This window comes from Stenotrophomonas maltophilia group sp. vghtpe118 (genome assembly GCF_052605195.1).
In genome coordinates this window covers 1,636,667-1,867,352 of record NZ_CP199672.1, presented here as the reverse complement: position 1 = coordinate 1,867,352, position 230,686 = coordinate 1,636,667, and the positions used below count along the sequence as shown (strand labels likewise).

At 66.9% G+C, this 230,686-nt stretch carries 193 protein-coding genes, 2 tRNA genes and 1 riboswitch (2 of these 196 cut by a window edge); of the genes, 117 read left to right on the top strand and 78 right to left on the bottom strand.

Features of this window, described 5'->3' with window-relative positions:
• A protein-coding gene (locus tag ACUDTM_RS08630) for a S1/P1 nuclease (protein WP_072168477.1) crosses the window boundary here: on the bottom strand, positions 1-462 show its 5' portion. It extends 357 nt beyond the left edge of the window; 462 of the gene's 819 nt are visible here — the first part of the coding sequence; its start codon is at positions 460-462; its stop codon lies off the left edge, out of view.
• Between the two features lie 473 nt (positions 463-935).
• Positions 936-1,565, bottom strand: a complete 630-nt coding sequence (locus tag ACUDTM_RS08625; protein ID WP_049410595.1) for an OmpW/AlkL family protein — start codon at positions 1,563-1,565, stop codon at positions 936-938.
• A 192-nt stretch (positions 1,566-1,757) separates the two neighbouring features.
• Here ACUDTM_RS08625 and gap point away from each other — a divergent pair, with 192 nt between their 5' ends.
• The 8 genes from gap (at position 1,758) to ACUDTM_RS08585 (ending at position 13,515) form a co-directional block, all read left to right on the top strand.
• Positions 1,758-2,762 carry a type I glyceraldehyde-3-phosphate dehydrogenase gene (gene gap / locus ACUDTM_RS08620; RefSeq protein WP_005418885.1) on the top strand — a complete coding sequence of 335 codons (1,005 nt, stop codon included), beginning with the start codon at positions 1,758-1,760 and terminating at the stop codon, positions 2,760-2,762.
• A gap of 125 nt (positions 2,763-2,887) precedes the next feature.
• Entirely contained in the window at positions 2,888-5,557 is a 2,670-nt protein-coding gene (locus ACUDTM_RS08615; protein WP_353080595.1) for a DUF2339 domain-containing protein, read from the top strand.
• A complete protein-coding gene (locus tag ACUDTM_RS08610) occupies positions 5,554-6,930 on the top strand; it encodes a DUF3999 domain-containing protein (protein ID WP_353080594.1) in 1,377 nt (458 codons plus the stop codon). The genes ACUDTM_RS08615 and ACUDTM_RS08610 overlap by 4 nt, the downstream gene beginning before the upstream one ends.
• Before the next feature lie 637 nt (positions 6,931-7,567).
• Complete coding sequence (locus ACUDTM_RS08605) at positions 7,568-8,743, top strand: phosphoglycerate kinase (RefSeq protein ID WP_072168480.1); 1,176 nt, start codon at positions 7,568-7,570, stop codon at positions 8,741-8,743.
• Positions 8,740-9,393, top strand: coding sequence for an HAD hydrolase-like protein (locus ACUDTM_RS08600; protein WP_088496279.1), 654 nt, complete (start codon positions 8,740-8,742; stop codon positions 9,391-9,393). Before ACUDTM_RS08605 ends, ACUDTM_RS08600 begins: the two co-directional genes overlap by 4 nt.
• Before the next feature lie 178 nt (positions 9,394-9,571).
• Positions 9,572-11,038: a pyruvate kinase gene (gene pyk, locus ACUDTM_RS08595; protein ID WP_005418863.1), complete on the top strand. Its 1,467-nt coding sequence runs from the start codon at positions 9,572-9,574 to the stop codon at positions 11,036-11,038.
• Between the two features lie 197 nt (positions 11,039-11,235).
• Complete coding sequence (locus ACUDTM_RS08590) at positions 11,236-12,240, top strand: class I fructose-bisphosphate aldolase (protein ID WP_019660018.1); 1,005 nt, start codon at positions 11,236-11,238, stop codon at positions 12,238-12,240.
• Between the two features lie 129 nt (positions 12,241-12,369).
• Positions 12,370-13,515 carry an ABC transporter substrate-binding protein gene (locus ACUDTM_RS08585; RefSeq protein WP_072168482.1) on the top strand — a complete coding sequence of 382 codons (1,146 nt, stop codon included), beginning with the start codon at positions 12,370-12,372 and terminating at the stop codon, positions 13,513-13,515.
• Positions 13,516-13,606: 91 nt separating this feature from the next.
• Here the strand turns inward: ACUDTM_RS08585 and ACUDTM_RS08580 are convergent, their stop codons facing one another.
• On the bottom strand, positions 13,607-14,206 hold the full coding sequence (locus ACUDTM_RS08580; protein WP_065185299.1) for an O-acetyl-ADP-ribose deacetylase: 600 nt from the start codon (positions 14,204-14,206) through the stop codon (positions 13,607-13,609).
• A 210-nt stretch (positions 14,207-14,416) separates the two neighbouring features.
• Complete coding sequence (cysK, locus tag ACUDTM_RS08575; RefSeq protein ID WP_061479314.1) at positions 14,417-15,376, bottom strand: cysteine synthase A; 960 nt, start codon at positions 15,374-15,376, stop codon at positions 14,417-14,419.
• Positions 15,377-15,585: 209 nt separating this feature from the next.
• On the opposite strand from cysK, the gene ACUDTM_RS08570 reads away from it, so the two are divergent.
• The 10 genes from ACUDTM_RS08570 to ACUDTM_RS08525 all read left to right on the top strand — a co-directional run bounded on the left by ACUDTM_RS08570 (position 15,586) and on the right by ACUDTM_RS08525 (position 30,106).
• Positions 15,586-16,569, top strand: a complete 984-nt coding sequence (locus tag ACUDTM_RS08570; protein ID WP_061479313.1) for a LysR family transcriptional regulator — start codon at positions 15,586-15,588, stop codon at positions 16,567-16,569.
• A 764-nt stretch (positions 16,570-17,333) separates the two neighbouring features.
• Positions 17,334-17,753: a DUF2946 family protein gene (locus ACUDTM_RS08565; RefSeq protein WP_088496983.1), complete on the top strand. Its 420-nt coding sequence runs from the start codon at positions 17,334-17,336 to the stop codon at positions 17,751-17,753.
• Between the two features lie 72 nt (positions 17,754-17,825).
• Positions 17,826-19,889: a TonB-dependent copper receptor gene (locus ACUDTM_RS08560; protein ID WP_188240656.1), complete on the top strand. Its 2,064-nt coding sequence runs from the start codon at positions 17,826-17,828 to the stop codon at positions 19,887-19,889.
• A gap of 273 nt (positions 19,890-20,162) precedes the next feature.
• Entirely contained in the window at positions 20,163-21,269 is a 1,107-nt protein-coding gene (locus tag ACUDTM_RS08555; RefSeq protein ID WP_049412714.1) for an efflux RND transporter periplasmic adaptor subunit, read from the top strand.
• Complete coding sequence (locus ACUDTM_RS08550; protein WP_445391264.1) at positions 21,266-24,391, top strand: efflux RND transporter permease subunit; 3,126 nt, start codon at positions 21,266-21,268, stop codon at positions 24,389-24,391. Before ACUDTM_RS08555 ends, ACUDTM_RS08550 begins: the two co-directional genes overlap by 4 nt.
• Positions 24,384-24,968: a GNAT family N-acetyltransferase gene (locus ACUDTM_RS08545; protein WP_353080592.1), complete on the top strand. Its 585-nt coding sequence runs from the start codon at positions 24,384-24,386 to the stop codon at positions 24,966-24,968. The genes ACUDTM_RS08550 and ACUDTM_RS08545 overlap by 8 nt, the downstream gene beginning before the upstream one ends.
• Positions 24,969-25,148: 180 nt before the next feature.
• Positions 25,149-26,657, top strand: a complete 1,509-nt coding sequence (locus ACUDTM_RS08540) for an alanine/glycine:cation symporter family protein (RefSeq protein ID WP_088496986.1) — start codon at positions 25,149-25,151, stop codon at positions 26,655-26,657.
• Positions 26,658-27,491, top strand: a complete 834-nt coding sequence (locus tag ACUDTM_RS08535; protein ID WP_188240658.1) for a TrmH family RNA methyltransferase — start codon at positions 26,658-26,660, stop codon at positions 27,489-27,491. It abuts the gene before it with no gap.
• 166 nt (positions 27,492-27,657) lie between these two features.
• Positions 27,658-28,644 carry a hypothetical protein gene (locus ACUDTM_RS08530; RefSeq protein ID WP_445391263.1) on the top strand — a complete coding sequence of 329 codons (987 nt, stop codon included), beginning with the start codon at positions 27,658-27,660 and terminating at the stop codon, positions 28,642-28,644.
• 10 nt (positions 28,645-28,654) lie between these two features.
• Positions 28,655-30,106, top strand: coding sequence for an alanine/glycine:cation symporter family protein (locus tag ACUDTM_RS08525; protein WP_072167630.1), 1,452 nt, complete (start codon positions 28,655-28,657; stop codon positions 30,104-30,106).
• A 126-nt stretch (positions 30,107-30,232) separates the two neighbouring features.
• Here the strand turns inward: ACUDTM_RS08525 and ACUDTM_RS08520 are convergent, their stop codons facing one another.
• From ACUDTM_RS08520 to ACUDTM_RS08505, 4 genes are all read right to left on the bottom strand, one after another.
• On the bottom strand, positions 30,233-31,654 hold the full coding sequence (locus tag ACUDTM_RS08520; protein WP_334271963.1) for a M28 family peptidase: 1,422 nt from the start codon (positions 31,652-31,654) through the stop codon (positions 30,233-30,235).
• 244 nt (positions 31,655-31,898) lie between these two features.
• Positions 31,899-32,303 (bottom strand): large-conductance mechanosensitive channel protein MscL, encoded by a 405-nt coding sequence (gene mscL, locus ACUDTM_RS08515; RefSeq protein ID WP_072167632.1) that lies wholly within the window; start codon positions 32,301-32,303, stop codon positions 31,899-31,901.
• Positions 32,304-32,357: 54 nt separating this feature from the next.
• Positions 32,358-33,074 carry a fumarylacetoacetate hydrolase family protein gene (locus ACUDTM_RS08510; protein WP_019660190.1) on the bottom strand — a complete coding sequence of 239 codons (717 nt, stop codon included), beginning with the start codon at positions 33,072-33,074 and terminating at the stop codon, positions 32,358-32,360.
• A gap of 75 nt (positions 33,075-33,149) precedes the next feature.
• On the bottom strand, positions 33,150-33,431 hold the full coding sequence (locus ACUDTM_RS08505) for a hypothetical protein (protein ID WP_005410817.1): 282 nt from the start codon (positions 33,429-33,431) through the stop codon (positions 33,150-33,152).
• Positions 33,432-33,609: 178 nt separating this feature from the next.
• Here ACUDTM_RS08505 and ACUDTM_RS08500 point away from each other — a divergent pair, with 178 nt between their 5' ends.
• A complete protein-coding gene (locus ACUDTM_RS08500) occupies positions 33,610-33,945 on the top strand; it encodes a Rieske (2Fe-2S) protein (protein WP_072167633.1) in 336 nt (111 codons plus the stop codon).
• 361 nt (positions 33,946-34,306) lie between these two features.
• Here ACUDTM_RS08500 and ACUDTM_RS08495 read toward each other — a convergent pair whose 3' ends face one another.
• The 4 genes from ACUDTM_RS08495 to thiS all read right to left on the bottom strand — a co-directional run bounded on the left by ACUDTM_RS08495 (position 34,307) and on the right by thiS (position 38,064).
• Positions 34,307-36,154 (bottom strand): SLC13 family permease, encoded by a 1,848-nt coding sequence (locus tag ACUDTM_RS08495; protein WP_005418803.1) that lies wholly within the window; start codon positions 36,152-36,154, stop codon positions 34,307-34,309.
• A 27-nt stretch (positions 36,155-36,181) separates the two neighbouring features.
• Complete coding sequence (trmB, locus tag ACUDTM_RS08490) at positions 36,182-36,916, bottom strand: tRNA (guanosine(46)-N7)-methyltransferase TrmB (protein WP_053501092.1); 735 nt, start codon at positions 36,914-36,916, stop codon at positions 36,182-36,184.
• Positions 36,916-37,710, bottom strand: coding sequence for a thiazole synthase (locus tag ACUDTM_RS08485; protein ID WP_005418798.1), 795 nt, complete (start codon positions 37,708-37,710; stop codon positions 36,916-36,918). Before ACUDTM_RS08485 ends, trmB begins: the two co-directional genes overlap by 1 nt.
• Positions 37,711-37,863: 153 nt before the next feature.
• Positions 37,864-38,064, bottom strand: a complete 201-nt coding sequence (thiS, locus tag ACUDTM_RS08480) for a sulfur carrier protein ThiS (protein WP_005418796.1) — start codon at positions 38,062-38,064, stop codon at positions 37,864-37,866.
• 207 nt (positions 38,065-38,271) lie between these two features.
• Here thiS and ACUDTM_RS08475 point away from each other — a divergent pair, with 207 nt between their 5' ends.
• Complete coding sequence (locus tag ACUDTM_RS08475) at positions 38,272-40,125, top strand: autotransporter domain-containing esterase (RefSeq protein ID WP_053501089.1); 1,854 nt, start codon at positions 38,272-38,274, stop codon at positions 40,123-40,125.
• A 117-nt stretch (positions 40,126-40,242) separates the two neighbouring features.
• A tRNA-Gly gene (locus tag ACUDTM_RS08470) sits at positions 40,243-40,316 on the top strand.
• Between the two features lie 50 nt (positions 40,317-40,366).
• On the opposite strand, the gene ACUDTM_RS08465 is transcribed toward ACUDTM_RS08470, so the two are convergent.
• Positions 40,367-40,870 (bottom strand): hypothetical protein, encoded by a 504-nt coding sequence (locus ACUDTM_RS08465; RefSeq protein ID WP_146260250.1) that lies wholly within the window; start codon positions 40,868-40,870, stop codon positions 40,367-40,369.
• A gap of 145 nt (positions 40,871-41,015) precedes the next feature.
• On the opposite strand from ACUDTM_RS08465, the gene ACUDTM_RS08460 reads away from it, so the two are divergent.
• The 8 genes from ACUDTM_RS08460 (at position 41,016) to ACUDTM_RS08425 (ending at position 47,215) form a co-directional block, all read left to right on the top strand.
• Positions 41,016-41,258 (top strand): hypothetical protein, encoded by a 243-nt coding sequence (locus ACUDTM_RS08460; protein WP_111008110.1) that lies wholly within the window; start codon positions 41,016-41,018, stop codon positions 41,256-41,258.
• A gap of 97 nt (positions 41,259-41,355) precedes the next feature.
• Positions 41,356-42,234 carry a 30S ribosomal protein S6--L-glutamate ligase gene (rimK, locus tag ACUDTM_RS08455; RefSeq protein ID WP_005418651.1) on the top strand — a complete coding sequence of 293 codons (879 nt, stop codon included), beginning with the start codon at positions 41,356-41,358 and terminating at the stop codon, positions 42,232-42,234.
• Between the two features lie 258 nt (positions 42,235-42,492).
• On the top strand, positions 42,493-42,972 hold the full coding sequence (locus ACUDTM_RS08450) for a hypothetical protein (protein ID WP_151354682.1): 480 nt from the start codon (positions 42,493-42,495) through the stop codon (positions 42,970-42,972).
• A gap of 94 nt (positions 42,973-43,066) precedes the next feature.
• Positions 43,067-43,537 carry a hypothetical protein gene (locus tag ACUDTM_RS08445; RefSeq protein WP_072167638.1) on the top strand — a complete coding sequence of 157 codons (471 nt, stop codon included), beginning with the start codon at positions 43,067-43,069 and terminating at the stop codon, positions 43,535-43,537.
• Positions 43,538-43,652: 115 nt separating this feature from the next.
• Positions 43,653-44,114 (top strand): hypothetical protein, encoded by a 462-nt coding sequence (locus ACUDTM_RS08440; RefSeq protein ID WP_262232906.1) that lies wholly within the window; start codon positions 43,653-43,655, stop codon positions 44,112-44,114.
• 162 nt (positions 44,115-44,276) lie between these two features.
• Entirely contained in the window at positions 44,277-44,954 is a 678-nt protein-coding gene (locus ACUDTM_RS08435) for a response regulator transcription factor (RefSeq protein ID WP_005410804.1), read from the top strand.
• Positions 44,917-46,287 carry a sensor histidine kinase gene (locus tag ACUDTM_RS08430; RefSeq protein ID WP_069139309.1) on the top strand — a complete coding sequence of 457 codons (1,371 nt, stop codon included), beginning with the start codon at positions 44,917-44,919 and terminating at the stop codon, positions 46,285-46,287. Before ACUDTM_RS08435 ends, ACUDTM_RS08430 begins: the two co-directional genes overlap by 38 nt.
• Positions 46,288-46,828: 541 nt before the next feature.
• A complete protein-coding gene (locus tag ACUDTM_RS08425; protein WP_111177536.1) occupies positions 46,829-47,215 on the top strand; it encodes a hypothetical protein in 387 nt (128 codons plus the stop codon).
• Between the two features lie 173 nt (positions 47,216-47,388).
• On the opposite strand, the gene coaE is transcribed toward ACUDTM_RS08425, so the two are convergent.
• The 3 genes from coaE to ACUDTM_RS08410 are packed head-to-tail and all read right to left on the bottom strand — an operon-like array spanning position 47,389 to position 50,139.
• Positions 47,389-48,000: a dephospho-CoA kinase gene (gene coaE, locus ACUDTM_RS08420; protein ID WP_445391262.1), complete on the bottom strand. Its 612-nt coding sequence runs from the start codon at positions 47,998-48,000 to the stop codon at positions 47,389-47,391.
• 11 nt (positions 48,001-48,011) lie between these two features.
• A complete protein-coding gene (locus tag ACUDTM_RS08415) occupies positions 48,012-48,875 on the bottom strand; it encodes a prepilin peptidase (protein WP_049416956.1) in 864 nt (287 codons plus the stop codon).
• A 7-nt stretch (positions 48,876-48,882) separates the two neighbouring features.
• Positions 48,883-50,139 carry a type II secretion system F family protein gene (locus ACUDTM_RS08410; RefSeq protein WP_032957218.1) on the bottom strand — a complete coding sequence of 419 codons (1,257 nt, stop codon included), beginning with the start codon at positions 50,137-50,139 and terminating at the stop codon, positions 48,883-48,885.
• A gap of 354 nt (positions 50,140-50,493) precedes the next feature.
• On the opposite strand from ACUDTM_RS08410, the gene ACUDTM_RS08405 reads away from it, so the two are divergent.
• The 3 genes from ACUDTM_RS08405 (at position 50,494) to ACUDTM_RS08395 (ending at position 53,356) form a co-directional block, all read left to right on the top strand.
• Positions 50,494-50,931 carry a pilin gene (locus ACUDTM_RS08405; protein ID WP_032957219.1) on the top strand — a complete coding sequence of 146 codons (438 nt, stop codon included), beginning with the start codon at positions 50,494-50,496 and terminating at the stop codon, positions 50,929-50,931.
• A gap of 79 nt (positions 50,932-51,010) precedes the next feature.
• Positions 51,011-52,936, top strand: a complete 1,926-nt coding sequence (locus tag ACUDTM_RS08400) for a hypothetical protein (protein WP_151354678.1) — start codon at positions 51,011-51,013, stop codon at positions 52,934-52,936.
• A 3-nt stretch (positions 52,937-52,939) separates the two neighbouring features.
• Complete coding sequence (locus tag ACUDTM_RS08395) at positions 52,940-53,356, top strand: pilin (protein ID WP_151354677.1); 417 nt, start codon at positions 52,940-52,942, stop codon at positions 53,354-53,356.
• A gap of 26 nt (positions 53,357-53,382) precedes the next feature.
• Here ACUDTM_RS08395 and ACUDTM_RS08390 read toward each other — a convergent pair whose 3' ends face one another.
• The gene (locus ACUDTM_RS08390; protein ID WP_423172984.1) at positions 53,383-54,480 is read right to left on the bottom strand and encodes a glycosyltransferase family 4 protein; all 1,098 of its coding nucleotides are present in this window, start codon (positions 54,478-54,480) and stop codon (positions 53,383-53,385) included.
• Between the two features lie 169 nt (positions 54,481-54,649).
• Between ACUDTM_RS08390 and ACUDTM_RS08385 the strand changes: the two genes are divergently transcribed.
• A complete protein-coding gene (locus ACUDTM_RS08385) occupies positions 54,650-55,462 on the top strand; it encodes an FkbM family methyltransferase (RefSeq protein WP_445391261.1) in 813 nt (270 codons plus the stop codon).
• Positions 55,459-56,574, top strand: a complete 1,116-nt coding sequence (locus ACUDTM_RS08380) for a glycosyltransferase (protein ID WP_445391260.1) — start codon at positions 55,459-55,461, stop codon at positions 56,572-56,574. Before ACUDTM_RS08385 ends, ACUDTM_RS08380 begins: the two co-directional genes overlap by 4 nt.
• On the opposite strand, the gene ACUDTM_RS08375 is transcribed toward ACUDTM_RS08380, so the two are convergent.
• The 3 genes from ACUDTM_RS08375 to ACUDTM_RS08365 are packed head-to-tail and all read right to left on the bottom strand — an operon-like array spanning position 56,537 to position 59,875.
• Entirely contained in the window at positions 56,537-57,733 is a 1,197-nt protein-coding gene (locus ACUDTM_RS08375; RefSeq protein WP_423172987.1) for a lipopolysaccharide biosynthesis protein, read from the bottom strand. The two genes, ACUDTM_RS08380 and ACUDTM_RS08375, sit on opposite strands and share 38 nt — an antisense overlap.
• Positions 57,734-57,776: 43 nt before the next feature.
• Positions 57,777-58,991, bottom strand: coding sequence for a glycosyltransferase (locus ACUDTM_RS08370; RefSeq protein ID WP_423172988.1), 1,215 nt, complete (start codon positions 58,989-58,991; stop codon positions 57,777-57,779).
• An 11-nt stretch (positions 58,992-59,002) separates the two neighbouring features.
• Entirely contained in the window at positions 59,003-59,875 is an 873-nt protein-coding gene (locus ACUDTM_RS08365) for a glycosyltransferase family 2 protein (protein WP_151354670.1), read from the bottom strand.
• A 351-nt stretch (positions 59,876-60,226) separates the two neighbouring features.
• Between ACUDTM_RS08365 and pilB the strand changes: the two genes are divergently transcribed.
• Entirely contained in the window at positions 60,227-61,957 is a 1,731-nt protein-coding gene (gene pilB, locus ACUDTM_RS08360; RefSeq protein ID WP_445391259.1) for a type IV-A pilus assembly ATPase PilB, read from the top strand.
• A 94-nt stretch (positions 61,958-62,051) separates the two neighbouring features.
• Here pilB and ACUDTM_RS08355 read toward each other — a convergent pair whose 3' ends face one another.
• Entirely contained in the window at positions 62,052-63,425 is a 1,374-nt protein-coding gene (locus ACUDTM_RS08355; RefSeq protein WP_072167645.1) for a sigma-54-dependent transcriptional regulator, read from the bottom strand.
• A gap of 60 nt (positions 63,426-63,485) precedes the next feature.
• Positions 63,486-65,099, bottom strand: a complete 1,614-nt coding sequence (locus ACUDTM_RS08350; protein ID WP_445391258.1) for a sensor histidine kinase — start codon at positions 65,097-65,099, stop codon at positions 63,486-63,488.
• 407 nt (positions 65,100-65,506) lie between these two features.
• On the opposite strand from ACUDTM_RS08350, the gene sucC reads away from it, so the two are divergent.
• The 3 genes from sucC to ACUDTM_RS08335 all read left to right on the top strand — a co-directional run bounded on the left by sucC (position 65,507) and on the right by ACUDTM_RS08335 (position 69,437).
• Positions 65,507-66,676 carry an ADP-forming succinate--CoA ligase subunit beta gene (gene sucC, locus ACUDTM_RS08345; protein ID WP_005418614.1) on the top strand — a complete coding sequence of 390 codons (1,170 nt, stop codon included), beginning with the start codon at positions 65,507-65,509 and terminating at the stop codon, positions 66,674-66,676.
• 24 nt (positions 66,677-66,700) lie between these two features.
• Positions 66,701-67,576 carry a succinate--CoA ligase subunit alpha gene (sucD, locus tag ACUDTM_RS08340; protein WP_005418610.1) on the top strand — a complete coding sequence of 292 codons (876 nt, stop codon included), beginning with the start codon at positions 66,701-66,703 and terminating at the stop codon, positions 67,574-67,576.
• Positions 67,577-67,802: 226 nt separating this feature from the next.
• Positions 67,803-69,437: an NAD+ synthase gene (locus tag ACUDTM_RS08335; protein ID WP_188240666.1), complete on the top strand. Its 1,635-nt coding sequence runs from the start codon at positions 67,803-67,805 to the stop codon at positions 69,435-69,437.
• A 114-nt stretch (positions 69,438-69,551) separates the two neighbouring features.
• Here the strand turns inward: ACUDTM_RS08335 and ACUDTM_RS08330 are convergent, their stop codons facing one another.
• Together ACUDTM_RS08330 and ACUDTM_RS08325 are read right to left on the bottom strand one after the other, a co-directional pair.
• Positions 69,552-70,754, bottom strand: a complete 1,203-nt coding sequence (locus ACUDTM_RS08330) for a lipase family protein (RefSeq protein WP_445391257.1) — start codon at positions 70,752-70,754, stop codon at positions 69,552-69,554.
• 190 nt (positions 70,755-70,944) lie between these two features.
• Complete coding sequence (locus ACUDTM_RS08325; RefSeq protein ID WP_032960726.1) at positions 70,945-71,832, bottom strand: outer membrane protein assembly factor BamD; 888 nt, start codon at positions 71,830-71,832, stop codon at positions 70,945-70,947.
• A gap of 113 nt (positions 71,833-71,945) precedes the next feature.
• Here ACUDTM_RS08325 and rluD point away from each other — a divergent pair, with 113 nt between their 5' ends.
• From rluD to ACUDTM_RS08305, 4 genes are read left to right on the top strand one after another with little or no spacing between them, the layout of a single operon-like run.
• Complete coding sequence (rluD, locus tag ACUDTM_RS08320) at positions 71,946-72,935, top strand: 23S rRNA pseudouridine(1911/1915/1917) synthase RluD (protein ID WP_080376926.1); 990 nt, start codon at positions 71,946-71,948, stop codon at positions 72,933-72,935.
• Complete coding sequence (gene pgeF / locus ACUDTM_RS08315; protein WP_445391256.1) at positions 72,935-73,705, top strand: peptidoglycan editing factor PgeF; 771 nt, start codon at positions 72,935-72,937, stop codon at positions 73,703-73,705. Before rluD ends, pgeF begins: the two co-directional genes overlap by 1 nt.
• 20 nt (positions 73,706-73,725) lie before the next feature.
• Entirely contained in the window at positions 73,726-74,232 is a 507-nt protein-coding gene (locus tag ACUDTM_RS08310) for a DUF4166 domain-containing protein (protein WP_188240669.1), read from the top strand.
• Complete coding sequence (locus ACUDTM_RS08305) at positions 74,207-74,644, top strand: thiol-disulfide oxidoreductase DCC family protein (RefSeq protein ID WP_072167650.1); 438 nt, start codon at positions 74,207-74,209, stop codon at positions 74,642-74,644. Before ACUDTM_RS08310 ends, ACUDTM_RS08305 begins: the two co-directional genes overlap by 26 nt.
• Positions 74,645-74,714: 70 nt before the next feature.
• Here ACUDTM_RS08305 and otsA read toward each other — a convergent pair whose 3' ends face one another.
• The 4 genes from otsA to ACUDTM_RS08285 form a co-directional block, all read right to left on the bottom strand.
• Positions 74,715-76,079 (bottom strand): alpha,alpha-trehalose-phosphate synthase (UDP-forming), encoded by a 1,365-nt coding sequence (gene otsA / locus ACUDTM_RS08300; protein WP_061480565.1) that lies wholly within the window; start codon positions 76,077-76,079, stop codon positions 74,715-74,717.
• Positions 76,076-77,857: a glycoside hydrolase family 15 protein gene (locus ACUDTM_RS08295; RefSeq protein ID WP_072167689.1), complete on the bottom strand. Its 1,782-nt coding sequence runs from the start codon at positions 77,855-77,857 to the stop codon at positions 76,076-76,078. Before ACUDTM_RS08295 ends, otsA begins: the two co-directional genes overlap by 4 nt.
• A 41-nt stretch (positions 77,858-77,898) precedes the next feature.
• Positions 77,899-78,657, bottom strand: coding sequence for a trehalose-phosphatase (gene otsB, locus ACUDTM_RS08290; protein ID WP_061480563.1), 759 nt, complete (start codon positions 78,655-78,657; stop codon positions 77,899-77,901).
• 207 nt (positions 78,658-78,864) lie between these two features.
• Entirely contained in the window at positions 78,865-81,300 is a 2,436-nt protein-coding gene (locus tag ACUDTM_RS08285; protein ID WP_445391255.1) for a TonB-dependent receptor plug domain-containing protein, read from the bottom strand.
• Between the two features lie 214 nt (positions 81,301-81,514).
• On the opposite strand from ACUDTM_RS08285, the gene ACUDTM_RS08280 reads away from it, so the two are divergent.
• The 4 genes from ACUDTM_RS08280 to ACUDTM_RS08265 all read left to right on the top strand — a co-directional run bounded on the left by ACUDTM_RS08280 (position 81,515) and on the right by ACUDTM_RS08265 (position 86,639).
• Complete coding sequence (locus tag ACUDTM_RS08280) at positions 81,515-81,997, top strand: DUF3574 domain-containing protein (RefSeq protein WP_439426344.1); 483 nt, start codon at positions 81,515-81,517, stop codon at positions 81,995-81,997.
• Positions 81,998-82,033: 36 nt separating this feature from the next.
• Complete coding sequence (locus ACUDTM_RS08275; RefSeq protein WP_445391254.1) at positions 82,034-82,888, top strand: XAC2610-related protein; 855 nt, start codon at positions 82,034-82,036, stop codon at positions 82,886-82,888.
• 126 nt (positions 82,889-83,014) lie between these two features.
• The gene (locus tag ACUDTM_RS08270; RefSeq protein ID WP_072167654.1) at positions 83,015-84,733 is read left to right on the top strand and encodes a thiamine pyrophosphate-dependent enzyme; all 1,719 of its coding nucleotides are present in this window, start codon (positions 83,015-83,017) and stop codon (positions 84,731-84,733) included.
• A gap of 301 nt (positions 84,734-85,034) precedes the next feature.
• Positions 85,035-86,639: a hypothetical protein gene (locus tag ACUDTM_RS08265; RefSeq protein WP_072167655.1), complete on the top strand. Its 1,605-nt coding sequence runs from the start codon at positions 85,035-85,037 to the stop codon at positions 86,637-86,639.
• 197 nt (positions 86,640-86,836) lie between these two features.
• Here the strand turns inward: ACUDTM_RS08265 and ACUDTM_RS08260 are convergent, their stop codons facing one another.
• On the bottom strand, positions 86,837-87,547 hold the full coding sequence (locus ACUDTM_RS08260; RefSeq protein ID WP_072167656.1) for a glutathione S-transferase: 711 nt from the start codon (positions 87,545-87,547) through the stop codon (positions 86,837-86,839).
• A 169-nt stretch (positions 87,548-87,716) separates the two neighbouring features.
• Between ACUDTM_RS08260 and ACUDTM_RS08255 the strand changes: the two genes are divergently transcribed.
• From ACUDTM_RS08255 to ACUDTM_RS08245, 3 genes are all read left to right on the top strand, one after another.
• Positions 87,717-88,538, top strand: a complete 822-nt coding sequence (locus ACUDTM_RS08255; RefSeq protein ID WP_445391253.1) for a DUF3014 domain-containing protein — start codon at positions 87,717-87,719, stop codon at positions 88,536-88,538.
• Positions 88,539-88,719: 181 nt separating this feature from the next.
• A complete protein-coding gene (gene clpB, locus ACUDTM_RS08250) occupies positions 88,720-91,305 on the top strand; it encodes an ATP-dependent chaperone ClpB (protein ID WP_445391252.1) in 2,586 nt (861 codons plus the stop codon).
• 54 nt (positions 91,306-91,359) lie between these two features.
• On the top strand, positions 91,360-91,944 hold the full coding sequence (locus ACUDTM_RS08245; protein ID WP_242015783.1) for a hypothetical protein: 585 nt from the start codon (positions 91,360-91,362) through the stop codon (positions 91,942-91,944).
• A 39-nt stretch (positions 91,945-91,983) separates the two neighbouring features.
• On the opposite strand, the gene ACUDTM_RS08240 is transcribed toward ACUDTM_RS08245, so the two are convergent.
• The 3 genes from ACUDTM_RS08240 to ACUDTM_RS08230 form a co-directional block, all read right to left on the bottom strand.
• Positions 91,984-92,784 (bottom strand): MipA/OmpV family protein, encoded by an 801-nt coding sequence (locus ACUDTM_RS08240; RefSeq protein WP_072167660.1) that lies wholly within the window; start codon positions 92,782-92,784, stop codon positions 91,984-91,986.
• Positions 92,785-92,925: 141 nt separating this feature from the next.
• A complete protein-coding gene (locus ACUDTM_RS08235; RefSeq protein WP_072167661.1) occupies positions 92,926-94,215 on the bottom strand; it encodes an ATP-binding protein in 1,290 nt (429 codons plus the stop codon).
• Positions 94,212-94,949, bottom strand: coding sequence for a response regulator transcription factor (locus ACUDTM_RS08230; RefSeq protein ID WP_005418539.1), 738 nt, complete (start codon positions 94,947-94,949; stop codon positions 94,212-94,214). Before ACUDTM_RS08230 ends, ACUDTM_RS08235 begins: the two co-directional genes overlap by 4 nt.
• A gap of 180 nt (positions 94,950-95,129) precedes the next feature.
• Between ACUDTM_RS08230 and ACUDTM_RS08225 the strand changes: the two genes are divergently transcribed.
• On the top strand, positions 95,130-96,416 hold the full coding sequence (locus ACUDTM_RS08225; protein WP_439426340.1) for an O-acetylhomoserine aminocarboxypropyltransferase/cysteine synthase family protein: 1,287 nt from the start codon (positions 95,130-95,132) through the stop codon (positions 96,414-96,416).
• Between the two features lie 592 nt (positions 96,417-97,008).
• Here ACUDTM_RS08225 and ybaL read toward each other — a convergent pair.
• Both ybaL and ACUDTM_RS08215 read right to left on the bottom strand, forming a co-directional pair.
• Positions 97,009-98,706: a YbaL family putative K(+) efflux transporter gene (gene ybaL, locus ACUDTM_RS08220; protein ID WP_069139333.1), complete on the bottom strand. Its 1,698-nt coding sequence runs from the start codon at positions 98,704-98,706 to the stop codon at positions 97,009-97,011.
• A 198-nt stretch (positions 98,707-98,904) separates the two neighbouring features.
• Positions 98,905-101,292, bottom strand: coding sequence for a TonB-dependent receptor plug domain-containing protein (locus ACUDTM_RS08215; RefSeq protein ID WP_445391251.1), 2,388 nt, complete (start codon positions 101,290-101,292; stop codon positions 98,905-98,907).
• A gap of 333 nt (positions 101,293-101,625) precedes the next feature.
• Here ACUDTM_RS08215 and ACUDTM_RS08210 point away from each other — a divergent pair, with 333 nt between their 5' ends.
• On the top strand, positions 101,626-103,491 hold the full coding sequence (locus ACUDTM_RS08210; RefSeq protein ID WP_061480402.1) for an ABC-F family ATP-binding cassette domain-containing protein: 1,866 nt from the start codon (positions 101,626-101,628) through the stop codon (positions 103,489-103,491).
• A 114-nt stretch (positions 103,492-103,605) separates the two neighbouring features.
• On the opposite strand, the gene ampR is transcribed toward ACUDTM_RS08210, so the two are convergent.
• Positions 103,606-104,469, bottom strand: a complete 864-nt coding sequence (ampR, locus tag ACUDTM_RS08205) for a LysR family transcriptional regulator AmpR (RefSeq protein WP_111007690.1) — start codon at positions 104,467-104,469, stop codon at positions 103,606-103,608.
• A gap of 174 nt (positions 104,470-104,643) precedes the next feature.
• Between ampR and blaL2 the strand changes: the two genes are divergently transcribed.
• From blaL2 to ACUDTM_RS08190, 3 genes are all read left to right on the top strand, one after another.
• Positions 104,644-105,555 (top strand): L2 family extended-spectrum class A beta-lactamase, encoded by a 912-nt coding sequence (gene blaL2, locus ACUDTM_RS08200; RefSeq protein ID WP_111007689.1) that lies wholly within the window; start codon positions 104,644-104,646, stop codon positions 105,553-105,555.
• An 85-nt stretch (positions 105,556-105,640) separates the two neighbouring features.
• Complete coding sequence (locus tag ACUDTM_RS08195) at positions 105,641-106,858, top strand: cation:proton antiporter (RefSeq protein WP_072167665.1); 1,218 nt, start codon at positions 105,641-105,643, stop codon at positions 106,856-106,858.
• Between the two features lie 53 nt (positions 106,859-106,911).
• Positions 106,912-107,553, top strand: coding sequence for a hypothetical protein (locus ACUDTM_RS08190; RefSeq protein ID WP_005410764.1), 642 nt, complete (start codon positions 106,912-106,914; stop codon positions 107,551-107,553).
• Between the two features lie 50 nt (positions 107,554-107,603).
• Here the strand turns inward: ACUDTM_RS08190 and ACUDTM_RS08185 are convergent, their stop codons facing one another.
• Positions 107,604-108,347, bottom strand: coding sequence for a DUF3011 domain-containing protein (locus ACUDTM_RS08185; RefSeq protein ID WP_072167666.1), 744 nt, complete (start codon positions 108,345-108,347; stop codon positions 107,604-107,606).
• 158 nt (positions 108,348-108,505) lie between these two features.
• Here ACUDTM_RS08185 and aspS point away from each other — a divergent pair, with 158 nt between their 5' ends.
• From aspS to queC, 18 genes are all read left to right on the top strand, one after another.
• Positions 108,506-110,257 carry an aspartate--tRNA ligase gene (gene aspS, locus ACUDTM_RS08180; protein WP_188240677.1) on the top strand — a complete coding sequence of 584 codons (1,752 nt, stop codon included), beginning with the start codon at positions 108,506-108,508 and terminating at the stop codon, positions 110,255-110,257.
• Positions 110,258-110,273: 16 nt separating this feature from the next.
• Positions 110,274-110,597: a DNA primase gene (locus ACUDTM_RS08175; protein WP_445391250.1), complete on the top strand. Its 324-nt coding sequence runs from the start codon at positions 110,274-110,276 to the stop codon at positions 110,595-110,597.
• Positions 110,598-110,628: 31 nt separating this feature from the next.
• Positions 110,629-111,150, top strand: a complete 522-nt coding sequence (locus ACUDTM_RS08170) for a GNAT family N-acetyltransferase (RefSeq protein ID WP_049415346.1) — start codon at positions 110,629-110,631, stop codon at positions 111,148-111,150.
• Positions 111,151-111,225: 75 nt separating this feature from the next.
• Complete coding sequence (locus ACUDTM_RS08165) at positions 111,226-111,858, top strand: esterase/lipase family protein (RefSeq protein ID WP_032954421.1); 633 nt, start codon at positions 111,226-111,228, stop codon at positions 111,856-111,858.
• Between the two features lie 175 nt (positions 111,859-112,033).
• Positions 112,034-112,765 (top strand): YebC/PmpR family DNA-binding transcriptional regulator, encoded by a 732-nt coding sequence (locus ACUDTM_RS08160; RefSeq protein ID WP_005418519.1) that lies wholly within the window; start codon positions 112,034-112,036, stop codon positions 112,763-112,765.
• Positions 112,766-112,871: 106 nt separating this feature from the next.
• Positions 112,872-113,393 carry a crossover junction endodeoxyribonuclease RuvC gene (gene ruvC / locus ACUDTM_RS08155; protein ID WP_005418518.1) on the top strand — a complete coding sequence of 174 codons (522 nt, stop codon included), beginning with the start codon at positions 112,872-112,874 and terminating at the stop codon, positions 113,391-113,393.
• 13 nt (positions 113,394-113,406) lie between these two features.
• Positions 113,407-114,000, top strand: coding sequence for a Holliday junction branch migration protein RuvA (gene ruvA / locus ACUDTM_RS08150; RefSeq protein WP_005418517.1), 594 nt, complete (start codon positions 113,407-113,409; stop codon positions 113,998-114,000).
• Between the two features lie 49 nt (positions 114,001-114,049).
• On the top strand, positions 114,050-115,969 hold the full coding sequence (locus ACUDTM_RS08145; RefSeq protein WP_072167670.1) for a potassium transporter Kup: 1,920 nt from the start codon (positions 114,050-114,052) through the stop codon (positions 115,967-115,969).
• A 126-nt stretch (positions 115,970-116,095) separates the two neighbouring features.
• Complete coding sequence (ruvB, locus tag ACUDTM_RS08140; protein WP_005418515.1) at positions 116,096-117,136, top strand: Holliday junction branch migration DNA helicase RuvB; 1,041 nt, start codon at positions 116,096-116,098, stop codon at positions 117,134-117,136.
• Entirely contained in the window at positions 117,126-117,557 is a 432-nt protein-coding gene (gene ybgC / locus ACUDTM_RS08135; RefSeq protein WP_049413323.1) for a tol-pal system-associated acyl-CoA thioesterase, read from the top strand. The genes ruvB and ybgC overlap by 11 nt, the downstream gene beginning before the upstream one ends.
• A gap of 10 nt (positions 117,558-117,567) precedes the next feature.
• On the top strand, positions 117,568-118,347 hold the full coding sequence (tolQ, locus tag ACUDTM_RS08130) for a protein TolQ (RefSeq protein WP_005410752.1): 780 nt from the start codon (positions 117,568-117,570) through the stop codon (positions 118,345-118,347).
• Between the two features lie 24 nt (positions 118,348-118,371).
• Entirely contained in the window at positions 118,372-118,800 is a 429-nt protein-coding gene (gene tolR / locus ACUDTM_RS08125; RefSeq protein WP_005410751.1) for a protein TolR, read from the top strand.
• Positions 118,790-119,845: a cell envelope integrity protein TolA gene (tolA, locus tag ACUDTM_RS08120; protein ID WP_227838082.1), complete on the top strand. Its 1,056-nt coding sequence runs from the start codon at positions 118,790-118,792 to the stop codon at positions 119,843-119,845. The genes tolR and tolA overlap by 11 nt, the downstream gene beginning before the upstream one ends.
• A 285-nt stretch (positions 119,846-120,130) precedes the next feature.
• On the top strand, positions 120,131-121,450 hold the full coding sequence (gene tolB, locus ACUDTM_RS08115) for a Tol-Pal system beta propeller repeat protein TolB (RefSeq protein WP_005418511.1): 1,320 nt from the start codon (positions 120,131-120,133) through the stop codon (positions 121,448-121,450).
• 64 nt (positions 121,451-121,514) lie between these two features.
• Positions 121,515-122,033 (top strand): peptidoglycan-associated lipoprotein Pal, encoded by a 519-nt coding sequence (pal, locus tag ACUDTM_RS08110; RefSeq protein WP_005418510.1) that lies wholly within the window; start codon positions 121,515-121,517, stop codon positions 122,031-122,033.
• A 3-nt stretch (positions 122,034-122,036) separates the two neighbouring features.
• On the top strand, positions 122,037-122,855 hold the full coding sequence (gene ybgF / locus ACUDTM_RS08105; RefSeq protein ID WP_053499377.1) for a tol-pal system protein YbgF: 819 nt from the start codon (positions 122,037-122,039) through the stop codon (positions 122,853-122,855).
• A gap of 176 nt (positions 122,856-123,031) precedes the next feature.
• On the top strand, positions 123,032-123,733 hold the full coding sequence (queE, locus tag ACUDTM_RS08100) for a 7-carboxy-7-deazaguanine synthase QueE (RefSeq protein ID WP_151355323.1): 702 nt from the start codon (positions 123,032-123,034) through the stop codon (positions 123,731-123,733).
• Between the two features lie 77 nt (positions 123,734-123,810).
• Entirely contained in the window at positions 123,811-124,476 is a 666-nt protein-coding gene (gene queC, locus ACUDTM_RS08095) for a 7-cyano-7-deazaguanine synthase QueC (RefSeq protein WP_061480332.1), read from the top strand.
• Between the two features lie 90 nt (positions 124,477-124,566).
• Here queC and ACUDTM_RS08090 read toward each other — a convergent pair whose 3' ends face one another.
• Positions 124,567-125,520 carry a DUF2268 domain-containing putative Zn-dependent protease gene (locus ACUDTM_RS08090; protein WP_088497144.1) on the bottom strand — a complete coding sequence of 318 codons (954 nt, stop codon included), beginning with the start codon at positions 125,518-125,520 and terminating at the stop codon, positions 124,567-124,569.
• 167 nt (positions 125,521-125,687) lie between these two features.
• Here ACUDTM_RS08090 and ACUDTM_RS08085 point away from each other — a divergent pair.
• Positions 125,688-125,763, top strand: a tRNA-Lys gene (locus ACUDTM_RS08085).
• A gap of 73 nt (positions 125,764-125,836) precedes the next feature.
• On the opposite strand, the gene ACUDTM_RS08080 is transcribed toward ACUDTM_RS08085, so the two are convergent.
• Both ACUDTM_RS08080 and ACUDTM_RS08075 read right to left on the bottom strand, forming a co-directional pair.
• On the bottom strand, positions 125,837-126,166 hold the full coding sequence (locus tag ACUDTM_RS08080) for a hypothetical protein (protein WP_088497083.1): 330 nt from the start codon (positions 126,164-126,166) through the stop codon (positions 125,837-125,839).
• 83 nt (positions 126,167-126,249) lie between these two features.
• A complete protein-coding gene (locus ACUDTM_RS08075; RefSeq protein ID WP_227838078.1) occupies positions 126,250-126,402 on the bottom strand; it encodes a hypothetical protein in 153 nt (50 codons plus the stop codon).
• A gap of 1,033 nt (positions 126,403-127,435) precedes the next feature.
• Here ACUDTM_RS08075 and ACUDTM_RS08070 point away from each other — a divergent pair.
• Positions 127,436-128,287 carry an alpha/beta hydrolase gene (locus ACUDTM_RS08070; RefSeq protein ID WP_072167674.1) on the top strand — a complete coding sequence of 284 codons (852 nt, stop codon included), beginning with the start codon at positions 127,436-127,438 and terminating at the stop codon, positions 128,285-128,287.
• Positions 128,288-128,369: 82 nt separating this feature from the next.
• Entirely contained in the window at positions 128,370-129,308 is a 939-nt protein-coding gene (locus ACUDTM_RS08065) for an alpha/beta hydrolase (RefSeq protein ID WP_445391249.1), read from the top strand.
• Positions 129,309-129,345: 37 nt separating this feature from the next.
• On the opposite strand, the gene ACUDTM_RS08060 is transcribed toward ACUDTM_RS08065, so the two are convergent.
• Positions 129,346-129,771 (bottom strand): response regulator, encoded by a 426-nt coding sequence (locus ACUDTM_RS08060; RefSeq protein WP_061480336.1) that lies wholly within the window; start codon positions 129,769-129,771, stop codon positions 129,346-129,348.
• 93 nt (positions 129,772-129,864) lie between these two features.
• The gene (locus ACUDTM_RS08055) at positions 129,865-130,632 is read right to left on the bottom strand and encodes a CPBP family glutamic-type intramembrane protease (RefSeq protein WP_072167676.1); all 768 of its coding nucleotides are present in this window, start codon (positions 130,630-130,632) and stop codon (positions 129,865-129,867) included.
• 150 nt (positions 130,633-130,782) lie between these two features.
• On the opposite strand from ACUDTM_RS08055, the gene ACUDTM_RS08050 reads away from it, so the two are divergent.
• On the top strand, positions 130,783-131,103 hold the full coding sequence (locus ACUDTM_RS08050) for a TFIIB-type zinc ribbon-containing protein (RefSeq protein WP_061480338.1): 321 nt from the start codon (positions 130,783-130,785) through the stop codon (positions 131,101-131,103).
• A gap of 87 nt (positions 131,104-131,190) precedes the next feature.
• Here ACUDTM_RS08050 and ACUDTM_RS08045 read toward each other — a convergent pair whose 3' ends face one another.
• From ACUDTM_RS08045 to ACUDTM_RS08020, 6 genes are all read right to left on the bottom strand, one after another.
• Positions 131,191-131,703 carry a GNAT family N-acetyltransferase gene (locus ACUDTM_RS08045; protein ID WP_353761555.1) on the bottom strand — a complete coding sequence of 171 codons (513 nt, stop codon included), beginning with the start codon at positions 131,701-131,703 and terminating at the stop codon, positions 131,191-131,193.
• Positions 131,704-131,784: 81 nt separating this feature from the next.
• Positions 131,785-132,750 carry a copper resistance protein B gene (locus tag ACUDTM_RS08040; RefSeq protein WP_445391248.1) on the bottom strand — a complete coding sequence of 322 codons (966 nt, stop codon included), beginning with the start codon at positions 132,748-132,750 and terminating at the stop codon, positions 131,785-131,787.
• A complete protein-coding gene (locus ACUDTM_RS08035) occupies positions 132,747-134,558 on the bottom strand; it encodes a copper resistance system multicopper oxidase (RefSeq protein WP_353080219.1) in 1,812 nt (603 codons plus the stop codon). Before ACUDTM_RS08035 ends, ACUDTM_RS08040 begins: the two co-directional genes overlap by 4 nt.
• A gap of 75 nt (positions 134,559-134,633) precedes the next feature.
• Positions 134,634-135,017 (bottom strand): CopL family metal-binding regulatory protein, encoded by a 384-nt coding sequence (locus ACUDTM_RS08030; RefSeq protein WP_088497078.1) that lies wholly within the window; start codon positions 135,015-135,017, stop codon positions 134,634-134,636.
• 93 nt (positions 135,018-135,110) lie between these two features.
• Positions 135,111-136,916: a DNA helicase RecQ gene (gene recQ / locus ACUDTM_RS08025; protein WP_072167681.1), complete on the bottom strand. Its 1,806-nt coding sequence runs from the start codon at positions 136,914-136,916 to the stop codon at positions 135,111-135,113.
• 510 nt (positions 136,917-137,426) lie between these two features.
• Positions 137,427-137,975 carry a Dps family protein gene (locus ACUDTM_RS08020; RefSeq protein WP_005418469.1) on the bottom strand — a complete coding sequence of 183 codons (549 nt, stop codon included), beginning with the start codon at positions 137,973-137,975 and terminating at the stop codon, positions 137,427-137,429.
• A gap of 86 nt (positions 137,976-138,061) precedes the next feature.
• On the opposite strand from ACUDTM_RS08020, the gene hrpA reads away from it, so the two are divergent.
• The gene (hrpA, locus tag ACUDTM_RS08015) at positions 138,062-142,144 is read left to right on the top strand and encodes an ATP-dependent RNA helicase HrpA (protein WP_188240730.1); all 4,083 of its coding nucleotides are present in this window, start codon (positions 138,062-138,064) and stop codon (positions 142,142-142,144) included.
• A 75-nt stretch (positions 142,145-142,219) separates the two neighbouring features.
• Here the strand turns inward: hrpA and ACUDTM_RS08010 are convergent, their stop codons facing one another.
• Complete coding sequence (locus ACUDTM_RS08010; protein WP_111008317.1) at positions 142,220-142,744, bottom strand: hypothetical protein; 525 nt, start codon at positions 142,742-142,744, stop codon at positions 142,220-142,222.
• A gap of 130 nt (positions 142,745-142,874) precedes the next feature.
• Between ACUDTM_RS08010 and ACUDTM_RS08005 the strand changes: the two genes are divergently transcribed.
• Entirely contained in the window at positions 142,875-145,031 is a 2,157-nt protein-coding gene (locus tag ACUDTM_RS08005) for a RelA/SpoT family protein (RefSeq protein WP_061480346.1), read from the top strand.
• A 30-nt stretch (positions 145,032-145,061) separates the two neighbouring features.
• Positions 145,062-146,627 carry a hypothetical protein gene (locus ACUDTM_RS08000; protein ID WP_005418464.1) on the top strand — a complete coding sequence of 522 codons (1,566 nt, stop codon included), beginning with the start codon at positions 145,062-145,064 and terminating at the stop codon, positions 146,625-146,627.
• On the opposite strand, the gene ACUDTM_RS07995 is transcribed toward ACUDTM_RS08000, so the two are convergent.
• Positions 146,624-148,723 carry a glycosyltransferase gene (locus ACUDTM_RS07995; RefSeq protein WP_445391247.1) on the bottom strand — a complete coding sequence of 700 codons (2,100 nt, stop codon included), beginning with the start codon at positions 148,721-148,723 and terminating at the stop codon, positions 146,624-146,626. The two genes, ACUDTM_RS08000 and ACUDTM_RS07995, sit on opposite strands and share 4 nt — an antisense overlap.
• A 96-nt stretch (positions 148,724-148,819) precedes the next feature.
• Here ACUDTM_RS07995 and mrcB point away from each other — a divergent pair, with 96 nt between their 5' ends.
• From mrcB to tsaB, 4 genes are all read left to right on the top strand, one after another.
• Positions 148,820-151,246 (top strand): penicillin-binding protein 1B, encoded by a 2,427-nt coding sequence (mrcB, locus tag ACUDTM_RS07990; RefSeq protein WP_072167685.1) that lies wholly within the window; start codon positions 148,820-148,822, stop codon positions 151,244-151,246.
• Positions 151,243-151,779, top strand: coding sequence for a hypothetical protein (locus ACUDTM_RS07985; RefSeq protein WP_050562713.1), 537 nt, complete (start codon positions 151,243-151,245; stop codon positions 151,777-151,779). The genes mrcB and ACUDTM_RS07985 overlap by 4 nt, the downstream gene beginning before the upstream one ends.
• 591 nt (positions 151,780-152,370) lie before the next feature.
• Complete coding sequence (locus ACUDTM_RS07980; protein ID WP_252745519.1) at positions 152,371-154,419, top strand: ATP-dependent DNA helicase; 2,049 nt, start codon at positions 152,371-152,373, stop codon at positions 154,417-154,419.
• A 9-nt stretch (positions 154,420-154,428) separates the two neighbouring features.
• Positions 154,429-155,142, top strand: a complete 714-nt coding sequence (tsaB, locus tag ACUDTM_RS07975; RefSeq protein ID WP_072168547.1) for a tRNA (adenosine(37)-N6)-threonylcarbamoyltransferase complex dimerization subunit type 1 TsaB — start codon at positions 154,429-154,431, stop codon at positions 155,140-155,142.
• Between the two features lie 480 nt (positions 155,143-155,622).
• Here tsaB and ACUDTM_RS07970 read toward each other — a convergent pair whose 3' ends face one another.
• Positions 155,623-156,507 carry an energy transducer TonB family protein gene (locus ACUDTM_RS07970; RefSeq protein ID WP_445391246.1) on the bottom strand — a complete coding sequence of 295 codons (885 nt, stop codon included), beginning with the start codon at positions 156,505-156,507 and terminating at the stop codon, positions 155,623-155,625.
• Positions 156,507-157,454, bottom strand: a complete 948-nt coding sequence (gshB, locus tag ACUDTM_RS07965) for a glutathione synthase (protein WP_061478899.1) — start codon at positions 157,452-157,454, stop codon at positions 156,507-156,509. Before gshB ends, ACUDTM_RS07970 begins: the two co-directional genes overlap by 1 nt.
• Before the next feature lie 240 nt (positions 157,455-157,694).
• Here gshB and pilG point away from each other — a divergent pair, with 240 nt between their 5' ends.
• The 7 genes from pilG (at position 157,695) to ACUDTM_RS07930 (ending at position 169,702) form a co-directional block, all read left to right on the top strand.
• Positions 157,695-158,096 (top strand): twitching motility response regulator PilG, encoded by a 402-nt coding sequence (pilG, locus tag ACUDTM_RS07960; protein WP_005418455.1) that lies wholly within the window; start codon positions 157,695-157,697, stop codon positions 158,094-158,096.
• Between the two features lie 18 nt (positions 158,097-158,114).
• The gene (locus tag ACUDTM_RS07955; protein WP_005410717.1) at positions 158,115-158,477 is read left to right on the top strand and encodes a response regulator; all 363 of its coding nucleotides are present in this window, start codon (positions 158,115-158,117) and stop codon (positions 158,475-158,477) included.
• The gene (locus ACUDTM_RS07950; protein WP_005418454.1) at positions 158,477-159,007 is read left to right on the top strand and encodes a chemotaxis protein CheW; all 531 of its coding nucleotides are present in this window, start codon (positions 158,477-158,479) and stop codon (positions 159,005-159,007) included. The genes ACUDTM_RS07955 and ACUDTM_RS07950 overlap by 1 nt, the downstream gene beginning before the upstream one ends.
• A gap of 41 nt (positions 159,008-159,048) precedes the next feature.
• Positions 159,049-161,085 carry a methyl-accepting chemotaxis protein gene (locus ACUDTM_RS07945; RefSeq protein ID WP_049415562.1) on the top strand — a complete coding sequence of 679 codons (2,037 nt, stop codon included), beginning with the start codon at positions 159,049-159,051 and terminating at the stop codon, positions 161,083-161,085.
• A gap of 100 nt (positions 161,086-161,185) precedes the next feature.
• Positions 161,186-167,917, top strand: coding sequence for an Hpt domain-containing protein (locus tag ACUDTM_RS07940; protein WP_188240733.1), 6,732 nt, complete (start codon positions 161,186-161,188; stop codon positions 167,915-167,917).
• Positions 167,904-169,241, top strand: a complete 1,338-nt coding sequence (locus tag ACUDTM_RS07935; RefSeq protein WP_088496837.1) for a chemotaxis protein CheB — start codon at positions 167,904-167,906, stop codon at positions 169,239-169,241. The genes ACUDTM_RS07940 and ACUDTM_RS07935 overlap by 14 nt, the downstream gene beginning before the upstream one ends.
• Positions 169,238-169,702, top strand: coding sequence for a chemotaxis protein CheW (locus ACUDTM_RS07930; protein WP_005418442.1), 465 nt, complete (start codon positions 169,238-169,240; stop codon positions 169,700-169,702). Before ACUDTM_RS07935 ends, ACUDTM_RS07930 begins: the two co-directional genes overlap by 4 nt.
• An 88-nt stretch (positions 169,703-169,790) precedes the next feature.
• Here the strand turns inward: ACUDTM_RS07930 and ACUDTM_RS07925 are convergent, their stop codons facing one another.
• Both ACUDTM_RS07925 and bioA read right to left on the bottom strand, forming a co-directional pair.
• Entirely contained in the window at positions 169,791-170,528 is a 738-nt protein-coding gene (locus ACUDTM_RS07925; protein ID WP_061478896.1) for a 16S rRNA (uracil(1498)-N(3))-methyltransferase, read from the bottom strand.
• Positions 170,519-171,910, bottom strand: coding sequence for an adenosylmethionine--8-amino-7-oxononanoate transaminase (gene bioA / locus ACUDTM_RS07920; RefSeq protein ID WP_445391245.1), 1,392 nt, complete (start codon positions 171,908-171,910; stop codon positions 170,519-170,521). Before bioA ends, ACUDTM_RS07925 begins: the two co-directional genes overlap by 10 nt.
• A 77-nt stretch (positions 171,911-171,987) precedes the next feature.
• Here bioA and nudE point away from each other — a divergent pair, with 77 nt between their 5' ends.
• The 7 genes from nudE (at position 171,988) to gcvH (ending at position 176,718) form a co-directional block, all read left to right on the top strand.
• Positions 171,988-172,551 (top strand): ADP compounds hydrolase NudE, encoded by a 564-nt coding sequence (nudE, locus tag ACUDTM_RS07915; protein WP_005418435.1) that lies wholly within the window; start codon positions 171,988-171,990, stop codon positions 172,549-172,551.
• Complete coding sequence (gene cysQ / locus ACUDTM_RS07910) at positions 172,548-173,351, top strand: 3'(2'),5'-bisphosphate nucleotidase CysQ (RefSeq protein WP_072168554.1); 804 nt, start codon at positions 172,548-172,550, stop codon at positions 173,349-173,351. The genes nudE and cysQ overlap by 4 nt, the downstream gene beginning before the upstream one ends.
• A 13-nt stretch (positions 173,352-173,364) precedes the next feature.
• Positions 173,365-174,204 carry a nucleoside triphosphate pyrophosphohydrolase gene (mazG, locus tag ACUDTM_RS07905; RefSeq protein WP_445391244.1) on the top strand — a complete coding sequence of 280 codons (840 nt, stop codon included), beginning with the start codon at positions 173,365-173,367 and terminating at the stop codon, positions 174,202-174,204.
• Positions 174,201-174,530, top strand: a complete 330-nt coding sequence (locus tag ACUDTM_RS07900; RefSeq protein WP_072168556.1) for a YnfA family protein — start codon at positions 174,201-174,203, stop codon at positions 174,528-174,530. Before mazG ends, ACUDTM_RS07900 begins: the two co-directional genes overlap by 4 nt.
• Positions 174,531-174,654: 124 nt before the next feature.
• Positions 174,655-174,957: a DUF962 domain-containing protein gene (locus tag ACUDTM_RS07895; protein WP_049415586.1), complete on the top strand. Its 303-nt coding sequence runs from the start codon at positions 174,655-174,657 to the stop codon at positions 174,955-174,957.
• A 159-nt stretch (positions 174,958-175,116) separates the two neighbouring features.
• Positions 175,117-176,229 carry a glycine cleavage system aminomethyltransferase GcvT gene (gene gcvT, locus ACUDTM_RS07890; protein ID WP_049438098.1) on the top strand — a complete coding sequence of 371 codons (1,113 nt, stop codon included), beginning with the start codon at positions 175,117-175,119 and terminating at the stop codon, positions 176,227-176,229.
• A gap of 93 nt (positions 176,230-176,322) precedes the next feature.
• Positions 176,323-176,718, top strand: coding sequence for a glycine cleavage system protein GcvH (gene gcvH, locus ACUDTM_RS07885; RefSeq protein ID WP_005418426.1), 396 nt, complete (start codon positions 176,323-176,325; stop codon positions 176,716-176,718).
• A gap of 292 nt (positions 176,719-177,010) precedes the next feature.
• On the opposite strand, the gene ACUDTM_RS07880 is transcribed toward gcvH, so the two are convergent.
• Positions 177,011-177,382, bottom strand: coding sequence for a hypothetical protein (locus ACUDTM_RS07880; protein WP_134968390.1), 372 nt, complete (start codon positions 177,380-177,382; stop codon positions 177,011-177,013).
• Positions 177,383-177,493: 111 nt separating this feature from the next.
• Here ACUDTM_RS07880 and ACUDTM_RS07875 point away from each other — a divergent pair, with 111 nt between their 5' ends.
• A complete protein-coding gene (locus ACUDTM_RS07875) occupies positions 177,494-178,000 on the top strand; it encodes a hypothetical protein (RefSeq protein ID WP_032954412.1) in 507 nt (168 codons plus the stop codon).
• Positions 178,001-178,064: 64 nt separating this feature from the next.
• Here ACUDTM_RS07875 and ACUDTM_RS07870 read toward each other — a convergent pair whose 3' ends face one another.
• Entirely contained in the window at positions 178,065-178,979 is a 915-nt protein-coding gene (locus ACUDTM_RS07870) for a LysR family transcriptional regulator (protein ID WP_445391243.1), read from the bottom strand.
• Positions 178,980-179,093: 114 nt separating this feature from the next.
• On the opposite strand from ACUDTM_RS07870, the gene ACUDTM_RS07865 reads away from it, so the two are divergent.
• Positions 179,094-179,852, top strand: a complete 759-nt coding sequence (locus ACUDTM_RS07865) for an SDR family NAD(P)-dependent oxidoreductase (protein ID WP_072168558.1) — start codon at positions 179,094-179,096, stop codon at positions 179,850-179,852.
• Positions 179,853-179,945: 93 nt separating this feature from the next.
• On the opposite strand, the gene ACUDTM_RS07860 is transcribed toward ACUDTM_RS07865, so the two are convergent.
• Positions 179,946-181,346, bottom strand: a complete 1,401-nt coding sequence (locus ACUDTM_RS07860; protein WP_005418422.1) for a serine hydrolase domain-containing protein — start codon at positions 181,344-181,346, stop codon at positions 179,946-179,948.
• Between the two features lie 285 nt (positions 181,347-181,631).
• On the opposite strand from ACUDTM_RS07860, the gene ACUDTM_RS07855 reads away from it, so the two are divergent.
• A complete protein-coding gene (locus tag ACUDTM_RS07855; RefSeq protein WP_072168559.1) occupies positions 181,632-182,960 on the top strand; it encodes an NTP/NDP exchange transporter in 1,329 nt (442 codons plus the stop codon).
• A 42-nt stretch (positions 182,961-183,002) separates the two neighbouring features.
• On the top strand, positions 183,003-183,353 hold the full coding sequence (locus tag ACUDTM_RS07850) for a DUF1304 domain-containing protein (RefSeq protein WP_072168560.1): 351 nt from the start codon (positions 183,003-183,005) through the stop codon (positions 183,351-183,353).
• A gap of 501 nt (positions 183,354-183,854) precedes the next feature.
• Here ACUDTM_RS07850 and ACUDTM_RS07845 read toward each other — a convergent pair.
• The 3 genes from ACUDTM_RS07845 to ACUDTM_RS07835 form a co-directional block, all read right to left on the bottom strand.
• Positions 183,855-184,322 (bottom strand): hotdog fold domain-containing protein, encoded by a 468-nt coding sequence (locus ACUDTM_RS07845; protein ID WP_072168561.1) that lies wholly within the window; start codon positions 184,320-184,322, stop codon positions 183,855-183,857.
• Between the two features lie 76 nt (positions 184,323-184,398).
• Positions 184,399-186,876, bottom strand: a complete 2,478-nt coding sequence (locus ACUDTM_RS07840; RefSeq protein ID WP_445391242.1) for an acyl-CoA dehydrogenase — start codon at positions 186,874-186,876, stop codon at positions 184,399-184,401.
• Complete coding sequence (locus tag ACUDTM_RS07835) at positions 186,873-187,790, bottom strand: alpha/beta fold hydrolase (RefSeq protein ID WP_032954411.1); 918 nt, start codon at positions 187,788-187,790, stop codon at positions 186,873-186,875. The genes ACUDTM_RS07840 and ACUDTM_RS07835 overlap by 4 nt, the downstream gene beginning before the upstream one ends.
• A gap of 153 nt (positions 187,791-187,943) precedes the next feature.
• Between ACUDTM_RS07835 and ACUDTM_RS07830 the strand changes: the two genes are divergently transcribed.
• Positions 187,944-188,546 carry a TetR/AcrR family transcriptional regulator gene (locus ACUDTM_RS07830; protein ID WP_005418411.1) on the top strand — a complete coding sequence of 201 codons (603 nt, stop codon included), beginning with the start codon at positions 187,944-187,946 and terminating at the stop codon, positions 188,544-188,546.
• A 141-nt stretch (positions 188,547-188,687) separates the two neighbouring features.
• On the opposite strand, the gene ACUDTM_RS07825 is transcribed toward ACUDTM_RS07830, so the two are convergent.
• The 3 genes from ACUDTM_RS07825 to hslO form a co-directional block, all read right to left on the bottom strand.
• Entirely contained in the window at positions 188,688-191,570 is a 2,883-nt protein-coding gene (locus ACUDTM_RS07825; protein WP_111129172.1) for a TonB-dependent receptor domain-containing protein, read from the bottom strand.
• Positions 191,571-191,942: 372 nt separating this feature from the next.
• Complete coding sequence (locus ACUDTM_RS07820; RefSeq protein WP_061478882.1) at positions 191,943-192,791, bottom strand: XOO1806 family protein; 849 nt, start codon at positions 192,789-192,791, stop codon at positions 191,943-191,945.
• Between the two features lie 116 nt (positions 192,792-192,907).
• Complete coding sequence (hslO, locus tag ACUDTM_RS07815; protein WP_072168563.1) at positions 192,908-193,801, bottom strand: Hsp33 family molecular chaperone HslO; 894 nt, start codon at positions 193,799-193,801, stop codon at positions 192,908-192,910.
• A 77-nt stretch (positions 193,802-193,878) separates the two neighbouring features.
• Between hslO and mtgA the strand changes: the two genes are divergently transcribed.
• From mtgA to ACUDTM_RS07800, 3 genes are all read left to right on the top strand, one after another.
• Positions 193,879-194,628, top strand: coding sequence for a monofunctional biosynthetic peptidoglycan transglycosylase (gene mtgA, locus ACUDTM_RS07810; protein ID WP_072168564.1), 750 nt, complete (start codon positions 193,879-193,881; stop codon positions 194,626-194,628).
• Positions 194,629-194,689: 61 nt separating this feature from the next.
• Positions 194,690-195,709: a glycosyltransferase family 2 protein gene (locus tag ACUDTM_RS07805; protein WP_072168565.1), complete on the top strand. Its 1,020-nt coding sequence runs from the start codon at positions 194,690-194,692 to the stop codon at positions 195,707-195,709.
• Entirely contained in the window at positions 195,669-196,100 is a 432-nt protein-coding gene (locus ACUDTM_RS07800) for a CBS domain-containing protein (protein WP_005418405.1), read from the top strand. The genes ACUDTM_RS07805 and ACUDTM_RS07800 overlap by 41 nt, the downstream gene beginning before the upstream one ends.
• Positions 196,101-196,591: 491 nt before the next feature.
• Here ACUDTM_RS07800 and ACUDTM_RS07795 read toward each other — a convergent pair whose 3' ends face one another.
• The 4 genes from ACUDTM_RS07795 to ACUDTM_RS07780 form a co-directional block, all read right to left on the bottom strand.
• Entirely contained in the window at positions 196,592-198,565 is a 1,974-nt protein-coding gene (locus ACUDTM_RS07795) for an AsmA family protein (RefSeq protein WP_445391241.1), read from the bottom strand.
• Positions 198,566-198,647: 82 nt separating this feature from the next.
• On the bottom strand, positions 198,648-199,286 hold the full coding sequence (gene trhA, locus ACUDTM_RS07790) for a PAQR family membrane homeostasis protein TrhA (protein ID WP_005418403.1): 639 nt from the start codon (positions 199,284-199,286) through the stop codon (positions 198,648-198,650).
• A 159-nt stretch (positions 199,287-199,445) separates the two neighbouring features.
• Entirely contained in the window at positions 199,446-201,050 is a 1,605-nt protein-coding gene (locus ACUDTM_RS07785) for a peptide chain release factor 3 (RefSeq protein WP_049415910.1), read from the bottom strand.
• 66 nt (positions 201,051-201,116) lie between these two features.
• A complete protein-coding gene (locus ACUDTM_RS07780; RefSeq protein ID WP_252744515.1) occupies positions 201,117-202,001 on the bottom strand; it encodes a M23 family metallopeptidase in 885 nt (294 codons plus the stop codon).
• Positions 202,002-202,148: 147 nt separating this feature from the next.
• Positions 202,149-202,267: riboswitch (SAM riboswitch) on the top strand.
• Between the two features lie 76 nt (positions 202,268-202,343).
• Between ACUDTM_RS07780 and metX the strand changes: the two genes are divergently transcribed.
• From metX to ACUDTM_RS07765, 3 genes are read left to right on the top strand one after another with little or no spacing between them, the layout of a single operon-like run.
• Entirely contained in the window at positions 202,344-203,375 is a 1,032-nt protein-coding gene (gene metX, locus ACUDTM_RS07775; RefSeq protein ID WP_353080228.1) for a homoserine O-succinyltransferase MetX, read from the top strand.
• Complete coding sequence (locus tag ACUDTM_RS07770; protein ID WP_088496803.1) at positions 203,372-204,607, top strand: O-succinylhomoserine (thiol)-lyase; 1,236 nt, start codon at positions 203,372-203,374, stop codon at positions 204,605-204,607. The genes metX and ACUDTM_RS07770 overlap by 4 nt, the downstream gene beginning before the upstream one ends.
• Positions 204,604-205,671 (top strand): homoserine dehydrogenase, encoded by a 1,068-nt coding sequence (locus ACUDTM_RS07765; protein ID WP_088496804.1) that lies wholly within the window; start codon positions 204,604-204,606, stop codon positions 205,669-205,671. The genes ACUDTM_RS07770 and ACUDTM_RS07765 overlap by 4 nt, the downstream gene beginning before the upstream one ends.
• A gap of 107 nt (positions 205,672-205,778) precedes the next feature.
• Here the strand turns inward: ACUDTM_RS07765 and ACUDTM_RS07760 are convergent, their stop codons facing one another.
• Complete coding sequence (locus tag ACUDTM_RS07760) at positions 205,779-206,774, bottom strand: alpha/beta fold hydrolase (protein WP_072168570.1); 996 nt, start codon at positions 206,772-206,774, stop codon at positions 205,779-205,781.
• Positions 206,775-206,901: 127 nt separating this feature from the next.
• A complete protein-coding gene (locus ACUDTM_RS07755; protein WP_049415888.1) occupies positions 206,902-208,284 on the bottom strand; it encodes an L-serine ammonia-lyase in 1,383 nt (460 codons plus the stop codon).
• Between the two features lie 100 nt (positions 208,285-208,384).
• Here ACUDTM_RS07755 and ACUDTM_RS07750 point away from each other — a divergent pair, with 100 nt between their 5' ends.
• A complete protein-coding gene (locus ACUDTM_RS07750) occupies positions 208,385-208,615 on the top strand; it encodes a glutaredoxin family protein (RefSeq protein WP_111200768.1) in 231 nt (76 codons plus the stop codon).
• Positions 208,616-208,686: 71 nt separating this feature from the next.
• Here the strand turns inward: ACUDTM_RS07750 and ACUDTM_RS07745 are convergent, their stop codons facing one another.
• From ACUDTM_RS07745 to ACUDTM_RS07735, 3 genes are read right to left on the bottom strand one after another with little or no spacing between them, the layout of a single operon-like run.
• A complete protein-coding gene (locus ACUDTM_RS07745; protein WP_445391240.1) occupies positions 208,687-209,259 on the bottom strand; it encodes a YceI family protein in 573 nt (190 codons plus the stop codon).
• A 3-nt stretch (positions 209,260-209,262) separates the two neighbouring features.
• Positions 209,263-209,835 (bottom strand): cytochrome b, encoded by a 573-nt coding sequence (locus tag ACUDTM_RS07740; RefSeq protein ID WP_005410672.1) that lies wholly within the window; start codon positions 209,833-209,835, stop codon positions 209,263-209,265.
• A gap of 10 nt (positions 209,836-209,845) precedes the next feature.
• The gene (locus ACUDTM_RS07735; protein WP_445391239.1) at positions 209,846-210,478 is read right to left on the bottom strand and encodes a YceI family protein; all 633 of its coding nucleotides are present in this window, start codon (positions 210,476-210,478) and stop codon (positions 209,846-209,848) included.
• Positions 210,479-210,642: 164 nt separating this feature from the next.
• Between ACUDTM_RS07735 and ACUDTM_RS07730 the strand changes: the two genes are divergently transcribed.
• Both ACUDTM_RS07730 and ACUDTM_RS07725 read left to right on the top strand, forming a co-directional pair.
• Positions 210,643-214,185, top strand: coding sequence for a hybrid sensor histidine kinase/response regulator (locus ACUDTM_RS07730; protein ID WP_353761586.1), 3,543 nt, complete (start codon positions 210,643-210,645; stop codon positions 214,183-214,185).
• Positions 214,186-214,281: 96 nt separating this feature from the next.
• The gene (locus tag ACUDTM_RS07725) at positions 214,282-217,809 is read left to right on the top strand and encodes a hybrid sensor histidine kinase/response regulator (protein ID WP_227837287.1); all 3,528 of its coding nucleotides are present in this window, start codon (positions 214,282-214,284) and stop codon (positions 217,807-217,809) included.
• A 336-nt stretch (positions 217,810-218,145) separates the two neighbouring features.
• Here the strand turns inward: ACUDTM_RS07725 and mdtD are convergent, their stop codons facing one another.
• From mdtD to ACUDTM_RS07700, 5 genes are all read right to left on the bottom strand, one after another.
• Positions 218,146-219,555, bottom strand: a complete 1,410-nt coding sequence (mdtD, locus tag ACUDTM_RS07720) for a multidrug transporter subunit MdtD (RefSeq protein WP_134970372.1) — start codon at positions 219,553-219,555, stop codon at positions 218,146-218,148.
• Positions 219,556-219,647: 92 nt separating this feature from the next.
• Positions 219,648-220,730 (bottom strand): uroporphyrinogen decarboxylase, encoded by a 1,083-nt coding sequence (gene hemE / locus ACUDTM_RS07715; protein WP_061478866.1) that lies wholly within the window; start codon positions 220,728-220,730, stop codon positions 219,648-219,650.
• 25 nt (positions 220,731-220,755) lie between these two features.
• Positions 220,756-220,995: a WGR domain-containing protein gene (locus ACUDTM_RS07710; protein ID WP_053498927.1), complete on the bottom strand. Its 240-nt coding sequence runs from the start codon at positions 220,993-220,995 to the stop codon at positions 220,756-220,758.
• A gap of 102 nt (positions 220,996-221,097) precedes the next feature.
• Positions 221,098-222,210 (bottom strand): 3-dehydroquinate synthase, encoded by a 1,113-nt coding sequence (aroB, locus tag ACUDTM_RS07705; protein WP_072168576.1) that lies wholly within the window; start codon positions 222,208-222,210, stop codon positions 221,098-221,100.
• Positions 222,207-222,749 carry a shikimate kinase gene (locus ACUDTM_RS07700; RefSeq protein ID WP_061478864.1) on the bottom strand — a complete coding sequence of 181 codons (543 nt, stop codon included), beginning with the start codon at positions 222,747-222,749 and terminating at the stop codon, positions 222,207-222,209. Before ACUDTM_RS07700 ends, aroB begins: the two co-directional genes overlap by 4 nt.
• Positions 222,750-222,847: 98 nt before the next feature.
• Here ACUDTM_RS07700 and ACUDTM_RS07695 point away from each other — a divergent pair, with 98 nt between their 5' ends.
• Positions 222,848-223,051, top strand: coding sequence for a dodecin family protein (locus ACUDTM_RS07695; protein ID WP_005410663.1), 204 nt, complete (start codon positions 222,848-222,850; stop codon positions 223,049-223,051).
• Positions 223,052-223,057: 6 nt separating this feature from the next.
• Here ACUDTM_RS07695 and ACUDTM_RS07690 read toward each other — a convergent pair whose 3' ends face one another.
• On the bottom strand, positions 223,058-223,885 hold the full coding sequence (locus tag ACUDTM_RS07690; protein ID WP_088496810.1) for a kinase: 828 nt from the start codon (positions 223,883-223,885) through the stop codon (positions 223,058-223,060).
• Between the two features lie 40 nt (positions 223,886-223,925).
• Here ACUDTM_RS07690 and pdxH point away from each other — a divergent pair, with 40 nt between their 5' ends.
• Together pdxH and ACUDTM_RS07680 are read left to right on the top strand one after the other, a co-directional pair.
• A complete protein-coding gene (gene pdxH, locus ACUDTM_RS07685; protein ID WP_088496811.1) occupies positions 223,926-224,525 on the top strand; it encodes a pyridoxamine 5'-phosphate oxidase in 600 nt (199 codons plus the stop codon).
• Positions 224,526-224,534: 9 nt separating this feature from the next.
• A complete protein-coding gene (locus ACUDTM_RS07680) occupies positions 224,535-224,894 on the top strand; it encodes a hypothetical protein (RefSeq protein WP_088496812.1) in 360 nt (119 codons plus the stop codon).
• Between the two features lie 57 nt (positions 224,895-224,951).
• Here the strand turns inward: ACUDTM_RS07680 and prpR are convergent, their stop codons facing one another.
• A complete protein-coding gene (prpR, locus tag ACUDTM_RS07675; protein ID WP_088496813.1) occupies positions 224,952-226,535 on the bottom strand; it encodes a propionate catabolism operon regulatory protein PrpR in 1,584 nt (527 codons plus the stop codon).
• A gap of 154 nt (positions 226,536-226,689) precedes the next feature.
• Between prpR and prpB the strand changes: the two genes are divergently transcribed.
• The 3 genes from prpB to acnD all read left to right on the top strand — a co-directional run.
• The gene (gene prpB, locus ACUDTM_RS07670) at positions 226,690-227,583 is read left to right on the top strand and encodes a methylisocitrate lyase (protein WP_088496824.1); all 894 of its coding nucleotides are present in this window, start codon (positions 226,690-226,692) and stop codon (positions 227,581-227,583) included.
• 35 nt (positions 227,584-227,618) lie between these two features.
• A complete protein-coding gene (prpC, locus tag ACUDTM_RS07665; RefSeq protein WP_445391238.1) occupies positions 227,619-228,776 on the top strand; it encodes a bifunctional 2-methylcitrate synthase/citrate synthase in 1,158 nt (385 codons plus the stop codon).
• A 97-nt stretch (positions 228,777-228,873) separates the two neighbouring features.
• A protein-coding gene (acnD, locus tag ACUDTM_RS07660) for a Fe/S-dependent 2-methylisocitrate dehydratase AcnD (protein WP_088496814.1) crosses the window boundary here: on the top strand, positions 228,874-230,686 show its 5' portion. It continues 806 nt past the right edge of the window; only the first 1,813 of its 2,619 coding nucleotides appear in the window; the start codon lies at positions 228,874-228,876; the stop codon falls past the right edge of the window.

Below are 230,686 nucleotides of genomic sequence, written 5' to 3'. Positions count from 1 at the left end.
GTAACCGGCATGCATCGGCTGGTGGATGTCGCCGACCAGGTGCACGACGAACTTCAGTGCCTGCAGGCGCTCGCCATCGGTCAGGCTGCGGTCGCCCAGGATGGCGCTCTGTGCTTTCAGGGCCTCGACGATGCAGTTGCCGTTTTTGCAGTGCTTCGGTGCTTCGTAGTGGCAGTCGTCTTCGGCGATGTTGACGTAGTGCCAGCCGGCCGAACGACGGCCCAGGCTGGGGTCCTTGGCGCGCAGCTGGTCGGCCCACGGCGCGATGCTGGCCAGGGTGGCGTCCGCTTCGGTGGCCAGCAGGCGGTCCACTTCGGCGCGGGCGGTGGGGTTGAGGCGGGCGTCGGCGACTTCGGCAACCAGGCGGTGGCCTTGCGCGCCCCAGGCATGGGCGGGGGCGGAGACGGACAGCAGGGCCGGCGCCAGGGCGGCGGCGAGGAACAGGGAGTGCAGGGCTTTCATGCACACATTCTAGCGGGGTAGGTGGATTGAAGAGCGGCGCGTTCCTTTCTGCTGGGGGCTGGCTGCAGGGGCAGCCCCCATCCAACATGGCCGCGGAGGCGGATGCAAACGTCAAAGGCAACATCAAAAACAAATGCAGGATCAAAATCCGCCTTCTGCAATTGCAGGCAACCATTACGCCTCGGATGTGCAGGCTCTGCCCTTGCCTTTGCTTGAGCTGGCACGCACGCGGTGATGGGAAGGGGCGAGGCGGGGAACGGGGCCGGGACCGTTGGCGCCATGGATGGCGCCATCGAGCCCCCAAGGATGGGTTTACGGCGTGTCCCGGCCCCGCTCCCCGCCTCGCCCCAGCTCCGGAACTGCTTCAGTCCCAGGAACAAAAAAAGCCCCGGCAATCACCGGGGCAACATGCTGCGAGGGTTTCTGCGTGCAGCGGGGGAGCGGGGGCGAAGCCCCCGCAATCAACACACCGCTTAGAACTTGAAGACGTACGAAGCGCCGTAGACCAGCGGATCGATATTGACCGTGCCGATCTTCTCGCCGTTCAACTTCACCTTGCTGTCGATGTCGATCCAGCGCATGTCCACGCGCAGGGCGCCCTTCTCGCCGATCGCGAAGTCGATGCCCGCATGCGCGGCCAGGCCCCACGAATCCTGCAGCTTCAGCTTGCTGCCGGCCAATGCACCGGTGGTGTCTTCGCTGAAGAAGGTGGTGTAGTTCACGCCCGCGCCAACGAACGGCGACACCTTGCCCTTGCTGTTGAAGTGGTACTGCAGGGTCACCACCGGCGGCAGCTGCTTGGTGCTGCCGACACGGCCCAGGCCGTTGATGTTGATGTCGTGCTTGAACGGCAGCGCGGCCAGCACTTCGATGCCCAGGTTGTCGGCGATGAAGTACTCGCCGGTGATGGTCGGCTTGACGTCGTTGTCGACGTCGACCTTCAGGGTGCCGCCGGCCAGCCAGCCGTTGTTCGACTTCGGCGCCACCTGGTGCACGCCGGCCGAAACGGTCCAGTCGCCCTTGGACTGGGCCATGGCCGGGGCGGCGGCGAGGGACAGGGCGGCGGCCAGACTGGCCACGATCAGGGGGGAGGTCTTGCGCATGGGGGTGTTCTCGTTGCTGGGTGGATGGCGACAGTCTCGGCCTCACGCCGCGCTAACGCTTTGATCCGGATCAAATCCTGTCCGCCGACCTGCTGGCGGCCCGGCCTGGCCCACGGTGGCCAGCCACGGCCTGCTAGACTTGTGGGCCCTATCCATCCCGCCGCACCCGTCGCGGCTGCAGGAGCTTGAGAAATGGCAATCAAGGTTGGTATCAACGGTTTCGGTCGCATCGGGCGTAACGTCCTGCGCTCGGCGGTGCTGAACTTCGGCGACGACATCGAAATCGTGGCCATCAACGATCTGCTGGAGCCGGATTACCTGGCCTACATGCTCAAGTACGACTCCGTGCACGGCCGCTTCAAGGCCGATGTGGCGGTGCAGGGCAACGACCTGCTGGTCAACGGCAAGAAGATCCGCCTGACCCAGGAACGCGACCCGGCCAACCTGAAGTGGGACGAAGTCGGCGCCGACGTGGTGCTGGAAGCCACCGGCCTGTTCCTGACCAAGGAAACCGCGCAGAAGCACATCGATGCCGGCGCCAGGAAGGTCATCATGTCGGCCCCGTCGAAGGACGACACGCCGATGTTCGTGTTCGGCGTGAACGACAAGACCTATGCTGGCCAGGCAATCATCTCCAACGCGTCGTGCACCACCAACTGCCTGGCTCCGCTGGCCAAGGTCATCAATGACAAGTGGGGCATCAAGCGCGGCCTGATGACCACCGTGCATGCGGCCACCGCCACCCAGAAGACCGTCGATGGCCCGTCCAACAAGGACTGGCGCGGCGGCCGTGGCATCCTGGAAAACATCATTCCCTCGTCCACCGGTGCGGCCAAGGCCGTCGGCGTGGTCATCCCGGAACTGAACAAGAAGCTGACCGGCATGAGCTTCCGCGTCCCGACCTCGGACGTATCGGTGGTCGACCTGACCGTCGAGCTGGAGAAGGAAGCCACCTACGCCGAGATCTGCGCTGAAGTGAAGGCACAGAGCGAAGGCGCGCTGAAGGGCATCCTCGGCTACACCGAAGACAAGGTTGTGGCCACCGATTTCCGCGGCGAGACCTGCACCTCGGTGTTCGACGCCGACGCCGGCATCGCCCTGGACGGCACCTTCGTCAAGCTGGTGACCTGGTACGACAACGAGTGGGGCTACTCCAACAAGTGCCTGGAAATGGCCAAGGTCATCGCCGCCAAGTAAGGCCGGTGTAGATCGCAGACGGACCCCGGCCTGGCCGGGGTTCGTCGTTTATGGGACCCACCCTGTCGTAGCATGGGGCGGTCGACCGCCGCCGCTGGGGCGCGGGATCGCATTGGAAGCACGCAATGGAAGCACTGATAGCCCTGGTCGTACTGGTTCTTCTGGCCATCCCGCTGTTGCTGGTGGTCGCGCTGGTGATGATTGCCGGCCTGCGCCGCCGCGTCGCTGCGCTGGAAAGCGCGATGGCCGCCGCGCCGACCGCCGTCAGGCCGGCCGCTACCGCCCCCGCGCCTGAACGGCCTGTGGCCGCACCTGCTGCCAGCGACGATCCACCGTTCCTGCGGCCGGCCGCCGCTGCTGTGCCTCCGTCCCCGCAGCCACCGGTGCGCGAAGCAACGCCCACCGGGGTGCCTGTCCCTCGTCCTGCTGCGCCACCGCCCGTGCCGCCGGTGCCGGTGCAGCCGCCGTTGCCTTCCGAACCGGCACTGCCCAATGTCATCGAGCGTGGCATCGGTGCGGTCAAGCGCTGGTTCACCGAAGGCAACGTGCCGGTCAAGATCGGCATGCTGGTGCTGCTGGCCGGTGTCGCTGCGCTGCTGAAGTACGTCAGCGACCAAGGCTGGCTGGTGCTGCCGATCGAACTGCGCCTGGCCGGCATCACCGTGGCTGCGCTGGGCCTGCTGGCCTTCGGTTGGCACCAGCGTGAACGCCGGCGGCTGTTTGCCCTGGCGCTGCAGGGCGGTGCCATCGGCGTACTGCTGCTGACCATCTTCGCGGCGTTCAAGCGCTTCGACCTGATTCCGCCGGCCTTTGCCTTTGCCAGTTCGATCGCACTGGTGGCCGGGCTGTGCGTGCTGGCGGTGGTGCAGAACTCGCGCACGCTGGCCGTGCTGGGCATCCTGGCCGGCTTCATGGCACCGCTGTGGCTGTCCACCGGCAGCGGCAACCACGTGGGGCTGTTCAGCTATTACGCCGTGCTCAACGCGGGCATCTTCGCCATTGCCTGGTTCCGCCCATGGCGCGCGCTGAACCTGCTGGGCTTCGCCTTCACCTTCGGCATCGGCACCTTCTGGGGCGTGCTGCAGTACGCACCGGACAAGTTCAGCAGCACTGAGCCGTTCCTGGTGCTGTTCTTCGTGTTCTACCTGCTGATTCCGCTGCTGTACGCGCGCCGGCAGCCGGCCGGCCGCCGTGACTTGATCGATGGCAGCCTGGTGTTCGGCACGCCGCTGGTCGCGTTCTCGCTGCAGGCAGGCATGCTGCACGCGCAACCGATGACGCTGGCACTGTGCGCGCTGGGCCTGGCGGCGATCTACGCGGTGTTGGCCCGGGCGCTGATCGCACGTGCGTCGTACACCGTGCTGGCGCAGTCGCATGCCGTGCTCGCGGTGGGTTTCGCCACGCTGGCGGTGCCGCTGGCATTGTCGGCGCGCGCCACGGGCGCCGTGTTTGCACTGGAAGGTGCTGGCCTGGCGTGGTTGGGGCTGCGCCAGAAGCGGTGGCTGCCGCAGGTCTCCGGCGCGTTGCTGCAGATCGGCGCCGCATTCGCCTTCGTTGCCGGTGGCGACCACTGGCACGAAGACCTGCGCTTCCTGATCAACCCGACCGCCGTTGGCGCGCTGTTGCTGGCCCTGGCCGGCTTCGCGTCGGCGTGGAGCTACCAGCGCAGGCCGCGTCATGAGGTCGCACTGGTGTATTACCTGTGGGGCCTGCTGTGGTGGCTGGGCGGCCTGGTCCATGAGATCACCCGCTTCTTCCCGTACCGCACCGAAGTGGACGCGTTGCTGGTGCTGGCCGCGGTCACTGCCTGGCTGGCGGCCGAAGCGCAGCGTCGCCAGCCGGCGCGTGCGCTGGGCGTGACCGCGCTGGCCATGCTCGCGCTGGGCTTCCCGCTGGCCCTGATGCAGAGCGATGCACACCACCAGCCGTTCGCCGGCCACGGCGCGCTGGCCTGGGCGGTGTTCGCGGTACTGGGCGTGCGTACCCTGCTGTGCCTGCGCCAAGGCGGCGATACCGTGGCTCGCATCGCGCAGTTCCTGTGGTGGCTGCTGTGGCCGTCGCTGCTTTCGTTGCTGGCCTTGTGGGGTAGTGGCGAGGCCGGCCTGGCGCAGGGTTGGACGACCCTGCTGGTGACCTTGCCGTGGCTGCTGATGGCGGCGCTGTCGCTGTGGCGCTGGAACGCATTGCGCTGGCCGCTGGGCGCGGCCTTCGACAGCGCGCGCGTCCCGCTGCAGTGCGTGCTGTTCGGCCTGCTGGCGATCGGTTGGCTGCTGGGCCAGCTGCTGCCGGGCGACGCCGCACCGCTGCTGTGGCTGCCGGTGCTGAATCCGGCCGAGATCGGCCAGTGGCTGAGCCTGCTGCTGCTGGCGCGCTGGCTGTACGGCAGTGAGGCACCGCAGGCATTGCTGAACATCCGCATGCCGCTGCTGGCACTGGCGGCCTTCCTCGCGTTGACCAGCCTGGTGCTGCATGGCGTACACCAATGGGGTGGACTGGCGTGGAATGCCTCGATGATGCGCTTCAGCCTGGCGCAGACCAGCCTGACCGTGTTGTGGAGCGTGCTGGGTGTGATTGCCTGGGTGTGGGGTTCGCGTCGCAGCCAGCGTGTGTTGTGGATGGTCGGTGCCGTGCTGATGGGCGTGGTGCTGGCCAAGCTGGTTATTGTCGATCGCCAGCACCTGGGCAACCTGCTGGGCATCGCATCGTTCATCGCCTACGGCCTGCTGTGCACGGTCGTGGGTTATCTGGCACCGGCACCGCCAAGCGCGGCGCCGACCGTGGAGGAATCGCAATGAGGAAGTGGAGCAGGGCGCTGCTGCCGGCGATGTTCGGCATGCTGGCCGCCGTCGTGGTACAGGCGGCTGATTACCGCACGCAGTATGCCGAGCAATGGCCGCTCACATTGTCCAGTGCGCAGTCCGGTGCCTACCGTATCGTGCTGGAGCCGGCGATCTACCGCCGTGCCGTGACCGCCGATCTCAGCGATCTGCAGGTGTTCAACGCGGCCAGCCAGTTGTTGCCGTCGGCACTGCTGGCGCCGGACCAGCCGCTGGCGCAGTCGCCGGTGCAGCGTGAACTGCCGTGGTTCGTGCTGCCGCCGTTGGCCGATGCACAGCGCAACGACCTGCAGCTGCTGACCGAGCGCGATACCGATGGGCGCGTGCGCCGGGTCGAAGCGCGGGTGGGTGGCGGGGCAGCGGCGAGCGGGCAGGGCGGCTGGCTGATCGACGCCAGCATGCTCGACCAGCAGCCGCTGGCGGCACTTGTGCTGGACTGGACCGACAGCGGCCAGCCGCTGCAGGCGCAGGTGCAGCTGGATGCCAGTGACGACCTGCGGCACTGGCGATCGATTGGCCGCGACGTGCCGCTGGTGGATCTGCAGCGCGCCGGCAAGCGCCTGCTGCAGCGCCGCCTGCAGGTGGACGGCGCTGCACGCTACCTGCGCATCCTGGCGCAGGGCGACTCGCGCCTGCCGACCCTGCGCGGCGTACTGGCGGAACTGCCGCCAGCACCGGCCACGCTGCCCTGGGAATGGCTGTCGCTGGAGCCGACGTCGTCGGGCAAGGGCGAGTACACCTTCGAGATGGATGGCCGGTTCCCGGTGGCGCGTGCCGATGTCGCCAGCACCGATAACAGCCTCGTGCAATGGACGCTGTTCAGCCGCGATGACGAGAGTGCGGAATGGCAACGTCGCAGCGCGCCGTGGATCGCCTATCAGGTGCAGCAGGGCACGCAGGGCCAGCGCCAGCAGTCGGCGGCACAGCCGCTGGGCGGGGCGCACCGCGACCGCTACTGGAAACTGGTGGCGAATCCGGCGGAAACCGCCACCGCGCCGACGCTGCGCCTGGGCTACCAGCCGGAAGTGCTGGTGTTCCTGAGCCAGGGTGCGGCGCCCTACGCACTGGCGGTGGGCAGCGCGACCGCGCGCCGCACGGACGCGCCGATCGGGGTGCTGATCGAGGAACTTCGGCAGCGCAACGATCCTTCGTGGCAGCCAACACTGGCGCGCCTGGAAGGCAGTCCGGAGCCGCTGGCCGGCGATGCGGCGCTGAAGCCGCAGCGCGATTGGAAATCGTGGTTGCTGTGGGCGTTGCTGGGCCTGGGCGTACTGGTGGTGGGTGGCCTGGCGCTCAGCCTGCTTCGGCAGAAGCCTGCGCCTTCGGAATAGGTTCCAGCGAACGGCGCAGCCCCTCGTGGGTGGCCGCGTAAAGCGAAAGCCGCGCTTGGCCGGGCGGGGCGGGTTCGCGGGGGACGCCGCAAGTACGTCCTTGTAGGCTTGGCAGCCGCATCCATGCGGCTGACACCTCCGCGAACCCACCCCGCCCGGCCTCTGACAATTTCCGTGTGCGTCCACCCACGGAAAGAAAAAAAGAAGAGCAAAAGCGGCTTGGCAGGGCGCTCTTTGTAGAGCCGAGCCCATGCTCGGCTGCTGTTCGCGATAGACCCAGCCGAGCACGGGCTCGGCTCTACATTTTTCTCCGACACCAGAAACCGCTTTTGCCTTTGCCATCTGCATCACCTCAGGTGCCTGTCGAGGCCGGGGCGGTGCGGGCTGGCAGGGGTGTCAGCCGCATGGATGCGGCTGCCAAGCCTCCAGGGATGGATTCACGGCGTCCCCTGCCAGCCCACACCACCCCGGCCCACTCACAGCACCACGAAGCGCCAGCGCTTTGGCCGTTGCTGTTGCTGTTGCATCTGCCCTTCGCCTCTGCCTGCCGCAGGCATCGGCCCTCCCTCCAGCCGCACCCGATACAATGGCCGTCTGCCGCAGACCGGCATCCCGTCCCCGAGCCAAAGAGTTGCCCATGTCCATTGTCCGCATGACCGACCTCGACCTCTCCGGCAAGCGCGTGCTGATCCGCCAGGATCTGAACGTGCCGATCGAGAATGGCCGCATCACCTCCGAACAGCGCATCACCGCTTCGCTGCCGACGCTCAAGCGCGCGCTGGAGCAGGGCGCGGCGGTGATGGTCACCTCGCACCTGGGGCGCCCGAAGGAAGGCGTGTGGAGCGAGGCCGATTCGCTGGCACCGGTCGCCCAGCGCCTGTCCGAGCTGCTGGGCCGCGAAGTTCCGCTGGTGCGCGACTGGGTCGACGGCGTCGACGTGCAGCCGGGCCAGCTGGTGCTGCTGGAAAACTGCCGCATGAACGTCGGCGAGGGCAAGGACGACGAGGCCCTGTCGAAGAAGTACGCCGCCCTGTGCGACGTGTTCGTGATGGATGCCTTCGGTACCGCGCACCGTGCGCAGGCCTCCACCCATGGTGTCATCCGCTTTGCACCGGTCGCGGCCGGTGGCCCGCTGCTGATGGCCGAGCTGGACGCGCTGGCGCAGGCACTGGATGCACCGGCCAAGCCGCTGCTGGCCATCGTCGCCGGCAGCAAGGTCAGCACCAAGCTGGAGTTGCTGGCCAATCTGGTTGGCAAGGTCGACCAGCTGATCGTCGGTGGCGGCATCGCCAACACCTTCATCGCCGCAGCTGGCTACAACGTCGGCAAGTCCCTGTACGAGCCGGACCTGCTGGACACCGCGAAGAAGATCGTGGCCGATGCCAAGGCGCGCGGCGCCGACATTCCGCTGCCGGTGGACGTGGTCACCGCCAAGCAGTTCCTGCCCGACGCTGCCGCGGAAGTGAAGGCGGTCGATGCCGTTGCCGAAGATGACCTGATCCTGGACATCGGCCCGCAGACCGCCGCGCAGTACGCGCAGCTGATCGAGAAGGCCGGCACCGTGGTCTGGAACGGCCCGGTCGGCGTGTTCGAGTTCGAAGCCTTCAGCAAGGGCACCGAAGCGCTGGCCCGCGCGATCGCCAGCTCGAAGGCGTTCTCCATCGCCGGCGGTGGCGACACCCTGGCGGCGGTCGACAAGTTCGATATCGCCAAGGACGTCAGCTACATCTCCACCGGTGGCGGCGCGTTCCTGGAATTCCTGGAAGGCAAGACCCTGCCGGCAGTGGCGGCACTCGACGCGCGCGGCGCATGAGTGCCGAGCGCGGCAAGGATGTGCTGTTCTTCGATCTCGACGGCACGCTGATCGATTCGCAGGTGGGCATCACCGCCTGCATCGCCTATGCGCTGCAGAAGATGGACCATCCGGTGCCGCCGCGGGAAACCCTGCTGGGCTGGATCGGTCCGTCGCTGCGCACCACCTTCGCGCCGTTGTTCGTCGAACCGGCGCGGGTGGAACAGGCCGTGGGCTACTACCGGGAGCGCTTCGACGTCGAAGGCTGGCGCGAGCACACGGTGTACCCGCAGGTGGAAGGCACGCTGCGCACGCTGCATGGCCGTGGACACCGGCTGGCGGTGGTCACCGCCAAGAACGAGCCGCACGCGCGCCGCATCCTCGCCCACCTGCCGTTCGGTGGGCTGTTCGAGGAGATCGTCGGTTCAACCCTGGATGGCTCGCGCAGCCACAAGCCGGAACTGGTCGGCGAGGCACTGCGCCGGCTGCAGGTGCAGCCGGCACAGTGCTGGATGATCGGCGACCGGCGCATGGACATCGAAGGCGCGCGCCACCATGGCCTGCGCAGTGTCGGCGTGCTCTGGGGCTTTGGCGGAGAGGCGGAATTGACGGAAGCCGGTGCCAGTCAGCTGGCACGTGAGCCGGCGCAGCTGGAAACGCTGCTGGCCTAGCTTCCTGTAGAGCCGAGCCCATGCTCGGCCCCACAGAACCGCCCCCCTGCGCCAGCGTATGTCCGGACGATGTCCGCTCCATGACCCGCGAAGTCAGGCGGCACAAGGCTGTAACCGTATACATGCGGCGTGAAGGATGTGCTAATTTCCGTTCTTTACCGGGAGAGGCCCATCCACCATGTTCGAGCGTCAGCGTCGCACCAAGATCCTTGCCACCCTCGGTCCGGCCACTGACCCGCCGGGCGTGCTGGAGGATCTGTTCCGCGCCGGCGTCAACGTGGTGCGCCTGAACTTCAGCCATGGCGATCCGTCCGGCCAGGCCAAGCGCGCCGCCGAAGTGCGTGCCGCTGCGGCCCGCGTGGGCGTGGAAGTGGGCATCCTGGCCGACCTGCCGGGCCCGAAGATCCGCATCGAGCGCTTCGCCGAAGGCAAGGTGCAGCTGAAGGCGGGCGACCGCTTCGACCTGATCGCCAGCGAGAACGCCGGCCCGGGCACTGCCAGCGAGGTGGGCGTGAGCTACCTTGGCCTGCCGCAGGACGTCGGCCCGGGTGATGTGCTGCTGCTCGACGACGGCCTGATGCAGTTGCAGGTGGTGGAAGTGCAGGGCGACCGTATCGTCAACACCGTGCTCAACGATGGTGTGTTGTCCGACCGCAAGGGCCTGAACAAGCAGGGCGGCGGCCTCTCGCTGGGTGCGCTGACCGAGCGCGACAAGGAGCTGATCGGCATCGTTGCCAAGATCGGCGTGGACTTCATCGCCGTGTCGTTCTGCCGCAATGCGCAGGACATGAACGATGCGCGCGACATCGCCCGTTCGCACGGCTGTGATGCCGCGCTGGTGTCGAAGATCGAGCGCACCGAGGCAATCGAGAACCTGGAAGAAATCGTCGAGGCCAGCGACGTGGTGATGGTCGCCCGTGGCGACCTGGGCGTGGAAATCGGCGATGCCGAGCTGCCGGGCCTGCAGAAGAAGATCATCAAGGCCTCGCTGGCGCAGAACAAGGTGGTGATCACCGCCACGCAGATGCTGCAGTCGATGGTGGAAAGCCCGATCCCGACCCGCGCCGAAGTACTGGACGTGGCCAACTCGGTCATCGACGGCACCGACGCAGTGATGCTGTCGGCGGAAACTGCCGCTGGCGCCTACCCGGTCAAGGCCGTGGAGGCGATGGCACGCATCTGCCTGGGGGCCGAGCGCCAGTTCCAGACCGAGACCGACTTCAACGCGTCGCCGCGCAACCTGGAACGTGCCGACCAGGCGATTGCCATGGCCACCATGTTCCTGTCGCAGCACGTGGGCGTGCGCGCGATCGTGGCGATGACCGAATCCGGTGGCACCGCACGTTACCTGTCGCGTTTCCGCGCCAAGGCGCCGGTGTTCGCGGTGACCCGCCATGACGGCGCGCGCCGCCAGATGGCGCTGATGCGCGATGTGTTCCCGATCAACTTCGACAGCCGCGGCCTGACCCCGCGCGAAGCCGCGCGCGGCAGCATCCGCCTGCTGGTGGAATCGGAACTGCTGCAGGCCGGTGATCGCGTCGTGTTCACCAGTGGCGAGCACATGGAAACCCACGGTGCCACCAATACCCTGCGCCTGCTGGAAGTGGGTGAGGACGGCCGCGCCATCGGCCTGGGCGACCTGTAAGTAGTGCTGCCCTGGGGCCGGCGCCGCCTTGCGGATCCGACCCCGGGGTCGGATCCCCGCAGGGTCCCTGACCCCCGACGGCGGGACACGGCGTGTCCGGTGCGGACATTGGAAGCGTTTCCATCCTGTCCTCCACGGCGAGGCAACGGGCCGCGGGGCTATACTTGTGTTTTTCCCGCACCCGCCACAGGAAATACATGAGCATCGAACAGCTGGCTGAAACCGCCCAGGCCATGGTCGCCCCGGGCAAGGGCATCATCGCGATCGACGAATCCACCGCTACCATCGCCAAGCGTTTCGCCGGCGTCGGTATCGAGAACACCGAGGAGAACCGTCGCGCCTACCGCGAGCTGCTGCTGACCACGCCGAAGCTCAACGAGCACATTTCCGGCGCCATCCTGTTTGACGAAACCATCCGCCAGTCGACCAAGGACGGCGTGCCGTTCGCCAAGTACATGGCCGACCACGGCATGATTCCGGGCATCAAGGTGGACAAGGGTGCGCACCCGCTGGCCGGCTGCCCGGGCGAGCTGGTGACCGAAGGCCTCGATGGCCTGCGTGAGCGCCTGCAGGAGTACTACAAGCTGGGCGCGCGCTTCGCCAAGTGGCGTGCCGTCATCAACATCGGCGAGAGCATCCCGTCGGGTACCTGCATCGAATCCAACGCCCATGCGCTGGCCCGCTATGCAGCGCTGTGCCAGGAATGCGGCCTGGTGCCGATGGTCGAGCCGGAAGTGATCATGGACGGCGATCATGACATCGAGACCTGCTACGAAGTCACCGAAGCCACCCTGCGTTCGCTGTTCGACGCCCTGTACCAGCAGAACGTGCTGCTGGAAGGCACCATCCTGAAGGCGTCGATGGTCATCTCCGGCAAGGACTGTGAAGAGCAGGCCGATGTCGAGGAAGTGGCCGAGTCGACCGTGATGTGCCTGAAGAGCACCGTGCCGGCGATCCTGCCGGGCGTGGTGTTCCTGTCCGGTGGCCAGAGCGACGAGCAGTCCACCGAGCACCTGAACGCGATGAACCAGCTGGGCAACCTGCCGTGGCCGCTGAGCTTCTCCTACGGCCGCGCCATGCAGCAGGCCGCGCTGAAGCTGTGGGCCAAGGACATGAAGGGCAACTACGCTGCTGCCCAGAAGACCGTGTACGAGCGCGCCAGGGACAACGGCCTGGCGGCGCTGGGCAAGTGGAACGGTTGATCCGTCCCATCGCTGGATGAACAAGGCAGCGCCGGCATCACGCCGGCGTTTGCTTTTGCGGGTATCTTTTCCGCCCCCATGCGCCTGGCCGGTGCGTGGGAACCACATGGAAGGCCAAGGAGAAACAACATGCGTTTGGCAGCAATCACACTGGCCGTAGCCACGGTCCTGGTCGCCGGCGGGTGCAACCGCATCGGCGGCGGCGCGGATGCGGGCAAGGCCGCGTCGCTCGATTTCGACAAGCCGGTCTCCGGCGAGATCACCTCGCGCAGCGGCATCAACTTCAACGACGGCAGCCATCACCAGCTCTACCAGATCAAGCTGGAAGACAGGGAGCTGGTCGGCCTGAAGCTTACTGGTGCCCTCAGCGGCTCGATTGCGGTGTTCAACAATGGCAGCCTGGTATCCACCAGCAACACCGGCTATGAGCGCGAGGGGGACGTCTCGCTGGCTTTCCGCGCCAACGGCAGTGGTACCTACCAGGTGGCAGTCAACGCCGATGGCCCGACCGCGTTCGGCCCTTATCGCCTTCGCGCCGAGAAGCTGAAGCCATATGACGGCAAGCCGCTGGTGGGCAGTGGCGAGATCGTCGATATGCTGGCCAGCAATTCGCAGGACTACACCTTGCAGGTGGACAAGGCGGGCCTGTACGAGATCCGGCTGGTCTCGGATGCCTTCGACCCGGTGCTGAAGCTTTCCGGGCAGGGCGTGGATGCCGAGAATGACGACGGCGGCGACAGCATCAACTCGCGCCTGACCCTGTCACTGAAGCCGGGCAAGTACACGCTGACCGCGCGCGGCCTCGGCGACGGCGTCAGTGGCATGTTCACCTTGTCGGCCAATCGCATCGAGCTGCCGGGCAACCTGGTCGATCGCGATGGCACCGCATTGCCGAAGTCCGGCAGCGTGTACACGATGCTCGACAACGATGGCGTCCGCCGCTTCCTGCTGACGTTGGACCGTCCGACCAATGTGCGGCTGGATGCGATCTCCGGCCAGCTCGATACCGTGCTGCGCGTGGTTGGCGGCGATGTCGAACTGACCGACGATGACGGTGGCAACGATACCAACGCACGCCTGGAAGAAGCGTTGCCGGCTGGTCATTACACCGTCGAGGTGTCCAGCCTGAGCAACGGCGCGGGCATGGTGGAAGTACGCGTGCAGGTGGACGGCGCCAGCGCCGACGAGGCTGCGGCCTCGGCGGCAAGTGCTGCTGCCGACGCCGCCGCTGCTGTGGCCGATGATGCCGCCGCGGTGGAAGCTGCCAGCCGTTGAACGTGTTCCACACTCCGTGGGAGTGTGGACAACGGTGCTACAGGAAAGGCCGGGCAATGCCCGGCCTTTTCCTTGACGCTGACCGCCGGATTCAGTGCGCGGCGGCAAGGCCCGCATCACCCAGGGGCGGCAGCAGCGACCCACGCGGTTCGCTGTCAGCACTTTGCCCGGCGGCGCTCAACGCCTGCTGGTAGGCCTTGGCCGTTGCGGTATTGAACGCCACCAGCACGATGCGCATCGGTTGCGCATGGCTGCGCTGCCAGGCCAGTGTTTCGGTGACAGCGATCTGCGCGGCCTGGTACAACGGATAGCCATACACGCCGCAGCTGATCGCCGGGAAGGCGATGGAGTGCACGCCCAGTGATTCGGCCAGCTGCAGTGACTTCCAGTAGCAGTTGGCCAGCAACGCCGGTTCATCGCGCTGGCCGTCGTGCCAGACCGGGCCTACCGTGTGCAGTACATGGCGCGCCGGCAACGCATGGGCACCGGTGGCGCGCACTTCACCCGTCGGGCAACGCACGCCCGGGCGCAGCTCCGGCAACTGCTCGCATTCGGCCCGCAAGGCGGGCCCGGCCGCACGATGGATCGCGCCGTCGACACCGCCGCCACCGAGCAGCGTTTCATTGGCCGCGTTGACGATCGCATCCACCGCCAGGGTCGTGATGTCGCCCTGCCAAACCTCGATCTTCATGCGTCCGTCTCCTGCCTGTGAGGTGATCCGCGCAGCATCTGCGCCGGCTGTTCCCACGGTAGGGGACAGGGCATCGATGCTGCGTCATGACCGTCTCACGCGCTGCGATCCAACGGCCTTCGCGCACGATGGCGGGCGACGCCTTCACGCAGGCTGAAGCGGGAAGGAGCCGGATCCTTTTCCGAACGGAAAAGGCTCTGACCCCGGCTGTTACGGCAGGCCGGCCAGCCAGTCGTCGTCGGATCCTTCGTTCACATCGGCGAACAGCGGTGTTGAGAAGTAACGTTCACCAGTATCCGGCAGCATCGCAAGGATCACCGAGCCCGGTTCAGCGCGGGCAGCGATGTCCAGCGCGCTGGCCACGGTGGCGCCGGCGGAGATGCCGACGAAGATGCCTTCCTCGGCGGCCAGGCGACGCGCGGTGGCGATCGCGCGATCATCTTCGACCGAGACCAGTTCATCCACCACGTCGCGGTTGAGCACGTCCGGCACGAAGTCCGGGGTCCAGCCCTGGATCTTGTGCGGCTTCCAGTCATCCCCCTTGAGCAGGGCGGCGCCGGCCGGTTCGGTGGCGATGATGCGGGTCTGCGGGCGTGCCACCTTCAGCACTTCGCCTACGCCAGTGAGCGTGCCGCCGGTGCCCCAGCCGCTGACGAAGTAGTCCAGCCGCTTGCCGGCGAAGTCGCGCAGGATCTCGGCAGCGGTGGTGTTGCGGTGATACGCCGGGTTGGCCGGGTTGGCGAACTGGCTGGCCAGGAACCAGCCGTGCTGCTCGGCCAGCTCGGCCGCCCTGCGCACCATGCCGCTGCCGCGCTCGGCGGCCGGGGTCAGGATCACCTTGGCGCCGTAGGCACGCATCAGCTTGCGGCGCTCGACCGAGAAGGTTTCGACCATGGTGGCCACGAACTTGTAGCCGCGCGCGGCGGCGACCATCGCCAGCGCTACGCCGGTGTTGCCCGAGGTGGCCTCCACGATCGTGTCGCCCGGCTTGAGCAGGCCGCGTGCTTCGGCATCGAGGATGATCGCCAGCGCCAGGCGGTCCTTCACCGAGCCGCCCGGGTTGAACGACTCGACCTTGGCGTAGACGCTGACCTGTGGCGGCGCCAGGCGCTGCAGCCTGACGATGGGGGTGTTGCCGACGGTATCGAGGATGGAGTCGTACAGGGCCATGGGAGCGCTCCGGAAACGGGGCCGCGCCGGGTTACGGCGGGCGAAGGGGGGAGGGCTGGCCGTTCAGGCCAGCGGCTGCCGGCTGACCGTAGCGCCGGCATATGACGCCCGGAAATGACCAGATACCTTTCTTAAACAACCTTTGGTTATAAGCTGGTGACGGCAATTGACCCTAGAGTGGACGTCCGCCCCATGCCGCCTGCCTGCCCATGACGCTGACCCAGCTGCGCTACCTGGTAGCCATCGCCGACGCCGAGCTGAACATCACGCTGGCCGCCTCGCGCGTGCACGCCACCCAGCCCGGCCTCTCCAAGCAGCTCAAGCAGCTGGAGGACGAGCTCGGCTTCCTGTTGTTCGTGCGCAAGGGGCGCAGCCTGGAGTCGGTTACCCCGGCCGGAACCGAAGTCATCGCGCGTGCCCGCGCGGTGCTGGCCGAAGCCAACAACATCCGTACGTACGCGGCAAACCAGCGGCGCGAAAGCCAGGGCCAGCTGATCCTGACCACCACGCACACCCAGGCGCGCTTCGTGTTGCCGCCGGCGGTGGCGGCGATCAAGCAGGCCTATCCGCAGGTCAGCGTGCACCTGCAGCAGGCCGGTGAAACCGACGCGCTGGACCGCTTGAACCAGGGTGACGCCGATATCGCCATCATCAGCACCGCAGGCGGTGAGCCAACCGATGGCATCGCAGTGCCGCTGTTCCGCTGGCGACGCCTGGTGGTGGTACCCAAGGGCCACCCGTTGGACCGCGCCGGCCGCGCACCGGACCTGGCCGCGCTGGCCCGCCAGCCGCTGATCAGCTACGAATCCTCAACCCGACCGAACTCATCCCTGCAACGCGCCTTCGCCACCAATGGGCTGGTGCCCGACCTGGCGCTGACCGCGCTCGATGCCGACCTGATCAAGACCTACGTGCGCACGGGTCTGGGCGTAGGCCTGCTGGCCGAGATGGCGGTCAGTTCCAATGACGAAGACCTGAGGTCGTGGCCGGCGCCGGATCCGATCAGCGAGTGCATCGCCTGGGCGGTGTTGCCGCGCGACCGCGTGCTGCGTGATTACGCGCTGGAGCTGGTGCATGTGCTGGCCCCACAGATTGATCCGCGCGACCTGCGGCGGGTGCTGGATGGCAACCAGGCCGCAGCGTGGCCGGTGCCCCCGACCTGGGAGTCACTGACCCAGACCATCACGGTGTGAGGTGGGTCGAGCAGGGCGTGCCGCCCTGCACCCGCTACGACATTCAAGCAACAGCAACAGCAACAGCAGAAGCGTGCATTCCGTGGGTTGGCGGGGCGGTGTCGGAATGCGGGGACGCTGCAAGTACGTCCCTGTAAGCTTGGCAGCCGCTTGCTCGTGTGCGCTTTCCTGCGCACACGGCAAGACCGGGGTTGGGCGTCCTGCCCAACCCGCCCGAGGCATGCCTTGGGCCCATGCGGCTGACACCCCGCACTCCGACACCGCCCCACCTCTGACAGATTCCGGTGGCTGTTGGCAGGTGTCGACCTTGGTCGACACGGTAGATCCACGCCATGCGTGGATGCTTTTCGATTCCAATTCGAAATATTCGATTCCGATGGAGATTCATCCACGCATGGCGTGGATCTACTGCAGACCGCAGAGATCTGTCGAAGGCGGGGTGGGTCCGGTTGCGGGGGCGTGAGCCGCATGGATGCGGCGACCGAGCTTACATGGGTGAGGGCGCTTTGCTTGCGAAGCACTGCTTCGCAAGCGCCCGAACGCACAGCCGCCAGCGGCTGGGCCGGGCCCCGGGGGGGTACTTGCAGCGCCCCCCGCAACCGGACCCACCCCGCCTACCCACAGGAAGCCAGTTTTTGATGTTGCTTCGGCGCTTGCCGTGGACGTGGCCTCTGCAGGTGCAGGGCTGCAAGCCCTGCCGATAAACCCCCTCCTGCGACGGTTCGTCGCACGGGCAACCCGGGACCCGGCTCTACACTAGCAGGGTGACCCGCCTGTCCCGCCCGCAGCGCCTCCTGCTCCAGCTCGCCGTCCTGGCGACGCTGCTGATGGTGCTTGCGCCACTGGTCAGCCGCGCGCTGCAGGCGCCGCCGATAGACCACGCGGCGATGGCAGGCATGGACCACGCGCACATGCACCACGACGCTGCCGCATTGGGTCCGAGCCCTTTGCACGGGCAACGGAGTCCGACCCCACCGGCCGACCCCCACGCCATGCATGGCGAAGCCTGCGAATACTGCGTGCTGGCCATGCGCCTGCTGCCGTGGCTGGCGGTATTGGTGCTGCTGTTGCCGCTGCTGTGGCGGCCGCGGCTGGTATTCCCGTGGTCACAGCAGGTACTGCCGGCACTGCGCTGGCCGGCACACGCCGCGCGTGGGCCACCGCGGTCCTCCATCGTCCGCTGATTTTCCTGTCGAATCTGCCGCACGACGCCTGAGCGGGCGCCGTGTGCGCGTGCGTACCTTGGAGCTGTTCCGATGAAAATGACTTCCCGCCCCGCGGGCGCCTGCGTGCGCCTGCCGGTTGCCCTTGGCTTGGCCGCAGCTGCAACGCTCGCCCATGCCGCGCCCGCCGAAGAGGCGCGCACTCTCGATACGGTGGTGGTCACCGCCGCCGCGCCTTCGTCGCCACTGCACTGGGTGACCGATCCACGCCTGCCGCGGCAGCCGGTTCCGGCCAGTGACGGCGCCGATTACCTGAAGACCGTTCCTGGCTTCTCCGCCATCCGCAACGGCGGCACCAACGGTGACCCGGTGCTGCGCGGCATGTTGGGTTCGCGCCTGAACATCCTCAGCAATGACGGCAACCTGATCGGTGCCTGTCCCTCGCGCATGGACAACCCGCTGTCCTATATCGCACCGGAGAGCTTCGACCGCCTGACCATCATCAAGGGCCCGCAGAGCGTGCGCTGGGGGGCAGGTGCCTCGGCCGGCACCGTGCGCTTCGAACGCGATACACCGCGCTTCGAGGAACCGGGCCTGCGTGCCGATGCCAGCGCGCTGGTCGGTTCGCGCAACCGCAACGACCAGGTGCTGGACCTGACCCTGGGCAACCCGGCCGGCTATGTGCGCGCCAGCGGCAACCGTTCCGAAGCCGATGACTACAAGGACGGCAACGGCGATGTGGTGCCATCGAAGTGGCGCAAGTGGAACGGTGACGTGGCGATCGGCTGGACGCCGGATGCCGACACGCTGCTGGAAATTTCTGCCGGTGCCGGCGATGCGATCGCACGCTACGCGGGGCGCGGCATGGACGGTGCCGCGTTCGAACGCACCAGCTACGCCGCGCGCTTCGAGAAGCGCAATCTGCCGGGTGCGTGGGACACGCTGCAGGCCAACGTGTACTACAACGAGGCCGACCACGTGATGGACAACTACACGCTGCGCACGCCGAATCCCAACAGCATGATGCCGATGCCGATGGCGTCGAACGTGGACCGCCGCACCCAGGGCGGCCGGGTCAGTTCCGAGTGGCGCTGGCAGGACGTGCAACTGGTGGCGGGCATGGATGGCGAGGACAGCCGCCATCGTGGCCGCATGGGCATGGGCCGCGACACCTACCGCCAGGCCGTCTGGGAGACCGATGCCAACTTCCGCCGCTATGGCGTGTTCACCGAGTTGACCCTCGGCGCCGGCACCGACCAGCGCTGGATCAGCGGGCTGCGCATCGATCGCGCCAGCGTGCGTGATGAGCGGCAGTCCATCCGTGGAATGATGGGCAGCCGGCCCAACCCAACGGCCGGCGAGAAGCGCAAGGCGTGGCTCGGCAGTGGCTTCCTGCGCTATGAGCAGGACCTGGCCGACGGCCTGACCTGGTATGCAGGCCTCGGCCACAGCGAGCGCATGCCCGACTACTGGGAGCTGTTCTCGCCCAACCACGGCCCGGCCGGCGCAGTGAACGCGTTTGCCGGCATCCAGCCCGAGCGCACCACCCAGCTCGACATGGGCCTGCAGTACAAGGGACCGCGCGTGCAGGCCTGGGTTTCGGCCTATGCCGGGCAGATCCAGGACTACATCCTGTTCACCTACCACGGCAGCGGCATGATGGGCATGAGCCAGGCCAGCAACGTCGAGGCGCGCATTGCCGGTGCCGAGGCCGGGTTGGAAGCGAGCCTGACCGAGCAGTGGAGGCTGGGCGGCACGCTGGCCTATGCCTGGGGAGAGAACCGCGACCAGCAGCGTCCGCTGCCGCAGATGCCGCCGCTGGAAGCGCGCCTGAGTGCGAACTGGGAGGGCCAGCGCTGGAGTGCCGGCGCATTGCTGCGCGCGGTGACCCATCAGCATCGTGTCGCAGATGGACAGGGCAACGTGGTCGCGCAGGACCTCGGGCCGAGCGCCGGGTTTGCCACCTTCGCGCTCAATGCCGCGTACCGTTTCAGTTCGCAGCTGCAGCTCAGCGCCGGCGTCGACAACCTGTTCGACCGCGCCTACAGCGAGCACCTGAACCTGGCCGGCAGCGCCGACTTCGGCTTCCCGGCCGACCCGGTGCGCTTCAACGAGCCGGGGCGCAGCGCGTGGATGAAGTTGAACTACCGGTATTGATCCGCCGGGCATAAAAAAACGGGGCCGGATCCCCGCCAGGATCCGTCCCCGCCCGACGCCCTCGGTCGGGCAGGTTCGACTCTACGATGACGGCCGCGGTGGTGCACCACTGGATACACCCCGACACACGCCGACACCGCCCATGGCAGCCTTGCACGGAACGGGTTCAAGGCGCTATCGCAGCCTTGGTTCCACGCCGGTAAACGCTTGGCACATACCGCTTTTATGGGCACTTGCCTACACTCGGCGGCCGTGGATCAATCAGGACCGTTCATGTTGGCTCGTATCGCTTCGACCCTGGCCCTCGGCCTCAGCCTGGCCGTGCTGGCCGGGTGCGCAGGCAAACAGGAGGCCGCCGCACGTCGGCAGGGCGAAGCGGTGCCGGTCACTGCGCAGGTCGTGCAGCCCACGCAGTGGAACGACACCCTGCAGGCACTGGGCACGGCCAAGGCGCGCGAGTCGATCAGCGTCACTGCCAAAGTCAGCGAGATCGTCGAGAAAGTGCACTTCGAGAGCGGCCAGCACATTGCTGCCGGTGCGCCGATCGTGACGCTGCGCGGGCAGGCCCAGGAAGCCGCATTGGTGCAGGCGCAGGCCACTTTCCATGAAGCCGATCAGCTGTACAAGCGCCAGCGCGAACTGGCCGCCCAGCGGCTGGTGTCCAGCGCCACGCTGGATACGCAGAAGTCGATCCGCGACGCCGCCGAGGCGCGCGTGATGCAGATGCAGGCAGACATTGGCGACCGCCGCGTGCGTGCGCCCTTTGCCGGTGTGCTTGGCATCCGCCAGGTCAGTCCGGGATCGCTGCTGACCCCGACCACGGTCATCGCCACGCTCGACGACATCGAGCACATGCATGTCGATTTCCAGGTGCCGGAAGTGGAGCTGGCTGCGCTGGGCGTTGGTGACAAGGTCAGTGCCACCAGCGTGGCCTGGCCGGGTCGCACCTTCGAGGGCGTGGTCAGCACCATCGATGCGCGCATCGATCCGGCCACCCGTGCGGTGACCGTGCGCGCCGATTTCGCCAATGGCGACCACGCATTGCGCCCGGGCATGCTGCTGGACGTGCGCCTGTTCCGCCCCGAGCGCCCGGCGCTGGTGGTCCCGGAGATCGCCGTGGTACAGGTCGGCCGCGATACCTTCGTGTACCGCATCAAGGCCGACGACAGCGTCGAGCGGGTGGACGTGGTCACCGGCGCGCGCCGTGCCGGCGTGGTCGAGATCAGGCAGGGCCTGGAAGCGGGCCAGCGCATCGTGGTCGATGGCACCGGCAAGCTGCGCCCGGGCCTGAAGGTTGCTGCGAAGGACGCCGCACCGGCCTCCGGCGCCAAACCGGCTGACGCGCCGGCGCCGGTCGCGGCCGAGGGCCACGGCGGATGAAGCTGTCCGACATCTCCATCCAGCGGCCGGTGTTCGCCGTGGTGATGAGCCTGTTGCTGCTGGTGCTGGGCGTGATGTCCTTCACCCGCCTGACCCTGCGCGAACTGCCCGCCATCGACCCTCCGATCGTTTCGGTGTCGGTGGACTACACCGGCGCGTCGGCGGCGGTCATCGAAAGCCGCATCACCCAGGTGCTGGAAGATGCGCTGGCTGGCATCGAAGGCATCGATTCGATCAACGCGCGCAGCACCAACGGCCGCTCGCAGGTCAGCATCGAGTTCACCGCCAACCGTGATATCGAAGCAGCGGCCAACGACGTGCGCGATGCGGTCAGCCGCGTCGCCGACCGCATGCCGGAAGAGGCGCGGCCACCAGAGATTGCCAAGGTCGAGAGCGATGCCGACCCGATCATCTGGTTCAACATGGTGTCCTCGACCATGGACACGCTGGAGCTGAGCGACTACGCCGACCGCTACGTGGTCGATCGTTTCTCCAGCCTCGATGGCGTGGCCCAGGTCCGCATCGGCGGCCGCCAGCGCTATGCGATGCGGATCTGGCTGGACCGTGACCAGCTGGCCGCGCGCGGGCTGACCACCGGCGACGTGGAAACCGCACTGCGCAACGAGAACGTGGAGCTGCCGGCCGGCCGCATCGAGTCGACCGACCGCGATTTCACCCTGCGCGTGGAACGCAACTACATCAAGCCCGAGGATTTCGCGACCATCCCGCTGGGCAAGGGCCGCGATGGCTACGTGGTGCGCATGGGCGACGTGGCGAAGATCGAGCTGGCCTCGGCCGAACGCCGCGCGTACTACCGCAGCAACGGCGAGCCCGGCATCGGCCTGGGCATCGTCAAGACCTCCACCGCCAACTCGCTGGACGTGGCACGCACTGCGCGCGCTGAGGCCGAGCGGGTGGCGCTGACCCTGCCCAAGGGCACGCAGATCTTCGTCGCCTTCGACAACACCACCTTCATCGAAGCTGCAGTGGACCGCGTCTACGCCACCCTGGTGGAAGCGATGATCCTGGTGCTGGCGGTGATCTGGCTGTTCCTGGGCAGCTTCCGCGCCGCGTTGATTCCGGCGGTGACGGTGCCGGTCTGCCTGGTGGCGGCGTTCATCGCGCTGTATGCGTTCGACTTCTCGATCAACCTGCTGACCCTGCTGGCGCTGGTGCTGTGCATCGGCCTGGTGGTGGACGATGCGATCGTGGTGGTGGAGAACGTGCAGCGCCGCATCGACCTGGGCGAGCCACCGCTGGTGGCGTCCAAGCGCGGCACTGCGCAGGTCGCCTTCGCGGTGATCGCCACCACCGCCGTGCTGGTGGCGGTGTTCCTGCCGGTCGGCTTCCTGGAGGGCAACACCGGGCGACTGTTCCGCGAATTGGCCGTGGCGCTGGCCGCCGCGGTGGCGTTGTCCGCGTTCGTTGCGCTCACGCTGACGCCGATGATGGCTTCCAAGCTGCTCAAGCCGCATACCGGGCAGGCCCCGCGGGGCCTGCACGGCTTCATCAACCGCAACCTGGAACGCCTTGCGGGTGCCTATGGGCGAGTGCTCGATCACCACGTCGACCGCACCTGGATCTACCTGCTGGTGATGGTGGCTGCGCTGGCCGCCAGCTGGGGCCTGCTCAAGCTGCTGCCGTCGGAACTGGCGCCAGCCGAAGACCGTGGTTCGTTCCAGATCATGATCGACGGCCCGGAAGGCGCCGGCTACGACTACACCGTGCAGCAGGTGCAGCAGGTGGAAGCGCTGCTGGCACCGCATGTCGGCCCGGACAAGCCGATCGTGCGTGCCAACCCCCGCGTGCCGGGCGGCTGGGGCGCCAGCGAGGAAATGCATACCGGCCGCGTCAGCATCTTCCTGCAGCCGTGGCGCCAGCGCAGCGAGGGTACGCCCGAAGTCGCCAACGAACTGCAGAAGGAACTGGATACCATCCGCGGCGTGCGCGTACGCACGCAGGTGGGTGGTGGCCTGGTGCGCAGCGGCGGCCAACCGTTCCAGATCGTGCTGGGCGGTCCGGAATATGCCGAGATCGCGCAGTGGCGCGACCGCATCCTGCTGCGCATGGCCGACAATCCCGGCCTGGTCGGCCCCGATTCCGATTACAAGGAAACCCGGCCGCAGATGCGGGTGAACATTGACCGCCAGCGTGCGGCCGATCTCGGCGTGCCGGTCACCGCGATCGGTTCGGCGCTGGAAACCATGATGGGCTCGCGTCGCGTCACCACCTTCGTCGACAACGGCGAGGAGTACGACGTGCTGGTGCAGGCCGGTCGCGATGGTCGCGCCAGCCCGGCCGACCTGGCCGCGATCCGCGTCCGCGCCAACTCCGGCGAGCTGGTGCCGCTGTCCAACCTGGTCACGTTGAGTGAAGTGGCCGAGGCCGGCACCCTGAACCGCTTCAACCGACTGCGCTCGATCACCATCAGTGCCGGCCTGGCGCCGGGCTATCCGCTGGGCGAGGCCATCGCCTGGGCACAGAACGTCGCCCAGGAAGAGCTGCCGCAGTACGCGCAGGTGAACTGGAAGGGCGAATCGCGCGAGTACCAGAGCGCCGGCGGCGCGGTGCTGCTGACCTTCGCGATGGCGCTGCTGGTGGTGTACCTGGTGCTGGCCGCGCAGTTCGAGAGCTTCATCCATCCGCTCACCATCATGCTGACCGTGCCGCTGGGCGTGCTCGGCGCGCTGGTCGGGTTGTGGGTGAGTGGCGGTACGGTGAACCTGTTCAGCCAGATCGGCATCGTGATGCTGGTCGGCCTTGCCGCGAAGAACGGCATCCTCATCGTCGAATTCGCCAACCAGCTGCGCGACGATGGGCGCAGCGTGCGCGAGGCGATCATCGAGTCGGCGATGGTGCGCCTGCGCCCGATCCTGATGACCTCGATCGCCACCGTGGTCGGCGCGATCCCGCTGGTGGTCGCCGGGGGGCCTGGTTCGGCCAGCCGTGGCACGATCGGCATCGTGATCATTTTCGGCGTGACTCTTTCGACGTTCCTGTCGCTGTTCGTGGTGCCGGCGTTCTACGCACGGCTGGCACCGTACACCCGTTCGCCGGAAGCGGTGAAGCGCGAGCTGGAGAAGCAGGAAGCCGAGTCGCCCTCGGTAGGCGGTCATGCCTGACCGGTACGCCGGCGGGGTCGGATCCCTTTCCCAAAGGGAAAGGGCTCTGACCCCAGACCTGCAAGGCGACGGCTTCCAGCTGCGCCCCTGGCGCCCGAACGACCTGGACTCCCTGCTGCGCCACGCCAACGACGCCGAGGTATCGCGCGGTCTGCGCGACCGCTTCCCTTACCCGTACACGCGCGGGGATGGCGAGGCCTTCCTCGCCGGCCGCGTGCTGGCTCCCGACACCCTGAACCTGGCCATCGAGATCGACGGCCAGGCCTGCGGCAGCGTCGGTGCCCAACAGGGCGTGGCCGAGCGTGGGCATACCGCCGAACTGGGTTACTGGCTGGGCCGGGCCTATTGGGGGCAGGGCCTGATGACCCGCGTGGTCGGCCTGTTCGCCCCGTGGGTGATGGATGAGCTGCGCCTGTTCAGGTTGCAGGCCACCGTGGTCGACTTCAACCTCGGCTCGGCCCGGGTGCTGGAGAAGAACGGCTTCCAGGAAGAGGGCGTGGAACGTTGCGCGGTCTACAAGCGCGGCGTGTTGCACGACCTGCGCCGTTTTGCCCGGGTACGCACGCAGCTGCCCTGAACACGCGGGCTGGCCGCTGTAGAGCCGAGCCCATGCTCGGCTGCCCTCGGGAGCCCAAGCCGAGCATGGGCTCGGCTCTGCAAAACAGCGCTACCGCAGCGGCCTGCGATCAGGGAGAATCGACCGGTCCCCTCCAGCCGACGGGACGTCCTTACAACCCGCCGACTGGAGAGAGCGCGCGTGGAAGCAACCGTACACTTCATCAACAGCATCATCTGGAGCAAGGCACTGATCTTCGTGTGCCTGGGCGCCGGCCTGTTCTTCAGCCTGCGCACCCGCTTCATGCAGATCCGTGGCTTCTTGGAGATGTGCCGCCTCACCGTCAGGGGTGAGAAATCCGACGCCGGCGTGTCCTCGTTCCAGGCGCTGGCCATGTCGATGGCCGGCCGCATGGGCATCGGCAACATCGCTGGCGTGGCCACCGCCATCGCCTTCGGCGGTCCCGGTGCGATCTTCTGGATGTGGGTGATGGGCTTCCTTGGCGCATCCACCTCGTACGTCGAATGCACCTTGGCGCAGATCTACAAGACCAAGGACGCCGAAGGCCGCTACCGCGGTGGCCCGGCGTACTACATCGAAAAGGCCATGGGCCTGAAGTGGTATGCGCTGGCCTTCGCCATCGCCACGATCATCGCCGCAGGCTTCCTGATGCCGGGCGTGCAGGCCAACGCCATCGCCGACAGCATCATCAACGCCTGCCGTGGCACCGCGCTGTGCGGTCCGCTCGATGGCCAGGCCTTCGGCATGGAATCGGTGCAGGCGCTGAAGCTGGGGATCGGCATCGTGGTGGCGCTGCTGCTGGGCGTGGTGATCTTCGGTGGCGTCAAGCGCATCGCCAACTTCGCCGAAGTGGTGGTGCCGTTCATGGCCGCCGGTTTCATCCTGATGGCCATCATCATCATGATCATCAACTACGACCGCGTGCCGGAAATGTTCGGCATCATCTTCAAGAGTGCCTTCGGCACGCATGCCGCATTCGGCGCGATGATGGGCCTGGCGGTGGAGTGGGGCATCAAGCGCGGCATCTACGCCAACGAAGCCGGCCAGGGCTCGGGCCCGCACGCGGCGGCTGCCTCGGAAGTCTCGCACCCGGCCAAGCAGGGCTACGTGCAGGCCTTCGCGATCTACTTCGACACCATGATGGTGTGCACCGCCACCGCGTTCCTGATCCTGGCCAGCGGCACCTACAACGTGTACTCGCCGGTGGAGGGTGCCGCGCCGATCTTCCAGGGCCTGGCCGGTATTCCCGAAGGCGCCGGTTACGCCCAGGCCGGCGTGGAAGCGGTGCTGCCGGGCTGGGGTTCGGCGTTCGTATCGGTGGCCATCTTCTTCTTCGCCTTCACCACTATCATGGCGTACTACTACATGGCCGAGACCAACCTCAGCTATGTGAACCACAACAGGAAGCGGCCGCTGACCGTGCTGCTGCTGCGCCTGGGCATCATCGGCATGGTGGTGTTCGGCGCGTTCCACAATGCCACCCTGGCCTGGGCGCTGGGCGACATCGGCGTCGGCCTGATGGCCTGGCTGAACATCATCGCCATCCTCATCATCCAGAAGCCGGCGATGCTGGCCCTGCGTGACTACGAACGACAGAAGAAGCTGGGCCTGGATCCGGTGTTCGACCCTGATGCCCTGGGCATCAAGAACGCCGATTTCTGGCGCCAGCGCAAGCAGGAGAGTGTGTAAGTGAACAACCCTTGGAACAACCGCCGCCCGTCCGCCCGTCCGCCGCGCGCAACGCCGTTGCCGCGCCCGGAAGTGCCGGCAACGGGCGGTGGTGGGCGCGGTGGCAGCGACGAGCTGCGTCTGTACGGCCTGAATGCCGTGCTGGCTGCGTTCGAAGCGCGGCCGCAGGCGCTGCGCAAGCTGTACCTGCTGGAAGCACGCATCCCGCGCCTGCAGCCGCTGTTGAAGTGGTGCGTGGCCAACCGCGTGGGCTACCGCGTGGTTGAAGACGGCGATCTGAACAAGCTGGCCGGCACCACCCACCACGAAGGTGTGGTGGCCGACGTGCTGCGCGCCCCGGCACCGCCGCTGGCGCAGTGGCTGCAGCAGGTCGGTGACGGCCCGGCGCTGGCGCTGTGGCTGGATGGTGTGGGCAACCCGCACAACCTCGGCGCGATCCTGCGCTCGGCCGCGCACTTCGGTGCCAAGGCGCTGCTGTTGCCGGCCGGCAGCACGCTGGCCCTGTCCGGCGCCGCCGCGCGCGTGGCCGAAGGCGGTGCCGAAGCGGTGCCGCTGGTGCAGCTGCCGGAGACCGCTCAGGCAATGGCGCAACTGCGCGCAGCCGGTTTCGGCCTGGCCGCGACCCTGGTCGAGGGCGGGGATGACGTGTTCCGCGCGTCCCTGCCGGAGCGGCTGGTGTACGTGATGGGCGCCGAAGGCGAGGGCATGGACCGTAGCCTGGCGGGGGCGTGCGACCTGCAGGTCTCGATTCCCGGCAGCGGCGCCGTGGAGAGCCTGAATGTGGCCTCGGCCACGGCCGTGCTGCTGGCGCAATGGGCGAGCCGTCGCGGCTGATCCGGTATCCCGGGTCGGATCCCTCGCCGCAGGCGAGGGCTCTGACCCCTTCCAGGGGTGGTAAACGCGTCAAGCGCGCATGACGTTTTGAAAGTTTCCTTATTGGTCAGCCGCTTCCGGCAACGCAGGGTGGAACTCCATCCCACGTTGTCCAGAAGAGGCTGCCATGCATCACCCACGCCGTATCCTCATCGCATTGCTGGTACTGACCAGTGTCCTTGCCAGCGGCCGTGCCGCAGCCGGCGAACGCAGCCTGGACGGCGTCAACTTCACCGGGCCGCTGATCACCCCCAATCCGGCCGGCCTGCCGCAGGGCAACTGGTACATCGAACCCTATCTGGTGAGGGTCGACAGTCGCGATCACTATGACGATGGCGGCCATCGCCGCCGCAGTGGGCAGCGTAGCGGTGCATGGGCCACGGTGGTGCCGATCATCTACGGCTTCAGCGACCGGGTGATGGGCCAGGTCAATCTCAGTGCATCGCGCGCCGAACAGGGCAGCGCACGCAGCAGCGGTTTCCGCGCTGGCGATACCACCGCGCGCCTGCAGTACCTGCTGCAGGCGCCCAACGCCGATGGCACGCGCCCGGCCATCTCGGTCGCGCTGGTGCAGCGCTTCAGCACCGGCAGCCATGACCGCATCACCGGCAATCCACTCGATGCGCAGGGCGACGGCGTGCAGCGCACCACCGCCGCGCTGGGCATGCAGCAGGTGGTGTGGCTGGGCAACGAGCGTCCGCTGCGCTGGCGTGCCCAGCTCAGCGCCGGGCCGGCGCCGTCGCGCACGGCGATTTCCGGGGCCAGCGTCTACGGCACCGATGACAGCTTCCAGGGCCACATCTCCCGCGGCTCGGTGCTGGGCCTGTCGGTGGGTGCCGAGTACAGCTTCAACTCGCGCTGGGTAGGTGTGATGGAAGTAGCCGCCAGCCGTGAGACCGGACAGCGCCTGAGTGGATTCGCGCGCAACGCAAGCGGTGCCTTCGAGCGTATCGACGAACATCGCCCGGCCAGCCGCAGCGTCACCCTGGCGCCGGCCGCGGAGTACCACTTCAGCCCGACGCTGGGCCTGATCGCCGGCGTGGAGTTCAGCGTGGCGGGCCGCAACACCAGTCGAATCGTCAGCCCCCAGGTTGCCCTGGGCATGTTCTTCTGAGGGGCCGCCGATGAACATCGAATCCATCGTCAACACGATCCTCGGCGTCGTCTGGAGCCCCTACCTGGTGGTGCTGTGCCTGCTCGCCGGCCTGTACTTCAGCGTGCGCACACGCTTCATCCAGTTGCGTGCATTGCCGGACATGCTGCGCCTGATGTTCCGCCATGAGCGCTCCGATGCCGGCGTCTCACCGTTCCAGGCGTTGTCCATTTCGCTGTCCAGCCGCGTGGGCGTCGGCAACATCGCCGGCGTCGCCATGGCCATCGCCTTCGGCGGCCCCGGCGCGATCTTCTGGATGTGGATCGTCGCCTTCCTCGGCGCGTCCAGTGCTTTCATCGAATCCACGCTCGCGCAGATCTACAAGGATCGAGACGGCAAAGGGCAGTACCGGGGCGGCCCGGCGTACTACATCGAGAAAGGCCTCGGCCAACGCTGGTATGCAGTGCTGTTCGCACTGGTGACGGTGCTGGCGGGCGCGATGCTGGCCGGCACCCAGTCCAATGCGATCACCAGTGCGGTGAACGAAGCCTGGGACGTACCGGTGATGACCACCACCGCGGTTCTGCTGGTGGTGCTGGGCGCCATCCTCATCGGCGGTGTGCGGCGCATTGCGCGCGTGGCCGAATGGGTGGTGCCGCTGATGGCCGTGGCCTACCTGCTGGTCACGGCGCTGGTGATGGTGCTGAACGCGGAGAAGGTGCCGGAGGTGATCATGCTGGTGCTGCGCAGTGCATTCGGCGTGGATGCAGCGTTCGGCGCGATGATCGGTACTGCCATCCAATGGGGCGTGCGCCGCGGCGTGCTGTCCAACGAGGCCGGTATGGGCAGTGGCGCGCATCCGGCCGCTGCCGCGGAAGTCTCGCATCCGGTCAAGCAGGGCCTGGTGCAGTCGTTCTCGGTCTACATCGACACGATGGTGGTGTGCAGTGCCACGGCCTTCCTGATCCTCTCCACGGGCCTGTACAACGTCTACGACCCGGCAGTGAACGGCATTCCGGATGAGACGCGCCTGCTGCTGGGCAATCTGCCGGGCGTCGAGGCCGGGCCACGCTTCGTGCAGCATGCGGTGGAATCGGCATTGCCGGGCTTCGGCCGTTCATTCGTGGCGCTGGCGATCCTGCCGTTCGCGTTCACCACACTGCTGGCGTTGTACTACATGGCCGAGACCAATGTCAGCTATCTGTGCTGCAACCGTCCGGCACCCTGGGTGATCGGCGGCTTCCAGCTGCTGTTCCTGGCGGCAACAGGCTACTCGGCGGTGAACAGTGCAACGGTGGCCTGGTCGCTGGGTGACATCGGCGTCGGCCTGATGAGCTGGTTGAACATCATCGCCATCCTGCTGCTGCAGAAACCGGCCTTGGCGGCGCTGCGGGACTACGAGCAGCATCGCCATGCCGGCAAGGATCCACTGTTCAACCCGGAACTGCTGGGCGTGCGCAACACCAGCGTGTGGGAAGGCTGACCGGATCGGGGGCGGATCCCTCGCCATGGCGAGGGGTCTGACTCACGCCATCACCCGATGGGTGCGAACCTCGGTTCGCACCGCTCGTCCCGCTGTGCTCGCCGGGCATGGCCCGGCGCAAGCGCATCATTCGCTCGGCGGTGTGGTCGCCTTGGCCTCGCTACCGAAACTGCCATCCGCTTCCGCCGCCAGGTAGGCGAACACGGTGTACGCGGCCACGTTCTGCGCCAGTGCCTTCGGGTCGATCTTGTCCAGCGTGTCGTCGGCGGTGTGGTGCAGGTGGAAGTAGTCCGAGCCATCCTGCGCCAGCCACGCCCACGCACCGCCCTTGGCGGCCAGTGGGCCGACGTCCGGGCCCGGGCCACCCTTGTCCGCCTGGTACTCGATGCCCAGCGGCTTCATCACTTCGGCAATCTGCTTCGTCGCTTCACGCGAGCCTGCCGGATTCGGCGAACCCGTATTGAAGGCGTAGATGCGGCCCGCGCCGAAGTCGCTCTCGGCGGCCAGCTGGTGCAGGGCCACGTCCTTCGCGTGCGCTTCGGCGTAGGCCTTGCCGCCGTACAGGCCCTGTTCCTCGTTGGCGAAGGCGATCACGCGGATGGTGCGCTTCGGTGCCTGCTTGAGCTGGCCGATCAGGTGGCCTGCGGCCATGGTGATGCCCACGCCCGCGCCGTCATCCACCGCGCCGGTGCCCAGGTCCCACGAATCCAGGTGACCACCGATCACCACCACTTCCTTCGGCAGGCTGCGGCCGGTGATCTCGCCGATCACGTTGTAGGAGGTGGCGGTGCCATCCCAACCGCAATCCAGTGCCATCTTCACCGTGGTGCTGCCACGCGCCAGCAGGCGGGCCAGCTGGTCGGCATCGGGCACCGACAGCGCGGCCGACGGCACTGGGGTCAGGCCGTCATCGAAACGGGTGATACCCGTGTGCGGCACGCGGTGCGAGTCGGTACCGGCCGAGCGCATCAGGAAACCGACCGCGCCCTTGCGGATCGCTTCGGACGGCCCCTTGCTGCGGATCGCACCGCCGCGGCCGTAATCGCGGCCATCGCGGAAGGGCAGCATCTGGTAATCGACGAAGGCGATCTTGCCCTTCAGCGAGCCCGCCGGTGCGGCCTGCAGCGCGGCCAGGTCGGCGAAGCGCACCACCTCGGCTTCCACGGTGCCGCCTGGGCTGCCGCCCAGTGCAGTGATCTGCAGCGGCTGCGGGTTCCTGCCGGTCACGGCGGCGTGTTCACTGCGCCGCTCCCACTTCGGGAATGTCACCGGCTCCTTCCACACCTTGTCGAAACCGAGGGCCTTGAACTTGGCTTCGGCCCAGGCCACGGCGCGGGCGTCGGCTTCGCTGCCGGCGATGCGCGGACCGATCTCGGTGGTGAGCGACTCGACAACCTTCCAGCCGGTGTCATCGGCCAGCGCCTGGTCGCGCAGCTGTGCGGCGGTGGCCAGCGACGCCGGGGGCAGGGTAGTGGTGTGCGGCGCCGCGAAGGCCGGGGCGGCCAGCAGGGCGAGGGAGGATGCGATGGCAAGGACGCGGCGACGCATGGACAACTCCGGGAAGGGACCTAAGCCTTGGAGCTTAACAGTCGTTCAGCCCGGCGCATGGGCGGGAGGTCATGGCTGGCGCGAACGCTGTTTTCCGCCATGACCGGCAAAGCGAAAGCCCCGCCGGGGCGGGGCTTTCGCCTGCTTCTGCAGAGCCGAGCCAATGCTCGGCTGCCTTTTGCAGATCAGCCGAGCGTGGGCTCGGCTCTACAGATGGGAGGGGCGCCCATAGGCGCCCGATACCTCATTTCTTCAGGCTGTCGCGGATCTCGCGCAGCAGCACCACTTCTTCGGCCGGCGCCGCCGGGGCAGCTTCCTTCTTGCGAGACAGCCGGTTGATCGCCTTGACCACGATGAAGATCGCGAAAGCCACGATCACGAACTGGATGACGGTGTTGATGAAGTCGCCGTAGCCAACCACCACCGCCGGGATCTCCTTGCCATCCGGTCCGATCCGGGCTGGCGACAACGTCCAGGCCAGGCTGGAGAAATCCACGCGCCCGATCAGGTAGCCCAGCGGCGGCATGATGATCTTCTCGACCAGCGCCGTCACGATCTTGCCGAAGGCCGCGCCGATCACCACGCCGACGGCGAGGTCGATGACGTTGCCGCGCATGGCGAATTCCTTGAACTCGGTGAGCATTCCCATTGTTGTTTTTCTCCGGTGGGGAAGTGGACAGCGCGCAGGGTAGCGCAGGTGATGTCAGCCGGCGATCACGCCGTGGCGCTCGGCCACGTTTTCAAGGCGGGCACTGAAGCGGTCGCCGGGCTTCAACGCAGCCACCCCGGACGGGGTGCCCATGAACACCAGGTCGCCGGCACGCAGCTGCCACAGCTTGGACAGCTCATGCAGGATCTCCGGTACGTTCCAGATCATCTGGTCGAGCAGTGCCTGCTGGCGCACTTCGCCGTTGACCTCCAGCGACAGGTTCAGCGCGGCGAGGTCGCCGACTTCCTCGGCGTGGACGATTTCGCTGATCGGCGCGGAGGCGTCGAAGCCCTTGGCCGCGTCCCACGGGTGGCCCTTGTCCTTGGCCGCGGCCTGCAGGTCGCGGCGGGTCAGGTCCAGGCCGACGGCGTAGCCATAGACCAGCGCATCGGCGTCGGCCACGGCCAGCTCGCCTGCGGGCGCATCGCGGCCGATCGCCACCACCAGTTCCACTTCGTGGTGCAGGTTGGCGGTTGCTGGCGGATAGGGGATGGCATCGTCGTGGCCGACCACGATGGCGTCGGCCGGCTTGCTGAAGAACATCGGGCGGCCGCGGTCATCGGCCGCCGGCACCGCCGCGCCCATTTCGCGGGCGTGGTCGGCGAAATTGCGGCCGACGCAGTAGATGCGGTGCACGGGGAAGCTGCCGCCACCGGCTACCGGTACACGCGGCAGGGCTACGGCAGGGATCACATCGGAGACATCGGACATGCGGGCATCCAGGAAGGGCGTGCCCGCAGTCTAGAACGCATGGCGCCCGCCGTCAGCGGGCGCGGAAGGCCTGGATCAGCGCGAGGCCGGCAACACCGGCTTGCGCACCACGCGGTACTCGCCTTCAACCACGGTCGGGTCAACCGGACGCGCAACGCCCGGCTTGCGCGAGGCCAGCAGCTTCCACGCCAGGCCGACCAGGATCATCGCCGCGCCAACGAACACACCGATGAACACCATCGCCGCCAGGATCGCCAGGCCGAGCAGGCCAACGGCAACGCGCACCAGCGGGTGACGCGGCTTGCGCGGCGCGAACAGGGTGCGGAACTGGTTGAAGGCGGATGCGCGATTGAACATGGCGGCTCGATAGGCTGGGATCAGCGAAACCAAAGTATCGGGACGCGCCACTTTCATTGAGTGAAAAACTCGTTAAATATAGCCTGTGCTTATTACGGATCAATGACTTGTGTTCATGTCGCAGCCAGTCACCTGAGCAGGCATGCGACAATTCCGGTTTACCGTCCGAGCCTTCGCCATGACTATCGCTGCTGCCCTGATCGCCCTTGATGCCATTGCCGATGGCGCGTTTGCCGAGGTCGAAGCGGTGGTCGATGGCGATGCCGAATCGCTGCTGCTGTACCGCGACGGCGCGCAGGTGCGTGCGTTCCTGAACATCTGCCCGCACGCCGGCCGCCGCCTGGACTGGGCGCCGGGCCAGTTCCTGAAGAGCCGCGAGGGTCATCTGGTGTGTGCCGCGCATGGTGCCTCGTTCGCGCTGGACAGCGGCGACTGCATCGCCGGCCCCTGCAAGGGCGACCGGCTGCGCGCTGTGCCGGTGGACGTGCGCGACGGGCAGGTTTACCTGGCTTGAGGCCAGCTGGGGGTCGGATCCGTTTTCCGCAGGAAAACGGCTCTGACCCCATCAAGCCAGGAGCAGTCGAGCATGGCTCGACGCTACAAAAGGCATCCACGCATGGCGTGGATCTACGGTGCCGACCAACGGTCGGCACCCACCACCAGCCGCGTGAAACTGTCGAAGGCGGGGTGGGTCCGGTTGCGGGGGCGTGAGCCGCATGGATGCGGCGACCGAGCTTACAGGGACGTACTTGCAGCGTCCCCCGCAACCGGACCCACCCCCGCCATCCCACGGAATGCACGCTGTTGCTGTTGCTGTTGCTGTTGCTTCGGCTTCTGCGGGTGCAGGGCGCAGCCCTGCCAACAAACCCCAACCCTCAGAACATCAGGTTGATCATCAGCACCACCACGCAGGTGTAGATCAGCGACAGTGGGCCGCCGACCCGCCACATCTCGCGCGGGGTGTAGTTGGCCGGGCCAGTGATCATCGAGATCACCGGGTTGGAGGCTGTCATCAGGTTGTTGGACGCCGACAGCGCCACGATCAGCGCGAACGCGGTCGGGTTGCCCCCCGCTGCCAGTGCCAGGTTCACCGCGATCGGCACCATCACGATGGTCGCACCCACATGGCTGATCACCAGCGAGAACGCCGTGGTCAGCAGCGCCAGCGCCACCTCCAGCACCCACACCGGAATGCCGGTCGGCAGCTTGTCGATGGTATGGCCGGCCACCCACGCGGCCGCGCCGCTGGAATCCATCGCCCAGCCAAGCGGAATCAGCCCGGCCATCATGAACACCGTCTTCCAGTTGATCGAGGCATACGCCTCGTCCATGCGCAGCACGCCGGTCAGCAGCATGCCGGCCACGCCGGTCATCAGCGTCAGCGCCACCGGCAGCTTGCTGGTCAGCGCGATCAGGATGGTCAGCGCGAAGATCGCCATCGCAATCTTGAACTTGTGCGGGCGCTGCTCGCCGGTCGGGTAGTCGGTCACGACCACGAAGTCGCGGCTGCGTGCGGCCTGCGCCAGGTCGGTCCAGATGCTGTGGAACACCAGCATGTCGCCGGCGCGCAGCTGCACGTCGCGCACGTCCTCGCGGATCACCTGCTTGTCGCGGTTGATCGCCAGCAGGCTGATGCCGCGCTCCTTGCGCAGGCGCAGATCGGCCGCACTCTTGCCGATCACGTTCGAGGTCGGTGGCACCACTGCCTCGGAAATGCCGGCGCGGCTGGGGTTGAACAGGTCACCCAGGTGCTTCAGGCGCGAGGACATGCGCAGGAACTGGTTCTGCGCGAAGTCGCTGATCTGCTGGCGTGGGCCCATCGCACCAAGCACGCTGCCGACCCAGATGCGCATCTCCGCCGGCGGTGCCAGGCGGGTGTCGTTGCCGGTCTTCAGGGCCAGCAGCAGCGGCGCATCGTGCAGGGTCTCGGCCTCGCCCAGGGTCATGCCCACCAGCGGGCTCTCGGCGGTCACCACCAGCTCGAACACATCGCCTTCGATGCCATAGGTCTTGGCGAAGTAGCTCTCGGTGCGCGCCGGGGTGACCCCGTCATTGACCAGGCTTTCCTCTTCGATCAGCTTGCGGTCGCCGTAGTAGCGGAAGTACAGCAACGAAGCGATCAGCAACGCCACACCGATGGGCAGCGGCGCGAACATGCGCAGCGGCTCGATGGTGGCCAGGCCGGAAGGCAGGTTGTTGTTGGCCGAGGCCAGCAGATCGTTCAGCAGGATCAGCGGCGAATTGCCGACCATGGTCAGCGCGCCGCCCATCACGATCGCCGCCGAGATCGGCAGCAGCAGGCGCTGCATCGTCAGCCCGGTGCGCGCCGCCAGTCGCGAGGCGACCGGCAGATACAACGCCATCACCGACGGGTTCTGCATGAAGGACGAGTTCAGGCCGGCGATGGCGGTGGTCATCATCAGCAGCCGTTGCTCGACGCCGTGGCCGCGCCGCAGCAGCCAGGCCGCCAGCCGGTTCAGCGCCCCGGTGCGGTCCAGGCCCGCACCGAGGATGGTGGTGGCGATGATGCTCATCACCGCGTTACCGGAGAAACCGCCGAAGATCTCCTCCGGCGCGATCAGGCCGGTGACACCAAGCACCACCAGCACCACCAGCGCGACCACGTCGGCGCGGATGCGCTCGAACAGGAACATCGCCATCGTGAAGCCGACCAGCCCGAGCACGAGCTTCATGTCGTTGGTCAGCGTCAGCGCGGTATCCATGTGGGGCGCGGCGTCCTCAGGCGATCGTCAGGTGCGGTCGTACAACAGGTCCCAGACGCCGTGGCCGAGCTTCTGGCCGCGGGTCTCGAAGTGCGTCTGCGGGCGCCAGTCCGGGCGCGGCACGCTGCCCCGCGGGCCGGCGCGGTTGACCAGGCCGGCGGTGGCGTCGAGCACGTCCCACATCTGCTCGGCGTAGTCTTCCCAGTCGGTCGCGCAGTGCAGGCGGCCCCCCGGGCGCAGCTTGCGCACCAGCAGTTCGGCGAATGCCGGCTGCAGCAGGCGGCGCTTGTTGTGGCGCTTCTTGTGCCATGGGTCCGGGAAGTAGATGCGCACTTCATCGAGCGCGCCGTCGGCGATCTCGTTCTGCAGCACTTCCACCGCGTCGTGGTGGTACAGGCGCACGTGGTCGGCATTGTCCTCGGCCAGCGCGTTCAGCAGCCGGCCCACGCCCGGGGCGTGCACCTCGATGCCGATGTAGTCGCGCGATGGGTCGTGCTGGGCGGCGAACCGCAGCGCGGCACCATTGCCGAAGCCGATCTCCAGCACCTTGTGTGCCGGGCGGCCGAAGGTGGCGTCCAGGTCACGAGGCTGGCCGTTGTAATCGATGCCGAAGCGCGGCCAGCGTTCGTCGAATGCGCGCTGCTGGGCGGGAGTGAAACGGCCCTGGCGCAACACGAAGCTGCGCACCTCGCGGCGGCCCTCGCTCACGGTGAAGGGCTTGGGCGGGGCCTTGGAACCGGCGCTGTCAAAAGGATTGGTCATCAGCCGATCAGCCCGTCCACCGGCGAGGAGGCGCTGGCGTAGCGCTTGCGCGGGATGCGCCCGGCCAGGAAGGCCTCGCGGCCGGCCTCGACCGCCTTGCGCATCGCGCTGGCCATCAGCACCGGGCTGCGCGCACCGGCAATGGCCGTGTTCATCAGCACGCCGTCGCAGCCCAGCTCCATCGCGATCGCCGCGTCCGACGCGGTACCCACGCCGGCATCAACGATGATCGGCACCTTGGCGTCTTCGATGATCTGCAGCAGGTTGTACTTGTTCTGGATGCCCAGGCCCGAACCGATCGGCGCGGCCAGCGGCATCACCGCAGCGCAGCCGATCTCTTCCAGGCGCTTGGCCAGGATCGGGTCGTCGGAGGTATAGACCATCACCTCGAAACCGTCCTTGACCAGCTGCTCGGCAGCCTTCAGGGTCTGCATCACGTCCGGGTAGAGGGTCTTCTGGTCGCCCAGCACTTCCAGCTTGGTCAGGTTGTGGCCGTCCAGCAGCTCACGGGCCAGGCGGCACGTACGCACCGCGTCCTCGGCGGTGTAGCAGCCGGCGGTGTTGGGCAGGATGGTGAAGCGCTCCGGCGGCAGCACGTCCAGCAGGTTCGGCTCGCCCGGGTTCTGCCCGATGTTGGTGCGGCGGATGGCCACGGTGACGATCTGGGCGCCAGCGGCCTCGGTGGCCAGGCGGGTTTCTTCCAGGTCCTTGAACTTGCCGGTGCCGGTCAGCAGCCGCGAGCCATAGGTCTTGCCGGCGATCACCAGCGAATCGGGGGAGACATGAACGTTCATGGCGCGATTATCGCTTATCCGCCTGAAGATGGGGTCACGCAATGGCGTGCCGGCCGCGGATCGGTATGGGTAGTGCCGGCCGCTGGCCGGCAAATGCAGGGTGCCTGACAGCGTCGGATTGCTGGCCAGCGGCCAGCACTGCGCGGATAGGTCTCAGCCCCCACCCAGCGCGTGCACGATCTCCACCACGTCGCCTTCGGCCAGCACGTGCTCGCCGTGGCGGCTGCGGCTGACGATCTCGCCGTTGACCTCGACCGCGACCCGGCGTTGCAGCAGCTGCTCTGCCTGCAGCAGATCGTGGAGGGTCGCCGAGGCGGGCAGGGTACGGGGTTCGCCGTTGAGCTGGATGTTCATCGCCGCATTGTCGCCTATGGCCTTCGCGGATCGGAACCCTTGCAAATTGCCTCGGCCGCCAGCCCCGGCACAGCGTTGTCCGACGCTGCCGGGCGACAATCCATGCGGCGGCGCAGCGTGAGCAAAAGGCGGCGCAGTGAAACCATTCACCGTGCGCCGGCGTACGTCCGCCGGGTCCTCAACGATATCCCCACAGGAGTTTCTTACATGCTGCTCAGCAAACGCCCGATCCGCTCCCTGATGGCGGCCGCGATCGCGCTGGCCGCGGTTCCGGCCATGGCAGGCGAATCCCCGTATTCCAAGGCCGTGTTCTTCGGCGACAGCCTGACCGACGCCGGCTATTTCCGCCCGCTGCTGCCGGCCGATGTGCGTCCGGTCACCGGCCAGTTCACCACCAACCCGGGTTGGGTGTGGTCGCAGCAGGTCGCCAACTACTATGGCCTCAATGGCGCCGCCAACGGCAACGGCCAGAGCGGTGACAACTATGCAGTCGGCGGTGCCCGCGTGTCAGTGGACGAGGCCGGTGGCCTGGGCGTGATTCCGTCGCTGAAGTCGCAAGCAACCCGCTACCTTGCTGCGAACGGTGGCAAGGCCGACGGCAACGCCCTGTACACCGTATGGGGAGGCGCCAATGATCTGTTCGCGGCCACCCGTGCGGCGGCAGGTGGCGCGTCGCAGGCCCAGGTGCAGGGCATCATCGGCGCAGCGGTCACCGACCAGATCGCGCTGGTGGGTGCGCTGAAGCAGGCCGGCGCCCAGTACGTGCTGGTACCAAACCTGCCGGATGTGGGCATCACCCCACAGTTCCGCGGCCCCAATGCCGCCGCCGCCACCGCACTGTCGGCCGGCTACAACAAGGCCCTGTACGGTGGCCTGAAGCAGGCGGGCATCGAGTTCATTCCGCTCGATACCTTCAGCATCCTGCGTGAAGTGACCGCCAACCCGGGCATGTACGGTTTCACCAACGTCACCAGCACCGCCTGCAAGATCGATCCGGCCAACTCGACGCAGAGCATCCTGACCTGCAACCCGACCAGCTACGTCAGCCCGGATGCGGCCAACACCTACCTGTTCGCCGATGGCGTGCACCCGACCACCGCCGGCCATCAGCTGCTGGGCCAGTACGCAGTCTCGGTGCTGGAAGCGCCGCGCCTGCAGCAGGTGCTGAGCCACTCGGCGCAGACCATCGGCCGCTCGCGCGCCGACCAGGTCAGCATGCACCTGGGCGGTCGTCCGGCTGACGGCCTGTCCTGGTGGGGTGGCGTGCGGGGCGACCTGCAGCGCTACGACCACGCCGACCTGTACGACGGGCTGGCCCCGGCCGGCCTGTTCGGTATCGACTGGGCACGCGACGGCATGGTGTTCGGCGGCTTCGCCGGTTTCGGTCGCCTCAACGCCGACTTCGGCAACAACCGCGGCGACTTCACCCAGAAGGACACCTCGGCCGGTCTGTTCGCTGGCTGGTACGGCGACCGCATCTGGGTGAACGGTCAGGTCAGCTACACCTGGCTGTCCTATGACGTGAACCGCAAGGTCCAGCTGGGCCCGGCCACCCGTGAGCATGGTGGTTCGCCGGACGGCAGCAACCTGACCGCCGCCCTGAACGCCGGTTACGAGTTCGGCACCGAAGGCGGCTTCCGTCACGGCCCGATCGCTTCGGTGATCTGGCAGAAGGTGAAGATCGACGGTTACACCGAAAGCGCCGCGGCCGGCACGCTGGCCACCGCGCTGGGCTACGACCGCCAGAATGTCGATTCGACCGTCGGCCGCATCGGCTGGCAGGCCCGCTTCGATGGCGGCACCCTCAAGCCGTACGCGCAGGTGACCTACGACCACGAGTTCGAGGACACCAAGCAGGCCAGCGCCTGGCTGCAGACCCTGCCGGAACTGGGCAGCTACCGCGTGCCGGGCCTGAAGTTCGACAAGAACTACGCCACCGTCGTGCTGGGTGCCCGCACCGAACTGTTCGGCCTGCAGAGCAACTTCGGCCTGAGCGCGTCGACCGGCCAGAAGCGCGCGCAGGACGCCACCCTGTTCGCCAACTTCAGCGGCACGTTCTAAGCAGCAACCGCCGGGGGTCGGAGCCCTTTCCGCGAGGAAAGGGCTCTGACCCCTCGCGGATGCGGTGGCCGCCATTGCGCAACACCGGGCCAACCGCATAGACTTTCACCGCGCACTGCGGGCGTAGCTCAATGGTAGAGCTGTAGCTTCCCAAGCTACTGACGTGGGTTCGATTCCCATCGCCCGCTCCATCCTTCAAGACCGCGTCGCGTTTCCGCCGCGCAGGTTCCTTCAGACCGCCTCAGTACGCCGCGAACACCGCGGCCAACGCGTCCGCGTCCAGCACGCGTCCCTGGGCGCGATCATGCGTGTGCAGGTACCAGACCTCGTCCGGCTCCAAGTGCCGTGTCAGGTGCCACTGGTTTTCCCGGGCCAGAATATCCACCCGTCCCTGGCAGCCGAAGCAGAAGCGGGCCAGAGGCTTGATCGCGGCGGCCTTGCCATTGACGTTCAGGGTCAGTGCGGGGGCCGCGTAGGTTTTCAGTTCCCCGGATGACGGATTCTCGGTGATGGTGACCGTGTCCCGACGTAGCGTGGCCACCTTCGCCTGCACCAACGGTTGCAGCCACAGTTCGATGGTGTCGAACAGCACATGCAGCGATTGGATCCAGTCCTGGTACTGCTTTTCGATGGCGGCGGCCCTGGCCTGCTCCGCGTGTGCGGATTGCTGCAGCTTCTGTGCAAGTCGCTCCATTTTCGACATCGGGATTTCCGCTTTGGGAGGAGCTTCCATGGTGATCGGCACGCTCGCCTGCTTCCAGCCGAAAGCGACATTTTCGTAGAACTCCTAGAGGCGCTGCGGAGGGGCGCGTAACGCTTCAAACTTTTCCCATGGGCAGGCCGGCACTGAGCAGCTAGCGTGAGCGGATACTGATCAGGAGCTGCCTTCCATGAACTGCCGGAACGACGTCGTCGAGCGCATCCATCGGATCTTTCTTTCAGCCGGCGTCGGCTCGAACAAGCAGCTTGAGGCCGTGCGCGCGCTCGGGCGTGCCGGTGGTCCCAAGGCCGCGAAACTGCTCGAGCAGATCTACCAGCAGGCGTTCAGCAATTCTGCCCTGCAGATGGCCTGCGTGGCGGCGCTGGGCGAAGCGGCCCGTGGCTTCCAGGTCAGTGCTGAACGGGACAGCTGAAGCTTCATCCACAACGCTCGAGATCGTCGGCGACGGGCATCATCCGCCCGCCACACGCCCGCGCTATGCTGCGCGCCTGCCGACCGATCCCTCCGCGATGAAGCTCGCCATCCTGTCCCGCAACAGCTCCCTGTATTCCACCCGTCGGCTGGTCGAGGCGGCACGCGCGCGTGGCCACACCGTGCGCATCCTCGACCCGTTGCGCTGTTACATGCGCATCGCCGCCGATGGCTTTTCCATGCACTACAAAGGCCGGCCGATGACCGGCGTGGACATGGTCATTCCGCGCATCGGTGCCTCGATCACCCGCTACGGCACCGCCGTGCTGCGCCAGTTCGAACTGATGGGCGCACGCACGCCCAATCCGTCCGATGCCATCCTGCGTTCGCGCGACAAGCTGCGCGCGCACCAGCTGCTGGCGGCCAAGGGCATCGACATGCCGGTCACCGTTTTCGGCGACAACCCCGATGACACCGTCGATCTGCTGTCCATGCTCGGCCCGCCGCCGCATGTGGTGAAGCTCAATGAAGGCACCCAGGGTCGCGGCGTGATCCTGACCGAAAAGGCCAGTGCCTCGCGCGGCATTGTCGAAGCGCTGCGCGGCCTGTACGCCAACTTCCTGATGCAGGAATTCATCGGCGAGGCCAAGGGCGCCGACCTGCGCTGCTTCGTGGTGGGCGACCAGGTGGTGGCGTCGATGCAGCGGCAGGCACCGGAGGGTGACTTCCGCTCCAACCTGCACGCCGGCGGCACCGCCGTGGCGGCCAAGGCCAGTCGCGCCGAGCAGCAGGTGGCGGTGCGTTCGGCCAAGGCGCTGGGCCTGTCGGTGTGCGGCGTGGACCTGATCCGCTCCGCGCGCGGCCCGCTGGTGCTGGAGGTCAACTCCACGCCGGGGCTGGAGGGCATCGAAGCGGCCTGCGGGGTCGACGTGGCCACACGCATCATCGAACACGTAGAGAAGATCAAAAAGCCTTGATTATTCATGGGGTTGTGATTCTCATGGGCAAATGATCCGGGGCTTTAACGAGGCTTTAATCGGCCCCGGCGTAGGCTTCAGCGAACCGCAGCTCTGCCTCTCAGCAGGATCGGTATCGGGATACGACTTCAGGCCCAGGCGGGTGCACCGCCTGGGCCTTTTTTATGCCTGTCGGCTCTGTGCCCAAGGTCTCTTGTGGAGGCCGCGTGACGGTCGTAGAGTTGGCCCTTCGTTCCGGGATGGATCGGGAGGTTGGCGATGTACCGCATCATGACGATCGCGTTGCTGCTGGGCCTGTCTGGCGCTGTTGCCGCCAAGCCGGAGAAAGTCGCTGTACAGATGGACCGGCAGGGCTCGGTCGTCGAGCAGATGCGCCAGGTGGAAGCCGCGCTGGCCGCCCCCGACTACGCCGAGCTGTCTGCCGAGGATCGCGGCCAGGTGCAGCAGGCGCTGTCGCGTATCCGCCAGCACATGGGCGAACGCCAGACCGTGCAGGAGCTGCCGCCGCAGTTGCAGGCCGAGGTCTTCAACGAGCAGGAACGCATCAACACCCTGATGGCGCGTGGCCATGACGACAGCCGGCAGATCTGCAGGTACCAACGCACCACCGGCAGCAACATGCCCAGGAGCCGCTGCCTGACCGTGGCCGAACGGCGCCGGATCGAAGAGAAAGGCAAGGCGCTGATCAACGACCAGCGCAGCTACAACACGCTCAGCCCACCGCCCGCTGGGCGTTGACCGCACCGCCTTTCGGTCCACCGGGGTGCCTTAACGGCGTATCGGTGGCACCGCAGGGTCGATGTTCCACTCATGGAAGAACCTGGAGGTAACTATGCAGCGCATGACCCCCTTCGCCCTGATGCTGGGCCTGGCACTGGCCACCACTGCGCACGCCAAGCCCGATAAAGGGCAGGTGAAGTTCGACGCCAACGCGCCGGTGGCCGAACAGATCCGCAACGTTGAGACGGCGATCAACACCGAGGACTACAGCGAGATCGGGCTGGAAGACAAAAGCCGCGTACAGCAGGCGCTGGGCCGCATCAAGATCAAGATGGGCGACCACGAACGGGTGGAGCAGTTGAGCCCGCAGGACCGCACCGAGATCTTCAACGACCAGGAAGTGATCAACACGATCATGACCCGCGCCCATGCCGACAGCCGCATGGTCTGCCGCCGCGAGCGCACCACCGGCAGCAACATGCCGCAGAGCGTCTGCCTGACCGTGGCCCAGCGCCGCAAGGCGCAGGAAGACAGCCGCAAGGCCCTCAACGACAACCAGCGTTTCAACAACTACAAGCCGTAACCGTGGTTGGGCCGGTCGCAGGCCGCCATCGGTCACCCTGCCGTGCGTCCCTTGTGGACGCATCGGCGCAACCGTAAAGTCGAGACCCTATTCATGGACGAACATGGAGCTCGTCATGTACCGCATTACTACGCTCGCCCTGATGCTGTCGCTCGGCCTGGTGGCCACCGTGCAGGCCAAGGCGCAGAAGGACACCGTGCAGATGGATGCCTTCACCCCGGTATCCGAACAGATCCGCCGGGTTGAAACGGCCATGGGCAGCGAGGACTACAGCGAGATCGGGCTGGAGGACAAGAGCCGCGTGCAGCAGGCGCTGAACCGGATCCGGATCAAGATGAATGGCCGCGAGAAGTTGGATGAGCTGGCCCCGCAGGAGCGCAACGACCTGTTCAACGAGCAGGAGATCGTCAACACCATCATGACCCGCGCCCAGGCCGACAGCCGCATGATCTGCCGCCGCGAGCGCCTGACCGGCAGCAACATGCCGACCAGTGTCTGCCTGACCGTGGCCCAGCGTCGCAAGGCCCAGGAAGACAGCCGCCGGGCGCTGACCGACCAGCAGCGCATCAGCCGCTGAGCGCTCGCCCCGGGGGCGTTTGCCGGTGTCGTCCCTTCGGTACGAAATGTTAAGAATGGAACCTGTATCGTTCAGCAGGTAGACGTCGCGTCCACCCGCACAGGGGCATCCTGAGCAGGTGGGCCTGGCCCCCCGACGACCCTTCAAGAACCAGAGGTCCCAGTGCGCATTCTCGTAATCGAAGACAACAGCGACATCGCCGCCAACCTTGGCGACTACCTTGAGGATCGTGGCCACACCGTGGACTTCGCCGCCGACGGCGTGACCGGCCTGCACCTGGCGGTGGTCCACGAGTTCGACGCCATCGTTCTGGACCTGAACCTGCCGGGCATGGACGGCATTGAAGTCTGCCGCAAGCTGCGCAACGAAGCGCGCAAGCAGACCCCCGTACTGATGCTGACCGCCCGCGACTCGCTGGACAACAAGCTGGCCGGTTTCGATTCCGGCGCCGACGACTACCTGATCAAGCCGTTCGCGCTGCAGGAAGTGGAAGTGCGCTTGAACGCGCTGTCGCGCCGGGGCAAAGGCGTGCAGACCCGCGTGCTGGAAACCGGCGATCTGGAATACAACCTGGACACGCTGGAAGTGCGCCGCCAGGGCAAGCTGCTGCAGCTCAACCCGACCGCGCTGAAGATCCTGCAGGCCCTGATGGAAGCCGCGCCGGCCGTGGTCACCCGCCAGGAGCTGGAAACCCGCGTCTGGGGCGAAGAGCTGCCCGACTCGGATTCTCTGCGTGTCCACATCCACGGCCTGCGTGCGGTGGTCGACAAGCCGTTTGAAGTGCCGCTGATCCAGACCCGCCATGGCATCGGATACCGCATCGCTACCCCGGAAGCCTGATTCCGTGGCAACCAAGGGGGAGCGCCGGCGTTCGCCGTATCGGCGGCGCCTGCGCAGCCGCATCATCGTCTCGTTCGTGTTGTTGGGCTTCTGCCTGACGACACTGTTCGCGTTCGCCACCAACTGGGCCCGCATGCGCGTGGAAAACCAGCTGGTGGAAGACGTGATGAACCGCAACATCAACGAGTACGTGCGGCGGTTCTACGAGAGCCCGGATCGCAACCCCGACCTGCCCGTGCAGCAGATGCGTGCGCGCCTTGTCAAACCCGACAAGTTCGAGGCGTTGCGCGAGGAAGAGCCGGACTGGGCTGCGCTGCCCGATGGCAATCACAACATCTCTGGCGTGGACGAGCGCGGGCAACCGTATGCGTACAAGCTGGCCGTGCGCAAAACACCCGACGCCTGGGCATTCCTGGCCTACGACATGACCGACAGCGTGCGCGGTGGGCAGCAGCTCAACCGCGCGCTGGTGCTGTCGGTGCTGGTGTTCAGCCTGCTGTCGCTGGTGCTGGGCTGGTGGTCGGCATCGAAGGTGATGAAGCCGGTCTCGGACCTGGCCGCGCGGTTGCGCGCCTATCGCGGCGGCACAAGCGAGCCCGAGCCGCTGGCGCCACGTTTCCCCGATGACGAAGTGGGGCAACTGGCGCAGGCGCTGGATGATTATTCGTCGCGGCTGACCGAAGTGGTGCAGCGCGACCGTGAGTTCAACGCCGACGTCAGCCACGAGTTGCGCACGCCGCTGGCGGTGATCCGTGGCGCCACCGAGCTGCTGCTGACCCGGCCCGGCCTGGATGAGAAGGTGCTGCAGCGTCTGCAGCGCATCCAGCGTGCCGAACAGCAGTGCAGCGACCTGATCGGCGCGCTGCTGCTGCTGTCGCGCAACGAACGAGGGCAGGGCACCAGCAACGTCGCGCGCGTAGCCGAACAGCTGCTGGATGCCCACCGCGCACAGCTGGGCGGCAAGCCATTGGAACTGGCACTGGAAGGCGAGCGCAACCTGGTGATCGATGCGCCGGAAGCCGCATTGTCGGTGGCGCTGGGCAACTTGATCGGCAACGCGGTGAAGTACTCGCAGGATGGTGAGGTGCGCGTCTTTGTCGGCAGCAATTCGGTGTCGGTAACCGACAGCGGACCGGGCCTGAGCGAAGAGGATGCCGCCAAGCTGTTCCAGCGCGGCTATCGCGGCACGCACGCCGGCCATTCGCAGGGCGGTGGTATCGGCCTGTCGATCGTCAGCCGCCTGTGCGATCTGTATGGCTGGCAGGTCAGCGTGCGCCCCGGTGGCGAGCGCGGCGTAATCGCCACCCTGACATTCTCGCCGAAGCCGTTGTAAGGGGCTTTACCTTGGTGGGTGCTCCACGTTTGTAGAGCCGAGCCCGCGCTCGGCTGCGGTGGCTTCCCGGAGCCGAGCATTGGCTCGGCTCTACCGCGGGTTCGTGTTGCGCCCTGTGTCGCTAGTGCCATCGAAATAACTTCGCAGTCGTGATGCGCCAGAAGCCCAACACGACATCACCGTGATCGCCGCCACGCCGCGCGCGTGTCCGCATGCACGCATTCGTGCACCCAACTGCGGCTTGAGAATTTCCTTACAGATCACAGCGCTGCGTGATGGCCAGATGGGGCGGCCGGGGCAGGTGCCCTGGCCGGGATTGGCGTCCTGAAAAAAACCTTCAACTCAAGCGCTCCGGGTGTGCTGCGGCTCATCATGGAAAATGCATCGGCTGCCTTGTTTCGGCGGATGGTGCGTGGGGATTCATCAGAATCCGCTGGAGTCTTTTTCCTCGCGCTTGAGTTGTTGGGTCTCCGGTACGCCAACCCGCACCGTCCGCCACCTTGCATCCGCGGGTGGCCCGCCGTCTGCGAGGAGATTCATCATGTCCGCACGCCCCTTGTTCCCCCAGCTGCACGCCCTGATCGGCGAAGCCGCTGACCTGCTGCCCGCCGACGTCGCCGAGCGCATCGAAACCCTGCTCGATGATCCCAGGGATCTGCTGCCCGCGCTGCTGGCCCGCATGGACGGGCGCGATGCAGCCGACGGCCGACGGCTGGAAGCGCAGGGCCTGAGCCCGGCCCAGGCGGCCACCATGGCCGGCCTCAGCCGCACCCTGGCCGGCTTGAATGCACTCATGCAGGTGCTGCACGCCGCCGAAGCCGCCCGCGAGCAGGGCGGTGCCCATCAGCAGCTCAGCCCGGATGTCGTAGATGGATTGCTGCTCGGCGCACGAGAACTGGCCCGTTATGCCCGCCTGCAGTTGGAGTAGGTCCACGCCATGCGTGGATGCAGAACACTTTGTAGAGCCGAGCCCATGCTCGGCTTGATGATCGCAGCCGAGCATGGGCTCGGCTCTGCAGCAATTCCACGCTGGCGCCGGGCAGATCCACGCCATGCGTGGATGCGCTCCGGTAGTGCCGGCCGCTGGCCGGCAACCCGGCCTCAACTCCCAGCCAACCCCAGATACCGCTCATGCAGCGCTTCCACCTGCGCCTGCAGATCCTCGGGGTGGCCATCGTTGACCACCACATCATCGGCCAGCGCCAACCGCTGCGCGCGGTTGGCCTGGGCGGCGATCATCTTGTCGGCCAGCGCGGCGTCGATGCCGTCGCGTTGCATCAGCCGGGCGTGCTGCACCGCTTCGGGTGCATCCACGAGCAATACCCGGTCCAGCCACGGGTAGGCCTGCCGCCCGCCGACCTCGGTCAGCAGCGGAATGGCGGCAATCGCATAGGGGCTGGCGGCCTGCGCGCACTGCTGTTGCATCAGCAGGCGGATGGCCGGGTGGGTGATCGCTTCCAGTGCCGCCCGTTCGGTCGGGTCGGCAAATACGTGGGCACGCAGGCGCGCCCGGTCCAGGCTGCCATCCGCCTGCAGCATGTCGGCGCCGAAGCGCTCGGCGATGCGGCCCAAGGCGGGGCTGCCGGCAGCGACCACCGCGCGGGCGGCCAGATCGGCGTCGGCCACCACGATGCCCAGCGCCTCGAAGCGCCGGGTCACCTCGCTCTTGCCGGCGGCAATGCCGCCGGTCAGGCCCACCACATACCGGCTCATGGGGATTCCCCTCAGCGCAGTCCGCTCATCACCAGGTACTGCTCGACCACGGGCGCGCCCCACATGAAGTACAGCCAACCCGCAATGGCCAGGTAGGGGCCGAACGGAATCGGCGTGGCGCGGTCACGGCCCCGGGTGTACAGCCAGATCGAGCCGATGATGGCGCCCAGCACCGACGACAGCAGGATGATCGGCAGGATGCCCTTCAGCCCGCACCAGGCGCCGAGGGCGGCCAGCAGCTTGAAATCGCCGTGGCCCATGCCTTCCTTGCCGGTCAGCTGCTTGAACAGCCACCAGACCATCCACAGCGACAGATAGCCCACCGCCGCGCCGACCAAGGCAGGCTTGGCCGGCATGTACAGGTTGTCGATGTTGCCTATCAGGCCCAGCCACATCAGGGGCAAGGTCAACTGGTCGGGTAGCAGCTGGGTGCGCAGGTCGATGCCGGACAAGGCGATCAGGAAGCAGGTCAGCACGATGGCGCCGAAGCCCTGCCAGCCGAAGCCGAACTGCCAGACGCAGGCCAGCACCAGCACTGAGGTCAGGGCCTCGACCAGCGGGTACTGCAGCGATATCGGCGCCTTGCAGTGGCGGCACTTGCCGCCCTGGATGATCCAGCTGAACAGCGGGATGTTCTCGTACCAGCTCAGCTTGTGCTTGCAGTGCGGGCAATGCGAGGGCTCGACCACGATCCCCGGTGGTGGGGGCTCGTAGAAGTCCGGTTCCTCCAGGACCTCGCGCGCATCGCGCTTCCACTGCCACTCCAGCCGCTTGGGCAGGCGCAGGATGACGACGTTGAGGAAACTGCCCAGCAGCAGCCCCAGGGCGGCCGCGGCGGGGTAGCCGAGGCCGGGATGCTGGTCGAGAAATGCCATGTATGTGTCAGACCACCGATGCCAGTTTGAAGATGGGGAGGTACATGCCAATGACCAGACCGCCGACGATGATACCAATGAACACCATGATCATCGGCTCGAGCAGGCTGCTCAGTGCATCCACGGCGTTGTTGACCTCCTGCTCATAGTACTCGGCCACCTTGAACAGCATGGCGTCCAGAGCGCCCGCCTCTTCACCGATACCCGTCATCTGGATGACCATGTGTGGGAACAGGGCGGTCTGCTTCATGGCCATGTTGACCGGGTAACCGACCGAGACGTCATCGCGCATGCGCAATACGGCATGCTCGTAAACCGTATTGCCGGTAGCGCCTGCAACAATGCCCAAGGCTTCCACCAGCGGTACGCCAGCCTTGAAAGTCACAGCGGTCGTGCGGGCAAAGCGGGCAATCGAGCTGTTATGCATGATCTGGCCAATGACTGGCACTTTCAGGATCAAGCGATCCATCCCGTGCTGCATCTTCGGCGAGCGTTTGTAGGCCATGGTGAAACCTACGATGCTGCCGATGACGATGATCGCGATCAGCCACCACCAAGAGACCATGAACCGGGATGCGGCTACGATCATCTGAGTAAATGCCGGCAGATCAGCGCCAAATCCCCTGAAGACGTCCTCAAATTGTGGAACCACCCAGATCAGCAGGATCGAGCTGACCAAGAGCGCTACCGCAATGACCATTGCAGGGTAAAACAGAGCCTTTTTTATCTTGCCCTTCAGGGCTTCGATGTTCTCTTTGTAGTTGGCCACGGTATCAAGCACCGTCTCCAATACACCGGCGCCTTCACCGGCACGCACCAGGTTGCGATAGAGCTCGTCGAACTGCACCGGATACTTGCTGATTGCCTCATGAAGGGACGATCCGCCCTCGATATCGGTGCGGATGCCGTCCACCATCTTCTTCATGCGCGGGTTCTTGTGCCCGCTGGCGATGATGTCCAGCGCTGAGACGATCGGCACACCGGACTTCATCATCGTCGCCATCTGGCGGCTGAAGAATGCAATGTCCTTCGGCGAAATCTTGCTGCCGGCTGCGCCGAACAGTGGCTTGGGCTTTGGCTTGACCGTGCCCGGGGTGATGCCTTGACGGCGCAGCTCGGCCCGCAGCAGATTCGCGTTTTTCGCGGCCTGCTCCCCTTTCATCTTCACACCCCGCTTGTCCGTCCCCTCCCAGACAAACGGCTGCAGGTCCGTGGTGCTGCGCGCCACGGGCTCCTTCTTGATCGCACTGCGACTGACAGACATATCGGCTCCCCAAGACCCGCCATCCCCAGGCGGGCATCTAGCCCCTGATGGTAGCGGGTTCATGCCCGTCTGGGCAGTTGCCAAGGGGCCCATGATGCGAATTCGTGCCGGGTGCCGACCAAAGGTGACGCACTGCGTCACATTGCCGCGTCCATCGCAGATTCGCATCCGGGGGGTTCCCATCCGTGAAATAGCTGCCATCATGGGCGCGGGGAAATCCAGGGGGAGGCGTGCCGGGGTTGGCACGCAACCTGCGTTGATCCACCCGCAGGGGGCAGGACCCGCTCAGCTGACCACTGGTCAGACCGATCCTGACTTCTGAAATCAACCACCACTTATCTTGGGGATGTACCAATGAAGAACCAGAAGGGCTTCACCCTTATCGAACTGATGATCGTTGTTGCGATCATCGCCATCCTGGCTGCAATCGCGCTGCCGGCTTACCAGGACTATGTGGCACGCTCGCAGGTTTCCGAAGCGATGACCCTGAGCTCGGGTGCCAAGACCGCTGTTACCGAGTACTACGCCGACAAGGGCGCCTTCCCGACCACCAATGCGATGGCCGGCCTTGCTGGCGCGTCGTCGATCAACGGCAAGTACGTGGCCAGCGTGACCGTTGGTGCGAACGGCGTGATCACCGCCAAGATGAAGGGCTCGGGCTCGGTGAGCTCCAAGGTCGCCGGTCGCGACTTTGCGCTGGTCCCGGCAGACGCTGGTGGCTCGATCACCTGGGACTGCAAGGGCTCCGCCACGACCATCGACGCCAAGTACCGTCCGTCGTCCTGCCGCTAATCGCGCAGACGGCATAGCGGTATCGGGAAAGGGCCGCTTTGCGGCCTTTTCTTTTTTGGGGCAAGGGGAGTTCTATTCGATGCGAAGTGCACCTGCGCAGCGACTGCTGCCCCTGGCGGGTCTGGTCCTGCTGGCGTTGCTCGGAGTGGGCGTCTACTGGAATGGCTTGAATGGGGGGTTCATCTTTGATGACTTTCCCAATCTGGTGGACGATCCGGATTGGCGCTTGACCTCGATGGACTTTACTTCCATCGCGCAGGTCATGGGCAATGGGGTCACGGGCGACGTGGGCCGCCCATTGGCAATTCTCAGTTTCGGCCTGAATTACTACTTTACTGGCTTGGCGCCTTGGCCGATGAAGGCGACCGGCTTGGCTCTACACCTCCTGAATTCAGTGCTGGTGTTCGCCCTGGCGTCCATGCTGATCAGGCGAGTGCTCAGCATTTCGTGGTCACAGGTGCGCTTGACGGCCTTCATGGTCGCCACCGCGTGGATGGTTCATCCATTGCAGGTGTCTACCGTCCTTTATGTCGTGCAGCGCATGGAAATAGGAGGGGCGACGGGAGTCCTGATCGCACTTCTCTGCTATCTCAAGGCGCGCGGCAGCGCTCCCTGGTCCCGGGCGTCGTTGCTCTGGTGGTGCTGTGCGGTGTTCGGAGCCGGGATTGGCCTGGGCTTCAAAGAGACCGCGATACTCATCCCAGCTTACACACTCTTGATCGAGGTGTTTCTCCTCAAGTTCCGGAATTCGGATGGAACACGCGCGCGCGCAATTTCCCTCCTATATGCCTTTGGAGCCATAGGGGCGATCTTTCTATATTTCGCAGTGATTCTGCCTGGCGCCCTAGCGCCGGAACGCTACTCGGCACGTGATTTCAGCTTGGCAGGCAGGTTGTACTCGCAACCGGCGATTCTGCTGAACTACCTTCAGCAGATCATGCTTCCCTGGCCCGAGTCGTTGAAGTTCTATTACGACAATGCACAGGTCCCGCCATCCTGGCGTTCAACTACTTTCATAGTCCCGATGCTGGCGCTGGTCGCGCTGTCGACAGCGGCTTGGGGGCTGCGCAAGCGCTGGCCCCTGACGGCACTTGGCATCGGATGGTTCTTTGCCAGCCATTTGCTGACCAGTAACGTTGTGCCGCTGGAGTTGGCATTTGAACATCGGAACTACCTGGCAATCGTAGGTATCGCTCTTGCCTTGGTGCAACCACTGGCCGCGGTGATGCAGAGGTGGACCGTTGAGGCACGCCGTACGGCAGGGGGAGTCCTGCTGCTTTTTGTTGCGGCCATGGGGTGGATCCAGGTGCAGACGTGGGCAGATCCAATGCGCCTTGCTCTCACCTTGTCCAACCGTAATCCTGATTCTTCGCGGGCCGGTTATGAACTTGGACGAGCACTGCTGGCGTCAGCCCCCGCCGATCCTGCTTCCCCGGCCTGGGCCCTGGCTGAGAAGGAGTTCACGCATGCGGCCTCATTGCCCGGCAGTTCGCCACTTCCCGAGCAGGCACTGATCATTCTCAAGTCGCATCAAGGGCGGGCGCAGCCCCCGGAGATATGGGGTGCACTTGAGCGGAAGATATCCAAGCGGTCATTGGGGCCACAGGAAGTTGGGGCGCTTGAAGCGATCGTCGCGTGCCGGGTTGAGGGGGGGTGCAGGCCGGCCGAAGAGCAGGCGCTCTTTGCTCTGTTGTCGACCGCAACGGCAGAGAATCCTCGATCGTCGAGAGTCCGGGTGGTGTTCTCCAACTACGCCTTCAATGTGATGAAGGATCCGTCTCTAGCGATGAGGCTCATTCGTGAGGCCGTGCAGATCTCGCCGGAAGACCTGGGATGCCGTCTTTGGTTGTTGAGGATGGGATTGGCATCGAACTTGCTTGAGGTCAGTGAGGCTAGGCAGGGTTTGGGGATTCTGCGAGCCGTCAATCATCGTCATGCCTATGACCGGGACATTGAGGGCCTGGAGCATTGGCTGGCGGCGAGCCAACAATCAACAGGGGGGTAGTGCATGTATCAACGTGGATTTTCCTTGATCGAACTCATGATTGTGGTTGCGATCATCGCCATCCTGGCGGCAATCGCGCTGCCGGCTTATCAGGACTATGTTGCTCGAGGGCAGGTGGCTGAGGGACTTTCGTTGTCAACCGGAGCCAAGGAGGCAATAGCCACGTATTACTCTGACCATGGGCAATTTCCTGCCGACAACCGTGCCGCAGGAATGGCTGCCCCGGGGTCGGTATCTGGAAAATTCGTCCGATCGGTGACCGTTGACAGCACCGGATCGATCTCGGTGGCCTTTGCGTCTTCGGCCAGCGCAAAGGTCGCTGGACAGACACTGGTTCTGACCGCGAGCGATACCAATGGGTCAGTGAACTGGTCTTGTGGAGGGTTGGACGCCAGGTATGTGCCCACGTCCTGTCGCTAGGCGACAGGGCGGCTCTGGGTCCCGAATCAGAGTTCAGAGTTGATTTGGCGCGTCGCCTCAACAAGAAGCGCTTCCATCTGAACGGCTCGCTCCTCCCAGTCGGACGCGCGCAGGTCGCTATTGGAAAGCGGCCTTTGAAGCTGCAGATCGATGGCTTCTACGAGTTCATTGATGTTGCCGGGGGCGTATGCGCGTATTGCGCCCCCGCCGATCCGTCGTGTGTCACCAACGTCTGAGGCGACGATCGGCACGCCACAGGCCATCGATTCCGCTAACTTCAATGGGTAGCAGAAACGCCCAAACGCTGAATTGCGATTGCAGACGACCGATACATCGAGTGAATTGATCAACAAGGGAACCTGCGTCCAGCCGATGACGCCGAAATCGATGATCCTAGGATGTGGGTAGCGGTGAAGGGTGGCATCTCTCGGGCCGGCAATGACGAGGTGGATGTCGGGATGGCGCTCTGAAAGTGCCTGGAATGCTCGGAACAGGTCTTCAATCCCCCTGCTTTGGTCGAGGGCGCCGGCACAGCCAATCAGACGCGCCTTAACGGGAAGACCAAGCATCTCCCTGCTGACACGTTTGTCGATCGGATGAAACAGATCCCGGCGGACCCCGTTGCCAATGACATGTACTGGAACAGGTGCTGAAAGCGTGGATTTCACATGATCAGCCAGGGCATGTGTTACTGCGCTGATTGCCTTTGAGCCTGCACACGCGCGACGGAACGCGGCGCGCAGGCCTGGGATCCGGCTGAGTCCGAAAGATTCGTAATTGTCGTAGAGATCTGCAACGTGAGGAGTATGGATGTGCTTCGCCAAGCTTGCACCGAGCACGGTGCATGGTGCATCGGAGCTTGTCAGGAGAACGTCGACAGGGTGCTGCTGGTGAAGTCGCCTGATTGCACGCTCCAACTGGATGGTCTCGAGTGAAAGAGCGTTGATGGAACGCCATTGGACCCCTGCCGCAGACAGGATATTTCCGGAATCTCGATGCCGATAGCTAAGTGCAATTCCGCTGATGGCATGCCCACGGCGCGCAAGTGCTTCCGGGATCTCCCAGAGTCGGCCATAGCGGTCGTCGATGAGGTCGCGTCCGGTGTACTGCCGCTTGCTGAGCATGAGGACATGCATGGACTGACCTGTATGGAAAATCAGATGGGTGGTGCATCATCATGGGCCAGTTGAAGGTGGGAAGTCACCTGCGGGGTGGGGCATGGGATTTACAACAGCGCTGAGGAGGGTGGGTAATCAGCTGCGCATCGGGGAGCGGCCGGGCTGGGTGCAGAGCATGCTGCGCCGCCTATTCCGTCACGCCCGCGGGCGGCAGACCGTACGCGATTTCGATGGCCGGTTCATCATGACCCTCGATCTTGCCGAGCATATGCAGCGTCGCATGTTCTGGATGGGCTACTACAACCTTCGCCTCGTCTCTCTCCTCGACCATCTCCTTGAGCGGGGAATGACCGTGATCGATGTGGGTGCCAACATCGGGGAGATTAGCCTGGTCTGCGCGAATCGAGTGGGCAGTGCCGGTCATGTCGTCGCATTGGAGCCGATAGCCGGGATTGCGGACGAATTGCGATTGAATGTGCGGCGCAATGGGCTGCAGGGGATAGTGCAGGTCCATCAGCAGGGCTTGGCAGGAGAGGCTGGCCGGCAGGCGATCTATGCGTCCTACGGACAGCGTGATGTGGGTGAAGTTAATCTGGGGCTGGGGAGCCTGCATGGAACCGAGGGCGTCGACCAGTGCATTGGAATGGTCGACATCACGACGCTGGACGAACTCGTACGGCGTATTGGCCTGTCACGGCTGGATCTATTGAAGGTCGACATTGAAGGCGGTGAGTTGCCCTGTCTGCAGGGGGGAATCGAAACGCTACGACGCTTCCTGCCGATAATTGCGGTGGAAGTGCAGGAGTGCTCCAGCCTGGCCGCTGGTTACCATAGTCGGGAGATTCTGGAACTGCTATCGCCATTGGGCTATCGCTTCTATCGCTTGGAGGCGAGGCGGCGGTTGGTTCGGATCGGTGTTCAGGATCTGCGTGACTATCAGGATGTGATCTGCATTGCAGGGCCGGTCCGGGCCTTGGAGGTTGCATGATCTGGCTGCTGGCCAGCCGCTGGGAAGCCGGCGGATTGGAGCGCGTGCAATTGAACCTCGCGCGTGGCTTCAAGAAGAGAAAATGCTCGGTGAGTATCATCGCCGGGCGTGATCTGAATGGGCCGGGTGACAATGGTGAAGTGACGTTCATCGCTCCGCGCGGTGCCTGGCAGATGCTCCTTGGATTGCCCTTGCGCATCCGACGCGAGCGGCCACGCGTCGTGGTCACTACCTCCAACGACATTGCGGTATGGGTCACCTTCTGGCGCCGCATTCTCTATCCTTCTACGGCAGTCGTTGTGGCTCAGCATCTTTCGCTGTCGGCGCCCAGGCGCGCGGCTCGTGGGTTTTTCAGGCTCAAACTGGAATTGATTCGTTGGGCGATGCGGGGCATGCTGACGCGGTCCCAGGGTCTGGTCGCTGTTTCTGTGGCGTTGGCGGCAGAAATGGCGTCTGAGCTGAAGCTCCCTCGCTCTGGAATACGAGTGATTCACAACCCATTGGTCAGTATGGAGGGTGTGCAGGCAAGGCACATTTCTCAGGCGTGGCCCTTCCCGCATGACGATGTTCCGGTTTTTATCTATGCGGGGCGCCTTTCACCGGAGAAGCGCCTCGATCTTCTTTGGGAGGCATTTGTGCTCGTGCGAGCCACCCATCCGGCACGTTTGCTCATACTGGGACAGGGGCCGGAAGGTGCGCGTGTGGCCCAGTGGATTGAGAGGAGCACATTCCAGAGCGACTGCGCGCTGCTGGGGCGGGTGGAGGATGCGCTGCCCTGGATGGCCCGAAGCACGGCGCTGGTGCTGCCGTCAGACTACGAAGGGTTTGGCAATGTCCTGGTCGAGGCCATGAGCTGCGGCGTTCAGGTGATTGCTACCGACTGCCCACACGGTCCTTCGGAAGTCCTGGGCGGCGGTCAGTTTGGTCAACTGGTGCCTGTGGGAGATGCGCATGCATTGGCCCAAGCCATGAGGAATGTGCTGAATGGAAGGCAGCAGGTGGCTGCTGAAGATCTTCGCGAACGTAGCAAGGCATTCTCCATCGATGCAGCCTGTGAGGCGTATCTGGAGCTCTTCAGCTTGGCAATTGAGCGACTTCAAGGCCGGGACTGAAAATCACAGTCAACCATGCGGCCATTGCCATCAGTGCTTCGGCGACGATGATCATCCAAACCGCTCCCAACAGTCCGTGTGCAGGAATCCAAGCTGCGGCGATCAAGGTCATTATCACCAGCCCGAGAGTCTCGATGACGAATCGATGTATTTTCTTGCCACGTCCAATCAGCACATTACAGGCGATCTGGCGCAGGCTGTAGCCGATGATGAACAGGCCCATCCATTGCAGGCCGGGAATGGCAGCAGAGAACTCAATGCCGAGCACGGAGGGCAAGATGCTGGCGGTACACCACAGCACGAGGCCCCCCAGCGTTCCATACGCCGTCGCGACCAAGATCATTGAAACGATCAGGTGTAGATGCTGCGAGGACACTGGTTGCGCACGGAACAACCGCGGCATCGCTGACATGACCATTGCATCGAGTGGCATCGCAATTACCGCCGCGATGCGATAGCACGCAGCATACAAGCCGGCTAGCTCGCTTCCACCTGCATGCAGGACGAACGATTTATCCAGCGTAGTCACGGCAACGGCAGAACTCCAGGCAGCGGCGTGTCCCGTGCCATGAGCCAAATCGCTGCGTCCGATCTGCAGGTTCGCTGGGCCGGGGCGTAATATCCTTCGGACCAGCATGAGGGCCAGCACCGCGCTGCATGCCGAAGAGGCCAGGTGCAGCAATAGATAGGTCGTCAGGTTGTGGTCGACCGGTAGCAGCCCGAAGATGCAGATGGCTGCAAGCCTCATGCCTGCGTTCAATGCGGGAAGGGCTGCGGCCCAGCCCAAGCGATCATTGGCTGAAAATGCGAATGCAGCATTGGTGACGATAGGGAATGCGATGATCTCCGAAAGCGCGACAAGGCCGAGTGCGGGCCACGACATCAAGCCAGCGGTCAGTAGAGAAAAGGCCAAGGAAAGTGGCGCTGCGCTCAGGGCGCAGAGCACAAGGCTCTGCTTCCAATAACGGGGAAACTTCCCGTGGTCCGCGGTGCTGTATTGATACATCAGCATGCCGCTGCCCAGCCCGACTAGGCCGGCAAGAGCCGAGGCCGTGCCAACCGTGCCGGAGAACAGGCCGTAGTCGGTTGCCCCCAAAACGCGAGCGCCGAGAATGATCCATGCAGCCAAGCACGCCATCCGCATGCCCTGCCAGAACATCACCAGGATCGAGGTCCTAGCAAGGTTGCCAAGGCGCGGTAGCCTAGCGGACATTCTGGGGCTCCATGATGGCGCGTAGTTGCTTCGCATAGTCTGCGGCGACTTGCGAATGGTCGAAGCGAGCTACCAGCTCAGGTCGTTGTGCGTGCGCCCACGCTTGCGCCTGTTCCGGTGCATTCAGCAGTTCGATGAGTACGCTTGCAAGCGAAGCTGAGGATCGTTGCGTGGCCAGATAGCGAGGCGGGCCTGCTGGAAATGCATCACGTACTGCCGGCACGTCCGTGGTCACGACCGGGCAGCCGCAACCGAGAGCTTCCACAGTAACCAATCCAAGCCCTTCCTGATCTCCGTTGCGGGCCTCGACGAAGGGAGCGACGAGCGTAGTCGCACGTTGGTAGTAGGCGGGAAGCGCGTTCTGTGTCACCGGACCGACGAAACGGACGTGCTTTTGCAGACCTAATGCTGCCACCTGAGCTTCCCGTTCTGGTAGTTCCGGCCCGTGTCCGATGATGGTGAGGAAGACCTGGGAATGACGAGCCAGAACGAGTGGCAAAGCATCAATCAGGTACGTCAATCCCTTCTTCTCGACCAGTCGTCCGACGAACAGCAGCTCGTTATGTGCCCGCTTCTCTGGGGAGGGGACAAAGCGATGTTGAAGGTCCACGCCCATTGGCGAAACCGCCAAGGGAAGGTTCGCCGCTAATGCGCGAAAGGGCGCCACCATCGCCTGACTGACGACGCTGGCCGCTTGTGCGCGAGCTAGGGAGAATCGTTTCACGGCCGAGAGAAGCCGCCCCTTCAGAGAGAAGAGATCTCCGCCATGAGATGTAATCAGCATCGGGGGGCGGAGGCGTCTTGGCAGCAGCGCGCTTGTGAGTCCCTGCGGAATGATCCAGTGTGCATGCATCACTTCGTGACGATTTCGGCGCAGTTCGCGTTGCAATGCCCACCACTGACACAGCAGGAACGTGGGCAACAGCGCAAGCATCCAAGGGCGGCGGCGCAGGTTGGAGGCGATGCCCCCACCATTGACAAGTTGCTCCATGCCTTCCGGCGCGTAGCGATAGCGAATGACCTGTACACCGTCCAGTTTCTCTTGGGTGGCGGCGCCAGGAGCGTGAGGACATAGCACAGTGACCCGGAAATCACCGGTCAGATGCCGGCTGAGGGCGTGCACGAACCCAGGCTCGGTGTCTCCTTCCCACCGCGGATAGGTGGACGCCACGACCAGCAGCCCCGGAAGAGAGGCGGTCTGCATGCCTCCCTCAGTCACTCGGTTGAGTCCTTCCGCGATGCAAGGTAGGTAAGGCCGGTGATCTGCTCCGATACCAAGCCGATAAGGAAGATGATCACCGATGCGCTGAACAGCAGTGTGCTCATGTTGGTGAAGCGATGCATGGTCGCGTATGTATACCCGTAGTAACCCAAGCCCAGAAGGAAGAAGGCCAGCGCCACCGGCGCGAACAGTTTCAGGGGGGAGTACAAGGTCGCAATCTTGAAGATGATCAGCAAGAAGCGGATTCCATCTTTGATCGGACGAATGTGGCTGCCATTGCCCACACGCTTTGCAACCGGGATTGGCACATAGGCAACAGGATAGGCGCTTCGGAAGAATGCCATGGTGCTGGTCGTTGGATAGCTGAATCCGTTGGGCAGCAGGTGCAGGAACTCGCGGAAGCGTCCGGCGCGTACCGCACGGAAGCCGGAAGTGAGGTCCATTACTTTGAAGCCGGTCATGTGGCTGGCCAGCCAGTTGTAGAACCTATTGGCGAGGCCACGGTGGACGTTGGCTTGGCCGCTGCTGTCACGAGAGCCGACGACCATGTCGTAGCCTTCGGCCAATTTGTCCAGCAACGCTTGAATGTGGGCCGGGTCATGCTGTCCATCGGCATCCATGAACACCAGAATGTCTCCACAGGCTGCACGCGCACCGCGTTTGATCGAAGCGCCGTTGCCCATGGAATAAGGGCTGGAAAGTACCTGGGCGCCCTGTTCACGCGCAACTGTTGCGGTGGCGTCGGTGGAGCCGTCATCGACTACGATGATCTCTGCACGTGGGTACTGCAGACGAAGTGCCGGCAGCGTACGAAGGAGGCCTTCGGCTTCATTTTTGGCCGGTAGGATGATGCTGAGCTGATTCAAAATGTGTCCCCATTTTCCCCGGTGCAATAGTACTCCGCTGCGGTGCATGAATGGGATTGGGCAGGAAGGACAGGGTCAGGGGCCTGCCCTGATTTGGCGCGGACGGGGCGTTCTGGGAGAGAGTGGTGTGGAAACATGTGATCTGAAGGGATGTTGGCGGGCCGTTGACGGGGCTATCATCCCCGGGGGAGTCAGGATCGTGCCTGCCGGGCTGGGAGTGCCGGGCGAGGCAGTAATGCTGAAGGATTGGCGTCGTCGTCGGCCAGCGGGTCGCGGCAGGTTCTGCTGCCCTGTGCGGTGCCCCTGGAGGGCGCGCCGCACTGCCTGACCCATGATGAGCCAAGGATTCATATGAACGTCGTAACCACCGCCAATCTCGTCGGCATCACCGGCCTGGCCCGTCGCCTGGTCCAGGATGGCGCCCTGGACGAGGCTTCTGCCCGTGACGCCATGGCCAAGGCCGCTGCGGCCCGCCAGCCGCTGCCGACCTGGTTCGCGCAGAACAAGGTGGTTGGGGCAGCCCAGTTGGCGGCGGCCAATGCGGTCGAGTTCGGCATGCCGCTGTTCGACGTGTCCACGTTCGACGCCAGCCAGAACGCGATGAGCCTGGTCAGCGAGGAACTGCTGCGCAAGCACAACGTGCTGCCGCTGTTCAAGCGCGGCGGCAAGCTGTTCGTGGGCACCAGCAATCCGACCCATTCGCTGGACGAGATCAAGTTCCACACCAACCTTGTGGTGGAGCCGATCCTGGTGGATGAAGACCAGATCCGCCGCACGCTCGAGCAGTGGCATGCCAGCCATGACACGCTGGGCGACGCGCTGGGCGGTGACGACGATGGCATTGGCAACCTGGATGTGTCCGGCGGTGACGAGGACATTTCCGGGGGCGGCGACGCCGGCATCGATGCCAAGGGCGATGACACCCCGGTGGTGAAGTTCGTCAACAAGGTGCTGGTGGACGCGATCCGCAAGGGCGCCTCGGACATCCACTTCGAGCCCTATGAAGACGACTATCGCGTGCGCCTGCGCATCGATGGCCTGCTGAAGATGGTCGCGCGCGCGCCGGTGAAGTTGAACCAGCGCATCGCCGCGCGCCTGAAGGTGATGGCACAGCTGGACATCGCCGAGAAGCGCGTGCCGCAGGACGGGCGCATCAAGCTCAATCTGTCCAAGACCAAGCAGATCGACTTCCGCGTGAGTACGCTGCCGACCCTGTTCGGCGAGAAGGTGGTGCTGCGTATCCTGGACGGCAGCGCGGCCAAGCTGGGCATCGACAAGCTGGGTTACGAACCGGACCAGCAGAAGCTGTTCCTGGAAGCCATCCACAAGCCGTACGGCATGGTGCTGGTGACCGGCCCGACCGGTTCGGGCAAGACGGTGTCGCTGTACACCGCGCTGGGCATCCTCAACGACGAGACGCGCAACATCTCCACCGCCGAAGACCCGGTGGAAATCCGCTTGCCCGGCGTCAACCAGGTGCAGCAGAACAACAAGCGCGGCATGACCTTCGCCGCGGCCCTGCGCTCGTTCCTGCGACAGGATCCGGACATCATCATGGTCGGCGAAATCCGCGACCTGGAAACGGCCGAGATCGCGATCAAGGCGGCGCAGACCGGCCACATGGTGCTGTCCACGCTGCACACCAACGATGCGCCGCAGACCATCGCGCGCCTGATGAACATGGGCATCGCGCCGTACAACATCACCAGCTCGGTGACGCTGGTGATCGCGCAGCGCCTGGCGCGCCGGCTGTGCAACAACTGCAAGCGCCCGGCCAATCTGCCCGAGCATGCGCTGCTGGCCGAAGGCTTCACCCAGGCGCAGCTGGACGCGGGTATCGAGCTGTACGAGGCGGTCGGCTGCGATGAGTGCACCGAGGGCTACAAGGGCCGTACCGGTATCTACCAGGTGATGCCGATGACCGACGAGATCGCCACGATCGTGCTGGCTGGCGGCAATGCGTTGCAGATTGCCGAGGCCGCACAGCAGATCGGGGTGAACGATCTGCGCCAGTCGGCGTTGAAGAAGGCCGCTGCGGGCATTACCAGCCTGGCCGAGATCAACCGCGTTACCAAGGATTGAGGTCGATCCACGCCATGCGTGGATGCCGCGATGCATGAGGTTGCCGGCCAGCGGCCGGCACTACCCGTTGGTGGGCCCGCGTCGGGCCCTGTGCTTACTCCATCCCCAGCTTCTTCAGCTTGTAGCGCAGCGCGCGGAAGGTGATGCCAAGCTGCGCGGCGGTGCGGGTCTTGTTCCAGCGGTTTTCTTCCAGCGCGCGCTGGATGGCGCTGCGCTCGAGCTGTTCGATGTACGAGGGCAGGGCGGCGCTGCCGGGCTGCAGGTCCACCACGGCCTCGGCGTGCGCTGCGCTGCCGGGCGTGCGCGGGGCATGCTGCGGCAGGCGCAGGTCGTCGGCGCCGATGCGGTCTTCTTCGGCCAGGGCCAGCGCGCGTTCCAGGATGTTCTCCAGTTCGCGCACGTTGCCGGGGAAGGCGTACTGGGCCAGTGCATCCAATGCCGACGGCGCCAGCAAAGGCGTCGGGCGGCCGTGGCTGCGGGCCAGCCGTGCCAGCACCGACGCGGCCAGTTCCGGCAGGTCCTGGCGACGCTCGCGCAGCGGCGGCACCCTCAGCTCAATCACGTTGATGCGGTAGTAGAGGTCGTGGCGGAAGCGCCCGTCCTCGACCAGCTCGGCCAGGTCCTTGTGGGTGGCCGAGAGGATGCGCACGTCCACCGGCTCTTCGTTGGCCGCACCGACCGCGCGCACCGATTTTTCCTGGATCGCGCGCAGCAGCTTCACCTGCATCTGCAGGGGCAGCTCGGCCACTTCGTCCAGGAACAGGGTGCCGCCATGCGCGGCCTGGAACAGCCCGGGCTTGTCGGCGTGGGCGCCGCTGAAGCTGCCCTTGCGGTGGCCGAAGAATTCGCTCTCCATCAGCTCGCCGGGAATGGCGCCGCAGTTGACCGGCACGAACGGGCCGGCCGCGCGGGCACCCTGGGCATGGATGGTGCGTGCGACCAGCTCCTTGCCCACGCCGGATTCACCGAGGATGTAGACCGGCGCCTGGCTGCGCGCGACCTTGCCGATGGTGGTACGCAGCACGTCCATGGCCGGCGAGTCGCCAAGCAGGCGTGCGCCCTGTTCGGCGGCAGGGCCGGGCACGGGGCGCTCGGTGTTGTTGAGTTCCAGCGCGTGCTTGACCAGGCCACGCAGCACGGCGATGTCCACCGGCTTGCTGACGAAATCGAAGGCGCCGGCCTTCAGCGCTTCCACCGCCAGGTCCATGCTGCCAAAGGCAGTGATCATCGCCACCGGCGTGCGCGGGTAGTGCTGGGCGATCTCGCTGACCAGCTCGATACCGTTGCCGTCGGGCAGGCGCATGTCGGTGATGCACAGGTCGTACGGATTGCTGGCCAGCAGTTCGCGCGCTTCGGCAAGGTTGGCTGCGGTACTGATGCGCAGCCCCATGCGGCCGAGCGTGAGTACCAGCAGTTCGCGGATGTCGCGTTCGTCGTCGACGACGAGGGCGCTGCGGGTTTCGTTCATGGGCGTGAAAGATAAACGAGGGGGCTGGAAGCGACAAATGTTTGACGCACAGAATCGAGATCAGGTGGGCAACAGCGTATGCGGGCCGGGCAGCACCAGGCGGAAGCAGGAGCCTCCAGCGGGAACCGGGATGTAGTCCAGCCGCGCCTGGTTGGCCCGGCACAGCTCGCGGGCGATGTACAGACCCAGCCCGGTGCCATGCTCGGACGTGGTGAAGAACGGCCGGAACAACTGCGCGGCCACGGTCTCGGGAATGCCGGGGCCACGATCCATCACGTCGATGACCGCGCTGCGCTCGTGCTGCGCCACGCGCAGGCGCACCCGCGCCGGTTGCTGGCCGATGCGCCCGTACTTGAGCGCGTTGTGCACCAGCACGGTCAGCACCTGGTAGAGGTGCTTGCTGTCGACCTGGGCCAGCACCGAGGTGTCGTTGATGATCGGCTCGATGCTGTCGGTCTCCAGCGTCTGCCCCTGCTTGTACTCCAGCACGAAGCGGCGCACGAAGGCGGCCAGGTCGACGTTTTCGGGCGTGGCGCGCTCGCGCCGGGCCAGGCCCAGCACGCTTTCGACGATGCCGTTGGTGCGCTGGCACTGCTGGCGGATGATCTGCAGCAGGCGGCGGTCGCTTTCGTTGAAGCCGGTGCCTTCCTCCAGCAGCTGCACCGCGTAGTTGATCGCGGCCAGCGGGTTGCGGATCTCGTGGGCGAGGCTGGCCGAGAAGCGTCCCATTGCTGACAGGGTGAGCGATTCGGCACGGCGCGAGACCACGCTGGAGTCGTCCAGGAACACCAGGGCCAGCTCGCTGCCGGCCAGCAGGCGCGCAAAGCGGGGCTGCACTTCGGGCTGGTCGGGGTTGAGCTGCAGCGGCAGTTCGTCCTGGGCCCAGCCGTTGCGCCAGCGCTGCAGGCGACGGGCCAGTTCCGGGGCGGCGCTGGCCAGGTCCAGGCGGCCGCTTTCGCCGCTGCCGTCGCTGTCACCGAGCAGCATCGAGGCGGCCTCGTTGGCCAGGGTGACGCGGTTGTCGGCGTCGACCACCAGCACGCCGGTACGCATGCGGCGGATGATCAGCTCGTTGATCTGGAACAGGTTGGCCACTTCATCGCCGCGCTGGTTGGCCAGCTGCTGGTTGCGGCGCGCGCGGCTGCCGACCTGGTAACTGATGAAGGCCAGCGCCAGGTAGCTGGTGGCGAACATCGCCAGTTCGGCCAGGGTACGGGTGGGGTCGCCACCTTCCAGCAGCTTCCAAGTGTATTCCACGCCGGTGGCGAGGCTGGCGGCCAGGGCCAGGCCCAGGCCCAGGCTGAGCGGCAGCAGGGTGGCGGCAGCGGCGATGTTGAACAGCAGCGACATCGAAATGCCGGCGCTGGCACCGGGCAGGGCATGCGACAACAGGGTGGCGGCGACGATGTCCACCAGCACGCCGCTGACCACGATCGGGCGCAGCCAGCGTTCGTTGCGGCCGATCACCAGGGCCAGCAGCGACAGCGCCAGGTAGATCGCCGCGACGGTGTCGGCCAGCCGCGGGTGGTGCGCTTCGCCGACCATGGCCGACAGCGGGCTGTAGAGCAGGGCGGCGATGACCGAGGCGATCAGCACCCGGTACAGCGCGAAGAAATACAGCTCACGCCGCGGAATCGATTCGATGCGGTCGATCAATGAAGCACTGGGTGACACGCCGGAACTCCCCTTCTGGCTGCCTGGGTCTGGAATCTGCGGCGGGCCTGCCCGGCGTCCCCTGAGGCCGGGCGGTACGTCGCTTCGATGTGGCTTGCGGTGGAAGCCGTCGAGCACCCCCGACGCTACACACCCTGGTTGACCAGTATAGGGCCGCCGGCAGGCGCCCGCCGGTGCGGCCCGGATCGCGCATTTGGCCTGGGATGGATACCGCTGGCCAGCCGGCCCCCGGGCGCAACTGCCTGAATGACGGCGGAAATCTGGCCGGGTCTGGCGTTTTGTACAGACTTCTTTGCGCCCCGGCGCCGGCTCGGCCACAATAGTGGGCCCGCCGCGGTCCGTGCCGGTGCCTCTTTGAGGGGGCCCTGAGGAATTGCGTGCGGTCGTTCCTATTCCCACGGTGACGCATGAATTTCCACGAATACCAGGCAAAACAACTGCTTGCCGAATACGGCATCCCGGTCCCGGCCGGCAAGGTCGCGGCGACCCCGGACGAGGCGGTTGAAGTCGCCCAGTCGCTGGGCCAGGGCCCCTGGATGGTCAAGGCGCAGATCCACGCTGGCGGCCGCGGCAAGGCTGGCGGCGTCAAGTTCTGCAAGACCGTCGACGACGTGAAGGCCGCAGCGGCCAAGATGCTCGGCACCAAGATGGCCACCTACCAGACCGCCGGCGTCGAGCTGCCGATCAACCTGGTGCTGGTGACCACCGCCGGTGAGATCGTCAAGGAGCTGTACCTGTCGGTCCTGGTGGATCGCGGCACCCGCACCATCAGCTACATCGCCTCTTCCGAAGGCGGCATGGAAATCGAGCAGGTCGCTGCCGAGACCCCGGACAAGATCCACACCCTGAACGTGGACTTCGTCGAGGGTGTGCAGGGTTACCACGGCCGTGACATCGGCTTCAAGATGGGCCTGACCGCCAAGCAGGCCGGCCAGTTCGCCAACATCATGGTGAACCTGTACCGCATCTTCAACGAGAAGGACCTGGCGCTGGTTGAGATCAACCCGCTGGCGATCCTGGACGATGGCAACCTGTACGCGCTGGACGGCAAGTTCAACAGCGACGACAACGCCAACTTCCGCCACAAGGAACTGGTCGCGATGCGCGACAAGTCCCAGGAAGATGAAACCGAAGTGACCGCTTCGGAGCTGGACATCAACTACGTCACCATGGACGGCAACATCGGCTGCATGGTGAACGGTGCCGGCCTGGCCATGGCCACCATGGACGTCATCAAGCTCAACGGCGGCGAGCCGGCGAACTTCCTGGACGTGGGCGGCGGTGCGAACAAGCAGCGCGTCATCGAAGCGTTCAAGCTGATCCTGTCCTCGGACAAGGTTGAAGGCATCTTCGTCAACATCTTCGGCGGCATCGTCCGCTGCGACATGATTGCCGAAGGCATCATCGCCGCCGTGAAGGAAGTGGGCGTCAAGGTTCCGGTCGTGGTGCGCCTGGAAGGCACCAACGTGGAAGAGGGCAAGCAGCTGCTGCGTGACAGCGGCATGGCCATCATCCCGGCTGACAACATCAACGACGGCGCCAAGAAGGTCGTTGAAGCGGTCAAGAACGCCGCCTGATCCACGACACCGAAGGAAATTCCCATGTCTGTTTTGATTAACAAGAACACCAAGGTGATCGTGCAGGGCTTCACCGGCCAGCAGGGCACCTTCCACGCCACTCAGATGATCGAGTACGGCACCCAGGTTGTTGGCGGCGTGACCCCGGGCAAGGGTGGCACCACCCACATCGACCTGCCGGTCTTCAACACCGTTGCCGACGCCGTGCAGAGCACCGGCGCCAACGCGTCGGTTATCTACGTGCCGCCGCCGTTCGCGGCCGACGCGATCCTGGAAGCTGCGGCTGCCGGCATCAAGGTGATCGTCTGCATCACCGAAGGCATCCCGGTGCTGGACATGCTGCGCGTGAAGAACGTGCTGACCCGTTCCTACCCGGACACCGTGCTGATCGGGCCGAACTGCCCGGGCGTCATCACGCCGGGCGAGTGCAAGATCGGCATCATGCCGGGCCACATCCACAAGCCGGGCAAGATCGGCATCGTGTCGCGTTCGGGCACCCTGACCTATGAAGCGGTCAAGCAGACCACCGAAGTCGGCCTGGGCCAGTCCACCTGCATCGGCATCGGCGGTGACCCGATCAACGGCCTGAATTTCGTCGACTGCCTGAAGCTGTTCAACGAAGACCCGCAGACCGAAGGCATCATCATGGTCGGCGAAATCGGCGGTGACGCAGAAGAAGCCGGCGCCGAGTACATCAAGAACCATGTGAAGAAGCCGGTCGTCGGTTTCATCGCCGGTGCGTCGGCTCCGGCCGGCAAGCGCATGGGCCACGCGGGCGCGATCGCCTCGGGCGGCAAGGGCACCGCGGAAGGCAAGTTCGCCGCGATGGAAGCCGCTGGCGTGGTCACCGTCCGTTCGCCGGGCGACCTGGGCGCTGCCATCGCCAAGCTGGTGAAATAAGATCGGCTGCCTCGCGCAGACGATGCTGTAGAGCCGGCCGCTGGCCGGCTGCCTGAAACAGAAGGGCCGCCTTTGGGCGGCCTTTCTGCGTCTGGCGCCCTGACGGTTCCGGTAACCCCATCCACGCATGGCGTACTGAGCCGGGGCTGTCCACGCAGTGAACGCCCCCGGCGCGCGCACGACGCGGCGTTACAATGGAAGCATTGCAACCACAGGCTGGATTCCCATGGCTTCGATCCGCATCGCGATGGCGCAGTTCGACTTCCCGGTCGGCGACGTCGCCGGCAACACCGAGCGCATCATCGAGATGATCGGCCAGGCGCGCGATGAGTACGACGCCGAGCTGGTGATGTTCCCCGAGCTGGCGGTGAGCGGCTACCCGCCGGAGGACCTGCTGCTGCGCCCGGGTTTCCTGTACGAGTGCGAGCAGGCGCTGACCCGCATCGCCACCGCCTGCCGTGGCATCACCGCCGTGGTCGGCTGGCCGCAGGCGGCTGGCGCGGTGGTCTACAACGCTGCCAGCGTACTGCGTGACGGCCTGGTCGAGCAGACCTACCGCAAGCGCGAACTGCCCAACTACGCGGTCTTCGACGAGCGCCGCTACTTCGACGTCGATCCGGATGGTGGCAGCTGCGTGTTCGAGGTCAATGGCATTCCGGTCGGCCTGCTGATCTGCGAGGACCTGTGGTTCGCCGAGCCGCTGGCCGACACCATGCGCGCGGGTGCGCAGCTGGTGGTGGTGCCGAATGCTTCGCCCTACGAGCGTGGCAAGCATGCGCAGCGCGACGCCGTGCTGGCCGCGCGTACCCGCGAGAGCGGGGCGGCCATCGCTTACCTCAACGTGGTGGGCGGCCAGGATGCGCTGGTGTTCGACGGTGCTTCGGTGGTGGCGGATGGTGATGGCACGGTGCACCCGGCCGCTGCTGCCTTCGTCGACCAGTGGCTGGTGGTGGAGTATGACGGTGAGACCCGCCGCTTCATGCCGCATGTGTGGATGGACGACGGCGACGAGAGCATGGACGCGCTGGCCTGGCGCGCGGTGACCCGTGGCATCCAGGACTACTGCCGCAAGAACGGTTTCAGGAAGGTGTGGCTGGGCCTGTCCGGTGGCATCGACTCGGCCCTGGTGCTGGCATTGGCCGTGGATGCGATGGGCGCGGAGAACGTGACCGCCGTGCGCCTGCCGTCGCGCTACACCGCCGGCCTGTCCAACGACCTGGCCGCCGAGCAGTGCCGGGCACTGGGGGTGAAGCTTGAGGCTGTGTCGATCGAACCGGCGTTCAAGGGCCTGATGGAATCGCTGGCGCCGATGTTCGAAGGCACCGCGCCGGACGTGACCGAAGAGAACCTGCAGTCGCGCAGCCGCGGCGTGATCCTGATGGCGCTGGCCAACAAGTTCGGCGGCCTGCTGCTGACCACCGGCAACAAGAGCGAGTACGCGGTCGGCTACGCCACCATCTACGGCGACATGTGCGGTGGCTACGCGCCGCTGAAGGACCTGTACAAGACCGAAGTGTTCGGCCTGTCCAAGTGGCGCAATACCGTGGGCGGCGCACCGGTGATCCCGCCGGCGGTGATCAGCCGCCCGCCGTCGGCCGAGCTGCGCGAGAACCAGCTGGACCAGGACTCGCTGCCGGCTTATGACGTGCTGGACGGCATCCTGTACCGCTACATCGACCAGGAGCAGTCGCGCGGCGAGATCGTGGCCGCCGGCTACGACGCAGCCGTGGTCGACCGCGTGCTGCGCCTGGTGCGCATCAGCGAGTGGAAGCGGCACCAGGCCGCGCCGGGGCCGAAGGTCTCGCGCCGCGCGTTCGGCCGCGAGCGGCGCTACCCGATCAGCAACGGCTACAAGGGCTGAGGCAGCGCTTGGCGGGTCGTGCCGGCCGCTGGCCGGCAACCCGTTGGTCCCTCCCCGGTGGGTGCGGAGCTTGGTCCGCACGATGGTCGAAGATCATCCACGCTTGGCGTGGATCTACCGGACTCCGTCGAGCAACTGTTCGAGGCCGGCGGTTTCCGCAGCGTCGTTGAAGGGATCGTCCCCCAGTCGCGCACGTACGAACGCCAGGCCATCGGCGGCTGCTGCGTCCAGCGTGCCCCGGTGGTCGACGGGGTAGCGCCGGAACGCGACCGGCTCGCCTCGCAGGGCCAGCCCAGCGGCGTACAGCAGGGTGGTCAGGTAGGGCACATCGCGGTCCTGGCTGCCATGGCCCAACATCAGCGGTTGGCTGAAGCCGCGGCGCGGTACGCCGAGATAGTCGTACAGCACCGCCCAGATGCCCGGCACGCTGGCCAGCGGCGCAGTGAACATGCTGCCGGTGTCGGCGCCGTCCAGCGTGGTGGCCAGTTCGCCCAGGCACTGCTCGCGTGCCACGGCCACACGGGCGCGGCCGGCGTCGCTGAGGACGCGGTCGATCTGTGGCGCGACCTGCAGCAGGCCATCGAGCAGATACGCGTGATACGCGTTGAGCGCGCCAGGATTGGCTGTGCGGTTGTCCGGCTTCATCACCAGCGCGGTCAGTTCGACTGCGGTGGGCGTGCCGGTGGTGAAGCTGCCGCGGTACTGCAGCGACGGTCCACCATAGGTGGGGGCGATGTGGCCCGCCGTGAGCGCGGCGGCACCGCCCTGCGAATGGCCGACCGACACCCAGCGTGGCGACAGCGTCCCGTTGCCGAGGTACTGGCGGCTGGCCTTGATCATGTCGATGGCGTTGCGCGCGGCAGTGCGCACATGCAGATAGGCATGGTCGCCTGAGCTTCCGAGGCCCTGATAATCCGCGGCGACCACTGCATAGCCCTGTGCCAGGAACCGATCGAGGAAGCGCCCGTCGCGTTCGGGTTGATAGGGGCCGGAGACCGAGGGCGCACAACGATCCGCAATGCCCTGGGTGCCATGCGCCCACGACACCACCGGCCAACCGCCGATGGGCGGCGTGCCGGCGGGCAGGTACAGCAGGCCGGTGCCTTCGGCCAGCTGCCCGCGGTGGTCAGGAGTGCGGTAGTGCAGTTTGTAGGCCTGGGCGGCCTTGGACGGCACCCATGACGCGCGATAGGTGGCAGCAGACAGCAGATCGCCCGGTGCGGGTGAGGCAGCCGCCACGGAGCCCGAGGACAGCGCCAGCAGGGCAGTGGCGAGGATGCAGGCGAGCGGGTGGAAACGGCGGGGCGGTGGGGTCATGGGGCGCTCCTTCACGGCCGGGATGGCCGTTGCACCGCAGTGTGGATGGCCTCGCCTACGCCGATCGGGACCGGCGTCGCATCCGCCGGGGATTCGTAGAATTCCTAGTATCGTGGTCCATGGGCGCACGAACCCTCCACGCATGGCGTGGATCTGCCGACAAAGAAAAGGCCCCTTTCGGGGCCTTCTTTTACTTCTTTTCCAGTCGCGCGTTGCGCTGGCCGGTGCTGGCGGACTTCTCGCCGGCGAACGGGTTCAGCTTGCGGATCATCCACGGGTACTTCGGCCACTTGCCTTCCAGCCACGGGTGATCCGGCTGGTTCAGCTGCAGGACGCGGCGGGCGTCGTCGGCCAGGGTCTTGTTGCCCAGGTGGGTGTAGGAATCGGCCAGCACGGCCACGGCGTCGTACTGGAAGGCGCTCTGCGGGTAGGTTTCCAGCAGGTAGTTGGCGCGGCCCACGGCTGACACCCAGGCGCCGCGGCGCATGTAGTACAGCGCGTTGTCCAGCTCGTGCTGGGCGAACACGTCACGCAGCTCCAGCATGCGCTGGCGCGCATCGGCGGCGTAGCGGCTGTTCGGGTAACGATCAACCACGATGTTGAAGTCCGAGTACGCCTGGTGCGGCGTGGACAGGTCGCGGCGGCTGGCATCCAGCGACCATACGCGGCGCAGGAAAACCGTACTGCGGTTGGAGTTGGCCAGGCCGCGCAGGTAGTACAGATAGGCAATGTTGCGGTGGGTCGGGTAGGTACGGATGAAGCGGTCGATGCTGGACACCGCGTCATCGTGCTTGCCGGCCTTGTACTGCGCGTAGGCGGTTTCGATCATCGCCTGCTCGGTGTACGGACCGTACGGATACTGGGCCACCAGACGGCGGAAGCTGGCTTCGGCGCCGCTCCAGTTGCCGCCCTGCATCAGCTTGTGGCTTTTCTCGTACAGCTGTTCGACCGGCACGCCTTCATCGGGGCGATCACCCTTCTTGGCGCCGCGATGGCAGCCGGTTGCGGCGATGACCAGCACCAGCAGCAGGGCGGTGAGGCGGACGGGCGCGGAGAGCATGGCGGAGCGTCGGATCATGGGGTCGAGGCGGGACGCGGCTGGAATACGAAGGGTCGATGATAGCCTAGTGTCCTGTCCAGCGACTGAAACCGGCCGCCGGGACCCCAAAATTTCAAAGAATGCCCCCTGCCATGTCTGAACAACCCTCTGAATCGGCCCGCCAGGCCATCGTCCCCGACACCGCTGCGGGCCGTCGTTTCGACGCGGTCGTGGCCGAACTGTTCCCCGAATACTCGCGCTCGCGGTTGACCGAGTGGATCAAGGCCGGTGAGGTCCTGCTGGACGGTGCCCAGGTGCGCCCGCGCGATCCGCTGCGTGGCGGCGAGGTGGTGACCCTCAACGCGGTGCTGGAAACCCAGACCGACGCCCAGCCGGAGGACATCCCGCTGGACGTGCTGTTCGAGGACGAGCACCTGCTGGTGATCAACAAGCCGGTGGGCCTGGTGGTCCATCCGGGTGCCGGCAACCACAGCGGCACCCTGGTCAACGCGCTCCTGTTCCGCGATCCGTCGGTGGCGGTGCTGCCGCGCGCCGGCATCGTGCATCGCCTGGACAAGGACACCAGCGGCGTGATGGTGGTGGCCAAGACCCTGGAAGCGCAGACCGCGCTGGTCGAGCAGCTGGCGGCACGTGACGTGCACCGTCAGTACCTGGCCATCGTGATGGGCGCACTGGTGGCCGGTGGTACTGCCGATGCCCCGATCGACCGCCACCCGCGCGACCGCCTGAAGATGGCGGTGCGTGAGGACGGCAAGGAAGCGGTGACCCACTACCGCCTGCGCGAGCGCTTCCGGGCACACACCGCGCTGGAGTGCCGCCTGGAAACCGGCCGTACCCACCAGATCCGCGTGCACATGGCGCACGTGCGCCATCCGATCATCGGCGACCCGCTGTATGGCGGCGCGCTGAAGCTGCCCAAGGGCGCCAGCGACGAGCTGGTGGCCGCGCTGCGCGGCTTCAAGCGCCAGGCCCTGCACGCCGAGACCCTGGAGTTCACGCACCCGATCACCGGTGAACCGGTGCGCAACACCGCGCCGGTGCCGGAGGACATGCTGCACCTGCTGAAGGTGCTGCGCGAAGACAGCGAAGCCTTCGCCGCCCGCGAGCGGGACCGCTGGTGATGGCGGCCGCGCTGCCGTTGCTGCAGGCCGACTGGCCGGCGCCCGCAGGCGTCCATGCGCTGACCACGCGCCGGCACGGCGCGGGCATCTCGCCGGCGCCGTTCGCGCAGTTCAACCTGGGCAACCGGCACGCGGCCGATGGTGATACCCCGGCCAACGTGGAGCACAACCGCCAGCTGCTGCAACAGGGGCTGGCGCTGCCGTCGGCGCCGCACTGGCTGCGCCAGGTGCACAGCAGCACCGTGCTGCGCTTCGATGCACCGCCGGTGCCCGGCGCGCGCGAGCCGGTGGCCGACGCGGCGGTAACCTCGGTGCCGGGCGTGGTGCTGGCGATCCTGACCGCCGACTGCCTGCCGGTGGTGTTCGCCGCCGCGGACGGCAGCGAGGTGGGCGCGGCCCATGCCGGCTGGCGGGGGCTGGCGGACGGCATGCTGGAGGCCACGGTGGCCGCCCTGCAGACGCCGCCGGCGCAGCTGCGGGCCTGGCTGGGCCCGGCCGCCGGGCCGTCCGACTATGAGATCGGCGAGGAGGTCTATCACGCCTTCGTCGGCCATGATCCCGCTGCTGAGCGGGCGTTCGTCGTGACCCGTCCCGGACACTGGAAGGTGGACCTGTTCGCGCTGGCGCGGCAGCGCCTGCAGTCTGTGGGGATGGACCCGGCACAGGTGTATGGCGGCACGGTGTCGACGATGGCCGACCCGGACCTGTATTCGCATCGGCGCGATCGTTGCACCGGGCGCATGGCGACCCTGGCCTGGATCGCGCCCTGACTCCGCCGCTGTTCGCGCGTGTGCTGGGGCCGGCCTTCGCCACCCTGGCAGGACCGGTGCAGGCGCTGCATGCCGCGCCGTTGCCGCGCCGCTACGCAGGGCAGGCCTGCATCGTGAGGGGGCGGCACTGGCTGGTGCCGCTGCTGGCTGCGTTGGCGCGGTTGCCACAGGACGGTGACGCGCTGCCCACCGAGGTGGCGTTCAACCGCTACCGGCAGGGCGAGCAGTGGGCGCGGCGGTTCGGGCGCTGGCCAATGGTGTCGCGGCTGTGGGCGCACGACGGGCATCTGCGCGAGCAGCTGGGCGCGGTGCGCTTCGAGTTCGCGCTGCGGGCCCGCGACGGTGGTATTGACTGGTCGGTGCGCCGGGTCTGGGCGTTCGGGCTGCTGCCGCTGCCGACGCGTTGGTTCGGCGGTGTGCGCTGCCGTGAAGCCTGGCAGGGCGAGCGCTACACTTTCCTGGTCGATGTGACGCTGCCCTGGGCCGGAGCCCTGATCCGCTATGAAGGTTGGCTCGAACCGCGGTGACGCTGCCGCCGAGGCGGGCAGCGCGGTGATCGTGTTCGATGGCGTGTGCGCACTGTGCAATCGCTGGGTGCGGTTCCTGCTGCGTTTCGACCGCAGGGGGCGCTACCGCTTTGCAGCGATGCAGGGGCAGAAGGGCAGCGCGATGCTGCGCGCGCACGGGCTGGATCCGCAGGACCCGATGTCGTTCCTGCTGCTGGACGCACAGGGTGCCTGGACCGATACCGATGCGATCCTGCGCGTACTTGCGGGGCTGGGCGGCGCCTGGCGCCTGGCCGGCGTGCTGCGGCTCGTGCCGCGCGGCTGGCGTGATGCGGCGTATCGCGCGCTGGCACGCAACCGCTACCGCTGGTTCGGTCGGCATGACACCTGCCATCTACCCGCACCGGAACAGGCCGCGCGGTTCCTGGATTGACGAAAGAGGGGACGGAGGGGATTAAGTCGTTTGTGCACAAACGACTTAATCCCCTCCGTCCCCTTTTTCTTCAGCCTTCGAGTGCGTCGAGGTAGCTGCGGCGCCAGTGGTTGATGTCGTAGGTGCGCAGATGTTCCATCATCGCGTGCCAGCGTTCCTTGCGCCTGCTCAGCGACATCGTCGCTGCGGTGGCGATCGCATCGGCCACGCCGTCGAGGTCGTGCGGGTTCACCAGCAGTGCCTGCTTCAGTTCGTCGGCGGCGCCGGCCAACAGTGACAGCACCAGCACGCCGGGATCCTCCGGGTCCTGCGAGGCCACGTATTCCTTGGCCACCAGGTTCATGCCATCGCGCAGCGGCGTGACCAGGCCGACCGCCGCCGCTCGGTAGAAGCCGGTGAGCGTGGCATGGGTGAAGTTCTGGTTGACGTAGCGCAGCGGCGTCCAGTCCGGCTCGGCGTGGCCACCGTTGATGTGGCCGGCGATCTGTTCCAGTTGGCTGCGCAGCTGCCGGTACTCGGTGACATCGCCGCGCGAGACCGGCGCGATCTGCAGGTAGGTGAGCGAGCCGCGCTGGTCGGGGTGGCGCTGCAGGTAGCGCTCGAAGCCGAGGAAGCGTTCGGGCAGGCCCTTGGAGTAGTCCAGGCGATCCACGCCGATCGCCAGCTGGCGGTCCCGCAGGCTGCTGCGCAGGTTCTTCACTGCGGTCTTGGTCGCGGCGGTGCCGGCCTGGCGCGCGATCAGTTCGGTGTCGATGCCGATCGGGAAGGCCGCCGCGCGGAATCGGCGCCCACCGGGCGCTTCCAGCTCACCGTTGTCGAGCACGCGGCCACCACCGAACAGGCGCAGGTAGGTCTGGAAGCGATCGGCATCGCGCTGGGTCTGGAAGCCGACCAGGTCGTAGGCGTACAGCGCGGAGAATAACCGCAGATGATCGGGCATGGCCTGCAGCAGGTCGGCCGACGGCATCGGGATGTGCAGGAAGAAACCGATGCGGCAGCCGATGCCGCGCTCGCGCAGCAGTGCGCCGAGCGGGATCAGGTGGTAGTCGTGGATCCAGACGATGTCGTCCTCGCGCAGCAATGGCGCGAGCTTGTCGGCGAACAGCGCATTGACCTTGTGGTAGGTCTCGCGGGTGCCGCGGTCGTAGTCGACCAGGTCCAGCCGGAAGTGCAGCAGTGGCCACAGCGTGCGGTTGGCGAAACCATTGTAGTAGCCATCGACTTCGCGCTTGCTCAGGTCCATGGTGACGTAGTCGATGTCACCGTCCTTCTGCCGGTGCAGCGTGCCGCTGCCTTCCTTCACGGTCTTGCCGCTCCAGCCGAACCACAGCCCGCCGCGCTCCTTCAGGGCGGCCAGCAGGCCGACCGCCAGGCCGCCTGCGCGGTTCTCGCCGGGCACGGCCACACGATTTGATACCACGACCAGACGACTCACGATGCCTCCTGCCAGGACCGTGACAGGCGCATCGCGGCGGTGATCAGGCCGACATGCGAATAGGTCTGCGGGAAGTTGCCCCAGGCCTCGCCGGTGTCGAAGGCCAGATCCTCCGACAGCAGGCCCAGGTGATTGCGCTGCCTCAGCAGCAGTTCGAACATCTCGCGCGCCTCGTCCAGGCGCCCGATCGCCGCCAGTGCATCGATGTACCAGAACGTGCAGATGGTGAAGCTGGTTTCCGGTTCACCGAAGTCATCCGGAGCGACATAGCGGTACAGCGAATTGCCATGCTTGAGGTCACGGCCGATGGCTTCGACGGTGGCGATGAAGCGGGCGTCCATCGCGTCGATGAAGCCGATGTCGGCCAGCAGCAGCAGCGAGGCGTCCAGGCGATGGCCACCGAAGGTATCGGTGAAGTGGCCCAGCTCTTCGCTCCAGGATTCGGCCATGATGCGCGCGTGGATGGTGTCGGCACGTGTGCGCCAGTAGTGGGCGCGGTCGTCGCGCTTCAGCCGCACGGCGATCTTGCACAGGCGGTCGCAGGCGGCCCAGCACATCGCGCTGGTGTAGGTGTGTACCTCGGTGCGGCCGCGGAACTCCCACAGGCCGGCATCGGGTACGTCGTGCAGGGCGAAGGCCTGCTCGCCGAGGGGTTCGAGGCGGGCGAAGGTGTGCGCATCACCCGGGTCCTGCAGGCGCCGGTCGAAGAACAGCTGCGTGGACGCCAGCACGACGCTGCCGTAGACATCGTGCTGGCGCTGCACCCAGGCCAGATTGCCGCGTCGTACCGGGCCCATGCCGCGGTAGCCGGACAGGCTGGGGACCTCATCCTCGTCCAGCTTGGCTTCGAAGCCGATGCCGTACAGCGGTTGCAGCGTACCGTCGGTGGTGGCCAGGTTGAAGATGTAGCCGAGGAACTGTTCCATCGTGCGCGTGGCGCCGAGGCGGTTCAATGCACGCACCACGAACGCGGCATCACGCAGCCAGCAGTAGCGGTAATCCCAGTTGCGCACGCTGCCGGGGGCTTCAGGAATGGAGGTGGTCATCGCCGCGATGATCGCGCCGCTGTCCTCGTACTGGCACAGCTTCAGCGTGATCGCACTGCGGATCACCGCGTCCTGCCATTCCAGGGGAATGGACAGGTAGCGCACCCATTCGCGCCAGTAATCGCGGGTACGCTGGAAGGCCTCCTGCACATAGCCGCTGATCGAACGGTTGAGCGATTCATCCACGCCCAGGATCAGGTGGATGGGATGGTTGAGCACGAACGGCAGGCCGTCGCGCACGAAGCGCACCGGCACGTCGGTGGTCAGCCGCAGCACGTGTTCGGGCAGCACCCAGCGCACATGGTTGCTGCCCCAGGTGGATTCCGGAACGCGCGCGCCCCAGTCCGCCAGCGGGCGTGCGCGTACGGTGATGCGCGGGCTGCCAGCCAGCGGACGCACCTGGCGGATCAGGCTGACCGGGCGGTAGAAACGGTCGTTCTGGCGCCAGCGTGGGGCGAAGTCGAGGATTTCCAGTTCGCCGCCGTGCGCGTCGCGCAGCACGGTGCGCAGGATCGCCGTGTTGGTCAGGTATTCCTGCTCGCTGCTGGCGAAGTCTTCCAGCTCGATGGCGAAGTCGCCACCGGTCTGCTGGCTGGGGCCGAGCAGCGCACAGAAGGTAGGGTCGCCGTCGAAGGTGGGCAGGCAGCTCCAGACAACGCGGGCACGTTTGTCGACCAGGGCGCCGAAGCTGCCGTTGCCGACCACGCCCAGATCAAGATCGGGTTGGGTCATCACGCGGTACATCTCGGTTGCGGCCGTGGGGGTTGGCCGGGTCAATAGGCATTCTCACGCAGCCAGGCGTGCACGCTGCGTATGTCGGGCAGCGCGAACACCGCCGCGCTGGGTTCACGTTCACCCACCAGCACGCTCCAGCCATGCTGGCCGTTGGCGGCATCGAAGCCGAACTCATCGGTCAGGTCATCGCCGAGGAACACTGGCAGGCGACCGCGGAAGGGCAGGTACTGCATCATCCGAAGCACCGCACGGCCCTTGTCGGTGCCGACGGGCACGAACTCGACCACATGGTCGCCGGGCTGCAGGCGGTAGCTGGCACGGCCCCGCACGTGGCGGTCGGCGAAGGCGCGGACGTCCCTGGCTGCATGCGGCGCGCCGCGCCAGTGCAGGGCCAGGCCGACACCCTTGTCTTCCACCAGCACGCCGGGATGGCCGTGGGCGAAGCGCATCGCCTGCTGGTGCAGTGCGTGCAGCCATTCGGCGGTGTCGTCGTCGTGTTCGTCGCGCAGTACGCGGCCATCCTGCCCACGCAGTTCATGGCCATGCAGGCCCGCAGCAGGCAGTTGCAACGGAGCGAACAGTTGATCCAGCTGTTCGAGCGGGCGACCACTGACCAGTGCCACGGCACCTTCCAGGCGGTCGCTGATGCGGCCGATGGCTTCGCGCACATCCGGCAGCAGCTGCACGGCATCCGGGCGTGCAGCGAATTCGATCAGGGTGCCGTCGACATCGAGGAACAACGCGCAGGCGTCATCCAGCAATGGCGGCGGCGGACGCAGGGGGAGCGGTTCAGCCATGAAGCCCAGCTTGCCAGCGTGGGCGTGTACGTGGGGTCGAGGGCAGGCTACGGATCGGGGTAGTGCCGGCCAACGGTCGGCACCCACCCAGAGCGATCACCTCCGGTGGGTGCCGACCGTTGGTCGGCACGAAGGGGAGGCTTGCATGGAACCCGGGCAGTGCGGACCAACGGTCCGCACCCACCGGGAGTGATTGGTCCAATGCAATCAGAACGTATAGCGGACGCGGCCGTAGTAGTACGCACCGTTGCTGCCGATCGGCGACAGCACGTCGTACGGCAGGTTGCCGAAGTAGTGGATATCGCTGTTGGATCGATCCGGATAGTTGTCGGTCAGGTTCTGCCCGCCGATGGCCGCGCTCCACTGCGGGGTGATGCGGTATTCGACTTCCGCATCCAGCTGCCACTCGGCCTGGTAGGTCTGGCGCGGGATGTAGCCGTCTCCGAAGTTGAACACACGGGTGGCGCTGCCATAACGGTTCACGCGGGTGCTCAGCGACCAGTGGTCGTTGCTCCATGCGGCCGAGAAACTGCCACGCGTGCGCGGTGTGGCGTCGGTAAGCGTGTTGGTCTCCTCGATGCCGAACAGCACGTAGTCCGGATTCAGCGCGCGCAGCTGGGCCGGGGTGGCCAGCACGTTCTTCAGCGTGGTCTTGGTATACGCATAGGTGCCGGTCAGCAGCAGCTGGCCATCGCCCAGCGACTGCCGCCAGTTGCTCACCAGCTCGGCGCCTCGGGTGCGGGTGTCGGCGGCGTTGACGAAGAAGCTGGCACTCTGCAGGCCGCTGACGCCGTAGTTGGCGGCCACGTAGTCGGTCAGTGCATCACCGGTGATGCTCTCCGACAGTGCGATGCGGTCATCGATGTCGATCTGGAAGAAGTCCAGCGACAGGTCGAAATGCTCGCCGATGCGGCTGGTGAAACCGAGCGAGGTGTTCAGCGACTTCTCTGGCTTCAGGTTCTGTGCCCCCAGGCCGCGTGCGATCGGATTGTTGACCGACAGCAGGCGGCCCTGCACCAGCTGGCCACCTGCGTTGTAGCCGGTGGAGGTGGACTCGTAGCCGATCTGTGCCAGCGACGGCGCGCGGAAGTTGTTGGAGATCGCGCCGCGCAGCGCGAACGCCGGGGTGAACTCATAGCGCAGGCCGAGCTTGCCGGTCAGTTCGCCGCCGAAGTCGTCGTTGTGCTCGTAGCGCGCGGCCAGATCAGTGGAAAACTTCTCGCCGAACTGGCTGGACAGGCTGGCATAGGCGCTGGCCACATCGCGCGACAGGCGCGCCGCATCCTGCGGGGTCAGGCCGCCACCGGCCTGCGAACCGGTCGGGCGGTCGGTGTACGGGCCGGCGGCATAGCTGGTCGGGTCGCCAGGGCGGGTCTGGTAGCGCTCGTGGCGTGCTTCCACGCCCAGGCCCAGGGTGTGGCTGATGCTGTCGTTCTGGGTGAACACGCGACTCAGATCGAGGTTGCCCACGGTCTGCGCATATTCGTAATCGGCGGTCTTGAAGCGGGTCGGGCTGATCGGGCCCAGCGAGGCGTTGAGCGAATCACGCAGGCGATAGGTGAAGTCATTCTGGCCGTAGTCCAGGCTGCCGTCGTAGCTCCATTCGCCCCACTGCCCGCGCACGCCGGCCACGGCCTGCACGTCGCGGTTCTCACCTTCGGAGATCGGCCGGTAGCCATTCGGATAGACCTGCTTCCAGTTGGCATCGCCATCGGGATAGCGGAAGTAGTTCGCGCCTTCGGTGTCACGCTGGTTGAAGGTACCGAACGCGTAGAACGTCGAGGTCTGGCCCACCGGAATCTCGGCGTTCAGCCACAGGTTGATGTCCTTGCTCTTGCCATCACCCAGGACATAGTTGCGCTTGCCCCGCAGTGCCAGGTTGCCCGGGGTCTGGTCCCACGGCGGAATCTGGTCGAAGCCGGCGCGGTTGGTGCCGTTGCGGTGCTTGTATTCCAGGCCGACGCGCAGGAAGCCACCGTCTTCGCCCAGCGAGGTGCCGACCTTGGCGCTGATGTTGCCGGTCTGGCCATCGGTGAGGGTGCGGCCGATCGGCTTGAGGTCGGTGTGGTTGGCACCGTAGCTCGCCTCGATCTCGCCGCCGTCACCGCCGTTGTCGAGGATCACGTTGATCACGCCGGCCACGGCGTCCGAGCCGTACAGCGCACCGGCGCCATCGCGCAGCACTTCAATGCGCTTGATCGCACTGACCGGAATCGAATTGAAATCGACCGGGGTGGTGCCCTTGCCGATCTTGCTGTCGGTGTTGACCAGCGCGGTGTGGTGGCGGCGCTTGCCGTTGACCAGCACCAGCACCTGGTCCGGCGACAGGCCACGCAGCTGCGCGGCGCGCACATGGTCGGCGCCACCGGAGTTGGACTGGCGCGGGAAGTTGAACGACGGCAGCAGCGCCTGCAGCGCGCTGCCCAGCTCACCGTTGACCACGCCGGCCTTGCGGATGTCCTCGGCGGTGAGCACATCCACCGGCGAGGTGGATTCGAGCACGGTGCGGTCGGCGGCACGGGTGCCGGTGACGATCACCGTATCCAGGTTGGTGGCGTCCTGGGCCAGGGCCGGGGCGGCGGCGGAGGAAAGCGCGAGGGCGATGGCGAGGCCGAGCGGCGACGCGGGCAGGCGGGCGGACATGGGGACTCCAGCAACAACGACGACGGGGGAAGGGGAGATGGTTTCACTTACATCCATCCGGATGAAGCGATATATTATCTTCGCGTGATGACCGGTGCGGATGCAAGCCCCTGCCGGTCCGGCATGAGCTGATGCCCGGTTGGCATCAGCACGCCGGGCCGGTGGCGCGGTACGCTGCCGGCTCGCCTTGTCCCCCTTCCCCGGAGCTGTACCGATGAAACACCTTGGCCTCGTCTTCGCCGTGCTGTTGGCCACCAGCGGCTGCGCCAGCCTCTCATCGCAGGCGCCCAGCGCCTATGCCACGGCCACTACCGCCGAACTGAAGGGCGACGCCGCGCGCCCGTCTTCCGCGCACGGCTGGGTGCGCAGCGAGCTGTACTTCGGCGTGGGCGAGGAGCAGGGCGCCGGCAACCGCCCGCAGGCCGACACCATCAGCGAGGCGCAGTGGCGCGCGTTCCTGGACAAGGAAGTGACCCCGCGCTTCCCGGATGGCCTGACCGTGTTCGATGCCTATGGCCAGTGGCTGTTCCGCGGCGATGGCGCGCCCAACCGCCTGCGCACCAAGGTGCTGGTAGTGCTGCATGAGGACACCCCGCAGCGCCGCGCCGATATCGAAGCGATCCGCCTGGCGTGGAAGCAGCAGACCAGGCATCAGTCGGTGCTGTGGTCGCGGCAGCCGGTCGAGGTATCGTTCTGAGTTGAAGGTGCCGCCGCGGTGCCGCAGGGAGCAACGATGAACTACAGGGAATGCCTGCTGGGCCTGGTGTTGGCCGGCGCGCTGGCACCGACGGCGCAGGCGGAGGACGAGGGCGAAACGCTACGCTTCCAGGTGGCCGCGCATGTGCAGGCGCATGCCGATCCCCTGCAGGACGGCAGCATCGTGGTGCAGCTGTCACCGTCGGGCAAGCGGCAGACGCTGGCCGGCGCGGCGGATGCCGACGGCCATTCGCGCTGGTCGCTCGAAGATGTCGATTTCGATGGTTACCCGGAGCTGGTTGCACGTGCCCCGGTCGGCATGGTCAACGAAGCGGTGGCGGTGTACCGGTTCGATCCCGCCAGTGCCGGGTTCCGCGCGCTGCGGGCTGAAACCCACGGCAGGGAGAGCTGCGGCGAGCTGATGGGCCTGATGGTCGACCACCTGAGCCGCACCCTGACCAGTAGCTGCCGCAGCGGCCCGATGTGGTACACCGACCAGTATCGCTTTGCAGGTGCGACACTCTATCTGTACCGCGCCGAGAGCGTGCTGATGCTGGGCGATACGGTGAACGCCGCGCTGCAGTGGGAACAACGCGAAGAGAACGGGCCGTTGGCGGTCTGGCGCACCTATGATCCCGCCGGCCGTGTGTTGGAAAGTGCCATTGCCGATGGCCTGGGCGCACCGCCGGATGGACCGTTGCGCGGCCAGCAGGCCACCGTGGCATCCGCGCGGCTGTTCCTGTTCGACCGGCCTGGTGCGTCCAGCACCAAGCGTTACCTGGTGCAGGGCGATCGGGTGGAACTGCTGGATGAACAGAACGGCTGGGTGAAGCTGCGCTATCGCAGCCCGAAGCACGGCGACGTGCTGGGCTGGATCAACGTCAACGACTAGAAAGGGGACGGAGGGAATTAAGTCGCTTGCGGCACAAGCGAGTTAGTTCCCTCCGTCCCTTTTTTTGCGGAGGCATCACTTCATCGGGTCTAGCCTCGGGAGTTCCCCCGTTCGAGGATGTATCCGATGAGCAAGCGCGTGGCCGAAATCGTGGTGGACGCCCTGCAGCAGGCCGGTGTCCGCCGTTGCTACGGCATCGTGGGCGATACGCTCAACCATGTGACTGATGCGATGCATGGCAGCGAGATCGCCTGGGTGCACGTGCGCCATGAAGAAGTGGCAGCGTTCGCTGCTGGCGCCGATTCGCTGGTGAGCGGCGAGTTGACCGCCTGCGCGGGTTCCTGTGGTCCCGGTGGCCTGCACTTCATCAATGGCGTGTTCGAGAGCAACCGCAACCGTGCGCCGATGGTGCTGATCGCCAGCCAGGTGGTGACCAGCGAGCTGGGCATGGAATTCCCGCAGGAAGTGGATTTCAAGTCGGTCTATGGCAGCTGCACGGTGTTCTGCGAGCAGGTGCACAGCCCGGAGCAGGCGCGACGCGTGGTGGCCCTGGCCTGCCAGGCCGCGATCAGCCGCCGTGGCGTGGCGGTGGTGATCCTGCCGGCCGATATCAGCCAGGCCGAGGTGAAGCACGATGTGCCGTTCTCGGTGCATTACACCCAGCCGGTACTGCGCCCCTCCGACGCCGAACTGCAGCGCATCGCCGAGCTGCTGGGGCAGGGCAAGCGCATCGGCATCTACGCCGGTGCCGGTTGCCAGGGCGCGCACGCACAGCTGTTGGAACTGGCCCGGCGCTTGCAGGCCCCGATCGCGCATACCTCGCGCGCGAAGGATTTCGTCGAGCCGGACAACCCGTACAACATGGGCATGACAGGCATCTTCGGCATCGAGTCCGGCTTCCACACGCTGATGGCGTGCGACACGCTGCTGCTGCTCGGCGCCGACTTCGCCTGGGGCCAGTTCTACCCGGACAAGGCCACCATCATCCAGGTCGACCGCGATGGCAGCCACCTTGGCCGCCGCCACCCGGTGAACCTCGGCGTGGTCGGCGATATCGCACCGACGCTGGATGCGTTGCTGCCGATGCTGCCGCCGCGCGAGGACAGCAGTTTCCTGGACGAGTGCATCGAGCATCGCGACAAGGCGCTGAAGAAGCGCGAACAGGAAGAGCAGCCGGGCGAAGGCGAATTGATCCATCCGCAGCACCTGACCGCGCTGCTCTCGAAGCACGCTACCGAGGATGCACTGTTCACCGCCGACGGCGGCTCGCCGATGGTGTGGGTGCTGCGCCATATCCGCGTCAACGGTCGCCGCCGCACGCTGACCAGCCTGCTGCACGGCACGATGGCCAACGCGATGCCGCAGGCGCTGGGGCTGCAGAAGGCCTTCCCCGGCCGGCAGGTGATCTCGCTGTCCGGCGATGGTGGCCTGGCGATGCTGCTGGGTGATCTGTTGACGGCGGCGCAGGAGAACCTGCCGATCAAGGTGGTGGTGTTCAACAATGGTTCGCTGAACTTCGTCGAGCTGGAGCAGAAGGTGGAAGGCCTTCTGGACAACTACACCGACCTGAAGAACCCGGACTTCGGCCGCTTGGCCGAAGTGATCGGCTTCCATGGCCGCACGGTCACCCGCAGCGAGGATCTGGAGGAAGCGGTGCAGGATTTCCTGTCGCAGCGCGGCCCGGCATTGCTGGACGTGCACACGAGTCGCGCCGAGCTGGTGATGCCGCCGCAGATCGAGGCCAAGCAGGTCGCCGGCACGGCGCTGTATGCGGCCAAGGCGGTGTTGAACGGTCGCTTCGACGACGTGAAGCATCTGCTGGTGGACAACTTCCTGAAGAAGTGAGGTGGTCGATGCAGGGCTGCGCCCTGCACCCGAGGTAGGGCCGGCCGCTGGCCGGCAACATCAGCAGCAACAGCCACAGCTGGGTATCCGTGGGATGGCGGGGTGGGTCCGGTTGCGGCGACCCCTGCGCAGCCTACCCGACCGGCCCAACTGGCAATGCCAGTCGACTAACAGTCGACTCTACCCGCGCCCAGCCATGAGGGGCGCCGCCGTTGGCTGGAACCCATCATTCCACCGCGGAATTGGCGCCCAGGCCCCGCTGGGCCTACCATCGGCGCTCCCCACCCCCACCGCCCCTTCCATGTCCGCTCCCGCTTCCGCCGCACCGCGTCGCTGGTTCGTCGCCGGCGACTTCAACGGCTTCTTCGGCCTGGTCGTCGACAACCTCTCCATCCTCGGCTTCATCGCCATGGCCCTGGTCGGGATCTTCCAGTTCCCCGCCGACGTGGTGTTCGGCCGCATGTTCCCCGGCACGGCCTTCGGCGTGCTGATAGGCAACCTGCTGTACACCCTGATGGCACGCCGGCTGGCCGCGCGCAGCGGCCGTGACGACGTCACCGCCATGCCGCTCGGCCTGGATGCCCCCACCAGCATCGGCATGGCCCTGCTGGTGCTTGGCCCGGCCTTCATCGCGTTCAAGCAGCAGGGCATGAACCCGCACGCGGCGGGCATCGCCACCTGGCAGCTGGGCATGGCGGCGCTGGTCATCATGGGCGTGCTCAAGTTCGTGCTGTCGTTCTTCGGTGAAGCAGTCACCCGCGCGCTGCCGCGTGCCGCGCTGCTGGGTTCCATTGCCGGCATCGCGCTGGTGCTGATGGGCCTGCTGCCGCTGCTGGAAACGCTGCGCTCGCCGCTGGTCGGCTTCACCACGCTGGGCCTGCTGCTGTATGTGCTGATCGCCAAGGGGAAGCTGCCGGTGCGTGGCCCGGGCGTGCTGCTGGCCTTCGTGTTCGGCACCGTGCTGTATTACGGCCTGGGCCTGGCCGGGCTGGGTGCGCCGGGCTTCCATGTGCCGGAGTGGGTGCCGCCGCAGGTGGTGCTGCCGCTGCCGACGCTGGGCTTCCTCGACGGCCTGCCCACTGCGATGACCTACCTGCCGCTGCTGCTGCCGTTCGGCCTGCTGATGGTGGTCGGCGGCATCAATGTGTCTGAAAGCGCGCGTGCGGCCGGCGATGACTACCGCACCCGCGACATCCTGCTGGTGGAAGCGGTGGCTACGCTGGTGGCAGGCGTCTGTGGCGGCGTCGCGCAGACCACGCCGTACATCGGCCAGCCGGCGTACAAGCACATGGGCGCGCGCAGCGGCTATACGCTGCTGACCGGCCTGTTCGTCGGCATCGGCGGCATGCTCGGCATCATCTCCGGGCTGGTGCAGTGGCTGCCGCTGGCGGTGCTGGCACCGATCATCGTGTACGTGGCCATCGACATCACCACCCAGGCCTTCCAGGCCACGCCGCGCCACCATACCGGCGCGATGGTGTTCGGTTTCCTGCCTTCGGTGGCCTACCTGCTGGCGATCAAGGCACCCGGCTGGATCGCACCGGATCAGCTGCCCCAGCTGCTGACCAAGCTCGACGGCCACGGCCTGCCGGAGCTGGCGGTGATCTTCACCCTGGGCAATGGCTTCATCATCACCTCGATGCTGTGGATTTCGGCGGTGGCGGCGATGGTCGATGGCCGCCTGCGCCGTGCCTGCGGCTTCCTGCTGGTGGCGGCGGTACTGACCCTGTTCGGGCTGATCCACTCGGTGGATCCGCGCGGCGGCATCTACCTGCCGTGGGAGCTGGAAGGATTGGCGCGCATCATCAGTGTGCAGTTTGCCGGCGCCTACGTGGCCCTGGCGGTGCTGCTGGGCTTGCTGTCGCTGCAGAAGCAGCCGGTGAAGCCGCTGGGTGGGGACAGCTGATCCCACGGTAGTGCCGGCCGTTGGCCGGCATGCTCATGGGTATCCAAGGGCCGGAGCATTGCCGGCCCTTCTGCTTCTGCCGCCTTGTAGAGCCGAGCCTGCGCTCGGCTGCGCTGAGCCGAGCATGGCTCGGCTCTACAGGGGCGTGTTGCGGGCGACGAATGCTCACAGCGCGCTCTGCCGGCCAGCGGCCGGCACTACCGCTCGGCGTCCAGCTCCGGGTAGTGGCGGAAGATGCCATTCGTGTTGAACGCCAGCCGCCGTTCCGAGGCCAGGTAGGCGGCGATGTTCGGCCGCTTCGCCACCCGCGCCTGCAGCGCGCGCAGCAGGGGCAGTGTGGGCGCCAGTGCCTGCATGCGACGCGGGAACATGTAGTCCAGCCCACTCAGCAGCTGGAACAGCGACAGGTCCACATACGAATGCTCGCGCAGTGCATGGCGGCCACCGTTGGCGGCCAGCACCCGTTCGAAGTAGCCCAGGAACTTCGGCAGGCGTTCGCTGCGCAGCGACGCGGCACGTGCCTTGGCCTCGGTCTTCTGCGCTTCGTAGTATTTCGATGCGGCGATCGGATGATGGGTGTCATGCACTTCGGCCACCAGGTCAGCGATGGTCAACTGCAGTTGCAGCGCCTGCATCCGCCGCGATGCGGCCTGCGGCACCAGATCCAGCGCCGGGCCGAGGAAGTCCAGGATCGCGGCAACCTGCGCAATGACCTGGCGACCGGCCTTCAGGAACGGCGGCGCGAAGGGCTGCGGGCCTTCGCTGTGGCCCTCCAGGAACGGCTGCATCACCGCATCGCCGTGCACCCGCGCCATGTCGATGTAGTCGGCGCCGGCATCCTCCAGCGCCAGGCGCACGAACTCGCCGCGGCCCTGGATGCCGGTCCAGTAATACAGCGCGTACTGCATGGCAGTGCCTCCACATGAAAAGACCCACAGCGTCGCGCGGGGCATGCAAAGCAGGCGTGAGCGCGGCTTTGGCGCGGGCCGAAGCCGAACGGCAGCGGAACAGACGGGGAACCGGCTGGAACCGGTGGGGTCACACCTTCTCCATGCGTGTGAAACGAGGTGCTGCATCATGCAGAGTGGAAAGGCGGTATGGCCCTGGGTGTTGGGAGTGGTGGTGATCGGTGGCGCGGGCGGTTGGTTGTTCCGCGATCAGCTGAAGAGCCTGGCAGACGGTGTCTCGGTGCCGGTGCAATCGCCCCCCGCCAGTACCAGCGCATCGCCACAACCGCAGGCGGCCGCGGAACCCGCGCCAGCGCCACCGACGATCAAGCATCCGCTGGATACCGAGGCCGCAGCTGATCCGGCGCTACCGAAGCTGGCTGACAGCGATACGGCTGCCTGGGGGGCATTGAGCCAGCTGTTCCAGGGCGAGGGCCCGATGACCCTGCTGCTGCGCGATCACCTGATCCAGCGCCTGGTCACCCAGGTCGACAACCTGGACAAAGCAAGCGTGCCGCCGACGGCGCTGGCCGCACGGCCGCTGCCGGGCAACCTGCAGGTCGAGCCTGGCGAGGGTGGGGAACGCATCGCGGCAAGCAACTCGGCGCGTTACGCGCCCTATGTGCAGGCCTTTACTGCGCTGGATCCAGCGGCAGCGGCTACGGCTTACAAGCGCTTCTATCCGTTGATCCAGCAGGCCTACGTCGACCTGGGCCGGCCCGACGGCTACTTCAACGACCGTCTGGTGGCGGTGATCGACCATCTGCTGGAGACCCCGGAACTGGTGCAGGCGCCATTGGTGCAGCGTGATGAGCGCGGTCGCTACCGCTTCGTCGATTCCACCCTGCAGTCGCGCTCGATAGGCCAGAAGGCGCTGTTGCGCATGGACGCCACGCAGGCGCGGGCGGTCAAGCAGCAGCTGCGGGCGCTCCGCTCTGCGATCATCCGCTGAACCGGTCCACTGCGCCGAACTGATCGGGATCAACGCGCCGACCACACCCGTTCCGGCATGCTGGCCGCAGGCTGACTCGCTACGGGGTGCAGTCGCAGCCACCCTTGAAACGGGGTGGGGCAGCCGCATCTTCCCAGCATCGCCGGCGCGGGCCGGCCCTGATGACCGATGAGGATTCGCAATGCGGATGGACAAGCTCACCTCGCGTTTCCAGCAGGCGCTGGCAGACGCACAGTCGCTGGCCGTGGGCCGCGACAACAGCATCATCGAACCGGTCCACCTGTTCAGCGCGCTGCTGGACCAGCAGGGCGGCAGCACGCGCCCGCTGCTCGCGCAGGCCGGGGTGAACGTGCCGGTCCTGCGCGAGCGCCTGACCGAGGCGTTGGACGCGCTGCCCAAGGTGTCCGGCCAGGCCGGCAACGTCTCGATGGGCAATGACCTGGGGCGCCTGCTGAACCAGACCGACAAGCTGGCCCAGCAGCACGGTGATGCCTTCATCGCCAGCGAGTGGTTTGTGCTGGCGGCGCTGGAGGATGGTGGCACGCTGGGCATGGCGCTGCGCGCTGCCGGTGCCGACAAGACCCGCGTGCAGGCGGCCATCGACAAGCTGCGTGGCGGCGAGAACGTGCAGTCGGAGAATGCCGAGGAGCAGCGGCAGGCGCTGGAGAAGTACACCATTGACCTGACCGCGCGCGCCGAGAGCGGCAAGCTCGACCCGGTGATCGGCCGTGACGAGGAAATCCGCCGCACCATCCAGGTGCTGCAGCGCCGGACCAAGAACAACCCGGTGCTGATCGGCGAACCCGGCGTGGGCAAGACCGCGATCGTGGAAGGGCTCGCCCAGCGCATCATCAATGACGAAGTACCCGAGGGCCTGCGTGGCAAGCGCGTGCTGTCGCTGGACATGGGCGCGCTGATCGCCGGCGCCAAGTTCCGCGGTGAATTCGAGGAGCGCCTGAAGGGCGTGCTCAACGACCTGGCCAAGAACGAAGGCCAGATCATCCTGTTCATCGACGAGCTGCACACCATGGTCGGCGCCGGCAAGGCTGATGGCGCGATGGATGCCGGCAACATGCTGAAGCCGGCCCTGGCGCGTGGCGAGCTGCATTGCATCGGTGCGACCACGCTGGACGAATATCGCAAGTACATCGAGAAGGATGCCGCGCTGGAGCGCCGCTTCCAGAAGGTGTTCGTCGGCGAACCCACGGTGGAGGACACCATCGCGATCCTGCGCGGGCTGAAGGAAAAGTACGCCGTGCACCACGGCGTGGAAATCACCGACCCGGCCATCGTGGCTGCCGCCACCCTGTCCAACCGCTACATCACCGACCGCCAGCTGCCGGACAAGGCCATCGACCTGATGGACGAAGCCGCCTCACGCCTGCGCATGGAGATCGACTCCAAGCCGGAGGAGCTGGATCGCCTGGAACGCCGGGTGATCCAGCTGAAGATCCAGCGCGAGATGCTGAAGAAGGAAAAGGACGAAGCCTCGCGGCAGCGCTTGGCCGACCTGGAGAACGACATCGACGGGCTGGAGCGCGAGTTCTCCGACCTCAATGAAATCTGGAAGTCGGAGAAGGCGGCGCTGCAGGGCGCCACCAAGATCAAGGAACAGGTCGAGCAGGCCAAGCTGGAGCTGGAAGCTGCGCAGCGCCGCCAGGATTTCGCCAAGATGAGCGAAATCCAGTACGGCCTGTTGCCGCAGCTGGAAAAGCAGCTGGCCGCCGCGCAGGAAGCCGAGCACAAGGACTTCAAGCTGGTACAGGACCGCGTGACCGATGAGGAGATCGCCGAGGTCGTTTCGCGCTGGACCGGCATCCCGGTCAACAAGATGCTCGAAGGCGAGCGCGACAAGCTGCTGCGCATGGAAGAAGTGCTGCACAACCGTGTGGTCGGCCAGGAAGAGGCGATCAAGGTCGTCTCCGATGCGGTACGCCGCTCGCGTGCCGGCCTGTCCGATCCGAATCGTCCGGCCGGCTCGTTCCTGTTCCTCGGCCCGACCGGCGTCGGCAAGACCGAGCTGTGCAAGTCGCTGGCCGAGTTCCTGTTCGACAGTGCCGACGCGATGATCCGCATCGACATGAGCGAGTTCATGGAGAAGCACAGCGTCGCCCGCCTGATCGGTGCGCCCCCGGGCTACGTCGGCTACGAGGAAGGCGGTTACCTGACCGAGGCCGTGCGTCGTCGCCCGTATTCGCTGATCCTGCTCGATGAGGTGGAGAAGGCGCATCCGGATGTGTTCAACATCCTGCTGCAGGTGCTGGACGATGGCCGCCTGACCGACGGCCAGGGCCGCACGGTGGACTTCCGCAACACCGTCATCGTGATGACCTCGAACCTGGGCTCGCATCAGATCCAGGACATGAGCAGCGACGACAGCCCGGAGGCCTACACGCAGATGAAGGCGGCCGTGATGGGCGTGGTGCAGGCGCACTTCCGTCCGGAGTTCATCAACCGCCTGGACGACATCGTCGTGTTCCACCCGCTGGACAAGCAGCAGATCAAGCAGATCGCACGCATCCAGATGCGCGGGCTGGAGAAGCGCCTGGCCGAGCGCGGGCTGAAGCTGGCGGTCTCCGATGCGGCGTTCGACCTGCTCGGCAACGTCGGCTTCGATCCGGTGTATGGCGCGCGGCCGCTGAAGCGCGCGATCCAGTCGCAGCTGGAGAATCCGCTGGCGCAGCAGATCCTGTCCGGCGCGTTCGTCAACGGTGACACCATCGAAGTCGGCAATGAGGGTGGGCACTTGGTCTTCGCCAAGGCCTGAACCGGTGGCGCGCCTGCCATGGCTGGCGCGCCACCAAAGCCTCAGCAAGGCACAATGATCCCGTTTCACTTTCGCAAGGACGAGGAGAACCGCATGGACGTTACCCGCAGGGTTTCACTCTGCATGGCGCTGGCGCTCGCTGCTGTTGCTGGACACGCTGCAGCCGTCGAACAGGTCCAGCTGCCGCCGATGAAGGGTTACCAGCAGGCCCACCAGAGCACCGACGCACAAGGCAACCGCATCACCGAGTACGTGCCGCAGGGCCAGACCGTGCAGGACTGGACCGACATGGTCACCGTCAATGATGCGCCGAACAGTGGCCATGTGAGTCCGCGCGAGTTCCTCGGCATCATCGAGGCGGGGTGGCGCATGGCCTGTCCGGCTGCGCAGAGCCACTGGATCCGCGAAGGCGAGGAGGGCGGACGGCCATTCGCGCTGCTGATGCTCAGTTGCCCGCTGAACCCCGGCACCGGCAAACCGGAGTTCACCTGGATCAAGGGCATGCAGGGCAGGCAGGGCTTCCACACCGTGCAGAAGTCGTTCCGCGCCGAGCCGGAGAAGGACGACGTCGTGCAGTGGATCGGCTGGCTGCGCGAGGTCGGCTTGTGCGGCAGCGGCACCGCACAAGCCTGCCACTGATCGCAGCGAAAGAGGGCGCCCAGCGGCGTCCTTCATGCATCAGAAGCGGTGCGTATAGCCGCTCATCACGCCAAACTGGTTGGCCTTCTGCACGATCGGGCTGTTGGCCGCATCGCCGAGCAGGCGCGTGCCTTCGGCCGAGATGTACCAGTTGCCATTACGGCCCACGCGGTGGCTCCACTTCAGGCCCACACCGGCGCTGACCAGGCCGGCCTTCGGTTTGTGCTCGGCAAAGCCGGTGCGCGCGGCCTGTTCCGGACTGACGCCGTACCAGGTCTGCATGTAGCCACGGTTGCCGTAGTCGGTGGAGACGCTGCCGCTGACCACGCCACCGGCCAGGTCGAACAGCGGCATGCTCAGGTTCAGGTGAATCTGCTGGGTAGCCAGTCCGTTCTCAGCCTTGTCCTCGTCCTTGCGGGTGAACTGCCAGGAGCCGCTCAGCACGGCTTCGCCCAGCGTATATCCAGCCGAGACACCGACCAGGGGACGGGTATCGATATCGCCCATGCCGCGCAGGAAGTCCGAACCGCCGAGCAGCGAATCCTTGTCCTTGCGGATACCGCTGGCACCGACATAGGCGCGCACGCGGGTGTGCTCGCCGAGGGTCGTGCCCCAGCCGATGCCACTGGTGCCCAGAAACCAGCCCCCTGGCGAGGTGACATCGAAGGACAGCGAAGGCGTCGCACGGTACTCCTCGCTGCCGCTGTAGCGCGGCGCCACGCCACCACCGGCGGCGAGCTCGAAGGTCCAGTGGTCATCCTTGGCGTGGGCGATCGGGGCAGCGAACAGTGGCAACAGGGCCAGGCAGAGCAGGGTGTGGGAACGGCGAAGCTGGGACATGGAAACTCTCGACAATGGGAGGAAAAGCAGCGCGCGCATCCGGCGAGTGCTGCAGGGTCGCTAGCGTGGCGATACGCCGGCGACCGATCCGTCCGCAGTTGTGCGGGAGTTGTAACCAACTGTAATTGCGCCCGTGGGCGTTCAGCTGGCAGCCAGCGGCCAGTGCATTTCCAGGCGTGCGCCGCCGAGGGCGGCGCGACCGATGCGCAGTTCGCCGTGGTGGCGTGCGGCAATGCGGCCGACGATCGCCAGGCCCAGGCCGAAGCCGCCGGTGTCGCGGCTGCGGCTGTCATCCAGGCGGGTGAACGGGCGGACCACCTTTTCGCGGTCAGCCTCGGCGATGCCGGGGCCGTCGTCGTCCACGCGCAGGCAGGCGCGCCCGCCCACACTCACCAGCGACACGTCCACCTGCGAGCGCGCGTGGCGCAGGGCATTGCCGACCAGATTGCTCAGCGCCAGCTGCAGCAGGCGCGGTTCCGCGTCCAGCCGAGGCAGGGCACTGGGCTGCACGCGCAGCACCAGGCCGGCACGTTCGGCATCGCGGCGGGCATCGGCCAGGCAGGCCTGCAGCCAGTCGTTGGCTTCGATCCGCTGCATCGGTTCGCCCTCGCCCGGATGCTCGAGCCGTTCGTAGGCCAGCAGTTCGCTGACCAGCCGGTTGAGCTCGGCCAGGTCGCCATGCAGGCCCTGCGCCAGTCGTTCGCGGCGCTCGCGGTCATCGCTGTCCTGCATCAGGTCCAGGCCAAAGGCCACGCGCGCGATCGGCGTGCGCAGTTCGTGCGAGATCGCATGGGTCAGGTCGCGCTGGCGCTGCACCAGTTCGGCCACGCGTGCGGCCATGCGGTTGGAGTGATCGACGATGACCCGGATCTGCGAGCGTGGCGAAACCTGCGCGCGTGCCTGCAGATCGCCGGCGCCGATGCGGTCGGCATGCACGCGCAGGGCCTCCAGATCGCGCCAGAGCAGGCGAACCCAGGCGTACAGGCTGGCGCCGACCAGCAGCAGGATGCTGAGGTAGGCCGCGATGGTCATGTACGTGGTCATCTGCACCGCGCCAGGCAGGCGCAGGTGCAACCAGCGACCATCGATGCCTTCGATCGGCAGCAGGACCTGCTGGTACTGATCGCGCACGATGAAGCCATCGGCCTGCACGGCTGCCTGTTCCTGCGGGGCCAGCGCGGGAGGCGTGTCGAGCAGGGTCAATGCGATGCCATAGTGCGGTTGCCACTGCTGCAGGCGCTTACGCTGCTGGCTACCGTCCAGGCCGGCCAGGCCGCTGCGCAGGGCGTACACCTGCCCGCGCACCTGCTGGACGAAAACGCGATCCTGCACGGGGGTATAGATGCTGTCGAGCACCCGGTTGAGGAAGAATACCGAGGCCAGGAAACAGGCGCCGGTGATGAACCACAGCCACAGGAACAGCCGCTTCATGCCGTCCAGGCCGACGGATTGAACTGGTAGCCGCGGCCCCACACGGTCTTGATCCGCCGCGGCTCGCGCGCATCGTCGCCGAGCTTGCGACGCAGCTTGCCGATGCAGACGTCAACGCTGCGGTCCAGGCCGTCGAAGCCGATACCGCGCACCGCCTGCAGGATCTGGTCACGGGACAGGATCTGCCCGGGCTGGCTGGCCAGCAGCCACAGGATTTCGAATTCGGTGGTGCCCACGTCCACCGTGGCGCCGTGCAGGTGTACCTCACGCTGCATGCGGTCGATCAGCAGTTCACCGTGCATCAGCCGGCTGGGCGTGCCGGTGTTGCTGCTGCCGTGGCGGCGGCGCAGCAGGGCGCGCAGCCGGGCCAGAAGCAGGCGTGGTTCGATGGGCTTGTGCACATAGTCGTCGGCGCCCGATTCCAGGCCCAGCACCTGTTCGATGTCGTCCTCGCAGGCGGTCAGCATCAGGATCGGCACATCGGAGAAGCTGCGGATCTGCCGGCACACGTCGATGCCGCCCAGGCCGGGCAGCATCAGGTCCAGCACCACCAGCTCCGGCGCGTGCTGGCGGCAGGCGGCGCCGGCGAGGTCGCCGCGTGCGATGTGCTGCACGGCGAAGCCATGCTGGTGAAGGTAGTCGCTCACCAGTTCGGCCAGGCGACGGTCGTCCTCTACCAGCATGACCGACGTAGGCGAACTGCTGGTGGTGGGATGCCAGGGCGATGGCTGCATGGGTGGGGCCTCCGTGCCCGGGCAGGAGCGCCCGGCGGCGCAGCCTAGCAACGCCCCATGACGGCTGCCTGAATCGCGGCCAACCTGATAACCGCCGGTACGGGCGTCATCGCCAGTGGCTTTCAGCGGCGGGTGCCAGCTGGCCTATGGTGGCGGTTTCCCCGGATGGAGCCTGGTGCAATGAGCGAACCGCAGTGGCAACTGGAAACCCTGGCCGTGCACGGTGGCTACCGTCCCGACCCGACCACCCGCGCGGTGGCGGTGCCGATCTACCAGACCGTGGCGTATGCCTTCGATGACACCCAGCACGGTGCCGACCTGTTCGACCTGAAGGTGCCCGGCAACATCTACACGCGCATCATGAACCCCACCACCGACGTGCTGGAGCAGCGCCTGGCTGCACTGGAAGGTGGCATCGGTGCGCTGGCGCTGGCCTCGGGGCAGGCCGCGATCACCTATGCCCTCCAGACCATCGCCGAGGCCGGTGACAACATCGTCGCCTCCAGCGCGCTGTATGGCGGCAGCCTCAACCTGCTGGCCCACACGCTGCCGCAGTACGGCATCCAGGCGCGCTTCGCCGACCCGGCCGATCGTTCTGCGTTCGCCGCGCTGATCGACGAGCGCACCAAGGCGGTGTTCGTCGAATCGATCGGCAACCCGCGCGGCAACGTCACCGACATCGCCGCCATTGCCGAGGTGGCGCATGCGGCGGGTGTGCCGCTGATCGTCGACAACACCGTGGCCACCCCGTTCCTGCTGCGCCCGTTCGAGCACGGTGCCGACATCGTCGTGCACTCGCTGACCAAGTACCTGGGCGGCCACGGCAACAGCCTCGGCGGTGCCATCATCGACTCCGGCCGCTTCGACTGGGCGGCGCAGCCGAAGCGTTTCGCCCGCCTCAACCAACCCGACCCCAGTTACCACGGCGTGGTCTATACCGAAGCACTGGGGCCGGCGGCCTACATCGGCCGCGCGCGGGTGGTCCCGCTGCGCAATACCGGTGCCGCGTTGTCGCCGTTCAATGCGTTCCTGATCCTGCAGGGCATCGAGACCCTGGCCCTGCGCATGGAGCGCATCAACGCCAATGCACTGGCCGTCGCGCAGTTCCTGAAGGCGCACGACAAGGTCGCCTGGGTGCGTTACGCGGGACTGGCAGACGACCCCGAGCATGCCGCCGCGCAGCGCTACCTGGGCGGGCATGGCTCGGGGGTACTGACCTTCGGCCTGCCGGGCGGGCGCGAGGCTGGCGCGCGCTTCCTCGATGCGCTGAAGCTGTTCACCCGCCTGGTCAACCTGGGCGACGCGAAGTCGCTGGCCACCCATCCGGCCTCGACCACCCATCGCCAGCTGGATGCGGCAGAGCTGGCCAAGGCCGGGGTCAGCGAAGATGCCGTGCGGCTGTCGATCGGCATCGAGCACATCGGTGACCTGCGCGCCGACCTGGAGCAGGCCCTGGCCGCCGCCTGATAGCCGCGCGCTTGGTGCATATCGCCACAGGCGATCACCACCGGTGGCGCGATGCGCTAGGGTGGAACTGCCTCTCCAAGGCGTGGCAACGTGGCGATCCAGATCCCCGGTCGATGCGGGTCGACCGGGGATTTTTTTGTTTCCGGGGTCAGATCCGTTTTCCTTTGGAAAACAGATCTGACCCCATGTGCCGACGGTCGGCATCAATCCTGGTAGATCCACGCCATGCGTGGATGGATCACCATCGGAATCGAACATTCCGACAGTTCATCAAACAGCATCCACGCATGGCGTGGATCTACTGCAGATCGTGGGAAATTGTCGAAGGCGGGGTGGGTCCGCTTGCGGGGGCGTGAGCCGTATGGGCCCGAGGCATGCCTCGGGCGGGTTGGGCAGGACGCCCAACCCCGGTCTTGCCGTGTGCGCAGGATTGCGCACACGAGCAAGCGGCGACCGAGCTTACATGGGCGTACTTGCAGCAGCCCCTGCAAGCGGACCCACCCCGCCATCCCACGGATAGTCAGCTTTTGCCTTTGCCTTTGCCGTTGCCTTGGCAGGTGCAGGGCTGCAAGCCCTGCCGCAAGCACACCCCTCACACCACCGGAATGCTGTGCTGCCCCAGATTCCGATATGGCGGCGTGGACATGACCATCTCCGCCAGCGAATAGGCCAGCTCGCGCTCGGCCATCACCGTGCCATCGGCACCATGCTCCAGCAGATGCTTCACTTCGGCATCGCTGTGCGCACGTGCCAGCAGGGTCAGGTCCGGGTTGATCGCACGCAGCTTGGCCAGCGCCTCACCGGCTTCCAGCGGCTGCGGAATCGCCAGCACTGCGATCTTGGCCCGCTCTGGATGGGCCTCGGCCAGCACCCGGTCGGCGGCGGCGCTGCCGCGGATCGCTGCCAGGCCCCTGGCGTGCGCCTGCTCGACGTGCTCCTTGTTGTCATCGATCACCAGCACCGGCACGCCGCGATCGCGCAGCACCTGTGCCAGCTCGCTGCCGACCCGGCCATAGCCGATCACGATGGCGTGGTCATGCAGGTCGCGCGACGGGCCGGTCGCCTCTTCCGGCTCTGGCGTTTGCGGCTGTGTTTCCTGCTTGGCCTGCCATCGGTCGAGCAGGCCGAACACCAGCGGGTTGAGCATGATCGACACCAGCGCGCCGGCCAGCACCAGCGACTGGCCTTCCTTCGGCAGGATCTGCAGCGCCACGCCGAGGCCGGCGATGATGAAGGCGAACTCGCCGATCTGGGCGAGGCTGGCCGAGATGGTCAGCGCAGTGCTGGTCGGGTGGCCGAACGCGCGCACGATGAAGAACGCGGCTGCCGACTTGCCGAACATGATGATCAGCACCGTGGCCAGCACCTGCCACGGATGCTGGACGAGGATGTTGGGGTCGAACAGCATGCCGACCGAGACGAAGAACAACACCGCGAACGCATCGCGCAGCGGCAGCGAATCATGCGCGGCCTTGTGGCTCAGTTCCGATTCGTTGAGCAGCATGCCGGCGAAGAACGCGCCCAGCGCGAACGAGACACCGAACAGCATCGCAGAGCCGAACGCCACGCCCAGCGCAATTGCCAGCACCGACAGGGTGAACAGTTCGCGCGAGCCGGTACCGGCGATACGTTCGAGGATCCACGGGATGACCCGGCGCCCGACCACCAGCATCACCGCCACGAACAGGCCCAGCTGCACGAAGGTCCAGCCGATGTCGGCCAGCACGCTGCCCAGCGAGTGCGACTCCTTGGCCGCGTCGGGACCGAACACGCCGGCCATCACCGGCATCATCACCAGCGCCAGCACACAGGCCAGGTCTTCGACGATCAGCCAGCCGACCGCGATCTTGCCGCGCATCGTCTCCAGCAGGCGCCGTTCCTCCATTGCCCGCAGCAGCACCACGGTACTGGCCGTGGCCAGCGAGAAACCGAAGATGACGCCATGAATGGCCGGCCAGCCCATCAGCGAGGCCACGCCCCAGCCGAGCAGGGTGGCCACCGCGATCTGGCCGATGGCGCCGGGGATGGCGATGGCCTTGACCGCCATCAGGTCCTTCAGCGAGAAGTGCAGGCCGACGCCGAACATCAGCAGCATCACGCCCAGTTCGGCCAGCTGGTTGGCCAGCGCCTGGTCGGCGACGAAGCCGGGGGTGAACGGGCCTACGCAGATGCCAGCAACCAGGTAACCGACCAGGGGAGACAAGCGGAGCTTGTTGGCCAGCGCGCCGAAGATGAAGGCGAGCCCCAGGCCAACGGCAACGATGTTGATCAGGTCGGTGTCATGGTGCATCGGCACTCGCAGGAAATCGGGGGTGCCCCGATTTTCACCGATGAAGCCAGATACGGCAAACCTGCCGTCCACGTGCCGTGGCCGGCGGGTTTGCCCACACATTTCCCTCTACCCCCGCCTTCGGCGCGCCCCTTCAACAAGAAGGGGCTCTCCTCCAGATGCGGCCCGGGGTTGCCGGCCAGCGGCCGGCACTACCGCTTACCAGGTGTACTTGATCCGCCCGTACACATACGCGCCGTTGAAGCCGAACGGCGAGTAGTTGCTGTACGGCAGCATGCCGAAGGTGGAGTTCTGCAGGTCTTCGGTGCGGTCCGGGTACTTGTCCAGCAGGTTGTCGGCGCCCACGGTCAGGGTCCAGTTGCTGCTCGGCTTGTAGCTGGCCGAGGCATCCACCACCCAGGCATCGCCGTAGGTCTGGTCGCGCAGCGCGGTGGCCGAGTTGCGCACGGTGAACTTGCCGTAGCGGGTCGCGGCCAGGCCCAGTTCCCAGTGGTCCGAACGCCAGGTGCCGCTCAGGATCGCCTTGTCGCGCGGGTAGCTGTCCTCGATGCGACCGATCTCATCACGGCCGATCAGCGACTGGGTCAGGCCCAGCGTGCCGAACACCGCCGGAGTGCCGCCGACGCGGCGCACTTCGGTGTCGTTGTAGCTGTAGGCGGCGGTCAGCTCCAGGCTGCTGGCGCTGAACGGCACGGTGTAGCTGGACACGAAGTCGACGCCGCGGGTGCGCGTATCCAGGCCGTTGGTGAAGTACGAGAACGCGGTCACCTGCGGCAGGCCGAGGGTGCCCAGCAGCGCGCTGGTGGCGGCGTTGGTGGTGATGCTGGACGACAGCGCGATGCGGTCATCGATGTCGATCTGGTACGCATCGACGGTGATGTACAGACGGTCGACCGGCTGCAGCACCAGCCCCAGGCTGTAGGAGGTGGAGGTTTCGGCCTTCAACGGCGAGGCACCCAGCGCCTGGGCGGCCGGGCTCGTGGTCGGGAAGGTGCCGCGTTCAACGAACACGCCATTGAGGAACTGGCTGGTGACCGCCTGGTAGCCCTGCTGCGCCAGCGACGGTGCACGGAAGCCGCTGGAGGCGGTGGCACGCAGCGCGACCTTGTCGGTGAACGCATAGCGCGCCGACAGCTTGCCGGAGAAGCGGTCGCCGAAGTCCGAGTAGTCCTCGTAGCGGCCGGTGATGCCGGCCGAGAACTTCTCGGTCAGGTCCGCTTCCAGGCCGGCATAGACCGCGTAGTTGTGGCGGTCGGCATGCACTTCATTGGTCGGGGTGAAGCCGGCGAAGCCCTGCGCGCCGCTGCCGGTGTACGAGTTCAGTTCGCCCGGATTCTGGTCCCACTTCTCCTTGCGGTACTCACCGCCGAAGGACAGCGTGACCGGGTAGGCCAGGCCCCAGTCCAGCGACTTGGTCAGGTCGGCGTTGAAGATGTCCTGCTGGTACTTCAGCGTGCCGTCGTAGAACGAGCGCGGGCTGGTCGCACCGAGGCTGTAGTTGATGCTGTTGCGGGTGTGGAAATCGAGGGTGTTCTCGCCGTGGTTCAGGCTCAGGTCCCAGGTCCAGCCGCTGTCGGTGTTGCCCTTGACCCCGGCCACCAGCGAGCGGTCCTTGGAATACTGGTTGATCTCCGGCACGTAGCCGTCCGGATAGGTCTGCGCCAGCAGCGCGCTCTGCCCGCTATGGTTGCGCGAACGGTAGAACGCGAACGAGGTGATGTCGCGGTTGCTGAGCAGCGCGCTGGCGTAGCCGGTCACGTGGTCGCTGAAATCGAAGCTGGCGTTGGCCGAGGCGGCAGTGGCGTCCACGCGCGGGTCGCCGACGATGAAGGTCTTCTGGCCGATGCTCGGGAAGTTGCCGGTGTTCGGCGTGGTGCCGCGGTACGGGCCGGCGCGGTTGCTTTCATCCTGCTGGCTGATCTGGCCGGCCACGTGCACGCGGCCACGGCCGTTGCCGAACTCGACGCCGGTATCGCCGGAAAGCTGGTACTTGTTGCCGTCGCCGGCGGAGTACTGGCCGTAGTCCACGGCCAGGCTGCCGCCACTGCCGCTGCCCTTGAGCACGATGTTGATGACGCCGGCGATGGCGTCCGAGCCGTACTGCGCCGACGCGCCGTCGCGCAACACTTCCACGCGCTCGATCGCGGCGATCGGGATCGCGTTGATGTCCACCGCCGACGAGCCACGGCCGATGCTGCCGTTGACGTTGATCATCGCCGAGGTGTGGCGCCGCTTGCCGTTGACCAGCACCAGCACCTGGTCCGGCGACAGGCCGCGCAGTTGCGCCGGGCGCACGCCGCTGGTGCCGTCGGTCAGGGCAGGGCGCGGGAAGTTCAGTGAGGGCAGGGCGCGTGACAGGGCGGTGGCCAGTTCACTGGTGCCGGTGGACTGCAGCACTTCAGGGGTGATGATGTCGATCGGCGACTGCGATTCGGCGACGGTGCGGTCGGCCACGCGGGTGCCGGTGACGATCACGGTGTCCAGGGTGTTGGCGGCGGTGCCGGCCTGCTGGGCGGCGGCGACGAACGGAGAGCCACCGAGTGCGACAGCGACGGCGGCGGCGATCAGGCTGGTCTTGCGGGTCATCGGGATGGGCTCCGGTTGGCGGGGGCGGCACCGGAATCGACATCACGGGGGTGAGGCGGACGGCGGTTGTTGCGGTGCGCAATACAGCAATTAACGGGATATTCAGTGCCTGTCAAATGCCGGTCATCGGAAAAAACGTTGCAGCAGCAACCATTTAGCCCGGACAGGCATCGGCGGGGAGGAGACCCGGGAAGCGCGCGGCGAGGACGTGGGAGAGAGGAACGTCGGCCACTGCGCATCCCGGGACGCGTCAAGTATTCGTTAACGCTAGAATTGCGTCGCAGGAACAGTGCTCACCAGCACATTCCATCCGGTTATATGGACCCTTCCCCGATGATCTCCCTTCGTAATTTCGCCTTGCGCCGCGGCGAGCGGCTGCTGTTGTCCAATGTCGACCTGACCCTGCACGCCGGTTACCGGGTAGGTGTGGTCGGCCGCAACGGTGCTGGCAAGTCCAGCCTGTTCGCGGCGGTGAAGGGCGAACTGGAGGCCGACAAGGGTGACGTCGACCTGCCCGGCAAGGTCCGTATCGCCAGCGTGGCCCAGGAAACCCCGTCGCTGCCGGACCCGGCGCTGAGCTTCGTGCTGGGCGGCGATACCGAGGTGGCTGCGGTGCTGGCCGAAGAGGCCGAGGCAACCGCCCGCGAAGACTGGGAGGCGGTGGCCAACGCACACACGAAGATGGCCGAGATGGGCGCCTACGACGCCGAAGCGCGCGCCGGCAAGCTGCTGCACGGGCTCGGCTTCCCGGCCGAGACGCACCACCGCGCGGTGTCCTCGTTCTCCGGTGGCTGGCGCGTGCGCCTGAACCTGGCCCGTGCGCTGATGATGCCCAGCGACCTGCTGCTGCTCGACGAACCGACCAACCACCTGGACCTGGACGCGGTGTACTGGCTGGAACAGTGGCTGCTGAAGTACCCAGGCACCTTGTTGCTGATCTCGCATGACCGCGAGTTCCTCGACAACGTGGCCACCCATACCCTGCACCTGCACGGCGGCGGCGCCAAGCTCTACCCGGGCGGCTACACCGATTTCGAGCGCCAGCGCGCCGAACAGCTGCGCCAGCAGCAGATCGCGCACGAGAAGGAGCAGGCCGAGCGCGCCCACCTGCAGAGTTTCATCGACCGCTTCAAGGCGCAGGCGAGCAAGGCCGCGCAGGCGCAGAGCCGCATGAAGCGCCTGGCCAAGCTGGCCGGCACCGAAGCGGTGCGTGCCGAACGCGAGTTCCGCATCGAGTTCGCGCCGCCGGCCAAGCTGCCGTTCTCGCTGATCCGCCTCAACCACGTCGAGGCCGGCTACGGCCAGGATGCGGTGATCCTGCACAACGTCGGCTTCGGCCTGGAAGCGGGCCAGCGCATTGGCCTGCTCGGCCCCAACGGCGCCGGCAAGACCACCCTGGTGAAGACCCTGGTGGGTGAACTGGCGCCGATCGTCGGTGAGCGCATGGCGCACCCGGACCTGAAGATCGGCTACTTCGCCCAGCACACGGTGGAGTCGCTGCACGAAGGCCAGTCGCCGATGGAGCACTTCCGCGAGATCGCCCCGGATGCGCCGAACCAGTCGTTCCGCGATTTCCTTGGCAAGTGGAATTTCCCGGGCGACCGCGCGTTCGAGCCGGTCGATGGTTTCTCCGGTGGCGAGCGTGCGCGCCTGGCGCTGGCGCTGATCGCCTGGCAGCAGCCGAACGTGCTGCTGCTGGACGAACCGACCAACCACCTTGACCTGGAAATGCGCGAAGCGCTGGCCGAAGCACTGGCCACCTTCGAAGGCGCGATCGTGATGGTCTCGCACGACCGCCACCTGATCGGCCTGGTCTGCGATACCTATTGGCGCGTGGCTGATGGCGTGGTCGAGCCGTTCGACGGCGATCTGGATGCCTACGCCGCGTGGCTGCGTACCCGCCCGCAGGCACAGGGCACCAAGGCGCGCATGGAACAGGTGGAAGAGCCGGTGGTGGTCAAGACCGCCCCGGTGGCGCAGGTGGTGCAGAAGAAGCCGGTGAACCCGCACAAGCTGGCCGCCGCTGAAGCCAAGGTGGCCGAGCTGGAAGGTGCGCTGGCCGAACTGGATCGCCAGCTGGCCGACCCGGCCAACTACGCCGATGCCAGCCGCATGGCCGTGCTTGGCCGCGATCGGGAAACCGCCGCCGCGCAGCTGGAAAAGGCTGAAGCGGCGTGGATGGAGCTGCTGGAGTCCTGACCGGTCGTGCCGGCCAGCGGCCGACTGGCATTTCTGCAGAGCCGAGCCACGCTCGGCTTTCGCGCGTAGCGCGGCATTGGACACGGAGCAGCCGAGCGTAGGCTCGGCGCTACATCATGCCTGCGCCTGCAGCCACTCGCGGAAGCGCTTGGCCGGCTCGCGCTCGGCGCGCGAGCGTAGCCGCGTCAGCCAGTAGCGGCCCAGCTCCAGCGTGGTGCCGAACGGCTGCAGCAGGCGGCCTTCGGCCAGTTCCTGCTCGAACATGCGCAGCGGCAGCAAGGCCACGCCGGCACCGCCGGCGGCGGCCATCGCCACCGTCAGCGAGGAATCGAACACCGGCCCACGTGCTTCCACACCGCTGACGCCGGCCGCCTGCAGCCAGCGCGGCCATTCGTCGCTGCGATAGGAACGCAACAGCGGCAGCGTGGCCAGGTCGCGCGGCTGCTTCAGCCGCCGCGCCAATGCCGGGGCGCACAGCGGCGCGAAGGGCGCATCGAGGATCGCCGTGCAGGCCTGGCCCTGCCAGTCGCCATCACCGAAGCGGATGGCCAGATCCAGCCCTTCGCCGGCCAGGTCGATGCGGTTGTTGTGGGTCTGCAGGCGCAGCTCGATGTCCGGATGCGCGGCCTCGAATGCGGCCAGCCGTGGCAGCAGCCAGCCGGTGGCAAAGGTGCCGACCACCCCCAGTGTCAGCACTTCGCGGGCCGGCCCGCCGGTGTAGCGCGCGATGCTGGCCGAGATGCGTTCGAACGATTCGTTGAGCACCGGATACAGCGCTGCGCCTTCATCGGTCAGCGCCACGCCGCGCGGCAGGCGATGGAACAGGCGGATGCCGAGCCGGTCTTCCAGGCCCCGGATCTGGTGGCTCAGCGCCGCCTGGCTGACACACAGCTCCAGCGCGGCACGGGTGAAGTTCTGATGGCGGGCGGCGGCCTCGAACGCGCGCAGCGCATTCAGCGACAGGGTCGGGTGCAGCATCGTACAGTCGTGAGCTGGAGTGATGGCTGATCCTACCCTGTCGATAGAGTTGTTCGTAACAGCAGTGGGTTGAATGCGACAGGCATGAATAATTTTCATGTCTCTCGCTGATATTTCGCGCTGGTCGCCCATCGTGCTGGCCTGAATAATCGAGGGGTTGCCAGGAGATTCCGTATGCTCGCCCGTCGCCGATTCCTGCAGTTCAGTGGTGCCGCCGCCGCTTCTTCGCTTGCCCTGCCGTTGCTGGCGCGTGCGGCAGGCAAGGCCAGCGCACGCGCACCGACCGAGGCTGCCATTACCACCGCCAACGATTTCGCAGCGCTGGAGATGGCCTGCGCCGGCCGCCTGGGCGTGACCCTGCTCGACACCGCCAGCGGTCGCCGCTTGGGTCATCGCCAGGATGAGCGCTTCCCGATGTGCAGTACCTTCAAGAGCATGCTGGCGGCCACCGTGCTCAGCCAGGCCGAGCGTGCGCCCGCGCTGCTCGACCGGCGCGTGCCGGTGCGCGATGCCGATCTGCTCTCGCATGCACCGGTCACCCGCCGTCATGCCGGCAAGGACATGACCGTGCGTGACCTGTGCCGGGCCACTGTGATCACCAGTGACAACACCGCCGCCAACCTGCTGTTCGGCGTGGTCGGTGGCCCGCCCGCGGTGACCGCGTTCCTGCGTGCCAGCGGCGATACGGTCAGCCGCAGCGATCGGCTGGAGCCGGAAATGAACAGCTTCGCCGAGGGCGACCCGCGCGACACCACCACCCCGGCGGCGATGGCCGCCACCCTGCAGCGTGTGGTGCTGGGCGATGTGCTGCAACCGGCGTCGCGGCAGCAGTTGTCCGACTGGCTGATCGACAATGAGACCGGTGATGCCTGCCTGCGCGCGGGACTCGGCAAGCGCTGGCGGGTGGGTGACAAGACCGGCAGCAATGGTGAAGACGCGCGCAACGACATCGCCGTCCTGTGGCCCTTGTCCGGCGGCGCACCGTGGGTGCTGACCGCCTATCTGCAGGCCAGTGCGATCAGCAACGAGCAGCGCGCCGGGGTGCTGGCGCAGGTGGGGCGCATTGCCGATCGCCTGATCGGTTGAGGTAACCGGGAGTCATCCAGAAACGGCTTGCCGGATCGGTTCAGCGCGCGCATCCTGCGCGCGTTCCAACCCCACGGAAGACCCCATGAGCCATGAACTGATCTACCTGCTGCTGATCTTCGCGCTGCTGGTGATCCCACGCGCGTTGCAGCGTTTCAGCCTGCCCGCCCCGTTGACCTGCCTGCTGTTCGGCATCATCGGCATGCTCTGGCTGGGGGATCAGGCACATGATGCGGTGATCGGACTGCTGGCCACCCTGGGCATTTCCTCGCTGTTCCTGTTCGCCGGCCTGGAAGTGGATCTGCAGGCGCTGCGCCGGGGCATGTGGCCGCTGCTGGCACATCTGGTCATCCGTACCGGCACGCTGTTCGGCGTCGGCTGGTTGGCCTGGCGTTACGCAGGATTGCCGTGGCAGGCCGCCGGGCTGCTGGCGTTGGCGCTGCTGACGCCCTCGACCGGTTTCATCATGGACTCGCTGTCGCGGCTGGGCCTGAGCGAGGACGAACGGTTCTGGGTGACCAGCAAGGCCATCGCCGGTGAGCTGCTGGCGCTGGCGGCGTTGTTCATCGTGCTGCAGGCCGGCGACCCGGGGCACATGGCGCTGTCCAGCCTGGCGCTGCTGGCGATGATGGTCGGCCTGCCGCTGCTGTTCATCGCGCTGGGCCGCTGGGTGGCGCCGCACGCGCCGGGCTCGGAGTTCTCGCTGCTGGTGATGGTCGGCATGGTGGCGGCCTACATCACCTACCTGCTGGGCGTGTATTACCTGGTGGGCGCGTTCATCGCCGGCCTGGTTGCGCGCCTGCTGCACCAGCGCATGCCGCTGCTGGCCTCGCACGAGAACCTGCACGCGCTGCGCCTGTTCGCCTCGTTCTTCGTGCCATTCTACTTCTTCAACGCCGGCACCAAGGTGCCCAGCGAAGCGTTGAGCTTCGAGGCGCTGGGGCTGGGCATCGTCATCACCCTGGTGGTGCTGCCGCTGCGCATCGGCGTGGTCTGGCTGCAGCGCCGGGTGATGTTCGGCGAGAGCTTCCGCAGCAGCCTGCGCGTCTCGCTGGCGCTGGCTCCGACCCTGATCTTCACCTTGGTGCTGGCGGCGATCATGCGCGAGCGTTTCCAGATTCCGGCGGTGCTGTTCGGCGCGCTGCTGCTGTACGCCGCACTGACCACGCTGCTGCCGTCGCTGGTGTTCCGTACACCGTTTGACGTTGATCCGGTGGAGCAGGAGCCGGCCGGCGAGGGCGAGGCCGCGCCGGTAGCGGCGGCGACCGAAGCACTGCCGGCAGCACCGTCTGCCGAGCGCTGAGCGGGACTGGCGCGCGGTTTGCGCCCATCGTCCATGGCCGTTAGGGTTGGGGTATGAGACCGATTGCCGTTGCCACTACCGCCGCCCTCCTGCTCAGCCTCGCTGCGTGCACGCAGCGCTCCGACACGGTCGCCCATGACCTGGCGACCGCACCGGCCGATGCGTTCATGGCCGCCATCGCCGCACATTGCGGCCAGGCCTACGTCGGCAAGGTGGTGGAGGACACGCCTGCACCGACCGCCAAGGATCCGTTCGCCGGGCAGCGCCTGGTCATGCATGTGCGCGGCTGCGCCGACCCGGCGCACGAACTGCGCATCCCGTTCCATGTCGGTGATGACCACTCGCGGACCTGGGTGCTGACCCGCACGCCGAACGGGCTGCGGCTGAAGCACGACCATCGCCACGAAGACGGCAGCCCCGACGCGATCACCCTGTACGGTGGCGACAGCACGCCGCCGGGCACCGCCGAGCGCCAGCAGTTCCCGGCCGATGCCGATTCGGTGGCGATGTTCCGCCGTGCCGACATGCTGGCTTCCACGCATAACACCTGGGCGATGGAGATCGATCCGGATCAGACGTTCGTCTACGAACTGACGCGCCCGGACGGCCGCCGCTTCCGCGTGCAGTTCGACCTGAGCAAGCCGGTCGACCTGCCACCGCCACCGTGGGGCGACGACACAGCACCCGCGCCGTGATCCCCGGGTCGGACCCCACCTGCGGAGGGCTCTGACCCCAACCCCTCAACTCAACGCGTACCGAAGCGCGCCCGGCAACCGTTGCTCACCCACACCTGGCCCCGAGCGTAGCCCCAGCTGCGGCCCTCCTGGCAGGCGCTGCCGGACAGCTGCTGCTGCAGCACCGGCCGGCCCTGGCGCTCATCCCAGTCGCAGTTCTGCGTGCGGTTGTTGTTGCTGCTGCAGGTGATGGAGTAGTTGCTGTTGCCGCCGCCCCAGCCACCGCCCCCGCCGCCCCAGCCGCGAGCTTCGGCGAATTCGGCGCGGCAGCCGTTGCTGACCCACACCGCGCCATTGCGCACCCCCCAGGTACGGCCTTCGTCGCAGGGGCTGCCGGACAGCTGGCGGACCAGGCGGGCATTGCGCCAGCCGACCGGGCAGCTGCGTTCGCGATTGTTCTGGCTCTCACAGCGGATGGTCTCGCCGGGCCGGCCGTTGTTGCCGCCCCAGCCACCGCCGTTGCCGCCGCCCCAGCCACCACGGGCCTCGACGAATTCGGCGCGGCAGCCATTGCTGACCCAGATGCTGCCATTGCGGCTGCCCCAGGTGCGGCCCTCGTCGCAGGCGCTGCCGGACAGCTGGCGGACCAGCTGCGCATTGCGCCAGCCTGTATTGCACACGCGTTCTCGGTTGTTCTGGCTCTCGCAACGGATCACCCCGCTTTGCGCGGCGGCCGGGGCGGAGGGCAGGGCGAGCGTGGCGATGGTGCCCAGGCTCAGGGTCACGGCCAGGCGGGCCAGGGACAGCGGATTCATGGCGGCATCCCATACGGTGGCAGGTGCCTGACTATAGGGAGGGGGATGATCAAGCCGGTGTGACTGGCCGGATTTGCCCCGGCCGGGGCCTCGGCCGCAGAATACGGGGCTTTCCGGCCCCCATCCGGTGCCGGCGTTCTCCAGCGGAGCTTCCCCCAATGCGTACCCACTTCTGCGGCCTGGTCGACGAGACCCTGATTGGCCAGACTGTCACCCTCGCCGGTTGGACCGACGTGGCCCGTAACCAGGGCGGCGTCTGCTTCATCGATCTCCGCGATCATGAAGGCATCGTGCAGGTGACCGTGGAGGTCGACAACGCCGAAGTGTTCGCCGTGGCCGCTTCGCTGGGCTACGAGGACGTGCTGCAGGTGGAGGGCGTCGTGCGCGCCCGCCACGCGGTGAACGACAAGATGCGCACCGGCAAGGTGGAAGTGATCGCCACCGCCATCACCGTGCTGAACAAGGCTGCGCCGCTGCCGTTCCACGCCCACGAGAACCCGGGCGAGGAAACCCGCCTGAAGTACCGCTATCTGGACCTGCGCCGTCCGGAAATGCAGCGCATGCAGCGCACCCGCATCAAGCTGGTGCAGGCCCTGCGCCGCCACCTGGACGAAAAGGGCTTCCAGGACATCGAGACCCCGATCCTGACCAAGGCAACCCCGGAAGGCGCGCGCGACTTCCTGGTGCCGGCGCGCATGCACCCGGGCGAGTTCTACGCGCTGCCGCAGAGCCCGCAGCTGTTCAAGCAGATCCTGATGGTGGCCGGCTTCGACCGTTACTACCAGATCGCGCGCTGCTTCCGCGACGAAGCACTGCGTGCCGACCGCCAGCTGGAGTTCACCCAGCTGGACATGGAATTCGCCTTCGTGCGCGAGCGCGACGTGCAGGACTTCGTCGAAGACATGATCCGCGCCATCTTCAAGGAAGTGGTCGACGTCCAGCTGGATGCCAGCTTCCCGCGCATGACCTGGGCCGAGGCGATGCGCCGCTACGGTTCGGACAAGCCGGACCTGCGCATCGCGCTGGAGCTGGTCGACGTGGCTGAACTGGTCAAGGACAGCGGGTTCGCAGTGTTCACCGGCCCGGCCAACGATGCCGAAGGCCGCGTCGCCGCGCTGCGCATCCCGGGCGGTGCAGCGCTGAGCCGCAAGCAGATCGACGAGTACGCCGCGCACGCCGCCAAGTACGGCGCCAAGGGCCTGGCCTACATCAAGATCGCCGACAACGGCGAAGTCAGCTCGCCGATCCAGAAGTTCTTCAGCGAGGCTTCCTTCGCTGCGCTGGTCGCCCATGTTGGCGCCGGCAATGGCGACATCGTGTTCTTCGGTGCCGGCAGCTACAACAAGGTCTCCGACTTCATGGGTGCGCTGCGCCTGAAGGCCGGCAAGGACTTCGGCCTGATCGCCGATGGCTGGGCGCCGCTGTGGGTCACCGACTTCCCGATGTTCGAATGGGACGAGGAAGAACAGCGCTACGTCGCCCTGCATCACCCCTTCACCGCACCGGCCGTGGACGACATCGCCGACCTGCGCGCCAACGCCCGTACCGCCGTCTCGCGCGGCTACGACATGGTGCTCAACGGCAATGAAATCGGCGGCGGTTCGATCCGTATCCACCGTCCGGACATGCAGAGCGCAGTGTTCGAGCTGCTCGGCATCGGCGCCGAAGAGGCCCGCGCCAAGTTCGGATTCCTGCTCGACGCGCTGAACTACGGCGCGCCGCCGCACGGTGGCATCGCCTTCGGCATCGACCGCATCGCCGCGCTGATGGCCGGCACCGAATCGATCCGCGACGTCATCCCGTTCCCGAAGACCACCGGTGCACAGGATCTGATGACCGACGCGCCGTCGCCGATCGTCGACGCGCAGCTGGCCGAAGTGCACATCCAGGTTCGCCCCAAGACCAACTGATCAGGAGATCCAGGCAATGACCGAGTTTGCGTTTTCGCTGGAGTGGGAAAAGCTGGGCAATGAAGGCTCCGAGGCCAACCTGGTCACCGAGCGTGCACGCGTGTTCGGTGGTTGGCTGGTCCGCGTCGGTACCAACCCGGCGGCGATGGCCCTGACCTTCGTCGCCGACGGCGAAGGCCGTTGGGACGGTGAAGACTTCGGCGTCGAGGATTACGAGGACGACGAAGAGGAAGAGTACGACGAGGACGAGGAAGGCGAGGAAGAAGAGGACGAGGACGAGGGCGAAGAAGAGTACGAGGAAGAGGACGAGGAAGAAGAGGAGTCGCCTGAAAAGGCTTGACCCCCGCTTCGCCCTGGCGTCAACTTCCTGCATGTATTCGATCCGCCGCGCCACTGTGGACGATGCGCCGACCCTGTCGGCACTGGCCGCCCGCACGTTCACCGAAACCTTCGGCCATCTGTACCCGCCGCAGGACCTGCAGGCCTTCCTGGAGGAGGCCTACACGGTCGAGCGCCAGCGCGTGATCCTGGCCCACCCCGATTACGCAGTGTGGCTGCTGGAACTGGATGGGGAGGCGGTCGGCCATGCCGCCGCCGGCCCCTGTGGCCTGCCGCATCCGGATGTGAAACCCGGTGACGGCGAACTCAAGCGCCTGTACCTGATCAAGACGCAGCAGAGCTGCGGCTGGGGCAGCCGCCTGCTGGAAACCGCACTGGCCTGGCTGGAGCGCGAAGGCCCGCGCACGCTGTGGCTGGGCGTGTGGTCGGAGAACTTCGGCGCGCAACGCTTCTACGCCCGCTATGGTTTCGAGAAGGCCGGCGAGTACCTGTTCCCGGTTGGCGATACCAACGATCTTGAATTCATCCTGCGCCGCGCACCGCGCGCGGCCTGACGTTCACCGCCGCTTGCTGCGCGCGCGTGTTCAATCACCTCACGTTCCTGCCCCGCTGACCGCCAGGCTGTTTGCATGACTCCCCCCGTATTGCTGCTGCATGGCATCTGGAATGCCCGCGCCTGGGTCGGGCCGCTGGCCTGGCGCCTGCGCGCGCGTGGTTTCCAGGTGCATGCGTTCGGTTACTCCTCGGTGTTCGGTGGTCCCGACGTGGCGGTGCCCCAGCTGCTGGAACGGTTGGCCGACGCCGGGCCGTTGTCGCTGGTCGGCCACAGCCTGGGCGGGTTGCTGGCGCTGGAAGCGCTGCGGCGCAATCCGCAGCTGCCGGTGCAGCGCGTGGTCTGCCTGGGTTCACCGCTGCGCGGCAGTGGCACCGCACGCTCGTTGTCCGAGCACGGCTGGGGCCTGGCGCTGGGACGCAGCAGCGAGCTGCTGCTCGATGGCCTGCCGGACTGGCAGGGCAGGGCCGAGGTTGGCCTGATTGCCGGCTCGGTGCCGCACGGGCTGGGCAGCCTGCTGGGTGCCATCGACGATGCCTCCGACGGCACCGTGGCACTGGCCGAGACCCGGCTGCCGGGCCTGGCCGACCATTGCGTGGTCCGCACCAGCCACAGCGGCCTGGTGGTGTCGCCCGACGCTGCGCGGCAGACCGCGCATTTCCTGCGCCATGGCAAGTTCGACCACAGCCGCGACGCGGCGGCAGCATAGGGGCAGGGGAGGCAGGCCGCCCTGTAGAGCCGAGCCCATGCTCGGCTGCATTCCGTCGGGCCCATTGAGCCGAGCATTGGCTCGGCTCTACAACAATACGGGCCTAGACACGGTTGCAGCGCCCGATCAGGTAGAATCCGCGCCTTGATCCTGAAGCAGCCAGACGGTAGCACCCATGGGTAGAGGCCCCTCCATCGAAGCCCGCAAGAACGCGTCCGACGCGAAGCGCGGCAAGATTTTCACCAAGATCATCCGCGAGATCGGCGTTGCCGCGCGCGGCGGTGGAGGCGACCCCAACAACAATCCGCGCCTGCGCGTGGCCGTGGACAAGGGCCTGGCCGTGAACATGTCCAAGGACGTGATCGAGCGTGCCATCAAGAAGGCGACCGGTGAGCTGGAAGGCGTCGACTACGAGGAAGTCCGCTACGAGGGCTACGCTCCGGGTGGCGTGGCCGTGATCGTCGACTGCCTGACCGACAATCGCGTGCGCACTGTGGCCGACGTCCGCCATGCGTTCAGCAAGTGCGGTGGCAACATGGGCACCGAAGGCTCGGTGGCCTTCATGTTCAAGCGCCTGGGCGTGCTCAGCTTCGCCGCAGGGGCCGACGAGGAAGCCATCACCGAAGCGGCCATTGAGGCCGGTGCCGATGACATCGTGGTCTACCCCGATGACGGCTCGATCGATGTGGTCACCAGCCCTGACGCGTTCAACGCGGTGAAGGATGCGATGGCCGCCGCCGGCCATGTCGCCGACCACGCCGAGATCACCTTCCGCGCGGACAACGACATCAAGGTTGAAGGCGACGTCGCCCTGCAGGTCAAGAAGCTGCTGGACATGCTCGAAGACCTGGACGACGTGCAGGACGTGTATTCCAACGCCGAACTCGGCGCCGACGCCTACGCCTGAGCCGTCTGCGACGGCCTGGGCGCGGGCCGTTGAACGGTCACCGCGGACAGCCATGAGCCCCCTACGCCTGCCAGCGCATCCCGTTCCGCCCCGCCAGGAGTGCAGCATGACCCGCATCCTCGGCATCGACCCCGGTTCGCAGCGGACCGGGGTCGGCATCATCGATGTCGATGCCGCCGGCCGCGTCACCTACGTGCACCACCAGCCATTGGTGCTGCTGGGCGCCGACGACTTCCCGCAGCGCATGAAGCTGCTGGTGCTGGGCCTGGCCGACCTGTGCCGCGAGTACCAGCCGCAGGAAGTGGCCATTGAAAAGGTGTTCATGGCCCGTAATCCCGATTCGGCGCTGAAGCTGGGCCAGGCCCGGGGCGCGGCGATCTCGGCCGTGGTGCTGCGCGACCTGCCGGTGCACGAATACGCCGCCAGCGAGATCAAGCTCGCCGTGGTTGGCCGTGGTGGCGCCGAAAAGCAACAGGTTCAACACATGGTCGGGCTCATGCTCAACCTGAAAACCAAGCTGCAGGCCGACGCGGCCGACGCGTTGGCGGTGGCGATCACCCATGCCCACGTACGGGCAACGGCCAACCGCCTGGGGCTCAGTGCCCGCCAGGCGTGGGGCCGCAAATGAGGAGCTGCACGCAATGATCGGTCGACTGCGCGGCATCGTCGCCTACAAGGCGCCGCCGTGGCTGGTGGTGGACGTGAACGGGGTGGGCTACGAACTGGAGGCGCCGATGAGCACCTTCTACGACCTGCCCGAGCTCGGCCGCGAGGTCACGCTGTACACCCACTACGCGCAGAAGGAAGACAGCGTTTCGCTGTACGGCTTCCTGCGCGAGGGGGAGCGGCGCCTGTTCCGCGACGTGCAGAAGGTCAGTGGCATCGGCGCGAAGATCGCGCTGGCGGTGCTGTCCGGCGTTTCCGTCGAGGAGTTCGCGCGCATGGTCCAGGCCGGTGACATCACCGCGCTGACCCGCATTCCCGGCATCGGCAAGAAGACTGCCGAACGCATGGTGCTGGAACTGCGTGACCGTGCAGCCCAGTTCGGCGCCGGCGGCGCGCTGCCCACCGGCAGCGGCCCAGCCCCGGCCGACCCGCTGTCCGATGCCACCGTGGCCCTGCAGCAGCTGGGCTACAAGCCGGCCGAAGCGGCACGCATGGCCCGCGACGCCTTCAATGAAGGCGACGAAGTGGCCACCGTGATCCGCAAGGCGCTGCAGTCGGCGCTGCGCTGAGCCGCGTCCCTTTCCTTCAACGAACCGCCTGAGCGTCGCCAGGAGTCCCATGTCCAGCAGTCAAACCCCGCACGCAGCTGCCCCCGGCAGCCACGGTCACGCCCCTCCAGCAGGAGGCATGGCGTTGATCATCGGAGCGATCGGCGTGGTGTTCGGCGATATCGGTACCAGCCCGCTGTACACGCTGAAGGAGGCGTTCTCGCCACACTACGGGCTCAACAGCGACCACGACACCGTGCTGGGCGTGCTGTCGCTGGCGTTCTGGGCGCTGAACATCGTGGTCACGCTGAAGTACGTGACCATCATCATGCGCGCCGACAACGACGGCGAGGGCGGCATCATGGCGCTGATGGCGTTGACCCAGCGCACGCTGCGCAACGGCTCGCGCTCGGCCTACGTGGTCGGCATCCTCGGCATTTTCGGTGCGTCGCTGTTCTTCGGCGACGGCGTGATCACCCCGGCGATATCGGTGCTGGGTGCGGTGGAGGGCCTGGAGGTGGCCGCGCCGGGCCTGCATGCCTTCATCGTGCCGATCACGGTGGTGGTGCTGTTGATGGTGTTCGCGGCGCAGCGCTTCGGTACCGAGAAGATCGGCAAGGCCTTCGGCCCCATCACGTCGGTCTGGTTCATCTCGCTGGCGGCGATCGGCATCTACAACATCGTCGATGCGCCGGAAGTGCTCAAGGCATTCAACCCGTGGTGGGCGATCCGCTTCTTCATGGAGCACAGCTGGCATGGGATCTTCATCCTCGGCGCAGTGGTGCTGGCGGTGACCGGTGGCGAGGCGCTTTACGCCGACATGGGCCACTTCGGTGCCAAGCCGATCCGCCACGCCTGGTATTTCTTCGTGCTGCCGTGCCTGGTGCTGAACTACCTGGGGCAGGGCGCACTGGTGCTCAACCACCCCGAGGCGCTGAAAAACCCGTTCTTCGAGGCGGTGCCGCCGTGGGCGCTGTACCCGATGATCATCCTGGCCACCATGGCGGCGGTGATTGCCTCGCAGTCGGTCATCACCGGCGCGTTCTCGGTCTCGCGTCAGGCGATGCAGCTGGGCTACATCCCGCGCATGCGCATCAAGCACACCTCGCACGACACCATCGGCCAGATCTACATCCCAGGCATCAACTGGGGCATCGCGGTAATGGTGATCGGCCTGGTGCTGGCCTTCCGCAGCTCGTCCAACCTGGCGGTGGCCTACGGCATCTCGGTGTCGGCCACCATGCTGATCGACACCCTGCTGCTGGCCCTGGTGGCCCGTTCGCTGTGGCCGAAGGCGCGCGCCTGGCTGCTGCCGCTGTGCGTGGTGTTCTTCATCATCGACCTCGGCTTCGTCATCGCCAACGGTGCCAAGCTGCTGCAGGGCGCCTGGTTCCCGGTGGTGCTGGGCATCTTCCTGTTCACCATGATGCGCACCTGGCGCCGTGGCCGCGAACTGCTGCGCGATGAGATCCGCAAGGACGGCATCCGCCTGGATACCTTCCTGCCTGGGCTGATGCTGGCACCGCCGGTGCGCGTGCCGGGCACTGCAGTGTTCCTCACCGCCGACCCGACCGTCGCCCCGCATGCGCTGATGCACAACCTCAAGCACAACAAGGTGCTGCACGAACGCAACGTGTTCCTGCACGTGGAGACCCTGCCGATCCCGTATGCGATGGAAGGGCAGCGGCTGAAGATCGAATCGGTGGGCGACGAGTTCTACCGCGTCTATGTGCGCTTCGGCTTCATGGAAACCCCGGACGTGCCGCTGGCGCTGATGCGCTCGTGCGACCACGGTGGCATCTACTTCGACCCGATGGACACCACCTTCTTCGCCAGCCGCGAAACCATCGTGGCCACCGCCAACCGCGGCATGCCGATCTGGCGCGACAAGCTGTTCGCGCTGATGCACCGGAATGCCGCGCCGGCCACGGGCTTCTTCCGTATTCCCGGCAACCGCCTGGTCGAACTCGGGGCCCAGGTCGAGATCTGAGGTCTGGTAGTGCCGGCCGCTGGCGGGCATCCGCCGCACCACCGGTGTTCATGGGGTTGCCGGCCAGCGGCCGGCACTACCGTGCTTCCGGCCCCGGAATGCAACCATTTACCGCATAATCACGGTATGACCGACGACCGCATCATCGGCGCCGGCGCCACCCGCGAGGATGACGCCGCCGACGCCAGCATCCGCCCCAAGCGCCTGGCCGACTATCTCGGCCAGGCCCCGGTGCGCGAGCAGATGGAGATCTACATCGAAGCGGCCAAGGGGCGCGGCGACGCGCTCGACCACGTGCTGATCTTCGGGCCGCCCGGCCTGGGCAAGACCACGCTCAGCCACGTCATCGCCAACGAACTGGGCGTGGCCCTGCGGGTGACCTCCGGCCCGGTGATCGAGAAGGCCGGCGACCTGGCCGCGCTGCTGACCAACCTGCAGCCGCACGACGTGTTGTTCGTGGATGAGATCCACCGCCTGTCGCCGGTGGTCGAGGAAGTGCTGTACCCGGCGATGGAAGACTTCCAGATCGACATCATGATCGGTGAGGGCCCCGCGGCCCGTTCGATCAAGATCGACCTGCCGCCGTTCACCCTGATCGGTGCCACCACCCGCGCCGGCCTGCTGACCGCGCCGCTGCGCGACCGCTTCGGCATCGTCCAGCGGCTGGAGTTCTACAGCGTCGAGGAGCTGACCCGGATCGTGCGCCGTTCGGCCACCATCCTCGGCATCGACTGCACCGCTGATGGCGCCGGCGAGATCGCGCGCCGCGCGCGCGGCACCCCGCGTATCGCCAACCGCCTGCTGCGCCGCGTGCGCGACTATGCGCAGGTGAAGGCGGGCGGCCACATCGACGAGGCCGTGGCGCAGGCCGCGATGAAGATGCTCAAGGTTGATCCGGAAGGCTTCGACGAGCTCGACCGGCGCCTGCTCAAGACCTTGGTCGACTACTTCGATGGCGGCCCGGTCGGCATCGAGTCGCTGGCCGCGGCGCTGTCCGAGGAGCGCGGCACGCTGGAAGACGTGGTCGAGCCGTACCTGATCCAGCAGGGCTTCCTGGTGCGCACCGCGCGCGGCCGCATGGCCACCCACAAGGCCTACCGGCACATGGGCCTGAAGCCGAAGAACCCGCCGCAGGATCTGTTCGCGGAGGTTCCCGATGTCGGTTGAGCCACTATTCAGTTGGCCGACACGCATTTACTGGGAAGATACCGACGCAGGCGGCGTGGTCTACCACGCCCGCTACGTGGCCTTCATGGAACGGGCCCGGACCGAATGGATGCGTGCGCTCGGCTACGGCCAGGAGCGCATGCGCGCCGAGCATGGGATGGTCTTCGCGGTGCGCTCGATGCAGATGGATTTCATCAAGCCGGCACGGCTGGATGACACCCTGCAGGTGAGCGCCCGCCTGGTCCAGCTGAAGAAGGCCAGCATGGTCTTCGACCAGCAGATCCTGCGCGACGGCGAGCTGCTGCTGTCGGCCCGGGTCCGCATCGCCGCACTGGAAGCGGCCAGTTTCCGCCCGCGTGGCATGGACGAGGCCGTCCTTGCCATGCTGCAACCCCACCTCCACCCCGAATCCGAACACTGAGGAACAACGGATGATCGCAACGCTCCTGGCCCTGCAGGCCACGGTCACCGAGGCACTGCCGGCCGACGTCAGCAACGCCGCGACACAGACCCTTGCCCAGGCCACCACCGGCGGCGGCATCAACTACCTCGAACTGATGGCCAAGGCCAGCCTGCCGGTGAAGATCATCGTGCTGCTGCTGCTGGTCGGCTCGTTCGTCAGCTGGGTGATCATTTTCCGCAAGGCCCGCGTGTTCAAGCAGGCCACCCGCGAAGCTGACGAGTTCGAGAACCGCTTCTGGTCCGGCGCCGACCTGGGCAAGCTGTACAGCGCCGCCACCGACCGCAGCCGCAGCGTGACCGGCCTGGAAGCCATCTTCGAAGCTGGTTTCCGCGAGTACACCCGCCTGCGCGACAAGCGCCGCCTGGATGGCCGTGCGCAGCTGGAAGGCGCGCAGCGTGCCATGCGCACCACCTACACCCGCGAAGTGGACCAGCTTGAGCGCAACCTGGAACTGCTGGCCAACATCGGTTCGACTGCCCCGTACGTGGGCCTGGTCGGTACCGTGTTCGGCATCATGGTGACCATGCACGACATGATCAGCAGCGGTGCGCAGGCCGGTATCGCCGCCGTCGCGCCAGGCATCTCCGAAGCCCTGTTCGCCACCGCCATCGGCCTGTTCGTGGCGATCCCGGCGGTGTGGGCCTACAACCGCTTCACCACCCGCGTGGAGCGCATGTCGGTGCGGTTCGAGACCTTCGCCGAAGAGTTCAGCTCCATCCTGCAGCGCCAGAGCGCTGGCGACGAGTAAGCGCCTGACCCGGGAGTCCAAGCCATGTCCGCTGCCATCGGTCGCCGCAAGCGCCGCAAGCTGAAATCGGAAATCAACGTCGTTCCCTACATCGACGTCATGCTGGTGCTGCTGATCATCTTCATGGTCACCGCGCCGCTGCTCACCCTGAGCTTCGACGTCGACCTGCCGCAATCCAACGCCAAGGCGCTGGAAAGCAAGCAGGACCCGGTGATCGTCTCGGTGCGCCAGGACGGCCAGCTCAGCCTGAAGCTGCCCGACGCCAAGGAGCCGACCGCCGTGTCGGCCGAGGAACTGGAAGGCCGCCTGGCCGGCATCGCCGCCCAGGACAAGGGCGTGCGCGTGATCGTCGCCGCCGACCGTGCCGTGGCCTATGAAAAGGTCATCGCCGCGATGGATGTGATCAAGCGCGCCAAGGTAGACAAGGTAGGCCTGGCCACCGATGCACGCTGACGCCCTGCCACCTCCGCAGCAGCGCGAACCCGGCTGGGGCCTGCCCCTGGCGCTGGCGTTGCTGGTGCACCTGCTGGTCGCGCTGGTCTTCATCGTGGCCTGGTTCTGGTCGCCCGAGCGCAACACCGACGCCGCCGCCGGTGATCCGTCGGTGGAGGCCAGCCTGGCGCTGTCCGCGTCCGAAGCGTCCGCTGCCCGCCAGGCCCTGCGCCAGTCCGAAAAGCTGGAGGACCTGCCGCCGCCGGTGGCCGAGCCGGTTCCGGTGCCGGAAGACACCATTCCGCCGCCACAGCCGATTCCCGAGCCGCGCCCACAGGACGCCCCCACGCCGCAGCAGCAACAGGCACAGGAGCGTGTCGCGCAGCCGGATACCAAGGACCAGGAAGCGGTGAATGCGCTGGCCGTCTCGCAGGAGAAGGCCAGGCAGGAGCAGGAAGCCAAGCGCCGCCAGGAGCAGATCGACCTGACCGAACGCAAGCGCCAGGAAGAGGCCGAGCAGAAGCTGCGCCTGGCCAAGCAGCAGGAAGAAGACGCGAAGAAGAAGCTGGCCGATCAGGCGCGTCAAGCCGCGGACAAGGCCGAGGCCGAGAAGCAGAAGAAGATCGCCGAGATCCGTGCCCGCCGCGAACAGGCCGAAAAGGAAGCCAAGCTGGCTGAGCAGAAGCTGCGCCAGGTCGCCGCCGCGCGCAATGCCGCGGGCAGTGCCGCCGCCGGTTCCAGCGGTGCGTCCCAGCCGGCCGCCGGTGGTGGTGGCAACAGCGATGATCTTTCGGCCAAGTACGCCGCGGCGATCCAGGCCAAGGTGCTGTCGCAGTGGGTGCGGCCGGACACGGTGCCGCTGGGCCAGCGCTGCCAGATCACCATCACCCAGATTCCGGGTGGCACGGTGATGCAGGCCAAGGTCAGCCCGAACTGCCCGTACGACGAGGCCGGCAAGCGTTCGATCGAGGCCGCCGTGCTCAACGCGCAGCCGCTGCCGTACCGTGGCTTCGAGTCGGTGTTCGCACGCACGCTCAACTTCACGTTTACTGCCCAGGATCGCTGAGGCGGCGGGCCAGCGGGGGGCTTTCGGGCCACCCGCGCCCACGGTTGTCGCGCTTGCCTCTGGTGTGCTCGGTTTCGACCGGGCAGGCTGTAGGCTGCTGTCGAACACCGTCCTCCGGGGCGGCGTGACCAGGGCAGACGGTGCGATGTTAGCCACGACGTTAACGGTGCGTGAGAAGACGGGCTGGAACTGACCCGGAATTCACGTACCCTTGGTTCATGATTGCGAAGCGGTTCACTCCCGCTTTGTTATCCCTCGTTCCGGTTTCCCCTTATTGAGCGCTCCATGAAAAAGATGCCTCGCTGGCTTGCCGTGTTTGCGGCCCTGTTGCTGCCCTTTGCTGCTGTCGCGCAGCAGAAGGGGCTGGATATCGACATCATCGGCGGCAATGCCTCCGCGCTGCCGATCACCATCGTGCCGATGCCCTATCAGGGTTCGTCGGCCGCTCCGCAGACCGACGTCGCCGGCGTGGTCCGTGCCGATCTGGAGCGTTCGGGTCAGTTCCGCACGCTGCCGGAAGCGCAGATCGTCGAGAAGCCCGTGCGGGGGGGGGATATCCAGTTCGCGACCTGGCGCGCGCTGAAGCAGAACTACATCGTGGTCGGCCGCGTGCTTGATGCCGGTGCGGGTGCCTACCGCGTCGAGTACGAACTGTTCGACGTGCCCAAGGGCGAGCGCCTGCTGGGCCTGGCGATGACCGCCCGTGGCAACGCCATGCGCGACGTTGCCCACCAGATGGCCGACGCCATCTACGAAAAGATCACCGGTGTGCGCGGCGCCTTCTGGACCCGCATCGCCTACGTGACCGCCAGTGGCAAGGGCGACGCCATGCGCTACGCGCTGATGGTGGCCGATTCCGATGGCTTCAACCCGCAGACCATCGTGCGCTCGGCCGAGCCGCTGCTGTCGCCGTCGTGGAGTCCGGATGGCAGCAAGCTGGCCTACGTCAGCTTCGAGCGTGGCAATTCGGCCATCTACATCCAGAACATCGGCACTGGAGCGCGCGAGCTGGTCACCAGCTTCCGCGGCATCAACAGCGCCCCGGCGTTCTCGCCGGATGGCCGCAAGCTGGCCCTGACCCTGTCGCGCTCCGGTAACCCGGAAATCTACGTGATGGACCTGGGCAGCAAGCAGCTGACCCAGCTGACCAACCACTTCGCCATTGATACCGAGCCGACCTGGGCACCGGACGGCAGCGCGGTGTACTTCACCTCCGATCGCGGCGGCCGTCCGCAGGTCTACAAGGTCGGTGCCGGTGGCGGCAGCGCCGAGCGCGTCACCTTCCAGGGCAACTACAATGCCAAGCCCTCGGTGTCCTACGATGGCAAGAAGATCGCCGTCGCCCAGGGCTCGGGCAACAGCTACAAGATCGCGATGATGGACAGCTCGCTGGGGTCGCCCCGCTGGAGCACGCTGTCCCCGGGTTCGCTGGATGAATCTCCGAGCTTTGCGCCCAACGCAAGCATGGTGCTGTACGCCGCCCGCGAAGGTGGCCGTGGTGTGTTGTATGCCGTTTCGGCCGATGCGCGGGTTCGCCAGCGCCTGGTCCTGGCCGACGGTGATGTGCGCGAACCGGCATGGTCCCCATACCGTACCCAGCGCTAAAAGAGTGTTAATATTTTCGTTGTCTTGAACCCCTCATCGGCTTAGGAGCCACAAAGGTATCGCCATGAACAAGTCCACCCGCGTTCTGCTTGTTTCCCTGCTGTCTGTGGCCGTCCTGGCCGGTTGCTCGAAGAAGGTGAAGGAAGAGCCGGCAGCCCCGGTCGACACCGGCACCTCGACCACCACCCCGACCGGTCCGTCGACCTCCGGCCTGTACGGCCCGGGCGACCTGGACACCGACGCCTGCCTGCGCCAGCGCGTTGTCTACTTCGACCTGGACAAGGAAGACGTGAAGCCGGAATTCCAGGCCATCATGGCGTGCCACGCCAAGTACCTGCGTGACCGTCCGTCCTCGCGCATCACCCTGCAGGGCCACACCGACGAGCGCGGTTCGCGCGCGTACAACCAGGCCCTGGGTGAGCGTCGTGGCAACGGCGTCAGCTCGGCCCTGCAGGCCAACGGTGGTTCGGCTTCGCAGCTGACCGTCGTGTCCTACGGTGAAGAGCGTCCGGTCTGCACCGAGTCGAACGAGTCGTGCTGGTCGCAGAACCGTCGCGTCGAAATCGTCTACACCGCGCAGTAATCCATGCGCATTGGCATCAAACTGATGCTGGTCGTTGCGGCAGCCCTCGTGGCTGCCGCACCGGCGCACGCACAGCGACAGAGCCTGGCTGACCGTGTCGGCGCGCTCGAGCAGCAGATGTACAACAACAGTGCCAACCAGGACCTGTTGAACCAGATCAATCAGCTGCGGCAGCAGGTCACCAGCCTGCAGGCCTCGATCGAGCAGTTGCAGCATGACAACGCCCAGCTCAAGCAGTCCGCCCAGGACCAGTACCTGGATCTGGACAGCCGCCTGAACCGGTTGGAAGGGGGCAACGCCGCCCCGGCCCTGCCGCCCGTTCCGGCGAGCGCGCCGAAGGCCGCACCGGCCCCGGCAAAGCCCGCAGCGGCGGCCACTTCCGAGCGGCCGCCTTCCGTCCATGGTGATGCTGGCAGCCTTGCCGCCACCGGCGACGAGCGCACCTCCTACAACGTTGCCTTCGATGCGTTGAAGGCCGGCAGGTACGACGATTCAGCACAGCTGTTCCTGAGCTTCCTGGAGTTGTACCCGAACGGCGTCTACGCGCCGAACGCGCTGTACTGGCTGGGCGAGAGCTACTACGCCACCCGCAATTTCCCGATGGCCGAGACCCAGTTCCGAGAGCTGCTCTCGCGCTATCCGACCCACGACAAGGCCGCGGGCGGCCTGCTCAAGATCGGCCTCTCGCAGTACGGCGAGGGAAAGGTCGACCAGGCCCAGCAGACGCTGGAGACCGTCGTGGCGCAGTACCCCGGTTCGGACGCCGCGCGCACCGCGCAGGACCGCCTGCAGTCCATCCGCCTGGGCAGGCAGATCCGCTGATCCGCTGAGCGGGCGTACAATAGGTGCCCTGTAGAGCCGAGCCCACACTCGGCTGCTTTCGTTTCCGGACCGGCAAACCCGTCCGGTTGCTGTTGTAGAGCCGAGCCATGCTCGGCTGTTTTCGTTACCGGCCACGGTAGCCCACCCGCCACGTGTCCCACCAAGAAGTACCCGCCATGACCGCCGTTACCCCGTCAAACGCCGTCGCCATCCCCAGCGACATCGTGCAGTCGCCGCTGCCGCGCCTGAAGATCACCGAGATCTTCACCTCGCTGCAAGGCGAGGCCGATACCGCCGGCTGGCCGACCGTGTTCGTGCGCTTGACCGGCTGCCCGCTGCGCTGCCAGTACTGCGACACCGCCTATGCCTTCCACGGCGGCACCTGGTGGGACATCGACGACATCGTGGCCGAGGTGCTGGCCCAGGGCGTCCGCCACGTCTGCGTGACCGGCGGCGAGCCGCTGGCGCAGAAGCGCTGCCTGGTGCTGCTGCAGAAGCTGTGCGATGCGGGCATGGATGTCTCGCTGGAAACCTCCGGCGCGCTGGATGTCAGCGCAGTAGACCCGCGCGTGTCGCGCGTGGTTGACATCAAGACGCCGGGCTCGGCCGAAGCCGCCCGCAATCGCCTGGAAAACCTGCCGCTGCTGACCGTCCGCGACCAGATCAAGTTCGTCATCTGCAACCGCGAGGACTACGACTGGGCCAAGGCCATGGTCGCCGAGCACGGCCTGGTGGAGCGTTGCACCGTGTTCTTCTCGCCGAGCAAGGGCGAGATCAGCGCGCGGCAGTTGGCCGACTGGATCGTCGAAGACCGGCTGCCGGTGCGCTTCCAGATGCAGTTGCATAAAATCCTGTGGAACGACGAGCCGGGCCGATGAGCCGGCGCAGCGTTCCCTGATGTAGCTCCGGCGCGGGACAGCGTGCTGGCTTTCCCCTCCCAACCGGAAGATTTCCCATGAAGAAGGCAGTTGTGCTTCTCTCCGGCGGCATGGATTCAGCCGCCGTCATCGCCATGGCCCAGGAACAGGGCTTCGCCGTGCACGCCCTGAGCGTGCGCTACGGCCAGCGCCACACCTCCGAACTGGACGCCGCCGCCCGCGTGGCCAAGGCCCAGGGCGTGGTCGCGCACAAGACCGTGGACGTGGACCTGCGCAGCATCGGTGGCTCGGCGCTGACCGATGACATCGACGTACCGGAGGCGGGCGGTGCCGGCATTCCGGTCACCTACGTGCCGGCGCGCAATACCATCATGCTGTCGCTGGCGCTGGGCTGGGCCGAAGTGCTCGGTGCCAATGACATCTTCTGCGGCGTCAACGCCGTCGACTACTCCGGCTACCCGGACTGCCGCCCCGAGTTCGTGGCCGCGTTCCAGGCGCTGGCCAACCTGGCCACAAAGTCGGGCGTGGAAGGCGCCGGCATCAAGGTGCATGCCCCGCTGCAGTTCCTCAGCAAGGGCCAGATCGTCAGCGAAGGCGTGCGCCTGGGCGTGGACTTCGGCCTGACCGTGTCCTGCTACAACGCCGACGCCAACGGCGCTGCCTGTGGCCACTGCGACGCCTGCCGCCTGCGCGCGCAGGGTTTCGCCGAAGCCGGCGTGCCCGACCCCACGCGGTACGCCTGACCGCGCCTGGTAGAGCCGGCCGCTGGCCGGCTTCCCCGGTGGGGCAATCACTCCCTCGGTGGTGCCAACCGTTGGTCCGCACTCCTTGACCTAGCGGGCCTGCAACCATCCCGATGCCTCGATGAAGGCCCGCACCGCAGCCGGATCGGCATAGTCCAACTCAATCATCCGCGCGATACCGGCCTTCTCGTCGGCCTGCTGGCGCATGTACTCCTGCGCGATACGGTAGCCGGCGTAGTAGCCCAGGTCACTCACCCCGAACGGATTGCGCGCGCTGTTGTACAGCCAGTTGTCCAGGTTGTCCCCGTGCATCTCCGCACGGAAGCGCGCGCGGATTTCCGCTTCGTGCGCTGGCCCATAGGTGTACAGCGGCAACGCCGGGCGGCGCCCGCTGATGCGCTCTGCCACGTATTCGGCCACGCCTTCGCGTACCGCGTACTGGGCCAGGCTGCCGGTGGTCTCGCGCTGCTGGGTATGCACGTATTCGTGCAGGTTGTTCTGCGCGTTGTTCGCACCGGGGCGGCTGTCGTAGAAGATCCGCAGGCGGCTGCGCATCGGCTCGGGCAGCTCGCTCACGTCCACGCGCTCATCGCCGAGCGCCATCTCCGCGCCGATCAATACCTTGTTGCCCAGCGTGGTGCCGCCTGTGCGCAGCACGCCCACTGCATAGGTGATGGTGGCTGGACGCAGTGCCGGGTAGAGCGCCCGGAACGCAGTCAGGTCGCGCTCCAGCGTGGCGCTGGCGAGCTGTGCGTTGGCGGTGAGCGGCCGCACCGACGTCCAGAAGCGCGGCCACGCCCACATGGCCACGGCGTATTCGCGGGCAGTGTAGTGGCGCACCTGCATCAGCGCATGCAGCCCGGGGCTGCCGGGATCGATGTAGCGTTGCTGGACCAGCGCCACCCGGCGTTCGCCATCGGGTTCGGCGCGCACCGCATCATAGGTGGCCCAGAAGCGGGCGATGTCGTCAGTGACGACCTGGGATGGGGCGGCCAGGGCTGCGCAGGGCAGCAGGGCGGCAAGCAGGCTGGCGATCAGACGCATCCATGGCTCCGGGAAAGGATCACAGATGGGATGCGACAATGGCCCGAAAGGTTTAAGCCGCTGGTAGTGCCGGCCGCTGGCCGGCATCCTCGACACACCGGGGTTTCACGCGACCGGCCAAAGTAGGGTAGAATGCCCACCCCGCCGAAAGGCTGGGGCAGTGCAATGGGCCGTTAGCTCAGTCGGTAGAGCAGAAGACTTTTAATCTTTTGGTCGAAGGTTCGAATCCTTCACGGCCCACCATTGCGGTCAATGACCCAAGTCATTCAAAAAGGCACCGCTCAGCGGTGCCTTTTTGTTGTTGCTCGCAAAATGCCTATTTCGCCTTGGCGCCGCGCGCCAGCGCCGCCTCGCGTTCCGCCGCCACCTGCGTGGCAACGGCTGCAGCATTGGCGGCGGCATTCGCAGCCCGCTCCGCCGCAGCACGATCCGCATCGAACCGCGCCTGCCGCTGGGCGCTGTAGGCGCGTTCCAGTTCCAGCGAGGCAAGGAAACTGTCTGGATGCTTCGCCGCACACGCCCGCTGTACCAGTTGCACAGCATGATCGGACAGCCCGGGCTGGATATTGCCCAGCAGGCAATCGGCATACGGTACGGACGCAGCGGGGCCAGCAGCCAGCGCGGCAACGATCACGACATTCAACACGCAAACCTCCTTGTAGGTTTCGATGGGACCCGGTACCGGCCGGTCCGGCCCCAGTATGGCCCGGTTTGCAGTACAGGGTGAGGCTACTCCGGCCGCACGTCCCGGCACACCAGCTCGGCCAGACTGCGGCAGGCAAAGAACAGCCCTTCAACCACGCCGGCATCCAGATGCCGGTCCGGCGTGGCCATTGCTCGGCAGCGGTCGGCGGCGTGCAGCATTTCCGCCACGGTCAGCATGCCAATGGCGGCTCGTTCCACCCGCGACAGGGCAACCCCGCGCCCTGCAGATAGGCTGGTTTCAGGCCAGGGCAGGCCATCGGCGCCTTCGCCCGCGCGGATGCGTTTGAGGCAGCCAGAAACGTGCTCAGTTCGGGCGCAGGGTTGTCGTCGTCATCGTGGGTGCTGGCGGCGTATGAAGCATAGGGCGGACGGTCGGTCATCTCGGCTTCCTCAGCTCTGGAGTGGGCGTGCCACCGCGCAGGGCGGGTGGCAGGCGATGCGTGGCTGCAAGCCGGAATGACATCACGTAGTAACCGGCGGGTCCGAAGACCCCCACGCACCGCCCGCCATGAAGGCCGACGGATCACCCGCCGGCACGGTCCAAAGACAGTGTCGGCGGGTGAGCGCAAACAACAGCGTGAATGTCATTACGGGCTTGCAGGCCCGCTGCCACCCGTTGTCGGTGGCGCAGTATGGTGTTTACGCCTGCGCCTGGAGCTCAATGAGGATTTTCCGAAGAACGATGCGGAATCCAGGCGCGCGACGATGGTGGCGCAGGCCGCGCCGACGCAGCAAGCGACAGGGCGCGACGCATGTGCTCATGCGCTCGGTCGGTCGCGTTGGACAATGTCGGTAACTGCCGCTGACGGCACGTTTGCCGTGGTGGGGAACGTGGAAAGTGCGCGCCACGTTTGCCAGCCGTGGTGGTGCGGAACAGCGGGTCACGCACTCAAAAATCGGTGCATCTGCGACGTCCAAGGTGTTGTAGAGCCGAGCCATGCTCGGCTGCGGTTTGCGCGGTGGGCTGAGCCGAGCGTGGGCTCGGCTCTACAGTGATCCGTCCCATCCGCGACGGTTGAACTGTTGTAGAGCCGAGCCATGCTCGGCTACGATTCGCATGGGAAACCGAGCCGTACCCGGTTGCGCGCGGGGAGGTCATCCCCCGCATGGCATGGATCTATGCATCTGGCAGGGATGCTGAGCGTGCAGAAGCCGCCAATGCCTGCCGCTGGGCGCTATGCTCGGCCTCTTTCCCAGGACGGGTCACCCCATGCGCTTGATCATGCTGTCGCTGTTGTTGTCCGCCGTCTCCGTCGCGCCGTTGATGGCCGCCGAACCGGCGCCGTCCGTACAATCAGCGGCCGCAACCCCGCTGGTGATCGGCGAGACCTTCACCGTTGAGTCGAAGGCGCTGGGCGAGACCCGCCGCATCAACGTCTACCGCCCGCAGCCGTGGGGCCTGGACCCGAAAACACCGCTGCCGGTGATCTACATGCCCGACGGCGGCATCGATGAGGACTTCCTGCACGTGGCAGGACTGGTGCAGGTGCTGAGCGGCAATGGCAGCATGCGCCCGTTCCTGCTGGTCGGCATCGAGAACACCGAGCGCCGTCGCGACATGACCGGCCCCAGCAGCGATCCGCAGGACCAGAAGATCGCGCCGCGCATTGGGGGTTCCGCGGCCTACCGCACGTTTCTGCGCGATGAACTGATGCCGCAGGTACGCCAGCGCTACCCGACCACCGACGAGCGCGCGCTGATCGGTGAGTCGCTGGCCGGCCTGTTCGTGGTTGAGACGCTGCTGCAGGAACCGGCGCTGTTCAACAGCTACATCGCGCTGGATCCCAGCCTGTGGTGGAACCGCGGCGCGATGCTGGCCGGAGTGGCCAAGCAGTTGCCTGCGGTGACGCGTGCGCAGCCGCACGTATTCCTGGCCAGCAGCGGGCAGCCGGAGCTGGCCGCCTCTGCCGCACGACTAGCCGCATTGCTGCAGCACGCCTCGCCGTCGCCGCTGGTGAAGTACCTGCCACTGCCGGAGGAAACCCACGCGACCCTCTATCACCCGGCCGCAATGCAGGCGCTGCGCACGCTGTTCCCGGCACCACCGCCGGCCTCGCCCTGACCGCACTGGCACCGGGCTGCACGCCATGCAAGGATGCGGCAGCGGTGCCATGCGGTGCGCCGCCCGCAATGGGAGAGTGTGGATGCAGCGTGTGCGTGGATGGAGTATGGCGGCCTGCCTGGCCATGAGTAGCTGTGCGATGTCGGTGGCGCCACCGGCAACGCAGAATGAAGCGAAAGAAAGCGCGGCCACCGCTGTGCCGGGCGTGGTGCTGCCGGATACCGAAGCGCTGCGCGTGCACGATCCGGTGGGCCGCGATTATCCGATCTGGGTAGCACTGCCGGCTGACTACGCGGCGCATCCAGAGAAGCGCTATCCGGTGCTGTATGTGACCGATGCGCTGTACACCTTCCCGCTGGTGCGCAGCGTGCGCAACATGGTGGGGCAGAAGGGCGTGAACCTCGAGGATTTCATCCTGGTCGGGCTGCCGCCGCAGGAAGGCCTGACGTCCAAGCAGAGCCGCTCGCGCGATTACACGCCCAGCGATCCGGCGCGCACCGATCCGCGTGACTACAGCGACGACGTCAGCTACGGCGGCGCGGCGCACTACCGTGATTTCCTCGCTGAGCAGGTGCTGCCGATGATCGATGCGCGCTACCGCACTGATCCGGCGCGGCGCGCCTATGCCGGTCATTCCTATGGTGGCTTGTTCGGTGCCTACGTGCTGACCACGCGCCCAGACATGTTCCGCACCTACATCCTGTCAAGCCCGTCGCTGTGGTTCGACAACCATCGGGTGCCGCGCATGCAGGCCGAGGCCAAGGCGCCCACGCAGCCGGCCACGGTGGTGCTGTCGATCGGCAGCTTCGAAACGGTGAAGCCGGAGCCGCGCTATTTCACCCGCAACGACATGCTGCGCCACAACGCCGAATTCGCCGAGCAGCTGCGCGCCAACGGGCGCTCGTTGACGGTGGACAACATGGTGATCGATGACCAGGATCACTTCACCGTGTATCCGGACATGATCACCCGCGCGCTGCTGAAGGTGTTCCCGGGTACCGGACCGTACAGCAGCGGTTGATTGCAGGTTCAATCCACGCCATGCGTGAATGATTGCCTCAGGCCGCGCTGGCCTGCGGCGGCGGCATCAACGTGGCATCCGCTGCATGGCGGAAGCACAGGCGGATGGCATCGAGCAGCTCGCTCATGCTGTACGGCTTGGGCAGGAAGTGGATGCCGGCGCGCAGCTGCGGCAGCACATGATGCTGGTCCATGCCGGAGGTGACCAGGATCGGCAGCTGCGGCAGATGCTCGCGCACGCGGTTGGCGGTTTCGATGCCGCTGATCCCGCCCAGGCAGACGTCGGTGAACAGCAGGTCGAACGGCTCGCCGGCGTTGAGCAGGCCCAGCGCGGCCTCGGCACTGCTGACAGCGGTGACCTGGCAGGCCTGGCTTTCCAGGGCGAGGCGGCTGAGTTCCTGGGTTTCCTCGGCGTCCTCGATCAGCAGGACGCGCGGTTCCACAAAGCGCTTGGACAGCAACATGACGCGGCAACTCCGGACAACAGGGGAGCAGAAGGCGCGCAAGTATGCGCAAGCCGGGGGTGATCCCGGCGTGCACGCCAGGCTAAGTGGGCGTTACAGCCGATGCTGCTGCCGGCGGCGTACCTGCCAGGCCAGCACCGCCACCGCCAGCAGCGCGGTGCCGATACGCAGGCTGGTGGCCTGCCAGCCCAGCGCGACGGCGTCATCGAGGCTGAACGCGTTCCACGCCATGTTCATCGATACATGCAGCACCAGGCCGCACCACAGGGTGTCGCCGTCCAGATGGTCGAGCCAAGCGAAGATGAAGCCGCCCAGTGCGATGACCGCGCCGACGAACAGGGCAGTGCCGCCGCCGTCGAAGCCGCCGAAGCCCAGCCAGTGCACCCAACCGAACAGCAGCGCCTGCGGCAGCGCAAGCAGGGACCACGGGCCACGCATGAGCTTCACCAGCAACACGAAGCCGAGGCCGCGGAACAGCACTTCCTCGGCCAGTGGGAACAGCACGGCGAGCATCGTTGCATCCAGGGTGGTCAGTGCGGTGTTGGGCGTGCCCAGCAGCGCCAGGCCCAGCCAGCAGGGCAGGCTGGCCAGCAGCACCCACATCGGGCCGCGCCAGCCGTTGCCGCGCAGCCCCAGGCTGGCCATCAGGCCTACCCCATGGGGGCGCAGCAGTGCGGCCAGCAGCAGTGCCAGCAGCACGGCCAGTGCGTTGTCCAGCAGGCTGCCGCCGTAGGGCATGGGCAAGGCGGGAATCGGCGCGCCTGCGGCCGCAGCGACATCGCGCAGATTGAGGCCCAGGCCGACGCCGAGGAGCACCAGCAGCAGGCGCGCCGCGTTGGGCAGGCGGGACAGGACGGTCATGCACGCACTCCCTGCGGAACCAGCGTGCAGTGTGGAAGGCGGCCGAGGACGCTGGCACGCGCCGGAAGTCCCTGTGCCATCGGTCATGTGTTGCCGCACAGTCCTCCGTGGGCAGGTAGAGTCGTTGCCAGACCTTCAGGAGCCATGCCCATGCTGTGCCCCGTGTGCAAGACCCAGACCCTGCAGATGGCCGAGCGCCATGGCATCGAGATCGATTACTGCCCCGGTTGCCGTGGCGTGTGGCTGGACCGTGGCGAGCTGGACAAGATCATCGAACGTGCCGGCGCCGGTGCTGCGGTGCCGCCGCCCGCCCCTGTGCAGGCACAGCCGGCCGCTGCGCCGCCGCCGGTGATGCATCGCGATACCCGCCACCTGGGCCAGCGCTACGAGGACAACCGGGGCCAGCAGTACGGCCATGGGTACAAGAAAAAGAAGAAGGACAGCTTCCTGTCGGAGTTGTTCGACTTCTAGGCGCTTCGCTTTTGTGGAGTCGAGCCATGCTCGACTGGCTATTGCCAAAGCAGTCGAGCATGGCTCGACTCTACATGTGCAGCATGGTCACAGCCGGCGCAGGATGAACTCGCGGTCGCGCGTATCCCCGACGATGAAGTCGTACTCGCCGACCTTGCTGCAGCCGTAGCGCGCGTAGAAGCGCTGCGCGCCGAAGTTCTCCTCCCAGACGCCCACCCACAGGGTGCGGCGCTGCGGCTGGTCCAGCCAGGCCATGAACGCGTCCATCAGGCGCGCGCCGTGGCCGCCGTTCTGGTAGTCGGCCAGGATGTAGAAGCGCTTCAGTTCGATGTCGCCTTCGCAGGCCTCGGCATGCGGCAGGGTGTTGGCACCGGCAGCCAGGTAGCCGACCACGTTGTTGCCGTCCATCAGCAGCCAGATCGCGCTGCGCGGGTCGGACAGTTCGGCGCGCTGCGGTTCGCTGCTGTAGTGCGCCTGCAGGAAATCCTGCAGCTCCTGCGCCGGATACGAGTCGCCCCAGGTTTCGTTGTAGGTGGTGATGGCGATGGCCGACAGCGCGTCGACATCGGCAAGGGTGGCGCGGCGGATCTGCAGCGACATGGCGGAGCCTGCATTGGAACGTGGCGCAGTGTAGCCGGCCCCGGCGTTTGCCGGGGCTGGCGGTTGCTCACACCCCGCTGATCAGAACCACATGCGAACGCCGGCCACCCAACGCGTGTCGCGCGCGTGGTCACCGGCGTAGTCGGCGGTGTCGCCAAACGTGCGCTCGTGGCTGATGCCGATGTACGGCGCGAAACGGCGGCTGAACTCATAACGCAGGCGCAGCCCGGCTTCGACCTTGTTCAGTCCGCGACCAATGCCGTACTCCGGTTCATCCTTGGCTGCGATGGTGGCTTCCAGCAGCGGCTGCAGGATCAGGCGGTTGGTCAGCAGCACGTCGTACTCGACCTCGGCCTTGGCCAGCACCTGGCCGCCGGAACCCATGTACAGCGTTGCCGAGCTCTCGAACTTGTACGGTGCAAGGCCCTGGATGCCGATGGCCGCCCAGGTGCGCGAGTCGGCCGGCTGGAAGTCCTGGCGCACGCCGACCAGCACGTCCCACCACGGCGATACGCTGCGACCATACAGTGCTTCCAGTGACGACGATTCCGTGCGGCCGCGGCTGCGTTCGCCATCGGTGCGCAACCACAGGCGGTTGATGTTGCCACCGATCCAGCCGGTGGCCTCCCAGGCCTGGCCGGTGCTGTTCTTGCCGTCCCAGTGTTCGAGGCGATCGATCAGCAGCAGGCTGTTGATCTGCGGTGCATGCTCCATCGCATCGTGCGCGATCGGTGGGAATGCGGCAGCGCGGTCGGCATCGGTGGGAACCGGGATCGGCTCGCGCGGTTCGATCGGTGCGGGCGTGCCGTGACCCATCGCCTCGTGGTCCATCGTGGAGTGGTCCATGCCGGCGTGATCCGCCGCGCCCATGTCCATCTTCGAATGATCCATCTTCGAATGATCGACCGGTTCGGCCGGCGCGTTGGCGGTCTTTGCGGGCGGATCTATCGCGCCCATGTCATGGCCAGCATGCGACTGCGCGAATACCGGCCATGCCGCGGCCAGGCCCAGGGCCAGCAGGCTGGGGGAAAGCAGTGAGTGGCTCATTCTTCGATCCTCACTTCGCGCATCATGCCCGCTTCCATGTGGTAGAGCAGATGGCAGTGGTAGGCCCAGCGACCGAGCGCATCGGCACGCACGCGGTAACTGCGGCGGGTGCCGGGTGGCATGTCGATGGTGTGCTTGCGCAGCTGGAATTCGCCCTGCGCGTTTTCCAGATCACTCCACACGCCGTGCAGGTGGATCGGGTGCTGCATCATGGTGTCGTTGACCAATACGATGCGCATGCGCTCGCCGTAGTTCAGCCGCAGCGGCTCGGCGCTGGCGAACGGAATGCCATCGAATGACCAGGAGAACTTCTCCATATGGCCGGTCAAGTGCAGCTCGATCTCGCGGCTCGGCTCGCGGCCATCGGGGTCCTCGAACAGGCTGCGCATCGCGCCGTAGGTGAGTACCTGGCGACCGTTGTCGCGCAGGCCGATGCCGGGATCGTCCAGTTTCGGTTCGGTGGCCGAGCTCTGCATGTCCACCAGCGGGTTGTTGCGTTCGCTGGCCGGGTGCTTCGGTGCCTTGCTGGCGGCATCGCTACCGCCGTGCGCACTGTGGCCCATGCTGGCGCCGCAGCCGCCTTCCATGCCCTTCATCGCGGCCATGTCGTGGCCACCATGGCCACCACTACCCATGTCGTGCCCCATGTCGCTCATCGTCAGCAACGGGCGTGGGTCGCGCGCGGGAACCGGTGCCTGCAGGCCATGGCGGACTGCCAGCGTTCCGGCGGCAAAGCCGGTACGGCCCATGTCCTGGCAGAAGATGGTGAACGCGTCCTGCCCGGTCGGTTCCACCAGCACGTCGTAGGTTTCGGCCGGCGCGATGCGGAACTCGTCGATGCTGACCGGATGGATGTACTGGCCGTCGGCGGCGACCACGGTCATCTTCAGGCCGGGAATGCGCACGTCGAAGTAGGTCATCGAGGCGCCGTTGATGAAGCGCAGCAGTACTTTCTCGCCGCTGCGGAACAGCCCGGTCCAGTTGCCGGCCGGCGCGGTGCCATTCATCAGGTAGGTGTAGGTGTGCGCATTGATGTCGGAGATGTCGGTGGGCGTCATCCGCATCCGCCCCCACATGCCACGGTCGGACAACGCGGCCGACCAACCGTCGCGCTTCACGTCACGCAGGAAGTCGGGCAGGGTGCGCTTGTAGTAGTTGTCATGCTCGGCGAGCTTCTTCATGCGCCGGAACAGCGCGCCGGGGTCCATGTCGGTCCAGTCGGACAGCAGGATCACGTGCTCGCGGTCGTGCTGGTAGGGCGCCGGCTCGGCCGGGTCGATGATCAGCGCGCCGTACAGGCCGGCCTGCTCCTGGAACATCGAGTGGCTGTGGTACCAGTAGGTACCCGACTGCTTCAGTTCGAAGTGGTAGTGGTAGGTCTCACCGGGGCCGATGCCATTGAAGCTCAGTCCCGGCACACCGTCCATGTTCGCAGGCAGCAGGATGCCGTGCCAATGGATCGAGGTCGGGTGGCGTTCCAGGGCGTTGCGCACGAACAGATCCACCGTCTGGCCTTCACGCCAGCGCAGGATCGGTGCCGGCAGCGATCCATTGACGGTGATCGCCGGACGGGTGCGGCCAGTGAAGTTGGCCAGCGATTCGCCGATGGCCAGTTCGATGCGGGTGTCGCTGAGCACGGCGGGGGCGCCGGCCAGGCGTGGGGCGGCAGTGGCGGCGGCGAGCGCGCGCTGCGGCACGCCGACAGCGGCGATGCCGGCAACCACGCCACCGGCGGCCAGGCCCTGCACGAACAGGCGGCGCGACGGCATGGGCACAGCGCCCGGACCGCGGGGGATGCGGGTATTCATGGTGGTGACTCCAGACACGTAAAGACGCCGGCAGGCGGCCGGCTGCGGTGCGCAGGGCGCACGGTGCGTGTGGAATCAGCCGATGGGAGGGCGTGAGATCGGCGGCAGCGGCGGCGCGGGCCGGCCGGTGGCCGGCATCGGCTGCGGGGCCAGCGACAGTGCCGGCCCGGCAATGAACGGCAACGGCTGCACCACCAGCAGCGGGTGCTGGGCGCAGCTGCGCACGCAGTCCTTGATCTGGCAGTGGGCGTCGTGGGCCGGGGCCTTGGCCTGCGGGGCCGGGTTGGCCTGCGTGTCGGCGTGGTGGTGGCAGTCGGCAGTGCCGCCATCAACAGCAGCGGCTGCGGCGTGGGCCATCCGCCCCATTTCTTCGTGACCACGGGCCATGGCCGCGTTCAGCCCGTTGAGCAACAGGCTGAGCATGAGCACGACGCGGAGCAGGGTCGAGGCCAGGGACATGGCGCTAATTTAGCCGCAAGCGGGTGCGGATGCACTTCCGGCTGAATGGCCGGTTCAAGGTTGGAGCCGCACCAATGTAGAGCCGAGCCCGGCTTACCCCTCTTCGCGCACGATCTCGACCAGGCGCGGGCCATAGCGGCTCAGCTTGGTACCGCCGATGCCGCCGACCCGGGCCAGTTCATCCAGGCTGGTCGGGCGCCGCTCGGCGATGTTGCGCAGCGTGCTGTCGTGGAAGATCACGAACGCCGGTACGTTCTGTTCCCGGGCCAGTTCGGCGCGCAGGCCGCGCAGCGCGTTGAACAGGGCCAGGTCCTGCGGCAGTACCGACAGGCCGGTGCGCTGCGCGCTGCGCTCGCGTCCGCTGCTGCTGCTGGCCGGGTCGCGGCGCATGCTGATCTGGCGGCGGCCGGTCAACACGTCGCGGCTGGCATCGGTCAGGCGCAGGCCACCGTGACCCTCGCTGTCCACTTCCAGCAGGCTGGCCGCGACCAGCTGGCGGAACACGCTGCGCCAGGTGCGTGCATCGAGGTCGCGGCCGATGGCATAAGTGCTCAGCTTGTCGTGGCCCTGCTGCCTCACCTTCTCGTTCTCGCTGCCGCGCAGGATGTCGATCAGGTGGCCGACACCGAAGCGCTGGCCGCTGCGGTAGACGCAGCTCAGCGCCTTCTGTGCCGGTATGGTCGCGTCCCACGAGGCCGGTGGCGTCAGGCAGTTGTCGCAGTTGCCGCACGGCTGGGGGTAGGTCTCGCCGAAGCCGGCCAGCAGCACCTGGCGGCGGCACTGCATCGATTCGCAGTAGCCCAGCAGATGGTCGAGCTTGGCCCGCTCCAGCTGCTTGCGCTCTTCGCCCGCCTCGGACTGCTCGATCATCTGCTTGAGCAGTACCACATCACCCAGGCCGTAGCACAGCCAGGCCTCGGCGGCTTCGCCATCGCGGCCTGCGCGTCCGGTTTCCTGGTAGTAGCCCTCCATCGACTTGGGCAGGTCGGTATGCGCGACGAAGCGCACGTCCGGCTTGTCGATGCCCATGCCGAAGGCGATGGTGGCACACATCACGATGCCGTCCTCGCGCAGGAAGCGGCGCTGGTTGCCGGCGCGCACTTCCGGCGGCAGGCCGGCGTGGTAAGGCAGAGCGTTGAAGCCCTGGCCGCAGAGGAATTCAGCGGTCTCCTCGACCTTGCGCCGCGACATGCAGTAGACGATGCCGGCCTCGCCACGGTGGCCGCGCAGGAAGTCGGTCAGCTGCTTGCGGGCGTTGTCCTTCTGCACCACGGTGTAGCGGATGTTGGGGCGGTCGAAGGAACTGACAAAATGGCGCGCTTCCTGCAGATCGAGGCGCTCGGCGATCTCGCGCTGGGTCGGCGGATCGGCGGTGGCGGTCAGCGCGATCCGCGGGATCTGCGGCCAACGCTCGTGCAGCACGGTCAACTGGCGATATTCGGGGCGGAAGTCATGGCCCCACTGCGACACGCAGTGTGCTTCGTCGATGGCGAACAGGGCGATCTGGCTGCGCGACAGCAGCGACAGGAAACGCCCGGTCAGCAGCCGCTCAGGGGCGACATACAGCATGTCCAGTTCGCCGGCGAGCAGCTCGCGCTCGACGCGGCCGGCGGTCTCGGCATCCAGGGTTGAATTCAGGTACTCGGCGCGCACGCCGAGCTGGCGCAGGGCTTCGACCTGGTCCTGCATCAGTGCGATTAGCGGCGAGATGACGATGCCGCAACCGTCACGCAGCAGGGCCGGGACCTGGTAGCACAGCGATTTGCCGCCGCCGGTGGGCATCAGCACCAGGGCGTCGTGACCGGCAGCCACATGCTCCACGATGTCCTGCTGCGGACCACGGAAATCGTCGTAACCAAAGACGCGTTGAAGCAGGTCGTGCGCGGGACGGGAAGCCATCGCGCTAGTTTACCCCGGCGGGGGAGTCGGCAGGGCTGCGCCCTGGGAACGCGCCATCGCATGCGCGCTGCCGCTCCCACGCTTCGCTCCGCGAAACGCGGGCCCCACTTACCAGCTCCCAGACCCCCGCCGCTTCGCGTCCGCCCCCTGACTCAGGGGGCTCTCCCCCGGACTTGGCCCGGTGGGCGGTAGATCCACGCCATGCGTGGATGAAATCTGTCAGATATCGACAAACAAAATGGGTCAGATCCGTTTTCCTGCGGAAAACGGATCTGACCCCAATGGCTTTGCTGGCAGATCGCGGAAAACTGTCGAAGGCGGGGTGGGTCCGGTTGCGGGGGCGTGAGCCGCATGGATGCGGCGACCGAGCCTACATGGACGTATTCACGGCGTCCCCCGCAACTGGACCCGCCCCGCCAACCCACGGATAGCCCGCTTTTGACGTTGACGTTGACGTTGCAGTTGCCTCTGCGGGTGCAGGGCGCAGCCCTGCCGCCCCCCCCCCAACCCTTACTGCAGCAGGGAACGCAGCATCCAGGCGTACTTCTCGTGGGTCTGCAGGCGCTGGGTCATCAGATCCTCGGTCGGGGCATCGTCACCCTTGGCCGCCACATCCAGCACTTCACGCGCCGTACGGCATACCGCTTCGTTGGCGACCACCAACTGGCGTACCATTTCACGCCAGTCCGCACTGTCGGTCAGGCCCGGTTCCTCGACGATCGAGGTCAGCGCAGCGAATTCCCGGTAGGAGCCCGGGGCATTGAAGCCCAGCGCGCGGATGCGCTCGGCCACGTCGTCCAGTGCCGCCCACTGCTCGGTGTACTGCGTCTCGAACATGGTGTGCAGCGAGTTGAACATCGACCCGGTCACGTTCCAGTGGAAGTTGTGCGTCTTCAGGTAGAGCGTGAACGCGTCGGCCTGGAAGCGCGACAGACCGTCGGCGATCTTCTTGCGGTCGCCCTGGGTGATCCCGATATCGATGTTCGGCGCCGACGGTGCCGCCGCTGCAAGCTTCTGCTTGCCGGTCTTGGCCTTGGTCGTGCTTTTGGTCTTCGCCATGGGGTTCCTCCTTGTGGAATCGTTGGCCTTCACAATAAACCGGTCGTGATGACTGGTCGCTTTCAAAGTTTTGAACGAACCGATTGATGAACTCTATCGATAAAAATCCATCGCCCCGCCTGCGCCAACAGCGCGCCGCCATCGACGGCGCCATGAGCCGCGACCGGGGCCGTTTGCTGGGAATGCTCTCGCGTTGCCAGGCCAAGCCGCAGGATGCGGCACTGGCCGCTACTTTCGAGCAGGCCTTGCAGGCGTCGGTGCAGCGCCGGCAGGTGCGGGCGCAACAGCAGCCGTCCATTACTCTGGACCCGCAGCTGCCGATTGCGCGTGAAGCCGATGCGATCATCAAACTGATCCGCGACCACCAGGTGGTGGTGATCGCCGGTGAAACCGGTTCGGGCAAGACCACCCAGCTGCCGAAACTGTGCCTGGCCGCAGGCCGTGGCCAGGCCGGCATGATCGGCTGCACCCAGCCGCGACGGATCGCCGCACGTGCGGTAGCCAGCCGCGTGGCGCAGGAACTGCAGAGCGAACTGGGCCAGCTGGTGGGCTACCAGGTGCGCTTCAATGACAAGGTCAGCGACGACAGCCGCATCAAGTTCATGACCGACGGCATTCTGCTGGCGGAGATCGCCAGCGACCGCTGGTTGTCGAACTACGACACGATCATCGTCGACGAGGCACACGAACGCAGCCTCAACATCGACTTCCTGCTGGGCTACCTGAAGCAGCTGCTGCGCAAGCGCCCGGACCTGAAGCTGATCGTCACTTCGGCCACCATCGACACCGAACGCTTCGCCCAGCATTTCGACAATGCGCCGGTGATCAGCGTCGAAGGCCGTACCTACCCGGTGGAAGTGCGCTACCGCGCGCTGGAAGGTGAGGGCGAAGACCAGGGCGAGCGCACCGTCAACGATGCCATCGTGTCGGCCATCGACGAGATCACTCGCCTGGACGCACGCGGCGACGTGCTGATCTTCCTGCCGGGCGAGCGCGAGATCCGCGATGCGCACCAGTCGCTGGAACGGCGCAAGTACCGCAATACCGAGGTGCTGCCGCTGTACGCGCGCCTGTCCAACCAGGACCAGGACCGGGTGTTCAACCCCGGGCCGAACCGGCGCATCGTGCTGGCCACCAACGTGGCCGAGACCTCTTTGACGGTGCCACGCATCCGCTACGTGGTCGATCCGGGCTTCGCCCGCGTCAAGCGCTACAGCCCGCGCAACAAGCTGGATCGCCTGCACATCGAGCCGATCTCGCAGGCCAGCGCCAACCAGCGCAAGGGTCGCTGCGGCCGTATCGCCGAAGGCATCTGCTACCGCCTGTACGCCGAGGCGGATTTCCAGGCGCGGCCGGAGTTCACCGATCCGGAAATCCGCCGCTCCAGCCTGGCCGGCGTGATCCTGCGCATGCTGCAGCTGGGCCTGGGCCGCATCGAGGAGTTCCCGTTCCTGGAGGCACCGGACGAGCGCGCGGTGGCCGATGGCTGGCAGCAGCTGACCGAGCTGGGCGCGATCGATGCCGAGCGGCGCATGACCACCATCGGCAAGCAGATGGCGCGCCTGCCGGTGGACGTGAAGCTGGCGCGCATGCTGGTCGCCGCGCAGGCCGCCGGCTGCCTGCGGCCGATGCTGGTGATTGCCTCGTTCCTGGGCATCCAGGACCCGCGCGAACGCCCGCCGGAAGCGCGCGGTGCGGCCGACAGCGCGCATGCGCAGTTCGCCGATGGCCGCTCCGAGTTCGTCGGCGTGCTGCGCCTGTGGGATGCCTACCGGCAGGCCCATGAGGACCTGACCCAGTCCAAGCTGCGCGACTGGTGCGGACGTCATTTCCTCGGCTTCCTGCGCATGCGCGAGTGGCGCGAGCTGCATCGCCAGCTGCGGCTGCTGTGCGAGGAACTGGGCTGGAAGGAAGAGGCCAGCGAGGCGTCGATGGCACCGTTGCTGGCCGGCAGCAGTGCGCCGGCACCGGCGCGTGATGACGCGGCCGCAGTAAAGGCCACCCGCGGCCAGTTGCATCGTGCCGCGCGCCTGGCCCGCGAAGGCAAGGCCGAGGCCGCACCGGCACCGGCGGCCGCGCGCGCGCAGAAGGAACAGGCGCCCGTCGGCGGCGGCTTCAGCGAACGTGTACGCGCTGCTGCCTACCAGACCCTGCACCGGGCACTGGTGGCGGGCCTGCCGACGCAGATCGGCCACCGCACCGAGAAGGGCGATTTCCAGGCACCACGCCAGCGCCGCTTCCTGCCGTTCCCCGGTTCGGCGCTGGCCAAGCGGCCACCGCCGTGGCTGCTGGTGGCCAACCTGCTGGATACGCAGAAGGTATGGGGCATGACCCTGGCCGCGATCGAGCCGGACTGGGTGATCGCCGAACTGCCGCACCTGCTGCTGCGCAAGCACTTCGACCCGCACTGGTCGCGCGCGCAGGGCCAGGTGCTGGCGTCCGAGCAGATCAGCCTGTTCGGCCTGGTGCTGGCACCGAAGAAACCGGTCCATTACGGCCGCATCGCGCCGGGCGAGGCGCATGACATCTTCGTGCGCCAGGCACTGGTGACCGGCGAGATCAATACCCGCGCCAGTTTCGTCGCCGACAACCAGAAAGTGCTGGAGGTCGCGCGCGAGGAAGAAGCCAAGCTGCGGCGCGCCGGCATCGTTGCCGACGAAGACTGGCAGGCACGCTGGTACCTGGACCGGGTGCCGCCGCAGATCCACTCGGCGGCGGGACTGGATAGCTGGTGGAAAGGGCTGGCGCCGGAACAGCGCAAGGCGCTGCACTGGTCGTTGGCAGACCTGTTGCCCGGTGAGGGCAGCGAACAGGAGCGCTATCCGAAGTACCTGGCGCTGGGCCAGGCGCGCTTGCCGCTGCACTACCGCTTCGAACCGGGGGCCGACGACGATGGCGTCACCCTGGACGTGCCACTGCACCTGCTCAACGCGTTGGACCCGGTGCAGCTGGGCTGGCTGGCGCCGGGCTTTGTTGCCGACAAGGCCTCGGCACTGATCCGCAGCCTGCCCAAGGCGATGCGCCGCAACTATGTGCCGGCGCCGGACTTCGGTCGCGCGTTCTACGAGGCCTTCCCGCAGCCCAGCGCCGATGCCATCACCGGCGAGCTGGCGCGTTTCCTGTCACGTGCGACCGGCGCGACGGTGACCGCACTGGATTTCGAGCCGGGTTCGATCGAGCCACACCTGCACATGAACCTGCGGCTGCGCGACGAACAGGGCAAGGTGCTTGCCACCTCGCGTGATCTGGAAGCGCTGCGCGCGAAATTCGGTGGCCGTGCTGGCGATGCCTTCGCCGCGCGTGCCGGGCGCGAGATGGCGGCTGACGGCCTGCGCACGTTCCCGGCCACGCCGATTCCGCTGCAGGTACCCGGTGAAGCCGGCGTGCCGGCCTATCCGGCGCTGCTGGACGAGGGCGACAGCGTGGCGCTGCGCATCTTCGCCGACCGCCAGCAGGCGCAGGACGCCCATCCGCTGGGCGTGCGCCGCCTGCTGGAGATCGCCCTGGCCGACAAGGTGAAGCAGGCACGCAAGCAGTTGCCGGTCGGTGCCAAGACCGGCCTGTTGTATGCCGCGATCGAATCGCAGGAGCGCCTGCGTGGTGACCTGGTCGATGCAGCGATGAACGCGGTGCTGGCCGAGGGCCTGGAAGACATCCGTGATGCGGCGGCCTTCGAGCAGCGCCGCGAGCATGCCGCCAAGGCCCTGTTTGGCGAGGCGATGTCGCGGCTGAAGCTGGCCGAATCCATCCTGGCGCTGGTGGCGGAGCTGAAGCCGATGCTGGAGGCGCCGCTGATGGGCTGGGCGCGCGGCAACCTGGACGACATGGAAGCGCAGCTGGCCGGGCTGATCCACCCCGGCTTCCTGCGCGACACGCCGGCCGACGCGCTGGCGCAGTACCCGCGTTACTTGAAGGCGATGATCCTGCGCACCGAACGTGCCAAGCGTGATCCGCCGCGCGACCAGGCGCGCATGCTGGAACTGCATCCGTTCCTGGAAGCGCTGGAGGCGGGCGAGCAGCAGGGCCTGCGTGATCGCCCGCAATGGCAGGCGCTGCGCTGGGATCTGGAAGAACTGCGGGTATCGCTGTTCGCGCAGGAGCTGGGGGCACGCACCGGCATCTCGGCGAAGAAGCTGGCGCAGCGCGTGGCTGCATTGCGCCAGGCCTGAGCGCGCCCCGGCCGCCCCCTCGGGCGACCGGGGCCGGCCGGGCAGGGAGCCGGGCACGGCCGGAATGCCCGGACGTTACTTGGTGCGGCGAACCTTCGGCTGCACGTTTACCCCGTCCACCTTCATATACCAGGCGCCCATCACCCCTGGGCGCATGCTGACGCCCGGGGCGTCCTTGCGGCCACCGGAATAGTGCGTGGCGTCTATCTGCTCCCACTCCTGGCCGTTCTGCAGCACGTAGCGGCGGCCCTGGCCGAATCCACGGAATTCACCCTGCAGGTTGCTTTCGATCGGTTCGCTGCTGCCGAAGTCCAGGAAGCCGCGGTTCTTCTTGATCACTTCCTGGCGGCCTTCTTCGCGCGCTGCGGCGACGGCCTGGTTGGTGGCCGCCTCGACCTTGCCCTGCAGCCAGCGGTTGAGCGTGGCCAGTTCACCGGCACTGAGCTTGTCCAGGCCGGCGGCCTTGAACTCGGAGGGCGACATCTGCTGCTGCAGGTCGCCCTCCACCACGCGCTGGGCCAGCGCAGGCGCGGACAGGGACAGCAGCACGGCGGCACAGGCCAGCAGCCGTGGACGGACGCGCGGGGCAATCGAAGGCATGGCGGGTCTCTCCTGGGTGTGTGGGCGAGTGTAGCGGCATGTCTTCATGCCGGGTGATGGTAGGTGCAGTGATTGTCCCTGAACGGCGCCGGCGCTAGTGTAGGGGCCTCTGTCTTGCCTGCTCGATGCTGTGAACCGCGCTTCCGTCCCTGGCCTGGATGCCTTGTTGAACCGTCCCTCGGCAGCGGTGCTGCCTGCTCCGCTGCGCCAGGCCCTGCGTGAGCATTGGGAAGCGCCGGATTGCGACCACCAGATGCGTGCCAGCTGGTCGGTGCTGGGCGATACCCTCGATGCGCTGGCGATGCTCTCGGCCGACGAAGGCGCGGTGGTGGCCGCATTGCTGTTCGACCTGCCGGGCCTGCGCGCCAGCCTGGATCAGCTGCCGCTGGGCAACCACAAGGCGGCGGTGACCGGCCTGCTGGATGGCCAGGATGCGGCCGACCCGGTGTGGGCGCTGCACGCCGGCCGTGAGGCGGGGCGCAACAGCGAAGGCCTGCGCCGGCTGCTGCTGGCGATCATCCGCGACCTGCGCGTGGTGCCGATCCTGCTGGCACGGCAGCTGGCGCGGATGCGCGCGGCCGACAAGCTGGACGAGGAGCAGCGCCGCGCGCTGGCCCAGCTGACCCGCGACATCCACGCGCCCCTGGCCAATCGGCTGGGCATCTGGCAGCTGAAGTGGGAGCTGGAGGACCTGGCGTTCCGCCACCTGGAACCGGAAACCTACCGCCGCATCGCCCGCGAGGTGGATGAAACCCGCATCGCCCGCGAGCGTTACGTCGAGAACGTCAAGAAGGTGCTGTCGCGCGAGCTGGTCGCCCAGGGCATCAAGGCCGAAGTCAGCGGCCGCCCGAAGCACATCTACAGCATCTGGCGGAAGATGCAGAAGAAGCGGTTGGCCTTCGACCAGTTGTATGACATCCGTGCGGTGCGCGTGATGGTCGACGACGTTGCCGCCTGTTATGCCGCGTTGGGCGTGGTGCACGCGCTGTGGGCACCGGTACCGAGCGAGTTCGATGATTACATCGCACGCCCGAAGGCCAACGACTATCGCTCGCTGCATACCGCCGTGGTCGGCCCGGAAGGTCGCACCATCGAAGTGCAGATCCGCACCCATGAAATGCACTCGCAGGCCGAGCTGGGCGTGGCCGCGCACTGGAAGTACAAGGAAGGTGGCAAGGGCGCGGAGAAGTCCTTCGACCGCAAGATCACCTGGATGCGCCAGTTGCTGGAACAGGCGCAGGACGGGCAGGGCAATGAACTGGCCGGGGCGCTTGATGCTGAGCTGACCGAGGACCGGGTCTATGCGCTGAGCCCGAAGGACGAGGTGCTGGACCTGCCGCAGGGCGCTACGCCGCTCGATTTCGCCTACCAGGTGCATACCATGGTCGGGCACCGCTGCCGCGGCGCCAAGGTCAACGGCCGCATCGTGCCGCTGACCTACCGCCTGCGCAGCGGCGACCGCGTCGAGATCCTGACCGGCAAGGAGGCCGATCCGCGCCGCGACTGGCTGATGCCGGCCAACGGCTTCCTGGCCAGCAACCGCTCGCGCGAGAAGGTGCGCAGCTGGTTCCACAAGCTGGACCGCGCGCGCAACGTGCAGGCCGGTCGCGAGCTACTCGAGCGCGAGCTGAAGCGGCTGGGCCTGCAGCACGCGGACCTGGCTGTGGCGGCGAAGAAGTTCCATGCCGACAGCGTCGATGACCTGTACATCCAGGTGGCGCTGGGCGATACCGGCCCGAACCAGGTCAGCCGTGCGCTGCTGGAGGCGGAGCGTGCCGCCAGCCAGCCCGCGCCCGCACCGGCTCTGCCGCGGCCGACCGCGCGCCGCGAGAACCTGGGCAAGTCCAAGTTCACCGTGCAGGGCGTGGGCAACCTGCTGGTGCAGCTGGCACGCTGCTGCCAGCCGGTGGCCGGCGAGCCGATCGTCGGCTACCTGACCCGTAGCCGGGGTGTCACCGTGCATCGTGCAGACTGCGCCGCGCTGGCCCGGCTGGCGGCCAGCAGCCCGCAGCGCATCCTGCCGGTGGAGTGGGGCCAGGCTGGGGGCGGCTACGAGGTGGACGTCGTGGTCGATGCGGTCGATCGCCGCTGGCTGCTGAAGGACATCACCAACCTGATCGCCCAGGAAGACGCCTACGTGCTCGACATCCACAGTGACAACGTGCGCAACAGTGGCCGTGCCCATCTGCGGCTGCGCCTGAAGGTCAGTGACTACGGGCAGTTGTCGACGCTGCTGGGCAAGCTCGATGCGCTGCCGGGCGTGAGCGAGGCGCGTCGCCTCGGCTGAGCTTCACGCTGCCCCGGCTACCCTGCACGCATGGAACGCGAGCCCCCGCATCGCCCGCATGGCGCTGAACATCCTGCGCTGGACCGTGTCCGTCGCGAGGGGCGTTGGTGGTGGCTGCAGGCGCGCCATGCGCGCCGGATCTGGCGCTGGGCGCTGCTCGCAGCGCTGGCCGTGTTCGTGCTGCTGGTCCTGCTGCGCAAGCCGTTGGCAGATTGGTTCTGGGATGAGCCGCAGATCGAACAGCTGCTGGCCGAGGGGGATCGTGCATTGGCGGCTGGGCGCCTGAGCGATGCCGACGGCAGTGGTGCGCGCGAGCGCTACCAGGCGGCGCTGGCGCTGGACGGTGATCGCCCGCAGGCGCGCCAGGGCCTCGCCAATACCGGCGCGGCAGCGCTGCAACAGGCGCGCGATCGCCTGCAGGCGGATGACCTGGACGGCAGCGCGCAGGCCCTGGCACTGGCCCGTGAGCTGCAGGTGCCGCAGGGCGACGCCGATGCGGTCGCCCGCCAGTTGCAGGCGCGACGTAGCGCCGGAGCCGGTATTGGTGCGTTGTTGGCGCAGGCGCGTAACGCGTTCGCGGCCGGACGCCTGGATGACGGCGACAGCAGTGCGTTGCCCTTGTTCCAGCGCATCCTGGCCCTGCAGCCGGACAACCTGCCGGCGCTGGAAGGGCGCGAAGATGCGCTGAGCGACCTGCTGCTGCAGGCACGCACGCTGGCAGAGCGTGGGGAGTTGGCCGAGGCGGCCGCGCTCCTGCGTCGTGCCCGTCAGTTCGATGCCGGTCATGCCGATCTGCCGGCGAGCGAGGAGGCCCTCGCGCGCGCGGCCGACCGGCGCCTGCGGCAGGCGCAGCGTGCGTTGCGACGGCAGCAGCTGGAAGCTGCGGCCAAGGGTTTCCAGGCGGTGCTGGTGGTGGCCGCCGATGATTCCAATGCGCAGCGCGGGCGTGAGCAGACCCTGCAGGCAGTGGTTGCACGCAGCCAGAAGTCCGCCGACGACTTCCAGTTCGATGCGGCGCAACGTGATGCGGCCCTGGCGGCGGAGCTGGGGGCTTCGCAGGCCGTCCGGCAACAACTGGCGCAGCGCCTGCAGCGCGCGCAGCAGGCGCAGCGGGCTCTGCAGCAGCCCGCGGTCAGCACGGCGCAGCGCGAACGCCAGCTGCGCGACCACCTGCGGAAGATCGAACGTGCCGAGCGCGCGGGGCAGTGGATCAGCCCACCCGGGCACAGCGCGTTCGACGCATTGCGCGAAGCCCAGTCGCTGGCTCCCCGCGATGCGCGGGTGAAGGCAGCCGCCGCACGCTTGCTGCCCGCCAGCCGACGCTGCTTCGACGACAATCTGCGGCAGAACCGCGTGCAGGCGGCAGGCGCCTGCCTGCAAGCCTGGCAGACCCTGTCACCGACCGCAGCCGGACTGCCCTCGGCGCGGCTGCGGTTGGCCCAGCGCTGGCTGGCGATCGGCAGCGAGCGGCTCGGTAACGGTGACCTGGCCTTCGCCGCGCATGCCGCCGAACAGGCGCGGTTGCTGCAGCCGGATCTGGCCGAACTGCCGGCGTTTGAAGATCGCCTGCGCCGCGCCGGTGGACGGGCGGACTAGGCGAAGAACACCCGCTGCACGGTCGCACGGGCGGCGTCGAGTGAGAAATGTTCGGCGACGTTGGCCAAGCCGGCATCGGACAATTGCTGCCACAGCTGCGGGTCCTGGTACAGGCGGACCACCGCATCGGCGAAACCGGCAGCGTCATCGGCCACCAGTACGTCCTGGCCAGGATGCAGGTGCATGCCTTCCACGGCGCAGGTGGTACCGACCACCGGCTGGCCATGGGCCATGCTCAGGTTGATCTTGCCTTTCACGCCGGCACCGAACCGCAGCGGTGCGATGGCAATGCGCGCGCCGTCCATGTAGGGCGTGATGTCCTCGACGAAGCCGTGCATCTGCACGCCGGGGTGGCGTGCGGCCAGTGCCAGCAACGATTCCGGCGCCGCAGCGCCGATGCAGTGCAGGCGTACCTCCGGCAGCCGGGCGCGGATGTGGGCGAAGATTTCGCCGATGAACCACTCCATGCCGTCCAGGTTCGGCGGATGGCGGAAGCCACCGACAAACACCAGATCGTGTCGTTGCTCGTAGACAGCGCCGGCGCCGGCAACCTCGTGCAGGTTGGAAATCAGTTCCACCCGTACCCGCGGCGCATCGGCCTGCAGCTGCTCCCGTTCGGCCGCACTGACCAGCACGGTGATGTCGCACTGCTCCATCACTGCCAATTCACTGCTGCGGGTGCGTTCTGCTGCGCGCAGCAGGGCCGCATCACCCGCCACTTCGGCACCGCGGCGCTCGCGCAGGTAGTGCAGGTCGACCGTGTCGAACACGGTTCGTGCCTGCGGCGCATAGCGCTGGAGCAGGGGCAGGCACTCGTGGGCGACGTGGTGGCGCACCAGCATCGCCACGTCGAAACGCGACCCATGGCTGCGCAGCCAGCCGGCTACACGGTCCAGGAAGGGGGCGTACCAGACTTCCACGCCCATCCGCTGCAGCGCCTCGGTCGCCGCGCCGGCATGCTCGCGCCGGGTCGGGACGAATACCACGTGGGCACCGCCCTGCAGCAGCAGGCGGATCAGATTGACCTGGCGCAGCGACCCGGAATCACGATCGGGCTGCGGTACTTCCTCGTCCAGGATCAGCACCTGGCGCCGGCCGCGCAGCAGCAGCGCTGGCGACGGCACTGCGCCGACCGCCGGATGGCCGGCCAGCTCGGTGGCCCAGCGAGCGGCAAAGATGGCCTGGTTGCGCACCTGGTAGGCCTTCACCCCGCTGCCGGTGTCGGTGCCGTTGCTGGTGCCCTCGTCGTGGATCACCCGGCTGGCCGGCTGCACCAGCACGCGCAGGCCCTGTGCACGCACGCGGAAGGCCAGGTCGGTGTCCTCGTAGTACGCTGGCTTGTAGCGGGTATCGAAGCCGTCCAGCTGCTGCCAGAGGGCACGCGGCAGCATCAGCGCCGCACCGGAGCAATAGTCGACGTCGCGCAGGCTGGCAAAGCGCGGGTCGTCAGCGGCCTCGAAGCGGCCATAGCTCCAGCCACTGCCATCGGCGAAGATCACTCCGCCCGATTCCTGCAGGCGGCCATCGGGATACAGCAGCTGGCTGCCGACCAGGCCGGCATCGGGGACGCTGCCGAAGGTGTCTAGCAGGGCGTCGAGCCAGCCCGGCTGCGGCACCGTATCGTTGTTGAGCAGCACCACGTAGCGGCCGCGTGCGCGCGATACACCCTCGTTGCAGGCTTCGATGAAGCCGCCGTTGTGCGCACGCACCTCATAGCGCAACCCCGCCACCTGCGGCATCCACTGTGCGGTAGCGTCGCTGCTGCCGTCATCCACCACCAGGATCTCGCACGCGGCTGCGGGCGGGTGTGCCGCCAGGGCGCGGAGGCAGGCCAGGGTGTGGTCGACGTGGTTGTAGACCGGGATGACGATGCTTACCTCCGGCAACTTGCTGAACGGCACCATGAAGGGGGCGAAAGCCTGTGCTGGCGGCAGGAACAGCGGCGTGCGCGGCGCGGGAACGGCGCGCTGGGTGTGCACGCGGATGCGTTGCCAGGTGGCCCGCCACCCGCGGGTGCGCAGGCTTGCCAGGCTCCGGCGGGCCAGGCCCGACAGGCGGTTGATCAGGTATCGGATCTCGGCCAGGGACATCGCCATCCGGTTGCAACTCCAGCTTAAGCAGGGGAACCCGGGAGAACTCGCCAGCCGCAGTGGCTGGGGTAGACTCGCCAGATCCTACATTCTCGCATTCCCGTGCCCCGACGCTACGATTCCGACGACATCGACGATTTCGACGACGACCCGCAGGACAGCGGTCCGCTGTGGCGGCGCCGGCTGATCACCTGGAGCATGGCTGCGGTCGCATTGGGATTGGGTTTCCTCATTCCCTATACGCTGTACCTGAACCAGCAGGTGACCCAGCGTTTCGGCGAGCTGCGCTGGCAGATCCCGACGCGCGTGTATGCGCGCCCGCTGGTGCTCACCCCCGGCAAGGCGATGGATGCGTCCACGCTGAAGACCGAACTGGCCGCCTCGGCCTATCGTGATGACGGCCAGGGCAAGGAGCCGGCCACCTATGCGGTGAACGGCGGTCGCTTCGTGATCTCCAGTCGTGGATACAACGATGTCGATGGCCGGGTGGCGCCGCGCCGGGTGGAGCTGTCGCTGGCCGATGGCGGCGTGGCCTCGCTGCGCGACGCCGACAGCCGCAAGGCACTGAAGGCCGCGCGGCTGGATCCGGCGCGCATCGCCACGCTGTACGGCCAGAAGCAGGAAGAACGCCGCCTGATCCGCATGGACGAGGCGCCGGACCTGCTGGTGACCGGCCTGCAGGCAGTGGAAGACAAGGACTTCAACCGCCATCACGGCATCGACCTGTCCGGCATCGCGCGCGCGGTGTGGGTGACGATCCGTTCCGGTGGCCAGAGCCGCCAGGGCGCCTCGACGCTCACCCAGCAGCTGGCCCGCAGCGGCCTGCTTGGCATCGGCAAGGAGCAGACGCTCACCCGCAAGTTCAATGAGGTGCTGTACGCGCTGATCATGGAGGCGCGCTACGACAAGCGCACGATTTTCGAGGCGTATCTCAACCAGGTGTACCTGGGCCAGCGCGGCAGCCAGGCGATCCATGGCATGTCCTCCGGTGCCGAATTCTGGTTCGGGCGTGACCTGCAGTCGCTGGAGACCGAGCAGATCGCCCTGCTGATCGGCTTGGTCAAGGGGCCGTCCTTCTACGACCCGCGGCGCAACCCGGAACGCGCGCTGGATCGCCGCAACTTCGTGCTGGGCAAGCTGCACGAGGCCACGCTGATCGACGATGCCGAGTACCAGCGCGCGCTGAAGGCTCCGTTGGGTGTGCCCAAGACACCGGGCCTGGTGGCAGCCAACCGCTTCCCCGCCTACGTCGACCTGGTCCGCCGGCAGCTTGCGCATGACTATCCGGAATCTGCGCTGCAGGGCGCGGGCCTGAGCGTGATGACCGGCATGTCGCCGTCCGCGCAGGCCTATGCCGAAGGCGCGGTGACCCGCACCATCAAGTCGCTGGAGAGCCAGCGTCGCCCTGAACTGCAGGCCGGCATGGTGCTGACCGACGTGCACAACGGCGACGTGCTGGCGGTGATCGGCAGCCGTGAGGTGTCCGAGGTCGGCTTCAATCGTGCGATCGAGGCGCAGCGCCCGGTCGGTTCGCTGCTCAAGCCGTTCGTGTACCTGCTGGCCCTGGCGCAGCCGGACCGCTATTCGCTGGCCAGCTGGGTCGATGATTCGCCGGTGACGGTGCAGCTCGGCCGCGGCCGCAACTGGAGCCCCGGCAACGCCGACAACCGCAGCCACGGCACGGTGCGCCTGATCGATGCGCTGGCGCATTCGTACAACCAGGCGACGGTGCGCTTGGGCATGCAGGTCGGCCCCGAGCGCGTGACCCAGCTGATCCATGTGCTGGCCGGCATCAAGGCCGAGGCCAATCCGGCGGTGATCCTCGGCTCGACCGACCAGAGCCCGTATGCGATGGCGCAGCTGTACCAGTTCCTCGCGTCTGGGGGTGAGATCCAGCCGTTGCACGCCGTGCGTGGCGTGCTCGATCCGCAGGGCAAGCTGCTCAAGCGCTACGACAAGACCCCGGCACCGGCACAGGAAGGCGATTCGATTGCCGCCAACCTGATCAGTGTCGGCCTGCAGCAGGTCGTCGCCAGTGGTACCGCGCAGCGGCTCAATGCTGATGGCCTCGGCCGTCTGCAGCCAGCCGGCAAGACCGGCACCACCAACGATGGCCGTGACAGCTGGTATGCCGGCTACACCGGCGACCACCTGGCGGTGATCTGGATCGGCAACGATCAGAACCAGCAGGCCGGCCTGTATGGCGCCACTGGCGCGATGCGGGTCTGGTCGGGCATCTTCCAGCGCCTGCCGAGTGCGCCATTGCGGGTCAGCAACAAGGGCCTGGATTGGCAGCCGGTGGCTCCCACCGGTCTCAACAGCACCGATGAAGGCTGCCCCGGCGCGCGTCGTTTCCCGTTCGTGGTGGGCTATGCGCCTGCCTATGCGCCGTGCGCGCCGGCCGCGTCGCCCGAGGGGCAGGGCGAGGCTGAAGGCGAGGGCGGTGGCTGGCGCAGCTGGTTCGGCCTGGACCGCAAGCCGGAAGCACCCGCCGAACCTGCCGCCACCACTCCTCCCCCGAGCCGATGATGCCGATGAACATGCGAACCCTGCTGCAGCCCCTGGCCCTGACCGGCCTAAGTCTGGCCCTGGCCGCCTGCGTGAGCAGCGCGCCGCCGGTAGTCAAGCCGGTCGACACCACCACGCCGGCGCAGCGCCTGGCGGCCGTGGATGCTGCAGCGGGTCCGGACGACAAGGAACTGTCGGTGCAGCCGCTGCGTGATTCGCAGGTGGAAGACCTGAGGCTGGCCGCACAGGCGCAGCGCCAGGCCAACGACCTCGCCGGTGCCGCCAGCAGCCTGGACCATGCGCTGGAGATCGTGGCTGGTGACCCGGCGGTGCTGCAGGAGCGTGCCGAACTGGCGCTGCTGCAGGGGCAGTGGGCACAGGCGGAGACGTTCGCGCGCAAGGCCGTGGATCTGGGCTCGAAGACCGGGCCGCTGTGCCGCCGTCACTGGGCGACGATCGAGCAGTCGCGGCTGGCGCGGGGCGAGAAGGAGAATGCGGTGTCGGCGCACGCGCAGATTGAAGGTTGCACGGTGCCGGGGATCAAGCGTTACTGAGTTTTCAGCCAACGGCACAGCCCCTCGTGGCTGGCTGCTTGGCCGAGTAAAGCAAAAGCCGCGCTTGGCCGGGCGGGGTGGGTTCGCGGGGGACGCCGTGAACCCGTCCCTGAGAGCTTAGCCGCGGCATCCATGCCGCGGACACCCCCGCGAACCCACCCCGCCCGGCCTCTGACAGTTCCCGTGTGCGTTCAGCCACGGAAAAGAAAAAAAAAATCAAAAGCGGGTCGCGCGCTGCGCGCACTCGTTGTGGGGTCGGATCCGTTTTCCGCAGGAAAACGGCTCCGACCCCTTCTTGTTTCCGTTCGACCCACCGCTTCTGAATCAGTCGAGCAAGCGCGACGCCACGAAGCACGTCCATCCGTCACCGGGAAACTGTCGAAGGCGGGGCGGGAGGGGCAGGCAGGACCGTTGGCGCCATGGATGGCGCCATCGAGCCCCCATGGACGGGTTTACGGCGTGTCCTGCCTGCCCCTCCTGCCCCGCCAAACACGCAGCAACCCAGAGCCATGAACCACGCTGTTGCTTTTGCCTGCGCTCTGGCTTGAAACGGGTGCCGGGCAGCGCCCGGCCGGGTATCCTTTCCCTCTGATGTCCGACCTTGTCCATGCCAGCCGCGAAGCCCTCAGCGAAGGCGGCGCGCTCGCCTCGCACCTGGATGCCTTCGTCCCGCGTCCGGCACAGCTGCACCTGACCGCAGCCATTGCCGATGCGCTGCAGCAGCGGGACCTGCTGCTGGCCGAGGCCGGTACCGGCACCGGCAAGACCTTCGCCTATCTGGTGCCGGTGCTGCTGTCCGGGCTGCGCACCATCATCTCCACCGGTACCCGCGCGCTGCAGGACCAGCTCTACCACCGCGATCTGCCGCGCGTGCGCCAGGCGCTGGGCGTCGGCCTGCGCAGCGCGCTGCTGAAGGGGCGCGCGAACTACCTGTGCCGCTATCGACTGCAGCAGGCGCGGGGCGAGCCGCGGTTTTCCAGTCCCGAACAGGCCGCGCAGTTCCAGCGCATCCTGGCGTGGTCCGGCCGCTCGGAGTTCGGTGACATCGCCGAACTGGAGGGCCTGGCCGATGACTCGCCGCTGCTGCCGATGGTCACCTCCACTGTCGACAATTGCCTGGGCACCGATTGCCCATTCTGGGACGACTGCTTCGTGGTGCGCGCACGGCAGCGTGCGCAGGCCGCCGACGTGGTGGTGGTCAACCACCACCTGCTGCTGGCCGATCTGGCACTGAAACAGGACGGCTTCGGCGAGTTGCTGCCGGGGGCGCAGGCCTTTGTCATCGACGAGGCACACCAGCTGCCCGAACTGGCAGCGCAGTTCTTCGGCGAAGGTTTCGGCATGCGCCCATGGCAGGAACTGGGTCGCGACTGCCTGGCTGAAGCGCGCGGCGTAGGGGGCGCACAATCGGCGCTGCAGGAGCCGGTCGACCAGTTGCAACTGGCGTTGCTGGCGTTGCGTTCGGCGATGGAGGGGCTGCCGCCGCGGGGTGCGCAGTGGCGTGCGCTGGCCATGCCACAGGTCCGCGACGGCTTCGATACGGTGATGGCCGGCCTGGTGGCGCTGGAGCAGGCACTTCAACCGCTGCGCGAATCGGCGGCGGGTCTGGACGCCTGCCATGCGCGGGCGCGCGAGGCGGTGTCGCGGTTACAGCGCTGGCTGGGCGATGATGAACCCACCCTCGATTTCGATGCCGATCCGGCGGACCACGCCAGTGCCGCCGATGTGCTCTGGTACGAGCTCACGCCGCGGGGTTTCCGCTGCCAGCGTACGCCGATGGATGTGTCCGGCCCGCTGCGCGAGCATCGCGAGCGCAGCCGCGCGGCATGGATCTTCACCTCGGCCACGCTGACCGTGGGCAATGGATTCGACCACATCGCCACGCGCCTGGGCCTGGACGATCCGCATACCTTGGTCCAGCCGAGTCCGTTCAACTGGCCCGAGCAGGCGTTGTGCTACCTCCCGGAAGGCCTGCCTGATCCGGCCGCACGGGGCTTCGGAACCGCGCTGATCCAGACCCTTCGGCCGGTACTGCAGGCATCGCAGGGCAGGGCATTCCTGTTGTTCGCCTCGCACCGTGCATTGCGCGAGGCGGCCGAAGCACTGCGCGACGGGCCATGGCCGTTGTTCGTGCAGGGTGAGGCACCGCGCGCGACGCTGCTGCAGCGCTTCCGTGAATCGGGCAATGGCGTGCTGCTGGGCTCGGCCAGTTTCCGCGAGGGCGTGGACGTGGTCGGCGAAGCGCTGAGTGTGGTGATGATCGACAAGCTGCCGTTCGCGGCACCGGACGATCCGGTGTACGAGGCACGCCTGGAGGCGATCCGCAGCCAGGGCGGCAATCCGTTCCGCGACGAACAGCTGCCGCAGGCGGTGATCGCACTGAAGCAGGGTGTCGGTCGCCTGATCCGCAGCGAAAGCGACCGTGGCGTGCTGGTCCTGTGCGATCCGCGCCTGCTCAACCGTGGCTATGGCCGGGTCTTCCTGGATTCACTGCCACCCTTCCGCCGCACCCGCAGCCTGGCCGATGTGCAGGCCTTCTTTACGCCACAATGGGTGCCCGTGGCTGATGATGCGGCTGACCCGGCCGCTGTTGCGCCGGGCCCGGAGCCGGCTCCTGGTGCCACGTTCCCCCTGTTCTGACCTGATCTGATGAAACTGCTCGCCTTTGAAACCGCCACCGAAGCCTGCTCCGTTGCCCTGCATGTCGATGGGCAGGTGCTGGAACGCTTCGAGATCGCCCCGCGCCGGCATGCCGACCTGAGCCTGCCATGGGCCGAGGCGCTGCTGGCCGAAGCCGGCATCAGCCGTCGCCAGCTCGATGGCATCGCGCTCAGTCGCGGCCCGGGGGCGTTCACCGGTGTGCGCCTGGCGATCGCCATCGCCCAGGGCATCGCGTTGGCGTTGGACCGCCCGCTGCTGCCGGTTTCGACGCTGCAGGTGCTGGCGCTGCGGGCACCGGTGGAAGAAACGCAGATCCTGTCGGCAATCGATGCCCGGATGGGTGAACTCTACGTCGCGCGCTTCGAACGCGTCGACGGCCTGCCGGTCGCGCGCGATGCCGAGCGCGTCTGCGCGCCCTCCGTGGTGACGTTGCCGGAGGGAATGTCGGCCTACGGTGTCGGTACCGGTTTCGGCGCGGGCGACGGCGCGCTGGTGGCACAGTTGGGCAGTAGCCTGCGCGGTTTCGATGCTGCGGCATTGCCGCGGGCGTCGGACGTGCTGGCACTGGCCGTGCCGGCGTTCGCGCGTGGCGAGGCGATCGCACCGGAGAAGGTCGAGCCGGCGTACCTGCGCGACAACGTGGCATTGACCCTGGTCGAGCAGCAGGCCGCGCGCGAGGCGAAGGCGAAGGCCAACGGCTGAGCCCCTCGTGGCGGAGCGCGAAAGCACAAGCCGTGGTTTGGCCGGGCGGGTGGGCTGCGCAGGGGGCGCTGCAAGTACGTCCATGTAAGCTCGGTCGCCGCATCCATGCGGCTCACGCCCCTGCGCAGCCCACCCGCCCGGCCTCTGACAGTTTCCGTGCGCGTCCGCCACGGAAAATCAAAAAAGAAAATCAAAGTCAAAAGCGGATCGCTTCGCTCGTATCCACGCCTGGCGTGGATGTGTGTCGACCAAGGTCGACACCTACCAAAGCAATGGTGCGCCGCGATCTGTCAGAGGCGGGGCGGTGTCGGGCGGCGGGGTATCCGCGGCATGGATGCCGCGGCTAAGCCTACACGGACGTACTTGCGGCGTCCCCGCCGCCCGACACCGCCCCGCCAAGCTTCAGGACACCAACCGCTGCTGTTGCTGTTGCTCTAGCCCTTCAGCGGGTCCCGGGCCGCAGGCCCGGGCAGCAAAACGCTACCGGTCGTCGTGCAGGGTGCCGCCCGGCAGGAACACCCAGGTACGGGTGACCTGCAGGATGTCGATCTCGTCCTCGGTCTTTGGCAACGGCGGGAACGGCTGCGCCAGCTTCACCACCCGCAGCGCCGCTTCATCCAGCAGCGGCGTCCCGCTTGAACGCAGAATGCGGCTGCTCTCCACGCTGCCATCGCGCCGCACGCCCACGCTGATCACCACTTGGCCGCCGAGCCGGCGCTGCCGGGCCTCGTCCGGATAATTCAGGTTGCCGACGCGCTCGGCACGGTCGACCCAGGCGCGCAGGTAATTGGCATAGGCATATTCACGCGTGCTGGCCGACACGAACTTGCGATTCGGGCGCTTGGCATACTGCGCCGAGCGCAGATGCACTTCGGCAGCCAGTCGCGCCATCTCCACATCGCGCTGCTCGCGTGCACTCAACGGCGCGTCCGGCTCGGGGCGTTCCGGGGTTGGCTGGGCCTGCGCCTGTGCCACCGTATCCTGTCCGTTGCGGCTGCTGACCACCCGTGCCTGCGGCGGCGGAACCGGGGCGGCCGATTGCTGTTGCTGCGGCACCGGGCTCAACCCGGACCGGGCCTGCGGCACGATGCCGGCCTGGTTGTCGCGCGGACGCTGTGCGCGGTCGTGCTCGCCACCGCCTTCCTGGTTGGCGGCGGCAAGGAAATCAGCCTGCTTTGGCGTCAGTGCGGTGCGCGTCTGGCTGAAGATCACTTCCAGCGTCGGCACCAGCGGAGCATCGCCCTTCACGGCGAAACCCACGCCCAGGATCAGCAGGGCGTGGACCAGCACCGACAGTGCGATGGTGGCCCCCAGCCGTTGCGCTTCGCGTGGCGGCGGGGGCAGAACGGCGGGTGCGGACGGCATCAGCGCAGGCCGGCCTCGAGCGCGTCGAACAGGGTGCCGGCAATGTTCAGGCCGTACTGCGCGTCGAGCTCGCGCACGCAGGTCGGGCTGGTCACGTTGACCTCGGTCAGGTAATCGCCGATCACGTCCAGGCCGACGAAGCGCATGCCACGACGCTTCATCTCCGGGCCAACCTGGCCGGCGATCCAGCGGTCACGCTCGCTCAGCGGGCGCCCTTCGCCACGGCCGCCGGCCGCCAGGTTGCCGCGGAACTCGTCACCCTGGGGAATGCGCGCCAGGCAGTAATCGACCGGTTCACCGTCGACCAGCAGGATGCGCTTGTCGCCGGCGGTGATGTCGGGAATGAACTTCTGGGCCAGCGCCAGCTTGCGGCCGCCGTCGGTCAGTGTCTCCAGGATCACGTTCAGGTTCGGATCGCCCTGGCCGCTGCGGAAAATCGAGCGGCCGCCCATGCCGTCCAGCGGCTTCAGCACGGCCTGGCCGTGTTCGAGGGCGAAGGCCTTCAGCGCCTTGGCATCGCGGCTGACCAGGGTCGGCGGGCAGCACTGCGGGAACAGCAGGGCTGCCAGCTTCTCGTTGTAGTCGCGCAGGCCCTGCGGGTTGTTGACCACGCAGGCACCGGCAGCGGCGGCCACGTCCAGCACCTGGGTGTCGTAGATGTACTCGGCGTCGACCGGCGGGTCCTTGCGCATCAGCACGATCTGGCCGGGCCCGAACTCGGTACGGCTGAACTCACCCAGCTCATACCAGCCGGCCGGGTCGTCGCGCACCTGCAGCGGCGCGGTCTGGGCCACCGCCACGCCACCTTCCAGGGCCAGTCCGCCCGGCCGCACGTAGTGCAGGGCATGGCCGCGGCGCTGGGCTTCCAGCAGCATGGCGAAGGTGGTGTCCTTGGCGATCTTGATGTGGGCGATGGGGTCCATCACCACGATGACGTTCAACGGCATGGGCGCACCTGTCAGGCAAGGCGTTGATGGTAGCGGCAACGCCGGTCGCGCGCCTCCCCGCCATACTGCAACGCAGCGTCCGCCCGGCGGTCGCGCACTCATTGCGAAACCCGTCACGTTCAGGAGGGGGCCATGCCCCGCGCCGTGGGGCGGCCTTGAAGCGGGCGCGGAAAGTGCGATATAGATACGCTTTCGCAGCGGCCCCCGCCAGAGATCGGGCCGTGCGCTTGGGGATAGGCAATGACTGAAAACACGACTGCGGGCGGGGAACTCGCAGGACTCCGGGTGATGGTCATCGATGACTCGAAGACCATCCGCAGGACTGCGGAAACGCTGCTCAAGCGCGAAGGCTGCGAGGTGGTCACCGCCACCGACGGCTTCGAAGCGCTTGCCAAGATCGCAGACCAGCAGCCGCAGATCATCTTCGTCGACATCATGATGCCGCGCCTGGACGGGTATCAGACCTGCGCGCTGATCAAGGGCAACCAGCTGTTCAAGGCGACCCCGGTCATCATGCTGTCGTCCAAGGATGGCCTGTTCGACAAGGCGCGGGGACGCATCGTCGGCTCGGAGCAGTACCTGACGAAGCCTTTCACGCGTGAAGAACTGCTGGGTGCCATCCGCACATACGTCAACGCCTGACCAGGGGGGAAAGGCACAATGGCTCGTATCGTCCTGATCGAGGATTCACCGACCGACCGCGCGGTGTTCACCCAGTGGCTGCGCCGTGCCGGCCACGAAGTGCTGGAAGCGGACAACGCCGAGGATGGCCTGCAGCTGGTCCGCGACCAGGTGCCGCAGCTGGTGCTGATGGACGTGGTCCTGCCCGGCATGAGCGGCTTCCAGGCGACCCGTGCGATGGCCCGTGATGCGGCGATCAAGCACATCCCGGTGATCATCGTCAGCACCAAGGCGATGGAAACCGACAAGGCCTGGGGCCTGCGCCAGGGCGCCGCCGATTACATCGTCAAGCCGCCGCGCGAGGATGAACTGATCGCGCGGATCAACGAACTGGTGGCCTGATGCGCTCGCCCTTCGACATCCTTGAAGCCTATGAACGGCGCAGCCTGGCCCATGCGGTGCAGCTGCCCGGAAAGCAGTTTGCCCAGGACCTGTGGCGTGGCGTGGGTTTCCGCGTCGGCCAGCGCCGGCTGGTGTCCGATTTCCGCGAAGTGGTGGAAATCGTACCGATGCCGCCGGTGACCCCGGTACCCTGTGCGCAGCCCTGGCTGCTGGGCGTGGGCAACCTGCGCGGCAACCTGTTCCCGGTGGTCGACCTGAAGTACTTCCTGGAAGGCACGCGCACCGTGCAGCAGGAAGGCCAGCGCGTGCTGATCATGCGCCAGGCCGGCGGCGACGTCGCACTGACCATCGATGAACTGTTCGGCCAGCGCAGCTTCGAGCTGGACCAGCAGATCGAAGCGGGCACGTTGGCCGAAGGCCGCTACGGGCATTTCGTCGATCGTGCTTTCCATGCCGACGGCCATGACTGGGGCGTGTTCTCGCTCTCGCTGCTGTCGCGCACCCCTGAATTCCGGCAAGCCGCGGCCTGAGGCCGGGCATCGCCCCCTGCATTGAAGATCGAGGTTGAACGATGAGTACTGCTTCGGACGCCACCAAGACCGGCAAGCTGCGGCTGGGCGGCAGCAACCTCTGGCTGTTCCTGCTGCTGGCATCGATGATCCTGTTCGGCGTCAACACCGGCGTCGCCACCTGGCAGGGCAGCCGCCTTGCCGACGCCGGCTCCAAGGCCGCCGACCTGCAGGTGCTGTCGCAGCAGCTGGCCAACCAGGGACGTGACGCGGTCGGCGGCAACGCCCAGGCCTTCACCGCCTTCAAGGCCACCCGCAACGCGATCGAGCAGAACGTGTCGACCCTGCAGGGACGCTACGGCAAGGAGCCGGGCGTAGCCGGTGCCATCGCCACCCTCGGCGAGACCTGGGCGCCGCTGGGCAAGCAGGCCGGGCAGCTGGTGGCCAGCGAACCGGCCGTGCTGGCGCTGGCCGGCAACGCGAACAACTTCACCGGCGCAGTGCCGGGCCTGCAGGCCCAGCTGAACGAGCTGGTGCGTGCGATGTCCGCTTCCGGCGCGCCGTCGTCGCAGGTGTACAGCGCGCTGCAGCAGGTTGTGGTGGCCGGTTCGATGGCCCGCCGCGTGACCGAAATGCGTGCCGGTGGCAGCGCCGCGGCGACCTCCGGCGATGCGCTGGCACGTGACATCACCGTGTTCTCGCAGGTGCTCGACGGCCTGCGCAACGGCAACGAGGAACTGGGCATCACCGCCGTGCGCGGTGCCGCCGCCGTGGCCGCGCTGGAACAGTCGCAGCAGAAGTGGGAAGCGATGAAGCAGGACGCCGACGCGATCCTGGCCAGCTCGCGCCAGCTGTTCGCGGCGCAGTCCGCTGCCACCGCGCTGGGCCAGGGTTCGGCCCACATGCTGGATGACAGCCGCAAGTTGTTCGACGCGTTCTCCTCGTTCGGCTCGGTATCCGACACCCGCCTGTTCCCGAACTTCTGGATTGGCGTGGTCTCCGGTGCGCTGTCGCTGATCGCGATCATCGGCTTCGTCTCCACCAACGTGCGCAGCCGCTCGCGCGAGCAGGAACTGCGCTACCAGACCCAGGTGGAATTCAACAGCCGCAACCAGCAGGCGATCATGCGGCTGCTGGACGAAATCTCCTCGCTCGGCGAGGGCGACCTGACGGTGAAGGCCTCGGTGACCGAGGACATGACCGGCGCGATCGCCGACGCGATCAACTACGCGGTCGACGAGCTGCGCCACCTGGTGACCACCATCAATGACACCTCGGCCAAGGTCGCGATGTCCACCCAGGAAACCCAGGCCACCGCCATGCAGCTGGCAGAGGCCGCAGGGCACCAGGCCAACCAGATCACCTCGGCTTCGGACCGCATCGGGGAGATCGCGGCGAGCATCGAGCAGGTGTCGCGCAACTCGGCCGAGTCGGCCGACGTGGCACAGCGCTCGGTGGTGATCGCTGCCGAAGGTGCCGGCGTGGTGCGCGAGACCATCCAGGGCATGGACCAGATCCGTGACCAGATCCAGGAAACCTCCAAGCGCATCAAGCGCCTGGGCGAGTCGTCGCAGGAAATCGGCTCGATCGTGGAACTGATCAACGACATCTCCGAGCAGACCAACATCCTGGCGTTGAACGCGGCGGTGCAGGCCGCGTCGGCCGGTGAAGCGGGCCGCGGTTTCGCGGTCGTGGCCGACGAAGTGCAGCGCCTGGCAGAACGCACCTCGGGTGCGACCCGACGCATCGAAAACCTGGTCCAGGCCATTCAGGCCGACACCAATGAAGCGGTCACCTCGATGGAGCAGACCACGGCCGAAGTGGTGTCTGGTGCGCGCCTGGCCGAGGACGCCGGTACCGCGCTGACCGAGATCGAACGCGTGTCAAACGCGCTGAACACCCTCATCAAGAACATCTCCATCGCCGCCCAGCAGCAGTCGGCCGCCGCCTCGGACATCACCCGCACCATGGGCGTGATCCGGCAGATCACCGGGCAGACCTCGCAGGGTGCCGGACAGACCGCCGAGTCGATCGGCCACCTCGCGCAGCTGGCGGCGGACCTGCGCCGTTCGGTCGCCGACTTCAAGCTGCCGGCGTGACGCGGGCAGGGCGGCGAGCAAGGAACCAGTCGATGAAGCATTTCCATTCCCCACGCCAGAACTCGCGCGGCCACCGCGCGGCGGCGAACGGAGCGCGTCCATGAGCAGTCTGCGCGATGCGATGAGCCACGCAGCGCTGGGCTGGGTAAAGCCCGAGCTGGACGAGACCCTGCGCCAGGTGCGCAACGAGGTCGAGTACTACGCCGAAGACCCGACCGATGCCAGCCGCATGCGCATCTGCGCCGGCTACCTGCACCAGGTGCAGGGCACCCTGCGCATGGTCGAGCTGTATGCCCCGGCGATGGTGGCCGAAGAACTGGAGCAGCTGGCCAATGCCATCGGCGCCGGTCGCGTGGCCGACCGTGATGAAGCCTGCGCAACCCTGATGCGTGGCAGCGTGCTGCTGCCCGACTATCTGGAACGCCTGCAGAACGGCCATCGCGACATTCCGATCGTGCTGATGCCGCTGCTCAACGAGATCCGTGCGTCGCGCGGCGAAGAAGGCGTCACTGACAGTGTGCTGCTGGCCTTTGCGCCGGAGAGCGTCACCGCCACCGAGGCCGAGCTGGACCATGCCCGTGGCAGCCTGAGCGGACGCAACCGTGAGCTGCTCGACACGGTCGGCAGTGCGGTGAAGGAAGAACTGCTGCGCATCAAGGATGCGCTTGACCTGCACCTGCGCACCGGTGGTGCGCCGGAACAGCTGCAGACCCAGGCCAACGAGCTCGGCGCCGTGGCCGATACGCTGGGCATGATGGGCCTGGGCGTGGCCCGCGGCGTGGTCGTGCAGCAGCGCGATGCGCTGCGCGGCGTGGTCGAAGGTCGCCAGCAGATTGACGAGAACCTGCTGCTGGATATTGCCGGTGCACTGCTGTACGTCGATGCCTCGCTGGACGACCAGGTTGCCCATCTGGGCGCCGGCGGCAGTGGCGAGGACGATCCGAGCGCGGTCGAGAACCGGCGCACGGTGGAGGTGCTGGCGCATGAAGCCATCGCCAACTTCGCCGCTGCCCGCGAGCATTTCGTCGCCTTCATCGAAACCAGCTGGAACCATGCCGAGCTGCAGGATGTACCACGCCTGCTGGGCGATGTGTCCGGCGCGCTGCGCATGCTCGACCTGGGTACCGCCGCCGATTACCTGCGCGGCGTGCAGCAGTACATCGAGGCCGAACTGATCGGCCGCCAGCGCGTGCCCAGTGGCCGCCAGCTGGACACCCTGGCCGATGCCATGGCCAGCCTGGAGTACTACCTGGAAGCCCTGCGCGACCGCCGCCCGGGCCGCGAGGACATCCTCGAAATCACCCGCAGCAGCCTCGAGGCTCTGCGCTACTGGCCGCTGCCGGAGCACAATGCCGTCGCGCCGGACGCGCCGGCACTGCTGCCGGTCGAACGTGAGCCGGTTGCGTTGCAGGCCGAGCCCCTGCAGCCGGAGCGCGTCGAGGTTCCGGTGCAGCCTGCGGCGCCCGCTGCCGGCGACGTGCCGGTGCCACTGCCGGACTTCACCTTCGATCCGCCGCCGGCCTCGCCGGCGCCGATGGTGTCCGACAACCGCCTGATGTTCGGCGCACTGGGCACCGTGGCCGCCGTGGCCGCCAGCAAGGCTGATATCGATGCTTCGCCGTCGCCGACGCACGACGATGCGGGGGCATCGCTGGTCTTCGCGGCGTCCAGCGCACCTGCGCCGGATGTCCCGCAGTGGGAGCTGGCGCCGTTCCATCCGGAGGCCGACGCCATCGTGCCTGCCGATGACGAGCGCAGCCCGACCTTCGCCAGTTTCGATCCGGTCAGCTTCGAACTGGCTGACAGCGGCCCCCCCGGTGCACCGCAGTGGTCGCTGTCCGAGGCGCCGCAGATGCTTGAGGACACCGCAGCGCCTGTGATCGATGAGAGGACGGACGCGGTGGATTCCTCCGCGACCGCTTTCGATGCTGCACCGGTATTCGACCCGGTGGCGGCCGAACAGGATGCCGTGGCCGACGACGTGGTGTTCCGCTTCGATGCCGACGCGCTGGACAACGCTGACGACGTGCTGTCGCTGCATGCGATGGAAACGCTGTCGCTGGACGATGACGCCGCGTTGCATCCTTCGCTGGAGATCGTCGATGCCGTCGTCCCGCCGCTGGCCGATGTATCGCCCGCAGTGCTGGCCGAGGTGGATGAGGCCCCGGATGACCTGCCGGCAACGTTGATCACGCCGCCGTCGATCGAAGCGCCCATCCCGGCAGCGGAAACCTCGGCGCCGGCCGTGTCGGTGATCGATATCGACACCATCGCGCCGATCGATTTCAGCGAGGCCGACGCCCAGTTCTTCGCCGAGTTGAGTGCGGCCGCTGCCGGCTTCAATCCACAGGCGATGGCCGCTGCGGCAGCGCCGGAGGCGGTGGATTCGGCCGTTGCCGGGACCGATGCCGACACCAATGCGGGCTTCGACGCTGGTTTCGACGACGATGCCGAGAACATCGACGAGGACATCCGCGAGGTGTTCCTGGAAGAGTTCGACGATGAGCTGGCCAATCTCGGCACGCTACTGCCGGCATGGCGGATGCAGCCGGACAACATGGACCGGCTGCGCCCGATCCGCCGCATCTTCCATACCCTCAAGGGCAGTGGCCGCCTGGTCGGCGCACGCACCCTGGGTGAGTTCGCGTGGAAGATCGAAGGCATGCTCAACCGCGTGCTGGATGGCAGCCGCGCTGCATCCCCCGCCGTGCTGGCGATGGTCGACAACGCGCATGCGGCGCTGCCCCAGCTGAACGCGGCGCTGCGCCATGGCCAGCGCATCAGCGTCGACCTGCAGGCCATGCAGGCCATCGCCGATCGTGTCGGTGCAGGCGAGGAAACCTACTACGTCCCCCTGCCTGGGGCCACTGCACCGGTTGCACCGGTGGCCGAAGCCGAGGGCGAAGACGAGATCAGCCGCATTCTCGACGCGGAGATTGCCGCTTCGGCGCTGGCCGATACCGCCGAGGAGGCCGAAACCACCGGCACGCCGGCCAACATCGACAGCGTGTTGCGCGAGATTCTCGAGGCCGAGGTGGAAGTCCACCAGGCCACCCTGCAGGACTGGCTGCGTTCGGCGCAGCAGGCACCGCAGCCGGTCAGCGACGCACTCCTGCGCGCAGTGCACACCATGAACGGCGCCTTCGCGATGACCGAAGTGCCCGAGATCACGGCTGTAACCGGCGGTGCCGAGTCCTACATCAAGCGTGCGCTGGCCGCCGAGGTGGTGCCGAATGATGAAGGCGTGGCCGCGCTGGATGCGACCGCGCAGGCGATCACCGCCACCATGGAAGCGCTGCAGGCCGAACAGCCGCGCATCGCACCGCAACAGGTACTGGCACAGCGCCTGCAGGCGCTGGCCAGCGAGTTGCCGGAAGCGCGCTGGCCGATGGTGGGCCTGGAGGACGACGAAGCCGAGCTGGCGCTGGATGACAAACCGACGGCGGAATGGGATGCGGACGCCTCGGCAGCCATCGCGCCTGAAACCGATGCGGTACCGCCTTCGTCCGTCGCGCCGGAGCAGGAACCGCAGGCAGTTGCCGATGTCGCCGAAGCCCCGGTCGAGGATGCTGCGATCGAGGGCGAGGGCGGGCTGGAGGTCGGTGAGCTGACCGCCAGCGACGATCTTTCGCGCTACTTCGATGCCGGATGGCCGTCGGTACCGGGTGAGGGAGCGGCGTCGCTACCGGTGGTCGAATCGATCCAGGTGGCCGACGATGTTCCGGGCGTTGAGGTAGACGGTGTCGAGACGGAGGCCGAAAGCGCGCCGCTGTTGGCCGACGATGCCGGTTTGACCGTCGTGGACGATCTGTCGCCGTACCTGGATGCCAGTGCGCTGCCGGTCGACGACCGCGATGCCGAAGAGATTCCGGATGCTGTCGAAGCCGTCGCATCTGACCTGAATGCGTCCTCGTTCGATCACGTGCACGTCGCTGACCCTGAGGCATTCGAGACGCCTGCTGCACTGCCACTCGACAGCGAGCTGTCGAGCCTGCAGGATGAAATGGCTGCGCCGGGGTTTGCAGAACCGGTCTCGCTGGACGCCGCGCTCGAGGCCGGCCTGCACGTGATCGACGAAGAGCAGCCCCTGGCCGACGACGGGCAATGGTCCGTGCTCGGCCTGCAGGCCAGCGAACTCGCGCCGGGCGAGGCGGAAGCCTTTGCCGAGGATGCGGACGTCGGCGGGGAGGCGGCGATCGGTGAAGGAGAGAGCGCCGATCAGCCGTCCCCGGCGACGGTGAATGAGAAGATCGCGGAGGCCGCAGCGCCGGCCACCGCCGAACCGGTGCGGTTCTTCGAACTGGAAGACGCGCCGGGCCAGGTGGAAGTCCACGCCGAAGCTGCCGATGCCGAGGCCGATACCGCGTCGGATGCCCCGGCCGTTGGCGTGCCTGACGCCGACGTGGCTGAAACCGTGGCACCCGACGTCCTTGACATCCCGGTGCCGGAAGACAGCGCCGATACGCTCGACTTCAGCGTCTACGATCGCGAGCTGGTCGACATCTTCGTCGAGGAAGGCAAGGACCTGCTCGACCACTGCGATGGCCTGATCAGCGAGCTGCGCGATGCGCCGCAGGACCGCGAGGTGCTGGCCGGCCTGCAGCGTGACCTGCATACCCTGAAGGGTGGCGCACGCATGGCCGGCATCAACGCCATCGGCGATCTTGGCCACAGCATCGAATCGTTGCTGGAAGCCGTCGCCGCTGGTCGCACCGAGATCGAACGCCGCGATGTGCAGTTGCTGGAGCGCGGATTCGATCGCCTGCACCAGCTGCTCACCCGCACCGGTGACCACCGCGTGGTGGAACCGGCGCAGGACCTGGTCCACGCGTTCGAAGTGCGTACCACCACCGATATCGCTGCGGCGGCTGCTGCAGCCGCAGCCGCAGCCAACGTGCCGAGCGTCGCAGAAGCCACTTCTGCACCGGTTGCCAGCCCGGCGCCGGCACTGCTCGACGCGCCGCTGTCGGCACCGCTGCCGGCCGAAGGCGTGGTCGATGAAGATCCGCTGGCACGCCCGCAGCAGGAACAGGTGCGCGTGCGCGCGGATCTGCTCGACCGCCTGGTCAACCATGCCGGTGAAGTGGCGATCTACCGCTCGCGCCTTGAGCAGCAGCTCGGCGCGTTCCGTGGTGCGATGGGCGAGCTGGAGCGCACCAACGCGCGACTGCGCGACCAGCTGCGCCGGCTCGACCTGGAAACCGAAGCGCAGATCGTCGCCCGCTACCAACGTGAGCAGGACCAGGCAGACCAGAAGTTCGATCCGCTGGAGCTGGACCGCTTCTCCACGCTGCAACAGCTCAGCCGTGCGCTGAACGAATCGGCGGCCGACCTTGGCGGCCTGCAAGGGGTGCTGGACGATCTGTCGCGCCAGTACGATTCGCTGCTGCAACAGCAGTCGCGCGTCAGCTCCGAGCTGCAGGACGGCCTGATGCGCGCGCGCATGGTGCCGTTTGATGGCCTGGTGCCGCGCCTGCGCCGCGTGGTCCGCCAGTCCGGCATGGATACCGGCAAGCAGGTGCACCTGACCCTGGAAGGCACCCACGGCGAACTGGACCGCAATGTTCTCGACCGCATGGTCGCGCCGCTCGAACACATGCTGCGCAACTCGGTGGCCCATGGCCTGGAAGCGCCGGAACAGCGCCGCGCCGCCGGCAAGCCGGAAGAGGGCGAAGTTGCCATCCGCCTGCACCGTGAAGGCTCGGAAATCGTGCTGGAAGTGGCCGATGACGGTGCCGGCCTCGATCGCGAAGCGATCCGCCGCCGCGCAATCGACCGTGGCCTGTTGGCCGCCGACGCGCAGCCGAACGATCAGGAACTGGACAACCTGATTTTCGCCTCCGGTTTCTCCACCGCCGACCAGGTCAGCCAGCTGGCCGGTCGTGGCGTGGGCATGGACGTGGTGCGCAACGAAGTGCGCCAGCTGGGCGGCTCGGTCGACATCCAGTCGGTGCGCGGCCAGGGCGTGCGCTTCACCCTGCGCCTGCCGCAGACGCTGGCCGTCACCCAGGCGGTGTTCGTGCAGATCGGCGAGACCACCTTCGCCGTGCCGGTGGCCTCGGTCAGCGGTATCGGCCGCCTGTCGCGCGAACGTTTCGAGGCCGCCGACAGCAGCTACCGCTACAGCGGCGAAGACTATCCGTTGTATGACCTCGGCAGCCTGGTCGGGCAGGCCCCGGCGCGTGCCGATGGCCAGGACCAGGTGCCGCTGTTGCTGGTCCGTGCCGGTGACCTGCGTGCAGCCGTGGCGATCGACCAGGTGCTGGGCAACCGCGAAATCGTGGTCAAGCCGGTCGGCCTGCAGATCGCATCGGTACCGGGCATCTACGGTGCCACCATCACCGGCGATGGCCGCGTGGTGGTGATCCTGGACGTCGCGCCGCTGGTGCGCCGCTTCCTGGCCAATCCGACGGCACCGGTGCTGGCCAATGCGCCGCGCGACGAACGCCAGGTGCCGCTGGTGATGGTGGTCGATGACTCGCTGACCATGCGCAAGGTGACCGGCCGCATCCTCGAGCGCCACAACTTCGAAGTCAGTGTCGCCCGCGATGGCGTGGAAGCACTGGAGCGGTTGGAAGAGCGCGTGCCGGACCTGATGTTGCTGGACATCGAGATGCCGCGCATGGACGGCTACGAGCTGGCCACTGTGATGCGTGCCGATCCGCGCTACAGGGATGTGCCGATCGTGATGATCACCTCGCGCAGCGGCGACAAGCACCGCCAGCGTGCCTTCGAGATCGGTGTCCAGCGTTATCTGGGCAAGCCGTACCAGGAACTGGACCTGATGCGTAACGTGTACGACCTGCTGGGGATCGCCCGTGTCCGTGAGTGAAACCCATCCGGCCCCGGCCGTCGCCCTGCTGGCCCGCCCCGGTGCGGCGCGTGAACGCCTGCGCGAGGCACTGGCGCATGCCGATGTACAGCTGGTCCTGGAAGATGATCCGAACGGCCTGGAGCCGCAGGTCCTGCAGGCCGCGGATCCGCAGTTCGTGGTGATCGCGCTGGAAGCTGCCATCGAGGACGCACTGGAACGGTTGGAATCCGCGCTCTCGGCACCGGGGCTGACCCTGGTGTTCGATGAGGCTGAGCTGGCCGCCCGCCGCGACGGCTGGGAGGCGCAACGTTGGGGGCGCCACCTGGCCGCCAAGCTGCACGGCCACCAGCAGGTGTTGCCGCCGGGCGCCGAAGAAGAGCCCAGCCTGCAGCTGGAGCCTGGTCATCCGGCGCCCGCGCCGGCGCCGCAGGAAGAAGCCCTGCGCACGCACCTGGAACAGGCGCTGAGCTGGGCCGATGACGTTCCGGCCGACGGCCTGTATTCGCCACCGGCAGACCTGCACGAACCGATCGCGCTGGAGCAGGCCCTGGCGGCGCTGCAGCCGGTCGTGCCCGAGCCTCTGGATCCGCCTTCGGCGCCGCAGGCACTGGCCGAACCGGCGGCGCCCGCGACACCGCCGGTCTCCTTCGATCACACCGCCTGGTCGCTGGTCGAGGAATCGATCGAAGCACCTGTATCGGCAGAAGCCGTGGCGCCGGTCGTCGCGCCGCAGCCCTCGTTCGATACCGATCATTTGAGCCTGGTCGATCTGGATGCCGCCGCCCCGGCCGGTGCGCGTGCCGCATCGCTGCTGGTGCTGGCCGGCATCGGTGGCCCGGATGCGTTGCGTCGCCTGCTCGGCGCACTGCCTGCGTCGTTGAGCGTGCCGGTGTTGGTGCACATGCGTCTGGATGGTGGCCGCTACGGCAACCTGGTCAAGCAGATGTCCCGTGTTTCGCCGTTGCCGGTGCAGCTGGCCGAGGCCGGCCAGCACGCGGTGCCGGGCGAGGTGCACGTGCTGGCCGATGATATCGGCGTGCGCGCGGCCAGCGATGGCCTGCATTTCCAGAGCGATGCCAACGGTATTTCGCTCGCTTCGCTGCCGGCCGAACACACCGCACTGGTGCTGCTCAGCGGTGCCGACCTGGCCCACGTAGGCCCGGCGCTGGACCTGGCGGCCGCCGGTGCGTGGGTGGCCGGGCAGGTGGGCGAGGGCTGCTATGACCCGGCGGCGGCCACCGCCGTGGTGGCTGCCGGCATGGTGGCCGGTGAACCGCAGGAACTGGCGCAGGCAATTGCCGCGCGCTGGGGTGAGCAGGACGACAACGGAGACGCACCATGAGCTATGCCAGCAATGACGAAATCCGCGGCGTCCTGATCCAGGCCGGCAACGAGCGCGTGCTGCTGCCCAATGCCACCGTGGCCGAAATGATGTCGCGCGTGCCGGTGCAGCCGGTCTCCGATGCGCCGCGCTGGCTGGTAGGCGAGATCGGCTGGCACGGCTGGCAGGTGCCGCTGGTGTCGTTCGCGCGCCTTTCGGGGCTGGGCGAAGAGACGGTGGCCGGCCACAACAAGGTGGTGGTGCTGAAGTCCCTCAGCGGCAACGCGCAGCGCCCGTACTACGCGCTGCTGACGCAGAACTTCCCGCAGCTGATCTCGGTGCCACGCGATGGCCTGCTGGCCGACGCCTCCGAAGAAACCCTGCCGCAGACCGTGCACATGCGCGTGCTGTTGGGTGAGCAGAGTGCGCTGCTGCCGAACCTGGACGCGTTGGAAGCGGCGCTGGATTCGCTCGCCGCCTGATCCACCAGACCGGTAGTGCCGGCCGCTGGCCGGCAACCTCATGATCCCGTGGATGCCGGCCAGCGGCCGGCACTACCACGAACCTGTCTTATCCCAGGTCGCCCAACCGCGCCTGCAACGCCGCGACCGCGGCCAGCCCGGCCGTTTCCGTGCGCAGGATCCGCGGGCCCAGCTGCAGTCCCTGGAACCCTGCCGCTGCCAGCTGGTCGCGGTCGCGCGGCGACCAGCCCCCTTCCGGGCCGATCGCGAGCACGACGCCCCCTGCCGGAGCGGCCGTCAGCGTCGACAGGCGATGTGCGCCCCGCGGATCCAGGGTCAGCCGCAGCGTATCGGCCGGCAGCGCCGCCGCGGCCTGCGCCAGCGACAGCGGAGGCCCCACCTGCGGAATGCGCGCACGCCCGGACTGGCCGCAGGCCGACGTCACCACGTTGTTCCAGTGCGCCACGCGCTTCTCGGCCCGTGCTGGATCGAGCTTCACCTCGGTGCGCTCGGCGTTGACCGGAATGATCGCCGCCACGCCCAGTTCGGTGGCCTTCTGCAGGATCAGGTCCATCTTCTCGCCACGGGCGATGCCCTGCAGCAGGGTGATCGCCAGCGGTGATTCATTATCGATGGCCTGCACAGCATCGATGCGCACCTGCACTTCGCGCTTGCCGGCCACGGTCAGCGTGGCGCTGTAGTCATGGCCGTCGCCGTTGAACAGCACGCAGGTGTCTCCCTCGCGCAGGCGCATCACCCGCACCAGGTGGTTGGCCGTCTCTTCCGGCAGGGTCACGGTCTGGCCGCTGTGCAGCGCCAGGTCGATGGGGCAGCGGGTCACGCGCATGCAATCGCCTCGTCGATGGCCGCCAGCGTGGTGTGTGCCAGCAGCTCCAGTTGTTCGTCATCCACGCAATAGGGTGGCATCCAGTACAGCACGTCGCCCAGCGGGCGCAGCACCACGCCGCGCTTGAGGGCGGCCTTGTAAGCGTGCAGGCCCAGCCGCAGGCCCGGGTCGAACGGCGTGCGCCTGTTGCCGTCGCGCGACAGCTCGAACGCCACCACCATGCCGGCCTGGCGCACGTCGGCCACGTGCGGATGGTCGGAAAATGGCGCCGCCAGCGTGCCCATCACCGAGGCGATGCCCCGGTTGCGGGCGATCACATCGTCGTCGCGGAAGATGTCCAGCGTCGCCAGTGCCGCCGCGCAGGCCAGCGGATTGCCGGTGTAGCTGTGCGAATGCAGGAAGGCGCGCTCGCGCGAGTCGTCGAGGAAGGCGTCGTACAGCGCCTGCGTGGCCAGCACGGCGGCCAGCGGCAGGAAGCCGCCGGTCAGGCCCTTGGAAAGGCACATCAGGTCCGGCATCACCCCTGCCTGCTCGCAGGCGAACAGGGTGCCGGTGCGGCCGAAGCCGGTGGCGATCTCGTCGGCGATCATGAACGCGCCATGGGCATCGCACAGTTCGCGCACGCGCTGCAGATAGACCGGGTCATGCATGCGCATGCCGCCGGCACACTGCAGGCGTGGTTCCAGGATCACCGCGCAGATCTCGCCCGGATGCTGGTCGAACAGCGTGGCCAGGCCGTCGGCAGCCTGCCGTGCGCGGTCGGCCGCGCTCTGGCCGGGTTCGGCCAGGTAGGCATCGGGCGACGGCGCGAACAGCGCTTCGGCCAGCAGCGGTGCATAGACGCGGCGATACAGCGGGATGTCACCCAGCGCCAGCGCGCCCAGGGTCTCGCCGTGGTAGCCGTTTTCCAGTGCAATGAAACGCGTGCGCCGCGGCTCCCCACGGTTCTGGAAATACTGGAAGGCCATCTTCAGCGCCACTTCCACGCCGGCCGAGCCGTTGTCGGCGTAGAACACCTTGGCCAGCGGCGCGCGGCCGGGCTGGCGTGGTGCCAATGCCAGCAGGCGTTCGGCCAAGGTGATGGCCGGCTCATGGCTGAAGCCGGCCAGCATCACCTGTTCCAGCTGCGTGGCCTGGGTGGCAATGGCACCGCCGATGCGCGGTTCGGCATGACCGAACAGGTTGGTCCACCAGCTGCTGACGGCGTCCAGATAGCGGTGGCCGTCGTGGTCGATCAGCCACGCGCCTTCGCCACGGGCGATCGGCACCAGCGGCAGGGTGTCCGGATGCTCACGCATCTGCGTGCACGGGTGCCACAGCACCTGCAGGTCGCGCTGCCGCCAGTGGCGGGCCAGCGGGGAGGGGGTCGGGTCTGCTAGCATTTCGGGCTCATGAACATGTTGCTGCCTGCACATTCTATCGGCCCCGGCGCAGCCGCCGGTCGCCGCGGAGATTCCGCATGAACGATGACCGTGCCGGCCGTCGCTTGCCGATCATCCATCGGATCACCGATGAGGAGAACGGCCCCTTCCAGCGCCAGCATCTGGACCTGGAGTTCTCCAACGGTGAACGTCGCCGTTTCGAGCGCCTGGTCAGCCGTGGTCACGGTGCGGTGGTGGTGGTGCCGATGCTCGACGATGAAACCGTGCTGCTGGTGCGTGAATACGCCGCCGGCATGCATCGTTACGAACTGGGGCTGGTGAAGGGCAGGATCGACGCCGGCGAGACCCCCGAGCAGGCTGCCGACCGCGAACTGAAGGAAGAGGCTGGTTATGGTGCGCGCCGGGTCGACGTGCTGCGCGCGATGACACTGGCCCCGACCTACATGAGCCACCAGTCGTGGCTGGTGGTGGCGCGCGACCTGTACCCGGAAAAACTGGCCGGCGACGAGCCGGAAGAACTGGAAGTGGTGCCGTGGAAGCTGGCCGAACTGGACCAGCTGATGTTGCGCGAGGACTTCTCCGAGGGACGCTCGCTGGCGGCGCTGTTCATTGCCCGCCAGTGGCTGCAGGGAACGCGATGATCAAGCTGACGACGGACCTGCGCGAGACCGCCATCGCCATCGCCCAGCAGGCCGGCCAAGCCATCATGCAGGTGTATGCCGATGGCTTCGAGGTCCAGATCAAGGACGACAACAGCCCGGTCACCGCGGCCGACCTGGCGGCCAACCAGGTCATTGAGCTGGGCCTGCAGCAGCTGACACCGGACCTGCCGATCCTGTCCGAGGAATCGGCGCAGGCGGGCTGGGAGCATCGCCGCCATTGGGGCGCTTACTGGCTGGTGGATCCGCTCGACGGTACCCGCGAGTTCGTCAAGCGCAACGGCGAATTCAGCGTCAACATCGCCTTGATCTACCAGGGCGCGCCGGCATTCGGCGTGGTGCTGGCGCCGGTCACCGGCATTGTCTGGCATGCCATGCGCGGCGAACTGGCCTATCGGCGGCAGGGCCTGCATGACACCGTGCTGCGCACCCGCACACCGGCCACGGCTCCGCTGCGCGTTGCCGCCAGCCGCTCGCACCGTTCGCCGGAAACCGAGGCGCTGCTGGCGCGCATGGGCCGCATCGAGACCATCGCGCAGGGCTCGTCGCTGAAATTCTGCCGGATCGCCGAAGGCGGCCTGGATGTCTATCCGCGGCTGGGCCCGACCTCTGAATGGGATACGGCCGCCGGCCAGTGCGTGCTGCATGCCGCCGGCGGCGCGGTGCTGTCGGCGGCGACCGGCAAGCCGTTCCGCTACAACCGCCGCGAGACCCTGTTGAACGGCGATTTCATTGCCCTTGGTGATACCAGCCTGCCGTGGCGCGACTGGTTGTCCGACTGATCCTGGAGGCCGCATGAGCGCGCACGACACCCCCACCACTGGCAGCGCCGCAAGCAACGAACTGGAGCGCCTGCTGGCGATCATGGCGCGGCTGCGCGATCCGCAGGGAGGCTGCCCGTGGGATCTGGAGCAGAACTTCGAGACCATCGCCCCCTACACCATCGAAGAAGCCTACGAGGTCGCCGATGCGATCGACCGCGGCGACCTGGACGATCTCTGCGACGAGCTTGGCGACCTGCTGCTGCAGGTGGTGTTCCACGCACGCATGGCCGAGGAGCAGGGGGCGTTTGCCTTCGCCGAGGTCGCCCGTGCGATCAGCGACAAGATGCAGCGCCGTCACCCGCACGTGTTCGCCGATGTCAGCGTGGACGATGCCGACGGGGTGACGCGCAACTGGGAGGCGATCAAGCGCGCCGAGCGTGCCGCCAAGGGCGAGCAGGACACCTCCGCACTGGCCGGTATCTCGCGCGGCCTGCCGGAATGGCAGCGGGCGGTGAAGCTGCAGTCGCGCGCAGCCAAGGTCGGTTTCGACTGGCCGGGTCCGCTGCCGGTGCTGGACAAGGCCGCCGAGGAGCTGCAGGAGCTGCGCGAGGAGTTCGAACGCGGCGATGTCGCGGGCAACAAGGCGCGCCTGCAGGAAGAACTGGGCGACCTGCTGTTCGTCTGCGCGAACCTGGCGCGTCATGCCGATATCGATCTGGGCGCTGCACTGCGCGGTGCCAACCACAAGTTCGAGCGTCGCTTCCGCGCGATGGAAGCGCAGGCCGACGCACAGGGTGAGGCGTTGGCCGAACTGGACCTGGATGCGCAGGAAGCACTGTGGCAGCAGGCCAAGGCAGCAGAGAAGGCGTGAAAACGCTCGGCCTGTTCCTGCTGACCGCGCTGGCCGAGATCGTTGGCTGCTACCTGCCATGGTTGTGGCTGCGCAAGGGAGGCAGCGTCTGGCTGCTGCTGCCGGCGGCGGCCAGCCTGGCCCTGTTCGCCTGGCTGCTGACCCTGCACCCGACGGCCAGTGGACGGGTCTATGCCGCCTACGGTGGCGTCTACATCGGCACCGCGCTGTTCTGGCTGTGGCTGGTCGATGGCATTCGTCCCAGCCGCTGGGACCTGCTGGGCGCAGCGCTGTGCCTGGCCGGCATGGCGGTGATCATGTTCGGGCCGCGCACCTCATCGGTGTAGAGCCGAGCCATGCTCGGCTGCTCTCCTTCCGACCGCGCTGGCGCGCGCAAGCCGAGCATGGCTCGGCTCTACAAGGTCAGCGATGGCGCATGATGTGGGCGACCCTGGTTCCCCGAGCCTGCTCATGTCCCGCTTCGCCAGCTTCCGCGAGTTCTATCCGTTCTATCTCAGCGAACACCGCCACCCGGTATCGCGGCGGCTGCACTTCATCGGCAGTTGCGGGGTCCTGCTGCTGGTCGCCACTGCCTTGCTGCGCGGCCAGCCGCTGTTCCTGCTCGGCGCCCTGTTCTGCGGCTACGGGTTCGCCTGGGTCGGCCATTTTTTCTTCGAGAAGAACAGACCGGCGACGTTCCGCCATCCGCTGTACTCGTTCATGGGTGACTGGGTGATGTTCCTCGACATCCTGCGTGGGCGGGTGCGCCTGTAGCGGGCGGCTGCGGCGCTTTGCGGGCATTGCCTCGCCGGCAGAGGAAAGGGTGGGGCGGGTTGCACTTCCGCTTGCATGAACCGCTGCGCTGCGGCACGCCTGCGGGCGACCGATCTGGGATAATGGGGTTTCCTGTTTCCTCTGCTGCCGGACCCGGTCATGACCCAGAAGACGCTGCTCAACGATACCCACCGCGCCCTTGGCGCCAAGATGGTCGATTTCGGGGGTTGGGACATGCCCATCCACTACGGCTCGCAGCTGGACGAGCACCATCTGGTGCGCCGTGAGTCCGGCGTGTTCGACGTCAGCCACATGACGGTGGTCGACCTGCGCGGTGACCAGGTCAAGCCGTTCCTGCGCCGCCTGCTGGCCAACTCGGTCGACAAGCTGAAGGTGACCGGCAAGGCACTGTACTCGTGCATGCTGAATCCGCGCGGCGGCGTCATCGACGACCTGATCGTCTACTACCTGGGCGACGACTTCTTCCGCATGGTGGTCAATGCCTCTACCCGCGAGAAGGACCTGGCCTGGCTGCGCGAGCAGGCTGCGCCGTTCGGCGTCGCCGTCGAGCAGCGCCCGGACCTGGCCATCCTCGCCGTGCAGGGCCCGCAGGCGCGCGACATCGTGATCGGCCTGGCCCGCGAAGCCGACCGCGCAGCGTTGACCAAGCTGGGTCGCTTCGCCGCCCTGCAGGTGCAGTCCGATGACGGCGTCGAGCTGTTCGTCGCGCGCACCGGCTACACCGGTGAAGATGGTTTCGAGATCCTGCTTCCGCAGGACGCCGTGGTCGCCTTCTGGAACCGCCTGCTGGCGGCGGGCGTGAAGCCGGCCGGCCTTGGCGCGCGCGACACCCTGCGCCTGGAAGCTGGCATGAACCTGTACGGCCAGGACATGGACGAAGAGATCAGCCCCTACGAAGCGGCGCTGGCCTGGACCGTGTCGCTGGACGAAGGCCGCGACTTCATCGGCCGCGACGTGCTGGAGGCGCAGAAGAGCGCCGGCACCGCGCGCCAGATGATCGGCCTGGTGATGGACGAGAAGGGCGTGCTGCGCCATGGCCAGACGGTCACCACGGCCAGCGGCCAGGGCGAGATCCTGTCCGGCACCTTCTCGCCGACGCTGGCCAAGGGCATCGCCTTCGCCCGCGTGCCGGCCGGTGAACTCGGCGAGGTCACCGTCGACATCCGTGGCCGTCAGGTGCCGGTGCGGGTGGTCAAGTTCCCGTTCGTTCGGGAAGGCCAGGCGCAGCCCGGCGTGCTCGCCGACGCCTGATCCGTACGTGCCGGTCGTCACTGACAGCAGTGGTGGCCGGTTGGTTACACTAGCCCCGTTTTTTCCACCCCTGCATATCTCTGGAGCAGTCCCATGAGCGAGATCCCCGGCGACCTCAAGTTCCTCAAGTCCCATGAGTGGGCCCGTGTCGAAGGCAATGGCCGCGTCACCGTCGGTATTTCCGACCACGCCCAGGGCCTGCTGGGTGACCTGGTCTACGTCGAACTGCCGGAAGTCGGCGCCGACGCCAAGGCCGGCGAGCAGATCGCCGTCGTCGAGTCGGTGAAGGCCGCCTCGGACGTCTACAGCCCGATCAGCGGCAAGGTCGTCGAGGTCAACTCGGCCCTGTCCGACAAGCCGGAAACCATCAACGAAGATGCCTACGGCGAAGGCTGGATGTTCGTGGTCGAACTGACCAACGCCGATGAGGTCAACGAGCTGCTGGATCCGGACGCGTACGCCGAAGCCCTGGAGAACGAAGACCACTGAGTCGTCGTTTCCGGATTCTGGAACGGCCACCTTCGGGTGGCCGTTTTTGTTTTGGCGACTGCACCGGACTCATGACGCGGGGTTCGCTGCGCACCCTCGGCGTGGCATCAGCCGACAGGCGAACGGTGCCGATGGGCGTGCGCAGTTTTGCGCAAATCCGCGTTTCAGCCCCGCGCCGACGCACTCGGATGTGAAAACTTTTCGCCCCCTGTTGCGGCGCCGTTGTGCTGGCGTTGGTGGCGGCGCCGGTGACCATCGACGTCGCACGCGCGATGCCGTTGCGAGTCTGTGTCTAAATGCGCGGAGTGCTTATTTCAAGTGTTTTTTGTTCAACGTATGCATCGATGCCGGTGCATGCAGCACGCTTGCGCGATGCTTCAACCGCCATCGCGGGCCGCGTAGAGCAGTGGCGCCGACGGCGCTCGGAAAGGCGCGGATGTGAAAATTTTTCGCGGGGGTTGTTGACAGTAAAAAAAACCGTGATTAGGTTTCGCCTCAGCAGACCTTGCCTGCCCAACCGAGTGCGCAGAATCAATCGTCCGATGCGAAGCAGCCCCTTCAAGACCACCGCGACCCTGATGACGGTGGACACGGCCCCGCTTCCCCCGGAGAAATGCAAGGCACCTCCCGTTCCGATGTCCGCTCCGCCGATCGAGGCGGGCATCGCCGCATCCGTAACGGCGCGCCTGACGCGCCGGCGGTCCCCGCACGCAGCATCCGCGGGTTTGATCCAACTGGGCGTTTCAACTCCCTATCACTGACGAGGAGCCATCCCATGGCAACCAAGAAAGCTGCGAAGAAGAAGCCCGCCGCCAAGAAAGCGGTGAAGAAGGTCGCGAAGAAGGCCGCTGCCAAGAAGGCAGTGAAGAAGGTCGCGAAGAAGGCGACTGCCAAGAAGGCAGTGAAGAAGGCGGCGAAGAAGGTCGCCAAGAAGACCACTGCGAAGAAGGCAGTGAAGAAGGCGGCGAAGAAGGTCGCCAAGAAGTCCACTGCCAAGAAGGCCGTCAAGAAGACCGCGAAGAAGGCGGCCAAGAAGGCCACCAAGAAGACTGCCAAGAAGGCTACGGCCCGCAAGCCGGCCAAGAAGGTCGCAAAGAAGGCGACTGCCAAGAAGGCCGTCAAGAAGACCGCAAAGAAGGCAGTAAAGAAGACCGCGAAGAAGGCTACCAAGAAGGCTGCCCCGAAGAAGGCAGCGAAGAAGGTTGCCAAGCGCAAGCCGGCCGCCCGCAAGAAGAAGGCCGCTCCGGTCGCTCTGCCGGCAACCCCGGCGCCGCTGATCTAAGTACTTCCCGATAGCCGCATCCTGAAACCCCCTTCCCTGGCTGCCCAGCGGGGAGGGGGTTTTTTTATGGGCGGCTTCGATCGCCTGGTGGGGTGACTACCGGCGGGAATCGTTCCACCAGGAAGTCGAGGAAGCTGCGCAGGCGGGTGGAGTGGTAACGGTCGTGCGCATAGACCACGTGCATCGGCCGACCGGCCTGGCCGTGCCCTGGGAGCAGCTGCACAAGTCGTCCAGCCTCGACATCGGCTGCCAGCAGCAGCGTCGACTGCAGGACGATGCCCAGGCCAAGCAGCGCCGCCGAACGCAGCGCTTCGCCATTGTTGATCTGCAGTCGGCCGTCGGGCACGTGGTCGAGCTCGCCAGCGTCGTCCTGCAGCCACTGCGCAAGTGCACTCGGTTCGAACGACAGGCATTGATGGCCGGCAAGTGCATGCACGCTGTGTGGCGTGCCATGCCTGGCCAGATACGCCGGCGAGGCGCACATCATCAGGCGATAAGGGGCCAGGGCTCGTGCCACCAGCACGCTCCTGTCGGCCAGCGTGCCGATCCGCAGCGCCGCTTCGAAGCCCTCTTCGGCAAGGTCGACCACGCGATCGGTCAGCGTCGCTTCGACCCGGACATCCGGATGGCGCGCCATGTACTCGGCCAGTGCCGGTACCAGCGCATGCGTACCGAAGATCACTGGTGCACTGATGCGCAGCGTGCCCGCCGGTGCCAGGTGCTGGTGCTGCGCCTGCGCATCGGTTTCGTCCACCAGGCGCAGGACCTCCCGGCAGCGCGTGTAGTAATCCTGGCCGAACGGGGTCGTGTGCTGGCGCCGGGTGGTTCGGCTCAACAGCTGCATGCCCAGCCGTGCTTCCAATGCACGCAGATGCTTGCCGGCCATCGTCGCGGAGATGTTCATCGCCGCAGCTGCCGCACTGAGGCTGCCCTTGTCCACGATCAGCACGTAGACCCGCATGCTTTCCAGCAGGTTCATCTGACACCCCGGGTGTTGAATGCTGAAACCTGCGCGGAGTTTATCAATCAGGGGTGATCAAACAGCATGTCGTGCAAGGGCTGGATTGGCCGGCCATGCGGACAGGAGAACACCATGGACTTGAATCTTGCAGGCCGTACCGCTTTGGTGACGGGCGCGGCCAGCGGCATCGGTGCCGCCGTCGCCAGGCAGCTGGCGGCCCAGGGCGTGCGCGTTGCCATCACGTCACGGCAGCGGGCACCCCTGCAGGCGCTGGCGGCGCGGATCGAAGCCGAAGGCGGCGTGGCACCGGTCATCGTGGCCGGCGATGTCACCGTGGCCGGTGACGTCCGGTACATCGCGCAGGCATCCCGGGACGCATTGCAACGCGTCGACATCCTGGTCAACGCCGCAGGTGGCTCCCGGCCGACCACCGTCGATGCCGATGATGATGTCTGGGAGGAAGCGATCGCCCTGAACTTTTCCGCTGCGCGGCGGATGACCCAGGCGCTGTTGCCTGGCATGCAGGCGCAGGCATGGGGGCGGGTGATCAACTTCAGCGGTTCGATGGAACCGCGTGCGGTGAACGCGGCCACTGCGGCGAAGGCGGCGCTGCATCTGTGGAGCAAGGGGCTGTCGTCGGAGGTGGCCGGGCAGGGCATTACGGTGAATGCGATTGCACCGGGGCGCATCAACAGCGCGCAGATCCTGGAACGCCTGCATCCCACCGAGGAAAGCCGGCGTGCGTTCATCGCCAGCAACATCCCGATCGGACGCTTCGGTGAACCCGAGGAAGTGGCGCCACTGGTGGCCTTCCTGTCCTCGCCGCTGGCCGGCTACATCACAGGCGCGGTGATTCCGGTGGACGGCGGCATGCACTACTTCGCGCACTAGCGCCGCGGAACTGCTCTTTGCATCTGTAGAGTCGAGCCAACAAAAAGGGCGACCCGCAGGCCGCCCTTCGCACACACGATCGAGCCCGCCTGATCAGCGCGGCGACGCCACCGCACGATTGCCCGAGGCGCCCTTGCCCTTGCGCTTGTCCTGCTGCGCCGGGCTGGCGCCCTCGGCCATCAGGTTGTCGCTGCCGAAGTCGGTGTCCACGTCCAGCCAGCGCTGCGCCGGCAGGCCGAGCGCGGAGTCGAGCACGGTCGGCAGCAGGCCGCTGGGCAGGCTGCTTTCGCCATTCCACATGATGGCGATGCCCAGATCGCGTTCCGGCACCAGCGCGACCAGGCCGCGATAGCCCTGCACGGCACCGGCATGGAACACCACGTCGTGGCCGGCGTAGTCGAAGGTGCGCCAGCCCAGGGCGTAGCCGGCCGAGTGCAGGCGCTCGCGGCGCCAGCCCGAACGCATCTCGCCGGGGGTGCTGATCAGGCTCGAATGCAGGGTGGCCAGCAGCGGTGCCGGCAGCACGTCGGGGCGGTGGCCGGTGTGGGCGAGCAGCCACTGCGCCATGTCGCTGGCGCTGGCATTGACGCCGGCCGCCGGGGCGACCCGGTAGTAGGTCGGCTTCGGCGTCAGCGAGACCCAGCCGTTGCGGCTGCGCACGTGAGGACGCGCCCAGCGCGAGCTGGCCTGGATGCCGGCCAGGCCGAGGCTGGCATCGTTCATGCCCAGCGGCTTGAAGATGCGGCGCTCGACCGACTGCTCGTAGAAACTGCCGGAGGCCGCGTAGACGACATCGCCGATCAGGCTGAAGGCCACGTTCTGGTAGGCATAGCAGTCGCCCGGCAGGCACTTCAGGCTGGTGTTGGCCAGTTTCTGGGTCAGCGCGTAGTACTCGGCGTTGCCCTCGATGTCGCGGTCGTAGGCGTTGTACGGCAGGCCGACGCGATGGCTGAGCACGTCGGCCACGGTCAGGCGGTCGGTGGCTTCCGGCGAGTTCAGGCGGAAGCCCGGCACGTAGTCGGTGACCTTGCTGTCCCAGCGCAGCGTGCCGTCGTTGACCAGCAGGCCGGCCATGGTGCCGGCGAAGGCCTTGGACAGCGAGGCCAGGCGGAACACGGTGTGCGCATCGACCGGCAGCGGATTGTTGACGTCGGTGACGCCATAGCCGCGCGCGCTGAGGATGCGGCCGCCCTGCACGATCGCCACGGCCATGCCCGGCACGCGTTCGCCATAGGTGAGCTGCTGCGCCATCGATTCGATGTTGGCGACGTTGAAGCCGGGCGCCGGGGCCTGCACGCGCGGCACCAGGCCGGTGCGGTAGGCCGCCGGCTGGGTGTGGGCGACAGTGGGACCGGCAGCGGATTCGATGTTGGTCGGCATCGGCGGCAATGCCGGCGGTGTCTGCGCGGTGGTGGACAAGGCAACGGGCATCAGCATGCCCAGCAAACCGGTGGCCGCCGAACGGATCGGGCGACGCAGGCTGTTCTTTTTCATCGGTTGGACCCGTGCGCGACTGCTGATGGCGATTCTAGCGCCGCTTTTCCCTTGTGCACAAACAAAGCGAAGATGAATGCGCATCTCGTTGAAAAATTTGGAATTTGAGGTGCTGAAAGCATGTATCGGAACGTGTCATCCGGGGCCGATCAGCGGAGCCGATCCGCCCGCAGGAAGGCGCGTCGCGCTGGCGATGTTGCGGTGCATTGGCTAACGTACGCGTTTCATCGCCCCGGAGCCTGCCATGCCGCTGTCCAACCGCCGTCTTCAGGCGAGGGACACCGCGTGAGTGCGGTACGGAAGAAGGGGTCGCTGCAGGGCCTGGCGTCGGCACTGCGCGAGTCGCCAGCGCTGTGGTGGTCGTTCCTGTACTTCTTCTGCCTGCTCAGCGGCTACTACGTGCTGCGCCCGGTGCGTGAGGCCATGGCCGCCTCGGCAGACCTGGAAACGGTGTTCCCACCCGTGCTGATCGCCTGGTTCGCCAGCCACGGCATTGCGTTGAAGGACTTCGTGCTGCAGTTCCTGTTCTCCTGCGTGTTCGTGATCATGCTGGTGCTGCAGCCGGTGTACGGCTGGCTGGTCAGCCGCTTCCCGCGACGGGTGTTCCTGCCGGCGGTGTATGGGTTCTTCATCGTGACCCTGCTGGGCTTCTACATGATGTTCGACAGCGGCGTGCCTGGCCGCGGCATGGCCTTCTTCTTCTGGATCACCGTCTTCAACCTGTTCGCGGTGGCGGTGTTCTGGAGCTTCATGGCCGATGTGTTCTCCAATGTGCAGGCCCGGGCCTTCTATGGATACATTGGCGCGGCGGGCACCGTCGGTGCCTTCCTTGGTCCGATCATCACCAGTGCGCTGGTGCAGAGCGTGGGCATCGCCAACCTGATGCTGGTCTCCGCAGCTTTCCTGGTCGTGTGCCTGTTGTGCATCTGGCGGCTGCGGCACTGGGCGGTGCTGCGCGAACGCGAGCAGCAGCTGGTGTCCGGCGAGCAGCCGATGGGCGGCAGCGTGCTGGACGGCCTGAAGTTGATCGTGCGCGAGCCGCTGCTGCGCTGGCTGGCGATCATGGTGGTGTTCGGGGTGGGCGTGGGGACGCTGCTCTACAACGAGCAGGCTGCGATCGTGCGTGCGGCGTTCACTGACCCCGCAGCCAGCACCGCGTTTTTCTCGCGCATCGACTTGGCAGTGAATGCGCTGGCGCTGTTGATGCAGCTGGGCCTGACCCGCTGGTTGCTGTCCCGGCACGGCATCGCCCCGGCGCTGCTGATTCCCGGTTTCGCGATCCTGATCGGCTTCTCGGTGCTGGCGGCCTCGCCGATGCCGCTGATGGTCGCGGTAGTGCAGGTGATGACCCGGGCCAGCGAATTCGCACTGGCCAAGCCGGCGCGCGAGACAATCTACACGCGCGTGGACCGGCAGTGGCGCTACAAGGCCGGCGCAGCGATCGACACCGTGGTCTACCGCGGTGCGGACCTGAGCTTTGCCTGGGTGCACAAGGGCCTGTCATTGTTCGGCTCGCACGTAGTGTTCATCGGCGGCATGCTGGTGGCCGCGTGCATGACCGCAGCCGCGTTCGGTGTACTGCGCGAAGAAAAGAAACTGCCGCGCGACCGATGATTTCCCGGGCTCCGAGCCCCATCCCTGTCCAAGGAACCGCCCATGTACTGGATCGCACTCGCCCTGACCTTGCTGGTCGCACTGCTGCACGTCTATTTCCTGGCGCTTGAGATGTTCCTGTGGACCCGCCCGCTGGGCCTGAAGACGTTCCGCAACACGCCGGAGAAGGCGGCGACCACGCGCGTCCTGGCGGCCAACCAGGGCCTGTACAACGGCTTCCTGGCAGCAGGCATCGTGGTGGGGCTGGTGATCGATCAGCCAGTGCTGGTGACGTTCTCGCTGGCCTGCGTGGTGGTGGCGGGGTGCTATGGCGCCTACAGCGTCAGCCGCCGCATTTTCATGATCCAGGCGGTGCCTGCGATCCTGGCGTTGGTGTTTCGCGCGGTAGCGTAGATTCCAGCCAACGGCGCGGCCCCTCGTGGGTTGGCCGCGTAGAGCTTGTCATGGGGTTGGCCGGGCGGGTTGGGTTCGCGGGGGACGCCGCAAGTACGTCCGTGTAGGCTTGGCCGCGGCATCCATGCCGCGGACACCCCCGCGAACCCAACCCGCCCGGCCTCAGACAGGTTCCGTGCGCGGCCAGCCCACGGAGAAGAAAAAAAGAAGATCAAGAGCAACAGCGGGTCGCTGCGCTCGTTGGGTTCTGTGCGCATGGAAAAAAGCGGCCATTGGGCCGCTTCTGCTTCTGCTCTTCTTTTTTCTCTTGCGTGGGTGGACGCCGCAGAGATCTGTCAGAGGCCGGAGGGGTGGGGCCGGGCGGGGTATCCGCGCCATGGATGGCGCGGCTAAGCCTACAGGGACGTACTTGCGGCGTCCCCGCCTGGCCCCACCCCTCCGGCCCCACCGATAAACCGCATTCCGCGTCCACCCAAGAGGGGCTGCGCCGTTCGCGGGAACTTACTTGGCCGGCGACATCCACATGTCGATGATCGCGCTGAACACCTCGGTGCCCGCGCGGTCGCGCACGCTGACCGTCACCGGCAGCGCATAGCCCTCGGCCGCAACGACAATCGGTTGTGCCGGCAACGCCACCGCCTGCAGCGTGCCACGCGCCTTGGCCAGGTACTGCACCTGCATCCCCTTCGGGATCCAGCGCATGCCCTTCGGCAGCGATGCATCGACCATCAGCCCGGCGGTCAGTTCGGCCAGGTTGCACATCGCGATCGCGTGCACCGTGCCGATGTGGTTGCGTACTCTGCGGCGGTCGGCCAGCGTGCCTTCGCAGCGGCCGTGTTCCAGGCGGGTGATGCGTGGCGCGATGCTGGCGAAGTAGGGGGCCTTGAGGCACACCGCGCGCGAGAACAGCCAGGCGCCGGCGGGCCAGCGCTGCAGGCGTTGGTAAAGCGAGAGCAGGGGCGTGGACATGAGGGGTATTCCGTTCGGCGGATAACGCGACGGCGGGCCGAGGCCCGCCGTCGAAGGCAACGCGTGTCGCGGGCGATCAGGCCGCCTGCGAATGCGGATCCTTGCGCTGGCGGTCGTAGTAGCTGGCCGCGCGCAGTTCATGGGTGTCGAAGTCGTCCACGGTGATGGTGTCCAGGGTCAGCGTGCGCAGCTCTTCCAGCAGGCTGCGCTCGTCCTGGGTGATCACGCCCTCGGCCACGGCTTCGTCCAGCTGCGCCTTGAAGTCCAGCGCCTCGATGCCCTTGCTCTTCAGCGCCTTGAGGAACTTGCGCTCCACCGGCTCGGCCATGATCGCCTTGCTCAGGTAACTGTTGATGCGGCCGCCCGGGTTGTTCTCGCACGGGGTCAGGAACACGCCATTGGCGAGACGGTCGCGGGCTTCATTCGGCGCCATCAGCAGGGCGGCGACGCGGCGGCTCAAGCGATCACCCGGAGCCTCGGCACGACGGCCCAACGGGAAGATGAGCGCCCACATCAGCCAGCCGATCGGACGGATCGGGAAGTTGCGCAGCGCGGCCGACAGCGACTCTTCGATCTTGTGCACGCTGTCATGGAAGGCCCAGGCCAGCAGCGGCTGGTCGGCCTGCGGTGCACCTTCGTCGTGGTAGCGCTTGAGCATGGCGCTGGTCATGTAGACATGGCTCAGCACGTCGCCCAGGCGGCCGGACAGCGATTCCTTGAACTTCAGCTTGCCGCCCAGGGTCATCATCGAGATGTCGGCCATCAGCGCCAGGTTGGCCGAGTAACGGTCCAGCTTGCGGAAGTAGCGGCGGGTGTAGGCGTCGCCGGGGGCGGCGCCGAAGCGCGCGCCGGTCAGGCCGAACCAGAACGAACGCACGGCATTGGAGATGCCGAAGCGGATGTGGCCGAACAGGCTGCGGTCGAACTCCTGCAGGCCGGCACGGGTATCCGGATCCTGCGCGGCCTTCATTTCCTTGAGCACCCACGGGTGGCAGAGGATCGCACCCTGGCCGAAGATCAGCAGGCTGCGGGTCATGATGTTGGCGCCTTCCACGGTGATCGCGATCGGCGCGGCCTGCCAGCTGCGGCCGGCGAAGTTGCGCGGCCCCAGGATGATGCCCTTGCCGCCGATCACGTCCATCATGTCCGAGATCACTTCGCGGCTCATGGTGGTGCAGTGGTACTTGGCGATCGCCGACGGCACCGACGGCACGTCACCACGATCGACCGCGGCGGCAGTGGCCTGCGACAGCGCGCTGATCTTGTAGGCCTTGCCGCCGATGCGGGCCAGCGCTTCTTCCACGCCCTCGAAGCGGCCGACCGACAGGCCGAACTGCTTGCGGATGCGTGCATAGGCGCCGGTCACCGCGGCGCCAGCCTTGGCACCGCCGCTGGCGGTGGACGGCAGGGTGATCGAGCGGCCCACGGCCAGGCACTCGTTGAGCATGTTCCAGCCCTTGCCGGCCATGGCTGCGCCACCGATCAGCTGGGTCAGCGGAATGAACACGTCCTTGCCGCGGATCGGACCGTTCTGGAACGTCGAGTTCAGCGGGAAGTGGCGACGGCCGATTTCGACGCCGGCGGTGTCACGCGGCAGCAGGCCCAGGGTGATGCCGATGTCGCGGGTATCGCCGATCAGGCCATCCGGGTCGTACATGCGGAAGGCCAGGCCGATCAGCGAAGCGACCGGGGCCAGGGTGATGTAGCGCTTGTCGAAGGTCAGCTTGACGCCGAGCACCTGCTCGCCGTTCCACTCACCCTTGCAGACGATGCCGTAGTCCGGGATCGAAGTGGCGTCGGAGCCGGCGAACGGACCGGTCAGGCCGAAGCAGGGCACTTCGCGGCCATCGGCCAGGCGCGGCAGGTACTGGTCCTTCTGTTCCTGGGTGCCGTAATGCACCAGCAGTTCACCCGGGCCCAGCGAGTTGGGCACGCCGACGGTGGAGCTGACCACCGAGGACACCGAGGCCAGCTTCTGGATCACCTTGTGGTGGGCCAGCGCGGAGAAGCCCAGGCCGCCGTACTCCTTCGGGATGATCATGCCGAAGAACTTGTTCTTCTTGATGAAGGCCCACAGCTCCGGCGGCAGGTCGGCGTGGACGTGGGTGATTTCCCAGTCGTTGACCATCGTGCACAGCTCTTCCACCGGGCCATCGAGGAAGGCCTGTTCTTCAGCGGTCAGCTGCGGCTTGGGGTAGTTGAGCAGGATGTTCCAGTCCGGATCACCGGTGAACAGTTCGCCCTCGAAACCGACCGAACCGGTTTCCAGCGCGATGCGCTCGGTCTGCGACAGCGGCGGCAGCACCTTGCGGAACACCTTCATCATCGGGCCGGTCAGCAGCGGCTTGCGGATGAACGGCAGCAGCAGCGGCACGGCGATCACCGCCAGCACCGCCGCAGCGACGATGGTGGCGGTCTGGTTGACGTAGGGAATGAACCAGCAGGCGGCCAGCAGGGCCACGCTGATCAGCGTCCAGGTAACCAGCCGCATGCGGTGGTAGGCGACGAAGGCGCCTGCCAGCAGCAGGGCGAGGAAGGGAAGAACGATGCTCATGAGCGTGCTCCGGTGACGTGCTCGTTTGTGGCGGACGAAGCCGCAGCGTCCGCTGCGGGCAACACGTCCAGATAGTCCAACACAGTAGCGGTAAAGGCGTCGTTGTCATCGCCGGCGACCATGTGGGTCGCTTGCGGCAGCTGTACATGGCGCGCATGCGGCGCCAGCGCCAGGAATTCGGCCACGGTCTGCGGCGTGACCAGGTCGCTGCGGCCCCCGCTGACCAGCAGCAGCGGGCACTTCACCTGGCGTGCGGCCTCGGCCAGTGCGTCCTGGTGCTGTTCGCTGTCGCGGGCCAGCTCGGCCACCAGGCGCGGGTCCCAATGCCAGCGCCAGCGCCCGTGGCCGTCCTCGCGCAGCAGCGCACGCAGCGACTGCTCGGATTTGCGCGGCCGGTGCGGCATGTAGGCCGAGATCACGTCGGCGGCCTGGGTCAGCGAGGCGAAGCCGTCGGGATGGGCGGTCATGAAGGCGAGAATGCGCTCGACACCGGCGGTATCCCAGCGCGGGGTGATGTCGACCAGCACCATGGCCGAGAACAGGCCCGGCCAGCGCGATTCGGCAAGCAGGCCGAACAGGCCACCCATCGAAGCGGCAACCAGCACCGGCGGGCGCGGCTGTTCGCCGGCCAACACGATCAGGTCGTCGGCGAACTGTTCGCCGTGATAGGGCAGATCGGCGCCATTCCAGTCGGAATCGCCATGGCCGCGGGCGTCGTAGGCCAGCGTCTGCAGGCCGGCCGCGTTCAGTGCGCGGGCAGTGGCATTCCAGGCGTGGCGGGTCTGGCCGAAGCCATGGGCAAACAGGACCCGGCCACGCCGGCCATGGTCGCTGACGGTCGCCGCCAGGCGGGCGCCATGGGCGGCGTCCAGGCGCAGGTCATGGAACGCAGCTGGAGTTGGGGACATAACCATACTTGCTAGTATGGAGAGCTTCGAGAGGAAGTCAATACTGCACGGTATGGTGCGTTGCAGAACGCGCGTGGAGGGACCCTTCCGACGGGCCTGCGACGGTTTCGACCGCAACCGCGTACTGCAACGAACCCCGGCGTATGGTTAAATCAGTCCATGAATCAACCTGACGCTTCCGCCGGCGAACCGCGCGCCGGCCGCAACAGCCGCCTGAGTGCCGAAGACTGGGCCCAGGCGGCCCTCGATCTGATTGCTGAACAAGGTGTCGGCGCCGTCGCGGTAGAGCCGCTGGCACGGCGGCTCGGCGTCACCAAGGGCAGTTTCTACTGGCATTTCCCTTCGCGCGATGCATTGCTGCAGGCGGCGCTGGAACGCTGGGAACTGTTCGAACAGGAACAGGTGTTCGGCAGCCTGGAAGACGTACCGGATCCGCGCGTGCGCCTGCGCCAGCTGTTCCAGATGGTGGCGCATGAAGTGCAGCCGCACATCATCTACAGCGAGCTGCTGAAGGCGCTGGATCATCCGATGGTGCGGCCGGTGATCGACCGGGTCTCGCAGCGTCGCCTCGACTATCTGGTCGCCTCGTTCCGCCAGGCCGGCCTCAGCTCGACCGATGCGCGTCATCGCGCACGCCTTGCGTACGCCGCTTATGTCGGCTTCCTGCAGTTGTCGCTGCAGCTGCAGCAGCCCAAGCAGGCGCGCGAGGATTTCGAAGCGTACGTCGAGCATCTGATCGAGACGCTGATTCCGAACGGATGAGCGCCCGGACATGATCTCGAAGGAAGGCCGCAGCGATGCTGCGGCCTTTTTTGTTGTGCGCTGGCCAGCGCCCGTCTATGGCGCACAAAGAACAACGGCCCCTTTCGGGGCCGTTGCTGCATCAGCTGATCAGGTTCCCGATCAGAACTTCTGCTTGTACTGCATGTAGATCAGGCGACCGATGTCGTAGCCGCCGTAGTAGGAGTACTGCGAGTTCGGCGCCGAGTACATCTGCGGGCCGTAGTGGTCGAACACATTGCGTGCACCGACCGCGATGGTCGCATTCCACGGCGCGTTCCAGGAGAACTGGACGTCGTGGAAGGTGGTGGCGCCGCGCTTGTTCTGCGCCTGGTTGCGAGCCGGATCCGGCGAGCCGTAGTCAGGCAGCGAGCACTCGGTGGCGTAGTAGCAACGCTCCTTCACGCTGGAGAAGTAGCGGGTGCCCCAGGTGATGCCGAAGTCGCCGAATTCCCAGCCAACGGTCAGGTTCGAACGCAGGCGGAAGTTGCTGCCGAAGCCATTGTAGATCTGCACCGGGGAGTCATCATTGGCCGTCTTCAGAACGTTCTTGGTGACGTAGGTGTTCTGCAGGTTGAAGTTGAAGCTGCCCCAGGTGTCGGTCGCATAGCGGTAGCTTGCATCGAAGTCGAAGCCTTCGGTTTCGATGAAGCCGGCATTGCGGCTGCCGTAGGTCAGGTTGTTGACGTAGCCGAGCGTGGCGTCACGGGTGAAGGTGCTGCAGCGCTCAGCAATGCCCAGAACGTAGCAGTCGTTCAGCTGATCCGTCGGGGTATCGGAAACGATCGTGTTCTCGATCTTGATGTTGAACCAGTCCAGGCTCAGGTTCAGGCCCGGGGCGAAGGTCGGGCTCCAGACCAGGCCAACGGTCTTGGACTTGGACGTTTCCGGAGTCAGGTTCGGATTGGAGCCGGAGGTGAACGGCACCGGGCTCTGCTCATCCGGGCCTTCAGCCGGGACGTAACCCTGCTTCAGCTGGCGGAAGTTCGGGGCCAGGGCACCCAGGGCGGCAGCGCATCGCTGGGCCGTGGCGGCATCGGTTGCGGCCAGACCGAACGAGGTATCGCACGGATCGGTGAAGTACTCGAAGGACTGCGAGCTGCCGCCGTACAGGTCGGCGATGGTCGGCGCGCGGAAGCCTTCGGAGTAGGTCGCACGAACCAGCAGCTGATCGATCGGGCGCCACTTCAGGCCGAACTTGCTGTTGGTCGTGTTGCCGAAGGTGCTGAAGTCGGAGAAGCGGGTGGCTGCGCTCAGGCTCAGTTCCTTGGCACCGGGCAGGTCGGCCAGGATCGGTACGTTCAGCTCCAGGTACACTTCATTGACGTCGTACTTGCCGCCGGTCGGGCCAGCCGCCAGGTCGGTGGAGTAACCCGACTGCGACAGCGCGTCCGGATTGAAGTTGCCCTTCTCCTCGCGGTACTCGTAACCCAGTGCGAAGCCCAGGTCGCCTGCCGGCAGGGTCAGGATGCTACCCGCAATGTTGGCGTAGTAGGACGTCATCGTGGTTTCGCCGACGTTGTGCGTCGTCGGGAACAGGAACTGCTGCAGGTCCGGATTGCCGGTCAAGCCGCCATCACCGGTGCGGCCGAACGGAATGGCCGGGTTCCACGGGATGCAGCCGCCGGCGCCGGGGCCGTAGGCCGGGTTGGTGCCCGCAGCCAGGCCCGCTGCGGTTCCGCACTCCACGCGGCCGGTTGCCGGGTTGTAGAACGAGGCCCCGGTGGCGGCGTTGGCAGCCAGGACGTTGTAGTTGCCGGTCTGGCTCTGGTTGTTTTCGGAGTTCTGGTAGAGGTAGCCGGCTTCCCAGTCGAAGTACTTGTCATTGAACTGGAACGAGCCCTGCAGCGCGCCGCTGAAGCGGAACGTCGTCAGCTTGTTGTTGGAAACGCGCGGCACTTCCCAGCCACGGCGGACATACGCCATATCCTGGCCGAACGGGTTGTAGTAGCTGTTGGCCGACCAGATGGAACCGAGGTTGGCGTAGGCTTCGGACTGCAGCGGGTAACCGGCCACCTGCGCTTCCGATTCGCGGCGGGTGTACAGCAGGTCACCGCTGAAACGGACATTGTCGGTAAGGTCGTACTGCAGGTTGGCGAATACGCTGCGACGCTTTGTCGGGGTCAGCAGCTGCATCTGCTGGTTGGAGTTGCTTACGTCACCGGTGATCGGGGTCAGGTCGGTTTCGTGGAAGTCCGCCGCGTTGTAAGGATTGCCGCCGCGATTGAGGGTGAGCGACGGTGCGTCCGGATCGGTCGGGTCGAACACCGAGCCCCACTGGCTGACCGAGGTCCAGCCGGCGGTCGGATGGCGATTGGTGCGCGACGATTCGGAGAACCAGCGATCCTTTGCCCACACCGCCTTTTCGTTGGAGTACTCGGCACCGATGGTGATCGAGCCGCGATCGCCGGTGAAGCCGGCAACGAAATCGGCGCTCTGCTTTTGGCCGTCGCCTTCACTGTACTGCCCGGTGTAGGCGTTGACTTCCAGGCCTTCGAAATTCTTGCGGGTGATGATGTTGATCACGCCGGCCATGGCATCGGAACCGTACACCGAGGAAGCACCGTCCTTCAGCACGTCGATGCGCTCGACGATCGCCGACGGGATCTGCGACACGTCCTGATAACCGCTGACGCTGGCGCCGAGGCGCTTGCCGTCGACCAGGATCAGGGTGCGCTGTGCACCCAGGTTGCGCAGGTCGATGTAGTAGCCGCCGACCATTTCACCAGAGGACAGCGGTTCGGAACGGCTGATGGCCGGGCTGCCGGCGGCAGAAATGTTCTGCAGCACGTCAGCAACCGTCTTGAAGCCGCTCTTTTCGATGGTGGCGCGGCTCAGGCTCAACACCGGCTGGGCGGTTTCGGTATCGACCTGACGGATGCGCGAACCGGTGACCTCGATGCGGTCGAGGTTGGTCGCTTCCTGGGCGTGGGCCGTCGCGGTGGTGGCACCGGCGACAAGCGCGATCACAACTGCGTCACGCAGCTGGCTGGACTTGAGTTTCATTGGCTCTCTCTCTCCAAGAAATCTTGGCTGGGGTTAGTGCCCGGCGGGGGAGCGAAAAAGCGCTCCCAAATCGCGAGGCTGACCCGATAGTAACGGGCGTTCGCCAAGAATTAAAGCTGTGTTAATGAAGTCTGTGATTTTGGTAAAAAAGCGCTTTTCCCAGCCCAATCAACGGGTTGCCGGTATGGTCATGCTGATCTGCCTCGTTTGTTAACACAGAATGATGAAAAAAGTTTCGATTGATATGTATCCCAATATGTCGATACGCTCTACGGTCGATACCGCTCATGCGAGTGCGAGGCAGGCACGCAGATGCAAAAAGGCGCCTTTCGGCGCCTTCGGGAATATCGTTGCTGAACCTGATTGAGGGGATCAGAGATCCTGTTCGTAACGCACGTACGGCACGGTGCCGTCGTCGTTGCTTTCGTTGCGCGGGGAGAATGGATTCTTGCCGCGGCTGATCACGTTCTCGGCGCCGACGGTCAGCTGGCCAGACCACGGGGTACGCCAGGTCAGGCCGATGCCCAGGCCTTCGAACTTGCCGGGCTTCCCCGGCACGTCGACCACGCGGCCGATGATGCTGCCGGTGAAGTTGCCGTAACCGGCACCGATGCTCAGGCTCTTGCTGTCCCAGCGATCGACGATGGCCGGCGAAGCGTCGGCCAGCGGTACCAGGCGTGCCTTGGCGTAGGTACCGGCGATGGAGACGAAGCCTTCGCGGCCAATGTTCTTCTGCGCGAACACGGTCAGATCGTTCTGCTCGGCGCGAAGCGAGGGCGTCTTGTTCGGGCCCGACAACCAGGCGGGCAGGGTTTCACGGCCGGTGCCGGCGGTGATGCCCAAGCGGCTGTTGCCCCGGTTCAACGCGGCGGTACCACTGAAACGACGGCTGTTCAGATCATCCTCGTCGCCCAGGCTGGCCAGCATGCAATGGCTGGCCAGGCCGCTGATGCTGGTGCCGCTGCTGCTGTTGCAGAGCAGGCCCAGCGAATCGCCGGAGGACAGGCCAAAGGCCGCGTCCAGCGAATTGCGGCCGAAATGCCAGCGGGCGCCGGCTGCCTGTTCGCCGGTCGGCTCCAGGTACAGCAGCGCCTCGACCTTGCCGCTGCCCTTGTTCCATACCGGCAACACGGTGCGGGTGTCCTTGCTCTGCGCATGCACGCCCGTGATCGCGCCAAGGGCGATCAGCAGGGCCAGCGGTAGACGCAGGAAGGTACGCATCGGACCAGTTCAGACAGGGACGGACAACGGAAGTTCCCGCGGGGACGGGAACTCGATCCTAGGGTGTTTATGAATTCTTAACAAGCCTTGATCCTCCCCAGGTACAAGACTGCCGTTTACTGAAGTCGTTCAGGCGCCGCTACAGCCCCCTGGGCGCCGTGGAACAGTATGCCGAACTCCGTCAATGGAAAGTGATACTCACGCCCGCAGAATTCGCAACGCACCTCGACGGCGCCGGTGGCCTCGGCGGCCGCGCGGGCTTCGTCCTCGCCCAATGACTGCAGCATGCCAGCCACCCGCTCGCGCGAGCAGGAGCAGGCGAAGGACAGCGGCTTGTCGCCCAGCAGTTCCGGCCGCTCCTCGTGGAACAGGCGGTGCAGCAGCTGCTCGGCCGGGGTCGCCAGCAGTTCGGCCTTGCCCAGGGTTTCGAACAGGGCGCTGGCGCGGGCCCAGCCATCTTCGTCGCCTTCGTCGCCCGGCAGCTTCTGCAGCAGCAGACCGGCGGCACCGTTGCGGTCGGCGGCCAGCAGCAGGCGGGTCGGCAGCTGCTCCGACTGGCGGAAGTAGTCCTCGAAGGCCTCGTCCAGTTCCGGCGCAGTCAGCGCGACCAGGCTCTGGTAGCGCTGCGGCTCGCGCGGGTCCAGGCCGGGGTTCTCGATGGTGATGGCGAGGATTGCGTCATCACCGAGGCGGGACAGGTCACGCGGTGCGTCGCCACCCTCGCTGAGCTGGGCGATACCGCGCAGGGTGCCGACGGCGGTGCATTCGGCGAACAGGGTGCGCAGCGCGGTGCTGCTGCGCAGCTGCACCGACAGGCGCCCGTCGATCTTGGTGTGGCCGGTGAACAGCGCCGAGGCGACGCAGGCCTCGCCAAGCAGTTCGGCAGCGGCGTCCGGGTAGGCGGCATGGGACAGGATTTCCTGCCAGGTGGCCTGCAGGTGCACATGCACGCCACGCACGCCGGCGTCGGGGAGCAGGAAACGGATCAGGGAATCGGGGTTGGCGGTCATCGGCTCACATCGCGCGTAAACGGGGGCGGTTGCCGGATAATGCGCCGACAACCAGACAGAAGAAGGATGCACCAGTAATGGGGGCAGCGGGAGAGCAGCACAAGGTAGAGGCCGTGGTCGCCGCGCCGCGCCGGCGACGCTGGCGCTGGAAGCGGCTGCTGTGGCTGCCGGTGCTGCTGGCCGCCTTCAGCTGCCTGCAGGTGCTGGTGCTGCGGTTCATCGACCCGCCGGTGTCCATGGTGATGCTGTGGCGCTATGGCGAGGCGCTGGGCGAGGCCGACTGGTCCTATCGGCTGCATTACCAGTGGCGCGACCTCGGCCAGATGGCACCAAGCCTGCCGATCTCGCTGGTGGCGGCCGAGGACCAGCGCTTCCCCGACCACAACGGCTTCGACCTGCAGGCCATCGAAAAGGCGCGCGACCACAACGCCAGGGGCGGGCGCCTGCGCGGCGCCAGCACGATCAGCCAGCAGGTGGCCAAGAACCTGTTCCTGTGGCAGGGCCGCAGCTGGATCCGCAAGGGCCTGGAAGTCTGGTACACGGTGCTGATCGAGGCGCTGTGGCCAAAGGAGCGGATCCTGGAGATGTACGCCAACATTGCCGAATTCGGTGATGGCGTGTATGGCGCGCAAGCGGCAGCACAGAAATTCTGGGGCAAGGACGCGGCCCGGCTGAGTCCGGCCGAGAGCGCGCGCCTGGCCGCGGTGTTGCCGGCACCGCGTCGCTACAACGCGGCAAAACCTGGGCCGTATGTGCAGCGGCGGGCCGCGTGGATCCAACGCCAGGCGCGCCAGCTGGGTGGTGCGTCCTATCTGTCGGAGGACTGAGCCCGGCGCTGCAATTGGCAGGCGACGGGCCGGGCGCGTGCCGGCAACGTATAATCCGGGCATGACCCGCGAACGGCTTACCTTCGTCATCGCCGCCTACAACGAGGCCCTGGCACTGCCGCTGCTGCATCCACGGCTGTGCGCGGTGCTCGACGGCATGCCCGACATCGACGGTCACATCCTCTATGTGGACGACGGCAGCCATGACGGTACCTGGGACGTGATCGCCGGGCTGGCCCAGGCCGATGCACGCGTATCGGCGCTGAAGCTGTCGCGCAACTTCGGCAAGGAAGCGGCGCTGACCGCCGGCCTGGATCTGGTGCACGAGGGTGCGGCGATGATCCTCGATGCCGATGGCCAGGACCCGCCGGAGCTGGTGCCGCAGTTCGTTGCGCGCTGGCGCGAAGGGCATGACAACGTCTACGGCACGCGCATGGCCCGCGATGGCGAGGCCTGGATCAAGCGCGCCACGGCAGCGATGTTCTATCGGGTGATGGGCCGCCTGTCGCGGACACCGATTCCGGCCGATACCGGGGACTTCCGCCTGCTGTCACCGCGCGCGCTGAACGCCCTGCGCGGGATGCGCGAGCGCCACCGCTTCATGAAGGGACTTTTCAGCTGGGTGGGATTCAAGCGGATCGCCGTGACCTACCACCGCCACGCGCGTGTGGCCGGCACCAGCAAGTTCAGCCTGTGGCGGCTGTGGAATTTCGCCCTCGAAGGCATCACCGGGTTCTCGACCGTGCCGTTGCGGGCGGCGACCTACCTCGGGCTGGCAACCGCGGCCGTCGCTTTCGTGTTCGGCCTGTGGGTGATCGTGAAGGCGGCGCTGTATGGCGACCGGGTGGCGGGCTGGCCGACGATGATGGCGGTGATCCTGTTTCTGGGCGGCGTGCAGCTGATCGCGCTTGGCCTGATCGGCGAGTACCTGGGGCGGCTGTACGAGGAGTCCAAGCAGCGGCCGTTGTACCTGGTTGACGCCTGGCTAGCATCGTCCGTGGCAGACTCGGTCCCGCAACCCACCCTGGGAGGGCAGGCAGATGACCACGGTACGGCAACTGTTGGACGGCAAGTCTCCTGAAGTACATGCGGTCGCGCCGGATGCGGCGGTGATCGATGCGATCCGGTTGATGGCGGAAAAGGGCATCGGTGCGGTGCTGGTGATGGACGGCCCGCGGCTGGTGGGAATCCTGTCCGAGCGTGATTACGCGCGCAAGATCGTGTTGCGTGATCGCTCTTCGCGCGATACGGCGGTGGCAGAGATCATGACGTCGCAGGTGGTGACGGTGTCGCCGGGCGAGCAGGTGGAGCATTGCCTGCAGTTGGTGACCGATTATCGCATCCGCCATCTGCCGGTCGTGGAGGGCGCGCAGGTGCTGGGGGTGATCTCCATCGGCGACCTGGTGAAGTCGGTGATCGATGCGCAGCGGCGGGAGCTGGATCAACTGCAGCAGTACATCGTTGCCGGGTGAGGGTGTCGCTGGCGGGCCTGCGGCCCGCCGGCCCGCTTTTCGAAGCTCAAAGCCACAGCCAAAGCCAAAGCAGCGCCTTCCTGATACGTTGCGAGGCGGAGGGTGCGGCTGGGCAGGACACGCCGTAAACCCATCCATGGGGGCTCGATCGGCGCATCCATGCGCCTCACGGTCCTGCCCAGCCGCACCCTCCGCCTCTGGACACGTTCCTGTGAGTGCGGTGCGCACATGCGCTATGGCTCGCTTTTGGTAGCCGCCAACCTTGGTTGGCAACAGCTTTTGACTTTGCTTTCTTCTTTTGACTTTGAATTTCGCTCTAGTTCCGCGCGCGCAGGAAACTGTCCGGAGCCGGAGCAAGGCGGCAGGCAGGACCGTGAGGCGCATGGATGCGCCGACCGAGCCTACAGGGACGTATTTACGGCGTGTCCTGCCTGTCGCCCTGCTCCGGCTCTACGCGCGGGAAAAGAGGCGCCGCGAACAACGCTGTAAACCTACTTCGCATACTGCCCACCGCAGTCGGCATCCTTGCCCGGCCCCAGCTCGATCGTCGCCAGCAGCGCCGCCGGCGGGGCGATGCTGCCCAGTGCCAGGGCCACCGCACCGCGGATGCCCAGCGCTTTGAAGTCGGGGCGGAACGACGGGTCCTTGAACGTGCCGGCAACGTGCAGCGGCGAGCGCAGTACCAGGATGCTCCTGACCTTGGGGCGCGGCTTCAACAGCAGGTCCAGGGTTTCGTCGCGCAGGCTGACGGTGCCTTCGCCGATGAGGATCGTGTCGGTGGTGTCCACCGCCAGTGCCTGGCTGGTCATCAGGCCGTCGCGCACACCGAAGTCGGCGAAGGCGCAGCGCAGGGGAATCTGCTTGTCGCCGGTCACCAGGAACTTCAGCGATTCGGTGATATCCAGGCCGGCCAGCTCCATCACCAGGTTGCCGACGTGGCCACGGCCCATCGCCAGGCCGACCTTGCCGCTGCTGCTGCCGAGCATCGCGGCGATCGAATTGCCGCGGCCACTCAGGTCCACCTCACCGCCGATGCCGCCCTTGGCCTGTTCGGCCAGCTTGGCATCGGGGAACAGCTGGCCCAGCTGAACGCCGCGCACGCTCGCCTTCAGCGCAGTGCTGATCTGCGGCTGGCGTGCGTCCATGCGGATGGTGCTGCGGATATCGCCGCCGGCGACGCCGAAGTTCAGCGGGGCCAGCCGCAGCACCCCGTCATCCAGCAGCAGATGGGCGTCCATGTCGTCCAATGGCAATGACGGTGCGTTGATGCGGTGGGCCTTCCAGCGCACATCGGCATCCATCGCACGCAGCTTGCCGAGGTTGTAGGGCGTGTCCGGAAGCACGCGCGCGCGCGCGGCCACCCGTGCGGCCTCGGCCTTCTGCTCCGCATTGGCGGTTTCGCCGCCGCCGGTCTTCGGCGGCGCGCCGACGAAGCCGGCCAGGTCATCGAAGTCCAGGCGCTTGGATTCCAGCGTCGCGGTCAGCCGCGGACGGTCGCGGCCCACCTCGAACTGAAGACTGCCACCGAGGTCGCTGTCGCCCACCTTGCCGGTGAAACCGTCGTAACGCCAGACGTCGTGGTCGCGCTTCAGGCGTCCGTTCAGCGCGTAGGGCGGGGACGGCGGAATGGCGATGCCGAGCAATGGGTAGAGATCGGCCAGGTCCTGGCCACTGAGTGCGAACTGCAGGTCGAACACGCGCAGCTGGAACGGATTGGTCAGCGTGCCGCTGGCCACCGCGTGGGTGGCGCCGGCGCGGCCGTCGAGGTGGATGCGGAACGGGTGGTCGCTGTTGGTCAGTTCCAGCGGCGATTCGGTTCCGCCCTGCAGGGTGAACGCATTGCCCTGCCAGTGGCCCTTGCCCTGCACCAGCAGCGGCGGCGAGGCATCTGCCTGCTTCGGCTGGCCGCTGCGCACGCCCACGCGGATGTCGGTACGGCCCGGTGCGTCGAGGAACTGCAGCCGGCCGTCGTCGACGCGCAGGCGCTTGAGCTGCGGGCTGGTGCCGCCAGCGCTGTCACCGAGGAAGTCCCAGTTGCCCGGCTCGCCCTGGCGTGGGGCGGTTTCCAGCAGCACGTCCGGTCGGGTCAGGCGTACTTCCGGCAGCTGCACGCTGCCGCGCAGCAGGGGCCACACGCGCACGTCGATCTCGACGCGGTCGGCCGTGGCCATGTTCGGCTGCTTCGCCCAACCGGCATTGGCGAAGGTGATCGCATCGGCACGGATGGTGCTGGTCCGGCCGAGGTCGACATCCAGATGGCCGATGTGCAGTGCACGGCCGGTACGGGCCTGCACGGCGCGCTCGACAGGGCCTTTGAACCAGTTCCAGTCCCACAGTGCGATCAGTACCAGGATCGCCGCGAGCAGGAAGATCAGCAGCGTCAACCAGCGCCGGCCTCGCGGGCCGGGGCGGCCCAGGCGCCAGCGGTTCGTGCGCTTTGTGGCAGGGGAGGCGGCGGCATTCACGCTGCCATGGTTGCCCCCTCATCGTGGACGGGGCGCGAAGCGTCCATGTGCGCGGCGTGCACGCGCCACGCACGGGCCGGTGCTACAGCACCTGCATGGTGACCGCGACGAAGTGGCAGACGCTGCCACCGATGACGAACAGGTGCCAGATCGCATGCGAATAGGGAATCGATTCGCGGTGGTAGAAATAGGTGCCCAGCGTGTAGGACAGGCCGCCGGCCAGCAGCCAGCCCAGCGTCCAGCCGTCGATCGAGGCCAGCATCGGCTTGACCGCCACGATCACCAGCCAGCCCATGGCCACGTAGATGGCAGTGGACAGGCGCTTGAAGCGACCGGTGTAGAACAGCTTGAACACCACGCCGGCCAGGGCCAGGGTCCAGATCGCGGCGAACAGGCCCCAGCCCCACGGGCCGCGCAGGCCGATCAGGGTGAATGGGGTATAGGTGCCGGCGATCAGTACGTAGATCGCACAGTGGTCGAACACTTTGAGCCGGCCCTTGGCGACCGGGTGCTGGATGGCGTGGTACAGGGTGGACGCGGTGTACAGCAGCAGCAGCGCGATGCCGAACACGATGGCGCCGGCCAGCTGCCAGCCATCGCTGTAGATCGCGGCCAGGGTGATCAGCACCGCACCGGCGCCCAGGGCGAGCACGGCACCGAGGCCGTGGGTCAGGGCGCTGGCGATTTCTTCGCGGATCGAAGCAACGGAAGTCGTGGACATGGCGTAGGCATCGTTCGCGGGGAGGGGGACCCGCACCCCTCTATCATCGCCGCGATGGGCGGCACGTGCACGCCCGTCACCGTATGGTGGGTGAATCCCTGCGTTGCGACGGCGGGGTCAGAGCCCTTTCCTTGCGGAAAGGGATCCGACCCCGTGGCATCAGCCTGCCGAAACGGTGTGCGCCGCTTCGCGTGTGGCCGAGAAACGCACATCCGGCGAGCGTTCCTGGGCCAGCTGCAGGTTGACCCGGGTCGGAGCGAGGTAGACCAGGTGACCGGCCGCATCCAGCGCCAGGTTGAGCGCATTCTTCTCGCGGAACTCTTCCAGCTTCTTCTCGTTGCTGCAGTGGACCCAGCGCGCAGTGGTCACGCTGACCGGCTCGAAGGTGGCTTCCACACCGTACTCGTCCTTCAGGCGGTAGGCCGCCACGTCGAACTGCAGCACGCCGACGGCACCCAGGATCAGGTCGTTGCTGGTCAGCGGGCGGAAGAACTGGGTCGCGCCTTCCTCGGACAGCTGGGCCAGGCCCTTCTGCAGCTGCTTGAGCTTGAGCGGATCACGCAGGCGTGCGCGGCGGAACAGTTCCGGGGCGAAGTTGGGAATGCCGGTGAAGGTCACCGCTTCGCCTTCGGTGAAGGTATCGCCGATGGAGATGGTGCCGTGGTTGTGGATGCCGATCACGTCGCCGGGCCACGCTTCGGCCGCGATCTCGCGGTCGCTGGCCATGAAGGTCAGCGCGTTGGCCAGCTTCATTTCCTTGCCGGTGCGCACGTGGAAGGTCTTCATGCCGGCGCTGAAACGGCCCGAACAGACCCGCATGAATGCCACGCGGTCACGGTGCTGCGGGTCCATGTTGGCCTGGATCTTGAACACGAAGCCGGTCAGCTTGTTCTCTTCCGGTGCGATTTCGCGGCCGGTGGTGGTTCGCGCCTGCGGCGACGGCGCATGCTCGACGAAGAAGTCCAGCAGCGGCTGCACGCCGAAGTTGTTCACGCCCGAGCCGAAGAACACCGGGGTCTGCTTGCCGGCGCGGTAAGCGTCCAGATCGAACGGATGGCTGGCGCCCTGCACCAGTTCCAGTTCGTCGCGCAGGTCGGCCAGCATCTGCGCACCGATCTTCTCGGCCAGGCCGGGCGCATCGATGGATGGGAAGATGGTCGAGTCCTGGCGGGTGAAGTTGCGACCCGGTTCGTACAGGTGCACTTCGCCGGTCAGCAGGTGAACCACGCCCTTCAGGCGCTGGCCCATGCCGATCGGCCAGGTGACCGGCGCGCACTGGATGCCGAGCACGGTCTCCACTTCATCCAGCAGCTCGATCGGGTCCTTGCCCTCGCGGTCGAGCTTGTTGATGAAGGTCATGATCGGGGTGTCGCGCAGGCGGCACACCTCCATCAGCTTGATGGTGCGCTCTTCCACGCCCTTGGCCACGTCGATCACCATCAGCGCCGAGTCCACTGCGGTCAGCACGCGGTAGGTGTCCTCGCCGAAGTCGGCGTGACCAGGGGTGTCAAGCAGGTTGACGATCTTGCCTTCGTACGGGAACTGCATCACCGAGGAGGTGACGGAGATGCCGCGCTCCTTTTCCAGCGCCATCCAGTCGGAGGTGGCGTGGCGGGCGGCCTTGCGGCCCTTGACCGAACCGGCCATCTGGATCGCGCCTCCGAACAGCAGCAGCTTTTCGGTCAGCGTGGTCTTGCCGGCGTCAGGGTGGGAAATGATGGCGAAGGTGCGGCGACGCGACGCTTCGTTGGCGACTTCGGACATGGCAGTGGCGCCCGCCCGGGGCGCTTTTCAAAGAGATAAGCGCCCGATTATACCGGCCGGGGCCGGTCAGCGCCCGATACCGCCGTCGGCCTCGCTGTGGCGGGCGAACTGCAGCTGGCCCTGCCCGGCGAAGATGCGCACCGGCACCGAGCGCAGGCCCATGCCGCGGTTGACCTGCACCACGAAGTGCAGGTGCGGCGCAGTGCTGTAGCCGCTGTTGCCGGACAGGCCGATCGGTTGCCCGGCTCCCACCGCTTGGCCGCGGCGCACGCGCATGCCGCCGGCCTGGAGGTGGCCGTACAGGGCCATGCTGCCGTCGCTGTGCAGCACGCGGATGAAATTGGCACGGGCACCATCGCGCTCGCGGTCCTGGCCGTTGCCACGGAAGCCATCCTGGATCTGCATCACCGTGCCCTCGCGCGCGGCCAGCACCAGGGTGCCCTCCGGCAGTGCGAAGTCGACCGCGTCGCGGTTCTCCTCGTCGTCATGGCTGAATCGCCCCTGCGGTGCCTGGTCTACACGCAGGCGGGCCGCATCGAACGGCAGGCGATAGCCGACATCTTCGGCCTGTGCGGCCGGGTTGCCCGGCACCGACTGCAGGCGCAGATCCAGCATGCGGCCATCGATCGGGGCGGGCAGGTGGCCGACCACCAGGCTGCTGTCGCCCTGGATCAGCGACTCGACCGGGAGGCCTTCGACCGGGTGTCCGGGGGCGGCGCGCAGCTGGATCTGCAGCGGCCCTGCCAGCCCGTTGTCGATCCGCGCCTGCCATTGCGTACCGACCGGCTGCAGGCGCAACCGGGCCATGGGGACGGCGCCCTCGGCACTGCCTGCGCGGGTGGCAGGGGCGGAAGGGGGAGCCAGTCCCCAGCCCTGGCGCCAGTCGCCGGCGTATGCGGTCGCGCTCGCCAGCAGAGGCAACAGCAGGCAGGACAGGGGCAGGCGCGGCATCGGCGTTTCCAGCAAGAGGACCGCCGGGACTGTACCCGATCCTGAACGGGGCGACCGGGACGGCCCTCGCAGAGTGATCCTGGAAATATCTATCGCTTTATCCGCATGAAGGGATTGACAGTGCCGGAAAGGGCTGGCATCGTGGCTCCACCATCGAGACCGGCAGAGGGACAGGCCCTTTGAAGCCGGGGCAGCCCGCAGGCGCGCAAGCGTCTGCGTAGGTGCCAAATCCTGCGGGGACCGTGGCGTCCACCGAAAGATGGTTCGAACCATGCACCCCACGTGCATATCGAACGCGGGCCCGCGAAGGCTCGATGGCCGATTCCCCAACCGGATCCCGCCATGAGCTTCGCTTCCAGTACCGCCATTCGCCCCGAACCCTTTGTCCCCGTCAGCGTGCCGGTCGCAGACCGCGTGCACGCGGAGCGCGGTGAGTTCGCCGCGGTGCTGTCGATGCGCCATGCAGGCCCCAGCCCGGTGCGCCTGCGCTATGAGTGGGTGGGCCCGGCCAACGCACCGGTGGTGGTGCTGGCCGGTGGCATTTCCGCCCATCGCCACGTGGCGTCCAATGCACAGTTCAGCGAGAAGGGCTGGGCCGAAGCGCTTGTGGGTAGCGGCCGCGCGCTCGACCCGCAGCAGCTGCGCGTGCTGGCCTTCGATTTCATCGGTGCCGACGGTGCACTGGATGTGCCGATCGATACTGCCGACCAGGCCGATGCGCTGGCGCTGTTGCTGGACCATCTCGGCATCCGCACGCTGAAGGCCTTCGTCGGCTATTCGTATGGCGCGCTGGTCGGCCAGCAGTTCGCGATCCGTCACCGCGCCCGCGTGCGCCAGCTGGTGCTGGCCAGCGGCGCGCACCGCCCGCATCCCTATGCCGCCGCGTGGCGCGCGCTGCAGCGCCGCGCGGTTGCGCTGGGCCAGCTGCAGTGCGGCGAAGACCACGGCCTGGCCCTGGCCAGGCAGTTCGCCATGCTCAGCTACCGCACCCCGGAAGAATTCGGCGAGCGCTTCGACGCCGCGCCGGAGGTCATCAATGGCCGCGTGCGCGTGGCCGCCGAAGACTACCTCGACGCCGCCGGCGCGCAGTACGTCGCGCGCACGCCGGTGACCGCCTACCTGCGCCTGTCCGAATCGATCGACCTGCACCGTGTCGACCCCGCCGCGATCCTGCCACCGACCGTGGTGGTCGCCGTGGAGGGCGACCGCCTGGTGCCGCTGGCCGACCTGGTCGGCCTGGTCGAAGGGCTGGGCCCGCGCGGCAGCCTGCGCGTGCTGCGTTCGCCCTATGGCCACGACGCCTTCCTCAAAGAAACCGATCGCATCGACGCGATCCTCGCCACCGCCTTCCGCACCTCTGGAGAGTCCGCATGAGCCTGCACGCCAACGAGCCGTCCTGTAGTCGCACCACTGCCGCCGTCCGTGCGGGCATCGATCGGGACACCGCGCATGGCGCGGTCACACCGCCGATCGTGCTGTCGTCGAACTTCAGCTTCGACGGCTTCGGCAACAAGCGCCAGTACGACTACACGCGCAGTGGCAACCCGACCCGCGACCTGCTGGGTGAGGCGCTGGCGGAACTGGAAGGCGGCGTCGGTGGTGTGGTCACCGCCACCGGCATGGGCGCGATCAACCTGGTGCTGAACGCACTGCTGCAGCCGGGCGATACCCTGGTGGTGCCGCACGATGCGTACGGCGGCAGCTGGCGCCTGTTCAATGCGCTGGCCAGGAAGGGCCACTTTGAACTGGTCACCGCCGACCTGACCGATCCGCGTGCACTGGCGCAGGCGTTGGCCACCCAGCCGAAGCTGGTGCTGGTGGAAACGCCGTCCAACCCTCTGCTGCGCATCACCGACCTGCGCTTCGTCATCGATGCCGCGCACAAGGCCGGCGCTCTCGTGGTGGTCGACAACACGTTCCTGTCGCCAGCGCTGCAGCAACCGCTGTCGTTCGGTGCGGACCTGGTGCTGCATTCCACCACGAAGTACATCAACGGCCACAGCGATGTGGTAGGCGGGGCAGTGGTCGCGCGTGATCCGGCACTGCACGAGCAGCTGGTGTGGTGGGGCAACGCGCTGGGCCTGACGGGTTCACCGTTCGATGCCTTCCTGACGCTGCGTGGCCTGCGCACGCTGGATGCGCGCCTGCGCGTGCACCAGGAAAATACCGCCTCGATCGTCGCCCTGCTGGACCAGCATCCGGCGGTCGGCACGGTGTACTACCCGGGCCTGGCCGAACATCCCGGCCATGCCATCGCCGCACGCCAGCAGAACGGCTTCGGTGCGATGCTGTCGTTCGAGCTTGCGCACTGCGCCGGTGAAGATCCGCACGCGGCAGTGCGCGCATTCGTGGATGGCCTGCGCTGCTTCACCCTGGCCGAATCGCTGGGCGGCGTCGAAAGCCTGATCGCCCATCCGGCGACCATGACCCATGCGGCGATGACCCCAGAAGCACGTGCCGCCGCTGGCATCAGCGAAGGGCTGCTGCGCCTGTCGGTCGGCATCGAGGCCGAGCGCGACCTGCTGGCCGATCTCGGTGCCGCGCTGCAGCGCGCCGAAGTCGTGATCGATGCGGCCGCACGCCGCAAACAGGTGGTGGATGCATGAGCGCGCTCGCCGCCGACATTCCTGCGCTGGGCGTGGGACGCCTGGCGCTGCTGGGCACTGGCACGGTCGGCTCGGCCTTCGTGCAGCGTTACCAGGCATTGCGGGCGCGTGGGCTGGAACTGCCCAGCGTGCAGTGGCTGGCCAATTCACGCACTGCGCTGGAGATCGATCGTGACCTGGTGCTGCCGCTGGAGCTGGCGCGACGTGCGCCACGCGATGGCCAGAGTTCGCCGGCGTGGGCCAGCACCGAAGGGCTGGAGCGTGGCGATGTGGTGGTCGATGCCACCGCCAGCGAAGACGTGGCCGCACGTCACGTGCAGTGGCTGGCGCGCGGCGTGCATGTGGTGACCGCCAACAAGCTGGGCCGTGGTGCGCAGCTCGCACGCGCGCAGGCGATTGCCGAAAGCTGCGCAGACAGTGGTGCGCGCTATGGCGACAGCGCCACCGTCGGCGCGGGCCTGCCGCTGCTGAGCAGCCTGCGCGCGCTGGTGGCCGGTGGCGATCACATCCATGCCATCGAGGGTGTGCTGTCCGGTTCGCTGGCGTGGCTGTTCCATCGTTACGACGGCCAGTCGCCGTTCTCGGCGGCGGTGCGCGAAGCGTTGGCGGCCGGCTACACCGAGCCCGATCCGCGCCTGGATCTGTCCGGCGAAGACGTGCGGCGCAAGCTGCTGATCCTGGCCCGCAGCAGCGGGCTGGCGCTGGATGCTTCGCAGGTGCAGGTGGATTCACTGGTACCTGAAACGCTGGCCGCGTTGCCGCTGGAGGGCGCAGTGGCTGCGCTGGAGCAGCTGGATGCGCCGTTGCAGGCGCGTTGGCAGCAGGCACGCAAAAACGGCCGCGTGTTGCGTTTCGTTGGCCGTGTTGACGGTGAGGGTGCGCAGGTGGGCCTGCGCGAGCTGCCGGCTGATCACCCGTTGGCGCAGGGTGCGGGGACCGACAACCGCGTCGCCATCCACAGTGATCGCTACCGTCGCCAGCCGCTGTTGATTCAAGGCCCGGGTGCGGGCGCGGAAGTCACCGCCGCCGCGTTGCTGGATGACGTGCTGCGGATCGTCGGCTGATCGCACAGTTCTTGTAGAGCCGAGCCCATGCTCGGCTGCTACTGGCGAGATCCCCTCCTGCTGGATGAGCCGAGCATGGGCTCGGCTCTACAGGGGCGCCCTGCCGGTCAGCGTGACTTCAAGGACTTCAGCAACGCGGCGTTGAACTGCTTCGGGTCCTGCACCTGCGGCGAATGGCCCAGTTCGGCGAACTCGACCAGCGTGGCGCCGGGAATCGTCGCGGCCGCGGACTTGCCGAGCACCGAATAGTTGCCCAGCGTCGCCTTCACCGCAGGCGGCGCCAGGTCGCGGCCGATCGCGGTGCGGTCCTTCTGGCCGATGAACAACGTAGTCGGCACCTGCAGGTTCTTCAGTTCGTAGACCACCGGCTGGTTGAACACCATGTCCGAGGCCAGCGCCTGGCTCCATGCGACGGCCTGCTTGCCGGGCCCTTCGTACATGCCTGACTGCATCCGCGCCCAGGGTTCGTAGGCCGGCTTCCATTTGCCGTCGTAGTACACATCCAGCTGGTAGCGGCGGATGCTGTCGTAGCTGATGTTCATTTCACCGGCATACCACGCGTCCACGCTGCGCCATGGCACGCCCAGCGCCTTCCAGTCTTCCAGTCCGATCGGGTTGACCAGCGATAGGCTGCGCAGGTCCTGCGGGTACATCAGCGCGTAGCGCACCGCCAGCATGCCGCCCATCGAATGTCCGACCAGGTGCACTGGCACGTCGCCCAGTTGCAGCTGCTGCAGCAGGGCATGGGTGTTGGCTGCCAGCTGTGCGAACGTGTACTGGTAGCGCTCGGGCTTGCTGGATTTGCAGAAGCCGACCTGGTCCGGAGCGATCACCCGGTAGCCGGCGGCAACCAGCGGCTTGATCGATTCCTTCCAGGTGGCCGCACAGAAGTTCTTGCCATGCAGCAGCACCACCACGCCGATCGGAGTCTTCTTCGGTGCGATGTCCAGGTAGGCCATCTCCAGCGGCTGCCGCTGCGATTCCAGCGCGAAGGTCTTCACCGGATAGCCGTAGTCGAAGCCCTCCAGGCGCGGCCCGTAGCTGGGCGCGGCCAGGGCAGGCAGCGGAAGGCAGGCAAGCAGGGCAGCAGCGATCACGCGCATGGGGCAATCCGGGATGGGGGAGCCCCGAGCCTAACCGGAACGCGGTGATGGTGTCGTCCGATGTAGAGCCGGGGCCACCCCCGGCTGCTCCTGCCCCATCAGCCGGGCAGGTGCCCGGCTCTACAACTCAGCACTCGATGACGTTCACTGCCAGGCCACCGCGGCTGGTTTCCTTGTACTTGTCCTGCATGTCGCGGCCGGTATCGCGCATGGTCTTGATCACCTTGTCCAGCGACACCTTGTGCTTGCCGTCGCCACGCATCGCCATGCGCGAGGCATTGATCGCCTTCACCGCGCCCATCGCGTTGCGTTCGATGCAGGGGATCTGCACCAGGCCACCGATCGGGTCGCAGGTCAGGCCCAGGTTGTGTTCCATGCCGATTTCTGCGGCGTTCTCGATCTGGCTGGGGTTGCCACCCAGTGCCGCGACCAGGCCGCCGGCCGCCATCGAGCAGGCCACGCCAACCTCGCCCTGGCAGCCCACTTCGGCGCCGGAAATCGAGGCGTTTTCCTTGTAGAGGATGCCGATCGCCGCCGAGGTCAGCAGGAAGTCGAACACGCGCTGTTCGTTCGCGCCCGGGCAGAAGCGGTCGAAGTAGTGCAGCACCGCCGGCAGCACACCGGCCGCACCGTTGGTCGGCGCGGTCACCACACGGCCACCGGCCGCGTTCTCCTCGTTCACGGCCAGCGCGTACAGGTTGACCCAGTCCAGCGTGGTCAGCGGGTCGCGCATCGCCGCTTCCGGCTTCGACGACAGCTCGCGGTACAGCGCCGGTGCACGACGGCCCACCTTCAGGCCACCCGGCAGCACGCCTTCCTCGCGGATGCCGCGCGCCACGCACGACTGCATCGCACTCCAGATCTCGCGCAGCTGCGCGCGGATCTCGTCTTCGCTGCGCCAGCACTTCTCGTTCTCGAACATCAGCTGGGCAATGCTCAGGCCGCTGCGCGCGGTCTGCGCCAGCAGCTCATCGCCGCTCTTGAAGGGGTAGGGCAGCGGGGTCTCGTCGGGCACGATGCGATCATCGGCCGCGTCGTCCTGGTTGACCACGAAGCCGCCGCCCACCGAGTAGTAGTCGCGGGTGGCGATCACTTCGTCGTCGGCGTTGTAGGCAGTGAAGCGCATGCCGTTGGTGTGGTAGGGCAGCTTCTGGCGCTTGTTCATGCCGAGGTCGCGCTTCTCGTCGAAGGCGATCTCGTGCTGGCCCATCAGCTGGATGCGCTTGCTGCTGCGGATGCGCTCCAGCGTGGCCGGAATGATGTCCGGGTCGATCAGGTTCGGCCGCTGGCCTTCCAGGCCCAGCAGGATCGCCTTGTCGGTGCCGTGGCCGCGGCCGGTCAGTGCCAGCGAGCCATAGACATCGGCGCGGATGCGCGCGACCTCGTGCAGGCGGCCCGGGTCGAGCAGCCAGCGATGGATGAATCGCTCGGCGGCCTTCATCGGCCCGACGGTGTGCGAGGAACTCGGGCCAATGCCGATCTTGAAAACGTCGAACGTGCTGACAGCCATGGTTGCCGTACTGCGGGTACCGGAAGAGATCGCTATTCTAGCGGTTCACGCCGCACTTCCATGGCTGCGGCGCAGCATTTCCGCCACGGGAGCCCGGCCGGTGTTGACCCTTATCCAACGTGACGATTGCCACCTGTGCGACATGGCCCTGGCCGAGCTGGCCAGGGCACGGGCGCCGGAGTTCGAATCGGTGTTCCTGGACGACCAGCCGGCGCTGGAAGCGCGCTATGGCACGCGGGTGCCTGTGCTGCGTGACGAGCGCGGCGACCGCGAGCTGGACTGGCCGTTCGACGCCGCCACGGTTCGGGCGTGGTTGGCCGTCGATCGGTAGTGCCGGCCGCTGGCCGGCAACCCCTCTGTTCCCGGTGATGCCGGCCAGCGGCCGGCACTACCAGATGCGGTTTATTTCGCGTCGAACTTCACGATCGTGCTGATCGCGGTTTCGTCCGGGATGGTCTTGGTGTCGGCCCAGTCACCGCCGCCGACGCCGAAGTCCAGGCGCTTGACCGTGGCCTTGCCGGTCAGCACCGGTTGGGTGCCCGGCTTCCAGGTGAAGGTCAGCGTGACCGGCTTGCTGACGCCGCGCAGCTCCAGTGTGCCATCGGCGGCGAACTGGTCGTTGCCCACCGCGCGGAAGCCCTTGGCGGTGTAGCGTGCGGTGGCGAACTTGCCAACATTGAAGAAGTCGGCACCCTGCAGGGTCGAATCGCGGTCGCTGTTGCCGCTCTTGGCACCGGCCAGCGGGATCACCACGTCCAGCGAGCCGGCGGCCGGGTTGGCCGGGTCGAAGCTGAGCTTGGTGGCGAAGCCCGGGAAGCTGCCGGTGAACACTTCGCCGTCGTACTTGGTGGCGAACACCAGGATCGAACCGGCGCCGGGAGCCTGCGCGTAATCGGCAGCGAGTGCCGGAGCGGTGGCCAGCATGCCGGCCAGGGCGGCGGCCAAGGCGGCCGGAGTGGTCAGTTTCAGGTTCATCGGTCAGTCCTTCTGAGGGGAGGCGAGCCAGCCGCGCGGCAACATGCGGGACAGCGTTGCATCGCGTTGGAACAGGTGGTGGTAGAAGGCAGCGCCGGCATGGGCCAGCACCACCGCGATCAACAGCCAGAAGCCGTATTCGTGGATGGCATGCGATACCGCGACAACCTGCGGGTCGGGACCGCTCAGCTTGGGCACGTCGACCAGGCCGAACCAGCGGAACGGGCGCAGGCCGCTGGCCGAGTCGTACAGCCAGCCCGACAGCGGGATGGCGAACATCAGCACGTACAGCAGCACGTGGGTGGCACTGGCGATGCGCTCCTGCCAGCTGGGCACGCCCGGCACCGGCTTCGGTGCACCGGCGTACAGGCGCCAGCCCAGGCGGAACAGCACCAGCGCCAGCACGGTGATGCCGATCGACTTGTGCGCGGTGTAGACCCAGAAGTACTTCGGGGTCTTGGGCAGTTCACCCATGGTCAGGCCGACCACGCCCAGGGCGAGGATCAGCAGTGCGATCAACCAATGCAGGATCTGGCTGACACTCCCCCAGGCGGCGGGGGTGTTCTTGGCGGTCATGAGGGGTCCTCTAGCGGGCCGTCTTGGGGTCGGAGTGCGGAACGGGAGCGGGAGTTCCCGGGGCGTCGCTGCGGTCGAGGGTGGCTTCAGCCTCGATCCTCAGCTGTACTGCATCACCGATGACGCCCGGCCAGGCGGTGATGCCGAACGCGCGCCGGCTCAGCGTGGTGCTGGCGGAAAAACCGGCGGTGCGTCGGAACGGGGGAAGCGGGTAGCGCTTGATGGCGTTGAGGGTCACATCCAGCGTGACTTCCTGGCTGACCCCGCGCAGGGTCAGCGTGCCGGTCACGCGCGCGCGCCTGGCATCGATCGGCTCGACCTTGGTGGAGACGAATCGCGCGGTCGGGAAACGCTCGCCGTCGAGCAGGCTCCGGGCCAACGTGGCCTGGTTCCACTTGGCATCACCAAGGTCCAGTCGCGACACCGGGATATCCACTTCCACGGTGGCGTCGCGCCAGTTGTCGGGATCGAACCGCACGCGCCCCTCGCTGCCCGATACCGTGCCCATGGCCTGCGAGTAGCCTGCGTGGTCGATCGAGAACAGCACCCGCGTGTGCACCGGATCGAGGCGATAGGTGTCAGCGGCCGCCCAGGCAGGGGCGGTGGCGAGCAGCATCGGCAGCAGGGCCAGACAGGGACGCATCGATGGCGGGCTCCGGAAGGGGACGCTGCGATCATACGCACAGCCCCCTGCCAACGTTGCGTGCATGGGTGCAACAGTTCGTGGTGGTGCCGCCGCTGGAAACAGGCTGTTGCAGCCATGACCCCGGCCCTGTGTGACAATCGGCGCAGGACAGGGGGTTCAGGATGACGAGCGGCTGGCGCCTGTGGTGCCGTGGCATCGCAGGTATGGGACTGCTGCTGGTGGCGATGGCCACGGCGGCTGCGACCCTGCACATGGCAGAAACACCACGCCTGCGCCGCTTCGGTGCCGCCGAAGGCTTGCCGTCTCGCATGGTGGTGGCGCTGGCCGAGGATCGCCAGGGCCACGTATGGGCCGCCACCGATGGTGGACTCGCCCGCTATGACGGCAACAGCCTGCGGGTCTGGGAGCACGACCCGGAACAGCCGGGCTCGTTGCCAGGCAACGAGATCGAGACCCTGCTGATCGACCCGCTGGACCGGGTCTGGGTGGGCATCAATGGCAAGGGCGTGGCACGCCTGGATGCCGACCGCGAACGCTTCCAGACCTTCGATACGGTCAATTCCACCTGCCAGGGGCAGTTCTGGGCACTGGCCTATGTCGACGACGCCTTGTGGATCGGGACCAACAACCATGGCGTCTGCCGTTTCGGCGAAGACGGCAGCGTGCGCCTCTACACCCATGATCCCGCGCGCCCGGGTGGCCTGCCCAGCAACAGCATCTTCACCAGCCTGGTCGACGCGCGGGGCCGCCTGTGGGTCGGCACCGAAGCCGGTGTGGCGCGTTGGAACGGCAGCGGCTTCGAGCCGGTCGCCGCGCGGGAACTGGGTAGGCTGAGCGTGCTCCGGTTGAGCCGTGATGCAGACGGTTCGATCTGGGTAGGCAGCCAGAACGATGGCCTCTACCGCATCGATGGGCAGGACCGGGTCAGTCGCCCGCGATGGGCCGACAGTGCCCAGCTGCGGTCGGCCCTGGTCCTGGCCGATCGCCAGGGGGGCTACTGGGCGGGTACCTCCGATGGCCTGTTGCGAGGGGATGCGGCGGCGTTGCGCCGCCTGGAGGGGGACCGCGGCAGCGGCTTCCTGACCGCGCACAGCGGTGTGCTTGACCTGCTGCAGGACCACGAGGGCGGATTGTGGGTGGCGTTGCTGACCCAGGGCCTGGCCTATCTGCCACCGGACTGGCGGCGCTTCTCGATCTGGAACCAGCTCGACGGCAAGCCCCTGGACAGCCAGTACCTGTTGAGCGCGGCCAGCGATGGGAAGAACTACTACGTCGGCTCGGCGCGAGGGGTGTACCAGCTCGATGCGCAGGGCACCCTGCGTCTGCTGGCCAGCGACCGGCAGCTCGGCAACGGCGTGGTGTGGTCGGTGCTGCCGCGCCCGGATGGTCGCCTGTGGCTGGGACGCGGCGGCCGCATCACCGTCTACGATCCGGCCACCGGCGCATTGCGTGACCTGCGGATCGATGGCAGTGCCGACCTGCGCCAGCGCATCGACCTGATGCGGCAGGCCCCTGATGGCACGGTGTGGGTGTCGGTGATGGGCCTGGACCTGCAGCAGCGCGATGCAGAGGGCCGGCTGCTGCACAGTCATCCGCTGGAACATTTCCGCGGGACGGCCGATGCGCCGATCGAGCAGATCCGCTTCGACGCCCAAGGCCGGCCCTGGGTGATGGGCGACATGGGCATCTGGCGTGAGCAGGCCGGACGCTTCGAGGCAGTGCCCGGCGTGTCGCGCGGCCCGATCTACGATCTGGTATGGATCGATCCGCAGCAGTTGTGGCTGGCGCGCCAAGGCGCCTTCGAGCGCTACCAGTGGGATGGCATGAGCCTGCGCCTGATCCAGCGCATCGACGGCAGTGCGGGCGTGCCGCCGGTGACCATGGGGGGGCTGGCGCTGGCCGACAATGGCCAGCTCTGGGCCACGACGCCGCGCGGCCTGCTGCGGTGGGACCCGAAGACGCGGCGCCTGCAACAGTTCAACGAACGCGATGGCCTGTCCGATGCCGAGTTCACCGGTCGGCCACCTGCGGTGAATGCCGATGGCCGCGTGTTGGCGGTTACCCAGACCGGCCTGGTCGCCTTTGATGTGAATGCCGACGACACCGTGCTGCCGCCTTCATCGCTGGTGATCGCCGAAGTGCGTGTGCGGCGCGACGACGCACGCGGCTGGCAACCGTTGCCGCTTACTGGCACCCTGCTGCTGGGACCGGACGACCGCGATCTGCAGATCGATGCGCGGCTGCTGTCCTATGCCAGCCCGCAGGGCAACCGGTACCGCTTCCGCGTGCAGGGTTACGACCAGGACTGGGTGGAGCAGGGGGGCGATGGCCAGCGCACCCTGTCGCGGCTGCCGACCGGCCGCTATGTCATCGAGGTGCAGGCTGCGACTGCCCGGGGCACGTGGACGCCTTCGCAGCAGTTGCAGGTGAAGGTGCTGCCGCCGTGGTGGCGCAGCGGCATGGCGATATTCGGCTACATCCTGCTGGGGTCGTTGCTGCTGGTGGTTCTGGTCTGGTCGATCCGCGCGCGGTTGCGCCGCCGCCAGCAATGGCAGCTGACGGTGCACAAGCAGCAGCTGGCCGAGCAGGCCTCGCAGGCCAAGAGCCGTTTCCTGGCCACGCTGGGCCACGAAGTCCGCACGCCGATGACCGGCGTGCTGGGCATGAGCGAACTGCTGCTGGCGACCCCGCTGGATCCGGTGCAGCGCGGCTACGCCGGGTCCATCCAGCAGGCCGGCAGCCATCTGCTGCGGCTGGTCAACGATGCCCTGGACCTGGCCCGGATCGAAGCCGGGCGGCTGGAGCTGGACCTGCGCCCGTTCGATCTGGGGGAGCTGCTGGACCAGGTGCAGGGCCTGATGCAGCCGATGGCGCAGCAACGCCAGCTGGTGTTCCAGCGCGGCGAAGACCCGCCCGGGCCGATCAGTGTCAGTGGCGACGAGATGCGCGTGCGCCAGATCCTGCTGAACCTGCTCGGCAACGCGATCAAATTCACCGAGCGCGGCCACGTCGGCCTGGCCGTACGCCTGGAAGAAAAGGGCGGCCTGTGTTTCGAAGTCCATGACAGCGGCCCGGGCATCAACGCCGAGCAGCAGCAGCGCCTGTTCCATCGTTTCGAACAGGCCGACGGCCCGCGTACCGCGTCGCGCTACGGCGGCAGTGGCCTGGGGTTGGCGATCTGCCAGGAACTGGCGGTGGCGATGGGGGGGCGCATCGAAGTGGACAGCCAGCCTGGCAAGGGCGCGCGGTTCCGCGTGCGCCTGCCCCTGCCCTGGACGCGCCAGGCCGCCAACAGTGCGGGCGACGTGGCGGCCCTGCCGGAACTGCCGCCGCTGCGCATCCTGCTGGTCGAGGACGATGCCACGGTGGCCGAGGTCATCGCCGGCCTGCTGCGCGTGCGCGGGCATGAGGTGGTCCACGTGCTGCATGGCCTGGGCGCGCTGTCGGAGATCGCCACCGATGGTTTCGACGTCGGCCTGCTCGATCTCGATCTGCCCGCGCTGGATGGTACGGCCATCGCCCGCCAGCTGCGCACCATGGGCTATGAACTGCCGCTGGTGGCGGTGACCGCCCGTTCCGATGCCTATGCCGAAACCCAGGTGCTGGCCGCAGGCTTCGATGGCTTCCTGCGCAAGCCGGTGACCGGCGACCTGCTGGTGACGGCCATCGCCCAGGCGCGTGCGAAACGACAGGCGACCGCGTGACGACGCCGACGCCGGGCGTGAACGGCGCGACTTTCGGTTTACCATGCCGACGCCCGCTGCGCGGGAATCATCAGGACCAGCGTGAGGAGGCAATCGGTGGTGTATCTGCGGGCGGCGATGCTGCTGCTGGTCCTCCTGTGCTGCGCGTTGCCCGCTGCGGCACAGCCGGTGCCTCCGAGCCCGCGGCAGGTGACGGTGTTCGATGGCCTGCCGTCCAATACCGTCAACCGCATGGCCGAGGACCGTTACGGCTACCTGTGGATCGCCACCAACGATGGCCTGGCCCGCTATGACGGCCGCACCTACCGCGTGTGGCGTTCCGAGGATGGACTGCGTGACAACCGCATCTGGACGGTGCTGGTCGATGCCCGCAACCAGTTGTGGATAGGCACCGAGAACGCCGGCCTGGTGCGCATGTCGGCCGACCGCCGCCAGCTGCACTTCTACGACCGCAGCAGCCAGCCGTTGATGGGTACCAACACGGTCTGGAGCCTGGCCAGCACGCCTGATGGCTCGATCTGGTTCGGTACCCACGAAGGCGGCCTGTACCGCCTGGACAGCCAGGATCGCCTGCAGCGCTTCCTGCCCGAGCCGAACAATCCGCGCAGCCTGCCTTCGTCGTCGGTGCCCTACCTGGCCACGCTGGCCGATGGCAGCCTGTGGATCGGCACCAAGCATGGCGTGGCGCGCTGGACCGGGACCGACTTCGAGCGTGTCGGTACGGACATCATCCCCAGCCTGCTGATCAACGGGCTGACCGCCGAACCGGATGGCAGCCTGTGGATCAGCACGATGGCCGGCGCCACCGTGCGCCGCCCGGATGGCCGCTTCGAAGCCCCCCCGTGGAAGCTGCCGCCGGGCGAGCAGGTGCTGGGCATGATGCTGCGCGACGAGCAGGGCGGGCACTGGCTGGATACACGCACCGGGCTGGGGCGTGCGGTCGATGGCCAGTACCAGACCGTGCCGCTGTACAGCGTGATCGCGCGCGGTCCGGTACGGCCGAACTGGACCGGTGCCTACGAGGACCGCGAAGGTGGCATCTGGTTGGCCAGCACCAATGCCGGGCTGTGGCACCTGCTGCCACGCTGGTGGCAGTTCTCGGTGCTGTCGCGCCTGGAGGACGACCCCAGCTCGCTGCGCAATGCGCTCGTGCTGGGTACCAGCCCCTCCAGCAACGGCGGCGTCTGGACGGTGGGCAGCCATGGCGCGCTGGACCGCTTCGATCCGAAGACCGGCAGGATCGAGCAGCATCGCACCTGGGTCAACGGCATGCACTGGTTGACCTCGGTGCGTGAGGACCGGCGTGGGCAGGTCTGGATTGGATCAACCGATGCGCTGGTGCGCTACGACCCGCAGCGGCGCGAACTGCGTCGTTGGGGCCGTGATGCCGGTGCAGATGCGGCGATGGAAGGGGTCGTCGAAGCGATGATGACCTGCGACGGCGACAGCCTCTGGTTGATGCTGCCCGCAGGCCTGCAGCAGCGCGACCTCGACGGCCACGTGCGGCGCCAGCTGGACAATGGCCAGCGCGGCCTGCAGCAGGGCCAGCTCAACCTTGATGTGGAATGCGGGCCGCAGGACCACATCTGGCTGGCCAGCAGCCGTGGCCTGCTGCAGTGGCTGCCGGAAAGCGAGCGCTTCCAGCCGGTGCCGGGTGCGCCGGCAACGGCGATCCATGCATTGCATGTGGGCCGTGACGGCCAGGTCTGGTTGTCCGAGGATGGTCGCCTGTCCCGTTACCGCTGGAGCCAGGGGAGGCTGGAACGGCAGGCGGTGGTCGGTGCCGAACAGGGCTATCCGGCGATCTCCGCCTCTGGTCTGGTGGTGGATGCGCAGGGCGTGGCCTGGGCGACCAGCGCACGCGGCCTGGTACGCGTCAGTGCCGATGGGCAGAGCGTGCGCCTGTACGGCGTGCATGATGGGCTGCCCAGCCAGGAATTCCGCGAGCACACCTTGATCGCAGCGGCCGATGGCCACCTGGTGGCCGGAACGGCAGCGGGCGCGGTGGTGTTCGACCCGGAGCAGGTACGGCCTTCGGTCCGTCGCGCCCCGCTGGTGATCGAGCGGGTGGAAGTGCGCCGCAACGAGCAGGTGCTGGACATGACCCACGATGCGCCGTTGCAGATCGCCGATGGCGACCGCGACCTGCGCATCGTCGCGCGATTGCTGTCCTTCGCCGACTCGGCGTCCAATACGTACCGCTACCGCCTGGCCGGCTACGACCCCGATTGGGTCGAAGTCGGCCCGGCCGGCGAGCGCCTGTTCTCGCGCCTGGCGCCGGGCAGCTACCGGCTGGAAGTGCAGGCACGCTCGGCCGACCATGTGTGGTCGCGGGTGCAGAGCCTGGAATTCCGCGTGCAGCCGCCGTGGTGGCGCAGCCTGTCCGGCCTGCTGGTGCTGGCGTCGGTCGGGTTGCTGCTGACCAGCTGGTTCGCCTGGTTGTACCGACGCCGCCTGCAGCGGCGCCATGCCTACCAGCTGGCGCTGCACAAGCAGGAGCTTGCCGAGCAGGCCTCGGCGGCCAAGACCCGCTTCCTGGCCAACCTTGGCCATGAGATCCGCACGCCGATGACCGGCGTGCTGGGCATGAGCGAGCTGCTGCTGGCCTCGCCACTGGACCCGCAGCAGCGTGGCTACACGCAGTCGATCCGGCATGCGGGCGAGCACCTGCTGCACCTGGTCAACGATGCGCTGGACCTGGCGCGAATCGAGTCCGGGCGCCTGGAACTGCAGTCGCAGTCGTTTGCGTTGAATGGCCTGTTGCAGGATCTGGCGGCGCTGATGGGCCCGCTGGCTGCACAGAAGGGCCTGCGCTTCGTCCTCGACAATCAGCTGCCGCCGGGCCTGCAGGCGACCGGTGATGCCATGCGCGTGCGGCAGATCCTGCTCAACCTGCTGTCGAACGCAGTGAAATTCACCAGCCGCGGCACTATCACCCTGCACGCACGTTGCGATGGCGAGCTGCGCGCGCTGCACTTCGAGGTGCGCGATACCGGCCCAGGCATCAGCCAGGAACAGCAGCAGCGCCTGTTCCGTCGCTTCGAGCAGGCCGATGGTGCCCGTACCGCCGCGCAGTACGGTGGCAGTGGCCTCGGTCTGGCGATCTGCCGCGAGCTGGCGCATGCGATGCAGGGGCGGATCCAGGTGGAGAGCCAGCTGGGCCGGGGCACCTGTTTCGGCGTGACCTTGCCGTTGCCGCTGGTGGTGAACAGCGATGCCGAGGCATCGGCCGAGGGGCATCGCGACGAAGCGGCGAACATGCCGCCGCTGCGGGTGCTGCTGGTCGAGGACGATGCCACCGTGGCCGACGTGGTGCGTGGCCTGTTGAGCGCACGCGGCCACGAGGTGGTGCATGCCGGCCATGCGCTGGCGGCGCTGCGCGAGGTCAGTGCCGGCGATTTCGACGTCGGCCTGCTGGATCTGGACCTGCCGGGCCTGAGCGGTTTCGAACTGGCCCAGCACCTGCGCAACCAGGGCTACATGCTGCCGTTGCTGGCGGTGACCGCACGCACCGATCCGGACCTGCAGCAGCAGGTGGAAGCAGCCGGCATCGGCGGCTTCCTGCGCAAGCCGGTGACTGGTGAGCTGTTGGTGGAAGCGATCGCCAGGGTCACGGGTAGGTAGGTTCTGCAGGGCCTGTGGACCCACCCCGCCTTCGACAGAATTCTGCGAGCTGTTGAAATGGCGTGGGGTCAGATCGATTTCGATATCTGACAGATGTGTCGACCAAGGTCGACACCTACCAAGAGCCGCCGGAATCCGTCAGAGGTGGGGCGGTGTCGCAGTGCGGGGTGTCAGCCGCATGGATGCGGCTGCCAAGCCTACAGGGACGTACTTGCGGCGTCCCCGCACTGCGACACCGCCCCGCCAACCCACGGAATGCCGCTTTGGCTGTTGCTGTTGCCGGCCAGCAGCCGGCACTACCGCGGGTGCAGGGCCGCAGGCCCTGCCGAACCACCCTCACTCCGCGACGTGCTCGACCTGCCGCGGTTCGGGCTTGGTGTCAGGCAGCTGCCAGAAGATCATCGTCGAGGTCAGGGTGATCGCGCCCACGCACAGGAATGTGGCATGCAGCGCGGCGGTCGCGCTGTTGCTGTCCAGGTGATTGCCGAACGCGGCCAGCAGGCTGCCGGCCGCCGCGGCGCCGAAACCTGCGGCCAGCATCATCACCATCGACAGCAGGCTGTTGCCGGAACTGGCGAATTCGCGGTCAAGGTCGCGCAGCGTCACGGTGTTCATCACGGTGAACTGCAGTGAATTGACCGCGCCGAAGAATGCAAGCTGCACCAGGCGCCAGGCCAGGTGCTGGCCGGGTGTCATCAGGATGAAGCTGGCCATTGCCAGCCCCACCAGCACAGTGTTGGTCATCAGCACGCGGCGGTAGCCGTAACGTTCGACCAGCTTCACTGCCAGTTTCTTTGAGACCATGCCGGCGGCCGCCACCGGTACCATCATCAGGCCGGCGTTCATCGGGCCCAGACCGAGGCCGACCTGCAGCAGCAGCGGGATCAGCATCGGCATGGCGCTGCTGCCGATGCGCGAGAACAGGTTGCCGAGGATTCCGATGCGGTAGCTGGGTACGCGGAACAGGGCCAGCGAGAACAAGGGCGCGGTGGAATTGGCTGCATGCAGCCAGTAGCCCACCAGCGCAGCCAGGCCCGCGACCGTCATCAGCATCACCAGCGCGTGCGGGGTGCCGAGTCCGGAGATGCCGTCCAATGCCAGCGACAGCACCACCATCGCAAAGGCCAGCATGATGTAGCCGCGCAGGTCGAAACGGGTGCGATGGCTGGCGTAGTGGTCGGGCATGATCTTCATCGCGGCGATGAAACCGATCACGCCGATCGGCAGGTTGATCAGGAACACCCAGTGCCATGAGGCGATCTCGACCAGCCAGCCGCCCAGCGTCGGGCCGATCAGCGGGCCGACCAGCGCGGGGATGGCGATGAAGCTCATCGCGCGCAGGAAATCCTCGCGCGGCACCGAGCGCATCACCGCCAGCCGGCCGACCGGCAGCAGCATCGCACCGCCGATGCCCTGCAGCACGCGCGCGCCAACCAGCTGGTGCAGGTGCTGGGCCAACGCGCAGGCCAGCGAGCCGAGGGTGAACAGGATGATCGCCACCAGGAAGGTGCGCCGGGTTCCATAGCGGTCGGCGATCCAGCCCGAGGCGGGAATGAAGGTGGCGACCGCCAGCGCATAGCTGAACACCACCGACTGCATCTGCAGCGGGCTCTCGCCCAGGCTGGCTGCCATCGCCGGCAACGCCGTGTTGACGATGGTCGAGTCCAGCATCTGCATGAAAATCGCCAGAGACACCAGCCACAGCAGGGGACGCTGGCGGTTGTAGGTCGATGGCGATGTGGGCATGGGGTGTGGCCGGTGCGGCGTGGGGGCGGCCATGATCGCGCACTGCGGGTCACGGCGCGATCAACATCGCGCCGTGATGGCATGCGGAATGCTCAGCGTTGGCTGTGCGCGTGCACCGCGTCGACCAGGACCTGCACGTGCGCCGGGTCCATGTCCGGCGACATGCCGTGGCCGAGGTTGAACACATGGCCTTCGCGCGAGCCGCCGTTGCCGGCGGCATAGGTGTCGAGCACGCGCGCTGCGGCCGTGGCGATCGCATCCGGCGAGGCGTACAGCGTGGTCGGGTCGAGGTTGCCCTGCAGGGCGACGCGACCACCGGTGCGGCGCATTGCTTCGTCCAGGTCCAGCGTCCAGTCCAGGCCAAGTGCATCGGCGCCGGTCTGCGACAGTGCTTCCAGGTGCAGGCCGGTACCCTTGCCGAACAGGATCAGCGGCGTGCGCTCGCTGCCTTCGCCGCGATCCAGGCCCTGTGCAATCCGCTGCAGGTAACGCAGCGAGAACTCGCGGTACATCGCCGGGGACAGCACGCCACCCCAGGTGTCGAACACCTGCAGCGCCTGCGCACCGGCCGCGCGTTGCGCACCGAGGTAGGCAATCACCGCTTCGGTGGTGACCTCCAGCAGGCGGTGGAGCGCCTGCGGATGGTTCAGCGCCATCGCCTTGATGCGTGCGAAATCCTTGCTGCCGCCGCCTTCCACCATGTAGCAGGCCAGCGTCCAGGGGCTGCCGGAGAAGCCGATCAGCGGCACCTGGCCGTCCAGCTCGCGGCGGATCAGGCGTACCGCATCCATCACGTAGCCCAGGTCCTGCTCCATGTCCGGCACCGCCAGCTTGGCGATGGCCGCTTCATCACGTACCGGGTGGCGGAACTTCGGGCCTTCGCCTTCGACGAAGTACAGCTCCAGGCCCATCGCATCGGGAATGGTGAGGATGTCCGAGAACAGGATGGCTGCGTCCAGCGGGAAGCGGCGCAGCGGCTGCAGGGTGACTTCGCAGGCGATCTCCGGGGTCTTGGCCATGGCCAGGAAGCTACCGGCCTTGGTCCGGGTCGCGCGGTATTCCGGCAGGTAGCGGCCGGCCTGGCGCATCAGCCAGACGGGGGTGCAGTCCACCGGTTCGCGGCGCAGGGCGCGCAGCAGGCGATCGTTGCGGAGAGGGCTGGTCACGATGGGCATTCCTTGGACGGGAGGAGCAGCGGCGTCAGTCGCCGTGCGAAAGGATCTGGAAGCCGCGATGCAGTTCGGCATCGCGGGCCTTCTCGAAGGCGTGGCGGGCGTCGTCGGCCTGCAGGAACAGCTCGCGCCGCAGCTGCGAGCGGCTGCCGACGCGGCCGCTCTCGCGCAGCAGCTCCCAACCGCCGAACAGGTCCGGCTGCAGGCTCAGGCGCAGGAAACGCGGTGCCTGCGCACCGGCGTCGGGATGTTGCAGGTAGACGTGCATGGCGCCGATTGTAGCGGGGCAGGGGTGACCCCTGCCGCAACGTGGCAGTGCCGGCCGCTGGCCGGCAACTTCATGCGTGGACAAGCCGGCCAGCGGCCGGCTCTACCTGGCTGACAGCACCTTCAGCACCGCCGCCTCATCCACGTCCGGCACCACTTCGGCGCGGCCCATGCCGCGCCACAGCACCAGGCGCAGGCGGCCGGCCACATTCTTCTTGTCCAGGCGCATGCGGCCGAGCAGGGCCTGCGGGTCCAGCCCGGCCGGGATCGCCACCGGCAGGCCGAGGCGTTCCAACAGTGCCTGCAGGCGAGCGCGGTCGGCGTCGTCGGCCAGGCCCAGGTCGGTGGACAGCTTTGCCGCCAGCACCATACCGACCGCCACGGCTTCGCCATGGTTCAGCGCATCGCGGCCCGGAGCCGAGTAGCCCTGCTCGGTCTCGATGGCATGGCCGAAGGTGTGGCCGAGATTGAGCAGGGCACGCTCGCCCTTCTCGAACGGATCGCGCTCGACGATGGCGGCCTTGTGCCGGCAGCTGCGCGCGATGGCTTCGGCCAGCGTGGCATCCTCGCCGGCCAGCAGCGCATCGGCATGCTGCTGCAGCCATTCGAAGAACACCGCATCGCCCAGCGCGCCGTACTTCACCACTTCGGCCAGGCCCGCGCGCAGTTCGCGCGGCGGCAGGGTAGCCAGCACGCGGGTATCAGCGATCACCGCACGCGGTGGATGGAACGCGCCGACCAGGTTCTTGCCGGCAGGGATGTCGACCGCGGTCTTGCCGCCCACCGACGAATCGACCATCGCCAACAGGGTGGTCGGCAGCTGCACGCAGTCCACGCCGCGCATCCAGCAGGCGGCGGCAAAACCGGCGAGATCACCGACCACGCCGCCGCCGAGGGCGAACACGCAGGCGTCGCGGGTGGCGCCGAGCGCGGCCAGCGCTTCGATGGCACGGCCGAATTCGGCCAGGGTCTTGGACGCTTCGCCGGCGGCCAGCACGTGCTCGCCGACGATCAGGTCGGGGCGTGCGGCGAGCAGCGTCTGCTTCACCGGCGCCAGATAGCGCGGGGCGACTTCGCTGTCGCTGAGCAGCAGCACATGGCGGCCGCGCACGTGTGAAACCAGTGCAGCGCCATCGGCCAGGGCACCGGCGCCGACGGTAATGGAGTACGGGCGATCGCCGCCAACGGCGACCTGCAGCAGGGCGGGGGAAGTCATGCGGTCATGTCCTGGCGCTGCCATTGCGTGGCCAGCTTGACTACCAGTTGGGCAGTCGCGTCGGCAGCGGTATACGGGTCGGTATCGAGGGTGAGGTCGGCCAGTTCTCGGTACAGCGGGTCGCGCTGTGCGGCCAGATCATGCAGTACCTGCTCGCGGTCCGGGCGCTGCAGCAGCGGCCTGCCCTTGTCGCGGGCCAGGCGCTCCAGCTGCGCGGCCACGCCGACCCGCAGGTAGACCACGAAGCCGCGCCGGGCAATCAATGCGCGGTTGCCGGGGTCCAGCACCGCGCCGCCGCCGGTGGAGACCAATTGGCCGCGGCCTTCCAGCACGCGGGCCAGGGCCTGCCGCTCATGGCTGCGGAAGCCGGCTTCGCCGGTGTGCTCGAAAATGGTCGGGATGCTGGCGCCGGCGGCATCGACGATGGCCTGGTCGACGTCCACGAAGTCCAGCGTGAAGCGCTCGGCCAGGCGGCGGCCGATGCAGGTTTTGCCGGCGCCCATCGGGCCGATCAGGATCAGGTTCGGAGCAGGATTCATGCCCTGTGATGCTAACACCTCCGTGCCCTGGCCTTTACGTCCTTCACGTCAGGGTAGGTGTTCCTGCGGGGTCTCCCGCGCCAGCCGGAGTACAGGCCATGACGGTCGCCAAGGTCATCGAAATCACCGCCTCCTCGCCGAAAAGCGTGGAGGACGCCGTGCGCAGTGGGCTGAAGAAGGTCTCCGAGACGGTCAAGGGCATCCAGGGCGCCTGGGTGAACGAGACCAAGGTGGTCACCAATGGCAGCGGCGAGATCACCGAGTGGCGGGTCAACCTGCGGGTGACCTTCCTGGTGGAATAGGCGCGCTCAGCGCACGTCCTGCACCTGGCGCTGGCCATCCAGTACCACCACGTGGTCGGCGAGGGCGGGCAGGGTGTGCAGTGCCTGTCGACTGACCCGCTCGTAGTACTGCACGAAGCGCTCCAGCTGTGGCCGGCTCATGCCGTGCCGGCCCGGCTGCGCGGCCTGCAGGTTCTGTTCCTGCTGCCAGCGCCAGCGCGGTACCACCGAGAAATCCGGCGGCTGAAGGAACCATAGCCGGTCGCAGCGCTGCCACAGCGCCGGGTAGTCGCGGGCCAGCGCCTGGTTGCACCAGCGCCGCCAGCGGCCATCGGCGTCGGCCTCGCGTTCCAGTGCGTTCAACGGGCTGTCCAGCGCGTCGTCATCCTGCGCGGGCGTGCCCAGGAACCAGCCTTCGAACACCAGCAGGTCCAGCGGTTGTTGCAGGCGCGGCCATTGCGCTTCTGGCAGGCGTTCGTCGGCCAGCTTGTCGAAACGCGGCATCGCGAAGGGCTGGCGTGCGGCCACCGCATCCAGCACTGCGTGGGCCAGCGGCAGGTCATGGGTGGCCGGCGGGCCCCGGGTGATCAGCAGTGGATGCACCTGGCGGGCAAGCCGTTGGCGCTGTGCGCGGGTCAGGTAGACATCATCGATTGACAGCGTGGCCGCGTTCAGGCCGCGCGCCTGGGCGCGGGCCACGACCTGCGCGGCCAGCGTCGATTTGCCGCTCCCCTGCAGGCCGCTGATCGCCAATACTGGAACCGCTGCGCCACTGCCCAGTGCGTCGTCCAGCACCTGTTCGGCCAATGTTTCGGGGAATCCTTTCACCTGGGGCATATACGCAGCAGCGACCATGCAGCCACAATAGCCCAATCCGTGTGAGAAGAACGCAATCATGAGCGACCTGTACGCCGAAGCCCTGTCCACGTTTGCCAGCCTGTTCGAAGAGGCCAGGCAGAGCCGCGAGGTCGAGCCGAACGCCATGACCGTGGCGACCGCCGATACGCACGGCCGTCCCTCGGCGCGCACCGTGCTGCTGAAGGCGTTCGATGAGCGTGGCTTCGTGTTCTACACCCACCTGGGCAGCCACAAGGGCCGGGAGCTGCAGGCCAATCCGCAGGCTGCACTGCTGTTCCTGTGGCGCAGCCTGCGCGAGGCCGGCATCCAGGTGCGCATCGAAGGTCGTGTCGAGCAGGTGGCCGATGCAGAGGCCGATGCCTATTTCGCCAGCCGCCCGCGCATGAGCCAGATCGGTGCCTGGGCCTCGCAGCAGTCGAAGACGCTGGCCACGCGCGAGGAGTTCGACGCGCGCGTGGCCGAGGTCGAAGCCCGCTTCGAGGGCCAGGACGTTCCGCGCCCGGACGGCTGGAGCGGCCTGCGCGTGGTGCCTGACCGCATCGAGTTCTGGTACGGCGCGCAGTTCCGCCTGCACGAGCGCTGGTGCTATGAAGCCGGTGCTGAAGGGCGCTGGAGCAAGCGACTGCTGTACCCGTAAGGCTGACTGATGCAACGCCTGCCGCTGTACCGCGTGGTGGTGTTCGTGCCGTCGGCAGCACTGGACGCAGTGAAGCAGGGCATCCTTGCGGTGGATGCCCTGGCGGCGGGTGACTACGAGCACGGCATGTGGTGGTCGGCGCCGGGGTTCGAGCAGTTCCGCCCGCGGGTGGGTGCATCGCCCGTCCAGGGGCAGGAGGGGCGCACGGAAGTGGTTGACAGCGTGCGCCTGGAGTTCTGCCTGCCTCGGGATCCGCAGCGGTTGCAGCGCATCTTCGAGCAGGGCATCGTGCCGCATCATCCGTGGCGGGTGCCGGTGGTGCAGGTGGAGGAAGTCGAGCTGCTGCTGACGGGTGGGCAGCCGTTGTAGAGCCGAGCCCATGCTCGGCTGATGTTTCCGCACGCGCAGCCGAGCATGGGCCCGGCTCTACAGCCCCTCCGCGCGCAGCCAGCGCCACAGCGTGGTGCGGGATACCCCTAACGCCTGTGCCATGCCCTCACGGTCATTGCGGTGATCCTGCAACAGCGTTTCCAACTGCGCGCGCGGCGGACGCTTGCCGTTGCTTTCCAGCGGCAACATGGTGGCGCTTTCTTTCACCAGTTCGGGCGCGAGCTGCAGCAGACGCGCTGCATCGATCAATCCTTCCCCAGGCTGCCAGTGGATGCGTAGTCGATCCACCAGATTGCGCAGTTCGCGCACGTTTCCCGGCCACTCGGCCGCGCTCAGTACCGCCAGTGCCTCCGCATCCAATGGCGCGTCGATGCCACGCAGCTTGCGGAAGAAGTGCTGTGCCAGCAGCGGGATGTCACTGCGCCGCGCACGCAGCGGGGGCAGGGCGATGCGTAGTGCGGCCAGCCGGTAATACAGGTCGCGACGGAAGCTGCCGGTCGCCGCGCGCTGCTCCAGCGACTGCAGGGTGGCGGCCACCACGCGCAGGTCGACTGCGGTCGGTTCGGTAGCGCCGACACGCAGCACCTCGCGTTCTTCCAGCACGCGCAGCAGGCGGGTCTGCAACGGCAGCGGCAGTTCGCCGATTTCATCCAGGAACAACGTACCGCCATCGGCGGCCTCGACCAGGCCGACGCGACCACCGCGCCGTGCACCCGTGAAGGCGCCATCGCTGTAGCCGAACAGTTCCGCTTCCAGCAGTGATTCGCTGATGGCGCCGCAGTTCAGCGCCACGAAGCGTCCGCGACGGCCACTGGCTGCGTGCAGCTGCCGCGCCACCAGCTCCTTGCCGGTGCCGGTTTCGCCGGTCACCAGTACGGTGCTGTCATGCGGTGCATAGAGCGCGATCTGTGCGCGCACCTGGGCCATCGCTTGGCTGTCGCCGAGCAGTTCATGCGCATCGGCACGCGCTGCCGGGCGCCGGCGCGGGGCGGCGTGGTTGCCGCCGGAGCGGGCCAGGGCCTGGGTCAGCTCCAGCGCATGTTCGAACGCCTGCCGCACCGAGTCAGCCGAATAGAGCAGCACGCCGGGCAGGCCGGCCTGCTCGGCATGGTCGATGGCCATGCCGGTGCCGACGATGACCTCGATGCCGTTGGCGCGCAGGTCGGCGATGCAGTCGCGCGCATCCTCGCGGGTGACGAAGCGGCGGTGCTCGATATCCAGGCCGAAACTCTGCTGGAAGTTGCTGAACGCCGGTACGTCGCTGGCGTGGGTGACCAGGCCGATGCGGCTGGCGATGCGGCGGGCACGGGCCAACGCTTCCATCAGGTCGAAGCCATTGGCCTGGATCGGCACCAGTGGCAGCTCCAGCCGACCGCGCAGCCAGGCCGCGTTGGAGCCGCCGGCGATCACCACGTCGCAGTGCTCGCGGCGCAGCCGTTGGCCGATCACGTCCACCGCTTCCTCGAAGCCGAGGTTGATCTGCTCGATGCGCGCACGGCGGTCGAACTCGGGAATGACGTCGCCGAGCAGGCCGGTCAGGCGCGAAACGCTGACGGTCCAGATCACCGGGCGACCGGGGTCGGCGTCGGCGTGGCGCAGGAGGGAGCGGGGCAGGTACATGGCGGCGCGAGGTCGACGGGATGTTTCATGATACATCCGTTTCAATGTTTCATATGTTTCACTATCGCGTGGCGGTCATCCCCGTGAAATCAACGGCTTGCAGCTTGGCATGGTGCTTGCGGCTACCTATCCGTTCTCCAACCTGGATTGCCGCATGACCGCTTCCGCCCCTTTCTCCGCCGGTGCCCGCTTCCGTGAGGCGCTGGCTGCCGAATCGCCGCTGCAGGTGATCGGCGCCATCAACGCCAACCACGCCCTGCTGGCCAAGCGCGCCGGCTTCCGCGCCATCTATCTGTCCGGCGGCGGTGTTGCCGCGGGCTCGCTGGGCCTGCCGGATCTGGGCATCAACACCCTGGAAGACGTGCTGGTGGACGTGCGCCGCATCACCGATGTCTGCGACCTGCCGCTGATGGTTGACATCGACACCGGCTTCGGTCCGAGCGCGTTCAACATCGCGCGCACCGTGAAGTCGCTGATCAAGGCCGGCGCGGCCGCCTGCCACATCGAAGACCAGGTCGGCGCCAAGCGCTGCGGTCACCGTCCGGGCAAGGAAATCGTCTCGCAGGGTGAAATGGTGGACCGGGTGAAGGCGGCCGCCGATGCCAGGACCGATCCGGACTTCTTCCTGATCGCGCGTACCGACGCCATCCAGGTGGACGGCGTGGACAAGGCCATCGAGCGCGCCATCGCCTGTGTCGAGGCCGGTGCCGACGGCATCTTCGCCGAGGCCGCCTACGATCTGGATACCTACCGCCGCTTCGTCGACGCGGTGAAGGTGCCGGTGCTGGCCAACATCACCGAATTCGGTGCCACCCCGCTGTTCAGCCGCGATGAACTGGCTTCGGCCGGAGTTGCGATCCAGCTGTTCCCGCTGTCGGCGTTCCGCGCGGCCAACAAGGCGGCCGAGAACGTCTACCAGGCGGTGCGCCGCGATGGCCACCAGCGCAACGTGGTGGAAACCATGCAGACCCGCGAAGAACTCTACGACCGCATCGGCTACCACGCCTTCGAGCAGCAGCTCGATGCGCTGTTCGCCGCCAAGAAATAAGCAGTACCCTGCACCATCAAGTTTCGGAGGGAAACATGAACGATACGACCGCAACCCCGACCTTCAAGCCGAAGAAGTCCGTCGCCCTGTCCGGCACCGCCGCCGGCAACACCGCGCTGTGCAGCGTGGGCCGCAGTGGCAACGACCTGCATTACCGTGGCTACGACATCCTGGACCTGGCCAACACCAGCGAGTTCGAGGAAATCGCCTACCTGCTGGTGCACGGCAAGCTGCCGACCCGCGCCGAGCTGGTTTCGTACAAGGCCAAGCTGAAGTCGCTGCGTGGCATCCCGGCCGCGGTGAAGGCCGCGCTGGAAGAACTGCCGCCGTCGGCACACCCGATGGACGTGATGCGCACCGGTGTGTCCGTGCTCGGCTGCGTGGCGCCGGAGAAGGATGACCACAACCATCCGGGCGCGCGCGACATTGCCGACAAGCTGATGGCCTGCCTCGGCTCGATGCTGCTGTACTGGTACCACTGGAGCCACAACGGCCGTGCCATCGACGTGGAAACCGACGATGACTCGATCGGTGGCCACTTCCTGCACCTGCTGCACGGCGAGAAGCCGCAGGACTCGTGGGTGAAGGCGATGCACACCTCGCTGATCCTGTACGCCGAGCACGAGTTCAACGCCTCGACCTTCACCTGTCGTGTCATCGCCGGTACCGGCAGCGACATGTACAGCGCGATCTGCGGTGGCATCGGCGCACTGCGTGGCCCGAAGCACGGCGGCGCCAATGAAGTGGCGTTCGAAGTGCAGAAGCGCTACGACAATCCGGATGAGGCCGAGGAAGACATCAAGGCCCGCGTCGAGCGCAAGGAAGTGGTGATCGGCTTCGGCCATCCGGTCTACACCGTGTCCGATCCGCGCAACAAGGTGATCAAGGACGTGGCCCGCGAGCTGTCCGAAGAACAGTCGAACATGAAGATGTACGACATCGCCGAGCGCCTGGAATCGGTGATGTGGGACATCAAGAAGATGTTCCCGAACCTGGACTGGTTCAGCGCCGTCAGCTACCACATGATGGGCGTGCCGACCGCGATGTTCACCCCGCTGTTCGTGATCGCGCGCACCGCCGGCTGGAGCGCGCACATCATCGAGCAGCGCATCGACGGCAAGATCATCCGCCCGAGCGCCAACTACATCGGTCCGGAAGACCGCGACTTCGTCGCCATCGACAAGCGCGTCTGATCCACCTGCTGTCCCCATCCGGCCGGCCGCGTGCCGGCCGGATGCTTTCGCCGCCGCACCGCCGGCACCCGGCCCGCCCCAAGCATTCCGCCAGCCCATGAATACCGATTACCGCAAGAACCTCCCCGGCAGCGCGCTGGACTATTTCGACGCGCGCGCCGCCGTCGATGCAATCCAGCCCGGCGCCTACGCCACTCTGCCGTACACCTCGCGCGTGCTGGCCGAGAACCTGGTGCGCCGCTGCGACCCGGCCACTCTTGGCGACTCGCTGAAGCAGCTGATCGAGCGCCGCCGCGACCTCGATTTCCCATGGTTCCCCGCGCGTGTGGTCTGCCACGACATCCTCGGCCAGACCGCACTGGTTGACCTGGCCGGCCTGCGCGATGCGATCGCCGACAAGGGGGGTGACCCGGCCAAGGTCAATCCGGTGGTGCCGGTGCAGCTGATCGTCGACCACTCGCTGGCGGTGGAGTGCGGTGGTTTCGATCCGCAGGCGTTCGAGAAAAACCGTGCGATCGAGGATCGCCGCAACGAAGATCGTTTCCACTTCATCGACTGGACCAAGCAGGCGTTCCAGAACGTGGACGTGATTCCGCCGGGCAACGGCATCATGCACCAGATCAACCTGGAGAAGATGTCGCCGGTGGTGTACGTGCAGGACGGCGTGGCCTTCCCCGACACCTGCGTGGGCACCGACAGCCACACCCCGCACGTGGATGCGCTGGGTGTGATCGCGATCGGTGTGGGCGGCCTGGAAGCCGAGAACGTGATGCTCGGCCGTGCCTCGTGGATGCGGCTGCCGGACATCATCGGCGTCGAGCTGACCGGCAGGCCGCAGCCGGGCATCACCGCCACCGACGTGGTGCTGGCGCTCACCGAATTCCTGCGCAAGGAGCGCGTGGTCGGCGCGTACCTTGAATTCTTCGGCGAGGGGGCGGCGGCACTGACCATCGGTGACCGCGCCACCATCTCCAACATGTGCCCCGAATACGGCGCCACCGCCGCGATGTTCTACATCGACGGGCAGACCATCGATTACCTGCGCCTGACCGGCCGCGAGGAATCGCAGGTGGCGCTGGTGGAGAACTACGCCCGCACCACTGGCCTGTGGGCTGACGACCTGGCCACCGCGCAGTACGAGCGCGTGCTGCGCTTCGACCTGTCCAGCGTGGTGCGCAACATGGCCGGCCCGTCCAACCCGCACAAGCGCGTGGCCACTTCCGAGCTGGCCGAGCGCGGCATCGCCGACGAGGCCAAGCTGGCAGCGGGCAAGGCCGAGCAGGCGCAGGGCCTGATGCCGGATGGCGCGGTGATCATCGCCGCCATCACCAGCTGCACCAACACCTCCAACCCGCGCAACGTGATCGCTGCCGGCCTGCTGGCACGCAAGGCCAACGAGCGCGGCCTGCTGCGCAAGCCGTGGGTGAAGTCCTCGCTGGCGCCCGGCTCGAAGGCGGTGCAGCTGTACCTGGAAGAGGCCGGCCTGCTGCCGGACCTGGAGAAGCTGGGCTTCGGCATCGTCGCCTTCGCCTGCACCACCTGCAACGGCATGAGCGGCGCGCTCGATCCGGCCATCCAGCAGGAGATCATCGACCGGGACCTGTACGCCACGGCTGTGCTGTCGGGTAACCGCAACTTCGATGGCCGCATCCACCCGTATGCGAAGCAGGCGTTCCTGGCCTCGCCGCCGCTGGTGATCGCCTATGCCATCGCCGGCACCGTGCGCTTTGACATCGAGAAGGACGTGCTGGGCGTGGACGCCGACGGCAACGAGGTGCGCCTGAAGGACATCTGGCCGAGCGACGCCGAGATCGACGCCGTGGTCAAGGCATCGGTGAAGCCGGAGCAGTTCCGCCGCGTCTACAACCCGATGTTCAATGTGCGCGTGGAGCACGGCGCCGCGGTCAGCC

Coding starts and splice junctions, on each gene's coding strand:
- ACUDTM_RS08590 (WP_019660018.1), top strand. CDS start 11,236: ATGAGCATCGAACAGCTGGCTGAAACCGCCCAGGCCATGGTCGCCCCG.
- pilG (WP_005418455.1), top strand. CDS start 157,695: ATGACTGAAAACACGACTGCGGGCGGGGAACTCGCAGGACTCCGGGTG.
- aspS (WP_188240677.1), top strand. CDS start 108,506: ATGCGTACCCACTTCTGCGGCCTGGTCGACGAGACCCTGATTGGCCAG.
- ACUDTM_RS07875 (WP_032954412.1), top strand. CDS start 177,494: ATGGCAACCAAGAAAGCTGCGAAGAAGAAGCCCGCCGCCAAGAAAGCG.
- ACUDTM_RS07995 (WP_445391247.1), bottom strand. CDS start 148,723: ATGGCGATGTCCCTGGCCGAGATCCGATACCTGATCAACCGCCTGTCG.
- ACUDTM_RS08075 (WP_227838078.1), bottom strand. CDS start 126,402: ATGCTGACCGTGGCGGAAATGCTGCACGCCGCCGACCGCTGCCGAGCA.
- ACUDTM_RS08215 (WP_445391251.1), bottom strand. CDS start 101,292: ATGACCCGCAAGACCAGCCTGATCGCCGCCGCCGTCGCTGTCGCACTC.
- ACUDTM_RS08570 (WP_061479313.1), top strand. CDS start 15,586: ATGACGCTGACCCAGCTGCGCTACCTGGTAGCCATCGCCGACGCCGAG.
- ACUDTM_RS08495 (WP_005418803.1), bottom strand. CDS start 36,154: ATGGATACCGCGCTGACGCTGACCAACGACATGAAGCTCGTGCTCGGG.
- queC (WP_061480332.1), top strand. CDS start 123,811: ATGAAGAAGGCAGTTGTGCTTCTCTCCGGCGGCATGGATTCAGCCGCC.
- ACUDTM_RS08190 (WP_005410764.1), top strand. CDS start 106,912: ATGAGACCGATTGCCGTTGCCACTACCGCCGCCCTCCTGCTCAGCCTC.
- ACUDTM_RS08050 (WP_061480338.1), top strand. CDS start 130,783: ATGCTGTGCCCCGTGTGCAAGACCCAGACCCTGCAGATGGCCGAGCGC.
- ACUDTM_RS07895 (WP_049415586.1), top strand. CDS start 174,655: ATGTCCCGCTTCGCCAGCTTCCGCGAGTTCTATCCGTTCTATCTCAGC.
- prpR (WP_088496813.1), bottom strand. CDS start 226,535: ATGTACCTGCCCCGCTCCCTCCTGCGCCACGCCGACGCCGACCCCGGT.
- ACUDTM_RS07955 (WP_005410717.1), top strand. CDS start 158,115: ATGGCTCGTATCGTCCTGATCGAGGATTCACCGACCGACCGCGCGGTG.
- blaL2 (WP_111007689.1), top strand. CDS start 104,644: ATGCTCGCCCGTCGCCGATTCCTGCAGTTCAGTGGTGCCGCCGCCGCT.
- ACUDTM_RS08355 (WP_072167645.1), bottom strand. CDS start 63,425: ATGAACGAAACCCGCAGCGCCCTCGTCGTCGACGACGAACGCGACATC.
- ACUDTM_RS07970 (WP_445391246.1), bottom strand. CDS start 156,507: ATGCCGTCCGCACCCGCCGTTCTGCCCCCGCCGCCACGCGAAGCGCAA.
- pilB (WP_445391259.1), top strand. CDS start 60,227: ATGAACGTCGTAACCACCGCCAATCTCGTCGGCATCACCGGCCTGGCC.
- ACUDTM_RS08380 (WP_445391260.1), top strand. CDS start 55,459: ATGATCTGGCTGCTGGCCAGCCGCTGGGAAGCCGGCGGATTGGAGCGC.
- ACUDTM_RS07740 (WP_005410672.1), bottom strand. CDS start 209,835: ATGACCGCCAAGAACACCCCCGCCGCCTGGGGGAGTGTCAGCCAGATC.
- ACUDTM_RS07695 (WP_005410663.1), top strand. CDS start 222,848: ATGACGGTCGCCAAGGTCATCGAAATCACCGCCTCCTCGCCGAAAAGC.
- ACUDTM_RS07880 (WP_134968390.1), bottom strand. CDS start 177,382: ATGCCCGCCTCGATCGGCGGAGCGGACATCGGAACGGGAGGTGCCTTG.
- ACUDTM_RS08580 (WP_065185299.1), bottom strand. CDS start 14,206: ATGAAGATCGAGGTTTGGCAGGGCGACATCACGACCCTGGCGGTGGAT.
- hslO (WP_072168563.1), bottom strand. CDS start 193,801: ATGACCGCCAACCCCGATTCCCTGATCCGTTTCCTGCTCCCCGACGCC.
- ACUDTM_RS07820 (WP_061478882.1), bottom strand. CDS start 192,791: ATGCGTACCTTCCTGCGTCTACCGCTGGCCCTGCTGATCGCCCTTGGC.
- ACUDTM_RS08395 (WP_151354677.1), top strand. CDS start 52,940: ATGTATCAACGTGGATTTTCCTTGATCGAACTCATGATTGTGGTTGCG.
- ACUDTM_RS07840 (WP_445391242.1), bottom strand. CDS start 186,876: ATGAGCATCGTTCTTCCCTTCCTCGCCCTGCTGCTGGCAGGCGCCTTC.
- tolQ (WP_005410752.1), top strand. CDS start 117,568: ATGATCGCAACGCTCCTGGCCCTGCAGGCCACGGTCACCGAGGCACTG.
- ACUDTM_RS08275 (WP_445391254.1), top strand. CDS start 82,034: ATGAACTACAGGGAATGCCTGCTGGGCCTGGTGTTGGCCGGCGCGCTG.
- ACUDTM_RS08175 (WP_445391250.1), top strand. CDS start 110,274: ATGACCGAGTTTGCGTTTTCGCTGGAGTGGGAAAAGCTGGGCAATGAA.
- hemE (WP_061478866.1), bottom strand. CDS start 220,730: ATGCCCATCGTGACCAGCCCTCTCCGCAACGATCGCCTGCTGCGCGCC.
- cysK (WP_061479314.1), bottom strand. CDS start 15,376: ATGGCCCTGTACGACTCCATCCTCGATACCGTCGGCAACACCCCCATC.
- ACUDTM_RS07700 (WP_061478864.1), bottom strand. CDS start 222,749: ATGAATCCTGCTCCGAACCTGATCCTGATCGGCCCGATGGGCGCCGGC.
- ACUDTM_RS08390 (WP_423172984.1), bottom strand. CDS start 54,480: ATGCTCAGCAAGCGGCAGTACACCGGACGCGACCTCATCGACGACCGC.
- ACUDTM_RS08520 (WP_334271963.1), bottom strand. CDS start 31,654: ATGCGTCGCCGCGTCCTTGCCATCGCATCCTCCCTCGCCCTGCTGGCC.
- gshB (WP_061478899.1), bottom strand. CDS start 157,454: ATGCCGTTGAACGTCATCGTGGTGATGGACCCCATCGCCCACATCAAG.
- ACUDTM_RS08445 (WP_072167638.1), top strand. CDS start 43,067: ATGCAGCGCATGACCCCCTTCGCCCTGATGCTGGGCCTGGCACTGGCC.
- gcvT (WP_049438098.1), top strand. CDS start 175,117: ATGACCCAGAAGACGCTGCTCAACGATACCCACCGCGCCCTTGGCGCC.
- ACUDTM_RS07805 (WP_072168565.1), top strand. CDS start 194,690: ATGACCCGCGAACGGCTTACCTTCGTCATCGCCGCCTACAACGAGGCC.
- ruvA (WP_005418517.1), top strand. CDS start 113,407: ATGATCGGTCGACTGCGCGGCATCGTCGCCTACAAGGCGCCGCCGTGG.
- coaE (WP_445391262.1), bottom strand. CDS start 48,000: ATGAGCCGGTATGTGGTGGGCCTGACCGGCGGCATTGCCGCCGGCAAG.
- ACUDTM_RS08550 (WP_445391264.1), top strand. CDS start 21,266: ATGAAGCTGTCCGACATCTCCATCCAGCGGCCGGTGTTCGCCGTGGTG.
- hrpA (WP_188240730.1), top strand. CDS start 138,062: ATGAACTCTATCGATAAAAATCCATCGCCCCGCCTGCGCCAACAGCGC.
- ACUDTM_RS07785 (WP_049415910.1), bottom strand. CDS start 201,050: ATGTCCGAAGTCGCCAACGAAGCGTCGCGTCGCCGCACCTTCGCCATC.
- nudE (WP_005418435.1), top strand. CDS start 171,988: ATGAACGATGACCGTGCCGGCCGTCGCTTGCCGATCATCCATCGGATC.
- ACUDTM_RS08260 (WP_072167656.1), bottom strand. CDS start 87,547: ATGCAGTACGCGCTGTATTACTGGACCGGCATCCAGGGCCGCGGCGAG.
- ampR (WP_111007690.1), bottom strand. CDS start 104,469: ATGCTGCACCCGACCCTGTCGCTGAATGCGCTGCGCGCGTTCGAGGCC.
- ACUDTM_RS08450 (WP_151354682.1), top strand. CDS start 42,493: ATGTACCGCATCATGACGATCGCGTTGCTGCTGGGCCTGTCTGGCGCT.
- ACUDTM_RS08270 (WP_072167654.1), top strand. CDS start 83,015: ATGAGCAAGCGCGTGGCCGAAATCGTGGTGGACGCCCTGCAGCAGGCC.
- ACUDTM_RS08605 (WP_072168480.1), top strand. CDS start 7,568: ATGTCCATTGTCCGCATGACCGACCTCGACCTCTCCGGCAAGCGCGTG.
- mtgA (WP_072168564.1), top strand. CDS start 193,879: ATGGGGGCAGCGGGAGAGCAGCACAAGGTAGAGGCCGTGGTCGCCGCG.
- ACUDTM_RS07755 (WP_049415888.1), bottom strand. CDS start 208,284: ATGGCTGTCAGCACGTTCGACGTTTTCAAGATCGGCATTGGCCCGAGT.
- pal (WP_005418510.1), top strand. CDS start 121,515: ATGAACAAGTCCACCCGCGTTCTGCTTGTTTCCCTGCTGTCTGTGGCC.
- ACUDTM_RS08060 (WP_061480336.1), bottom strand. CDS start 129,771: ATGTTGCTGTCCAAGCGCTTTGTGGAACCGCGCGTCCTGCTGATCGAG.
- ACUDTM_RS08235 (WP_072167661.1), bottom strand. CDS start 94,215: ATGAAGCGGCTGTTCCTGTGGCTGTGGTTCATCACCGGCGCCTGTTTC.
- gcvH (WP_005418426.1), top strand. CDS start 176,323: ATGAGCGAGATCCCCGGCGACCTCAAGTTCCTCAAGTCCCATGAGTGG.
- ACUDTM_RS07710 (WP_053498927.1), bottom strand. CDS start 220,995: ATGCACGTCTACCTGCAACATCCCGACGCCGGTGCGCAGGCACCGCGT.
- ybgF (WP_053499377.1), top strand. CDS start 122,037: ATGCGCATTGGCATCAAACTGATGCTGGTCGTTGCGGCAGCCCTCGTG.
- pgeF (WP_445391256.1), top strand. CDS start 72,935: ATGGCGGCCGCGCTGCCGTTGCTGCAGGCCGACTGGCCGGCGCCCGCA.
- ACUDTM_RS07770 (WP_088496803.1), top strand. CDS start 203,372: ATGAGCCTGCACGCCAACGAGCCGTCCTGTAGTCGCACCACTGCCGCC.
- ACUDTM_RS07980 (WP_252745519.1), top strand. CDS start 152,371: ATGTCCGACCTTGTCCATGCCAGCCGCGAAGCCCTCAGCGAAGGCGGC.
- ACUDTM_RS08410 (WP_032957218.1), bottom strand. CDS start 50,139: ATGTCTGTCAGTCGCAGTGCGATCAAGAAGGAGCCCGTGGCGCGCAGC.
- ACUDTM_RS08430 (WP_069139309.1), top strand. CDS start 44,917: ATGGCATCGGATACCGCATCGCTACCCCGGAAGCCTGATTCCGTGGCA.
- ACUDTM_RS07765 (WP_088496804.1), top strand. CDS start 204,604: ATGAGCGCGCTCGCCGCCGACATTCCTGCGCTGGGCGTGGGACGCCTG.
- ACUDTM_RS08385 (WP_445391261.1), top strand. CDS start 54,650: ATGCTGCGCCGCCTATTCCGTCACGCCCGCGGGCGGCAGACCGTACGC.
- ACUDTM_RS07830 (WP_005418411.1), top strand. CDS start 187,944: ATGAATCAACCTGACGCTTCCGCCGGCGAACCGCGCGCCGGCCGCAAC.
- ACUDTM_RS07985 (WP_050562713.1), top strand. CDS start 151,243: ATGATGCCGATGAACATGCGAACCCTGCTGCAGCCCCTGGCCCTGACC.
- ACUDTM_RS08585 (WP_072168482.1), top strand. CDS start 12,370: ATGCGTTTGGCAGCAATCACACTGGCCGTAGCCACGGTCCTGGTCGCC.
- ACUDTM_RS08325 (WP_032960726.1), bottom strand. CDS start 71,832: ATGATCCGACGCTCCGCCATGCTCTCCGCGCCCGTCCGCCTCACCGCC.
- ACUDTM_RS07940 (WP_188240733.1), top strand. CDS start 161,186: ATGAGCAGTCTGCGCGATGCGATGAGCCACGCAGCGCTGGGCTGGGTA.
- ybaL (WP_069139333.1), bottom strand. CDS start 98,706: ATGCACCATGACACCGACCTGATCAACATCGTTGCCGTTGGCCTGGGG.
- rimK (WP_005418651.1), top strand. CDS start 41,356: ATGAAGCTCGCCATCCTGTCCCGCAACAGCTCCCTGTATTCCACCCGT.
- ACUDTM_RS08505 (WP_005410817.1), bottom strand. CDS start 33,431: ATGTTCAATCGCGCATCCGCCTTCAACCAGTTCCGCACCCTGTTCGCG.
- ACUDTM_RS07800 (WP_005418405.1), top strand. CDS start 195,669: ATGACCACGGTACGGCAACTGTTGGACGGCAAGTCTCCTGAAGTACAT.
- ACUDTM_RS08090 (WP_088497144.1), bottom strand. CDS start 125,520: ATGCGTCTGATCGCCAGCCTGCTTGCCGCCCTGCTGCCCTGCGCAGCC.
- ACUDTM_RS08225 (WP_439426340.1), top strand. CDS start 95,130: ATGAGCGAACCGCAGTGGCAACTGGAAACCCTGGCCGTGCACGGTGGC.
- bioA (WP_445391245.1), bottom strand. CDS start 171,910: ATGCTAGCAGACCCGACCCCCTCCCCGCTGGCCCGCCACTGGCGGCAG.
- metX (WP_353080228.1), top strand. CDS start 202,344: ATGAGCTTCGCTTCCAGTACCGCCATTCGCCCCGAACCCTTTGTCCCC.
- ACUDTM_RS08530 (WP_445391263.1), top strand. CDS start 27,658: ATGCATCACCCACGCCGTATCCTCATCGCATTGCTGGTACTGACCAGT.
- ACUDTM_RS08405 (WP_032957219.1), top strand. CDS start 50,494: ATGAAGAACCAGAAGGGCTTCACCCTTATCGAACTGATGATCGTTGTT.
- ACUDTM_RS07835 (WP_032954411.1), bottom strand. CDS start 187,790: ATGGTTATGTCCCCAACTCCAGCTGCGTTCCATGACCTGCGCCTGGAC.
- ACUDTM_RS08375 (WP_423172987.1), bottom strand. CDS start 57,733: ATGTTCTGGCAGGGCATGCGGATGGCGTGCTTGGCTGCATGGATCATT.
- ACUDTM_RS08460 (WP_111008110.1), top strand. CDS start 41,016: ATGAACTGCCGGAACGACGTCGTCGAGCGCATCCATCGGATCTTTCTT.
- ybgC (WP_049413323.1), top strand. CDS start 117,126: ATGTCGGTTGAGCCACTATTCAGTTGGCCGACACGCATTTACTGGGAA.
- mscL (WP_072167632.1), bottom strand. CDS start 32,303: ATGGGAATGCTCACCGAGTTCAAGGAATTCGCCATGCGCGGCAACGTC.
- ACUDTM_RS08195 (WP_072167665.1), top strand. CDS start 105,641: ATGAGCCATGAACTGATCTACCTGCTGCTGATCTTCGCGCTGCTGGTG.
- ACUDTM_RS08165 (WP_032954421.1), top strand. CDS start 111,226: ATGACTCCCCCCGTATTGCTGCTGCATGGCATCTGGAATGCCCGCGCC.
- clpB (WP_445391252.1), top strand. CDS start 88,720: ATGCGGATGGACAAGCTCACCTCGCGTTTCCAGCAGGCGCTGGCAGAC.
- ACUDTM_RS07945 (WP_049415562.1), top strand. CDS start 159,049: ATGAGTACTGCTTCGGACGCCACCAAGACCGGCAAGCTGCGGCTGGGC.
- ACUDTM_RS08010 (WP_111008317.1), bottom strand. CDS start 142,744: ATGCCTTCGATTGCCCCGCGCGTCCGTCCACGGCTGCTGGCCTGTGCC.
- ACUDTM_RS08210 (WP_061480402.1), top strand. CDS start 101,626: ATGATCTCCCTTCGTAATTTCGCCTTGCGCCGCGGCGAGCGGCTGCTG.
- ACUDTM_RS08330 (WP_445391257.1), bottom strand. CDS start 70,754: ATGACCCCACCGCCCCGCCGTTTCCACCCGCTCGCCTGCATCCTCGCC.
- ACUDTM_RS08555 (WP_049412714.1), top strand. CDS start 20,163: ATGTTGGCTCGTATCGCTTCGACCCTGGCCCTCGGCCTCAGCCTGGCC.
- ACUDTM_RS08400 (WP_151354678.1), top strand. CDS start 51,011: ATGCGAAGTGCACCTGCGCAGCGACTGCTGCCCCTGGCGGGTCTGGTC.
- recQ (WP_072167681.1), bottom strand. CDS start 136,916: ATGGCTTCCCGTCCCGCGCACGACCTGCTTCAACGCGTCTTTGGTTAC.
- ACUDTM_RS07865 (WP_072168558.1), top strand. CDS start 179,094: ATGGACTTGAATCTTGCAGGCCGTACCGCTTTGGTGACGGGCGCGGCC.
- ACUDTM_RS08240 (WP_072167660.1), bottom strand. CDS start 92,784: ATGTCCCAGCTTCGCCGTTCCCACACCCTGCTCTGCCTGGCCCTGTTG.
- ACUDTM_RS08335 (WP_188240666.1), top strand. CDS start 67,803: ATGGCTTCGATCCGCATCGCGATGGCGCAGTTCGACTTCCCGGTCGGC.
- queE (WP_151355323.1), top strand. CDS start 123,032: ATGACCGCCGTTACCCCGTCAAACGCCGTCGCCATCCCCAGCGACATC.
- tsaB (WP_072168547.1), top strand. CDS start 154,429: ATGAAACTGCTCGCCTTTGAAACCGCCACCGAAGCCTGCTCCGTTGCC.
- ACUDTM_RS07735 (WP_445391239.1), bottom strand. CDS start 210,478: ATGCGTCCCTGTCTGGCCCTGCTGCCGATGCTGCTCGCCACCGCCCCT.
- pdxH (WP_088496811.1), top strand. CDS start 223,926: ATGAGCGACCTGTACGCCGAAGCCCTGTCCACGTTTGCCAGCCTGTTC.
- ACUDTM_RS07730 (WP_353761586.1), top strand. CDS start 210,643: ATGACGAGCGGCTGGCGCCTGTGGTGCCGTGGCATCGCAGGTATGGGA.
- ACUDTM_RS08610 (WP_353080594.1), top strand. CDS start 5,554: ATGAGGAAGTGGAGCAGGGCGCTGCTGCCGGCGATGTTCGGCATGCTG.
- ACUDTM_RS08415 (WP_049416956.1), bottom strand. CDS start 48,875: ATGGCATTTCTCGACCAGCATCCCGGCCTCGGCTACCCCGCCGCGGCC.
- ACUDTM_RS08255 (WP_445391253.1), top strand. CDS start 87,717: ATGCAGAGTGGAAAGGCGGTATGGCCCTGGGTGTTGGGAGTGGTGGTG.
- ACUDTM_RS08245 (WP_242015783.1), top strand. CDS start 91,360: ATGATCCCGTTTCACTTTCGCAAGGACGAGGAGAACCGCATGGACGTT.
- ACUDTM_RS08305 (WP_072167650.1), top strand. CDS start 74,207: ATGAAGGTTGGCTCGAACCGCGGTGACGCTGCCGCCGAGGCGGGCAGC.
- ACUDTM_RS07925 (WP_061478896.1), bottom strand. CDS start 170,528: ATGCGCGTGACCCGCTGCCCCATCGACCTGGCGCTGCACAGCGGCCAG.
- ACUDTM_RS08285 (WP_445391255.1), bottom strand. CDS start 81,300: ATGTCCGCCCGCCTGCCCGCGTCGCCGCTCGGCCTCGCCATCGCCCTC.
- ruvB (WP_005418515.1), top strand. CDS start 116,096: ATGACCGACGACCGCATCATCGGCGCCGGCGCCACCCGCGAGGATGAC.
- ACUDTM_RS07850 (WP_072168560.1), top strand. CDS start 183,003: ATGTACTGGATCGCACTCGCCCTGACCTTGCTGGTCGCACTGCTGCAC.
- ACUDTM_RS08170 (WP_049415346.1), top strand. CDS start 110,629: ATGTATTCGATCCGCCGCGCCACTGTGGACGATGCGCCGACCCTGTCG.
- prpB (WP_088496824.1), top strand. CDS start 226,690: ATGACCGCTTCCGCCCCTTTCTCCGCCGGTGCCCGCTTCCGTGAGGCG.
- ACUDTM_RS07745 (WP_445391240.1), bottom strand. CDS start 209,259: ATGAACCTGAAACTGACCACTCCGGCCGCCTTGGCCGCCGCCCTGGCC.
- ACUDTM_RS08510 (WP_019660190.1), bottom strand. CDS start 33,074: ATGTCCGATGTCTCCGATGTGATCCCTGCCGTAGCCCTGCCGCGTGTA.
- gap (WP_005418885.1), top strand. CDS start 1,758: ATGGCAATCAAGGTTGGTATCAACGGTTTCGGTCGCATCGGGCGTAAC.
- ACUDTM_RS07825 (WP_111129172.1), bottom strand. CDS start 191,570: ATGAAACTCAAGTCCAGCCAGCTGCGTGACGCAGTTGTGATCGCGCTT.
- ACUDTM_RS08030 (WP_088497078.1), bottom strand. CDS start 135,017: ATGTCCCTGGCCTCGACCCTGCTCCGCGTCGTGCTCATGCTCAGCCTG.
- ACUDTM_RS08295 (WP_072167689.1), bottom strand. CDS start 77,857: ATGACCCAACCCGATCTTGATCTGGGCGTGGTCGGCAACGGCAGCTTC.
- ACUDTM_RS08000 (WP_005418464.1), top strand. CDS start 145,062: ATGGAACGCGAGCCCCCGCATCGCCCGCATGGCGCTGAACATCCTGCG.
- ruvC (WP_005418518.1), top strand. CDS start 112,872: ATGACCCGCATCCTCGGCATCGACCCCGGTTCGCAGCGGACCGGGGTC.
- trhA (WP_005418403.1), bottom strand. CDS start 199,286: ATGTCCACGACTTCCGTTGCTTCGATCCGCGAAGAAATCGCCAGCGCC.
- ACUDTM_RS08485 (WP_005418798.1), bottom strand. CDS start 37,710: ATGAACGTTCATGTCTCCCCCGATTCGCTGGTGATCGCCGGCAAGACC.
- ACUDTM_RS08615 (WP_353080595.1), top strand. CDS start 2,888: ATGGAAGCACTGATAGCCCTGGTCGTACTGGTTCTTCTGGCCATCCCG.
- ACUDTM_RS08145 (WP_072167670.1), top strand. CDS start 114,050: ATGTCCAGCAGTCAAACCCCGCACGCAGCTGCCCCCGGCAGCCACGGT.
- ACUDTM_RS07680 (WP_088496812.1), top strand. CDS start 224,535: ATGCAACGCCTGCCGCTGTACCGCGTGGTGGTGTTCGTGCCGTCGGCA.
- cysQ (WP_072168554.1), top strand. CDS start 172,548: ATGATCAAGCTGACGACGGACCTGCGCGAGACCGCCATCGCCATCGCC.
- sucD (WP_005418610.1), top strand. CDS start 66,701: ATGTCTGTTTTGATTAACAAGAACACCAAGGTGATCGTGCAGGGCTTC.
- tolA (WP_227838082.1), top strand. CDS start 118,790: ATGCACGCTGACGCCCTGCCACCTCCGCAGCAGCGCGAACCCGGCTGG.
- ACUDTM_RS08500 (WP_072167633.1), top strand. CDS start 33,610: ATGACTATCGCTGCTGCCCTGATCGCCCTTGATGCCATTGCCGATGGC.
- ACUDTM_RS07845 (WP_072168561.1), bottom strand. CDS start 184,322: ATGTCCACGCCCCTGCTCTCGCTTTACCAACGCCTGCAGCGCTGGCCC.
- ACUDTM_RS08040 (WP_445391248.1), bottom strand. CDS start 132,750: ATGAGCCACTCACTGCTTTCCCCCAGCCTGCTGGCCCTGGGCCTGGCC.
- ACUDTM_RS08280 (WP_439426344.1), top strand. CDS start 81,515: ATGAAACACCTTGGCCTCGTCTTCGCCGTGCTGTTGGCCACCAGCGGC.
- ACUDTM_RS08560 (WP_188240656.1), top strand. CDS start 17,826: ATGAAAATGACTTCCCGCCCCGCGGGCGCCTGCGTGCGCCTGCCGGTT.
- otsB (WP_061480563.1), bottom strand. CDS start 78,657: ATGGCTGAACCGCTCCCCCTGCGTCCGCCGCCGCCATTGCTGGATGAC.
- ACUDTM_RS08045 (WP_353761555.1), bottom strand. CDS start 131,703: ATGTCGCTGCAGATCCGCCGCGCCACCCTTGCCGATGTCGACGCGCTG.
- ACUDTM_RS07930 (WP_005418442.1), top strand. CDS start 169,238: ATGAGCTATGCCAGCAATGACGAAATCCGCGGCGTCCTGATCCAGGCC.
- ACUDTM_RS08055 (WP_072167676.1), bottom strand. CDS start 130,632: ATGACCGTCCTGTCCCGCCTGCCCAACGCGGCGCGCCTGCTGCTGGTG.
- sucC (WP_005418614.1), top strand. CDS start 65,507: ATGAATTTCCACGAATACCAGGCAAAACAACTGCTTGCCGAATACGGC.
- rluD (WP_080376926.1), top strand. CDS start 71,946: ATGTCTGAACAACCCTCTGAATCGGCCCGCCAGGCCATCGTCCCCGAC.
- ACUDTM_RS08475 (WP_053501089.1), top strand. CDS start 38,272: ATGCTGCTCAGCAAACGCCCGATCCGCTCCCTGATGGCGGCCGCGATC.
- pyk (WP_005418863.1), top strand. CDS start 9,572: ATGTTCGAGCGTCAGCGTCGCACCAAGATCCTTGCCACCCTCGGTCCG.
- ACUDTM_RS08545 (WP_353080592.1), top strand. CDS start 24,384: ATGCCTGACCGGTACGCCGGCGGGGTCGGATCCCTTTCCCAAAGGGAA.
- tolR (WP_005410751.1), top strand. CDS start 118,372: ATGTCCGCTGCCATCGGTCGCCGCAAGCGCCGCAAGCTGAAATCGGAA.
- ACUDTM_RS08625 (WP_049410595.1), bottom strand. CDS start 1,565: ATGCGCAAGACCTCCCCCCTGATCGTGGCCAGTCTGGCCGCCGCCCTG.
- ACUDTM_RS08440 (WP_262232906.1), top strand. CDS start 43,653: ATGTACCGCATTACTACGCTCGCCCTGATGCTGTCGCTCGGCCTGGTG.
- ACUDTM_RS08525 (WP_072167630.1), top strand. CDS start 28,655: ATGAACATCGAATCCATCGTCAACACGATCCTCGGCGTCGTCTGGAGC.
- ACUDTM_RS07860 (WP_005418422.1), bottom strand. CDS start 181,346: ATGAAAAAGAACAGCCTGCGTCGCCCGATCCGTTCGGCGGCCACCGGT.
- prpC (WP_445391238.1), top strand. CDS start 227,619: ATGAACGATACGACCGCAACCCCGACCTTCAAGCCGAAGAAGTCCGTC.
- thiS (WP_005418796.1), bottom strand. CDS start 38,064: ATGAACATCCAGCTCAACGGCGAACCCCGTACCCTGCCCGCCTCGGCG.
- ACUDTM_RS07760 (WP_072168570.1), bottom strand. CDS start 206,774: ATGCGCGTGATCGCTGCTGCCCTGCTTGCCTGCCTTCCGCTGCCTGCC.
- ACUDTM_RS08035 (WP_353080219.1), bottom strand. CDS start 134,558: ATGAATACCCGCATCCCCCGCGGTCCGGGCGCTGTGCCCATGCCGTCG.
- tolB (WP_005418511.1), top strand. CDS start 120,131: ATGAAAAAGATGCCTCGCTGGCTTGCCGTGTTTGCGGCCCTGTTGCTG.
- ACUDTM_RS08160 (WP_005418519.1), top strand. CDS start 112,034: ATGGGTAGAGGCCCCTCCATCGAAGCCCGCAAGAACGCGTCCGACGCG.
- ACUDTM_RS08230 (WP_005418539.1), bottom strand. CDS start 94,949: ATGCAGCCATCGCCCTGGCATCCCACCACCAGCAGTTCGCCTACGTCG.
- ACUDTM_RS08265 (WP_072167655.1), top strand. CDS start 85,035: ATGTCCGCTCCCGCTTCCGCCGCACCGCGTCGCTGGTTCGTCGCCGGC.
- ACUDTM_RS08185 (WP_072167666.1), bottom strand. CDS start 108,347: ATGAATCCGCTGTCCCTGGCCCGCCTGGCCGTGACCCTGAGCCTGGGC.
- ACUDTM_RS08370 (WP_423172988.1), bottom strand. CDS start 58,991: ATGCAGACCGCCTCTCTTCCGGGGCTGCTGGTCGTGGCGTCCACCTAT.
- trmB (WP_053501092.1), bottom strand. CDS start 36,916: ATGACCAATCCTTTTGACAGCGCCGGTTCCAAGGCCCCGCCCAAGCCC.
- ACUDTM_RS07950 (WP_005418454.1), top strand. CDS start 158,477: ATGCGCTCGCCCTTCGACATCCTTGAAGCCTATGAACGGCGCAGCCTG.
- ACUDTM_RS08425 (WP_111177536.1), top strand. CDS start 46,829: ATGTCCGCACGCCCCTTGTTCCCCCAGCTGCACGCCCTGATCGGCGAA.
- mazG (WP_445391244.1), top strand. CDS start 173,365: ATGAGCGCGCACGACACCCCCACCACTGGCAGCGCCGCAAGCAACGAA.
- ACUDTM_RS07780 (WP_252744515.1), bottom strand. CDS start 202,001: ATGCCGCGCCTGCCCCTGTCCTGCCTGCTGTTGCCTCTGCTGGCGAGC.
- ACUDTM_RS08065 (WP_445391249.1), top strand. CDS start 128,370: ATGCAGCGTGTGCGTGGATGGAGTATGGCGGCCTGCCTGGCCATGAGT.
- ACUDTM_RS08020 (WP_005418469.1), bottom strand. CDS start 137,975: ATGGCGAAGACCAAAAGCACGACCAAGGCCAAGACCGGCAAGCAGAAG.
- ACUDTM_RS07690 (WP_088496810.1), bottom strand. CDS start 223,885: ATGGTCGCTGCTGCGTATATGCCCCAGGTGAAAGGATTCCCCGAAACA.
- mdtD (WP_134970372.1), bottom strand. CDS start 219,555: ATGCCCACATCGCCATCGACCTACAACCGCCAGCGTCCCCTGCTGTGG.
- aroB (WP_072168576.1), bottom strand. CDS start 222,210: ATGACTTCCCCCGCCCTGCTGCAGGTCGCCGTTGGCGGCGATCGCCCG.
- ACUDTM_RS08600 (WP_088496279.1), top strand. CDS start 8,740: ATGAGTGCCGAGCGCGGCAAGGATGTGCTGTTCTTCGATCTCGACGGC.
- ACUDTM_RS07870 (WP_445391243.1), bottom strand. CDS start 178,979: ATGAACCTGCTGGAAAGCATGCGGGTCTACGTGCTGATCGTGGACAAG.
- ACUDTM_RS08070 (WP_072167674.1), top strand. CDS start 127,436: ATGCGCTTGATCATGCTGTCGCTGTTGTTGTCCGCCGTCTCCGTCGCG.